At 46.8% G+C, this 230686-nt stretch carries 204 protein-coding genes, 1 pseudogene and 3 riboswitches (1 of these 208 cut by a window edge); of the genes and pseudogenes, 143 read left to right on the top strand and 62 right to left on the bottom strand.

From position 1 onward, the window contains the following. The first annotated feature begins 154 nt into the window (after positions 1–154). Positions 155–592 (top strand): hypothetical protein, encoded by a 438-nt coding sequence (locus HFE01_RS11450; protein WP_016822626.1) that lies wholly within the window; start codon positions 155–157, stop codon positions 590–592. Between the two features lie 73 nt (positions 593–665). On the opposite strand, the gene HFE01_RS11445 is transcribed toward HFE01_RS11450, so the two are convergent. Then, a complete protein-coding gene (locus HFE01_RS11445; protein WP_017426113.1) occupies positions 666–1781 on the bottom strand; it encodes a WG repeat-containing protein in 1116 nt (371 codons plus the stop codon). A gap of 502 nt (positions 1782–2283) precedes the next feature. Here HFE01_RS11445 and HFE01_RS11440 point away from each other — a divergent pair. From HFE01_RS11440 to HFE01_RS11420, 5 genes are all read left to right on the top strand, one after another. After that, positions 2284–2601 carry a PTS sugar transporter subunit IIB gene (locus HFE01_RS11440; RefSeq protein WP_013312603.1) on the top strand — a complete coding sequence of 106 codons (318 nt, stop codon included), beginning with the start codon at positions 2284–2286 and terminating at the stop codon, positions 2599–2601. Further along, on the top strand, positions 2594–2926 hold the full coding sequence (locus tag HFE01_RS11435) for a PTS sugar transporter subunit IIA (RefSeq protein ID WP_016822628.1): 333 nt from the start codon (positions 2594–2596) through the stop codon (positions 2924–2926). The genes HFE01_RS11440 and HFE01_RS11435 overlap by 8 nt, the downstream gene beginning before the upstream one ends. Positions 2927–3010: 84 nt before the next feature. After that, positions 3011–4339 carry a PTS cellobiose transporter subunit IIC gene (celB, locus tag HFE01_RS11430; protein ID WP_016822629.1) on the top strand — a complete coding sequence of 443 codons (1329 nt, stop codon included), beginning with the start codon at positions 3011–3013 and terminating at the stop codon, positions 4337–4339. 74 nt (positions 4340–4413) lie between these two features. After that, a complete protein-coding gene (locus tag HFE01_RS11425) occupies positions 4414–5823 on the top strand; it encodes a glycoside hydrolase family 1 protein (protein ID WP_026065363.1) in 1410 nt (469 codons plus the stop codon). A 212-nt stretch (positions 5824–6035) separates the two neighbouring features. Beyond that, on the top strand, positions 6036–6746 hold the full coding sequence (locus tag HFE01_RS11420; protein ID WP_016822631.1) for a GntR family transcriptional regulator: 711 nt from the start codon (positions 6036–6038) through the stop codon (positions 6744–6746). Positions 6747–6844: 98 nt separating this feature from the next. Here HFE01_RS11420 and HFE01_RS11415 read toward each other — a convergent pair whose 3' ends face one another. Beyond that, the gene (locus HFE01_RS11415; RefSeq protein ID WP_017426115.1) at positions 6845–8386 is read right to left on the bottom strand and encodes a family 43 glycosylhydrolase; all 1542 of its coding nucleotides are present in this window, start codon (positions 8384–8386) and stop codon (positions 6845–6847) included. Between the two features lie 405 nt (positions 8387–8791). Here HFE01_RS11415 and hmpA point away from each other — a divergent pair, with 405 nt between their 5' ends. Further along, entirely contained in the window at positions 8792–10021 is a 1230-nt protein-coding gene (gene hmpA / locus HFE01_RS11410) for an NO-inducible flavohemoprotein (RefSeq protein ID WP_016822633.1), read from the top strand. Positions 10022–10128: 107 nt separating this feature from the next. On the opposite strand, the gene serS is transcribed toward hmpA, so the two are convergent. Then, positions 10129–11418 (bottom strand): serine--tRNA ligase, encoded by a 1290-nt coding sequence (gene serS / locus HFE01_RS11405; protein ID WP_025366162.1) that lies wholly within the window; start codon positions 11416–11418, stop codon positions 10129–10131. Positions 11419–12016: 598 nt separating this feature from the next. On the opposite strand from serS, the gene HFE01_RS11400 reads away from it, so the two are divergent. The 4 genes from HFE01_RS11400 (at position 12017) to HFE01_RS11385 (ending at position 19460) form a co-directional block, all read left to right on the top strand. Further along, on the top strand, positions 12017–14569 hold the full coding sequence (locus HFE01_RS11400) for a DUF2339 domain-containing protein (RefSeq protein ID WP_167437909.1): 2553 nt from the start codon (positions 12017–12019) through the stop codon (positions 14567–14569). A gap of 162 nt (positions 14570–14731) precedes the next feature. After that, a complete protein-coding gene (locus HFE01_RS11395; protein ID WP_017426117.1) occupies positions 14732–16081 on the top strand; it encodes a sodium-dependent transporter in 1350 nt (449 codons plus the stop codon). 274 nt (positions 16082–16355) lie between these two features. After that, complete coding sequence (locus HFE01_RS11390) at positions 16356–18302, top strand: acyltransferase family protein (RefSeq protein ID WP_481856242.1); 1947 nt, start codon at positions 16356–16358, stop codon at positions 18300–18302. A 201-nt stretch (positions 18303–18503) separates the two neighbouring features. Continuing rightward, positions 18504–19460 (top strand): polysaccharide deacetylase family protein, encoded by a 957-nt coding sequence (locus tag HFE01_RS11385; RefSeq protein WP_102997428.1) that lies wholly within the window; start codon positions 18504–18506, stop codon positions 19458–19460. 74 nt (positions 19461–19534) lie between these two features. On the opposite strand, the gene HFE01_RS11380 is transcribed toward HFE01_RS11385, so the two are convergent. From HFE01_RS11380 to HFE01_RS11370, 3 genes are all read right to left on the bottom strand, one after another. Then, the gene (locus tag HFE01_RS11380; RefSeq protein WP_107733716.1) at positions 19535–20662 is read right to left on the bottom strand and encodes a glycoside hydrolase family 88/105 protein; all 1128 of its coding nucleotides are present in this window, start codon (positions 20660–20662) and stop codon (positions 19535–19537) included. Between the two features lie 47 nt (positions 20663–20709). After that, positions 20710–22242: an MFS transporter gene (locus tag HFE01_RS11375; RefSeq protein ID WP_025366158.1), complete on the bottom strand. Its 1533-nt coding sequence runs from the start codon at positions 22240–22242 to the stop codon at positions 20710–20712. 111 nt (positions 22243–22353) lie between these two features. Further along, positions 22354–23703, bottom strand: a complete 1350-nt coding sequence (locus tag HFE01_RS11370) for a right-handed parallel beta-helix repeat-containing protein (RefSeq protein WP_019688971.1) — start codon at positions 23701–23703, stop codon at positions 22354–22356. Between the two features lie 333 nt (positions 23704–24036). Here HFE01_RS11370 and lepB point away from each other — a divergent pair, with 333 nt between their 5' ends. Then, a complete protein-coding gene (gene lepB / locus HFE01_RS11365) occupies positions 24037–24657 on the top strand; it encodes a signal peptidase I (RefSeq protein WP_107733717.1) in 621 nt (206 codons plus the stop codon). Positions 24658–24714: 57 nt separating this feature from the next. On the opposite strand, the gene HFE01_RS11360 is transcribed toward lepB, so the two are convergent. The 3 genes from HFE01_RS11360 to HFE01_RS11350 all read right to left on the bottom strand — a co-directional run bounded on the left by HFE01_RS11360 (position 24715) and on the right by HFE01_RS11350 (position 27885). Beyond that, a complete protein-coding gene (locus HFE01_RS11360) occupies positions 24715–25905 on the bottom strand; it encodes a GTP-binding protein (RefSeq protein WP_164964468.1) in 1191 nt (396 codons plus the stop codon). 253 nt (positions 25906–26158) lie between these two features. Beyond that, positions 26159–26989, bottom strand: coding sequence for a carbohydrate ABC transporter permease (locus HFE01_RS11355; RefSeq protein WP_013373701.1), 831 nt, complete (start codon positions 26987–26989; stop codon positions 26159–26161). Continuing rightward, entirely contained in the window at positions 26989–27885 is an 897-nt protein-coding gene (locus HFE01_RS11350) for a carbohydrate ABC transporter permease (protein WP_167437907.1), read from the bottom strand. Before HFE01_RS11350 ends, HFE01_RS11355 begins: the two co-directional genes overlap by 1 nt. 122 nt (positions 27886–28007) lie before the next feature. Here HFE01_RS11350 and HFE01_RS11345 point away from each other — a divergent pair, with 122 nt between their 5' ends. The 5 genes from HFE01_RS11345 to HFE01_RS27290 all read left to right on the top strand — a co-directional run bounded on the left by HFE01_RS11345 (position 28008) and on the right by HFE01_RS27290 (position 34639). Then, positions 28008–29867 (top strand): cache domain-containing sensor histidine kinase, encoded by a 1860-nt coding sequence (locus HFE01_RS11345; protein WP_107733719.1) that lies wholly within the window; start codon positions 28008–28010, stop codon positions 29865–29867. Next, positions 29860–31506, top strand: coding sequence for a response regulator transcription factor (locus HFE01_RS11340; RefSeq protein ID WP_107733720.1), 1647 nt, complete (start codon positions 29860–29862; stop codon positions 31504–31506). Before HFE01_RS11345 ends, HFE01_RS11340 begins: the two co-directional genes overlap by 8 nt. 106 nt (positions 31507–31612) lie before the next feature. Next, positions 31613–32917: an ABC transporter substrate-binding protein gene (locus tag HFE01_RS11335; RefSeq protein WP_016822648.1), complete on the top strand. Its 1305-nt coding sequence runs from the start codon at positions 31613–31615 to the stop codon at positions 32915–32917. A 321-nt stretch (positions 32918–33238) separates the two neighbouring features. Beyond that, on the top strand, positions 33239–34267 hold the full coding sequence (locus tag HFE01_RS11330) for an NADH:flavin oxidoreductase/NADH oxidase (RefSeq protein ID WP_107733892.1): 1029 nt from the start codon (positions 33239–33241) through the stop codon (positions 34265–34267). Positions 34268–34525: 258 nt separating this feature from the next. Next, the gene (locus tag HFE01_RS27290; RefSeq protein WP_016822651.1) at positions 34526–34639 is read left to right on the top strand and encodes a putative holin-like toxin; all 114 of its coding nucleotides are present in this window, start codon (positions 34526–34528) and stop codon (positions 34637–34639) included. Between the two features lie 180 nt (positions 34640–34819). Here HFE01_RS27290 and HFE01_RS11325 read toward each other — a convergent pair whose 3' ends face one another. The 3 genes from HFE01_RS11325 to HFE01_RS11315 form a co-directional block, all read right to left on the bottom strand. Continuing rightward, positions 34820–38410 carry a family 14 glycosylhydrolase gene (locus tag HFE01_RS11325; protein WP_107733721.1) on the bottom strand — a complete coding sequence of 1197 codons (3591 nt, stop codon included), beginning with the start codon at positions 38408–38410 and terminating at the stop codon, positions 34820–34822. Between the two features lie 280 nt (positions 38411–38690). After that, positions 38691–40949: an alpha-glucuronidase family glycosyl hydrolase gene (locus HFE01_RS11320; RefSeq protein WP_107733722.1), complete on the bottom strand. Its 2259-nt coding sequence runs from the start codon at positions 40947–40949 to the stop codon at positions 38691–38693. A 41-nt stretch (positions 40950–40990) separates the two neighbouring features. Then, complete coding sequence (locus tag HFE01_RS11315; protein ID WP_117288842.1) at positions 40991–43189, bottom strand: glycoside hydrolase family 52 protein; 2199 nt, start codon at positions 43187–43189, stop codon at positions 40991–40993. A gap of 166 nt (positions 43190–43355) precedes the next feature. Between HFE01_RS11315 and HFE01_RS11310 the strand changes: the two genes are divergently transcribed. The 5 genes and pseudogenes from HFE01_RS11310 to HFE01_RS11290 all read left to right on the top strand — a co-directional run bounded on the left by HFE01_RS11310 (position 43356) and on the right by HFE01_RS11290 (position 46462). After that, the gene (locus HFE01_RS11310) at positions 43356–44300 is read left to right on the top strand and encodes an AraC family transcriptional regulator (RefSeq protein WP_107733723.1); all 945 of its coding nucleotides are present in this window, start codon (positions 43356–43358) and stop codon (positions 44298–44300) included. Positions 44301–44359: 59 nt separating this feature from the next. Further along, positions 44360–45075: pseudogene (locus HFE01_RS11305) on the top strand (SDR family oxidoreductase). 119 nt (positions 45076–45194) lie between these two features. Then, entirely contained in the window at positions 45195–45275 is an 81-nt protein-coding gene (locus tag HFE01_RS27770; RefSeq protein WP_080942692.1) for an AsnC family protein, read from the top strand. A gap of 132 nt (positions 45276–45407) precedes the next feature. Continuing rightward, complete coding sequence (locus tag HFE01_RS11295; RefSeq protein WP_107733724.1) at positions 45408–45884, top strand: copper amine oxidase N-terminal domain-containing protein; 477 nt, start codon at positions 45408–45410, stop codon at positions 45882–45884. 74 nt (positions 45885–45958) lie between these two features. Then, positions 45959–46462 carry a hypothetical protein gene (locus tag HFE01_RS11290; RefSeq protein ID WP_107733725.1) on the top strand — a complete coding sequence of 168 codons (504 nt, stop codon included), beginning with the start codon at positions 45959–45961 and terminating at the stop codon, positions 46460–46462. Between the two features lie 315 nt (positions 46463–46777). On the opposite strand, the gene HFE01_RS11280 is transcribed toward HFE01_RS11290, so the two are convergent. From HFE01_RS11280 to HFE01_RS11265, 4 genes are all read right to left on the bottom strand, one after another. Continuing rightward, positions 46778–47680, bottom strand: coding sequence for a helix-turn-helix domain-containing protein (locus HFE01_RS11280; protein ID WP_044786971.1), 903 nt, complete (start codon positions 47678–47680; stop codon positions 46778–46780). Positions 47681–48038: 358 nt separating this feature from the next. After that, positions 48039–48386 (bottom strand): KGG domain-containing protein, encoded by a 348-nt coding sequence (locus HFE01_RS11275; RefSeq protein WP_013373683.1) that lies wholly within the window; start codon positions 48384–48386, stop codon positions 48039–48041. Positions 48387–48521: 135 nt separating this feature from the next. Next, positions 48522–49283 (bottom strand): ABC transporter permease, encoded by a 762-nt coding sequence (locus HFE01_RS11270; RefSeq protein ID WP_019688952.1) that lies wholly within the window; start codon positions 49281–49283, stop codon positions 48522–48524. Beyond that, positions 49280–50020 (bottom strand): ABC transporter ATP-binding protein, encoded by a 741-nt coding sequence (locus HFE01_RS11265; protein ID WP_017426131.1) that lies wholly within the window; start codon positions 50018–50020, stop codon positions 49280–49282. Before HFE01_RS11265 ends, HFE01_RS11270 begins: the two co-directional genes overlap by 4 nt. Positions 50021–50264: 244 nt before the next feature. On the opposite strand from HFE01_RS11265, the gene HFE01_RS11260 reads away from it, so the two are divergent. The 4 genes from HFE01_RS11260 to HFE01_RS11245 all read left to right on the top strand — a co-directional run bounded on the left by HFE01_RS11260 (position 50265) and on the right by HFE01_RS11245 (position 54540). Further along, positions 50265–50867: a TetR/AcrR family transcriptional regulator gene (locus tag HFE01_RS11260; protein WP_017426132.1), complete on the top strand. Its 603-nt coding sequence runs from the start codon at positions 50265–50267 to the stop codon at positions 50865–50867. 100 nt (positions 50868–50967) lie between these two features. Beyond that, complete coding sequence (locus HFE01_RS11255) at positions 50968–51606, top strand: SDR family oxidoreductase (RefSeq protein WP_107733727.1); 639 nt, start codon at positions 50968–50970, stop codon at positions 51604–51606. A 224-nt stretch (positions 51607–51830) separates the two neighbouring features. Beyond that, entirely contained in the window at positions 51831–52541 is a 711-nt protein-coding gene (locus tag HFE01_RS11250) for an MBL fold metallo-hydrolase (RefSeq protein ID WP_107733728.1), read from the top strand. A gap of 271 nt (positions 52542–52812) precedes the next feature. Further along, positions 52813–54540, top strand: a complete 1728-nt coding sequence (locus HFE01_RS11245) for a glycosyltransferase 87 family protein (protein ID WP_107733729.1) — start codon at positions 52813–52815, stop codon at positions 54538–54540. Between the two features lie 98 nt (positions 54541–54638). Here the strand turns inward: HFE01_RS11245 and HFE01_RS11240 are convergent, their stop codons facing one another. The 4 genes from HFE01_RS11240 to HFE01_RS11225 form a co-directional block, all read right to left on the bottom strand. After that, positions 54639–55343 carry a Crp/Fnr family transcriptional regulator gene (locus HFE01_RS11240; RefSeq protein WP_107733893.1) on the bottom strand — a complete coding sequence of 235 codons (705 nt, stop codon included), beginning with the start codon at positions 55341–55343 and terminating at the stop codon, positions 54639–54641. Positions 55344–55404: 61 nt separating this feature from the next. Continuing rightward, the gene (gene rd / locus HFE01_RS11235; RefSeq protein ID WP_016822672.1) at positions 55405–55575 is read right to left on the bottom strand and encodes a rubredoxin; all 171 of its coding nucleotides are present in this window, start codon (positions 55573–55575) and stop codon (positions 55405–55407) included. Between the two features lie 2 nt (positions 55576–55577). Beyond that, positions 55578–56771 (bottom strand): NAD(P)/FAD-dependent oxidoreductase, encoded by a 1194-nt coding sequence (locus HFE01_RS11230; RefSeq protein ID WP_107733730.1) that lies wholly within the window; start codon positions 56769–56771, stop codon positions 55578–55580. Between the two features lie 33 nt (positions 56772–56804). Continuing rightward, entirely contained in the window at positions 56805–58040 is a 1236-nt protein-coding gene (locus tag HFE01_RS11225; protein ID WP_045244724.1) for an FprA family A-type flavoprotein, read from the bottom strand. Positions 58041–58255: 215 nt separating this feature from the next. Here HFE01_RS11225 and HFE01_RS11220 point away from each other — a divergent pair, with 215 nt between their 5' ends. The 7 genes from HFE01_RS11220 (at position 58256) to HFE01_RS11190 (ending at position 68784) form a co-directional block, all read left to right on the top strand. After that, entirely contained in the window at positions 58256–58597 is a 342-nt protein-coding gene (locus HFE01_RS11220; protein WP_019688945.1) for a cupin domain-containing protein, read from the top strand. A 391-nt stretch (positions 58598–58988) separates the two neighbouring features. Next, entirely contained in the window at positions 58989–60620 is a 1632-nt protein-coding gene (locus HFE01_RS11215; protein ID WP_107733731.1) for a response regulator transcription factor, read from the top strand. Continuing rightward, a complete protein-coding gene (locus HFE01_RS11210; protein WP_107733732.1) occupies positions 60617–62383 on the top strand; it encodes a sensor histidine kinase in 1767 nt (588 codons plus the stop codon). The genes HFE01_RS11215 and HFE01_RS11210 overlap by 4 nt, the downstream gene beginning before the upstream one ends. A gap of 124 nt (positions 62384–62507) precedes the next feature. After that, entirely contained in the window at positions 62508–64175 is a 1668-nt protein-coding gene (locus HFE01_RS11205) for an ABC transporter substrate-binding protein (protein ID WP_025366133.1), read from the top strand. A gap of 14 nt (positions 64176–64189) precedes the next feature. Then, positions 64190–65170: an ABC transporter permease gene (locus tag HFE01_RS11200; protein WP_016822679.1), complete on the top strand. Its 981-nt coding sequence runs from the start codon at positions 64190–64192 to the stop codon at positions 65168–65170. A 462-nt stretch (positions 65171–65632) separates the two neighbouring features. After that, a complete protein-coding gene (locus HFE01_RS11195) occupies positions 65633–66556 on the top strand; it encodes a carbohydrate ABC transporter permease (protein WP_044786959.1) in 924 nt (307 codons plus the stop codon). 104 nt (positions 66557–66660) lie between these two features. Beyond that, on the top strand, positions 66661–68784 hold the full coding sequence (locus HFE01_RS11190; protein WP_107733733.1) for an endo-1,4-beta-xylanase: 2124 nt from the start codon (positions 66661–66663) through the stop codon (positions 68782–68784). A gap of 231 nt (positions 68785–69015) precedes the next feature. Here HFE01_RS11190 and hxlB read toward each other — a convergent pair whose 3' ends face one another. Further along, entirely contained in the window at positions 69016–69573 is a 558-nt protein-coding gene (gene hxlB, locus HFE01_RS11185; RefSeq protein WP_025366131.1) for a 6-phospho-3-hexuloisomerase, read from the bottom strand. 5 nt (positions 69574–69578) lie between these two features. Continuing rightward, positions 69579–70214 carry a 3-hexulose-6-phosphate synthase gene (hxlA, locus tag HFE01_RS11180; RefSeq protein WP_013312540.1) on the bottom strand — a complete coding sequence of 212 codons (636 nt, stop codon included), beginning with the start codon at positions 70212–70214 and terminating at the stop codon, positions 69579–69581. 444 nt (positions 70215–70658) lie between these two features. On the opposite strand from hxlA, the gene HFE01_RS11175 reads away from it, so the two are divergent. Then, a complete protein-coding gene (locus tag HFE01_RS11175; protein WP_107733734.1) occupies positions 70659–71534 on the top strand; it encodes a DNA-binding protein in 876 nt (291 codons plus the stop codon). A 198-nt stretch (positions 71535–71732) separates the two neighbouring features. Here HFE01_RS11175 and HFE01_RS27595 read toward each other — a convergent pair whose 3' ends face one another. Next, positions 71733–72569, bottom strand: a complete 837-nt coding sequence (locus tag HFE01_RS27595; protein WP_016822685.1) for a methyl-accepting chemotaxis protein — start codon at positions 72567–72569, stop codon at positions 71733–71735. Between the two features lie 199 nt (positions 72570–72768). Further along, positions 72769–74004 (bottom strand): peptidase T, encoded by a 1236-nt coding sequence (pepT, locus tag HFE01_RS11165; protein WP_031462447.1) that lies wholly within the window; start codon positions 74002–74004, stop codon positions 72769–72771. 266 nt (positions 74005–74270) lie between these two features. On the opposite strand from pepT, the gene HFE01_RS11160 reads away from it, so the two are divergent. From HFE01_RS11160 to gpmA, 3 genes are all read left to right on the top strand, one after another. Next, a complete protein-coding gene (locus HFE01_RS11160) occupies positions 74271–74558 on the top strand; it encodes a hypothetical protein (RefSeq protein ID WP_013312533.1) in 288 nt (95 codons plus the stop codon). Between the two features lie 148 nt (positions 74559–74706). Further along, on the top strand, positions 74707–75447 hold the full coding sequence (locus tag HFE01_RS11155) for a Bax inhibitor-1/YccA family protein (protein WP_019688938.1): 741 nt from the start codon (positions 74707–74709) through the stop codon (positions 75445–75447). A gap of 161 nt (positions 75448–75608) precedes the next feature. Then, positions 75609–76358, top strand: a complete 750-nt coding sequence (gene gpmA, locus HFE01_RS11150; RefSeq protein ID WP_016822688.1) for a 2,3-diphosphoglycerate-dependent phosphoglycerate mutase — start codon at positions 75609–75611, stop codon at positions 76356–76358. Between the two features lie 63 nt (positions 76359–76421). On the opposite strand, the gene HFE01_RS11145 is transcribed toward gpmA, so the two are convergent. After that, entirely contained in the window at positions 76422–77915 is a 1494-nt protein-coding gene (locus HFE01_RS11145; protein ID WP_017426143.1) for an alpha-amylase, read from the bottom strand. 261 nt (positions 77916–78176) lie between these two features. Between HFE01_RS11145 and HFE01_RS11140 the strand changes: the two genes are divergently transcribed. Beyond that, a complete protein-coding gene (locus HFE01_RS11140; RefSeq protein WP_044786953.1) occupies positions 78177–79010 on the top strand; it encodes an HNH endonuclease in 834 nt (277 codons plus the stop codon). A 31-nt stretch (positions 79011–79041) separates the two neighbouring features. On the opposite strand, the gene HFE01_RS11135 is transcribed toward HFE01_RS11140, so the two are convergent. Beyond that, the gene (locus HFE01_RS11135; protein WP_017426145.1) at positions 79042–79437 is read right to left on the bottom strand and encodes a rhodanese-like domain-containing protein; all 396 of its coding nucleotides are present in this window, start codon (positions 79435–79437) and stop codon (positions 79042–79044) included. Positions 79438–79938: 501 nt separating this feature from the next. On the opposite strand from HFE01_RS11135, the gene HFE01_RS11130 reads away from it, so the two are divergent. Beyond that, positions 79939–80370: a DUF1641 domain-containing protein gene (locus tag HFE01_RS11130; RefSeq protein ID WP_017426146.1), complete on the top strand. Its 432-nt coding sequence runs from the start codon at positions 79939–79941 to the stop codon at positions 80368–80370. A gap of 27 nt (positions 80371–80397) precedes the next feature. Beyond that, complete coding sequence (locus tag HFE01_RS11125; RefSeq protein ID WP_013373647.1) at positions 80398–81579, top strand: NAD(P)/FAD-dependent oxidoreductase; 1182 nt, start codon at positions 80398–80400, stop codon at positions 81577–81579. 98 nt (positions 81580–81677) lie between these two features. On the opposite strand, the gene HFE01_RS11120 is transcribed toward HFE01_RS11125, so the two are convergent. Further along, positions 81678–84224, bottom strand: coding sequence for a LamG-like jellyroll fold domain-containing protein (locus tag HFE01_RS11120; RefSeq protein ID WP_107733735.1), 2547 nt, complete (start codon positions 84222–84224; stop codon positions 81678–81680). 248 nt (positions 84225–84472) lie between these two features. Here HFE01_RS11120 and HFE01_RS11115 point away from each other — a divergent pair, with 248 nt between their 5' ends. After that, positions 84473–85270 carry a copper amine oxidase N-terminal domain-containing protein gene (locus HFE01_RS11115; RefSeq protein ID WP_107733736.1) on the top strand — a complete coding sequence of 266 codons (798 nt, stop codon included), beginning with the start codon at positions 84473–84475 and terminating at the stop codon, positions 85268–85270. A gap of 80 nt (positions 85271–85350) precedes the next feature. Here HFE01_RS11115 and HFE01_RS11110 read toward each other — a convergent pair whose 3' ends face one another. Both HFE01_RS11110 and HFE01_RS11105 read right to left on the bottom strand, forming a co-directional pair. Continuing rightward, entirely contained in the window at positions 85351–86394 is a 1044-nt protein-coding gene (locus HFE01_RS11110) for a stalk domain-containing protein (protein ID WP_107733737.1), read from the bottom strand. 256 nt (positions 86395–86650) lie between these two features. Next, the gene (locus HFE01_RS11105) at positions 86651–86827 is read right to left on the bottom strand and encodes a CsbD family protein (RefSeq protein WP_013373642.1); all 177 of its coding nucleotides are present in this window, start codon (positions 86825–86827) and stop codon (positions 86651–86653) included. 156 nt (positions 86828–86983) lie between these two features. Between HFE01_RS11105 and HFE01_RS11100 the strand changes: the two genes are divergently transcribed. Together HFE01_RS11100 and HFE01_RS11095 are read left to right on the top strand one after the other, a co-directional pair. Then, positions 86984–87499, top strand: coding sequence for a DUF2179 domain-containing protein (locus HFE01_RS11100; protein WP_013373641.1), 516 nt, complete (start codon positions 86984–86986; stop codon positions 87497–87499). A 119-nt stretch (positions 87500–87618) separates the two neighbouring features. After that, positions 87619–87831 carry a cold-shock protein gene (locus HFE01_RS11095; RefSeq protein WP_016822696.1) on the top strand — a complete coding sequence of 71 codons (213 nt, stop codon included), beginning with the start codon at positions 87619–87621 and terminating at the stop codon, positions 87829–87831. 98 nt (positions 87832–87929) lie between these two features. Here the strand turns inward: HFE01_RS11095 and HFE01_RS11090 are convergent, their stop codons facing one another. The 3 genes from HFE01_RS11090 to HFE01_RS11080 form a co-directional block, all read right to left on the bottom strand. Beyond that, a complete protein-coding gene (locus HFE01_RS11090; RefSeq protein ID WP_025366123.1) occupies positions 87930–88940 on the bottom strand; it encodes a substrate-binding domain-containing protein in 1011 nt (336 codons plus the stop codon). A gap of 248 nt (positions 88941–89188) precedes the next feature. Then, entirely contained in the window at positions 89189–90388 is a 1200-nt protein-coding gene (locus HFE01_RS11085; RefSeq protein WP_167437906.1) for a glycoside hydrolase family 130 protein, read from the bottom strand. Further along, positions 90385–91560: an AGE family epimerase/isomerase gene (locus HFE01_RS11080; protein WP_167437905.1), complete on the bottom strand. Its 1176-nt coding sequence runs from the start codon at positions 91558–91560 to the stop codon at positions 90385–90387. Before HFE01_RS11080 ends, HFE01_RS11085 begins: the two co-directional genes overlap by 4 nt. Positions 91561–91793: 233 nt before the next feature. Here HFE01_RS11080 and HFE01_RS11075 point away from each other — a divergent pair, with 233 nt between their 5' ends. From HFE01_RS11075 to HFE01_RS11010, 14 genes are all read left to right on the top strand, one after another. Then, the gene (locus HFE01_RS11075; RefSeq protein ID WP_102997455.1) at positions 91794–93113 is read left to right on the top strand and encodes an ABC transporter substrate-binding protein; all 1320 of its coding nucleotides are present in this window, start codon (positions 91794–91796) and stop codon (positions 93111–93113) included. Positions 93114–93180: 67 nt separating this feature from the next. Beyond that, the gene (locus HFE01_RS11070; protein ID WP_102997456.1) at positions 93181–94065 is read left to right on the top strand and encodes a carbohydrate ABC transporter permease; all 885 of its coding nucleotides are present in this window, start codon (positions 93181–93183) and stop codon (positions 94063–94065) included. A gap of 2 nt (positions 94066–94067) precedes the next feature. Next, positions 94068–94901: a carbohydrate ABC transporter permease gene (locus HFE01_RS11065; protein WP_016822702.1), complete on the top strand. Its 834-nt coding sequence runs from the start codon at positions 94068–94070 to the stop codon at positions 94899–94901. Between the two features lie 42 nt (positions 94902–94943). Next, complete coding sequence (locus HFE01_RS11060; protein WP_167437904.1) at positions 94944–95993, top strand: glycoside hydrolase family 130 protein; 1050 nt, start codon at positions 94944–94946, stop codon at positions 95991–95993. A gap of 12 nt (positions 95994–96005) precedes the next feature. Next, entirely contained in the window at positions 96006–96965 is a 960-nt protein-coding gene (locus tag HFE01_RS11055) for an acetylxylan esterase (RefSeq protein ID WP_017426155.1), read from the top strand. Between the two features lie 55 nt (positions 96966–97020). Further along, positions 97021–97120: riboswitch (purine riboswitch) on the top strand. Positions 97121–97188: 68 nt separating this feature from the next. Then, entirely contained in the window at positions 97189–98367 is a 1179-nt protein-coding gene (locus tag HFE01_RS11050; RefSeq protein ID WP_167437903.1) for an MFS transporter, read from the top strand. Positions 98368–98446: 79 nt separating this feature from the next. Further along, positions 98447–98590, top strand: a complete 144-nt coding sequence (locus HFE01_RS11045; protein ID WP_167437902.1) for an RAxF-45 family protein — start codon at positions 98447–98449, stop codon at positions 98588–98590. 103 nt (positions 98591–98693) lie between these two features. Next, positions 98694–100778, top strand: a complete 2085-nt coding sequence (gene abc-f, locus HFE01_RS11040; RefSeq protein WP_167437901.1) for a ribosomal protection-like ABC-F family protein — start codon at positions 98694–98696, stop codon at positions 100776–100778. A gap of 331 nt (positions 100779–101109) precedes the next feature. Further along, complete coding sequence (locus HFE01_RS11035) at positions 101110–101838, top strand: ABC transporter ATP-binding protein (RefSeq protein ID WP_167437900.1); 729 nt, start codon at positions 101110–101112, stop codon at positions 101836–101838. Next, on the top strand, positions 101835–102635 hold the full coding sequence (locus HFE01_RS11030; RefSeq protein ID WP_026065365.1) for an ABC transporter permease: 801 nt from the start codon (positions 101835–101837) through the stop codon (positions 102633–102635). Before HFE01_RS11035 ends, HFE01_RS11030 begins: the two co-directional genes overlap by 4 nt. A gap of 12 nt (positions 102636–102647) precedes the next feature. After that, a complete protein-coding gene (locus HFE01_RS11025) occupies positions 102648–103415 on the top strand; it encodes an ABC transporter permease (protein WP_019688923.1) in 768 nt (255 codons plus the stop codon). Between the two features lie 204 nt (positions 103416–103619). After that, positions 103620–104852 (top strand): ABC transporter substrate-binding protein, encoded by a 1233-nt coding sequence (locus HFE01_RS11020; RefSeq protein WP_167437943.1) that lies wholly within the window; start codon positions 103620–103622, stop codon positions 104850–104852. A gap of 16 nt (positions 104853–104868) precedes the next feature. Continuing rightward, positions 104869–105735, top strand: a complete 867-nt coding sequence (locus tag HFE01_RS11015; protein WP_016822711.1) for a carbohydrate ABC transporter permease — start codon at positions 104869–104871, stop codon at positions 105733–105735. After that, positions 105735–106559 carry a carbohydrate ABC transporter permease gene (locus HFE01_RS11010; RefSeq protein WP_016822712.1) on the top strand — a complete coding sequence of 275 codons (825 nt, stop codon included), beginning with the start codon at positions 105735–105737 and terminating at the stop codon, positions 106557–106559. The genes HFE01_RS11015 and HFE01_RS11010 overlap by 1 nt, the downstream gene beginning before the upstream one ends. A 109-nt stretch (positions 106560–106668) precedes the next feature. On the opposite strand, the gene HFE01_RS11005 is transcribed toward HFE01_RS11010, so the two are convergent. The 3 genes from HFE01_RS11005 to HFE01_RS10995 form a co-directional block, all read right to left on the bottom strand. After that, the gene (locus HFE01_RS11005) at positions 106669–108354 is read right to left on the bottom strand and encodes a DUF4179 domain-containing protein (RefSeq protein ID WP_167437899.1); all 1686 of its coding nucleotides are present in this window, start codon (positions 108352–108354) and stop codon (positions 106669–106671) included. Further along, positions 108314–108874 (bottom strand): RNA polymerase sigma factor, encoded by a 561-nt coding sequence (locus HFE01_RS11000; protein ID WP_126666358.1) that lies wholly within the window; start codon positions 108872–108874, stop codon positions 108314–108316. Before HFE01_RS11000 ends, HFE01_RS11005 begins: the two co-directional genes overlap by 41 nt. A gap of 256 nt (positions 108875–109130) precedes the next feature. Next, a complete protein-coding gene (locus HFE01_RS10995; RefSeq protein ID WP_126666359.1) occupies positions 109131–110138 on the bottom strand; it encodes an acrylyl-CoA reductase family protein in 1008 nt (335 codons plus the stop codon). A 355-nt stretch (positions 110139–110493) separates the two neighbouring features. Here HFE01_RS10995 and HFE01_RS10990 point away from each other — a divergent pair, with 355 nt between their 5' ends. Continuing rightward, positions 110494–111903 (top strand): MATE family efflux transporter, encoded by a 1410-nt coding sequence (locus HFE01_RS10990; protein WP_064961582.1) that lies wholly within the window; start codon positions 110494–110496, stop codon positions 111901–111903. A gap of 289 nt (positions 111904–112192) precedes the next feature. Then, a complete protein-coding gene (locus HFE01_RS10985; protein ID WP_126666360.1) occupies positions 112193–113206 on the top strand; it encodes a LacI family DNA-binding transcriptional regulator in 1014 nt (337 codons plus the stop codon). Positions 113207–113386: 180 nt separating this feature from the next. Here HFE01_RS10985 and HFE01_RS10980 read toward each other — a convergent pair whose 3' ends face one another. Then, positions 113387–114343, bottom strand: a complete 957-nt coding sequence (locus HFE01_RS10980) for a sugar kinase (RefSeq protein ID WP_126666361.1) — start codon at positions 114341–114343, stop codon at positions 113387–113389. Between the two features lie 340 nt (positions 114344–114683). Between HFE01_RS10980 and kduI the strand changes: the two genes are divergently transcribed. The 8 genes from kduI to HFE01_RS10940 all read left to right on the top strand — a co-directional run bounded on the left by kduI (position 114684) and on the right by HFE01_RS10940 (position 123266). Next, positions 114684–115514, top strand: a complete 831-nt coding sequence (gene kduI, locus HFE01_RS10975; protein WP_013373615.1) for a 5-dehydro-4-deoxy-D-glucuronate isomerase — start codon at positions 114684–114686, stop codon at positions 115512–115514. A gap of 74 nt (positions 115515–115588) precedes the next feature. After that, complete coding sequence (locus HFE01_RS10970; RefSeq protein WP_013373614.1) at positions 115589–116233, top strand: bifunctional 2-keto-4-hydroxyglutarate aldolase/2-keto-3-deoxy-6-phosphogluconate aldolase; 645 nt, start codon at positions 115589–115591, stop codon at positions 116231–116233. Positions 116234–116282: 49 nt separating this feature from the next. Next, positions 116283–117059: a 2-dehydro-3-deoxy-D-gluconate 5-dehydrogenase KduD gene (gene kduD, locus HFE01_RS10965; protein ID WP_017428647.1), complete on the top strand. Its 777-nt coding sequence runs from the start codon at positions 116283–116285 to the stop codon at positions 117057–117059. 249 nt (positions 117060–117308) lie between these two features. Continuing rightward, the gene (locus tag HFE01_RS10960) at positions 117309–118547 is read left to right on the top strand and encodes a CynX/NimT family MFS transporter (RefSeq protein ID WP_025366103.1); all 1239 of its coding nucleotides are present in this window, start codon (positions 117309–117311) and stop codon (positions 118545–118547) included. Beyond that, positions 118528–119679: a winged helix-turn-helix domain-containing protein gene (locus tag HFE01_RS10955; protein WP_090888918.1), complete on the top strand. Its 1152-nt coding sequence runs from the start codon at positions 118528–118530 to the stop codon at positions 119677–119679. The genes HFE01_RS10960 and HFE01_RS10955 overlap by 20 nt, the downstream gene beginning before the upstream one ends. A gap of 91 nt (positions 119680–119770) precedes the next feature. Beyond that, positions 119771–121132 carry an MFS transporter gene (locus tag HFE01_RS10950; RefSeq protein ID WP_025366101.1) on the top strand — a complete coding sequence of 454 codons (1362 nt, stop codon included), beginning with the start codon at positions 119771–119773 and terminating at the stop codon, positions 121130–121132. 70 nt (positions 121133–121202) lie between these two features. Next, positions 121203–121790, top strand: coding sequence for a GNAT family N-acetyltransferase (locus HFE01_RS10945; protein WP_017428643.1), 588 nt, complete (start codon positions 121203–121205; stop codon positions 121788–121790). Between the two features lie 315 nt (positions 121791–122105). Then, positions 122106–123266, top strand: coding sequence for a cation:proton antiporter (locus HFE01_RS10940; RefSeq protein WP_090888915.1), 1161 nt, complete (start codon positions 122106–122108; stop codon positions 123264–123266). Positions 123267–123377: 111 nt separating this feature from the next. Here the strand turns inward: HFE01_RS10940 and HFE01_RS10935 are convergent, their stop codons facing one another. After that, positions 123378–124013 carry an NAD(P)-dependent oxidoreductase gene (locus HFE01_RS10935; RefSeq protein ID WP_016822726.1) on the bottom strand — a complete coding sequence of 212 codons (636 nt, stop codon included), beginning with the start codon at positions 124011–124013 and terminating at the stop codon, positions 123378–123380. 259 nt (positions 124014–124272) lie between these two features. Between HFE01_RS10935 and HFE01_RS10930 the strand changes: the two genes are divergently transcribed. Beyond that, positions 124273–125226 carry an alpha/beta hydrolase gene (locus HFE01_RS10930; RefSeq protein WP_031462426.1) on the top strand — a complete coding sequence of 318 codons (954 nt, stop codon included), beginning with the start codon at positions 124273–124275 and terminating at the stop codon, positions 125224–125226. A gap of 96 nt (positions 125227–125322) precedes the next feature. Here HFE01_RS10930 and HFE01_RS10925 read toward each other — a convergent pair whose 3' ends face one another. Further along, entirely contained in the window at positions 125323–125820 is a 498-nt protein-coding gene (locus tag HFE01_RS10925; RefSeq protein ID WP_016822728.1) for a DUF1036 domain-containing protein, read from the bottom strand. A 247-nt stretch (positions 125821–126067) separates the two neighbouring features. Here HFE01_RS10925 and HFE01_RS10920 point away from each other — a divergent pair, with 247 nt between their 5' ends. The 3 genes from HFE01_RS10920 (at position 126068) to HFE01_RS10910 (ending at position 130100) form a co-directional block, all read left to right on the top strand. Beyond that, entirely contained in the window at positions 126068–126625 is a 558-nt protein-coding gene (locus HFE01_RS10920; protein ID WP_031462425.1) for a glycerol-3-phosphate responsive antiterminator, read from the top strand. Positions 126626–126678: 53 nt separating this feature from the next. Further along, positions 126679–128169, top strand: a complete 1491-nt coding sequence (gene glpK, locus HFE01_RS10915; RefSeq protein ID WP_026065518.1) for a glycerol kinase GlpK — start codon at positions 126679–126681, stop codon at positions 128167–128169. A gap of 227 nt (positions 128170–128396) precedes the next feature. Further along, positions 128397–130100: a glycerol-3-phosphate dehydrogenase/oxidase gene (locus tag HFE01_RS10910; protein ID WP_049828225.1), complete on the top strand. Its 1704-nt coding sequence runs from the start codon at positions 128397–128399 to the stop codon at positions 130098–130100. Positions 130101–130251: 151 nt separating this feature from the next. Here the strand turns inward: HFE01_RS10910 and HFE01_RS10905 are convergent, their stop codons facing one another. Then, positions 130252–130929 (bottom strand): CidB/LrgB family autolysis modulator, encoded by a 678-nt coding sequence (locus HFE01_RS10905; RefSeq protein WP_016822732.1) that lies wholly within the window; start codon positions 130927–130929, stop codon positions 130252–130254. Next, positions 130926–131297, bottom strand: coding sequence for a CidA/LrgA family protein (locus tag HFE01_RS10900; RefSeq protein WP_016822733.1), 372 nt, complete (start codon positions 131295–131297; stop codon positions 130926–130928). Before HFE01_RS10900 ends, HFE01_RS10905 begins: the two co-directional genes overlap by 4 nt. Positions 131298–131428: 131 nt before the next feature. On the opposite strand from HFE01_RS10900, the gene cidR reads away from it, so the two are divergent. Further along, on the top strand, positions 131429–132334 hold the full coding sequence (cidR, locus tag HFE01_RS10895) for a cidABC operon transcriptional activator CidR (protein WP_025366094.1): 906 nt from the start codon (positions 131429–131431) through the stop codon (positions 132332–132334). Between the two features lie 63 nt (positions 132335–132397). On the opposite strand, the gene HFE01_RS10890 is transcribed toward cidR, so the two are convergent. Both HFE01_RS10890 and HFE01_RS10885 read right to left on the bottom strand, forming a co-directional pair. Continuing rightward, positions 132398–132571, bottom strand: coding sequence for an aspartyl-phosphate phosphatase Spo0E family protein (locus tag HFE01_RS10890; RefSeq protein ID WP_013373596.1), 174 nt, complete (start codon positions 132569–132571; stop codon positions 132398–132400). Positions 132572–132705: 134 nt separating this feature from the next. Then, positions 132706–133782, bottom strand: a complete 1077-nt coding sequence (locus HFE01_RS10885) for a diguanylate cyclase (protein WP_017428638.1) — start codon at positions 133780–133782, stop codon at positions 132706–132708. Positions 133783–133950: 168 nt separating this feature from the next. On the opposite strand from HFE01_RS10885, the gene HFE01_RS10880 reads away from it, so the two are divergent. From HFE01_RS10880 to HFE01_RS10870, 3 genes are read left to right on the top strand one after another with little or no spacing between them, the layout of a single operon-like run. Continuing rightward, entirely contained in the window at positions 133951–136323 is a 2373-nt protein-coding gene (locus HFE01_RS10880) for an ATP-dependent DNA helicase (protein ID WP_102997475.1), read from the top strand. After that, positions 136313–136822 carry a MarR family winged helix-turn-helix transcriptional regulator gene (locus HFE01_RS10875; protein ID WP_016822737.1) on the top strand — a complete coding sequence of 170 codons (510 nt, stop codon included), beginning with the start codon at positions 136313–136315 and terminating at the stop codon, positions 136820–136822. The genes HFE01_RS10880 and HFE01_RS10875 overlap by 11 nt, the downstream gene beginning before the upstream one ends. A 38-nt stretch (positions 136823–136860) precedes the next feature. Then, positions 136861–137469, top strand: coding sequence for a pentapeptide repeat-containing protein (locus tag HFE01_RS10870; protein ID WP_017428636.1), 609 nt, complete (start codon positions 136861–136863; stop codon positions 137467–137469). A gap of 76 nt (positions 137470–137545) precedes the next feature. On the opposite strand, the gene HFE01_RS10865 is transcribed toward HFE01_RS10870, so the two are convergent. Continuing rightward, positions 137546–138139, bottom strand: a complete 594-nt coding sequence (locus HFE01_RS10865) for a hypothetical protein (RefSeq protein WP_017428635.1) — start codon at positions 138137–138139, stop codon at positions 137546–137548. 214 nt (positions 138140–138353) lie between these two features. Between HFE01_RS10865 and HFE01_RS10860 the strand changes: the two genes are divergently transcribed. Then, entirely contained in the window at positions 138354–139310 is a 957-nt protein-coding gene (locus HFE01_RS10860; protein ID WP_013373589.1) for a nucleoside hydrolase, read from the top strand. Positions 139311–139441: 131 nt separating this feature from the next. On the opposite strand, the gene HFE01_RS10855 is transcribed toward HFE01_RS10860, so the two are convergent. Continuing rightward, complete coding sequence (locus tag HFE01_RS10855) at positions 139442–140626, bottom strand: GAF domain-containing sensor histidine kinase (RefSeq protein WP_039276440.1); 1185 nt, start codon at positions 140624–140626, stop codon at positions 139442–139444. Positions 140627–140994: 368 nt separating this feature from the next. Between HFE01_RS10855 and HFE01_RS10850 the strand changes: the two genes are divergently transcribed. The 10 genes from HFE01_RS10850 to HFE01_RS10805 are packed head-to-tail and all read left to right on the top strand — an operon-like array spanning position 140995 to position 152972. Continuing rightward, positions 140995–141600, top strand: coding sequence for a hypothetical protein (locus HFE01_RS10850; RefSeq protein WP_045244697.1), 606 nt, complete (start codon positions 140995–140997; stop codon positions 141598–141600). Next, positions 141584–142096, top strand: a complete 513-nt coding sequence (locus HFE01_RS10845) for a hypothetical protein (RefSeq protein WP_016822743.1) — start codon at positions 141584–141586, stop codon at positions 142094–142096. The genes HFE01_RS10850 and HFE01_RS10845 overlap by 17 nt, the downstream gene beginning before the upstream one ends. 14 nt (positions 142097–142110) lie before the next feature. Further along, positions 142111–142488 carry a DUF4280 domain-containing protein gene (locus HFE01_RS10840; protein WP_102997477.1) on the top strand — a complete coding sequence of 126 codons (378 nt, stop codon included), beginning with the start codon at positions 142111–142113 and terminating at the stop codon, positions 142486–142488. A 48-nt stretch (positions 142489–142536) separates the two neighbouring features. Continuing rightward, entirely contained in the window at positions 142537–145383 is a 2847-nt protein-coding gene (locus HFE01_RS10835) for a contractile injection system protein, VgrG/Pvc8 family (RefSeq protein WP_167437898.1), read from the top strand. After that, positions 145380–146828 carry a discoidin domain-containing protein gene (locus HFE01_RS10830; RefSeq protein WP_019688899.1) on the top strand — a complete coding sequence of 483 codons (1449 nt, stop codon included), beginning with the start codon at positions 145380–145382 and terminating at the stop codon, positions 146826–146828. The genes HFE01_RS10835 and HFE01_RS10830 overlap by 4 nt, the downstream gene beginning before the upstream one ends. 25 nt (positions 146829–146853) lie before the next feature. Further along, positions 146854–148227: an N-acetylglucosaminidase gene (locus tag HFE01_RS10825; RefSeq protein WP_167437897.1), complete on the top strand. Its 1374-nt coding sequence runs from the start codon at positions 146854–146856 to the stop codon at positions 148225–148227. 41 nt (positions 148228–148268) lie between these two features. Then, the gene (locus HFE01_RS10820) at positions 148269–149336 is read left to right on the top strand and encodes a hypothetical protein (RefSeq protein ID WP_167437896.1); all 1068 of its coding nucleotides are present in this window, start codon (positions 148269–148271) and stop codon (positions 149334–149336) included. Between the two features lie 17 nt (positions 149337–149353). After that, positions 149354–151381 carry a DUF4163 domain-containing protein gene (locus tag HFE01_RS10815; protein ID WP_167437895.1) on the top strand — a complete coding sequence of 676 codons (2028 nt, stop codon included), beginning with the start codon at positions 149354–149356 and terminating at the stop codon, positions 151379–151381. A 21-nt stretch (positions 151382–151402) separates the two neighbouring features. Then, complete coding sequence (locus tag HFE01_RS10810) at positions 151403–152797, top strand: hypothetical protein (RefSeq protein WP_167437894.1); 1395 nt, start codon at positions 151403–151405, stop codon at positions 152795–152797. A gap of 28 nt (positions 152798–152825) precedes the next feature. Next, positions 152826–152972, top strand: coding sequence for a hypothetical protein (locus HFE01_RS10805; RefSeq protein ID WP_016822753.1), 147 nt, complete (start codon positions 152826–152828; stop codon positions 152970–152972). 251 nt (positions 152973–153223) lie between these two features. Here the strand turns inward: HFE01_RS10805 and HFE01_RS10800 are convergent, their stop codons facing one another. Next, complete coding sequence (locus HFE01_RS10800) at positions 153224–153571, bottom strand: hypothetical protein (protein ID WP_016822754.1); 348 nt, start codon at positions 153569–153571, stop codon at positions 153224–153226. A gap of 80 nt (positions 153572–153651) precedes the next feature. Here HFE01_RS10800 and HFE01_RS10795 point away from each other — a divergent pair, with 80 nt between their 5' ends. The 11 genes from HFE01_RS10795 to HFE01_RS10745 all read left to right on the top strand — a co-directional run bounded on the left by HFE01_RS10795 (position 153652) and on the right by HFE01_RS10745 (position 165076). Next, positions 153652–155112, top strand: a complete 1461-nt coding sequence (locus HFE01_RS10795; RefSeq protein ID WP_038978173.1) for a lipase family protein — start codon at positions 153652–153654, stop codon at positions 155110–155112. Positions 155113–155151: 39 nt separating this feature from the next. Further along, the gene (locus tag HFE01_RS10790) at positions 155152–155448 is read left to right on the top strand and encodes a WXG100 family type VII secretion target (protein ID WP_017428620.1); all 297 of its coding nucleotides are present in this window, start codon (positions 155152–155154) and stop codon (positions 155446–155448) included. 492 nt (positions 155449–155940) lie between these two features. Continuing rightward, positions 155941–156285, top strand: a complete 345-nt coding sequence (locus tag HFE01_RS10785) for a hypothetical protein (RefSeq protein ID WP_013373571.1) — start codon at positions 155941–155943, stop codon at positions 156283–156285. 174 nt (positions 156286–156459) lie between these two features. Continuing rightward, positions 156460–157533, top strand: a complete 1074-nt coding sequence (locus HFE01_RS10780) for an ABC transporter substrate-binding protein (RefSeq protein WP_167437893.1) — start codon at positions 156460–156462, stop codon at positions 157531–157533. Then, a complete protein-coding gene (locus tag HFE01_RS10775; RefSeq protein ID WP_167437892.1) occupies positions 157533–158462 on the top strand; it encodes a nucleoside hydrolase in 930 nt (309 codons plus the stop codon). Before HFE01_RS10780 ends, HFE01_RS10775 begins: the two co-directional genes overlap by 1 nt. Positions 158463–158489: 27 nt before the next feature. Next, positions 158490–159311, top strand: coding sequence for an ABC transporter permease (locus HFE01_RS10770; protein WP_167437891.1), 822 nt, complete (start codon positions 158490–158492; stop codon positions 159309–159311). 6 nt (positions 159312–159317) lie between these two features. Continuing rightward, on the top strand, positions 159318–160106 hold the full coding sequence (locus HFE01_RS10765; protein ID WP_013312456.1) for an ABC transporter permease: 789 nt from the start codon (positions 159318–159320) through the stop codon (positions 160104–160106). A gap of 16 nt (positions 160107–160122) precedes the next feature. After that, the gene (locus HFE01_RS10760; RefSeq protein ID WP_017428616.1) at positions 160123–161181 is read left to right on the top strand and encodes an ABC transporter ATP-binding protein; all 1059 of its coding nucleotides are present in this window, start codon (positions 160123–160125) and stop codon (positions 161179–161181) included. Between the two features lie 28 nt (positions 161182–161209). Next, complete coding sequence (locus tag HFE01_RS10755) at positions 161210–162931, top strand: adenine deaminase C-terminal domain-containing protein (protein ID WP_045244688.1); 1722 nt, start codon at positions 161210–161212, stop codon at positions 162929–162931. A gap of 354 nt (positions 162932–163285) precedes the next feature. Next, entirely contained in the window at positions 163286–163762 is a 477-nt protein-coding gene (locus tag HFE01_RS10750; protein ID WP_016822762.1) for a Dps family protein, read from the top strand. Positions 163763–163912: 150 nt separating this feature from the next. Next, positions 163913–165076 (top strand): nitric oxide synthase oxygenase, encoded by a 1164-nt coding sequence (locus HFE01_RS10745; protein WP_016822763.1) that lies wholly within the window; start codon positions 163913–163915, stop codon positions 165074–165076. Between the two features lie 24 nt (positions 165077–165100). Here the strand turns inward: HFE01_RS10745 and HFE01_RS10740 are convergent, their stop codons facing one another. Continuing rightward, positions 165101–165262 (bottom strand): hypothetical protein, encoded by a 162-nt coding sequence (locus HFE01_RS10740; RefSeq protein ID WP_017428612.1) that lies wholly within the window; start codon positions 165260–165262, stop codon positions 165101–165103. Positions 165263–165383: 121 nt separating this feature from the next. On the opposite strand from HFE01_RS10740, the gene HFE01_RS10735 reads away from it, so the two are divergent. After that, positions 165384–165842, top strand: coding sequence for a hypothetical protein (locus tag HFE01_RS10735; RefSeq protein WP_016822764.1), 459 nt, complete (start codon positions 165384–165386; stop codon positions 165840–165842). Positions 165843–165910: 68 nt separating this feature from the next. Here the strand turns inward: HFE01_RS10735 and HFE01_RS10730 are convergent, their stop codons facing one another. From HFE01_RS10730 to HFE01_RS10710, 5 genes are all read right to left on the bottom strand, one after another. Then, entirely contained in the window at positions 165911–166348 is a 438-nt protein-coding gene (locus tag HFE01_RS10730) for an AbrB/MazE/SpoVT family DNA-binding domain-containing protein (RefSeq protein WP_013373561.1), read from the bottom strand. Between the two features lie 185 nt (positions 166349–166533). Next, the gene (locus tag HFE01_RS10725) at positions 166534–167253 is read right to left on the bottom strand and encodes a 3-ketoacyl-ACP reductase (RefSeq protein WP_016822765.1); all 720 of its coding nucleotides are present in this window, start codon (positions 167251–167253) and stop codon (positions 166534–166536) included. A 117-nt stretch (positions 167254–167370) separates the two neighbouring features. After that, a complete protein-coding gene (locus HFE01_RS10720; RefSeq protein WP_017428576.1) occupies positions 167371–168222 on the bottom strand; it encodes a DUF4097 family beta strand repeat-containing protein in 852 nt (283 codons plus the stop codon). A 4-nt stretch (positions 168223–168226) separates the two neighbouring features. Beyond that, the gene (locus HFE01_RS10715; protein ID WP_017428577.1) at positions 168227–168778 is read right to left on the bottom strand and encodes a DUF1700 domain-containing protein; all 552 of its coding nucleotides are present in this window, start codon (positions 168776–168778) and stop codon (positions 168227–168229) included. After that, entirely contained in the window at positions 168771–169100 is a 330-nt protein-coding gene (locus HFE01_RS10710; protein ID WP_016822768.1) for a PadR family transcriptional regulator, read from the bottom strand. Before HFE01_RS10710 ends, HFE01_RS10715 begins: the two co-directional genes overlap by 8 nt. Before the next feature lie 380 nt (positions 169101–169480). Here HFE01_RS10710 and HFE01_RS10705 point away from each other — a divergent pair, with 380 nt between their 5' ends. Then, the gene (locus tag HFE01_RS10705) at positions 169481–170014 is read left to right on the top strand and encodes a DUF6985 domain-containing protein (protein ID WP_031462403.1); all 534 of its coding nucleotides are present in this window, start codon (positions 169481–169483) and stop codon (positions 170012–170014) included. Between the two features lie 87 nt (positions 170015–170101). On the opposite strand, the gene metE is transcribed toward HFE01_RS10705, so the two are convergent. The 4 genes from metE to HFE01_RS10685 form a co-directional block, all read right to left on the bottom strand. Next, positions 170102–172420, bottom strand: coding sequence for a 5-methyltetrahydropteroyltriglutamate--homocysteine S-methyltransferase (gene metE, locus HFE01_RS10700; protein ID WP_167437890.1), 2319 nt, complete (start codon positions 172418–172420; stop codon positions 170102–170104). A 159-nt stretch (positions 172421–172579) separates the two neighbouring features. Then, a riboswitch (cobalamin riboswitch) is annotated at positions 172580–172775 on the bottom strand. Positions 172776–172964: 189 nt separating this feature from the next. Continuing rightward, complete coding sequence (gene nrdG, locus HFE01_RS10695) at positions 172965–173462, bottom strand: anaerobic ribonucleoside-triphosphate reductase activating protein (RefSeq protein ID WP_167437889.1); 498 nt, start codon at positions 173460–173462, stop codon at positions 172965–172967. Then, the gene (locus tag HFE01_RS10690; RefSeq protein WP_031462401.1) at positions 173459–175408 is read right to left on the bottom strand and encodes an anaerobic ribonucleoside triphosphate reductase; all 1950 of its coding nucleotides are present in this window, start codon (positions 175406–175408) and stop codon (positions 173459–173461) included. The genes nrdG and HFE01_RS10690 overlap by 4 nt, the downstream gene beginning before the upstream one ends. A gap of 292 nt (positions 175409–175700) precedes the next feature. Further along, entirely contained in the window at positions 175701–176171 is a 471-nt protein-coding gene (locus HFE01_RS10685) for an AbrB/MazE/SpoVT family DNA-binding domain-containing protein (protein ID WP_017428580.1), read from the bottom strand. A gap of 232 nt (positions 176172–176403) precedes the next feature. Between HFE01_RS10685 and HFE01_RS10680 the strand changes: the two genes are divergently transcribed. Beyond that, positions 176404–179325 carry a glycoside hydrolase family 3 C-terminal domain-containing protein gene (locus HFE01_RS10680; protein WP_102997484.1) on the top strand — a complete coding sequence of 974 codons (2922 nt, stop codon included), beginning with the start codon at positions 176404–176406 and terminating at the stop codon, positions 179323–179325. Between the two features lie 66 nt (positions 179326–179391). Beyond that, a complete protein-coding gene (locus HFE01_RS10675; protein WP_016822775.1) occupies positions 179392–179889 on the top strand; it encodes an Rrf2 family transcriptional regulator in 498 nt (165 codons plus the stop codon). Positions 179890–179977: 88 nt separating this feature from the next. Here the strand turns inward: HFE01_RS10675 and HFE01_RS10670 are convergent, their stop codons facing one another. Beyond that, positions 179978–181069, bottom strand: a complete 1092-nt coding sequence (locus HFE01_RS10670; RefSeq protein ID WP_017428583.1) for a diguanylate cyclase — start codon at positions 181067–181069, stop codon at positions 179978–179980. 222 nt (positions 181070–181291) lie between these two features. Between HFE01_RS10670 and HFE01_RS10665 the strand changes: the two genes are divergently transcribed. The 4 genes from HFE01_RS10665 to HFE01_RS10650 are packed head-to-tail and all read left to right on the top strand — an operon-like array spanning position 181292 to position 186382. Then, a complete protein-coding gene (locus tag HFE01_RS10665) occupies positions 181292–182926 on the top strand; it encodes a spore germination protein (RefSeq protein ID WP_016822777.1) in 1635 nt (544 codons plus the stop codon). Between the two features lie 43 nt (positions 182927–182969). Then, positions 182970–184145 (top strand): Ger(x)C family spore germination protein, encoded by a 1176-nt coding sequence (locus tag HFE01_RS10660; RefSeq protein ID WP_017428584.1) that lies wholly within the window; start codon positions 182970–182972, stop codon positions 184143–184145. 24 nt (positions 184146–184169) lie between these two features. Then, complete coding sequence (locus HFE01_RS10655) at positions 184170–185279, top strand: GerAB/ArcD/ProY family transporter (RefSeq protein WP_017428585.1); 1110 nt, start codon at positions 184170–184172, stop codon at positions 185277–185279. Continuing rightward, the gene (locus HFE01_RS10650; RefSeq protein ID WP_167437888.1) at positions 185276–186382 is read left to right on the top strand and encodes a GerAB/ArcD/ProY family transporter; all 1107 of its coding nucleotides are present in this window, start codon (positions 185276–185278) and stop codon (positions 186380–186382) included. The genes HFE01_RS10655 and HFE01_RS10650 overlap by 4 nt, the downstream gene beginning before the upstream one ends. On the opposite strand, the gene HFE01_RS27765 is transcribed toward HFE01_RS10650, so the two are convergent. Beyond that, the gene (locus HFE01_RS27765) at positions 186311–186628 is read right to left on the bottom strand and encodes a YczF family membrane protein (protein WP_481856241.1); all 318 of its coding nucleotides are present in this window, start codon (positions 186626–186628) and stop codon (positions 186311–186313) included. The genes HFE01_RS10650 and HFE01_RS27765 overlap by 72 nt on opposite strands. 178 nt (positions 186629–186806) lie before the next feature. Between HFE01_RS27765 and HFE01_RS10645 the strand changes: the two genes are divergently transcribed. The 6 genes from HFE01_RS10645 to HFE01_RS10620 all read left to right on the top strand — a co-directional run bounded on the left by HFE01_RS10645 (position 186807) and on the right by HFE01_RS10620 (position 192111). Beyond that, on the top strand, positions 186807–187202 hold the full coding sequence (locus HFE01_RS10645) for a Fur family transcriptional regulator (protein WP_013373543.1): 396 nt from the start codon (positions 186807–186809) through the stop codon (positions 187200–187202). Beyond that, positions 187178–188017 (top strand): response regulator transcription factor, encoded by an 840-nt coding sequence (locus HFE01_RS10640; RefSeq protein WP_039276409.1) that lies wholly within the window; start codon positions 187178–187180, stop codon positions 188015–188017. The genes HFE01_RS10645 and HFE01_RS10640 overlap by 25 nt, the downstream gene beginning before the upstream one ends. Positions 188018–188159: 142 nt before the next feature. After that, positions 188160–188573, top strand: coding sequence for a BlaI/MecI/CopY family transcriptional regulator (locus tag HFE01_RS10635; protein WP_016822782.1), 414 nt, complete (start codon positions 188160–188162; stop codon positions 188571–188573). Between the two features lie 3 nt (positions 188574–188576). Beyond that, complete coding sequence (locus tag HFE01_RS10630; RefSeq protein ID WP_016822783.1) at positions 188577–189437, top strand: M56 family metallopeptidase; 861 nt, start codon at positions 188577–188579, stop codon at positions 189435–189437. A 119-nt stretch (positions 189438–189556) separates the two neighbouring features. Continuing rightward, positions 189557–189964 carry a DoxX family protein gene (locus tag HFE01_RS10625; RefSeq protein ID WP_013373539.1) on the top strand — a complete coding sequence of 136 codons (408 nt, stop codon included), beginning with the start codon at positions 189557–189559 and terminating at the stop codon, positions 189962–189964. 158 nt (positions 189965–190122) lie between these two features. Continuing rightward, the gene (locus HFE01_RS10620; RefSeq protein WP_016822784.1) at positions 190123–192111 is read left to right on the top strand and encodes a methyl-accepting chemotaxis protein; all 1989 of its coding nucleotides are present in this window, start codon (positions 190123–190125) and stop codon (positions 192109–192111) included. An 87-nt stretch (positions 192112–192198) separates the two neighbouring features. Here the strand turns inward: HFE01_RS10620 and HFE01_RS10615 are convergent, their stop codons facing one another. After that, a complete protein-coding gene (locus HFE01_RS10615; protein ID WP_243208169.1) occupies positions 192199–193185 on the bottom strand; it encodes a DMT family transporter in 987 nt (328 codons plus the stop codon). Between the two features lie 180 nt (positions 193186–193365). Between HFE01_RS10615 and HFE01_RS10610 the strand changes: the two genes are divergently transcribed. From HFE01_RS10610 to HFE01_RS10520, 19 genes are all read left to right on the top strand, one after another. Then, on the top strand, positions 193366–194223 hold the full coding sequence (locus HFE01_RS10610; RefSeq protein WP_016822786.1) for a LysR family transcriptional regulator: 858 nt from the start codon (positions 193366–193368) through the stop codon (positions 194221–194223). A gap of 70 nt (positions 194224–194293) precedes the next feature. Beyond that, the gene (locus HFE01_RS10605) at positions 194294–195007 is read left to right on the top strand and encodes a pirin family protein (protein WP_017428590.1); all 714 of its coding nucleotides are present in this window, start codon (positions 194294–194296) and stop codon (positions 195005–195007) included. Positions 195008–195022: 15 nt separating this feature from the next. After that, positions 195023–195361, top strand: a complete 339-nt coding sequence (locus HFE01_RS10600) for a hypothetical protein (protein ID WP_017428591.1) — start codon at positions 195023–195025, stop codon at positions 195359–195361. Between the two features lie 179 nt (positions 195362–195540). Continuing rightward, positions 195541–197166, top strand: a complete 1626-nt coding sequence (locus tag HFE01_RS10595; protein WP_016822789.1) for a spore germination protein — start codon at positions 195541–195543, stop codon at positions 197164–197166. Next, positions 197166–198383, top strand: coding sequence for a Ger(x)C family spore germination protein (locus HFE01_RS10590; RefSeq protein WP_017428592.1), 1218 nt, complete (start codon positions 197166–197168; stop codon positions 198381–198383). Before HFE01_RS10595 ends, HFE01_RS10590 begins: the two co-directional genes overlap by 1 nt. Further along, a complete protein-coding gene (locus HFE01_RS10585; protein WP_016822791.1) occupies positions 198376–198600 on the top strand; it encodes a hypothetical protein in 225 nt (74 codons plus the stop codon). Before HFE01_RS10590 ends, HFE01_RS10585 begins: the two co-directional genes overlap by 8 nt. A 43-nt stretch (positions 198601–198643) precedes the next feature. After that, entirely contained in the window at positions 198644–199798 is a 1155-nt protein-coding gene (locus HFE01_RS10580; RefSeq protein WP_017428593.1) for a GerAB/ArcD/ProY family transporter, read from the top strand. Positions 199799–199899: 101 nt separating this feature from the next. Further along, a complete protein-coding gene (locus HFE01_RS10575; RefSeq protein WP_167437886.1) occupies positions 199900–200757 on the top strand; it encodes a uroporphyrinogen-III synthase in 858 nt (285 codons plus the stop codon). Positions 200758–200956: 199 nt separating this feature from the next. Then, a complete protein-coding gene (locus HFE01_RS10570) occupies positions 200957–201511 on the top strand; it encodes an LOG family protein (RefSeq protein WP_016822794.1) in 555 nt (184 codons plus the stop codon). A 57-nt stretch (positions 201512–201568) separates the two neighbouring features. Continuing rightward, positions 201569–201754, top strand: a riboswitch (cobalamin riboswitch). Between the two features lie 309 nt (positions 201755–202063). Further along, a complete protein-coding gene (gene cobJ, locus HFE01_RS10565; protein ID WP_019688873.1) occupies positions 202064–203860 on the top strand; it encodes a precorrin-3B C(17)-methyltransferase in 1797 nt (598 codons plus the stop codon). Positions 203861–203954: 94 nt separating this feature from the next. Continuing rightward, positions 203955–205034: a sirohydrochlorin chelatase gene (locus HFE01_RS10560; protein WP_167437885.1), complete on the top strand. Its 1080-nt coding sequence runs from the start codon at positions 203955–203957 to the stop codon at positions 205032–205034. Further along, on the top strand, positions 205031–205810 hold the full coding sequence (gene cobK / locus HFE01_RS10555; protein WP_016822798.1) for a precorrin-6A reductase: 780 nt from the start codon (positions 205031–205033) through the stop codon (positions 205808–205810). Before HFE01_RS10560 ends, cobK begins: the two co-directional genes overlap by 4 nt. Positions 205811–205975: 165 nt before the next feature. Continuing rightward, positions 205976–206620: a precorrin-8X methylmutase gene (locus HFE01_RS10550; protein ID WP_016822799.1), complete on the top strand. Its 645-nt coding sequence runs from the start codon at positions 205976–205978 to the stop codon at positions 206618–206620. 74 nt (positions 206621–206694) lie between these two features. Then, positions 206695–207840: a cobalt-precorrin-5B (C(1))-methyltransferase gene (locus HFE01_RS10545; RefSeq protein ID WP_016822800.1), complete on the top strand. Its 1146-nt coding sequence runs from the start codon at positions 206695–206697 to the stop codon at positions 207838–207840. Then, the gene (cbiE, locus tag HFE01_RS10540) at positions 207833–209089 is read left to right on the top strand and encodes a precorrin-6y C5,15-methyltransferase (decarboxylating) subunit CbiE (protein ID WP_016822801.1); all 1257 of its coding nucleotides are present in this window, start codon (positions 207833–207835) and stop codon (positions 209087–209089) included. The genes HFE01_RS10545 and cbiE overlap by 8 nt, the downstream gene beginning before the upstream one ends. 29 nt (positions 209090–209118) lie before the next feature. After that, positions 209119–209835, top strand: a complete 717-nt coding sequence (gene cobI / locus HFE01_RS10535; protein WP_167437884.1) for a precorrin-2 C(20)-methyltransferase — start codon at positions 209119–209121, stop codon at positions 209833–209835. After that, the gene (gene cobM, locus HFE01_RS10530; RefSeq protein WP_013373518.1) at positions 209832–210626 is read left to right on the top strand and encodes a precorrin-4 C(11)-methyltransferase; all 795 of its coding nucleotides are present in this window, start codon (positions 209832–209834) and stop codon (positions 210624–210626) included. Before cobI ends, cobM begins: the two co-directional genes overlap by 4 nt. Beyond that, the gene (locus HFE01_RS10525; RefSeq protein ID WP_167437883.1) at positions 210619–211707 is read left to right on the top strand and encodes a cobalt-precorrin 5A hydrolase; all 1089 of its coding nucleotides are present in this window, start codon (positions 210619–210621) and stop codon (positions 211705–211707) included. Before cobM ends, HFE01_RS10525 begins: the two co-directional genes overlap by 8 nt. Continuing rightward, complete coding sequence (locus HFE01_RS10520; RefSeq protein WP_167437882.1) at positions 211700–213154, top strand: cobyrinic acid a,c-diamide synthase CobB; 1455 nt, start codon at positions 211700–211702, stop codon at positions 213152–213154. Before HFE01_RS10525 ends, HFE01_RS10520 begins: the two co-directional genes overlap by 8 nt. Before the next feature lie 107 nt (positions 213155–213261). Here HFE01_RS10520 and HFE01_RS10515 read toward each other — a convergent pair whose 3' ends face one another. Next, positions 213262–213711: an AbrB/MazE/SpoVT family DNA-binding domain-containing protein gene (locus tag HFE01_RS10515; RefSeq protein WP_016822806.1), complete on the bottom strand. Its 450-nt coding sequence runs from the start codon at positions 213709–213711 to the stop codon at positions 213262–213264. A gap of 430 nt (positions 213712–214141) precedes the next feature. Here HFE01_RS10515 and HFE01_RS10510 point away from each other — a divergent pair, with 430 nt between their 5' ends. The 10 genes from HFE01_RS10510 to HFE01_RS10465 all read left to right on the top strand — a co-directional run bounded on the left by HFE01_RS10510 (position 214142) and on the right by HFE01_RS10465 (position 222907). Next, positions 214142–214780, top strand: coding sequence for a ThuA domain-containing protein (locus tag HFE01_RS10510; RefSeq protein WP_167437881.1), 639 nt, complete (start codon positions 214142–214144; stop codon positions 214778–214780). A 103-nt stretch (positions 214781–214883) separates the two neighbouring features. Further along, entirely contained in the window at positions 214884–215243 is a 360-nt protein-coding gene (locus HFE01_RS10505; RefSeq protein ID WP_167437880.1) for a phasin family protein, read from the top strand. 1 nt (position 215244) lies between these two features. After that, positions 215245–216915, top strand: a complete 1671-nt coding sequence (locus tag HFE01_RS10500) for an ABC1 kinase family protein (RefSeq protein ID WP_167437942.1) — start codon at positions 215245–215247, stop codon at positions 216913–216915. Between the two features lie 23 nt (positions 216916–216938). After that, complete coding sequence (locus HFE01_RS10495; RefSeq protein ID WP_090888836.1) at positions 216939–217511, top strand: hypothetical protein; 573 nt, start codon at positions 216939–216941, stop codon at positions 217509–217511. A 272-nt stretch (positions 217512–217783) separates the two neighbouring features. After that, the gene (locus HFE01_RS10490; RefSeq protein WP_019688861.1) at positions 217784–219232 is read left to right on the top strand and encodes a SulP family inorganic anion transporter; all 1449 of its coding nucleotides are present in this window, start codon (positions 217784–217786) and stop codon (positions 219230–219232) included. A gap of 219 nt (positions 219233–219451) precedes the next feature. Beyond that, positions 219452–220117: an amino acid ABC transporter permease gene (locus tag HFE01_RS10485; RefSeq protein WP_016822815.1), complete on the top strand. Its 666-nt coding sequence runs from the start codon at positions 219452–219454 to the stop codon at positions 220115–220117. Further along, the gene (locus tag HFE01_RS10480; protein WP_016822816.1) at positions 220098–220775 is read left to right on the top strand and encodes an amino acid ABC transporter permease; all 678 of its coding nucleotides are present in this window, start codon (positions 220098–220100) and stop codon (positions 220773–220775) included. Before HFE01_RS10485 ends, HFE01_RS10480 begins: the two co-directional genes overlap by 20 nt. A gap of 17 nt (positions 220776–220792) precedes the next feature. Next, a complete protein-coding gene (locus tag HFE01_RS10475; RefSeq protein WP_017428605.1) occupies positions 220793–221548 on the top strand; it encodes an amino acid ABC transporter ATP-binding protein in 756 nt (251 codons plus the stop codon). 137 nt (positions 221549–221685) lie between these two features. Beyond that, entirely contained in the window at positions 221686–222561 is an 876-nt protein-coding gene (locus tag HFE01_RS10470; protein ID WP_025366052.1) for a cysteine ABC transporter substrate-binding protein, read from the top strand. Between the two features lie 238 nt (positions 222562–222799). Further along, entirely contained in the window at positions 222800–222907 is a 108-nt protein-coding gene (locus HFE01_RS10465) for a putative metal homeostasis protein (RefSeq protein ID WP_167437879.1), read from the top strand. Positions 222908–223021: 114 nt separating this feature from the next. Here the strand turns inward: HFE01_RS10465 and HFE01_RS10460 are convergent, their stop codons facing one another. Further along, complete coding sequence (locus HFE01_RS10460) at positions 223022–224254, bottom strand: PHB depolymerase family esterase (RefSeq protein ID WP_167437878.1); 1233 nt, start codon at positions 224252–224254, stop codon at positions 223022–223024. A 309-nt stretch (positions 224255–224563) separates the two neighbouring features. On the opposite strand from HFE01_RS10460, the gene HFE01_RS10455 reads away from it, so the two are divergent. Then, complete coding sequence (locus tag HFE01_RS10455) at positions 224564–226102, top strand: phytoene desaturase family protein (protein WP_167437877.1); 1539 nt, start codon at positions 224564–224566, stop codon at positions 226100–226102. Beyond that, positions 226074–226688, top strand: a complete 615-nt coding sequence (locus HFE01_RS10450; RefSeq protein WP_167437876.1) for a TetR/AcrR family transcriptional regulator — start codon at positions 226074–226076, stop codon at positions 226686–226688. The genes HFE01_RS10455 and HFE01_RS10450 overlap by 29 nt, the downstream gene beginning before the upstream one ends. A 65-nt stretch (positions 226689–226753) precedes the next feature. Here the strand turns inward: HFE01_RS10450 and HFE01_RS10445 are convergent, their stop codons facing one another. Next, complete coding sequence (locus tag HFE01_RS10445; RefSeq protein ID WP_167437875.1) at positions 226754–228172, bottom strand: SMI1/KNR4 family protein; 1419 nt, start codon at positions 228170–228172, stop codon at positions 226754–226756. Positions 228173–228189: 17 nt separating this feature from the next. Further along, the gene (locus HFE01_RS10440; RefSeq protein WP_243208168.1) at positions 228190–228921 is read right to left on the bottom strand and encodes an SMI1/KNR4 family protein; all 732 of its coding nucleotides are present in this window, start codon (positions 228919–228921) and stop codon (positions 228190–228192) included. 203 nt (positions 228922–229124) lie between these two features. On the opposite strand from HFE01_RS10440, the gene HFE01_RS10435 reads away from it, so the two are divergent. Beyond that, positions 229125–230686 carry the 5' portion of a DUF6138 family protein gene (locus HFE01_RS10435; protein WP_167437873.1) on the top strand. It continues 73 nt past the right edge of the window, so only the first 1562 of its 1635 coding nucleotides appear in the window; its start codon is at positions 229125–229127; its stop codon lies off the right edge, out of view.

The raw sequence follows: 230686 nt of genomic DNA, 5'->3' as shown, positions 1-230686 counted from the left end.
TCATTTTCTGTGGTATTCCGTTGTTAAAGTAAGCCGGAAATCACCCTAATAGTTGAGAGGGAATTGAAGCTAATATCAATCGAATGTGGAGCCATTCAGATGTTCAAGCGACTCCGTCATTTCCTCTACAACTTATATTCAGGGGGAATTTTCAATGGCTAGAAGTGCAAGCACATACGCATCTGTAATCGACGGTTTTAAGGTAGAAACGAACAAAAAGTATTCGCCAGTAGGTGGAACAAAATGTAATATTTTTGCACAAGACGTGATGGCTGCGATGTCGGCTTCCTTGCCAAGTGGCTTAGCCAATCAAATGGCTGATGCTTTACTGGGTAACAACACGCCGGGCTGGTACTCCGTAACTTTTCAGGATGCTCAGAAAAGAGCAAACCTCGGGTACCCAACCATCGGGATCAAAAAAGCGGACGGACATGGTCATGTCGTTGTCGTCAGACCAAAGGGTTCATCGATCACGATCTTGAAGGAAGTACAGATCGCTCAGGCGGGAACCAAAAATTACAACAGTAATACTATTAATTACTCTTGGGTGGCAGCTGATCTGCCTGGCGTAAAATTCTATACACACGACTAAGTGGTTTTGAGATATTAGCAGTCAAAATAACCCTGGAAGCAGATCCATTCGATCTGCCTCCAGGGTTATTTTTTTATTTTGAAGCAGAATGTTTAGAAACAATGAAGGCTTTGCCTGGCTTGACAAAAGCAACAGCATAACCATTAGAGAAGGAAGAAGATTCCGATCTGTATTCAAGCTTGGTCAGCAGTTGCCCTTGGCGATTGATGTAACCGAATTTTCCGTTCGAGACAGATGAGTTTGCTTGTTTACCAACTAAAGCAATGCCTTCCTTGAATGGAGATGTAACGTCATACTTTTGTTGATATTTAATAACCAATGTTCCGGTTTTATCAATAAACCCAACCTCATTTTTCGCATTTTTCACACTGGCCAAGCCCTCGCTAAAATCCTGTGCATCCGTAAACTTAAAGGGAATCACGACTTTTCCCTGTTTATTGATGAATCCCCATTTACCCTTGGCATTTTGTACTGGAGCCAATCCTTCCGAGAAGTCTCCGCCGGATTTGTATTGAGGTGGAATGACTTCTTTTCCTGCCGTATTGATATAACCGTATAGTCCCTTGCTATTTTGAACAATAGCCAAGCCATCCGAGAAACTACGACTGTATTTGTATTGATAAGGAATCGCTAGCTTACCGGAAGCATTCACAAAACCAATCTTCCCAGTGTTAGGGGCATAGGCAAGGGCCAGACCTTCTGTAAATACATATTCTGAATCCACATGTTCTTTAAAATGAGAAAGGGTTTTTCCCGTTCGATCTATAATTGCATTTTCTTTGGTGTCTGCTATGGTGACCTTGGCCTTGCCTTCGGAAAAGACATTGGCTTCGGTGTATTGGCAAGGAATGACCAGTGTCCCTTTCGTATTAATGTACCCAAAGAGATTGGTTTTTGTATTTTTGACTACAGCCCGCTGCTCTTGAAAATCACCAACAGGTTTAAGCTCGGCGGGAAGAGAGAAAGCCTTTTGTCCCTTGGTATTGTAATACACAAGGTTTCCGGCAGATGTTTCAGCAGCCAATAAGCCATCATGAAAAGCACCATCGCTTGAAGGACGAGCAATGTTGTAATCTACAGCAGTTTTAGAGACTTCAATGGTTGTTGTGCTGGGTGCGGCCCAGCCTGTTCCAATAACAGAGATGCCAGTAATCAAAATTAATGCAGCTAATCCTAATTTTTTCAACATGCATAAGCTCCTTTGTGAGTTGATTTTTAACTTCGGGCTTCAAAGAATCCTGCCCTCATACGTAAGGCCTTCCATAATATAGACGATAAAAATGTAGGAATGTTTCTTAATATTCAAAATTTTTCTAATTTTCAGTGCGTGAAAGCTCTATTTTTATGTAGGATGCTTGTTCATCTCGTTTCTACTCATCTCTTCTCACCTCAGCTATTCTTTGGCTACGGAGGGACTATCAAGCCTATTCCGTAGCTCATGTTAACATTTTACAGAATCGAATAACATATCATTGGCAGAATCTCTTATAGTGAAAATCGATTATTATTGAGAGATTAAAGATGAGGGATCAGTTCACTTTCAAAAAAAAAGAAGAAAATGTGTCATATTAAAAAAAGTCTATACATATATGTTAAATGTATAGACAAATTCAAAAAGCGGATTTATAATTACGCTGTAAACGTTTTCTAGTAGTTATCATCCAATCAGACCTTGAAGGGAAGGAACAATCATGAAGAAAATTTTACTGGCGTGCAGCTCAGGTATGTCTACAAGTTTGCTGGTTACTAAGATGCAGGATTATGCTAAGTCCATTGGAGACGAGGCTGAAATTTGGGCAGTAGGTCAAGATCAAGCCGCAGAGGACATGGCTAAGGCTGACGCTGTATTGATCGGCCCGCAAATGAGTTTTCTTAAAGGACAGCTGGAAAAGGAAGCAGCCCAATATGGTATTCATGTAGAAGTGATTGACATGATGGCCTACGGAATGGTTGACGGTAAGAAAGCCTACGAACAGGCTGTGAAACTGGTGGAACGTAAAAATGGATAAAGTTAATATAGCTGATCTGACGGAAGAACAAATTAGTTTCCAACTTATTTTGCATAGTGGAAGCGCTCGCAGCAAAGTGATTCAGGCGCTGACTGAATACAGAAATGAAAATGTAGAAGGTGCGGACGATTTGCTCAAACAAGCCAAGCAGGATTTACGTGCCGCGCATGATATCCATTTTCAAATGGTTAAGAAGGAAGCGGGAGGAACCCAAACTCCCTTCTCGCTCCTTCTAATGCATGCCGAGGATCATTTGATGTCCACGGCTACCATGAAGGATTTGGTTCAAGAGCTGCTGGAGCTGTTCAAATCCAGAAGTTTATAGCTGGACCTGTAAATTTGTGAATTTTGGGACATGAAATGCTTGCAACCCTATTGATGCAAGTCACTTCGCGGGGAGGAATAGGCTTTGTTTGAAAAATTAAGCCGGATACTGATACCTATTGCCGGTAAACTGAACAACAACCGCTATCTTACTGTACTGCGTGATGCATTCATGCTGTCATTTCCATTAACAGTTTTTGGCTCCATTATTGTAGTTATTATTAATCTGCCGTTTCTAAAAGGGTGGATGGGCGACGGCAATTATGCGACTTTTAGCAGTCTGCTGAACATTGCGCCTAATGCCACACTGAATATTATGACCTTATTTGTCATCGTCGGGATTGGTTATTATCTATCTCGAAGTTATAAGGTCGAGCCCATATTCGGCGGTATGATCGCGTTGGCCAGTTTCTTAATGCTCACCCCTTTTGTACTGACACAAGAAAGCGGTGCCACGATTGCTGGTGTCATTCCGGTGGACCGGATTGGTGCCAAAGGCATGTTCCTTGGTATGATCGTCGCCTTTATCGCGGCTGAGATATACCGGAGGGTGACACAGCGAAATTTTGTCATTAAAATGCCTCCAGGTGTTCCGCCAGCCGTTGCCAAATCGTTTGCCGCTTTGCTTCCGGCATGTATCACATTGGGCATATTTTTGATCATTAATGTTGTAGTTACACTGACCCTTCACAATAACCTGCATGATCTGATTTATCATGCCGTACAGGCACCGCTGGTGCATTTGGGCAGTGGTATTATACCTACATTAATTGCTATTTTCTTTGTTCAGCTTTTATGGTTCTTTGGGCTTCATGGTCAGATTATTATCAACTCAGTTATGGACCCAATCTGGAATACACTGGCACTTGAAAACTATGAAGCGTACTCCAAAGGAGCGGAACTGCCGCATATTATCACCAAGCAGTTTGTGGATATTTATACAGTAGGTATCGGTGGTACAGGTATGACATTGGCTGTCGTGCTTTCGATTCTGATCTTCCTGAAGAGTAAGCAATTGAAGCAGGTCAGTAAGCTGGCCCTTGGACCAGGTCTGTTTAATGTCAACGAACCCGTCATATTCGGTCTGCCGATTGTGATGAATCCGCTTATTTTTGTTCCGTGGGTCATTTCTCCAATGATCGTTACGCTGATTACTTACTTTGCCATGACTACGGGGATTGTACCGCCGCCCAACGGGATACAGGTTCCTTGGACGATGCCGTTGTTCTTTAGTGGAATGATGGCTACGGGTTCTCTAATGGGAGGCATACTGCAGTTGTTTAATATGGCTGTCGTCTTTGTCATCTGGTTCCCGTTCCTGAAAATTATTGATCGGATGAACGTTCGTAAGGAGCAGGAAGAGGAGCTTAAACAAGCAGCCGTTGCAGGTAAGGATCAAACTGTTGGAATGTAACATGAATGAGCTGCTAGTGTAGTGGACTTGTTCTTTGCAAAAGAGAGAGGAGTAGAGCTGTGAATCATACCGAAATGAAAGATATAGAGCAGCAAGCCATTCAATACCGTTTTCCGACTGACTTCTGGTGGGGTTCCTCAGCTTCGGCTACCCAGACAGAAGGAACTGTGGAGGGAGACGGCAAAGGACCGAACATTTGGGATTATTGGTTTGAGCAGGAGCCGAACCGTTTCTATGACGGGGTCGGTCCTGCTGATACATCCCGTTTCTATACCCGTTATAAAGAAGATATTGCACTCATGAAAGAGCTTGGCCACAACTCTTTCCGGTTCTCTATCTCCTGGTCACGCCTGTTTCCGGCAGGGAAAGGTGAAATAAACCAGCAGGCGGTTCAATTTTATAATTCCGTCATTGAAGAGTTGCACCAGGTGGGCATTGAGCCGTTTGTGAATCTGTATCATTTTGATTTGCCGATGGCTTTACAGGAAAAAGGAGGCTGGGTAAACCGCGAGACGGTCGAAGCTTACGTGGATTACGCGAACACTTGCTTTGAGTTGTTCGGGGATCGTGTAGCCAAATGGTTTACGCATAACGAGCCAATTGTCCCGGTGGAAGGCGGCTATCTATACGATTTCCACTATCCCAATGAAGTGGATTTCGGTAAAGCTGTACAGGTGGGATATCATACCCTGTTATCGAGCGCCAGTGCCATTAAGGCTTACAGAGAAGGCGGCTATAAGGGCAAAATCGGTATTATTTTGAACCTGACGCCGAGCTATCCGCGTAGTCAGCATCCGGCAGACGTGCAGGCTGCTGAAATATGCGACGCGTTCTTTAACCGTTCCTTTTTAGACCCATCTGTGACGGGAGAATTTAACCCTTTGCTTGTGGAGCTGTTACGCCAAGAGGGATTTGTACCGAGCATGGAAGATGGAGATCGGGAAATTATACGCCAGGGTACTGTAGACCTGCTGGGGATTAACTATTATCAGCCGCGCAGAGTCAAGGCTCGCGAAAGTCTCCCAAATCCAGACGCACCTTTTGTGCCGGAACGATTCTTCGATTATTATGCCATGCCTGGTCGTAAGATGAATGAGATGCGAGGCTGGGAGATTTATGAGAAGGGCATTTACGACATTCTGACCAATGTCAGAGAAAATTACGGCAACATTGAATGCTTCATTTCAGAAAACGGAATGGGCGTACAAGGTGAAGAAAAATTCAGAGATGAGCAGGGTATGATCTGCGATGATTATCGTATTGATTTTATCCGTGAGCATCTCAAATGGGTCCAACGAGCTATCTCAGAAGGGTCCAATGTGAAAGGCTATCACTTATGGACGTTTATGGACAACTGGTCCTGGACGAACGCATATAAGAATCGTTACGGCTTTGTATCCGTGGATCTTCAGAACGAGGGTAAAAGATCCGTTAAGCAGAGTGGGTACTGGTTCAAACAAGTGATCGAAAATAACGGATTCTAAGGTAAGGTGGGGGGTGGTCCTTTGGACCGCCTTTTTTTCTTCATTGCTGAAAGGAAGCTGTGCTGTATACCGCTGGTGAGAAAGTATAATGTTCGGTATACTTACTATACCGTCATACCTTAACGTCCCGCCTGCAGAACAGAAAAACCAGCGCTACCGATATTTTGGTAAAATGCTGACATAAAACAATTTTTAGTACAGGTGGTAGACAGATGAACAAATACGAGCGGATTGCACAAGAGGTCAAAGAGCGTATTATGAATAAGACCTACTGCAGTGATGATCCCATCCCTGATGAGATCTCATTGGCAAAAGAGTTTCGTGTAAGTCGAATGACGATTAAGAGGGCATTGGACACATTGGTGATGGACGGACTGCTGAATCGTAAAAGAGGACACGGAACCTTTATCGTCAAATCGGTCTACAATGGCCCGGTTAATGTCGTTGTGAATGAAATGCTGGGGCTGACCAACGTACTGCGCGGGAAAGAAATCAAAAGTAAAATCATAGCCTTTGACGTTCAATTTCCATCCGAGGAAGTAGCGACTCATCTGTTTATTGACGTCAATTCTCCTGTATATCATGTGATCCGTCTGCGTGTTGTGGAGGGCGAACCCTATGTTATCGAGCGCACGTACATGCCAACGAAGCTGATTAGCGGTATTACCGAGGAAGTGTTGTATGGCTCGGTGTACAAACATATTAAGGAGGAACTGGGCCTTAATATTGTCGGTTCACATCGTACTATCCGGGCATCCAAGTCGACGGAACTGGATCGGGAGCATCTGGATTGTGCAGCAGATGACCCAATCTTGGAAATTGAGCAAGTGGGTTATCTGGATACGGGGATACCATTTGAATACTCATTCTCGCGCCATCGGTATGATAAATTTGTGTTTACCACAGTGAATCGGATGCGTTGAGCCAGTGAGTAAGAAACGGATGGTAAAGCACAAGCATGGCAGAAGAAGGCCTAACTGATGTGGGCACTCTCCTGCCATGTTCTTTTTAATGAAGCAAATTAATTGCCAAGCAATCTCACTTCATGCACCGTCGGAGTATACCAGTTGTTCGGATTATTGAATAGCACTGCATTTACAAGATTGATTCGCACGTAACGGGCTTGAAAATTAACTTTGTCACTGGTAAAGCCGTATGCAGTATTGCTCGTACGGTCAATGGTGGAATAATGAACGCTATCCGTACTATATTCGATCTTATACTTGTAATATGCCTCAGATCCTTTGTACATAAACCATGAAATATCCACTTCGTTAATCGTCTTGGTACTGCCCAAATCCACCTGCCACCAAGCAGGCCAGGATGCAGATGTAGCCTTCCATGAGGTTTGGGGATTGCCATCGTTCGCCAGTGAGGCCGGGGAAGCAGATGCGGCTGAACTGGCAGTAGCTGTTTTGCCTTGCGCGTGATTCACAAGGGATGGCAGGATGACTGTGCCTGTAGCAGCATCCATATCCCAGCTACTGTACCAGTTTAGAGTAGCCGTTTTATTGGAGTCATTCAGGGTCAATGGCAACCAGATGAATTTGTGATCGCTCAGATTGAGCGGGTTCCAGCGGTCGCCCATATAGATGTAGCTGGTTCCTGCGCTGCCTGTAATTGTGGCGATGGAATGGATTTGCGAGCCGTAAGCCGCCGGATCACCGAAAGGCGACAAAGCAGACCAGCTTCCAGTCATGGAGCTGGCGGTTGCATAAGCACCCTGATTCGGATACCAGCCGGATGCCTGCGAGGTAAACAGGTAGTAGGTATTGTTCTTTTTCACAACAGCGGGGGCTTCGCGATAGCCATTTTCAAAAATCCAGCCAACGAACGACTGCACGCCTGTATAATCGGCCGTCAGCTTGAAGATTGCCATCGTATCATTGGCGCCACCATTTTTACGGGAAGCTGTAATGAGGTAGCCGCTACCGTCGGTATCCGTGAACACCGTCATATCACGGGACTCATAATTCAGCGGGCGGAAGCTGCCTTGGTAGGTGAAATTCCCGTCTGGTGTATCGCTGGTAGCAACAGCTACGCGACCGAGTGAGTAGTCCGTGCCATTTTCATAGTGTGCCCATAGTACATATTTTCCGGTGGATTTGTTGTAAATGACTTTAGGCCGCTCGATTTTGCTCGAATTCAGCTCAGGGGCGGAATCTTTGGTGAGGATACTACTGCGGAAGGACCAATTCTTCAAATCAGTCGAGGTATATACGTTCACTTTTTCAAATTTCCAGTTCTCAGCGTGCTCGCCGTACCAATAATAAGTGGAACCTACTTTTAGGATATTGCCGCTGTTCGCCTGAATCGGGTTTCCTGCGGTGTCCTTCCAATCCGTTCCATTCGTAATGGCTGTGCTTGCTGTTGCACTCAAGGACAGTTCTGCATTAGCGGCGTCCAAACCATTCATCGATGGGTTCATCTCGCTCCCATAGGTTGCTTGCGTAACGCCTGTTGTATTGGCATGTACTGCATCGGGTTGAAGACCTGCACCGACCACTGCGATTATAATACAAATCCATGGGGCTAACCATTTGCTGTTGTTGATCCACTTCACGATATCATCTGCCTCCCTAATATAGATAGGATGGCCCCGAACAGCTTGTCCGGTACCTCATCTACGATTCTATCTTAATTGGAAGCGTTTACAAGTGGAATAAATTGAAGTCTTTCGAATCATAAATTGGAATCGGTACTGAATGAAAATGGGAATGTTGGTCGGCTGAGTTAAAAGAAGCGTCTCTTTGCCTACTTGTGGATGTGCTATTATCTACACCGGGAATGTATATAATTGTGCGTTTTGTCATTGACACGTTCACATTATTTCAAATTTAAAGTGACTGGAATCACATAAACGGTTACTTTATGTGGGTATACTTGCTTTAATTGAAGGTTAACAAAAGGGAGCTATGTTGTAACGCCTTTTGTTCATCATTATTTTGGAGAAAAGAGGGATACAACAATGCTAAGTGAGCAAACCATTGCAACGATCAAATCGACTGTACCTGTTTTGGAGGTACACGGAACTACAATCACCAAGCGTTTTTATCAGATGATGTTCGAGGCCCATCCCGAGCTTCTCAATATATTTAATCACGCGAATCAGAAGCAAGGACGTCAACAGGGGGCGCTGGCCAATGCTGTATATGCGGCCGCACAGCACATTGACCGTCTGGAGGAAATTCTTCCGGTGGTACGCCAGATTGCACATAAGCATCGTAGTTTGGGGATTAAGCCAGAGCATTATCCTATCGTCGGGAAATATCTACTCGCTGCGATCAAGGACGTGCTAGGGGATGCAGCAACAGATGAGATCATCAACGCATGGGCTGAAGCCTATGGTGTGATTGCGAATGTATTTATAGATGTGGAAGCTGAAATGTACAAGGAGGCTGAACAGCAGCAGGGAGGTTGGTCAGACTTTAAGAACTTTGTTGTACAGAAAAAGGTTAAGGAAAGCGAGCGAATTACGTCCTTTTACCTGGTGCCGCAGGATGGACAGGTGCTGCCTGCATTCGAGCCTGGGCAATATATCAGCTTGAAGATGGAGATTCCGGGTGAACATAATACTCATATCCGTCAATATAGCCTTTCTAGTGCACCAGGAAAACCTTACTACCGGATATCCGTAAAACGAGAGGATGCTGTAGGGTCTCGTCCAGCGGGCAAGGTATCTGTGTATCTGCATGAGCACGTGCAGGAGGGCGATGTACTATTGGTATCTGCACCGGCGGGTGACTTTACCCTGGATCGGACAGATCGCAGACCTGTTGTATTGATCAGTGGTGGAGTCGGGCTCACCCCGATGGTTAGCATGCTGGCTTCCCTGGTGGAAACTGCTCCGAATCGGCCCGTCACTTTTGTCCACGCAGCAGTCAGCGGAGATAACCATGCTCTGCGTAATGAGGTGGAAGAACTAGTCGCCACACATGCACAGGCGGCCGTTCGGTGGTGCTACAGCAGACCAACCGAGCAGGATCGTCTAGCCCAGGCTTTTCACAAGGAAGGACGTTTGGATCTGGCCTGGCTGCAATCCGTAATACCGGAACGTAATGCGCAATATTACTTTTGCGGCCCTGTGGGATTCATGCAATCGGTATACGGCCTGTTGAAAGAGTGGAATATCCCTGCATCGGATATCCACTATGAATTTTTTGGTCCTGCTAGTGCATGGGAAGCAGAAGCGCAGTGAGACATTAAAAAAGGCGAAGGATGGTTATCCTTCGTCTTTTTTGTGTTTATGACTATGAGGAAATCCTACTCATTGGCTCTACGCTTCTTCAAAGTGTGCCCATATTTTCATGACATGGGCGGACGCAAAAATTCTATATGCTGCGGCATATACTGTCGTAAAGCTTCTGGAATGCGGATCGAACCGTCCTCTTGTTGGTGATGCTCTAGCAACGGGATCAAGATCCGAGGCGAAGCGACCGCTGTATTGTTAAGTGTGTAACAATATTGTAGCTTGCCGTCCGCATTACGGTACCGGATGTTGGAACGACGCGCCTGAAAATCAAGCAACTGGGACGACGAGTGTGTTTCGCCGTAAGCCTGTCTGCTAGGCATCCATGTCTCAATGTCTAACTGCTTGTAGGTTTTTTGAGACATGTCGCCTGTACAGACAGCCATCTTGCGGTAGGGTAGCTCCAGCAGTTGAAGCAGATCTTCCGCATTGCGCGTAATCTCCTGAAACATTTGCTCTGAAGCGTCCAGACTCGCTTCGCAGATGATGACCTGCTCCACCTTGGCAAACTGGTGCACACGATACAGTCCGTGCACGTCCCTTCCGGCCGAGCCAACCTCGTTGCGGAAGCATACGGATACCGCCGCCAGCCGAATCGGGTCTGTAACGTCCACAATCTCACCGCTGTAATACGAGACCAGCGGAACTTCCGAGGTGCCTACAAGCCATTGATCTTCTCCTGCGATACGGTACGTCTGATCCAGTCCAAGCGGGAAAAAGCCAGTGCTGCGCATTGCCTCAGAGCGTACCATTAATGGTACGTCCAGCAGCTGAAATCCTCGTTCGCTCAGCAGATCAACAGCAAGCTGCTGTACAGCCCGGTGCAACGCGACCCCAGCTCCCGTCAGATAATAGTTACGGGTACCGGCTGTTTTGACACCGCGAGGCACATCGATCAGGTTGTGAAGCTGGCCGAGCATCATATGATCCTTGGGTTCAAATCCAAAGTCAGGTATCGTTCCGACCCGTTCCAGTTCTATATTATCTTGATCCGACTGGCCTCGCGGCGTATCCGGGGATACGATATTAGGCATTAGAAGCAAGAGCTGTTGAAACTGTTGCTCTAGTTCCTGTTGCGGGGCTTCCAGAAGATCTAGCCGTCCGTTAATTTCTTTGACCTGCCGCTTAGCCTCATCCGCCTGTTCATTTTTCCCGGCCTGAATTAGCGCCCCAATATCCTGACTACACTGATTACGCATCTGGCGAAGCTGCTCCACTTCCTGAAGCAGCTGCTTTCTCCGATCATCCAGGGTTAACAGCTCTGCGACCGATACTTGTATTCTTTTGTCGTCTGCCGCTCTCTGAACCTGCTCTTGATGCTCTCTAATCCACTTGATATCTAACATGACACCGCACTCCTTTTCGGATAAAAATACAAAAAGCGCCCTCATCCACATGGGACGAGGAGCGCTTTGATCTCGCGGTGCCACCCAAATTGACCGGACAGCATGACAGAAGTCATGACTCTCCAATCCACTTTGCTCCGCTTTAACGGGCGGGTCCGGTTTACTTAGGAACATATCGCCATATCGTACACTAACGTATAATCCTTGGCGTAAACGCCTCCGAGTTGGATGCTCTTCACAGGCACAATGTCGTTTGCTTTTTTGTAAGTATACGAATTTTTGGCAGGTTAATCAAGGGCATGAGTCAGTACACTGGATTACTTCCTTTTTTCAACATGATCTTTCCAATAAAAATAAATACACAATGCGATTAAGATAAGTGGAAACAAGTGAAAAGCCGATTTCATGTTTGCGAAGGGGAAAGGTAGGCTTTATTTCTTATGTATTTCCATTCTACTTCATCTGTGATAATGAAACTGGAAGAATATTTAAGTAATAGCCTTAATTCAGCGTTCAAAATGGGCTATAGTCTCTATAATGCTATTTTAATTTCATGTAAAATGTAATGATTACCAAAACGACAGCGATGGAGGGGAACATGGAGGATTTTAAAGATCGTTTACATACGATCCGCCAAGAACAGAACAAGCTGCTCAAGGAGTATCAAACATTAATCGCAGATTACGAGGCTTCAGATATCATTTTGGAAAACGAGGTTCTGCGAAAAAAGTTCGAGGATTATCAGGCTCGCTGCATTCACTTGGAAGAGCGGGTACGACATATTGAGCAGGAAAATGGAAAGCTGCGTACTGCGCTGACGGAGCAGATGTTGAGCGAAAAGGCGAATATGATTCGCATTTCGCGGGAAAAGCTGGAGACCTATTTTGCTTCCAGAACCGCAGAAGGGGAAAACCGGCTGACATCCATTGAATATGGGGCTAAAAACCGGGTGGACCAGCTTATTCAGCAAACCACTCATGAGCTTAAAGAGGATCAGGATGAGATCGTCGCTAGACTGAGACTGTTCTCGGAGGAGATTCGTGACCGGATCATGGAGCAACGCAGGCGGTTTCAGGAAGCAGAGCGCAAATTGCTTCATCAGACGGAAAACGAGCTTCATCAGCTCGGGGAAGAAGAGATCAGCGAAGAAACGATGCAGAAGCGCATGAAGCAGAATCAGTTTGAAATGATGCTGGGATTGAACTGGATTAACAAGCTGGGGATTTTGCTCATTATCTTGGGTGTGGGAGCCGCTTTTAAATACTCATACTCAAACTGGTTTACAGGGAATATGAAGGGCGTTGCGTTCTTTTTGCTAGGAGCGCTGATGCTGGGCGCCGGCGAGTGGTTGTATCGCAAGCAGAAGCAGACCTTTGCGCTCGGTATTTTGGGCGGCGGTATTTCTGTACTGTACGGGTCCATATTTTATAGCTACTTTTTGCTAGAAATCATAGGAATGTATACAGGCATAGGCTTGTCCGTTCTAGTTACGGTGACCGCTGTGCTGTTGTCCTTAAGATATGAGTCTCGAACGATATGTTCCTTCGGTTTAGTAGGGGGATATCTTCCGTTGTTCTCCTATATGGCAGCAAACGGGCTGGAAGGAAACGCCGTGTATATCGCGATGGGCTATCTATTCCTGCTGAACCTGCTGATCCTGCTTGTATCCTTCCGCAAACGGTGGGTCATCGTGCAATATATCAGCTTTCTGCTCAATACCCCATTAATGGTTGTACTCGCGTGGTTATCAGAAAGCAATATAGCCAGCATGCTATATGCAATCATTACATTTGCGATGTATCTCGGGATGACACTGTGGGTGCCGTTCCGACTCAAAACAAAACTATCATGGCTGGATTTCTCCTTGTTGGCTCTGAATACAGTTGTGAGCTGTTCCGTTCTGTATTCTCTGTTCGGCGATGCAGGTCTGGATGATTACAAAGGATTACTGGCACTCGTCTTTTGCTTGGTGTATGGGGGCTTGGGCCAATGGGTACGGCGATATATTCCAGAGGAGAAACAAACCAAAATACTGTTTTATGCGACATCATTGACCTTTGCCATTCTCATGATTCCGTTCCAGTTTGGAGTCAGATGGTTGTCCATGGGCTGGTTAATCGAGGCTGTGCTTCTTACATTGTATGGACATCGCTATCGCTTGAAAGAATTGGAGCGTGCAGGATGGGGCATTCTAGGATTGTGTCTGGGCGCATTCTTTTTCATTGATTTCCCTATATATCTGTTGTCAGGCTTTGAGACAGATTATTTTGGGCTCAAATATACGCTCATTACACTGGGAATGTTGATCGTTACTGTCTTCTATGCGATTGAATATAGTCGTCCGAATGCTTTCAAAAACAATCGTTTGTACGAAATGCATATCATGCAAGGATTTAAGTATGTAGCTTTGGTGAACGTGTACCTCTATCTTTTGTACGAAGCTGGGCATTGGTATAACATCGTCGTATCCGATGAGTTTGCACATTACACCTTGTACAAGGTATTGTTGTTCACCTGCGTATCCCTGGTGTTAGCTTATTTCCTGCCTAAAGTGAAACTGCTGTACGATCGGGTGATTAAATACTATAGCTTGGCATTGTACGTCATAGGCTACGCGCTGGCATTGGTGGTTACCGTAGCGATTCCAACCTTGCATGAGGATTATGCGCAGAATACGGCTGCTGATTACGTTGCGCTAATTGTACTGGTAGCCTTTAATGTACTGGTATTCTTCAGCAGCAGGGACTTCCTAAACGCACTGATGACGCGACATTATAGAAGTAATGAGCTATATCCGGTCATTATGGGTGTATATTTGTTGGGCATCATTACCGCCTTTCTCGGAGTTCAGTTCCACCTGGGAGACGCAGGTCTTGTGTTCAGTCTGGTGTATCTCCTGCTGGCCATTTTGTATATTGTATACGGCTTCCTCAAGCGAGTGGTCTACATTCGCCGATTTGGATTGGGCTTAACCTTGCTATCTACAGGTAAGCTGCTATTGTACGATCTACATCTGTTAACGTCGGGAAGTACGATTGTAGCCTATTTCTCATTTGGGGTTGTCCTGCTGGCCATTTCATACATTTACCAAAAAGTATCCAATCGTATGGGAGAGACCATTATAAAGAAGGATACTGAAGAAAAAATGTAGTTTTTTGTTGTATTGTGTAGATACCGAACATTATGAAAATAAATCCGGTAATAGTGAAAAATTATGCATGACCTTACATCCTACTTACGCTATAATGAGAAAAAATTATTTATGTACGCATGCTCAAGTTTATGCGTAAGTAGAGAGAATGAGGGGGATACCATGAATTTGGGCAAGGGGCAGAATAACCTGTCTGATAAGCATGAACGCTTCTCGTCGGCTGGATTCATTTTGGCAGCGATCGGGAGTGCGGCAGGACTAGGTAACATCTGGAAATTTCCGTATATTACCGGACAATATGGCGGAGCTGCATTTTTCTTGTTATTTATTGTCTGCTTGTTGCTTGTTGGTTTGCCTGTACTTTTAGCAGAGCTTGCGCTTGGTCGTGCAGGTCGAGGAAGTGCTGCCTCTGCAATGGTGAAAGTAGGCGGACATCCAATTTGGGGCAAGATGAGCATTATGTTTGTTATCGTGCCGTTTGTTATTTTGTCGTTCTATGCCATTGTAGGAGGATGGACACTGCATTATGCCGTAGAGGCATTTAGCGGAAGTCTGTTTTCGAATAATGATTTTGCTGGTCAGTTTGCTTCATTTTCCTCCGGCTATGCACCGTTGGTATGGTTGTTAATTGTTTTTGCATTTACAGCAGTCGTGGTTACCCTTGGGGTATCGAACGGAATTGAAAAGTTCAATAAAATTTTGATTCCTGCTAAGGTCATCCTGTTGCTCGTGCTGATGATTAACGCTCTCATGCTGCCAGGTTCTGGTGCGGGTGTATCCTTCTTTTTGAATCCTGACTTTTCTAAGTTAAGTATAGAATCTGCATTGGTTGCTTTGGGACATGCCTTCTTCTCCCTCTCACTGGGGATGGGGATCATGGTCACATATGGTGCTTATGTAGATCGTCGACAATCGCTGGGGGGAGCTATGCTGGCAGTGGGTGGCGGGGATTTAATCTATGCGTTTATCGCAGGTATGATCATTTTCCCTACAACCTTCTCTTTTGGTATTAACCCTGCCCAAGGACCGTCTTTGGTCTTTATTGCTTTACCGGCTGCATTCTCTGCCATGCCTTTCGGAGCTTTCTTCGGCGGTTTGTTCTTCGTATTGCTGGCGGTTGCAGCATTAGGCTCTATGGTATCCCTGCTGGAGGTACCCGTAGCTTATGTTATGGAGCGGTTCCGTTGGGGCCGGGTACGCTCGGTTGTCATCGTATCGATCCTGTGTCTGTTGCTGGGTGTCCCTTCTGCATTGTCGATGGGGTTGGTTCCAGAGTTAAAGGTGGGCGACAAATCTTTCTTTGACTTTGTTGACTTCACAGCGTCCAACATCTTCTTGCCATTGGGCGGCTTACTGATAGTTATCTTCACAGGGTACTACTGGAAAACTGCTGGCGAGCATGCCAATCTCAAGCCTTTCTGGTTCCGTGTATGGTTGTTCGGCCTTCGGTATGTTGCACCGATCCTGATGTTGTTGGTCTTCCTTCATACTTCAGGGATCATCAAATTTTAATAGACACGAATTAAAAAAAAGGTATTTTCTTCCTAAGGGAAGAGATACCTTTTTTTGTATATCTATCAGTGGTTACCTAACTGTGGAAAGGAATGATATAATAAAAACATTGTCATTAATTTTAACTTCAATGAAATCATTACGATTATGAAGTTTTATATAATGAATGAAAAGGCTACAGGGCATCGCACAGACGATGTGCAGGAGAGGGAAAGGGCAGAAGAGCATTGAAACAGACAGAGAGTTCGAATTTGCAAGAAGGACGGCGGCTGAAATGAAGTCTAATCGGTTGTCGCCACAACGTCGTTATATGCCAGGTTTGGATGGATTAAGAGCACTGGCGGTCATCGCAGTCATTGTGTATCATTTGAATCCGGATTGGTTACCGGGTGGTTTGTTGGGTGTAGGCGTTTTTTTTACTTTGTCGGGGTATTTGATTACAGATATTCTAGTCAGTCAGTGGGATACATATCATAGTTTTAAAATGAAAGATTTCTGGGTGCGTCGTGCCAGAAGGTTGCTGCCTGCCATGCTGACGGTGGTGGCTGTCATTGTCCTGTGCTCGTTGCTCTTCGATCCGTCACGGCTTACGGCCTTGCGCGGAGATGTACCTGCCGCATTGGTGTATATGAGCAATTGGTGGTTTATTTTCCATCAGGTTTCGTATTTTGAAAGTTTCGGTCCTCCTTCTCCGCTTGGGCATCTGTGGTCGCTGGCGGTGGAGGAACAGTTTTATATCCTGTGGCCTTTACTACTGGCGCTTGGGCTGAAGTACATGCCCAAGCGTATTGTACTGGCCGGATGGGTGATTTGTCTGGCGTTAATATCCGCGCTCCTGATGGCCGTGATTTACGTACCGGGAAGCGATCCGAGCCGGGTATATTATGGCACGGACACACGCGGCTTCGCTCTACTGATTGGTGCGGCGCTGGCCTTGGTATGGCCAAGCGGCAAGCTGAAAGAGCATGCTTCTGCGAAGGCGCGCTTGCTTCTAGATGGCGTCGGTGCAATCAGCTTGCTGCTGCTATGCCACTGGGCGTGGGCCTCGAATGAATATGACCCAGCTCTGTACCGCGGCGGCTTGCTGGGGATTGCGGTGGTCACTGCTATTGTGGTTGCAGCATTGGCACACCCGGTGAGCCATCTCGGTCGCCTGCTTGGACGCAAGCCGCTGCGCTGGATCGGCGCCCGTTCCTACGGACTGTATCTATGGCATTTTCCAGTTATCACGCTAACGACACCTCAGGTGGATACCGATGGTGTGCATGTGATGCGTATCGTTATACAATTGCTGGCTACCATACTGCTGGCGTCTCTCTCGTTTAAATATATCGAGGAACCGATTCGGCATGATGGATTCCGGCACTGGATTGCAGGAATTCGTTCAGCGGTTCGTCGGCAGATGCGGTGGAGATGGATCTCTACAACCGCAACAGCAACGCTTTGTATAGGTATTGGTGTGGGTACCGTTCACCTGTACGTGGTATCTCCTGACGCAACGTTGCAGGCAGCATCTAGTGATGAGCAGCCAATTGCCAAGGCAAAGGCGATGCCACCGCTTCATGGAACGGTGTCCGTAGCTTCCAAGGAGCCTACAGCCACCAAGCCGCAAGGAGTCAAGGACAGCAAGGCTTCGTCCCAAGCCCAGGCGCCTAAAAATACGGCAGTCAAGGCTGGTACTACGGATGGCGTTACGACACAGACGGAACCTTCGACCACATCCCAACAAGCTAAGCCTATGACAGGCGATGGCTCTAGTGTGACTGCCATTGGAGACTCTGTCATGCTCGATGTACAGTCGTACATTCAGGAATCCTTCCCAGGGGCTGTTGTGGATGGACGGATCGGCCGCCAAATGGCGGAAGCGCCTGCCGTACTGGAGCAACTGAGACAGAACGGACAGCTGGGCAAGACGGTTATTATTGAGCTGGGTACGAACGGCGCTTTCACCAAGGACCAGCTATCCAATCTGCTCGCCAGTCTGAAGGATACAAAGCATATTATACTTGTGAATACCCGTGTACCTCGGCCTTGGGAGAGCATTGTGAACAAGCATCTTGCTGATGCTGCATCCCAAGACCCACGAATTACAATGATTGACTGGTATGCAGCAAGCTCCGGTAAAAACTCATATTTTGAGCATGATGGAGTACATTTAAAACCTAAAGGCGCTAAAGCCTATGCGTCTTTACTGGCTCAGGCCCTAACGAAGCAATCTTAATGAACAGAACCGCAATGATATTCATAAATTATGCAAATGCAAGATAAGAAACCACCGGGAGTAGGTTGTCCGTCCCCTGGTTGAAGTGCAACCTTAAACTTTCATCGGTCAAACCTCCCGGTTTTCCAATGTTCGTTGTAAGGTGCGCTTTCACCCTGCTCCGGTGGTTTTTCTTATTTTAGGGTGGAGGTACATAATCTAATGGAAAAGGGTTATTCACATAGTAGAACAAGAGAGCACCGCTTGAAGAGGAACAAAAGAAGGCTGATGCTGATTGCTATTGTATTATTTGTGGCAGGCTGCATTACTTTTATTGCGATAAAGGTCTCAGATAGCAAACCACATGCGCCGACTCAGGAGCTTGCTAAAAAAACAGATTCTGTATCCAAGGACTCATCCAAAGTTAAAGCCAGCGCAGGGACAAACGATAAAGCAGCCTCTCCAAAAAATGATCCCGGTGTAGAAGATGGTGCCTTTGTTGAAAAATATTTAAATCAGCAAATGTTAGGAAAGATGCCTGATGGAGCCGATGGTAAAAAGGTGGCCTACTTATCCTTTGATGACGGTCCATCTGTGACGGTCACACCCCAAATATTAGACATTCTGAAAAAGCAAAAGGTCAAGGCAACCTTTTTTATTGTAGGAAAAGAAGCCAATGAGAATGAGCATACCCGGAACCTTATCAAAAGAATTGTCAAAGAGGGTCACGCGATAGGAAACCATACGTACTCACATAACTATAAGTATTTATATCCGAACAGACGAGTAAATACGGATCATGTTATGCAGGAGATCGAGAAGAACAATCAGGTTCTAAAAAGCATTCTGGGACCAGAATTCTCCACCAGAATGATCCGATTCCCCGGGGGGCACATGACATGGAACAGAAGAGATCCACAAGGAATGGCTGCTCTGGATAAGGTTTTACTTCAAAAGGATTACCATCAGGTGGACTGGAATGTATTAACGAAGGATGCAGAGGGAAGATCCAAGAAAGCACCCGCACTAATTAATCAGTTTATGAGGTCAGTTAAAGGCCGAGAAAAAGCGATCATACTCATGCATGACACTTATGGTAAAGAAGAAACAGCCAAAGCATTGCCGCAAATTATAGAATATCTGAAGAAACAGGGATATGAATTTAAAGTTATGAAGTAAGATATATATGAGAAAAGGACGGGGCTCATCGCCACCGTCCTTTGTGCTATTTAAAAGTACATAGTCCGCATCATTTAGATGCGCTCTGCTTCACCCATCGCCTGAATGAAAGCTCCAATACCTTTGGGATCGTTAGTTATAATCGGCTCGCTGATATAGTAAGCGAAGGTACCATCCCGGCGATCTTTACCACCTAGACCGCTTACTTGTACTGTTTTGTTCAGATTCACAAGTCCTTCTTCAGTAATCGTAATAAATTCATCAATAATACCTTTACGGGTGATTTCTGCTTCTTGGCGATAATGCTCTGGCAGATAACCTTTGCGAACACCTTTGGCCATAGCGTATAGAATCATGCAGGAGGCAGATGCTTCCAGATAGTTGCCTTTCACATGGCCCAGGTTGAGCACCTGATAAAAGACGCCGCTTTCTTTATCACGCACTTTCAGCAAGGCTTCCAGTGTTTCTCTCAACATATCAATCAAGACGGGACGATCTGCATGATCTTCTGGAATGTAGTCCAGCACGTCGACGAGTGCCATGACAAACCAGCCCATTGAGCGGCCCCAGAAATTTTTGGAACAGCCGGTTTCCGGGTTGCACCAATGCTGTTCCCGCTTCTCATCCCAAGCGTGATAGAGCAGACCTGTTTCAGGATCACGCGTATGCTTGTAGCATAGCTTGAATTGCAGGGTCACATCGTCAAACTCTGACGGATCTCCGAATTCGCGAATAAACTCAGCATAGAATGGGGCACCCATGTACAAGCCGTCAAGCCAAATTTGATACGGATAAATTTGCTTATGCCAGAATGCGCCCTCGCTTGTGCGTGGATGTTTTTCCAGCTGACTGCGTAATTGGAAGGCTGCCTTTTTATAGCGTTCATCGCCTGTGGCACGATACAGAGTGAAGAGCAGCTTGCCGTTATTCACATGGTCAATATTATACTCATCTACTTTATAGCGCTGAATCACACCATTTTCATCAACAAAGTGATCCATATGTTTTTTTATATATTCCATATACTTGGGATCGCCTGTCAATTCGCCAACCCATTCCAAACCTCTGTAAATCACGCCATGGTCATATTCCCATTTTTCATAAAATTCCGGACTCCGTTTAATCACGGAATCGCTCATACGTACAGCCCAGGAATCTGTTTTTGTAGGATTTGTTGTTGGTTGCGATGTTGAATTTGCCATGATACAGTCACCTCTTCAGTAAAGTTTAATCTGTAATGTTATTGTTGTTACATAGACGGAGTGTGTGTCTTAGGATCAACGGGTTTGTTCTTAAAGCCCACATTATTGTTGCCCCAGCACCGATCGTAGCTGAAGCCTGTTAGTTGTTCGAACACTTTTCGAGCCTCTGGCTTGGCTGATTTCATGGAGCCACCGTTTTTGAGGCGGTCAATCTCGGCGATTAGCTTCTTGTGGCTGTCAATATCCAGCTTCATTACGACAGAAGCAATCATCCCGATGATCGCGAGAACAATAGTACCCACCACGAGTACATAGAAGATAGCGTGCTGAGCAGAGACTGGCTGACTTTCAGCTCCGGATACAAAGCCAAAGTGCTGTAACACCCAGCCGAGAATGAAAACGACAACAGCCCGCACCATTTTTCCGGCAAAAGTCATCATACCCGCATAAATACCTTCCCGGCGACGACCAGTCAACGCTTCATCCACATCGGCAAGGAACGTGTATTGATTCCAAGGAATGTAGTAGACGCCACCCGTACCAAGCCCCATGAACAGTGTGATGACATATAGCCACATCATCGTATTAGAGGCTCCTGTGATATAGAGCAGACCATAACCTGCTACGCTAAAGCAAACGACGACGAGTGCGGCGATGAAAGGCATACGAAACCCTTTACGCACACAGAATTGGATGAAGAAATAGGTAGAAATCAATTGAATGACAGAGTTAAAGCTGTTCAGATTGGATACCATTTCAGAGCTTTGGAACAAGGAGAAAACAATAAAGTACGTAAAAGCTGAAGTAAACAGCCACTCAGCTGAAAAGCCGCCCAGGTACATCCCGAGATGATGACGGAACGTCTTGACCCGAAAAGTAGAGGAAATATCGATAAACAACTTTTTCATGGAATCTATAAAGGAAAGCGGAGCTTCACCTTCCAGTTCCTTTTGTAGTTCCTCACTTGGACGCTCCCAGGAGTTTTTGTACAAGAATGCCATGGCAATCAGCAGAATTGCTGCAAAAACGAGACCGGTATACAAGAAAGGCAGCGGAGAGTCTTTGCCGTACGCAGCAATAAAGCGACCAGGGATAAAAGCGGCGGCGAAATTCGCAATTTTACCGAACATGGCCTTCCATCCGGTCAATCTGGAGCGTGCGCCAAAGTCCCGGGTCATCTCGGACGCTAGTGCTTCATACGGCACCATGACAGAGGTGTACACCAGTTCAAACAGCACGTACGTACTCAGGTAATACCAGAAGCCCAACCCATCTATCCAAAGCATCGGATACACGAGCATCAGCGGAATACCCATCATGATGAAAAAACGGCGTCTGCCGAATTTACGACCTAAGCGGGTTCGGTGAAAGTTGTCGCTGATAAAGCCCATGATCGGATTGCTGACCGCATCTATGATGCTGGCAACAGAGAAAATGGCTGCGGCCTGAACAGGAGACAGTCCGCAAAAGGTTGTATAAAAGTACATTAACCATGCACCGCTAATAGCAAGTGCACCACTTCCCAGCATGTTACCGCTTCCATAGGCAAGTGTATGTTTCAGTGTGATTTTTCGTTCCATGATCTGTTCACCTCATATTTTGTCTGGTTATGAGGACAATCACCGGTCGCTATATTATGCAGAATGGTCTAGGTTGGTAGATGGGCCAGGCGTCCTGATTAGGTGGGGCTTTTACCGTGCCCCTATATTTCCGCTCGGAGTACCCGAGCCAATCAGATCGCTTCCTTTGGCCAGCTTAAGGAAATCACCCAGCTGGATGGAACCGTCTGTACTTCGAGTGATGGAAGGCACGAGACTAACAAAGTCGTCTGCACTGGCTGCGAGACCTTTAGCATTCGTCGTTTTTTTGTTTTTCCACCAGACGTTTGAGTTATCTTGATCCGTACCACTTGTTTTATCACTTGCTGTTCCCTCGAAAGAAAGATTGTTAATGAACACGTGTTCACCCTTATCAAAGGCGAAATTGCTTTGTCCATTGTCCCATGAAGTATTGTTGGTCAAAGTAATGGTGCCAGGGTTGCTATTGTAGGTGAAACCGTGTTTTTTGTTTTGGAAAGCAATACTGTTTTTTACAATATGGTTGACCTTGATTTTGTCTCCACCCAGCTTAAAGCCGTTGCCGTCACTGTTCGCAGTAGACGTTCCATCAGAGGTTTGCCCGTTGTGATGGGCCACACTGTTCAAAATGGTTACGGCACCGATAGGGCCTGTTTCCGTTTTACTGTACAGATCCCAGCCATCGTCTACGTTGTATGCTGCCAAGCAGTTATCGAACACATTGCCTGATCCTACAGTCAGTTTAGCCGCGAAGCCATCGGCATCCTCGCCATTATCGGGATCGGCGTTATCGTGAGAGTAGGAATTCAAAATCAAATTGTTTGCAGGCCACTCACTGGTGGAAGCGTTAGGGGAGTAGCGTCCGAGTTGGAGCCCGGTATCCCGATTGTGGTGGGTCTCGACGTTTTCAATTCGGTTATTGCTGCCGCCAATATAGATACCGTTATCTCCGGCACCTTTGACTTCAAGACCTTTCACCAGCCAGAAGTCCCCGTTAAGCTGAAGTCCCCGATTAGCTGAACCAAAGGCCTGAGCAGAGAAATCAAGTACGGGTTTTTCACTACCGTAAGCGACTAATCCTTTGAGTGAGCCGTTATTGCCGTTATTTCCACGCTGAATTGTAATCGTTGAGGAGTAGGCGTATTTACCACCGCGCAGGTAGATGGTTTTGCCAGGAGCAATTTGTGTCAGTGCTGCTTCGAGGGTGGTAGGACTAGATATGGTACCCGGATTGGACACGTTACCATTTGGAGCCACATACAAATCGCCTGCCGCTAACGTGGTGGAAACAGTTGTTGAATCGGTTGCACTAACTGCCTCCTCTGTGAGTGTGGTAGAGGGGAGGTTGTTGGATGGAATATCCGCGTAAGCGGTTCCAATAAGACAAGAAGAAGCAAAAACAAAAGAAACACCGAGTCTTAGAGCGTTAAAGCCGTTTTTTGAACGATCATTCCGTTTAAACATGTAAATTCCTCCTTATCTGAGCTCATATTTTAAAAGAAGATAGCACATATAAAAGTCGCTCATGCTGTCTTTCCATTAAAAAAACAGGACACCTCCTGGGGGGACAGATTGATCTATCATAAGTCCAAAACGCTCTAAGAAGTATATGCACAGTGTAATATATGTTAACGTTTGCATCAACAGTTTTTTATTGTTTTTTTAATATTGTGAAAAAAAGTTCACACTTTTGTTTCAACTAAAAATACAGTTTTGCTAGACTGGGAAAATTTGATTATACTTAAACATTATACATATAATAGAAATGAAAACTGTGAGAAAAGGTGGGTTTAGCGCATGGAGAGCGGGAAGCATTTGACAAGTTCAACTTCCGAACCATTGCAGGAAAAGCGACCGCGAATGAACAAGGAGATGATCGATTGGCTTAAGGCAATTATTGTTGCCATTGTGCTCGTGTTCATTATACGTTGGCTGTTATTTGCGCCATTTATAGTTGAGGGAGCATCCATGGAACCGAATTTCAAAACAGATGAACGAGTGGTCGTGAATAAGGTGATTTACGATTTTCGTGACCCCAAGGCAAGTGAGGTGGTTGTATTTCATGTAAAAAAGGAACAAAAGGACTTTATTAAGCGTGTGATTGGAGTGGCTGGAGATACGATTCAGTATCAAGGTGATCATCTTTATGTGAACGGTAAGAAAGTAGAGGAGCCATACATTCAAGAGGCTATCCAAGATGCTCACGCCAAGGGAGAATTATATAACAATGTGGACTTTCCAAACGGAACCATATCCGATTCCAAGGTTCCTGATGGGTATATTTTTGTAATGGGTGACCACCGCAATAATAGTAGGGATAGTCGTGCAATTGGTTTTGTTTCCATCAAGGATATTGTCGGACGTGCGGATGTGATCTTTTGGCCGATCGATAACGCGCAATGGGTTAAGCATAAATAAGGCCAGAGCGCCTAAGATGGGAGGTAGTTGCTCACTTTAGGCGCTTTTTCAAACTCATTATATGTTTTTCGTAAACGGGTCAGGTAACTTGCGCCAGTCCTGTTCCATTTCTTCAGGGGTTAGCAGTGTCTCATCTAAGCTACGCTCGATTTCTTCCCGGTTCATATCGATACCAATAAATACGAGTTTGGTAACCCGGTCGCCATATTTCTCATCCCAATCGGGTGTTTTTTCAAAGTTTTCACCGAGATAGTATTGTCGTTCTTCTTCAGTCAAAGCAGACACCCATAGTCCTGCGCGTGCGAATTGTTTGGAGCTACCCGCCTGACTGAATGTAAAGGCAGTACGGTTTTGCGTGGCGAGCCACACTAATCCCTTGGAACGTACAACCTCAGTAGGCCATTGAGCCAGCCATTTCAATAAACGTTCGGGATGAAATGGGATTTTGCGCTTGTACACAAACGAAGCAATGCCATATTCCTCTGTCTCCGGTACGTGTTCATCCTTGTTCATTTCCTGTATCCAGCCCGCAGCCTGACTAGCTGTTTCAAAATCAAAGCGATGCGTGTTTAAAATCTCCTTTGGGTCCACTCTACCGTATTCGGAACGGATGATTTTGGCGTTCGGTTGAATGCCGCGTAGTGCCTTTTCCAGTCGTTCGAGTTCCTCTAAGGATACCAGATCGCATTTATTAATGATTAGCACGTCACAAAATTCCACCTGCTCTATGAGCAGATCAACGATGCCACGTGCATCCTCCACAGCCACTTCCTGCCCACGATCCTTAAGGGAGTCTCTAGAGTAGAAGTCTTTCCAAAATTCTGGCGCGTTCACGACAGTGACCATTGTGTCCAATCGGGTCAGCTTGGTCAAATCAATTCCATTTTGCTCATCTACATAACTAAAGGTTTGGGCCACTGGAATGGGCTCACCTATACCTGTGGATTCAATAAGAATATAGTCAAACTTTTTTTCGAGCGCCAGTCGCTCTACCTCTTTTAATAAATCTTCGCGCAAGGTACAACAGATACAACCGTTGGACATTTCCACCAGCTTCTCATCCACACGGGATAATCCTCCACCGTCGCGAACGAGATCAGCATCCACATTAACCTCACTCATATCATTGACGATGACAGCTACCCGTAAGCCTTCCCGGTTATTCAGTACATGGTTCAGCAGTGTAGTTTTGCCGGAACCGAGGTACCCACTTAGTACCGTGACCGGTATTTTCTCATCTCTTTCCATAGCGTTTGCCAACGTAATCACTCATCCCTTCGAAAGTTTCATAAAATGTTGACTGTGCAGTAGTAACTGTAATGCGAGATAGGAAAGCAGCAGCACTTTCTGTTTGATAACTTAATCGTAATAATTACGAATAATGAAATTAGTAAATCATTTATGTGGAGAAATGTCAAGGAAGGTGGAGCCAATCAGTCAAAAGGACTTGCGTAAACTTTACGCAAGTCCTCTGGGGGTCATCTGTCATGATGTAATTGCCTCAGCCTTTGACGGCCCCGGCCACTACACCTTTAACAATGTATTTTTGCAGAAAGATAAATACGATAATGGAGGGCAGTACAGCCATTACCATTGCGGTCATAGCATACTGCCAGTCTGATGTATATTGCCCAACGAAGGTATAGGCAGCCAGCGTTAGCGTTTTGGTGCTGGGTGAGCCGTTAACCATGAGCAGCGGAAGCAGAAAATCGTTCCATATCCACATCACGTCGATAATAACAATAGTAGCGGTGACCGATTTCAGCAAGGGAAAGATCACAGAAAAGAAAAGCCGAAAGCCTGAGGCTCCGTCGATCTTGGCGCTTTCGTCAATCTCGACTGGAATGCCTTTCACGAAGCCGTGATAGATAAACACTGCCAGTGGGGCTCCAAAACCCCAGTACAGCAGGCCAAGCCCCCAAGTGCTGTCTGCCAAATTCAAGTCTTTTGCCAGGCGCAAGACGGTCAGCATAATTGACTGAAATGGGATCAGCATCGGCATAATGCACAGCATGTAAATGGCGGAGCTCCACTTGCTTTTTGTCCGTGCCAGCTTATAGGCAGCGATGGAGGATATTAGCACAATGCCTGCCAGCCCGAGCACAGTAATAATCGTGTTATTCAGAAATAAGCGTGGATAGTCAATGAACTTCCATACGTATACGTAGTTATCCAGCGAAAGCTGCTTGGGCAGCGCAATGACGTCGGTCATGACCTCAGCGAAGCTTTTGAACGAATTGTTAATGGCGAGAAACAGCGGGTACAAAAATAACAGCGACAATACAATCATGCCCGCTTCCAGCAAAATACGTCCCGTACGGCTGCGTTGCATCAGGCTTCAACCTCCCTGCGTTTGAAAATAGACAATTGAATAATCGTAATGACCAGCACTGCAACGAATAAAATCAAGGCTTTGGCTGTTCCGTAGCCATACAGATTGTTCTGGAACGTGTCTCGGTAAATATCATACGCAATGCTGTATGTCGTACCTCCTGGCCCACCGCCAGTCAGCGATAAAATAACGTCGAACACCTTGATCGAGTTGGTCAGTGCCATGAAGACCGAGATTGTAATCGAGGGTGCGAGCATCGGTAAAATAATACTGAAAAATCTCCGAATCGGTCCTGCCCCATCCACGATGGCAGCCTCTTTTAGATCCTCAGGTACAGATTGCAGGCCTGCGATATAAATGACCATGTAAAAGCCAATGGATTGCCAGATGGATACTGCCAGAATGGAAATAAACGCGAGCCCTTCCTCGCCTAGCCAACTGAGCTGGAAGATGCCCCAGCCTGTACTGTGCCCCAGTGACTCAAAGCCTTGCATAAAGATGAATTTCCATATAAAGCCGACAATGACGAGGCTGAGGATATAAGGAATGAAGAAAGCCGCGCGCAACCAAGCCGAGCTTTTGAGCTTCATGTCGAGGACGAGCGCCAGCAAAATGGCCAGCACGTTTACCAATACAATGTACAGAATGGCATATTTGATCGTAAACCAGGCTGCATGTGCAAAGTTAGCGTCTCCGAGCAGGATTTGCTTGAAGTTATCTAGACCTACGAATTTCGGATGTTTGGATATGCCGTTCCACTTGGTCAGGGAATAGCGTATCGTCATCAAAAACGGAATATAAAATGCAATTGTAGTGCACAAAATTACGGGCAGTGTGAACAAACCAAATTCCAGCTTACTGCCCTTGTCGCCCCATGTTCCCCTTTTTTTCAGCATAACGCACCTCTTTTTCTCAGCATTTTCCGGTCTTTCGCTCCAAGCTGTTTAAGATATAATGAAAGTATAGGATAGCCCCTAGGGCCGGACCAATGGATTTAAGAAAACAGTTGAGGGTAAAAATGTGTACGCTTTCAAAAGGGGCGGTTATCATGATGTCAGGGCATGTAGGAACAATCCTTCGATCCATGTGGAGGCGGATTACGCAAAAATTAGTGAACAAGCTCATTCTGCTTTTTACCTCGGTGATTATTCTGGTGGTGGGCTCACTCACGATTATTTCCTATCAGATGATTGAAAAGGAGTCGGTCAATCATAGCATCGCCAGCACGACGAATAATCTGCTGCTGGTCAATCAGAATTTGGAGGATTACTTGGAGGGAATGCAGCAGTTGGCCCTTCCGCAGCTTCGCTATAACGATATCATGAACGCGATTGCCAATGAGAACCGGGACTACGCTGCACGAATGGTCATTGAAAATTACTTGCGCAACATGTTCTATTCCCGCAATGATCTGGAAGCGATTTATCTGTATGTGGCGGACCGGCATCAATACTACGTGGTGACTAGGGAAACGTACAATATTACAGTACGCAAAGGAATAAACACGGATATTCCCAAGCTTCCCTGGTATAAAGAGGCGATGGACAGTACCGCTAACGAATCTTTTCAATCCTTTGTGGAGTCCCGCTCTGATATGGGCTATGTGGCGCCACAAGCCAGCTTTATGGCTTACCATCGAGTGCTGAGATCGATTGCATCCCGTCACCCGCAGGCAGTGTTGTCCTTTTATTACAACACGAGTGCCGTAGATGAAATCATGCGAAATATTCCACTGGGTAAAGGGGATCAACTGATGCTAATCAGCCCCAAGCGGGTTCCCTTTTATGTGAACAGCCTTCCGCTGTACGAACGAATGCGTGATTCTGGCGTATTGGCCCAGATCGGAGAGGGAGGAAGCGGACAAGTAACGTGGTCAGACAGCAACAGCAACCAGGAGTATTTAGTCGTGTATGATGCAGGTGAAAAGGATGGGTGGCAGCTCATCAAGCCGATTCCATATCGCCAAATTTATGAGGCAGCTACGACCACACGGAATTGGAGTTATGTCATCGGGGCTTTATTTTTAGGTGTGTCTATTATTTTGGTGACCCTGACCTCGAACGCAATTACCCGACCTTTACATAAGCTATCTACCCAGATGAAACGGTTCAGCACCGGAGATTTTGAGGCAAGGGCTCCTGTGAAGGGGCATGACGAGATTGCATATTTGTCGCTGCACTTTAACGAAATGGTCCAAAGAACCGAAGAACTTATTAATGAGCGCTATCGCATGAAGCTGGTCGAAAAGAATGCCATACTCAAGGCGCTGGAGGCTGAGATTAATCCCCATTTTCTGTACAATGCCCTACAAGCCATATCTACACAGGCATTAAAGCGGAAGATGTTCGATATGGCGGATATGGTGGATGCATTGGCCCAAACTTTGCGGTATTCCATCAACGGCAAGGATATCGTAGCTGCCCGCGAGGAGCTCAAGCATATTGAACGATATATAGGTCTGCAAAAGGCAAGATTCGGGGCGAGACTTCAGGTCGAAGTGGTATGGGAGGACACGCTGATGGAGCTGCCAATTCCGAGATTATCCGTGCAAACGTTGGTAGAAAACTCTATCAAGCATGCATTAGAAAAAGTATCAAGTGACATTCTGATCGTCATTTCAGCCGAATCGGGTGCTACAGACGCTACAATTTCAGTCAGGGACAACGGACCCGGAATTTCAGAGGACAAGCTGAAAATAGTGTTGGATTCGTTCCACGAAAAATGGGAAGAGCGGGAGAGCGAGCATATTGGCTTGAAGAATTTGAACACACGGTTGAAGCTTTTGTATGGAGATCAGGCAGGATTATTCATACTTACGGATGAAACGGGCACGGAAATGAGAATGCAAATTCCCCGGGGAGGAGTCGACCATGTATAACGTATTGATTATTGACGATGAAGAACCGTTACGAGAGGCCATTCGTATTGTTGGAGACTGGGATCGTCTGGGCATCGAACATATTTATGAGGCGACGAATGGAAGGTTGGGGATGGAACTGCTCGGTCAGCATCCTATCGATGTGGTGATGGTGGATATGAAAATGCCGGAGATGAACGGCATTGAATTTCTTCGTGTGATCGAAAAGGCATATCCCCATCTGCTGACCATTGTCATTAGTGGCTACAACGACTTTGAATTTACGCGACAAGCGATTCAATCACGGGTAGTAGATTATCTGCTCAAGCCTATCAACCGCCAGGATCTGAATCAGGCCCTGCGCAAGGCGGTGGACATTCTGGAAAGCCGCAAGCAAAGCCAAGACGAATTCATCAACCAGAGCATCACGCTGAATATGTCACTACCGAAGCTGAAAGAGAAGCTGTATGTATCCATTTTGGATGGCAGCTTTAAAAGGCAGGCCAATACGTCGTTGCTCCCACTAATTGGAGCCGATCGGGCGGAGAACCGCTTTGGGGTGATCGTGCTACGGTTACTGAACAGGGATGAGATTCGCAGGACTCGTTTTCATGGCGATGTCGATCTGATGGACTTTGCCGTAACTAATGTATTAGCGCAGACATCAGATGAACGGTTGCGTTGCTTTAGCTTCCCCCATCCGCGAAGAGAGCGTGAGGTCGTTTCGATCTGTACCCTGGCCCCAGGACAAGAAGAACATATGTCCCTCCAGTTGGCACAAGTGGCACAGAAGGCGGTTGCGAACCTGCATGGGCTGTTCAGTATGGTGGTAGCAGCCGGAGTGGGCAAGCTCTGTTCAGACGTAGTGGAGCTGGCTTCTGCGTATAGGGATGCCAAGAGGTTCATTCACAATACAGATGTGTTGAAGCTGGAAGGGGAATCTATTCTCCATACGGTACCCCGGAAAATGGGGACGTCAGAGGAAATGCCATGGACGGATCGGCTGTTGTCGATCCAAAAGGATGCTCAGACCGGCCAGGCCAACCGAGCAAAGGTACTGCTGGGCGATCTGTTGAAACAATTGGCAGCGAGCTCTGTTTTTCGTTTGCAGGATGCGGATCGATTGCTGCGGGAGTTCCATTTTTTATTGAGAGAAGCAGCGATTGAGCTGGGTACGCCTATGTCCGCGTCTAATCAGGAGGGAACTTTGGGGGAATTGGGTCGTGTGATTGAAGGTGAGCTATCTGCTGATTTTGTGAGCTTTGCCGACTACAGCCAGAGACTATACCAGATACTGGAGCTCTACATTGCCGGGGTCCAACATGCACAGGCGGGTAACCAACCCTTTGATATTACAGAGATCAAAAAATACATCGAGCGATACTATTTTGAAGATATCAAAATCTCGTTTTTTGCCGAAACCTATTTTTTGAGCCGGGAATATCTGATGAAGTTGTTCAAGCAGCAATTTGGTTACGGTATTCACGAATATGTACAGAAGGTCAGGATGGACAAGGCGAAGGAGCTACTGGGTGATTCCAGCCTGAAAATTCAGGAAATTTCCGATATGCTCGGTTATAAGGATAAAAACTATTTCAGCAAGGCTTTTCGCAATTATTATCAGGTGTCACCTTCAGAATATCGCGTGAGCCTGCAATAAACCACTTTTTTACCCTTAACGCTTCACTAATCTGCCTTTTTAAATGAGGCTATATTTTTTAGAATGAGCGCATGAACGTTGATCACAAACAGATGGGGGAGTATCCATGTTAAAGAAGATGATGGCGTTATCCGGCAGTTTGCTTTTGACGGTCGGTTTGTTGAGCGGATGTGGAAGTAGTGGTGGCACAGATGCGGCTAAAGAAAGCACTGGCGGCAAAGATGATTTGAAAACGGTTACAATAAACATGTTTACAGCCTCACCGGAGTATACCGATGCTTTTAACGCGTACATCGAGGAGTATAAAAAGGTCAAGCCTAATGTAAAGATCAATCTGGAGATCATGCAGGCAGACTACAACACCATTCTCAAGTCAAAAATAGCTTCAGGCAGTACACCGGATGTGTTCCAGACCACGGCCGGAGGCGACATCGACACCTATGCTGATTATAGCGCTGATCTGACCAATGAACCGCTGGCAGCAGCCATGACGGATGCCGTCCGGGCCAATATGAGTTCCAGTGACGGCAAAGTGCTGGGATTACCAGTCAAGGGGAACCTGTTTGCTTTGATTTACAATAAAGATTTGCTTACCAAGGCTGGAATAACCTCTCCGCCGAAGACGATTGCCGAGATGCAGGATGCTGTTACCAAGCTAGAGGCGAAGGGCATTACTCCATTTGCTAATGCATATAAAGAGTGGTGGGTATGGAAGCATATCTTCCAACACTATGTAGATGCTGCTGCGCAGGATGCCGGGGTAGAGCCAAAGCAGCTCGTTGATGATTTTATTGCAGGTAAAGCAAAAATCAAGGACTATCCAGTGCTCTACAACAACTTCTTTAGCTTCATTGATCTGACGGTGAAACATGGTACAGATAAGCCGCTGGAACGGGACAGCAATGCGGGAGTAAGTGATTTTGCATCTGGAAAAGCTGCATTTATGACGGGTAAAGGTGCGTGGGATGAGGAAGCGATCAAGAAAATTAACCCTGATCTCAAGATTGGCATCATGGGATATCCGGTGAGTGACAAAGCGGACCAATCGGTCATCATTACCGGTGCGGATCAGGCGCTACGTATCAACAAGGACTCCGAAGTATCCAAAGAAACGATTGAATTCTTCAACTGGCTGTACACTTCGGAATACGGTAAGAACTGGTTCTCCCAGGTAGCGAAGGTGATTCCTCCAATTAAGGATGCACCGCTTCCTGATCTGGAAATGCCTAAGGAAATGGATAGCATTTTGAAAACATCCAAGTCCGGTGATCTGTCTGTCAACTACTCGCTGGATACATTCCACCAAAAATTTGGTGAGCTGATGCAGGCTTATATCAGTGGTAACATGAACAAGGATCAGGCGGTTGCAGAGATTGAGAAGGCATGGGTCCAATTAGGCTCAGCGCAATAAAATTGGTTTCGCAGAGGCGCCCGTAAGGGCGTCTTTTTGTGTTATGGCTAGGAGCCGGGAAAAATGTAGACAAAAAAATATTTAATAATATTTAAATATTTACTTGCAAAAAGTTATTAAGTTGTGGATAATAGATTGTGTGCAATATATCTACAATCTTACGATATACATAATGACTGCAAGGTGCAAATACGAAGGGATACCTCGGTTGGGGGAATCTCTTTGTTTCGTTTGGACTGTGCCGATTATGCTTATAATAGACCGTGTAATTTGGAACGCATTTTTAGTTATGTGGTAGAGATGAAAAAGGAGATGAGCGTTTTGAAGACTTCGTTGTTTACACCGTACACACTCAAAGATTTGGAGTTAAAAAATCGTGTGGTCATGGCCCCAATGTGCCAATACTCGGTGACAGCCAAGGACGGAATTCCGAATGATTGGCATCATGTCCACTACCTAAGCCGGGCAATTGGAGGCACGGGTCTGATTATTATAGAAATGACGGACGTGGAAGCGGATGGGCGGATTACGGATTACGATCTGGGGCTTTGGTCAGATGAACATATTCCGGCGTATAAAAAGCTGGTTGACGGTATTCATGCGCACGGGGCCAAGGTTGGCATTCAGATTGCTCATGCAGGCCGTAAAGCTGAGGATGCAGCAGAGCCGGTGGCTCCTTCGGCCATTGCATACCCGGATGCAAATTATAAACAGCCGCGCGCACTGACCACAGAGGAAGTCCGTGGTATGGTACAAAAATTCGGAGACGCTGCCCGCCGGGCGGTTCAAGCAGGCGTGGATACAATCGAGCTTCACGGTGCACACGGTTACCTGATTCACCAATTCCACTCGCCAGTTACGAACAAACGGGATGACGAGTATGGTAAGGATTTATCCCGTTTCGGCGTAGAAGTCGTTCAGGCTGTGCGTAAGCAAATGCCTGCGGGTATGCCGTTAATCTTCCGCATCAGCGCGGTGGAATACGTAGATGGTGGATACGATGTGGATCATGCTATTGAGCTGAGCCGCGCATATCAGGCTGCAGGCGTAGATATGATCCATGTCAGCTCGGGCGGAGAAGGCCCGGCTGGAGCCAGAAAACCAGGCAACTACCCGGGCTATCAAGTGCCGTTTGCTCGCCAAATCCGCGAGGCGCTGAACATCCCAGTAATCGCCGTCGGCATACTGGATGACCCAGCCTTAGCGCAGTCTGTAATCGGCAATGAGGATGCCGATCTGGTCGCTGTAGGACGCGGATTGCTGCGCGACCCTTATTGGGCGATTCATGCAGCGGTGGCGCTGCGCGGCGAGAAGCCTTCCGTACCTGAACAATATCAACGTGGCTACTGAGGCCTAAGTATTCCCACGTTGTTTATATATAAACAGGCACCTGCAACGAAGTGTACGCTTCGTCGGGTGCCTGTTTTGTATTTATGGACAGATGTTACAGTGTAAGCAACAAAGGACGATGAGTGTTCACATAAGATTAGTTTGATAAAGCTGTAAAACGTTGTCGCAAAAGGATGGATTTACGTGCTATAATTCCAGTAACAACAGAATGGCTTAGGTGGGCGGTCGGCTAAGTCTCCCGGAAGGGAGGTGATGCCTGTGGAGGTTAAGGATGCTCTGACATTAATGATGATGTTCGGCACGCTATTAATAGCGTTGATCGGGTTAATCGTTACGATTGTTATTGCGCTGAACCAAAACAAAAAGAAATAGACCGCCCTGCTCAAGGGGAAAACGGTCTATTTCTTTAGATCGCTTTTGAACAGCCGACCGCTCTTCAAAGCGGCTGTTGCCAAGAGTAGGGATGTTACCAGCATCCTTGCTCTTTTTTAGCATATCCTTCTATAACTTATTTTAGCACATCTGAATAATCAATGTAACTGAATGTGACTGTTACTTGGTGAAAACTTTAACTTCCTTTGGAGCGAGAGTTACGGTGATCGAGCCGTTGTTAATCTGAACGGAGTCGTTGCTCAGTTGGTTAGTCAGGCGGGTTCCGTTGGACAGATTATCGAAGTTGCCAATCGTGCGGGTTTGACTATTCCAGGAGTTGTTGATAAATACAATGGCCTCGTCGCCATTTTTAGAGCGCTGGAAACTGTAAAAGGAGTCGTCCACCCATTTTTCCCTTTGGCTACCGTTTTGCAGAGCAGGGTGGTTGTTGCGCACATAGTTCAACTTAGCGATGTACTGATACAGGTCATGGTTGGCGTTGAAATTCATATTCTCCCGATTGGCGGGATCATCTCCGCCACTATAGCCTTGCTCAGTGCCTTGGTAGATAATTGGAATCCCGCGAGATGTCAGAGTAAAGCCCAAAGCGGCCTTGAGCTGTGGCCATTTGTCATAGTTAGCACCCGGCTTGCCAGATGCGTCATTCAGGAAACGTTTTACATCATGATTGTCGATAAATACACCGTTGGTCTGAGCATCGCGATAGTAACGATCATCGGAGTAGCGATCCTTGATTTTTCTCATGGATTGATCGTGTCCGAACACGTCCTTGATTGTATAATACATCGGAAAATCTAGTGCAGCATCAAGATACCGGGTGTAATCGCCCACATAAGCAGGGTCGCCATGGAAAATTTCACCCATGGTGAAGGTATTGGCAGCTTGGTCAAAATCCTTTAGAAAACCCTTCGGTACATGCTTGGCGGTATCCACCCGCAGCCCGTCGATGCCTGTCTCATTAAGCAGCCATTTGATCCAGTTTTTAAGCTCGTTTGCGGTAGCAGGGTTTTCATGATTTAGGTCATCCAGTCCAGCTACATCACCATTTTCGATTTTCCATTGATTGTTGGAGTTATAGTCCCCGCCTGTAATGTCACCATTGTGATGATACCAGTCTGCTTTGTCAAAAGGAGCCTTGGCGAACCCGTTCCCCGGTTGGAAATCACCTGTGTGATTCACAACTACGTCCAGCATCACAGCAATATTTTTGTCATGTGCCTTGCGAACCAGCTCTTGGAGCTTGTCCATTGTTCCGAGATGCTCATCTACTGCATAAAAATCATACGTATGATAGCCGTGGTAAGCGTATTCACTCTTTTGCATCGTTACTGGGGTAATCCAGATCGCGGTAAACCCCATATTTTTAATGTAGTCGAGTTTGTTAATAATACCTTGAAAATCGCCACCATGCCACTTGCGTTGATCACTGTTGTTGGAATTGAAGCCACCGTAGTTATCGTTGGATGGATCACCGTTGCTGAAACGATCTGTCATGATAAAATAAATGCTCTGTTTGCTCCAATCTGTGCTGAGGGAGGTGGGCTTGGAGAGGGTACCCAGATCCATAGGGGTGAAGACGCCCGAAGGCGTCTCCGTTTGAGCTGTTACTTCAACTCCGTTAGAGTTGGGTGCGTAGGTAGAAGTGCTTACGTTTAAGGATACACCTGAAAGTTTTTCTGTTTGGATAGGTCCTGTAACTTCGTTGAGGTCGGTGGCGTAGGTGGAAGTCACTACACTGAGGACACTCCCTGAAGGTGCCCCTGTTCGGATAGTTCCTGCGGCTCCGTTAGAGCCGGGTGTGTAGGTAGAAGTGCCAGTGCTGAAAAGGTAGTTTTTAGTGTTGTTGCTGTCCCAGTTGTTATTGCCGTCATTAAAAGCAGCTTCCAATTGGGAGGCAGAACCGATATCGACGGTAATTTTAGCATAGCCGCTAATCTCGGCGTCCTGCATTTTCACGCCAGGCACAGCAGTCCAGTTACCGCCAGCCGGACGGTAGTGAATGTAAGGTGAGTTGAAGCCTTTTTTGTAGTATACCGTTACTTTGTTAGCTGTACCGCCGCCATCCCCGGGATTTGTGCCCGCTGGAGCGCCTGATGTAATCGTTCCTGCATTGCCGCTGTTACCAGGCGTGTAGGTAGAAGTGCCTGTACTGAACGAGTAGTTTTTGGTGTTGTTGCTGTCCCAGTTGTTATTGCCGTCGTTAAAGGCGGCTTCCAATTGGGAGGCAGAACCGATATCGACGGTAATTTTAGCATAGCCGCTAATTTCGGCAGCCTGCATTTTCACACCAGGAGCAGCAGTCCAGCTTCCGCCAGCCGGGCGGTAGTGAATGTAAGGCGAGTTGAAGCCTTTTTTGTAGTATATCGTTACTTTGTTGCCTGTACCGCCATTATTGTCAGGCTTGGCTTTGCTGATGATATATTGTTTGAATCCACTCAACTCACCGGTTGGTGAGCCGTCATTGTTGACGAGATTGCTGATGCGCAATAACGTAAACCCATGATAACCGAACTTCGTGATTTTCTCCTCGATTTTTTGGAAGCCGCTGCCGCCTGTCGGCAGTGCATTTTCACCATTCAGGCGAACACCCTTGGCATTCGCGATAGAGGAGACGGTATCAACCAAGGTGGACGGCAACGAATAATTCGGTGCTGTGCCACTGTCACTCATCTCCAGGCAAGTAAATGTCAAGTCTAGATCGGCATCCTTGAATTTCTGAATGAGACGGTTGTAATCATAATATCCACCTGCTTGTTCTGTGCTGTGCGGCATGGCAGGATTGTTCATCTGCCAGTGCAGACCGGAAATTTTGGCCCCAATCCGGACACCAAACACAGAATCAAAGTTCTTGTGGGCAGCTGCTCCGATGACACCTAGATGCTTCTCAAGCACACTTTGGTACCACGACAGAAAATCCTTCCCATACGCGGAATTATACCCGCCGTTCGTGTAAAATCCGTCCCCGTCGGTCGGTGGATTGATTTGGCTAAGGCTGGTAAGCTTGGTGCCCCAAGCAGTATTAATCTTGTCCAATGATCCGTACTTGTCATTCATAGCTGTACGGAATGCATTTTTGGCTGTTTCAGTATAGGCTTGGAACTTGCCTCGTCCCGGGTAACTCCAGCCCGCTGCCGGGTAGTAGGACGGATAGCGCAATTCCCCGGAAGGACCGCCGCTTAAATAAATTTTGGGAATGATACTTTTATACCCGGCAAAGTTTTGAGCGAATGAGGCATACAACTCGTCATATTGTTTGCCAGTCCCGCTCCACAATGGGGAAAGGGCTTCGTTATTGGCATAGCCGCTTTCGTCCTTGAACTGCATTTCATCTGCACTACCCTTGCTTGACAGCCAGCTTGGCAGTGGGATGTTGCAATCATCTCCCACATTTCCTCCACACTTATGCGTAGAGATAATAGGAACCCACTTCAGTCCCGCTTCTTTCACGGCATCTGCATAGGTTTTGTAGTAGCTCCAATCGAACTGGTTATCTCCTGCACTTTCTACATAGCCCCACCAGACGTCGGTAGTGATGGCATACACGCCATTGTTTTTCAACGTTTGCAGTTGCTTTTTGAAGGAACCCCAGTCGTTGATTTTCGCCAGTGGTCCCATAACGGAAGCCTGAAAATCATCTGCAACCGCGGCGCTCGCCGTATTAGAGGGTGAGCCAATGAAGGCGGTCAGAGACAGCACAAGGCTTAGTAGAAGCATACACCCTTTTTTCCATAGACTTCGATACAAGGTCAAACCGATCATCCTCCCCAAAGCATAGTCTAATTCGACAACATTTTGTAAACGTCTACAAAAATAGTATAGAGCAAGCGGTTGCATAAAAAGAAGAATTTATTGCACACTCAAGGTGGACAAATATGACATTTTGCGTTAGCATCCGTGCGTTTAAATTAAACCAGGCAAAAAAGACACAGGTCTCAGTAAGACGTGTGTCTTTTATAGATAGTAAATTCCCGTAATAAAATAAGGAAAGAAAATCTCAGTGTGTATGCAACTATTGCATGAGACAACCTTCTTAATAGATAGGACGATTTTTTTCGTCGGGAATACCACTTTTACGATAAAAATACGTATTGATTCGATCCCGCCATTCCTTGGCGTGCTCAGCCTGATGCTCTAGTCGCGCCAGCACCTGTTCATACACCCTTTCATTTATTTGCTCACGCAGACTAACCCATGTATCTCGGAGATGGGCCGCACGTTCTGCACCTTCAAAATGAGTATCATAAATATGCTGTATGACCGTTTGGCCAGAGTGGAGCATGTGCGTATAAGGGACGTGGTGAAAGAATAAGAGCAGTTCATCCGGACAGGTGTCTGTAGATTCGTAGATCTCGGCAGCGGGAGGAAAATATTGTCCTGCATAGCCCGTTCCGGTTGCGGTTGTCCGATCTACTCCGATACCCTGGCAATCGGCAAAATGGTAGGTGCCCCACATCGAATATTCGTACCCGTCTACATCGGGCCCATAGTGGTGATTGGGACTGACCATCCAACCGACCCCAAGGGGCGCGGTGTAGGACTCGTAGATATTCCATGAATCGAGCAGCATCTGCTTAATGGTAGGAATTAACTCTGTATCATCGTCATCCTTACCTTTATTGTTAAATGTCAGCCGAACCCATTCATCTGCGATTTCATCTGCGGATAGATCCGGGTCCCATGCCAACCGACCGTAGCCGTAAAGATTGGACTGGGCGAGCAAATGCCCGGTCCAATTGGTGTCTGCACCAATATTGGAAACAGCGGCTATTCCGAAGTTGTTGTGCTTGGGAACATGATGTGTTGGCTCCTCCTGGAAACTACCGCTGTTTGCATGGACCATAGTCTCCCTGCGAGGAGAATCAGAACCGCTGTTGCTATGCAAAACGCCACTCACGATACGCTTGATGGTGGAGCCTTTTCCCTGTGAGTAGGTATCAAAATCGAGCACTTCCTTCCATTGCGGAACCAGATAACATAGATGTTTTTGTTGTCCGGTATACTCCTGCGCAATTTGAAATTCCAGCAGTACCTGAGTGGCTTCCAGCGCGCCGAATAGGGGGGATACAGGCTCCCGCACTTGAAAATCCATCGGGCCATTTTTGATCTGTAAAATGACATTTTCCCGGAACAGCCCATCCAGTGGTTTAAAATGGTCAAAGGCCGCGCGAGCCCGATCCGTCTTGCGGTCACGCCAGTCCTGTTTGCAGTCGTAGACAAAGCAGCGCCAAATCACACGCCCGCCATAGGGCCGTAGCGCATCCGCCAGCATGTTGGCTCCATCGGCGTGATGGCGCCCATAGCTGAAGGGACCGGGCCGATTTTCAGAATCGGCCTTAACCACAAAACCACCCAGATCGGGAACGGCTGCGTAAACCTCCTGTGCTTTGGTCTGCCACCATTCAGCTACACCGGGGTCCAGAGGATCGGCTGTGGTTAATCCACCGAGCTGAATCGGGCTGGCATAGTTAATGCTCAAGTAGATTTGGATACCATAGGCGCGAAATACGGCTGCTACTTTGGCTACATCAGGTAAAAACCGATCTGTGATCAGCTCAGTTTCTACCTGATGGACATTCACATTGTTAATGGATAACGCCTGAATGCCTACAGAAGCAAGTAGGCGGGCATAGTCTCGAAGGCGCTCCATATTTGTAGTAAAGGTATTATGGTTGTAGAAAATAGATGCCCCGGCATATCCACGTTCAACACTACCATCCATGTTATCCCAGTGGTTGATCATGCGAATGGAGTTACCCGGATTAGACAGCAGGTCTAGAGTGGGAGCGTGCAATGATTCCCCGGCAGTGGGCTTCAGATTGCCGTCTAGTCCTCCTTGCAGGTAGCGCAGCAAATGAAAGACTCCATACAATACTCCTTTGGAGGTCTGACCCGCGACTGTAACACACTGTCCTTTGATATCATCGTGATCTTGCCCAGTTAAACCTGCAAGCTCCGGCACCTCTACTCCGCGAATTCGGTAGCCTTCTGCGCTCACTTCTGCCTGTTCTTCTGCACTAAACCGTTCTGCGACATATGGCTGCTTCGGGAACGTACCCAGCGCAACGAATGGTACATGGACAGGAGCGGTACTTATCTTCGGCTGCTGTCCGAACATGGCAGCCAATCCTTGCCGAAGCTCACTCGCAGCCGTCTGAAGCACTTCATCATCTGTTTCATGAACCACGATGACTCTGCACCAAGCAGGCATTTTTTCTACAAATTGGTCGCGGTGATAGTGCAGCCAAGCGTCATAGCCGCTCCCTTTGGGCATATCCATACGCTTGCTCATATTATTTGGGCCTCCTTTGGACGAGTGAGGGTTCGTTCGTCTCAGGCATGCTGCTTCTCATCTTGACTCATATGCTGAGGGAGGGTCAGCCGATTCCCTTTGCCTTCATACAGCCACAAAATAGCGGTAACCCCGCGTGGGTAATATTTGCTGCCGTGGGCAATACCGGAGAGCATTTGGTCGCTCCAGCACCAATAGGATTCTTCAGGATGGAGGAGCCATGAGACATGGGCTGCGTCAGCCGCCTGCCCCGTTTCCTGCCAAGGCAGCTCCAGCAGCTCACGAGCAATAAACTGTGACAGATAGATTTTGCTCAACCAGGAGTTGTTACTGGTCGAGGATAGCTTCCAGCCTCCGTCTTCAAATAGACAAACTCCTGGTACCAGTACGGTTTGCAAATGGCGTCGAAGTGCCTGGATATATCCACCGAACCGCCCATCACTCTTAAGCGCATCTTCACATCCTGTAAAATAGGGGAAGATCAGCCCCTCAATGGCAGGAATGATTTGCGAGTCGTTGCCTTCCTTAATGACTGCAGGAATATAGCCCTTGTCAGTCATGTGAGTGGTGATTGAAGCTGCGCATTTGTCTGCCTGTAAGCCAGCTTCCTGTGAAAGGGAGTTAAGCCCCTTTGAGGCAAATATCTTTTCCAGCGCAACATATACCGCCCAGCATTTGCTGCCTAAATAAATGTTATTGCGGGATTGACCCAGGGATACATCCAGACTATCGTAAGTCGTAATTTCTGCCCCTCCCTGGGTTCTTGAGCTGTCTAGACCCATTAAGCCGTTTCGTTGCGCAGGGTCTGGATGATCCCGCCGTAGCATGCTTTCAAAGCAGTCGCACAAGACAGGCAGCATACGTGTCGTAAATGACTGATCCTGTGTCTGCTCGATATATACCGTGGCGCAGCAAAGCCAGTTTACCAGTTCCTCGTGGCTCATGTAAGAGAAGCAGTCGTCAATCCCTGCCAGCTCATAACAGGAATACCCTTGCCGGGAGAACACATTGGCCACGCCCATATCATGTGTAAACGTGATCCCACCGGGATAGGCCTGTTCCTCCCCCGGGAAGCGTACTTCATCCCGATAGCTGTACCGTTGGACAAACCACTCCAGCTCGTTGCGCACCGTCCATGGATTCAAAATCAATTCATAATAAAGCTGATCTGCCGTCAGATCGAGTGTATTCATCATTCGGTACTCGCCTTCGTTCACAATCCAGATCGGTTCGCCATCCTCTTGCTGACTGAGCAATTGGGTGCTGCCGTAATAGCTGTGGATTGCCTGAGCGAGCATAAATTCCTGATCCAGACTCAAGCTCGCCGATTCGATCCAGTCGTTCGCCTGAACACAGGCTGCGGTTAGGTTGGTAAAATGCTTCAACGCATAGCTTCCCACGTCTTCGATGTCCTTGAACAGCCGGGTGTAGTAATAAGATGCTTCAATGCCTGTTGTCACAATGCCGCCGCGATAAAAGCATATAGCGAAGGCGTACGTGCGCTTCTCCCCTGCGGGAACGTCCATCAGGAGCGCACCCGTTGCACCTAAGCCAAAGGATAAGTTATCAGCCATGGTCTCCCCAAGTAGCTTCTCCATCGCAAATCCGCTGGCAGGTACCGCTTCGCTGCTGTTGGTCACAATAGCAGTGCTTCGTCCTTGGCCGATGCCTGTGAGTCTTTCCTTCAATCGGGTAGAATCCATAGCGTCCCTGCGTGGATCTTCTCCTATAATGCGTATGCCGCTATACGGGTCACTGCCCTGATAGCCGAAAAAGGCTCTCCGTGCAGCAGCACCCTGTGTATTATCGATCGTTAGCTCAGCAAATACTGCCGGAACCAACGCTGCCCGCAGCTCATCTATGCCCGCAATTCCCGGCTCGGGCACCGGGCGAACGGGAGAGTACAGCCGGAATGTCAAATCGCCTGCCTGCCATGTATCGGTTCCTGCTTTTAGCTCACGGGTGATGTCCTGATCGGCAAAGGCAACGAGCAGAGGCTCCGTTTTTTTATCCTTTTTCTCCACATCATAGCGGGTACTTTCATCCTGTATGGATGCAAAAAAGGGAAGCGCCTCATACGATCCGCCATCCCTGGATTGCAGCCCGATGTATACATTTTCATCAGCAGGCTTGCCCAGTTCCAGGCCGAGTCCGCCGCGATTACCCTTAAACCCAAGTGTAAAGCTGGAGAATGAACCGATAGGTGCATGCTGCGTGTTATAAAATATATTTTTCGACATATATTGAAACCCCTTTCATGATAAAATGTGGCTTTGGCTAACTTTAATTAGAGCCTAGCATGACATGTGCCGAGGAACCATTGTCAAATCGCTCAACTATTTATCCAAATCGCGCTGGAAACGATATACTGAAGTATATCGATGTAAGTAAGCTAGGAGGGAAAACATGTCGTCACCACGTTTACCAAAGCATCCCCATGATCCAAACCTTACGGTCGCCGCAGAGGAATTCTTTTTTCCCGATGTGCGGACTACGGTCAATCTGTTTGCCATTCATACGCGAAGTGTCGGAAGAGACTGGAGCTATCCGCCACATGAACATCCGCAATATGAAATTAACATCGTGCTTGCGGGAGAACAGATCATGGTTGTGGATGGTCGCAGCTTCATCCAGCGACAAGGTGATCTGATACTTTTGCGCCCAGGAATTGTCCACTCCAGCCGTAGTAACGGGGAGGGGTTTACGTATTTTTGCATGCATTTCGACATTGATGATAAATTGTTTCTTTCGCTACTGAGCCGTTTGGAGCAAGTACTTTTTCCAGCGGATGGCACAGTAGCGAAGCAGATGGGACCAGCGCTAGGCAAGCTGCTCGGTCTTTCTGCGCTTGAAGACAAAGGTATAGATGGTGATTCAGTGGCAAAGCGTATGCGGATTCAATCTGCTGTGTTCGAACTGTTCGCAACGTTGTGGGAGGCTGTATCCAGTGAAGCCGCTCATCTGCCAGGGCGTGGATATGTGCAGGCAGAGCTTGCCCATCAGATTGCCAGTCGTCTTCAGGGCAGGGTCAATCAGCCTTATAGACAGGCCGGCTCGTTGAAAAAACAGGATGGGATCGAGGGTATTTCATCCGAACTGGGTATTAGCGTATCTCATTGTAATCGTGTATTCCGTAGCGTTTTTGGCGTATCTCCGCGGGTGTATCTATCCGAGCTTGTCTTGCATGAGGCCAAGCTGCTGCTGGCTGATCCGCAATGGTCGGTGCAGCAAATTGCTGATTTGCTCGGCTATGGGGATATTGCACATTTTAGCAGGCAATTCAAACGCTGGTCCGGTCAGTCGCCGACATCCTATCGCAAGAATATAGCCCTTGAAAGTTCACCCGAATAAAAATATATATGCTTATAAAATAGTTATGATACAATCCTTATAAAGGAGATGATAATAGTATGAATTTACATAATCAACGTGTTGTCGTGATTGGCGGCAGTGCAGGGATAGGGCTGGCAACAGCCATAGAAGCAGCAAAGCAAGGAGCGAGTATCGTAATCGCTGGCCGTTCTGCAGAAAAGCTGGAGCAGGCGAAGAAGGTCATTCCTATGAACAATCAGAAGCGGTGGAGACCTTTCAATTGAACAATCAAAAGGAAGAGGAAGTACAGGCGTTTTTTGAAAAGGTCGGCACATTCGATCATTTGTTTACTCCGGGTGCGAGCTATACACGTGGTCCAATCACCATAGATACGGAAAAGGCGAAGACTCCATTCGAGGGAAAATTCTGGCCGCAGTATTTTGCTGCCAAGCATGCGGTACCGCATATCTCCAAGGATGGCTCAATCGTTCTCATGTCTGAAGCCTTCAGTCAACGGCCGATGGGATTTGGTGCTACATATGGAGCGGCTAACGGCGCGATTGAAAGTTTGGGCAAGGCGTTGGCGGTGGAGTTGGCTCCAGTACGGGTCAATGTGGTGTCTCCCGGCACGATCTGGCGGGACGGCCCCGAGGGAGAGCAGCGGACGCAGGCTTTTGAAGAATATAAGGAAGTAACCTTGCTACGGCGAGTGGGGTATAATGAGGAAATCGCACATACGGTGTTGTACCTGATGACTAACAAGTTCACCACCGGAAGCGTGCTATTCCCGGATGGCGGTTATACGCTGATCTAATTTGTCTGGAAGCCAACGTGTACACGTCCACCAGTCCAATACACGCTTACAATGTGTTGGACTGGTTTCTTTTTACTCTATAAATCAATTAAGATCTTGTGTTTAAGGAGATGTAGTGAATGGATCAAGTGGATTATAAAATTCTACAGATACTGCAAAATCAGGCCCGCATGCCCACAACTAATATTGGGGGAAATTAGGTAATGTGGTATGCTTTTAGTTGAGGTATACATTCTTGTGATATGCAAGCTATTTGCATAGTCATATTCCGTAGAATTTCAAGTTTCAATGAGTTTCATAAATTCGTTTCTACCTGAAAAAGGAGATATCACATGTTGAAAAGAGCAGTTAATACTATACTATTTGCGGTGATTTGCTTTGTAACCGTAGATCAAGCAAATGCTGCACTTCCTAAATATCTGTACAATCTTGTCCTTACAGTAAACAATGTTGAAGTCACATCTGATGCAAATCCTTATATCGAACGAGCAACCAATACAACGTATGTCCCTATTCGATTTGTATCCGAGAGTTTGGGCGAAAGTGTAAGCTGGAATAGAGAGAAGCAGGAGGTTACAATCTTTTCTGAGCATGGCGAAATCGTACGTCTGACTATTGGCAGTAAAGTAGCTCATGTAAATGATATAGAAAAAATAATGCCTAATGCGCCTGTTATGCCAGTATCACCCAATCGTGTGATGGTGCCTCTCCGATGGGTTTCAGAGGTTATGGGCGCGACTGTAGATAGTACCCTAATAAATAAGACTATACATGTAAACATTATCAAGCCGCATCTAAGTAAAAGTTGACTTATTATGAAAGGCGACAACTCTGTATATGTTGCAAATATATGGTTGAATTTTAGCGAGGGAGGTTTTCTTCATTGAAGATTGCGCTACATAAGAAGTTGGCTTGTTTGATTGTTCTTGGAGGGATTTTGACCGTAGTTGCTACTGGTTTTGGAGGGGATAAGGAACCTTATAAACTTCCCGATAAGCCCAAAGAGGCTGCTGTCTCTACATTTTCAGAATATATGAACGCTTCTATGAGTCGTGACTACGATAAGATGCTTTCACTGTCTGATGATTACCGCTTTAAAACAGAGCGGGCACGGCTTAATTTTTTAAAAGCCCAAGGGGCACCGATTGATTATCGTATCATGTCCGTGGATGATTCTGATCCTTCTAGAATTGTTGTTTCTTCGATCACGAAGTATGAAGATATGGAGTTACCTCCTATCAAGTATATTCTTGCTTTTGAAGAAGGAGATTACAAGCTACAAATGAGGAATGTTGTGGTCAATATGATCCCTTCTTCACCTGACTATAAAACAGTCGAGTACGAGCCTGAGAAGGTAGATGATGATTTAGAAAATAATTTCAATTGATTTCAATTTTCTAATCAAACGATCGATAACATATCCTATGAGATACCAGAAACCTATTGTAGTGAAGTAAACAACGGCTATGGGGATATGCGCTTTTCGCACAAATCGAAAAGATTCATACACCCAAACCAACGGGCTAATCATAGCCAATAGTATATTATAGTCGTCGTACCCCGTAAGATTTACAGCAATAACTATACAAGAGACTAGGGCCAGCCAAAAGCGAAAGGACTTCATTGCCTATACCTCCATTCCTTTAAAAAGAAGCCGCGAGACGATCAGCCTGAGATCGTGGCGGCTTCTAGGGATTTTTTACTACACTTCTTTTACAGGACGTAACACTGCGTAGCCGTATCCCTCAGGGAAATGCCGTTGGTAATCCTGCTTCGTTTCCTCATCCCATGCATACCCCATACTGTGTGGGTCAAAGTTCCAAGCTTTTTCCTCCACCATTCTCATAACATCTCCATTGTTTTTTAAATAATTGAAGGGTGGGTGAAAAAAAACCAGATAATCTGAATCGGGGATGTTTCGGCACTCCATACCTGCTGGGATCTCTCCGGTGTAGTCAGCAGCAACCGGTATTCCATACAGATAGCCTTTCTGACCATTCTGATAGAACCAGCCTGCAGTTTGACCCAATTGTCCGGGAAGCTTGAGGTGAGACATACTTTCCAGGGTTCCGCAAATTTCATCACAATTATGGCCGTTTCTCCAGAAATCGCCGTAGTTTCGAGAAGAGATATCCCAGATTCCAATAAATTTGTGTGCTGGTATATGCTCAATTTTGACTTCGGCTTCTTGTAAATGCTCCTTAACCATCTTATCCCGCTCCTTCAAATGGTAATGATAAGGAGAGAATACCTCGGCGCGAATGGCTAATGGAATAGGACGGGGCTCCTTCCGGTATACAGCCGGAGTTACCTCGAACGCTTTTACAAATGCTCGTGTAAAAGCTTCCTGTGAAGAAAACCCGTACTTTACGGCAACATCGAGGATGCGGACATTGCTGTCCCGGAGTTCAAGGGCTGCACGACTAATCCTGCGCATCCATACATAATCCCTTAACGTCATTCCTGTTAGAGAATGAAACTGTTTTGTACAGTAGTAAGGGGAATAGCCTAACTGGTCGGACATTCTCAACAATGATGGTGCTGAAGTAAGATTATTATCAATCCAATCAATCATAAGCTGGACCATTTCGTTCCATTCGTACACGAGGATTCCCTCCTTTCGACTCCATCTTAACAGCCGGAATGCTGGAGTATTTGACTTGAGTTGCATGCACACTTTTATAACAATAAGTAAGGCGATATGAGAAAAGAATCTGACTATTCCATTCTTTCATTTGTAATAATATATGTAGGATGGTTATTTAACCTGAATATGTATATTGTATGACGTATGATGGGATGTTGAAAGTGGTCTTTTGATAATAGTAACTATTCACACAAAAAGCCTACCTACCGGAACACCGGCAGGTAGGCTTTTATAACATAAACATTCACTTACTTCGCATTCTATGCAGTCTGTGCCTTTGCGTTGCAACTGCACCGACAACGTATCCTAATCAATCTTAGTTATTTTTGCGTTGACGGGCGCGAGCTTCGCCGCCTTTGCGGCCTGCTTCTTCCCTGCTCATTTTCCCGTCGCTATCACTTTGGTCCGAATTGCCACGGGCTTCACCGCCCTTGCGACCGATTTCCTGATAGAACTCCTTGCCATGGTTTTTGGAAGTGGCTTCGCCGCCTTTTTCACCAATCTCCTGATAGAAGTCCTTGCCATGACTTTTGGATGTGGCCTCGCCACCCTTTTCGCCGATCTCTTGGTAAAATTCTTTGTCGTGATTTTTAGCAGTAGCTTCTCCACCTAAACGTCCTGCCTCTTCGCGACTCATTTTGCCATTTTGGTTGTTGTTAGCCATGTTCAATCACTCCTCATCGAATTTTAGTAAAGCGTCTACGTGTATCTATTAACCTTCGTGTCAGGAATTAAACATGTCTATTTTATTTTGATATATGGAAAATGGTTGGTAAATAACTAGGTGCATCCGTCTCTATCAGACCTCCCAGGACTCTGTGCGCAGTTGTTGCTCGCGGGTAAATAATGTCGGATAAATGAATAGGCTGAGCAGCACGCTGGTCAAAATGGCAGAGGTCATGGTAGTGAATACGATGAGCAATTGCAAACGCACGGCGACAATCGGATTGGCACCTGCAATGATTTGTCCGGTCATCATACCGGGAAGCTGAACAAGCCCGAGTGTTTTCTGCCCCTCAATGGTTGGAATCATACTGGAACGTATGCAATTCTTCAGTATAGGGAAGATGGCTTGTCTCGGGGTTCCCCCCAGTGCGAGAATGAGCATGATTTCAGGCTTGCGCAGCAGGACTTCCGACTTGAGCCGTGATACCAGCAGGCTGGACAAAATCATGGAGCTGCCAATGATCATGCCGCTAATCGGAATCATGTACCGGGCTGTTGCCGGAATGATATGCAGGCCAATCAGGAATGCCTGTGTAACGATTTCCACACACAGCAACGTCAGGAATGACTTCCACATGAGACGAGGGATAAACCGTCCTTTGCGTGCAACATTTTGAGAAGCTACAGTGATCATGAGCAGAATGAATAATACGATAAATCCGTAGCTTTGCATCCCGAAAATCAAATGCAATACATATCCAATCGCCAGTAGCTGAACGGATGCTCTGATCGTGGCAATAATAATGTCTCGGTCCAAACCGAGTTTGAAGGACTTGGACATGACGATGGCGATAAATACAAAACCAAGAGAGAGAATCAAGGCAACAATCGTCATACCCATTCTCCTGCTACAAATTTGCGGGTTTCACTATGCTGTGGATTATTGAAAAATGTCTCCGTATCCGCTTGCTCTACCAGTCTTCCGTTAATCATCAGCCATGTTTCGTGGCCTACTCTGCGGGCTTGTTCCATATGGTGCGTAATCCAGATCATTGTTGTTCCCTCTTCTTTGTTCATTTGAAGCAGCAGTTCCTCAACCTCTTTGACTGAGGCGGGGTCCAGTGCAGAAGTAATCTCATCCAGTAGTAAAATATCCGGGCGGTTCGCAAGCGTCCGTGCCAAGGCCAAGCGCTGTCTTTGTCCACCGGACAACTCCTGCGCCTTCTGTTCCAGCAGGTCACGGGTAAGCCCTACGCGCTCTAACAGGCCAACCGGATCTTCCAGTACCGTACCATGCAACCGCTCTACAGTCTGGAGATTGTAGAGGACCGTCCCCTGAAGCATGGGAGCATCTTGAAAAACCAATGCTACCTTTCGTCTCAGTTCAGGGATCTCCCACTCGGTTATAGGCTTGCCGAGGACGCTGATTTCTCCTTCATCCGATGTTAGCAAGAGATTGCACAATGAAAGCAGTGTGCTTTTACCAGAGCCTGACGGACCGACCAGTGTCGTGATTTTTCCGCGAGGGACCTTTGCTGTAATCCCGTTCAGGACAGCACGTTGCTGCCCCGATCCGGTGAAATATTTGGTGATATGATTAAATTCAATAGCTGGAAGTGGCTTGGATTCCATAGATATAGTTAGCTCCTTTGCAGGGAATCGGAAAAGATATCAGATCCGCTCTATAATCTCTTTGTATTATATCAGTAATATCCTACTGGCTCTTCTTCTAAAAAAGATCCGGGGGATGGAACTGTTGCAAACGGGACCCTCTTTGTATAAACTAACAGGATTAGTTAAGACAAAATAAGAACTTAGTCTGTATATCCATATGAAAATCACCTTACATAGGAATTCAACGAAAGGGGACAGGATGATGTCACCTAGACATGGAGTAAAGCTACAAGATATCCTGAAGGCTGCTGAGGATATTGCCAATGAACGTGGGATGGGAGATGTCACGCTCACTACGCTGGCGCAAAAGCTGCATATTCGTCCTCCATCTTTGTACAACCATGTGGACGGGTTGAACGGATTGCGTCATGTGCTAGCATTACATAGCCTCGAAAAGTTAGAGGAGGCATTGGTGAGCGCAGCCGTAGGCAGAGCAGGCGAAGATGCGCTGACTGCTATGGGGAGAGCGTATATGCAGTATGCGCGCGAGCGACCTGGTTTGTATGAAGCGATGCTGTATGCAACTGACCGAAATGATACCGAGCTAAGACATGCAGCGGATCGCGTAGCGGAACTTGTCATTACCGTGCTATCCAGTGGCTACGGTTTCAACGAAGCAGATTGCATTCATGCAGCGAGGGGATTCCGTAGTCTTCTGCATGGTTTTGCCTCGCTTGAACAAAAGGGTGGTTTTGGTTTACCTGTGGATGTGGATCGGAGTATCGAAGTGATGATGGACACCTTTTGGGCAGGTCTTCGCGTGTTACAGCATAAGCGAGATGTGGAGCATTCAGAAAAAAACTGAGTTCAATCTGATATAGCCCATATGATTGCGTCCTAGACTCAAAGGGTAAAATATATCAGTATAAAGTAGATGACAGACCGTGAATACAGGAGGGATAAGAGTGAACGTATTGGTGATTGGTGCCAATGGAAAAGTAGGCAGACATCTCGTTCGCCTACTGGGGCAACATGAATTGCATCGCGTAAAGGCGTTAATTCGCAAACCGGATCAGGCCGAAGCGCTTGAACGTTTGGGAGCAGAAACGGTAGTGGCTGACCTTGAAGGGACAGTTGATGAAATTGCTGCAGGTATAAAAGGCAGCGATGCTGTCGTGTTCACGGCAGGCTCCGGCGGCAAAACAGGAGCGGATAAAACACTGCTCATCGACCTTGATGGAGCAGTCAAGGCGATGGAGGCCGCTGAGCAAGCGGGTATCCGGCGCTTTATTATGGTCAGCGCTCTACATGCGGAGAACCGGGAGCAGTGGCCCGAATCGATTAAGCCGTACTATGTGGCAAAGCATTATGCAGATCGCTTGCTGGAAGCGAGCAATCTGGATTACACGATTCTTCGTCCCGGCGGGCTAACAGATGATGAGGGTACTGGCAAGGTTGCTACTGGTGAAGATCTTACCAGCCATACCATCTCACGTGAAGATGTAGCGGCAACGGTGGTAGCAGCACTGGAGGAAAAACAGACGTATCATCGTGCGATTGATTTGGTGTCCGGCAGTACGCCTATTGCTGAGGCCATCCGGTAGAGCTAATGAATTGAAAGACATGTGCATAATATGAATAAAGGCAGACCCAGAGGTAGGATTCCGGGTCTGCTTTTTGCTTTGTATAATCCTTTCCTTTAACGCTACGTATGACCAAAAAACCAACGTTCCGATGGGCATATTACGAAAAATTTGCCTAAAACTAATTACGTTAATTATAATACTAATATAATTAGTTTACGATCAAGAAAAGGAGATGAGATAAAATGCGTATCGTTCAGGTGCAGCATGTGTATCAATTGACGTTTATGCCCCGGCTGTTCCCGGTGAACTGTTATTTGGTGGAGGAGAAAGAGGGGCTTACCCTGATCGATGCCGGATTGCCATATAGTGCTCAGGGTATTGAACAAGCTGCGGCGCGCATTGGGCAGACGATTGTACGAATTGTACTTACCCATGCGCATGGGGATCATGTAGGTGCGTTGGATAAGCTGAAGGCAAAGTATTCTGAGGCACAAGTATTCATTTCAAGACGGGATGCTCGGCTGCTGAAGGGTGATGTATCGTTGGAGGCAGGCGAACCGGACACTCCTATTCGGGGCAGCGTGCCGAAGAATATCCTTACCCAGCCTGACGTTTTACTGGAGGATGGGGATCATGTGGGTTCGCTGCTGGCAATCAGCGCACCGGGACATACGCCGGGCTCGATGGGATTTTTGGATACCCGTACACGTGCGTTGATTGCAGGTGATGCCTTTCAGACTCGGGGTGGTGTTGCGGTGGCGGGAAGGCTCAAGCCGCTGTTTCCTTTTCCGGCACTAGCTACCTGGAACAAGGAAATTTCGCTGGCAAGCGCCAAAAAGCTGGCGTCTTGCAATCCGTCTCTATTAGCAGCCGGTCATGGCAACATGCTGAAGCATCCACAATCTCAGCTGGAAAGAGCGATTATGGAGATGGAACAGCAATGTTCAGTGTGATGATTACGTATTCAGCCAACATTCAGCCAGAACTCACAAAGTCCTAAGCTAAGGCAGATACAATATGAGGAAAATGGAAACAGAGAGAGGTGCATCGGATTTGAACGTTTGGAAAGCGAACGGTCTGAAATATATACTTCTATTTAGTCTCATATTGTGTGCTGCCGTTAGTATCGTGTCGTTATGGAGTTACTCAGGTAGTTCTGCGTCTCAGTCTGCGGCAGTGAGGCAAGGCCCATCCGGCGGGTTCGGAGGAGGACCAGGCGGAGGTATGGGAGGACCGGGGCAACGTTCCTCTGACGGTCAGATTACGGGGAACCGTGGAACAGGAAATGTAGGACAGGACCAGCAGAATTCGTCCTCAGCATCTACGGATGCGACGAACAGCTCTGACGGCAAGAATCAGGGGACGACAGGTCAGACGACCAACTCCACTACTGAGAATCCACCGATATCAGGTGACAAAGGCACAACGGCCGGGAATGATACGTCTGCATCGGGCGGCAGTGGTATTGCTAGAGACGGACAGCACAACAGAGGTCCGGGTGGCATGTCTGGTAACGGATCTGGAATGGGCATGGGCGGTCCAGGCGGTGGTATGGGTGGTGGAAGGAATGGAAATTCTTCATCTGCTTATGCTACTCCGATGGCGATTTTCGCCGCTTTGTTCTTCGGTGCGTTCGTGTTTATTGCGTACCGTTTTCGGGCTCAAGAATGGAAGCTCGGGGAACGTAACCGGGGACTGATGCTATGGACTGTGCTGGGTGCAGGGTTCTTTTTAAGAATGGCGATCGCCCCATGGATCTCGGGTCACATGGACTTAATGCTATTCCGAAACTGGGCTACGACAGCAGCGAATAGCTTGTCAGGCTTTTACACGAATGGTTCCAGTGACTATCCACCGTTCTATATTTATATTTTATATGTGATCGGTAAAATCGGCTCTACGGATGCCTTCAGTCCTTATATGACCGTACTGCTGCGGCTTCCGAATATATTAGCGGATATCGTGACAGCGTACATGCTGTACCGGTTGGCAAGCAAACGGGTCGGCTATGGAGTGAGCCTCGGATTGGCCATATTCTACGTGTTTAACCCGGCTGTATTTATCAATTCGACCTTCTGGGGACAGGTAGATTCATTCTTTACCATGCTGATTGTAGGCATGATTGTGCTGCTGGTGGAAAACCGGATCGGCTGGTCCGCTGTACTGTTTACGATAGCGGTATTGATGAAGCCACAGGGCATTATTTATGGGCCGGTCCTGTTCTTCGAACTACTGAGACAGCGCAAAATACAGCCTTGGCTGTTGTCCATTGGTGGTGCCGTTGTGACAACCATTCTGGTCATATTGCCATTTTCATGGGGGCAGGAGCCATTATGGCTGCTTGATTTATACAAGGGGACAGTTGGCGAATATCCATATGCTTCGGTGAACGCGTATAACTTCTTCGCACTCATTGGTGGCAATTATACGCAGGACACTACAACGCTGTTCCTGTTCAGTTACCATACATGGGGTATGATCTGCATTGTGCTGGTGACTTTGTTTACATGGTGGATGTATATCCGCAGTCGGAAACCACAGTTCGCAACAGCAGCTGCACTGGTACTCATTGCAGGTGTATTTACCTTCGCTTCCAGCATGCATGAACGGTACCTGTTCCCTGCGGCCGCGTTAGCTGTACTGGCGTACCTGTATTTGCGAGATCGCAGATTTTTGTGGCTTGCGGGTGGATTCAGTCTTACGATTTTCCTGAACACCTTTGATATTTTCTATAGCTCCAATTCTCAGGATCATTACGGTATTATTTTGTGTGTGACATCATTGCTAAACGTGTTGTTGTTTGTGTATTTGGTCAAGGTAGTGTGGGATTGCTCCAGGCTGGCTACAGTTCAGGCTGCGCCTGCCAAGGACATGGTTCTCCCGGAGCTTCCATCGGAGCAATTAACATGGGGAGCGTCATCCCAAGGTGTGAACACAACGATGGAGAAATAGCTGATAGCAAAATGTAAAGAACAAAAGAAACCGCTCTTTGGCAAATGGGAAGTGGCCAAGTCGCCACAAGCCATAAGCTCAAAGAAGCGGTTTTTTATTTAATCCATATATTCGTTCAGTTTCTGTACATCGCAGATGGTAATCTCTCGTGTACCTTTGATACGAATAATCCCTAGTTGTTCAAATTTTCCGAACTTGCGGCTGATGGTTTCACGTGTCACACCCACATAATTAGCCATCTCTTCGCGTGAAAGGGGGAGATTTATTTTAATATAGGAGCCGTCTGGCTTGCCGTATTTATGTCCGAGTTCGAGAATCATGTAGGCAATACGGATTTCCGGGTCTTTGGTAGCCAGACTTTGAGCCAGGTTTTCAGTATGTGCCAAGCGTTTGGTAATGGTTTTGAGCAACCTCAAAGAGATATCGGGATTGTTGCGGATCAACTCCTCCATATCATCCTTGGTGAGCATACAAATATCAGTGTCCTTTAAGGCGTAAGCACTAAAATTACTCAGCTCGTCGTTATTAAATATGTTCAACTCACCAAAAAAATCGCCAGTAGTCAGAATGTGTAGAATTTGCTCTTTCCCCTGAGGTGTCATCTTCAGCAGCTTGACATGTCCGCTTTTAATAATGTACAGCGTATCCGATGCCTGTTCCTCGACAATCAAGGCCTCGCCTTTTTGATATTTTCGGTGCCGGATCATGGAGCTAACCTTGCACAAATCTTCGCAGGACAAAGAGGAAAAGATAGGCACTTTGCGGGCACAGGGCTCCTGTTCGCACTGGCAGGGGCAGGACATTTCATTCACATTCATTCACTCCATTCATCAACCGGAAACTAAAAAGTATAGTATGTTCTTGTTATTTTGTATCATCTATAGGGGCAAAATGGCTTTGATCCTCACCGCAGACCGGACAAACCCAGTCCTCTGGAAGGTCTTCGAACGCTGTACCTGGCATCACGTCTTCATCAGGGTCACCTATAGCAGGATCATAAACGTATCCACAGGGCTGACATACATATTTTTTCATTGTTAATTCTCCTTGTCATCTAAAATTTTTGTAAGCTCTGGTGCGTCCGGACTTAGTCCTTGGGTAATGGCTGCTTTATATGGAAGTGAAGCAAGAGCATCTCCGAAGCCAATCACGCCACAGATAGAGCCATTTTGTATGAACATACGTGTATAAGAACCCTGATTTCCACAGGTCAGGCTGGTGTCGCATTCCTGTTCATCTACCAGACCAATGGAAAACAAGGGGCATTCATAGCTGTTGGACAGGGTGACAGGAATGAGACGCTGGTAAGCTGCGGAGGCACCCGCCATATTAGTGCCTGCTATTTTCCCTTGCTCCATAGCACTTTCCCATAATCCATCTACTCTATTGTGGAACTCGGCTACATCACCTGCCGCATATATATTGGGGAAGCTGGTCTCCATCTGCGCATTCACCTGAATGCCTTGATTGATATCAAGACCGATTTGGCGAGCAAGCCCCGTATTAGGTACAATGCCGATAGAATACACGACATGTTCACAGGGAATAACAGTGCCGTCCAGCAGTTCTACGCCCTCTACATGCTCCGTGCCTGTAATACGCTTTACGCCTTGTCCAAGGCATACCTGGGTGCCCTGTTCGATTACTCGGCGGGTCAAAATAGCGGATGCCTTTTCATCTAGCTGACGGGGCATCAGCCGTTGCGAAGCTTCCAGAATGGTGACGGCATATCCGGCTTGCCGGAAGGACCAGGCGGTTTCTACACCCTGAATACCGCCCCCGACGATACATATCCGGTCTCCCTCTCGCAATTCCGCTTTAAGTCTGTCTGCATCTTGTCGAAACCGAATGTTGTGAACGTTCCTTAGTGAAGCCCCGTCCAGCACCAGCTTACGGTTATGGGCACCTGTACACAGCAACAGCTTGTCATAAGCAACGGTTTGTCCATTTATTGTTTCGATGGTGCAGTCCTCTGCATGTATCGCGGTGATCTTTATGCCGGAATAAACGTTAATCCGCTGATTGGCAAACCATTTTTCTTTTTTGATCAGGATTTTGTCGCTATGCAAGTCAGTAAATAGCGCCTTGGAAAGCTTGACTCTGTTATACGGAAGGGAGGATTCTTCCCCGTAAATCGAAATTTCGGCTAGCTCATCATGATCTCTAATTGCTTTTGCCGCGTTGATAGCGGCCACGCCGCCTCCGATTATAACGTAATGTTGGTTATCCATTCGGCATCTCTCCTATTCCTCTAGCTTTCTGCGCTAAATAACACTAAGCAGCAGATCTGAGACAAATTCAGCAGCATTTTTTATTTTTTTCACTTTTTCATCTTCTGTAGGAGAGAAGCGAATGCGTACCGGAAATTCCACATGCGTCATACCCGTTGACTTGATTACATCTGAAGTGCTTTGGACTTTCATATTAGTACCGTTCAAGTAATCCTGTACGACCTCAATGGCTTCACCGCTCCAGCCGTAGGAACCAAAGGCGGCAGCAAGCTTACCTTCCAGATTCATCTTTTGCATTTGTTGCAGCAACTCTTCCAATTTGCCTGTCATGTCAGCATATTTGGTAGAGCTACCGACGAAAACAGCATCCGCTGAGGCAATACTTTTTAATATCTCGGTTTCATCCGCCTTATCAACATCCCATAGCTCCACCTTGATTTGGTTCTCCAAAAAGCAATCTCTCAGAATATTTGCCATTTTTTTGGTATTATTTTTTAAGGTGGCATAAACAATCGCTACTTTTTTATCATCCTTGGTTTCGGTGCTCATCGATGCGTACAAATCAATAAATTTGGCAATATCATGTCGGATCGCGAAGCCGTGGGAAGGAGCAATCATCTCAATATCCAAGTCAGATACAGCTTCGATTAATGTACGCACATATCTGCGATGTGGATGAATAATAGCCTGGTAGTATCCGATAAAATCCTCGGTAATATCAAAACCGGCCTCATCGGCAAATAGATGCTCTACAGCTACGTGTGTGCTGAAAATATCGCAAGGGAACAAGATTTTATCTTCCACGCAATACGTAATCATGGTTTCCTCCGTATGGAGGTAAGGTGTTTCCTTAAATAGCAGTGTCTTGCCTCCAATATCGAGTTGATCCCCGTCTTTGATTACGAGGAAGTTCCGATGCTGGAGCTTGTACATCTGCTGAATTTCTGGAACGGCAATCTCAGTGCAGACAATGGTGGCGTTTGCTGCCTTGGAAGCAAGGGCCGCCAACCCGCCGGAGTGGTCCGGTTCCGTGTGATTGACGATTATATATTGAATATCCAACGGGTCGATCAATTCCGCTACAGCTTCGGCAAATTCTCTACCGAACGCCATATCTACGGTATCTATAATGGTTGGTTTTCCGGTTTTTAGTAAGTATGCATTATAGGTTGTACCCTTAGATAGGGTAAGCCGATGAAAGGGTACCTCACGATTATCGATTTTTCCTACCCAATATATATTCTTTGCCAGCTTAAATCCTGGTTTCATAGGAATAACCTCCTGTTGTTTTGGTTTGTCTAACATAATTTAATTCTAGCTAGATGTGATGGTGAAAAAGATGATTGAAATCAAATTTTTGAATATTTCAAAGTATTTATGACTTAAATTTATGTTTGTGATCGCAATCACAAGACGAGCGTAATAATCAAATACAATAAGACTATATAGGCCCAATCCAATTACAAACAGGAGAGTGAATCCACATGAAAAAATCAAACCTTATTCAATTTCAAGAATATAAAGAAGCTGCATTTACAAAACGAATTGTGCATAAGGAAGCCGACAATGTTATTTTTATTCTCAACTTCACCCCTCATGCTGAGCTGCCAACACATAATCATCCAGGAGCGAATGTATATTTGCTCGTTCTTGAAGGAAGCGGTACTGTAACTGTAAATGGTGAAGAAACGGAAGTTGTCCAAGGGGATATGATCCATATTACCGGAGATGAGCACTTTTCCTATCGTGGTGGTGCGGGAGCGAACTCCAGCCTGCATGTGGTGTTGACCAAAACGCCAAGTGAAAGCTACGCACAAAATGTATAAAGTATAGAAATAACAAGAAGAGAAAACGCAATCCAAATATAAGAAAGCCGCTTGGTTTAAATGACCAAGCGGCTTTCTTATTGGAGAGCCACACCCCGAAATAGACTATACATTCCCCTCTGAGCTGGATGACTGTATCTGTGACAACGCTGGATGTCTGTTCATCAACAAGCCACTGTAGGTCACGGTTGTGTTCGGCGAGGAAGCAGCTGGGGGCAATAGTTTTCACGCTTTGGAGCGACCTTATGATGAAATCCCGTCTGTACAAACTGCTCTCGAAGTGCCACAATACGTTGCAAAGGCCATATTTCTCCAGCTGGGATATCGTGCAAGGCCCGCGAAGTAGTCAACCCCAATAAAATAACGTTTCATTGAAAGGAGGAGGCAGGTTATGAAGCTGCATCGAGCCATTGTGGTGGATGATGAAATATTCACCCGCAAAGGGCTAATTCAACTTGTGGATTGGGAAACCTGTGGCTTTGAAATCGTGGGAGAAGCTGATAATGGTGAGGATGCGCTGGAGCTAATCAGTCGTCTTCACCCGGATCTGATCATTACCGATATTCGTATGCCTGTGCTGGATGGATTAGAGCTGATTCGATCCGTACTCGAACGGGGTACCCAACATCCTGCTTTTATTATCATGAGTGGTTACAGTGATTTTACTTATGCACAGCAGGCACTCCGCTATGGAGTGCATGATTTTATACTCAAGCCGGTTGATGATGAGGACTTTTCGGCTACACTGCGCAAGCTGAGTGAAAGATTGCACCGTGAGCAACAGAACGCGCAGCGATATCAACACCACCTTACAGGCGGGCTGTTAGAGACGATGATGATGAACCCAGTGGATGATGCAGTGGTGACACATTGGGAGCAGCAGCTGCGACTTGGAGAAGCCACGTGTATGTACTATGTACTTGTTGAGCTGAATGATCAGCATCCTTGGCGCTCTGGTGACGATGGTGTCATGCTATCGCTTTTCCAGTTCAGGGAGCTTATAGAGCAAGTGCTTCATCGTTTAATGGACGGCAAGTACCCTCTCTATGTCCATGAGCATCGTAACCGGGTTGGTCTTATCGTACCGGACTTCTTTTTAGAGGGTTTTGGAGCCAAAGTAGAATTGTTTATGAAAGCGCTACAACAGGAGATAGAGGGGATGGAGTCACTAAAAAACCAGTTGGGAATTCGGGTATTCGTTTATGCGGGAAGTCCTGTGAATCGGTTGCGGGATATCCAGCAGTCCTATGCCAGTGCAAAGGAAGCAGTGCTTCATAAATACATTCATGACCCTAGCGGTATTGTTGTCTATTTGCAGGATGAAATGCCATCCCTCCACTATAGGACCATTCGTCAGGACGTACTGGATAGCTTGACAGAGCAGATCGAGGAACTCCAATTGGAAGAGCTACGCGCGACCGTAGGTTATTTATTTAGCAGCTTTCGGGAAGAGTATTATGCTCCTGAGGCTATGAAAATGAGTCTGCATCAATGCGTTCTTAGTATCGTGCGGGTCATTCAAAACATGCAGGGAAATGAGCGCTCACTCCAGTCACTGGAACCGATGATAAACTGGCAGGATATGAATCTGTCGTTGGGTGAACTCCAACGATTGTTTACAGCCTTTGCCGAAGAAAGTGGAAAATATATTGGGACGCTGCGCAAGGAATGTCAGCAGGGAGGAATCCAGCACATCCGTGCTTATATTGAGCAGCATGCTGCCGAGAATATAAGCCTGAAAAGTATTGCGGCTCACTTTTACATGAATCCGGTATACCTCGGTCAATTGTTCAGAAAAACATACGGGGTGTACTTTAACGAATTTCTGCTGAAATTGCGCATTCAGGAGGCGAAACGCCTGCTGCGGCAGACGGACCTGCGTATTTATGAAATTGCGGAGCGAGTGGGCTTCGGCAGTTCAGACTATTTTGTGACTCAGTTTGAAAAGCTGGCGCACGTCACGCCAAGTGAATACCGCAATAGCCTAAGTGCTGGGTACGAGCCAGAGAGGTCCGGCGAATGAAGAGGCTGAGAACTATCCTGGATCATATACGGCTGCGAGATAAAATGCTGCTGCTTTATTTCCTCTGTGTTTTTACACCTATCGTGCTGACCAATCTGATCTTTTACCATGTTACCTCGCAAAATGTGAAAGAACAGCGTATTCAGGATATTACGCGCGCACTGGAACAAATTAAAATTGAATTTTACCGGGAATTTGAAGATGCGATGGAAATCTCGTCTATCTTTTATACCGATTATCGACTCAATGAGGTGTTGGAAGAAACATATCCCCACCCTGCTGACTATATTGCTGTTTATGACTCTTATTTACGTCGTATCTTAAACAATACTTACAGTCCTGTGTACCAATCCGTAGGTGGAATTACGATTTATACTGATAATCCAACACTAATGGATTCCGGGGGAATCAGCTTTATAGATGAGAGGGTCAAAAGCTTCCCCTGGTATACCCAAATCCCGCCTGGACGCCAGTCCAAGCCTATATTTGTCCGTACTGACGACAGTACCGCTGAGCAGCTACACCCCTTCAGCCTGATTCGACGGATGAACTATTTTTATTCCCAAAATGGTCGTGAAAAAATACTGAAAATAGAGCTGCGAATGTCATCCATTCGGGAGATTTTCAATAACTTGAACTTGCAGGGGAGTCTCTTTCTGCTTAACGAACGGGGAGAAGTCGAATATACAAATGACCCCAAGGTTGATATAAACCATAAGAGCGTGGCCTATAGCACCCTCAAGCTACCCAATGACACCATGGAATTCAAGACTCATTATGTGCTTACGAATAATCTGAACGGCTGGAGCATTGTGGCTGCGGTATCCAGAGATGAGGTGCTGTATGAAATGCAGGAGCCTCGCAATTTTGCGCTCTTGTTAGCCTGTGTGAATATGCTGCTGCCCACCTTGATCATTATCTGGATTACACGTTCGCTGAACGTGCGGCTTCATCGCATTCTGAAACATGTGAAGAAGGTGAAAAATCAGCATTTTGAACTCATTCCGGGTATGGAGTCGAGTGATGAAATCGGACAGCTCACAGGTGAATTTAACCGGATGACGCTAAGAATCAAACGACTGATTAACGATGTCTATATGGCCGATATTCAGCGGAAAAATCTGGAGATTCAGCGTAGGCACGCCCAGTTGAATGCACTTCACAGCCAGATCAATCCCCATTTTCTGTTCAATGCGCTGGAGACGATTCGTATGCGAAGCCTGATGAAGCATGAGGATGAGACAGCCCGCATTATTCATAATATGGCACGGATTTTCCGCAATTCGCTGGTGTGGAACAAGGATCGGGTTACTTTGCGGGACGAGCTGGAGTTGATCCGTTGTTTTCTGGAAATCCAACAATATCGCTTTGGTGAGCGAATACAGTACGATGTACAGGCACGCTCCGAAGACTTGGACAATTTGATTCCCAAAATGGTCGTACTGACGCTGGTTGAAAATGCAAGTATCCACGGCATTGAGCCGCTAAAGCATGGGGGACGCATTGAGATTCTTTTTGAGCATGAGGAAGAACGACTGATGCTAACGGTTCGGGATGATGGGGTGGGCATGTCTGCGGAACAGGTGCAGCGCTTATATGGCTACATGCAAAGGCAGGAAGAAATGGGTGAGCGTATAGGTCTGCAAAATGTCATCTATCGTCTAAAACTTTACTACGGCAACCGCTTTAAGCTGGTCATTCGCAGCGCACCCGGCGAGGGTACAGAAATTCGTATAATGATTCCGGCGGATCGGGACCTATAGTTTCCTAAGTAACACCTATAGATTGACAGGTGAACAAAATGAACGGCATTTTATAAAATGAAAGTGCTTACAATTTGGTATTCACACACAATCGACAAAAGAGGCCGAAAGGGGAAGGTCTGGCATGACAAGCAAAAGGTTCGGAATCATCAGTTTGGTAATGGTTATGATGGCATCTATGATCGCTGCTTGCTCAGGGAGCTCGGGTAAGGAGCCTGCGTCGGGAGATAGCAAGGAGAAGGTCACATTCACGTATTTTAATGCCACGGCGGGAAGAGACATTAATACCAATGAAACGCGGATCGGAAAAATACTGGAAGATCAGACCGGCGTGAACTGGAAGCTGGAGCATTTGGTAGGGGATTCGAATACGAAAATCGGCACGTTTATTGCCAGTAATGACTATCCAGACGTGATTGTACCTGATGGCACGATTGATAAACTGCTGGATGCCGGGGCTTTTATTCCCCTGAATGATTTGATCGATAAATATGGGCCAAATATCAAGCGTGTATATGGACCGTACTACAATCTGATGAAAGCGGAGGATGGGAATATCTATTTCCTGCCGTTCAGTGCGGTGGTCGGTGATTATTTGTCTGCTCCTAATATAGAGCAGGGAGCTTTTTGGATACAGCGTAGAGTGTTGAAGGAGGCGGGATACCCAAAAATAAAAACTTTAGATGAGTACTTGGCTCTGATTCGGAACTATGCGAAAAAGCATGCAGACGAGGGATTAACCGGGTACTTGGCGTTAACCACGCAGGATAGGTTTTATGCGCTTACGAATGCGCCGATGCATTTGGCAGGCTATCCCAATGATGGCGGCACGATTATTGATATGAAAACACACCAGGCGACGGATTATGGAGATGAGGAAATCACAAAGCGGTATCTCCAGGAACTGAATCAGCTTAACGCAGAGGGCCTATTCGATAAATCCTCCTTTGTAGACAATTACGATCAATATTTGGCGAAGCTAACCTCGGGTAAGGTGCTGGGCTTTTTCGATTATCGCTGGCAGGCAGGGCAGTCTCTAAATAACCTGCAGGAGGCTTCCAAGCGTTCGGGTAATGATGATCTGGAATATGTAGGGCTGCCTGTTGTATACGACCGGAATATAAAGGATCAGTATCTTGATCCGTCGTCATTTGTTAATAACCGAGGCATCGGAATTACAGTCAGTGCCAAGGATCCGGTACGTATCATCAAATTTTTCAACAATCTGCTGACCGACGAAAACCAGGTATTATCCAACTGGGGGATCAAAGGGGAAACCTATGATGTAGATAAAAATGGGCGCTTTTATCGGACCAAGGAGCAAATTAAGAAGACGGGTGAGGATGCGTTCCGTGACTCATTTGGTTTCAAATATTTTGAATACAGCTGGCCGCGGTACGGTAACGGTTCTTCCTTACCCGACGGCAACTCGGCTAGCCCCGGACGGCAGCCTGAGGTTGCGCGGATGTCGTATACCGAAGGTGATAAAAAGCTGCTTAAAGCGAACGGTGTAGAGTCCTTCTCGCAGATGTTTTCCGCACCTGACGAGCGTCCATGGTTCCCAGCCTGGAGCATTCAGGTTGATCAAGGCTCGCCTGCGCAGATTTTCCAGCAAAAGAAAGGAGACCTGCAGCGCAAATATTTCCCGCGCTTGGTACTGTCTGCACCGGAACAATTTGATGCCATTTGGAACGAATACACCACCGAGTTTAACAAGCTGGATGTGAAGGCCTTTGAGGAGCTGATCACGAAGGAGGTTGCCAAAAAAATCAAGACGGTCGGGAAAAAATAAAGGAGGAAGCAGCTATGAGCTACACGTCACCGCCACCTGTTACGACCTCCTCGGGCCATTTGCCGCTCTCACGACGAACCGGCTTTAGGGGATTTATACACAAGCTGAATCAGCAGCGTGCACTCGTATGGATGTCCGTCCCTTTTTTAATCTGGCTGCTTATTTTTAAATATTTACCTCTTTGGGGCTGGACGATTGCCTTCCAGGATTTTAAGCCTGCCCGCAAGCTGCTTGATCAGCAATGGGTTGGATTGAAGCATTTCCGTTTTCTATTTCAGGATGAACACTTTCTGCGGGTGATGCGCAATACGCTGGCGATGAGCTTTATTAATCTGGTGCTGGGATTTGTTACCGCTATAACACTAGCAATTTTGCTGAATGAGCTTCGTCAGATTGTATTTAAGCGAGTGGTGCAGACGATCAGCTACTTGCCACATTTTATTTCGTGGGTAGTTGCGGCCAGCATTATTAGTACGGCGCTATCAGCAGACGGCGGCATTGTCAATGAGGTGCTGATGTGGCTTGGACTCATTAAGGAACCTATTCTGTGGTTGGGTGAGGGAAGCTACTTTTGGGGGATTCTCGGAGCGTCGGAGGTATGGAAAAATGTCGGCTGGAATACCATCATTTATTTGGCCGCGATGACCACGATTGACCCCTCGCAGTATGAAGCGGCCGAAATGGACGGAGCAGGGCGGTTTCAGCGGATTTGGCATGTGACCTTGCCGGGATTAAAGCCTGTATTTATCATCCTGCTCATTATGAACATTGGCAACCTGCTGGAATCAGGCTTTGAACCGCAATATTTACTGGGCAACGGCATGAACGTGGATTACTCGGAAAACTTAGATATTTTCGTCTTGAAATATGGTATCCAGATGGGGAACTTTTCGCTTTCCATTGCTGCTGGAATGTTCAAAACGGTGGTTAGCTTCATTCTGTTGTTTAGCGCCAATCATATTGCGAAGCGGTTAGGGGAGGAGCGGTTGTTCTAAAAAAGAGTGAGTTACGGGGGAGAAGGTCGCTGCGCGTGCGGATTGTTCTTCCGATCACTGTTATCCCCGGATTTTCTTATTGGAATAAAAATCATAGGTTAAAATCCGGGAATAAAGGTGAACGCTCCGCTTCTTTAGAACAATTCCGCCCGCTCCGCTGCTATCCTCCGTAAAGTCATTTTTTAAGAACTGAGGGTTGTAGCAGGGGAACTTGCTCATCCATTCTACAGGGAAGGTCAGTGGATTTTTAACAGGCCGCTTCGCGGACCTCATCAAGACCTTACCAACGAACTATAACAGACTTCTTATAGTCCCAAAAATAATCCACATAATTCACTCCAATTGCCACTAGATATAACCACTCAAAATGATAGTTCCAAGTAACAGTACCAACAAACTCTAAGAATAATCAATCGGATTTAAGTGCAGGACTAGGCTATTTTTTAGAAAGGAGAGGAAGTCATGGGCAAAGGGAAGGCCGTACACGGGCGATTTCGGGCGCCCTCGGATCGGATTTTTGATGCGTGCAATGTTGTGTTTATGCTATGCCTAATGGTGTTCACGCTGTATCCATTTTTAAATACGTTGGCGGTTTCATTAAATGAAGCGAATGACTCGATTCGGGGCGGGATTTATTTGTGGCCGCGTGAATTCACGTGGAGTAATTATGAATTTGTATTCAAGGAAGCGACGATTTTCCATGCTACGTTAATTTCTGTATTACGTACGGTCGCAGGTACAGTGACCTCGGTGTTTTGCTGCGCAATGGTGGCGTATACGATCAGCCGACCGGAATATGTGCTGCGCAAATTTGTTTCGATTGCTTTTATTTTGACGATGTATTTTAGCGGTGGATTGATCCCCAATTTTCTCTTGATTCGTGAGCTTGGGATGCTGGGAACCTTTTGGGTGTACATCGTGCCGGGCTTGATCGGGGTGTTTAATGTCATAGTCATTCGCTCCTTTATTGAGGGATTGCCAGAGGGGATTTTGGAGTCGGCGCGTATTGATGGGGCTGGGGAGTTTGCTACTTTTATGCGCATTGTTTTGCCGCTGTGTGTGCCAGTGCTGGCAACAGTATCCCTGTTCACGGCGGTCTCGCAATGGAATTCCTGGTTCGATGTATTTTTGTACAATTCGTCGTATGAGCAATGGAGCACTCTCCAATATGAGCTAATGAAAATTCTGCAAAATTCCAATACGTCCGTTAACGCTCAGGACTATGCCAGCCAATTTGCAGGGTCGGAAAATTTGGCGAAGGCGGTTACGCCTACCTCTATTCGTGCCACGATGACGATTGTTGCTTCAGTGCCTATTATTTTAGTCTATCCGTTTTTACAAAAATATTTTGTGAAGGGTATGACCTTGGGAGGCGTCAAAGGATAGTGAATATTTTACATTCATTCTAAGAGCCGTTTCCAATCCGCAGATAACTATAATCCAAGAGTGCCAAATATGAATTCAAAAATTTGAGTGCAGGAGGGATTGCTGTGCGGTCATGTTGGTATACGCCTTTTTGTCTAGTGCTGGCTGGAGTGCTGTTGTTATCACCTATCGGATGGTGGGGAACGTCTGTAGCGAAGGCAGCTTCGTCTATGGAACATTCTCCGTCGGTTTCGGACAAGGTGCTATCGGCAGGGAAGATCATTAAAACGTATGGATTTGAGCAAGGAAACAGTGACGGCTGGAAGCCCCGGGGAGCTTATACCCAAATTGCATCCGTCACGGAAGCGGCCTATGGCGGTACGCACAGTCTGAAGGCAACCGCTCGTACGGCGGCTTGGAACGGAGCAGAGCTGGATGTGAAGCCGCTGCTGCTGCCGGATGTGGAGTATGAAATTAGCGGGTATGTGAAACTGGACGGCAATGCGGCAATTCCAAGCGTGATTAAGCTTACGATGGAGCAGCAGCCGACAGGGGGGACTACAGCATGGAAGACTGTAGCACAGACGGAAACAGCAGATACTTCGTGGATTAAACTTCATGGGAGATATACGTTTACCGGGGAGATGAATGCATTGAAACTGTATGTGGAGAACTCGAATCCCGCTCAGGCCTACTATGTGGATGAGGTGGAAATTAGGCAGGTATCAGTAACACCAACGAATCCTACAAGTGGGATTGTATCTGGGTTCGAAGATGGCACAGCCCAAGGTTGGGTATCCCGCTTGGGAGCCGAGACCGTGCAGGTCTCGAATGCCGATGCACGGACCGGCTCATACAGTCTGCTGACAACAGGCAGACAAAAGGCATATGCCGGTCCCAAGCTGGACGTGACGGCCACGATGCAAAAGGGCAGCCGTTATACGGTCAGCGCCTGGGTGAAGCTGGTGCCAGGTGAGCAGCCTGCCAAGGTGAGGCTCAGCGTACAGCGTGATTACCAAGGTCAAAGTGCATATGAAACGGTTGTAGGCGATACGGCGATTACGACAGGAGGATGGATGCATTTGTCTGGCACGTATACGCTCGCACATGACACAGATGCCGTTTCTATGTACCTGGAATCGCCAGAAGGGACGTCTTCCTTTTATATGGATGATTTCGAATTGTCCCTGGTGCCGCCGCTGGCGATTGAGAAGGACATACCTTCTTTGCATGGATTATATCAGGGACAGTTCAGCATCGGCACAGCGATTGAGGCTTTCCAGACCGAAGGGGCTTACGGAGAACTGGTACAGAAGCATTTTAACAGTGTCGTTGCAGGGAATGCGATGAAGCCTGTCTCCTTGCAACCATCCGAGGGGCAGTTCCATTGGGAGGAAGCAGACCAAATTGTGCAATTTGCAAAACAGCACGGATTGGAAATTCGTTTCCATACCTTAGTGTGGCATAACCAAACCGGGGACTGGATGTTTAAGGACAAAAATGGACAGCCGATGACACCGACTGCTGAGAATAAAAAGCTTTTGTTGGACCGCCTGGAGACGCATATTCGTGCTGTTGCCGCTCGTTATAAAAATGTTATTACCGATTGGGATGTGGTGAATGAGGTCATTGATCCTGATCAGCCAGACGGCATGCGCCGTAGCAAGTGGTATCAGATTACAGGAACCGATTATATTGAAAAAGCGTTCCGTGTCACGAGGGAAGTGGCGGGGCCAAACGCGCGGTTGTTCATTAACGATTACAATACCCATGAACCGAAGAAACGGGATTTTCTGTACAATCTGGTGCGTGATTTGCTTGCCAAAGGTGTACCGATTGATGGCGTAGGTCACCAATCGCATATCCGCCTGGAGTTCCCTACTACTGCCGAAATCGAGCAATCCATCGAAAAGTTTGCTTCACTCGGGCTGGATAATCAGATCACAGAGCTGGATATGGGCCTCTACTCTAATGATACGGATCGCTACGAAACGATCCCGGACGTCCTGCTGATCCGGCAGGCTCATCGTTATCAGGCGCTGTTCGATATGTTTACAAGACAGCAGGAGCATCTCAGCAATGTGACCATTTGGGGAACAGATGATGGCAATACGTGGCTCAGTACATTCCCGATTGCCCGGCTGGATAAGCCGCTGCTGTTCGATGAACGGTTAAAGGCCAAATATGCATATTGGGCGCTGGTTGATCCATCCAAAGTGCCGTCGCTGCCAGTAGGGAGTAACGAATAAATGGTTTGAGACAGAGGAGTAGAGCTGTTCAAAAGGAGAGCTGGAGCTATGGCTACCTTTCATTTTGCCTTATCCTATGCAGTACGTCTGGGCAACTGGGTACCACTCGCCAAGATTCCGGCCTTTGCAGGTAAGAGAGTTATCTCATGTAACACAAACAAAGCAGGCTGTTCTTACATGCTCGGACATGTGGGGACAGCCTGCTTTGTTATCGTAAAGGAAAAAGCAGTTTTATTCCAAATTGGCGTGTTGACCATACATGGATTCGGAAGTCAGCTTGCGCAGCTTCATCGTTCTGAGTACCAACGCATCGCCATACAGCAGCAGGGTTTGTTCAAACAGTGAGCCCATGGGTTGAATGGTTTGGTAATTCTTGTTGGATGGGTCCTTGGGTGCGCCGGGCAGCTTAACGATGATATCGGCCAGTTTGCCGATGGTGGACTCGGGGGAGGTGGTAAGAAGCGCCAGTGAGGCCCCGAGTTTTTTCGCTTTGTCTGCCATGGAGGCTAGGCTTTTGGTTTCACCAGAGCCTGAACCGATAATCAGCAGATCACCCTCGCCCAAACCAGGGGTTACGGTTTCCCCAACGACGTAAGCTTGAATTCCCATATGCATCAGCCGCATGGCCAGCGAGCGAATCATAAACCCTGAGCGCCCCGCTCCTGCTACGAATACCTTATTCGCAGCAGCGATGGAGTGGATCAGCTGTTCCGATTCGGTATCGCTGATTAGCTGTGGAACGAATTGCAGCTCCTTGATTACCTCGGATAAATATTGAGAGGTCTCCATTGGGATTAACCTTGTTTAATGAGCTGCTGCATTTGCGAGGCTACAGCCTTTTTGTCGTCTTCGCCAGTGATACCGCCGCCTACGATAACCAGATCCGGTTGAGCTTTTACCACTTCAGCCAATGTACTCAGCTTGATGCCGCCAGCTACGGCTGTTTTGGAGTTTTTTACGACTTTTTTGACGGTTTGCAATGCTTCGAACGGACTTTGTCCTTCCGCTTGCAGATCGTAGCCTGTATGCACACAGATGTAGTCAACGCCTAAAGCATCAATTTCTTTCGCACGTTGCTCCAGGTTTTTAACACCGATCATGTCCACCAGGATTTTTTTGCCGCCTTGTTTCTTAGCTTCTTCTACAGCACCTTTGATCGTTGCATCTTCAGCTACAGCCAAAATCGTCACAATATCGGCACCTGCCTCGGAAGCTTTCAGCACTTCATAGCCCCCTGCGTCCATAACTTTCAGGTCAGCCAGCACTTTTAGATTGGGAAATGCTTCTTTCATTGCTTTTACAGCGTGAAGTCCTTCATTGATGACAATCGGCGTACCGATTTCTACGATATCAATATACGATTCCACTTCTTTTACCAATGCAATACCTTGTGGGATATCTACCAAGTCTAAAGCCAATTGAAGTTCCATGTTATTAACTTCACTCCTTAAGTGAATTTGTATTTTGGTGAATAGGTACATGCTTTGTTGAGTCGTACTCTATACTTTGCTTTCGTGCACAGGTTTGATTGTAAGGCTCCGGTATTCGGTTGAAAAGTACGCACTAATTCGTAACGTAGTTACCCTGACGATACTATAGATCATAAAAACCACCCATAAGAGAGCCAATCTTTTTGTCTTCTTTAGCATTATTTCAATAATGAAAATCCTCTATTCGTGACTCGTAAATATACATATCCATGTCAGATTGCAAAAATATGAATGTACCGATGATTGAATTGACTTCAAGTTAGGTTTTGACTATATTTGTAATATACTGGTATGTAAAAAGGGAGGCTAACAGCATAACTACCCTGAAGAATAGCCGCTAGGCTAGGGGTGACCGTAATTTTCAGGATAGGGAGGCGGGGTTTAGTGGAAGAGGTCCTGAATCAAAGGGGAGCTATTTATTTGTTGTCGGACAGCCACGCGCTCGATAAAGCTTGCGAGTTATTTAGAATCAGCTACACGCATAATGATTGGGATGAAGCGAACAAGGTTGCCGATTATCTGCATTCGTTGGCTGAAAGCCTGTATCATACCCAACTGAGAAATGCTGCGGACGGCAAGTACGAGACATTGGACACCAAACACCCGCTGGTGTTTTATTATGCTTACAGCTATCTGGCGAAATCGATTTATTATCAGAATATGGGCCAGTATGAGGAAGCCAGAGATTATATTATAAAGTATAGCGAAATGGGCTGGTTTATGGGGCTGGATCAAAGCGGTCACGAAGAAGTAGAGAGATTCCGTTTTCTCGCCAAGGCCAATTTATATATGATTGATTTACTTTTGGGGAAGAAGGAACTTTTACCGGAATATGTTCAGTTTCTTCACAACAATGACGAGGAGCTACTACCAGGATTGGTTGGTATTACTGAAGCAGCTAACTTGAACGATTGGGAGATTGATGAACTGCTGAACGAGTTTGCCGATGATATTGAGATATTTGAAGGTTATGAAGATAGAGCCAACCGCGTATATTATTTAAAACTGGTCAACCAATTAGCTATTTACTATTTGAAAAAGAAGCAGTATATCGTTGCCTTGAATTATATCCTTGTTTCTCTGCAATTCTCTATTGGGGTAGAAGCCGATGCCGATTTTAGAACACTGGTTGCACTATTCGAAACTTACCGATATTTGGCAACACCGTCCCAGCAAGAGCAATACCAAACCATTTTATTAAGGGGGCTTCATAATGAAAAAGGCATTAAGCTCGATAACTATGGTCTTAGCGTTTCTTAGTGTTGCTCTTCCGATAGGAAATACATTGGGAGATTTAGACTCCGTGCATCCTTCGAATCATGGTGTTTTTTCTTTTACTGCTTGATTTCAGACTTCGATCGTCATACCCAGTAGGGATTGTGTAAATAAGGGGAGCGCACTTTTTCGCCATTTGCGGATCAGTGCGCTCCCCTTTCTCATGCAAAGTAACGATGTTATTTATTTTACAATATAGGAAGTCAGGTTATCGGCCAGATGTTGCATCGTTTCGCTCGCCTTTTGCATACGCTCCATGACTTCGGTGAAAGAGCCTACCAGAGTCGCCTGCTCTTGAGAAGAAGAAACAATTTGCTCTATTTCCTGCTCCATCTGACGAATGGAGTTCTGTACATCCTTAAGGGCTCCCTCGATATCGACCGTCGCTTTTTTGGACTCTACGGACAGCTTGCGTACTTCTTGAGCAACGATACCGAAGCCTGCTCCTGCTTCTCCGACACGTGCGGCTTCGATCGCAGCATTCAATCCAAGCAGGTTGGTTTGATCGGAAATTTCTTTGATAAATACAGCAACCTGATTAATTTTACCCGAGTTTTGTACGGCAATTTGGGTGTTCTTCAAAATGTGTTCACTGGTAGCCTGTAACTCCTCCGAATGCGCTGTTACATGTTGCACCATCTCAATGAGTTGCTCGGTAATGGAGAGGTTTTCGGATACGATTTGATCCAGTTGATTTTTGTTGGTCAAATTATAGGAGGCGGCAAACGCTGCGATGACGTCCCCTTTATCGTCAAACACAGGAATACTGATCATATCAAGAGGATATCCCAGGACTTCAGCCGGAATGTGGGTCAAGCTGGCCTCATGTCCATTTTTAAGCATGGCAAAATTTTTGTAGTCCTCCAGCAGCTCCGAGCCTGTTTCAAAGCCGAGGTCCATACCCTCTGATTGGGTGTAAGCAAGAACGTGAGTGCGGTCGAAGAGAGCAAGGGTTACTTTCTCACGCATAACCTGTTGTATGTAGGGAATGGCTACAATTAATGCATCTATTGTATTCAAGTGGATTGCCTACCTTTCTTTACTAAATATATTTTTTATAGTCTTATATAATTGTCGGTCTGAAGACGGATAAAAGTTATAAAGGTATCGAAAATTTAAAGGGGATATGAGAGCTTCAATAAAAAAGGCATATCGTTTCCATTACGAAACGATATGCCTTCATATTTAATCTAAACGTGTCAGTGTGTGTGAAAGTGGTTCACTTGCCGCGTTGCTCGAACAATTGTGCGATTTCCACAATAACCTTGGTGGCAAGCACCATGTTGTCCACTGACACATACTCATACTTACCGTGATAGTTCTCCCCACCTGTGAAAATATTCGGTGTAGGCAGTCCCATGTAAGACAGCTGTGAACCGTCTGTGCCTCCACGAATCGGCTTGATAATGGGCTCAATATTCAGCTTTGTCATTGCTTCATGTGCGATATCGACGATATGTTTGACAGGCTCGATTTTCTCTTTCATGTTGTAATACTGATCTCTCAGCTCCAGCGTGATGCGGTTATCTCCATAGGCAGCCTGGAGCTCTTTTACGATATTTGTCAAATAAGCTTTCCGGTTTTCGAAGCTCTCGCGATCAAAATCGCGGATAATATAGTACAGTTTGGCTTGTTCTGCTGTGCCTGTAGACTCCAACAGATGATAGAAGCCATCATACCCGTCTGTATATTCCGGGGCTTCATTCGCAGGTAATCTACTGTGCAGTTCCATAGCGATTTTGGCAGCGTGGATCATTTTGTTTTTAGCCGTACCAGGATGTACATTCACACCATGAATGGTAATATGAGCAGCTGCGGCATTGAAGCTCTCATACTCCAGTTCTCCGAGCGGTCCGCCGTCTACTGTATAAGCATATTCAGCACCAAAAGCGGCTACATCAAAGCGTTCAGGTCCTCTTCCAATCTCTTCGTCCGGTGTAAAAGCAACGCGAATTTTGCCATGTTGAATTTCCGGATGATCAATCAGATAGTGGATTGCTGTCATGATTTCTGCGATGCCAGCTTTGTTGTCTGCACCGAGCAGGGTGGTACCATCTGTTGTGATTAGGGTATGGCCTTTATATTGAGTCAATTCGGGAAACTCACGTGGAGAAAGTACTACACCCAGCGAGGCATTCAGCGTGATATCGCCTCCATCGTAATTCTCCGTCAACTGTGGCTTCACTCCTGCGCCAGTTAGCTCAGTAGCCGTATCAAGGTGTGCCAGAAAACCAATGACGGGCACTTCTTTATCCGTATTGGAGGGAAGGGTTGCCATTACATAACCATGACCATCAATGGTTACGTCTGTCATACCGATGGCTTTCAGTTCGTCCACCAGGAGGTTGCCCAATGTGAGCTGTCCGGGTGTGGTGGGGCAAGTGTGGCTGCTTTCGTCGGATTGGGTATCCACCTGAACATATGTAGTCAGGCGGTCAATCAGTTCCTGTTTCATGTGGTTATCCTCCTTGGGTCTTTTTCATTATGGTACGTATTTTATCATGATTAGGCTTATAATATGAAAAAAATGGTTTAACCTTTCAAAATGACAGGTTGTCCGCAGATTAGGCAAAGGATCTGAGAGGGCAACTCCTTTTAATATATAGAGAGTACGTTAATCTATAAGTCTTTTAAATTGTGTCTTATTACTGAGGCACTTAACGTTACGTTGATAGATTGGGAGCATAGAATACATTATCAAACGCAAGGGAGGTGAAGACTATGGCGATTCTTTTACCTTCGCAATTCTACAATCTTGCTGCTGGTGTGGGTAAGTCCTTCTTTGAAAATCTGAGAGGCGGTAATAATGCTACGATTACTGTGAATAATACAGGTGCCAATCCGGTTGATCTTGTGGTTACCCGTGTCAATGCTCCTGTGATCACTTATGTAATCCCAGCGGGCAACAGCCTTACGTTAGAAGTTGCTTTGCTGCTGGTAGCTGCTCTTCAGGCGACTCCAGTTGGAGCAGTAACAGGTACTATCCAAATTGCTACCGCTGATTTTTAATCTGTAACGACTTGACCCTCTAACTCTAGCTTTGCCGAAAGGCAAGGTTAGAGTTTTTTTATTGTTTGAAATTTTCTGAAACTTTTTTCAGGTTGTGCCGATATATACATATGACATCGCAAATAACACATCGAAAAGGAGTACCCTGTTGAGCTTTAGCAATCCGGTTTTACGTGATGACATCTTTTTACGTGAAGATGAAAGAGAAGCTAGCGAACAACGTATGACCATCGGAGGAACGGTGAACAAAACGTTACTTCTGCTGGTCCTACTTATCGTTTCTAGCAGTATTACCTGGTATATGACCTACCAAGGAACCGTAGAGGTGCTATCGTTGCTGACGGCAGGCTTTATTGGGATGGCAGGCGTAGCACTTGCGATATCCTTTTTTCCAAAAACGGCTCCATTGCTTTCTCCTGTATATGCGATTCTGAGTGGCTTTGCTTTGGGTGGCGTTTCCGCTTTTATGGAGTATGAGTACCCTGGAATTGTAGTTAATGCCATTTTGCTGACTGTGGGTATCTTATTCTTGATGCTCTTTATGTATACACAACGAATCATCAAGGTGACACGTGGCTTTATCTCATTTGTTGTCCTCTGTACGATGGCTATTTTTCTGGTGACGTTGGTTGATTTTATTTTGAATTTTTTCGGTATGAATGTTCCGTATATCCATGAAACGGGCTGGGTGGGTATTGGCATTAGTTTATTTATCGTCATCATTGCCGCTTTGAATCTGCTCGTAGATTTTAATTTCATTGAGGAACAAGCTGATCAAGGCGCACCCAAATATATGGAATGGTATGGTGCTTTTGCATTGCTGGTAACGTTAGTGTGGCTATATGTACGAATATTGGATCTGTTAGCTAAGCTTAGCAATAGGGACTAAGGTCTGCGACTATTGCATATGGTTCAAGTAGGATGAGAAGAGAAGGGCGGCTGAATGTCGTCCTTTTTTGTATGAAAAAGGCGGTTTAAAAAATGCATTTTACGTTAAATACATAGAAGTTGGGTAAAACATAGAGGATAGATAGGTGAGGAGTGAGGTATATGTATCAAGTGGTGCTGGTGAGGCATGGAGAAAGCGTGTATAACCGACAAAACTTGTTCACAGGCTGGACGGATGTCGATCTGACTGAACAGGGAACTCATGAGGCCATCGAGGCAGGACGTATCCTCAAGGAGGCTGGGTATACGTTTGATTTGGCATTTGCTTCTGTGCTAAAACGTTCTATCCGCACGTTGTATCATATCTTGGATGAGCTGGATCATCTGTGGATACCCGTGCAGAAGTCATGGAAGCTGAATGAACGCCACTATGGTGCTCTTCAGGGGCTCAGCAAGCTGGATTCCGCCGTGCAATACGGCGAGGAACAGGTTCATATTTGGCGGCGTAGTTTGACGGTGCGACCACCCATGTTGGATGAGCAGGATGAACGGAGTCCACATCGGGAAGAGCGTTATCGCCATATTAAGCCGGAGGAGCTGCCGCTCGGGGAAAGCCTAGAAGACACTGTGCATCGGGTTGGTGAGTTTTGGAAGCAACGGATCGTGCCGTTGATTCTCAAAAAGGACCGGGTTATCATTTCCGCACACGGTAATACTTTACGAGCCTTGATCAAGTACATGGAGAATTTGGACGAAACTGCACTGCTGGATTTGAACATCCCGACAGGTATCCCACTGGTTTATGAGCTGGATGAGCATATCGATCCTATACGGCGCTTCTATCTTGGGGATCCGAGTCATGTAGAGGCAAAAAAACAGGCTGTGGCCAACCAAAGCAAGGTGACGGAGTGATTTTCCATATACAAAGAGGACAGGGCGCTTCCTTGCATCCTGTCCTCTTTGAGTTGATATACATCAAGCGTTCGCGGTATCCTCTGTTTCCAGGCTGTCTTCCTCGGTAGGAAGTGCCCATACAGATACACTGCCAGCACGAACGGGAAATACGCCGTAGCCATCCTGTTCGATTTTCACGGCATGATCGTGATGCCCAGTCAAATCGGTCCATTTTTCTCCTGCATGTTGTTTACCCACGAACATGCGCTTTTCCCCGTCATTTGCGTTGGTGATCACCACAGCACATCCAGAGCCGTGCAGCTCAGGAATGCCCTGACGAACCCATCCAATCGTATGGGGATCATCAAAATAATCTTTTTGCTCACCATAAGCTTTGTGGTACCGAGCATATAGGAGCGGGTCTAGCTCAGCTTGCTTGCCTTTCACAGGCGTTTGTCCCTGGATACCGTAGTAATCCCCGTAGAATACGCAGGGATAACCATCTTTGCGCAGTAGGATGAGTGCATAGGCACTGGGCTTAAACCAGTCCTCCACCCAGGATTCGAGCGCTTCATGCGGCTGGGAATCATGATTATCGACAAAAGTAACCGAGTTCAGGGGATGGGTATGAACCAGCGTATCCTCGAAAATGGTGCTTAAATCGAAATCCTTACCACCCAAGGAAGCGCTATGTAGTTTGTAGTGGAGGGATACGTCAAACAGGTCGATTTTATAATCGATGGTATCCAGAAACTTTTGACACGATTCCAGATCCGGTTTCCAAAACTCGCCTACCATATAAAAATCCTGCCCACGCTTTTTAATCATTTCTGTAGCAAACTCTCGTACAAATTCATGATTAATATGCTTGATTGCATCCAGACGGAATCCGTTGCATTGTAGAGTATCCACCAGCCACTTGCCCCAGCGGATCATTTCCTTACGCACATCCTGATGATTATAGTCAATATTGGCGAACATTAAATAATCATAATTGCCGAATTCATCATCTACATTATCGCTCCAGTTTTTATTTTTACCTAAAATACGATAGATTCCTGTCCGGTCCTGACTTGCATCGTAATCCGTTCCGTTAAAATGTTCGAAGTTCCATTGAAATGTGGAATACTTCCCTTGCCGGCCGGGGAATGTAAATTTAGTCCAGCCTTCGATATCAAAGGGCTCGGAAATGACCTCATTACGATTATCCGGGTTGACCTCGACAACCTTGAATACTTCGGTTTCATCTGCACCTGCCTTATGGTTCATGACCAGATCGACATAGACGGCTACGCCGTGGCGAACGCAGGATGCGACAGCTTCCAGTAGATCTTCCCTGGTTCCGTATTTGGTGCGTACTGCACCCTTTTGGTCAAATTCGCCCAGATCGTAAAGGTCATAGACGCCGTAACCCGTATCCTCAGGAGATTGGCCTTTGGTGACAGGTGGAATCCATATCGCGTCAATTCCTTTGGCTTTTAGTTCCGGTGCCAGGCGGGCAAGCTTTTTCCAGTGAGAACCGTCAGCTGCGACATTCCACTCGAAAAATTGCATCATCGTATGGTTCCTTTTCATGTGCGTCCCTCCTTCATATATAACAAGTTACCCACCAAGTGAGGGGGGCTAAACGTCTGATGGTCAATATGATGTTGATGAAGAACATGGATCGCTATATAACGTATGCTAAATCATTAAAATTTGTTATACCTTGAGTGATGACAACGACTCAATGGCTAGAAAAGGAAACGTGAAAACGGTAAAATGAATCTAACTTAGCTATAGTTCGGATTTCGGGCAAACCATAAGCTCGAACAAGAAAGGGAAGGAGGGATGAACGTGACAGATCCGCAGCAGAATAAGGATGAAGCGAGAGAACCGCTGATGAAAAAATGTACGTATTGTCAGGAGATCAAACCATTAACAGACTTTCAGCGCAGAACCGGTCGCCGGGCGGGGCCTTTTTCCCGGCGTGGTCCTTGTCGTTCCTGTCGGGGGTTAGCCCCGCAAGAACGGGCGGTTACGCCCGCTCCTTCCCATGAGGAAACGAAGCCCTTGGCTGCTCCTGTGGAACGGCATAGCTCCGAAGCAGATACGACTGCGTACGGTCTGGAAGCGTCCGCGCAGCCTTCTAATGATTCTCAACGCCCCCGTAGGAAGCCCGTCACGGACAAAGCGCGTGAGCGCCATCGGCAACGGGTTCGTCATTTGCTTAGCAGGCTGAAGCCTGCGGATACCCGTGCGTTGCGGCTTAATCGCAATGGCATGATTCGACTAAGAGGCAAAACCGACCAAGGGAGACGCTGGCATCAGGAGATTGAGCTTGATTTGGCGATGACTCTGGTCAGAGAACGCATGGCGGTGATTGTAAATCCGTACACGGTCCGCAGACTTTATAGCAACAAGGAATTCCGCCAATATGTGCTTAAACGTGACCGTTATACGTGCTTTTTTTGCGGTGGCTATGGCGACACGATTGATCATTTACTTCCTCGGGCTAAAGGTGGACACACCACGCCAGTAAATTGCGTATGCGCCTGCAACGAGTGCAATCAAGTTAAAGCAGCCCGTGATGTAGAGGAATTTATCGAGTCTGGCGTGCCACTGCCGATTCCGGATGATTTTGAACCTTCTGGTGCTTCCGATGCTTCTGAGGACACCTTACGCACCTAGGACGATTTGCTGGGGAAGCGGCTACATTTCCTTAATACAGTTCTACTTCAAAGCCAGATTCCTTCCAGGCTGTTGTTCCGCCTTCAATAAAGGCCACATTGGTAAAGCCCATCTGTTGCAGTATATAAGCTGCCAATGCAGCTTGTCCGCCTGCCCCACAGGTGGTGATAATCGGGCGGTTGCGGTCACGTAAGCGTTCATCACGCAAATCTTGTGGAACGTCCAGGTCAGCGCGGATGGGTAGCATACCGAGTGAAATATTGGCGCTACCGCGAATTAGGCCGCAAGCACCTGCATCATGAGAATCCTGTACGTCGATAACGAATGTATCTGGATTGGATTCAATTCGCTGACGGGCCTCCTGTGAAGTAATGCCCTGAACGTGCTGCCTCGCTTCTTGAACCATATCTGCAAATGTTTTAGCCATCGTTCAACCCTCCGTAGGAATATGTTTTGTATTGGTTTTCATATTAATAAACAGAAACTCACCCTCTCTATTACCCATCTCTAGTATAAAATGCCCCTTTTTTTAAGGTAAACTTAGACAAAAATCGTGCTTATTCTAATTTTTATCTAAAATAACAATAAAAAATTTGCAGAAATTTGTGCAAATTTAAAATTTCTTCGACGATTGGGTTGTGAAAGGTGTAATATAGAGGTATAGGGTTCCGTTTCGGCCTGTTGTAGTCACGAGGGAGCGCTTCGTGAGATATTCCGCAGCAGTAACAACAACAGAATAACGTCCAAGCAATATACAATTGGCATCTGCGATCATCAGTCTTGCCCTTTAGGGTATAGGCCGGTTTAAGCTGTGCTTCTTGCATGTTTAAGGGCGAATTCATTTGAACGTTTTATTGCTAGAGTTTATGATGCAGGTTACGAGAAAGGAATGGACTTCTATTTTCACAGTAAAGGAGGACGTTCACGCATGTCTGAAAACCAACAAGAGGTGGCCGTAACACAAGAAGCTACCAAAGAGTCTCGGGATGTATTGGACCAATTGATGAAACCGGAGGTTCAGCAATCGCTGACCGTACTGGTAGAGAATCTGCCAAAGTTGACTGAGATGGTTACTTTGATGACCGATGCTTATGATGTAGCCCGCAGTCTGGCAACTGACCCTGTCTTTATCGGAGATATGAAAAACTCCATGGGAGAGTTTGTGAAGCCTGTTACAGATTCGGCTAAAGGATTGGCTTCTGCTGCAATTGAAGCAAATGACCGTGTACAAACTACGGACGGCAGTGTAGGTCTGTTTGGCCTGCTCAAAATGCTTAAAGATCCTAATGTACAAAAAACGCTGCGTTTCAGCCAGGCTTTCCTGGATATTCTGAATGAGCGCCAACGCGAAAGCAAATAATTACCTGATCGAGAACGGAGGATGGACATGTCGAAGCAAATTTTGATCTTGGGCGGCGGATACGGCGGATTGCTGGCCGCTCTTACAGCACGCCAGCATATGGACGCTAGCCAAGCAACCATTACAGTGGTAAACCGCTTTGCGTCGCACCAAATTATTACGGAACTGCACCGTTTGGCGGCAGGTACGATTGCCGAAAAAGCTGTGGCGCTTCCTTTGGAAAAACTGTTGCGTAACAAAGATATTATCCTGAAAGTGGATACTGTTTCCGAAATCAAACCGGACGATAAGAAAGTAACTCTGGCCAGTGGTGCTACGTTGAGCTATGACGCTCTCGTTATTTCCCTGGGCAGTGAAACGGCATACTTCGGTATTCCGGGGCTGCAAGAGCATAGCTTCACACTGAAATCAGTGGCAGAAGCTAATCGCATCCGTGCACATGTGGAAGCTCGTCTGGATGCTTACAAGCAATCCGGTAACAAAGCGGACGCTACCATTGTTATCGGTGGCGGCGGTCTGACTGGCGTTGAGCTGGTGGGCGAATATGCTGACAAACTGCCTGCAGTTTGCCGTGAAAAAGGCATCAACTACGAAGATATCAACTTGTATTGCGTAGAAGCTGGACCATCTATTTTGGCAGGCTTCCCTCAACCATTGGTTGATCGTGCAGTAACAAGTCTTGAAAAACGTGGCGTTCAAATCGTAGCGGGTGTTCCGATTACAGAAATGAAAGCTGACGAAGTTCTCTTGAAAGACGGACGTTCGATCAAAACGAACACACTGATCTGGACAGGCGGCGTACAAGGTAATGCACTGGTTGGCGCATCTGGTATTGAAGTAAACCGCGGTCGCGCAACTGTGAATGGCGCACTGCAATCGACTTCCCACGAAGACATCTTCCTCGCTGGCGACAGCGCAGTAGTGTTCCCAGGTGAAGGCGAGCGTCCGTACCCTCCAACTGCACAGTTGGCTTGGCAAATGGGTGAATTAGTTGGTTACAACATCTTCGCTTATTTCAACGGAGCGAAAATGGAACGCTTTACGCCAGTGTTCTCCGGTACACTGGGCAGCTTGGGCAGAACAGACGCGATCGGTACTGTAGGTGCGAATGGCACCCAACTGAAAGGCGCTGTAGCCACCTTGATGAAGGAAGGCAGTAACATCCGTTACTTGTCCCACATCAAAGGACTTTTTGCATTGGCCTATTAATATTGATATGGTTTATTAAAAGAGAGCGCTGTTCAGCGCTCTCTTTTTTTCATTCTTCGACACTAGCAATGCTTACACATTTCACAAATAGTCTTAATTCACTTCATCATGGTTAACTCTTCCACCTGTGCAGGAGGGAGCGCGCCTTCAAATATACTCAGCTCATCTATAGATCCTTTGAACGCAGGGTCCCACCAATTGACCCCTAGGCTGAATGTTCCAGATTTAGAGGTAAAGACATCCGGGAACTTTGAGCCGGTAAATTGAATTTTGCCATTCACATACACCTCTAATACCCCACGATCTACAGTGAAGGCCAGATGTGTCCATTCATTGGCTTTGATCTTCAGGCCCGTACTGCCAGTATACCAAGTTGAGCTGCCGGACCAGACCATAGTGTTATCCTTCTCGGGTCCTCTGGGCAGAAGGCTAACCCAGTGGTTGCTATCCATAGCTCCAAAAAAAGTTGGTGTATGCACAGTCAACTCGCTGGGCTTCACCCACAGTGACACAGAATAGGCTGAGCTAGATATGAGTCCTTCAGGCAGAGCAATACCTGACTGTCCATCAAGGACTACAGCTTGGCCCCTTACGCCTTCAGCGTAGGATACACTTCCTCCCTGACGATCGATCCGGTCACCAATAACCTTACCATTGGCAAAAGCATCATTCTGATCCTTTAGGTTATTTTCAAATGGGTATGAAGCGGTCAATGTTGCCTTCTCATAAGGAGCTACCGTAATGTTAAAAGTTTTGTCCCGACTGCTGTCTCCTTTGGTGATGGAAGCCGTCAAAGTAGCGGATACAGCCTTTTCACCGATCCCGGGGCGCTTGACTTCACCAGTATCAGAAATGACGCTTGGGTTTGAAGTTTTCCAGGTAATCGCGGATTGCCGACTGCCTTCCTTCGGAAGCGTCAGATTAGCCGTCACCCGGCTCGTATCGCCAAGATCTAATTCACGATACACACTGTCAACGACTGTCGTATCCGGCATATCAGGGAACTTACTGCCCCAGGCCATTTCGCCTTTATTCGATAGAACTGTAAACGCCAAAATATATTGATTCGTTACCTGGTCCCATTGTCTCAGGAGTACTCCATCAAACACAGTGCCATCCAGTGTTAGTTGGATATTCGCATCCCCCGACTTGTGCCATGTTCCTTGCACATCGCCTTTAATAGTGTGATCTGCTTTCAGCTGAATGAACTGCGTATTTTTGATCGTCGCCGAAGAATCACTACCATGGTTAATATATTGATAATCGCCAATGAATTGTTTCTCATCCAGCTTTGTAAGCGTCTCGCCACCGTAACGGTAAGGAGCTACCACAGGCCAGTCATCCTGATTCATGAACATTTGATGTACACGCAGCTCGTGAGTCTCCCCCTGCTGAGGGAATCGGGTATGAAAGACAACAAACATTTGTCCGGTAGCAGGATCGGTGTACACCGAGTTATGCCCAGGAGATACATAGCCGTAGCCCACACCTGTACCTGGATCGCCTATTTGGCTATCGAACAAGAAGTTACCCATTAATTTGTTGCCATAGGCTGCATTTTTGGTGTTTGCTGGCAGAACAGCATTCTGCCCTTTGGCATCCTTATAAGGTCCTGTCGGACTCTTGGAACGGAATAATCTCATGTTATATCCACCGTCAGCTGCAAGTCCGCCATAGGTTACATACAGATAGTAGTAACCCGTTTTTGAGTTGTATTCAATATACGGACCTTCCCCGGACTCACCGTATCCACCTGCAATCTTGGTGCCAAAATAACGATCAATCAACCGGCCATCCTCCGTCGTTCCATCTTGGCCTGGATAGATCGGTTTGCCAGTTGCTTTATCCAGCTCCAGCAAAAAAATGCCTCCGGACCATGACCCATACGTCATCCATAAGCGCCCGTCTGTATCATAAAAGACTGCTGCATCTATTGCATTCGGGAACACCCGATTCGCATAAGAACCGTCGGCATTAAACCATCCTGCTCTGGGACCCTTCAGCTTGCCTTCATTAATGAGTTGTGGAATCGGCGTATTTGTCCACTTTTTATCTACTTTGCTATTTTTATCGAATGCAGTCTCCTTTGTAAAACCAGTGTTCACAATGGTATCCACATATTGATAGGGTCCCTCAATGTTGGGGGCAACGGCAATGCCGATCGCGGAGCGTATATAGGTGGAGGAGGCACTATAATAAATCATGTAGGCCCCTTTTGTGCCATCCTTATTGACATAATGCTCATTCCAAAACACATCGGGCGCCCATACCGAGAATCCTCCTTTGCTGTCCGCATCATTCTCACCCGCCCAAGCGAAAGATCCGGCCAGATTCTTCGATAAATCCCCGTAAAGGGTATTCCCAGGCGTAGTGTAACCGTTTGCAAAAGAAGTCCAGTTTGTGAGATCTTTTGATTTCGCTGCGGCGATATGCGACCCAAACACATAATAAGTGTCACCGTCTTTGACAATCGAAGGATCGTGAACCGATACATTAGAGAAGGTCGGCACATCCTGCTTCTTGTTTTGGTTCGGCTCCGCTGCTGCGACGTCCAGCGTACCTAATGGTACGGCTGCAATTGCCAATAATAAAGTCATTGTTAATGCAATGCTCGACCTGGCTCTACGTTTAAGCAATCTTCTCATCGTATACATTTACCCCTTTCTAAAGTGGAATACAGTGATATATTCTGCTTTCATTGCTAAAATACCTTTATATTTATAAATATAATTAATGTATTTATGAATTACATAGCTGTAGGGAAGATGACATAATCTATAATTAGGTATATATTATAAATTATGGTTGACGGTATGCATTTGTGGAGGTACGTTATATATGAATAAAACAGTTATGTTTGTTGTGAGCTGTTTATGAAAAAGGAGGGTATTATATGAAAATCAGGTTGCTCGTATGCCTTGTGATTTTATTTAGCATTGCTACTGTACACTCGAATTCGACATCAGCCCAAGCTCAGACCCCTATACACCTGAAGGTAAATGATCATTACATTTTATACACCTATCCTGCCTCACCTTTTGTGGATGCGAAGGGCAGACTGCTTATACCGCTCCAAGCGGCTGAAGATATACTGGGCGGCAAAGTAACTTATAATGCAGCGAACAAAACGGCTTCTGTTGATTTGCTAGGCCGTAATGTAACGACTACGATCGGTTCACCCGAAATATCGGTTAACGGTGAGCCGTTGACAATGGACACAGTCCCCATCATGAAAAGCAACGCGATGTTTTTACCAGTTTCGATGTTGTTGAAAGATACAGATGCGCAGATGGAGTGGGATTCGAGGCGTGGTTTATTGAAGCTAAGACATGATAGCTTTACGGAAAGTCCAGTTCTTATGAAATTTATGGGACAAGATTTAGCCAAAGTCATTGATGCGAATGCGTTTGATCTTACTTCCTTTGACTGGGATCAAAAGCAGGGTATATTAAATATTTATGCCACGTATAAGAGCGACTTATCGCCTGCTTTCAAACAAATTGACTTTAATCCTATGATTGTGTATAGCAAAGGGACTTATAGTGTAGATCCTTATTCTAAACCCGGTTCATTTCACAAAGTCAAAATAACCAGGGCAGGTCATTTGGTATATACAAAAAATATCGGTACAACTAATGCGGATAGTGATTACATAAAATACATTACTTCCGTAGGCAGGCTGATTCAATAATTGAATTCATGGTGGTTGTGCATTATAAAAAAGCGACAAAGGCTATATAGCCTTTGTCGCTTTTTTTGAAAGATTAATTTTTAGAAGGTAGTGATTTGGCTGCTGTTGCCTTTATTACGTACATATCCAACGACTTTGGATACAGACTGTCTATCTTTAAGATAATCACTAACGCCATCTGTCAGGTTGTTTTTTTGATTGTTCGAAAGTTTATTCCAGTCATCCGAATTTACATAAACCTCGACGATAGCTTCACTGCTGTCGCCTCGTACGGTGAAATCAAAGCCGACTCCATTATAGGTGCCATATCTATCGGACAAGTTACGTTGGATCGTACTTGAATCCAGAGAAGAAGCTACTTTTTTAATCGTTACATCGCCTTTGCTGTTCGTTGTAAAGGTCGCCAGTTTATCTCTATTACTGGAGTTTTTCACTGTGCCTTCAATATCGGCATCTTTATACTCTTTCAAAATATCATCTACGATGTCTTCCAGGTAGCTTTCCTTTCTGCTATCGGATAGATCATCCCATCTGGATTTTGTCATTTCGATGGTTACTGTAATATCGCTTTTGTTACCATCCAGCGTGATATCCGAGTTCGTGCTATATGAATCACTGTAATCCTTGTTCAGTTGCTTCTGAAGATCTTTTAAGGTGCTTGAGCTATTTTTGCTCGCATCATCTTTCAGCGTCTGATTGTCTTTTTGCAGTTGAGCAATGGTAGCATCTTTCGTTGTGTTCGCTGCTTTTGCTGTGTTCAGTTCTTGAGTCAGCGTCGTAATCTGGTTGTTCAGTGCTGTAACCGTAGACTGATCAATAGGAACGCCGTTATCAGCAATGACTACGCGTTTGTTTGTGCCATCCCATGTTACTTTTTTATCCAAAGCTGTACCTGCCAGCTTCAGCGGGATATACGTCACGCCATCCAGCAGAAATGGTTCTGTTTTAGCATCCGAGGCAACCTCGGTTCCGTTATAGATAATTTTAATATTGTTATATACTGCTTGGATCGGCTTAGTTACTTGTGCAGCATATGTAGATTGGCTGAACAGAGCCCCGGAGATGGCCAAGGCCGACACGGCAGTGATGATGACAGGTTTCTTCATGGACTTCAATGATTTCATTCGTTGGTCTACCCCTTTATTTAAGAATTATAGCTTGATACATAGACTAGAGTAACATTAATACATACAAAATCCAACAGGTTGGAAGGGTTGTTATTGGTTGTGCTTATATTAGTTAGACGCAAAAGCGACTGTAAAAGTTGCCCTGTTTGCGTAAATAATTTTCCAAAAGTAACCGAACAAAATAAAACAAGTCCGCTGTACAAGACAGCAAGACTTGTTTGGAGTACAGTGCGTTAGGGTATCAAAAGTTGGACTATTTGTGGTCCTTCAGTTTGCCTGCTGTTTCCTGAAGGTGACCTTTGGCTTTATCCAATTTACCCTCAGCTTGAAGGGACTTATTATCCGTGGCGTTCCCGATTTGGTCCTTGATTTCACCTTTAGCTTTATTTACATTACCTTTGATTTTATCGCTAATTCCGTTATCCTTCATGGTATAGCCCTCCTCATATAATCAAACTTTCATTCAGCATGCTGTAGTTAGTCATTACCCGAGCGAGGGTAATACGAAACGTGAGGCTGTAGATCACAGACAGGGGCATAATGTTGGGGACGGGGTCAACTAGATCGTGAAATAAGGGGTGAGCGTATGCTCAAAATTTTATTGTTTATTCTCGTTATTCAACTTATTTATGTATCGGCGTACACACTGCGCATGATTTTGACGCTGAAAGGACAGAAGTACATTGCTGCACTCATCAGCACCGTGGAAGTTACAGTTTATGTGTTGGGCTTGAATGTCGTGCTTAAGTATCTGGATCAAGTGGCAAGTCTTGCGGTATACGCTATAGGCTACGCAGTGGGGATTCTTATTGGAGCGTGGATTGAGGAAAAAATAGCGCTCGGTTATGTCACCGTGAAGGTGATCAGCAATGAGATCAATGGAGGAATTGCCAATGCGCTGCGAGACAAAGGGTATGGCGTTACAGCCTGGCTGGGCAGTGGACGTGATGGAGAACGCCTCGTAATGGAAATTTTGGCTAAGCGGAAAAACCAGAATAAGCTGTATCAGTCTATCCTGGAGCTGGATCCCAAGGCTTTCGTCATTACGGTGGAGCCAAAGCAATTTCATGGTGGTTTCTGGACCAAGGCTATCCGCAAATAAGAATTTTGGTAAAATACGCATATTTTCCGTAGGTTGGAGCATATTAATACCCGCACAGGACGGAATTAACAGTATGCCGACAGGGGATGTTCCCCTATAACAACCAAGGGGGGATATAGATGTACAGACGCCAGGCCCCGGAAATCATTCCAGAGGAAAATACGGCTATTTGGTCGTGTACCAACGAGGGTTGCAACGGATGGATGAGAACGGATTTTACCTTTTTGAGCGAGCCGGCTTGTCCACTTTGCCAAGCCACGATGGGACAGGAAATGCGAATGCTACCGATTCTCAATCGGACGGGCAATTCCTTTGTCGCCCAGCGCTCTTAATTGAGGGGTAAGCCCATGATTACGCTGCAAAGTTTATAAACGTCAAAGGCCGCTCCAGCGACATGCTGAGCGGCTTTTGGTTGTAGGATATTCACGGATCACCTCTCAAGGGACTGCACGGAATCACGATATACAATATGACCCTGTACAAGGACTCGACCAAAACGACTGCCTGGATGGCTTATTTTTTTCATTATTGAATCCACCGCCGTACGTGCCATTTGCTCAATGTCTACTCCGACCGTGGTCAGTTGCGGAACAATAAGCGTGGCGTATACATCGTTATCAAAGCCGACCACAGAGCAGTCCTCGGGTACGCGGTATCCCAGACCAATCAGCTGGTGCACCAGATTGTGAGCGACCTGATCGCAGTTGCATACAAAGGCGGTCGGTAGTGGCTGAGGCAGATCCATTTCAACATAGGACCCTTCGTCGTCCCGGTCGCTGAGTACCCACTCGTTACGGAGGGGCAACCTGTGCTCCAGCAAGGATTTATAGTAGCCGAGGAAACGATCCTGAATACTGCTGGTGGAATAGATATTTCCCACATAAGCAATATCCCGGTGTCCCTGGGCGATCAAATAATTGGTTAGCTCGTAGGCTCCGTAAAAATTATCCGTCACCACAGAGTCGATATCGGCATGCTCATCATAAAAGTCGAGAAACATTTTAGGTTGGTCCATGGTTTGTACCAGCTCAATATATGGCTTGCTCACTTGGCCCAGAAGAATGAAGCCGTCCACCTTACGGTCGTAATAGATACGTGGCAGATTAAGCTGCTCTTCGTCCTCGCGATGGAGGATGTGAAGGATACCGTAGTAGCCGTATGGCTCCAGTGCCCGTGAAATTTGCTGGTAAATATGCAAATAAAACGATTGGCCAGGACCAGTAAAACGTTCAGGGATGACAACACCAATGTTATAGGTGAGCCCCTCTTTCATGGACTTGGCAACGGTATTAAAACGATAACCCATTTCGCCCGCGAGTGTTTTAATACGTTCTTTGAGTTCCTCGCTAACCCCATCCTTGTCATTGAGCGCCTTCGACACGGTCACGCTGCTTATTCCCAGCTTATCTGCAATATCCCGCATCGTTACGTTGCTCTTCATTCCTGTTCCGCCTTCCAATTGTAAAAAGATAAGCATTTTGCCTACATCCAGATAACGGTTGCAAAATGCTGGGGTGAATATGAATAGCTTATCCGCTTGTAGAAATTCAATTAGCTTAGCGGTGCAGCTGCTCTGTAAAGATACAAGGATTGGCAGCATAGCTGCCCATAGAACAACGATTAGCCTGCGGGTAACAATTGTTCTATGGATAGTATACATGGTTCCGCAAGCATGATAAAGCTTACGGCTTAGATCCGCTGGGAAGGACGGTTGCTTGCTTGCAATAGCGCTTCATTGCGATGGATCAGCTCACGGCGGATAGCGGCGCTGCCGAGAGAACGCAATGGGTCGGACGGTGTATTGAAGGTGTAGTCTTCTAGACGGGCAATGGTGGTCGTCGCTACGTGGATACGGGTATCACTGGACGCGTAGTATATGAAGACTTCATCTCGTTCATTAACGACTGCCCCATTGCAGAAAATAACATTCGAAACATCACCCACGCGTTCCTCATCATAAGGAGCCAGAAAATGCCCGCCAGGCTTGGCAATGACGCGCGTAGGGTCTTCCAGACTGGTGGCAAAGGTATACAGCACATATCGCAGCCCGGCGGCTGTATTGCGTACCCCGTGAGCGATATGAATCCAGCCGCGACTCGTTTTGATCGGAGCAGGACCTTGCCCGTTCTTGACTTCGTATACCGTATGATAGTAGCGCTCGTCAATGACAGTCTCATGTTCAATCACGGGCTGTGTAATATCTTTGCAGAGACCGAACGCGATGCCTCCGCCTGAACCGGTGGAAATAAACCCATCTTGGGGACGAGTATAGAAGGCATATTGACCGTCCACAAATTCGGGGTGCAGGACAACGTTGCGTTGCTGCGGAGACTGGGTAGTGATGTTGGGAAGCCGGGTCCATGTGCGGAGATCACGAGTGCGGACCAGTCCAGCCTGAGCGACAGCGCTGGAGGTATCGTGGGCTGGCGCGTCAGGGTCCTTTTTCTCCGAGCAATAAATACCGTAAATCCAGCCGTCCTCATGCTTCACCAGCCGCATATCGTACATATTGGTTTCTTCCGGGTCGATATCATCCCATACTAAGGGAGCGTCAACGAATCGAAACTGATCAATGCCGTTATCGCTCTCTGCTAAGGCAAAAAATGACTTTCGGTCCAGTCCCTCGGTGCGCGAAACAAGAATGTATTTTCCTTCATGATAGATCGCTCCAGGATTCAATGCTGCATTGACACCCAGTCGTTCCATGAAAAAGGGATTGGTTTGTGCATCCAGATCAAACCGCCAGTGAATGGGAACATGATGGCGTGTGAGCACCGGATAGAGGTAGCGTTCATAGATACCATTGTAAAAGGAGGTTTTAACCTCATTGGGGCGCGTAATCAGTTCTTCTTGCTGCAACAGCAGCTCATTGTATTTGCTATGAATCATTGTTTTTCCATCCTTTCCAGCATTTCAATGCAAAATCGGCTGTTATGATATGGGCACTTCCAAGGACCTGCAATCTCTCTCGCATCAGGCTTACCATCGGCTTGAACTGACCAGAACCATTCGCCTCCGGCGCGCGGATCGATGATATATTGCCGGGTATAGGTCCATAGATTTCGCACAATGTGCAAAAATCGTTCATCCTGTGTCCGCTGAAACGCATTGTAAAAACCAACCATTGCTTCGGCCTGTACCCACCAGATACGTGAAGTGTCTACCCGCTCTCCCTCCCGCTCGTTGATGAGCGATCCGTCTGGCTGAATAGCCCGCTCAGCTACCGCGCCGGCAATATCCAACACCATGTTCACATACTCGGATGGATGATAACCCAGTACATTCATTGCGTCCTCCATCAACCAGCTGGCTTCGATGTCGTGACCATATGAGGTCAGATCGATCAGTGAGCGCCATTCGCGATCGAAGAACACTCCCAAGCGCCGGGCGGAAGCATCGTAAACACGATGGTATAAAATGTCCAGCACGTTCTTCAGTGCATCCCGAACCTCTTCGTTTGGGTAGGCACGTAGCAATTGGGTATACGCTTCCAAAACATGAATATGCGTATTCATGGTAATATGCGCGGTAACTCCATTTTCGCTGAGTAGCTCATTAGGCTGCTCGTTCCACGAACGATCATATTGTTCACCGTATGCCTGTAGAGCAGGATCATATCCTTTTTGCTCTACGAGGTGAAACAGCTCCATTGCCAGAGGTAATGCATTCGGGTCATCCGTAGCTCGTGCATATTCTGCCAACGCATAGATGGCAAATGCCTGCGCGTATACATGTTTACACGTATCCACAGGTTGCCCGGTGTAGTCCACCATCCAGTACATTCCTCCATGTAACGGGTCGAGCAGATGATTTTGCAGAAACGTAAAGGCATGTCGTGCCGCGTCTGCATAGACGCGTTCCCCTGTTACACGGGCTGCTGCTGAGAAAGACCAGAGTAGCCGCGCAGTGGCAATGCCACCTTTGTCCGCTTGTTTATGGATGTGCAGATCCGCGTCTACCTCGCCATAAAATCCGCCATGCGTTTCATCTTTCAAGCCTAGCCAGAATGGGAGTATATGTTCCTTCCATTCCTGTCTAATTTCGTGTACTAGTGTTTCCAAGAGACAAAGCCTCCTTCGGAAAATGAATTATTAGCTTATCGTTAACCTTACAAAAGGTATCTTATCTATGTATTTATAAACTGTCAACTATACTTAATTTGTGTTTCTGCATAACATTCGGGTGTTGTTATTACAAAAAAAATATTGTAATTGACACGGTAAGCGCTAACATAATAAAATGATTTTGTTAGTTTAACGATAACCTTATTCAAAACAACAGGAGGGGTCGTCTCATGAAGTTGTCCAAGGTTTTAATGTCATTACTATCCGTGCTTTTGTTAGCGGGACTGTTTACTGGCTGTACCTCAAAGAAGGATGCGCCAGCTACCAGCTCTGATCCGAAGGGACCGGAAGGGGAAATTACGGTGATCACACAGCGGACAGATATTGTGGATACCGTATTTCAGGATTACGCCAAGGAATTTAACAAAATTTATCCGAACGTGAAGGTCAATTTTCAGGCATTGGCCGATTATGATGGTCAAATTAAAATTCGGATGGGAACCCGGGATTACGGAGATGTGTTGCTGATTCCTGGCAGCATTCCGATTGAGGAGCTTCCTAATTTTTTTGAGCCACTAGGTACTTATGACGAGATGAAAAACAAGTATACCGGCATTGAAGAACGTACAGTGGATGGTAACAGCTACGGTATTCCGATTGCGATGGTTTACTCTGGCGTGATTTATAATAAAAAAGTGTTCAAGGAAGCAGGAATCACAGAAATCCCGAAAACACCAGATCAATTCCTGAAAGCGTTACAGCAAATTAAGGACAAAACCAAGGCGGTACCGCTGTTTACGAACTATGCCTCTGGCTGGGCACTGACTCAGTGGGAGTCCAGTCTGGCAACAGTGGCAGGTACGAAGGAATACGTGAATGTTACACAACCGACTACAGATGATAATTTCACGAAGGGTCAGCCTCACTATGAGCTGTACAAGGTTCTGTACGATGCGGCTAAAAATGGTCTGATTGAAAAAGATCCAACGACTACGGATTGGGAGACCTCCAAGGCGGATCTTGCACAAGGTAAAATCGGTACGATGGTGCTTGGCTCTTGGGCGATTGATCAGATCAAAAGCGTAGCTTCTAATAAGGATGATATCGGTTTTATGCCTTTCCCGACGAATGCCTCCAAGGTACTTGTACCGTTGGCAGGTGACTTTAACCTCGGTATTAACGTAAACAGTGAAAATAAAGAGGCGGCCCGTGCCTGGGTGGATTGGTTTACCGAAAAGTCCAACTATGCTGTAGAGCAGGCAGGTAGCATAAGTCCGCTGAAGGGTGCCGCAATGCCTGCCATTTTGAAGCAGTATGAGAATGAGGGAGTTGTTTTTGAAGCGCTCACTCCGTCACCGAAGGGGCAGGAAGGAATTGTCGATAAAATCGACAAAATGGGAGAAATCGGCTTGTGGCAACCTGATTTCAAGAAACGAATTATTGAGGCAGCGGTGGGTAACCGCCCGGAATCGTATGACACCATTATGAAGGATCTGAACGATGCATGGGTGAAGGCGCGTGCTGAAGTGGCAGCCAAGGAAGCAAAATAGCCATCTGAACTGACCATAAGAAGAGATTGACGTGGCAGTTGATGGACGGATAGCCAGGAGGTGCAGCATGTTTAAATTTTCGAATCTCAGCTACTCCAAACAAAGATTAGCGATTATTGTTGCCTTTTCATTTATTCCGCTGGCGCTGCTGGTCACTTTTGCATACTTGCCGGTGATCAATATGTTTAAATACAGCTTTTCGGACTGGAACGGCTATAGTAAGCGTCTGGAATATGTGGGCTTTGAAAACTATATCAAAATCTTTACCGACCCCGAGTATTTCTCGGTGTTTAAGGTCAGTCTGTATTACTTTGTAGCCACGTTTGTACAGATGAGTTTGGCCCTTTATTTTGCAACCATTCTCAGCTTTCAAACCTGGTTTAAAAATTTCTTTAAAGGCATTTTGTTCTTTCCTTCCCTGATGAACGGGGTGGCGATTGGTTTTATTTTTCTATTCTTTTTTAAACCGGACGGTACCCTCGATACTCTGCTTCAGGCAGTGGGGCTGGGTTCGTATGTCAAGCTGTGGCTGGGCAACCCGGAGATTATTAATATTTCGCTGGCTGGTACGTCGATCTGGAGATACATGGGCTTTAACTTTATTGTGTTTCTAGGTGCGATTTCTTCCATATCCAGTGATCTGTACGAAGCAGCCGATATCGACGGAGCCAACCGCTGGCATCAGTTCCGCTCTATCATTTTGCCGACCATTAAGCGAATTTTGCAGCTAAATCTGATCTTGGCGATTAGTGGCGCGATCAGTGCCTTCGATATTCCTTACATTATGACTGGTGGCTCCAACGGCAGTAAGACGTTCGTCATTCAAACGATTGATGTCGCATTCAAATACAGCAAGGTTGGTTTAGCCTCAGCGATGGCGGTTGTTTTGCTGCTGATTGTAATTGCTGTTACGCTGCTTCAGCGGTTGCTGATTCGGGGGGAGGAGGACTAATCATGTATAAGCTAAAAAGATTACTGGCAAACACCATCAAGTATGGTGCGCTATTGCTAGGTGCGTTCATTGCTCTACTGCCAATTGTTGTGATTTTGTTTGCATCTTTGAAGACAAAGGCTGAATATGCGGCAACCAGTCCTCTGACTCCCCCGGTGAACTGGCTGAACTGGGCGAACTACGCCAAGGCCTTTGTGGATGGAAATATGCTAACCGGATTTTTGAACACAGCCTTTATTTTGCTGATTTCCATCATCGGGGCTACGTTGACCGGTTCCATGATCGCGTATATTTTGAATCGCTTTAAATTTAAAGGTAAAAGTCTCATGCTGGGTGCGTTCTTACTCGCCACGCTCATTCCGGGGGTGACGACACAGGTATCGACATTCCAGATTATTAACAAGCTGGAACTGTTTAACACACCTTGGGCAGCCATTTTACTGTATTTAGGAACCGATATTATCGCGGTGTATATTTTCCTTCAGTTTCTGGATTCCATCGCGGTGGCGCTGGATGAGTCTGCCATGCTGGATGGGGCCTCCTATCTGACCATCTACTGGCGCATTATTTTGCCGCTGCTGAAGCCTGCCATTGTGACGGTAATCATCATCAAGGGTGTTAATATTTACAACGATTTTTACACTCCGTTCCTGTATATGCCCAAAACAAGCCTTCAGGTGATATCGACGGCACTGTTTAAGTTTAAAGGGCCATACGGTTCGCAATGGGAAGTCATTAGCGCAGGCATCATCATTGCGATTATTCCGACGCTGGTTGCATTTTTATCATTACAAAAATATATCTATAACGGATTTGCACAGGGTTCAGTGAAATAGAAAAAAATAAAATGAAGTGTCTAGGTGAGAGGAGAGTTAAGTATGAGTAAATTGAATGTAGATTTGGATGTAGGTAACGTACGAATTGTAGGAGACAGCTTGTCGAAAATGCCTTGGCAGGATAAGCCGGAAGGCAGTGAGGCTCCAGTATGGAGGCATACTGAGAATCCGGTCATTGGACGAAATCCGGTGCCTGGCATTGCCCGTATTTTCAACAGTGCCGTAGCTCCGTATGAAGGACGGTTTGTAGGGATATTCCGTGCTGAAACGATTAATGGACGCCCGCATTTGCATCTCGGCTGGAGTGACGACGGGTTGGCTTGGGACATTGAGACAGAGCGTCTGCATATGGTCGATGAGGAAGGAAATGAATATCAGCCTAATTATGCTTACGATCCGCGTCTGGTTCGAGTGGAAGACACGTATTATATCATCTGGTGTACAGATTTCTATGGTGCAGCGCTGGGAATTGCACAAACGAAGGATTTCAAAAGCTTTGTGCGCTTGGAAAATCCGTTCTTGCCGTTTAATCGCAATGGAGTGCTGTTCCCTCGTAAGCTAAATGGAAACTTTATGTTGCTATCCCGTCCGAGCGACAGTGGTCATACGCCGTTTGGTGATATTTTCCTGAGCGAAAGTCCTGATTTGGTATATTGGGGCAAGCACCGTCATGTAATGAGCAAGGGTGGTCAGGGCTGGTGGCAATCGGTGAAGATTGGTGGCGGACCAGCACCGATTGAGACGACAGAGGGCTGGTTGATGTTCTATCACGGGGTGACAGGTACATGCAATGGACTGGTATACAGCATGGGCGTTGCCGTTCTTGATCTGGATGATCCGTCCAAAGTTAAATATCGTTCCTCCAACTTCGTGTTGACCCCAGAGGAATGGTATGAAGAGCGTGGCTTTGTGCCAAATGTGGTGTTCCCGTGTGCTACACTGCATGATGCAGACACCGGAAGAATTGCGATTTATTATGGAGCCGCTGATACGTATGTAGGTATCGCATACACGACAGTATCTGACATTATGAAGTATGTCATCGCGACGGATGAAGTAGTCGCAGATGATCGTGAGTCAGGCCGGATGTAGGAGGAATTTTACATGCCGGAGGATATGTCTTTACAGCAGCTACAGTCATACATGGGAAGTAATCCAAAGCCGCAGGATTTTGATATGTACTGGGAACGGGCGCTACAGGAGCTGGAACGACAGCCACTGGAATATACACTTGAGCCTGCCGAATTTGTCTCTCCGCTGGTGGAGTGTTACCATCTGTATTTTACTGGAGTGGGCGGAGCGAGGGTTCATGGGAAGCTGGCTCGTCCCAAGCATCTTACGGAACAAGGTCCAGCCTTGGCTATGTTTCATGGGTATTCCTGCGACAGTGGCGACTGGTTCGACAAGGTGAGCTATGCGGCACACGGATTCACTGTGCTGGCCATGGACTGCCGAGGGCAAGGCGGGCTGTCTGAGGACAATTTGCAGGTTCAGGGAACGACGGTTCGAGGTCATATTATCCGCGGAATTGACGACCCGGACCCGGATCGGTTGTACTACCGCAACGTATTTTTGGATACGGTGCAGACGGTGCGCATTCTAATGTCTATGGAGCAGGTTGACCCTGAACGGATCGGTGCATTTGGCTGCTCCCAAGGCGGGGCACTAACGGTTGCTTGCGCTGCATTGGAGCCGCGTGTCCGTGTGGCGGTACCGGTATATCCGTTCCTGTCGGACTATAAAAGAGCTTGGGCGCTGGATGCAACGACATCGGCCTATGAGGAACTGGTTTATTATTTTCGCTGGTTTGATCCCAATCATGTACGTGAGAGCGAAGTGTTTCACCGCTTAGGCTACATCGACATTCAACATTTAGCAGACCGTATTCGAGGACGGGTGCTATTCGTGACAGGGCTATCGGATGTGATTTGCCCACCTTCCACACAGTTTGCGGTGTACAATAAAATCGTATCGGACAAGGAATTGCTTGTGTATCACGAATACGGTCATGAGTATTTACCCTATCTGTCAGATCGTGCCATGAGCGAATTTTTGCGGCTGTAGGGGTTGAACTTAACCAGAGGCTCCTTTATAGTAATAGCTATAACCTTCGTGAAGCGTAATAAATGAATGCCCCATTTGTATAACCTCAATAATATGGTTTGAGGGTCTCTACCAGGAACCGATAAATCCTGATTACAAAAAGTGTACGTCTTGTACATTTCTTGTGGTCAGGATTTTTTTGCGTGATGCGAGGGATTTACATGACAGCAAAGGAGCTAATGTAATGAACTTCAAAGTAGTTATTTTAACCATTGCGACCTTTACGGTAGGTCTGGTGGAGTTGATTATCGGTGGCGTGCTGCCCCAGATTGCACAGGATTTGAACGTCTCTGTAAGCACGGCAGGACAGCTCATCATGATCTATGCGCTCGTGTACGCTATTGCCGGGCCGACTTTGTTGGCGTTGACCGCCAAAATCGAACGAAAGCGACTGTATTTGTGGTCGATGTTTATCTTTATTCTGGGAAGTCTGCTGGCTTTCTGGAGTCCGAACTATGCTGTGTTGTTTATATCTCGTATCATTACTGCTGCCAGTGGATCATTGATCGTGACATTGTCACTAACCATTGCGGTTAAAGTGGTGTCCAAAGCTTATCAGGCCCGCGTTCTCGGTGTAATCTCCATGGGGGTCAGTTCCTCCATTGTGCTAGGCATCCCAGCCGGGGTGCTGATTGGAAATGCATTTGGCTGGCGGGTGCTATTTCTGATCATTGCCTTGTTGACCGTAGTTTCTATGATCATTATGCACTTGTTTATGGAGCGGATTCCAACAGAGCATGTTTTGCCTATGCGTGAGCAGTTGAAGTCCTTGAAAAATGTTAAAGTAATCAGCGCCCATCTGGTAACAACGCTGACACTGGCGGGACACTACACGTTGTATGCTTATTTCACACCGTTTTTGGAAAACCTGATGGGCTTGAACGCCTCGTGGGTGAGTGTAGCCTATTTTGTCTTTGGGCTGGCGGCAGTGAGTGGAGGTTTTATTGGCGGCTCTTTGGCAGACCGATTCGGCACAGCGAAAAGCATTCTCATCGTCGTGGGTGTGTTTATTGCCGTGATGTTCCTGCTGCCGTTCTCGATTCACTCGGTGTATATGTTTGCGCCGCTTCTGATCATCTGGGGGATTCTGAGTTGGGCCTTGTCGCCCCCGATGCAAAGTTATCTTATTGAAAATGCACCCGAATCGGGTAGTATTCAGCAAAGCTTTAATTTCTCCGCACTCCAGGTCGGGATCGCTCTCGGTTCTGCCTTGGGAGGGGTAGTGATTGAGAATAGCGAGTCTGTTGCCACAAACGCTTGGGTAGGCGGGGCATTTGTGATTGTTGCCTTTATCTGCGGCGTATTTTCCATTACAAGAGCGGGGACATCGCAGACAGTCAGAGGACACCACTCTGTTTCTTAGGTGGGAGGTCATTGTCCTCTTTTATAAAACGAGAAAACATGTTATACTACTTCCAATTATGAAGAAGGGGGTGAGGTAGGTGAATCACGAGATTCTGAACAACCGTATTAGCCAGCTGCCGATTGCTATGGCTGGCATTGTTCATGCTTTTCCATACAACGGGAGAAGTCTGTCCAATTTTAATCATACGGTTGTAAACATCGCGAGAAGACGCCTACCTTAACTCCAACGGATTGCTATATCTTCCGAAGAGTCGCGGGGTTGCTCCTGCGGCTCTTTTTGTGTTACCTGGGTAAGGGTCTTCCTAAATAAAGGAGAGCCTGAACATGTATATTGTAAACGGTCAACAATTGAAAAAATACCACGCTGCTAATCTGATTTTAGATGGAGCAACGTTTGATATCCATAAGGGAGAAAAGGTGGGGCTTATCGGTCGCAACGGAAGCGGCAAAACCACCCTATTACGCCTGATTGCACGTTTGTCCCACCCGGATGAAGGGCAGCTCGTCATCGCCAAAGATACGAGAATCGGCTACTTGCCGCAAATCCCGGCAGAGTTTGAAAGCTTCACCGTATACGAAACGCTGGCTTACGCCTATCGTGAACTGAAGGATTGCCGCAATCAGATGGCCACACTGGAACGGGAAATGTCAGATCCGGTTGTGGCAGCGAATCCCAAGCTGTTAGAGAAGCTGTTGCAAACGTATGCTTCGCTACAGGAGCGGTTTGAGCGTAACGGCGGCTATGAAATGGATGCCAGTATGGATCAGATAGCGGATGGGCTAGGTATTCCCAAAGCTATGTATACGCGCAACTTCGGGTCACTTTCAGGCGGAGAAAAAACCAAAATAGCGCTGGCATCACAGCTCATTGGACGACCAGATCTGCTGTTGCTGGATGAGCCGACCAACCATTTGGATTTGAAAGGGCTGGAATGGCTGGAGCAATTTTTGCAGGGCTACGCAGGTGCGTGTGTGGTTGTATCCCATGATCGCTATTTTCTGGATCGAGTTGCCGGCAAGATGATCGAACTGGAGGATGGCGAGGCCTTTACGTACTATACGAATTACAGCGGCTACGTTAAGGAGAAGGAAGAACGTCTGCTGCTGCAATTTGAGGATTATAAGGAGCAGCAAAAGCGGATCAAAAAGATGAAAGAGGCCATTCGCCGTTTGGAAGAGTGGGGACGCAATGGCGATAATGAAAAGTTTTTCAAAAAGGCAGCCTCAATCCGCAAGGCGCTGGAACGAATGGAGCTGGTGAAGCGACCTGTACTGGACCCTCAAGGTGCGGAGTTTCACCTAAAGTTGGAGGATCGTTCCGGTCGCAGGGTGCTTCAATTCGAGGACATCACCAAAGCCTATGGAGAACGTCAAATATTAAACGGGGCAACAGGCAGCCTGGAATTTGGTGAAAAGGTAGCCTTGCTAGGCGATAACGGTGCAGGCAAAACGACGCTGCTCAAGCTGTTGCTTGGTCAGGAAAGCGTAGATGAAGGCACGGTCCAATGGGGCGCACGCGTCGAGTACGGATATTTGGCGCAGCAAGAGAGAGAACGGGATAGCCGGGCGACGGTGCTTGCCTACTTCAAGGAGGAAGCAGGGCTGGAAGAAGGCGAAGCACGCGGGCAGCTGGCGAAGTATTTATTTTATGGTGCGGATGTGTTTAAACCTGTGAGCATGCTGTCCGGTGGGGAGTGGTCTCGCTTGCGGCTGGCGTTGCTGGTTATGAAAAAGCCGAATTTGCTGGTGCTGGATGAGCCGACCAACCATCTGGACATCGATTCCCGCGAGGCCTTGGAGGAAGCGCTGGGCACCTACACGGGAACGGTGCTAGCCATTTCCCATGACCGCTACTTTGTGAATAAGCTGGCTGGACGCGTGTGGGAGCTGGAAAACGGAAAGCTGTCCTTTTATCTGGGCGGCTTTGATGAATACCGCGCGAAGAAGCGGGAGCTGGAAAACGCCCACTCGCAGCGTGGAGCGGATGCAGGAGTACGCTCGGCATCTGCAGGTAGAGCCGCATCTGGTGGCGGCTCGGGCGCGGGCCTAGCTACGCCCGCCAGTGCAGCGAGCAATGATGCGGGAACGGCTGCGCGGACAGGGGCGACTACCGGAGCCGATGCGAGCCGTGCTCGCTCCGGGGCGGCAGGTCGCTTGGGGGCGTCCGATGCCCGGAGTGGGGCACGCGGAGCGAAGGCCGCGAAGCCATCCCGCTCACCCGCTGTGTCCCGCGAGCGGTTGGAGCGGGCGATTGCCGCCAAGGAAGCAGCATTGGCGGCGACAGATGCCGAGCTGGAACTGCTCGGCACAAGCAGCGACACAGCGCGCATGGCGGAGCTGTGGGACGTGCGTGAGCGACTGCAAGCGGAGCTGGACACGTTGCTCGGCGAGTGGGTTGAACTGGAGTAGGCGACAGGCTGGTTGTTGAAGTAGGCAACGTATATTTGCATAAAGAATAGCCCTGAGGTAGCGCGTCTGCCGAAGGGCTATTTTTGTATGGTAAAGACATTATCGCCAAAATTAATAACCATCTATTATATTAAATGACATTTATAAATTATTTATATTTTATTTTACATATAAAGCGAACCTTTTACATTTCGCAACATGTGGTATTTTTTAAACTGTATGGTTAATGTGGATCATTGTTAACTGAAGTTTGTGTCGTCAATAGAAATCTTATATATCCAATGCCCGCGTTGAAACTATTTTACGATTCGTTATGAATGGGGGAAATAGTATGTCGGACTCCTTGCTGGAGGTCAGCCAGGTGACGAAAAAAATGGGAAAAAGGTATTTGTTAGATCGTGTTTCCTTTAAGCTTCAAAAAGGAAAGATATATGGATTTATTGGGCCTAATGGGGCCGGTAAAACTACAATGATGCGAATCATGACCGGATTAATGCAGCCAACCAGCGGTTCTGTAAAGATAGCTTCATATGATGTGCACACTGATCGGGAAAAGGCGTTATGCAAGGTAGGGGCCATTGTTGAATCTCCAGTCTTTTTTGATTACATGACAGGTAGGCAGGTTTTGCGCAACTTGTCACGGCTACATTCTGAAATTGCGCCCTCAGATCGGGAGATACATATCGAAGAGTTGCTTACAAAGGTGAGGCTGGAAAAGCGGGGGGATGACAAGGTGAAAACCTACTCGCTGGGAATGAAGCAAAGACTAGGTATTGCGCAGTCCATGCTGGGCGCTCCTGAGCTTCTGCTGCTGGATGAACCGTCCAACGGTCTTGATCCCATGGGGATGAGAGAGCTGAGAGATATTGTGCTTCAGCTGCGTGATTATGCGAATTATGCCTTTTTTATCTCCAGTCATCTACTGGATGAATTGCAACAGATGTGCGATGAGCTCATTGTAATTAAAGAGGGTAGGCTAGTTTGGCAGGGGCCCGCTGATCAGCTGATAAAGGAAGGCCAACGTCTGGAGGATGCCTTTATGGGATTAATGGGACTATGAAGTTATTAGTATACAGCGAGTTCGAGAGATTATGGAGACGAAAGTGGTTCTGGCTCATGGTATTATGTACACCAATGCTAGCCTGTTCGACAGGAGTATATTTCTTGCGCACGATGAAGATTCCTGTAGAGGTATTATCCCTAAACTTTGTCGTTACGGGTCTGCGTGAGAATTTGTTTTTAGCATGTAATATAGCTGTGGCTGTTTTAGCGGCTGCTGTATACACAGAGGAATTTCGAAGCGGGCAACTGCGCTTGTTGTTTATGCGCCGATTTACCCGCGGTCAGATTTTCTGGGGTAAGTTGTTGGTTTTGAATACTTCTATCTTGCTTCTTCTCATGGCATTTGCAGTATCCTCGCAGGTGATCGTTGAAGTATGGACTCTTTCATATGATATAAGTGATGCGGGACTGTCTGGATCTCAGGGACTACAGATGCTTGAATACTATGGTTGGGCACTTGCCTCATTATTGGCAATAAGCTCCTTTTACTGCTTTGTCGCGATGTACAGTAAGAGTGTAACGTATGCAATCGGTTTTTGTATGGTATACAATCTGGGTTCACTGTTGTTTGATTCATTGTATTTAAAATTGGCCGCTTTGGTTTCTCATATCCCCTACTTATACAATGTGATTGCATTTATGATTGTTCCATATATGCAGCATACAGGACTAGATAGGTCCTTAATGGGGAATTTGTCTGTGAATGGAGCGATTATCACCGTTGTTAGTCTATATCTTATCTTTTTTACTTGGGGGGCTTACCGCCGGTTTGTGACCGATGATTATCTGTATTAGGGGGATTTCCTCGTGCTAGGAATATGGCGAAGTGAAATGGAACGAATTTGGAATCGCAAATCCAGTCTTTTATTATATATAGCCTATATATTAATCGTGATCGCAATTATATGGAGCCATAAAGTAACGGGTACGAAGGTCTTACGTTTTGGTGAAGGAACTGTGGTCGTAAATAATCTCAATCTGCCGTGGCTGATGATGAGTGAGGTTGCTTTATTTCTCATTACAGCAATCCTGCCCATTCTGTATGTGGACCAATTAAGCGGGGATCTCTATTCTGGAGCCTATAGGCTATATGTGTTACGACCGTATCGACGTTTTCAGTTTTGGCTTGCCAAGTTGCTAGCACTATCAGCCATAACGGTCATTTTTATGGGGACAAGCTTGCTTATAGGTGTAATCGCTGGATGGTTGTTTTTTCCGCACAGCTCTACTTTTTTTAAATATGGGTCATCCGTTGCCTCTTTCCGGTCGGACGCTATACCCTACATACTTGGGTTTTATTTGGTATTAACGCTGGTTTGTCTGGTAAAGCTCATGTTGAGTAGCGTTGTGTGTTTGTTTGTGTCACGGCCGTTATTTGCTTATATAGTGATTCTTATCTTATCCGTATTTCTCTTCGAGTTGTTTAGGCCACTCATTATGTTAATGGACCCATTTCGAGAAATATTGCTTGCTCTAAGGATTGACAACTCATTTGAATTTTGGATGTGTGCAGGAGGAATGATTATAGCCTGCATGATTATTAGTTTTACACGATGGCAAAAGAAGATTGTTTAGAAATAAGACTTTGTAACCCGAACATTATAAAAGCGAAAGGGATCCACGCGACCGTTTGAAGGTTAGCTGGATCTTTTTTTAATACGAACGGTGTTGGACTTCGGGAAGGCGTTTGCCTCTACGGTATCGTTTCTTTTTCGCCAGGGACGGGTATTAATTGTCTAGCCCCGCATAGATTGACATAGGGGAAAAGGAGGTATGAGCATGTGGAATGAGGTCAAAAGGCTGTCTGCACTAGCGGCGATCCTGCTGCTAACGATCGTTGTAAGCGCATGCAATAAGGGCGACGCTTCAGGCAAGGTGCAGATTGAGTTTTTCCAAAATAAGCCGGAGGCTAAGGGTTCATTCGATAAGCTGATCGCTCAATTCAATCAGGAGCATCCTGGTATTGAAGTGACACAGGTCAATCCGCCAGAGGCAGAAACGGTGTTATTGACCCGGGTGGTCAAAAACGATGTACCTGACATTGTGGGGCTTGGGGCTACAGATACCTACTCCATTTTGGCGCAAAGCGGTATTTTTACGGATCTGGCAAATACAGAATTACCACGTACGGTGGACCCGATTTACCTCAAAATGCTTAAGGATGTGACCGGGGTCGATCCTGTGTATGGAATTCCTTATGCTGCGAATGCGAATGGTGTGATGTATAACAAGACGCTTTTTAAGGAAATGGGATTACAGGTGCCCAAAACATGGGATGAACTGATTGCAACGGCGCAAAAAATCAAGGCCGCTGGCAAGATCCCATTCTATTTTACATATAAAGATGATTGGCAAACGAACCTTCCTTTTAACGCACTGGGTCCGAACCTGGTGGGTATTGATTTTTTCCTGCAACGGCGTGAGAATCAGGTTACCTTTCAGGACAAGTACCGCGAGGTTGCGGAAAAGCAGCTGGAGCTGCTGAAATACGGACATAGTGATAACTTCGGCAAAAACTATGCTGACGGGAACCGTGCTTTCGCTAACGGGCAGGGACTGATGTACATTCAGGGCTCGTGGGCTATATCTGAAATTCGCAAAGCCAACCCGAAAGTGGAACTCGGATTTTTCCCGTTCCCTACAGGGAATGACGCAAAGGCGGTCAAGCTAGTGTCTGGAATAGATACGCTATTAGCTGTTTCGGAAAGCACCCCGCATAAAAAGGAAGCTGAAGAGTTCATTGCCTTCCTATTGAAGCCAGAGAACAGCAAGCAATACATTACGGAACAAACGTTGTTTTCAGCGGTGAAGGGAGTCACACAGGATGACCCGAGTGTGGCAGAGTTGTTGCCGTATTTTAAATCAGGCCGTGTCATTGATTTTGCCGATCATTATATTCCCAAAGCAGTCCAATTGAATTCTATTGTGCAGGCTTTCCTGCAAAATGGAGATATCGACGCCTATCTAGCCAAGCTCGACCGTGAGTGGAATAAGGTAGCTAACCGCCGATAGGGGAGGAGGATGAGACATGAATAAGCGACTGACGACTTTTTACTGGATGACGGTGCCGGCGGTGCTATTGTTTTTTGTATTTTTGACCTTACCTGCCTTGCAGGGTTTTTATTATTCGCTTACCAATTGGAACGGATTCGGGCATCAGTACCACTTTGTCGGGTTTAAGAACTATATTAATTTGTTTCAAGACGACAATGTGGGCAATGCTTACTGGTTTACTTTCAAATTTGCGATTGTGGTTACCATTGCGATTAATATTCTCAGCTTGTTGATTGCCATGGGGCTGAACGCTAAAATACGTTTCCGTAATTTCTTTCGAGGAATTTATTTTTTGCCTAATATTTTGAGCGTATTAATTGTAGGTTACATATTTAATTACCTGTTCTCGAACGTGTTTACGATTTGGGGACAAAATCTGGGCATCAGTTCACTATCGACCAACATCTTGGGTAGCGAGCAGTTGGCTTGGGTGGGGGTGGTCATTGTAGCCGTATGGCAGGGCATTGCCTTTAATACGATCCTCTATCTGGCAGGGCTGCAAACAATTCCGACCAGTCTGTATGAGGCATCCAACCTGGACGGTGCAGGTAAATGGCGTGAATTCTGGAGCATTACCTTTCCGTTGATTGCTCCATTTTTTACGATCAATATGGTATTGGCGATGAAAAATTCCCTAATGGTATTCGATCAGATCGTGGCCTTGACGAACGGCGGACCGGGACGGGCCACGCAGTCGATTTCTCATCTGATATACACCGGAGGCTTTAGAGGAGGAGAATTTGCCTATCAGTCAGCTAACTCTGTGATTTACTTTATTGTGATCGCGATCATTTCCATCTTACAGCTGCGATTCCTCCAAAGAAGGGAGATGGATAACTGATGAAAACAAGCAGACGTACCAACTGGCCTGTGCTGATTCTGGTAGCGTTGGGGACAATATTTATCCTGTTTCCCCTCTATATGACGGTGACGATTGCACTCAAAAATCCCGAGCAGATGGCGCATTCCGCCTTTGCCTTTCCGACGGAGCTGCATTGGGAAAATTTTAGTCGTGCAGTGGAAATGACCCATTTTTTCAGTGCTTTTCAGAATAGTGTGATGGTGACAACATCGACGGTCATACTCACTTTGCTCACCAACTCGATGGTTGCTTATGCCATTGCTCGCAATATGCAGCGGCGTTTTTTCAAAGGATTATATTTTTACTTTGTCAGCGCCATGTTTATTCCGTTCCCGATCATCATGCTGCCGATTGTAAAGCTGGCCTCGGGGCTACATATGACCAATCTGTTGGGCCTCATTGTGCTGCATACGGTGTATGGCTTGGCGTTTAATGTCTTCGTGTATGTCGGTTATATTCGGTCGATTCCAGTGGCATTGGAAGAGGCAGCCACGGTAGATGGTGCGACGACATGGGGGACATTTTGGCGTATTATATTTCCGCTGATGGCGCCGATTAGTGCTACAGTGGGGATTCTCACTTGTTTGTCCACATATAATGACTTTTTGCTGCCGCTCATTATTATCAGCGATGCGGAGCAATATACATTGCCGCTCGTCCAGTATGTGTTCCAGGGACAGTTCAATACTGACTTTAATCTGGCCTTTGCCTCGTACTTGATGGCCTTGCTGCCGATGATTATTGTCTATCTAATTGCACAAAAATGGATTATTAATGGTGTTACGCAAGGTTCTGTAAAATAAGATGAGAATACAACAGCTTCAAGCGGGCTGTGCCTTACTAGGCAAGTAAAAAGGGGGTCCCTATACTGCGAATCACACAGGTATAGAGAACCCTCTTTTTATAGCATGGTTATTTAGATGCTTGGCTGTTGCTAGTCAGTGGCTGCAAGGGTACGCTCGTCTCTGCTTCAGGTTCGTCCGTTGTATAGTAGAACATATAAATAGAAGCTTCCTTTCCCTTGAAGTTCTTGTAGACATCCACTGCCTTATTATTGCCGTCTCCGGCGAAGTTGGCTGTGATCGGCTTGCCAATCATCCGTTCTTTCCCCAGACCCATATGCGTCTGGTTGATCCCTCCAAAGTGAGTATCCTCACTTTCCGTTTCTACGAATAAATCTGCTCCTTGTTTGTAGTAGGTCCACTTCACAGGATAGCCGCCGATTTGCGTCGTTATCGTCTGCTTTTGCTCAGAAATATCAGTCAAATGCTGCGGCGTTTTGTCATCCGAATGAGTCGTAACCTTGTATTTGCCTGTAAAAGTAATGGGAGTATCTCGGGTAATCGCAAGATGGGCCGGCCGTTCAAAACGGATCGTATTCAGATCGTGGTCCTGATCTGGTGAAGACCAACGATTACCCTCTAACGTTGTGCCGTTCACAGAAAGAAAATATTTTTGATAAGGCAACATGGCGAATTTCTTTTCGCTTCTGATCGTGACACGGATTTGTGTCGGTGTCACAATCATTTGTTCCAGCATGAAATTCGGATTACCGTTCTCCAAGGGGGTATTCAGCACACTTTTAATCGTCCCGCTCTCCATTTTCTTCTTGCTTAGCTGCAGGTCAAAGTTTAGGGGTTCATGTATACTTTTCTCCGTTTGTGCATATTGCAGTTTAAAAGTAGTCTGCCCTTCTGGTATATCCCCTTTAGTAAAATACTGCTGGGCTGTGTATTCTCCGTTCTCACCGGGTGTACCAAATGTCCCTCCAGATTGGGGGTTCACAGGCTTCCCATCTTTGTAGGCAATAATTTGCGGATTGTCCCATTCTTTTGGTATGGAGGAATCGAAGGTAATTGCTGATGACAGCATCAGCTTGTCCTTACCTTGTTCGAATACCTGTACCTTCATATCTTGTAGACCGTTACGATCTAGCCTGAAAGTCTGTTTCTGAGGCGATGTGATATCGAGCGGCAAATCCAATTCCTGAACGCTGGTAAGCTCAATATGATCCACGGTCAGCCGCACGTTCTCTGTTTCTTGCTGCGGTGTCCAATCACTTTCAAAGTAACCGTTATAGCGTTGATTTTTCTCGTCCCATTGCTGGAAGCTGTACTCCCCTTCGCTGCTTTTCCCCGCAGCATTTTTAAGTGATACGCCTTTGACATTCCAAAACTCGTTGTCTGTACGTTTTCCGACTTCCAGGCTGTACAGAATCACAGTCCGATTCTCATCGACAATAGCGGTATGCAACGTCAGCTTTATCCCGTCTCTGGTGACAGACTGTTCTAAAGGCTGTCCAAGGTTTTGAGCTAAAGCCGTCTCAATTCCACTTCTTCCGTGCAGCAGATTGTCCCAGTTATAATGGATGGCGGCATAGACGGGAACGGCAACGAGAAGTGCGCTCAGGGAAGCAGCGATGGCTATTTTGCGCCAATTACTATGTCGGTGTGGAGTGAATGAATCGGAAGCATCGGTTAGCGTAGGGGCAGTATATCCTGCCTGTTCCATCCGGTTCCACATTTCATTGAAGTCAGGATAGGCTATTTCCGAATCTTCATTTAACTTGCGCTTCAATGCCTTTTCTACGTTGTTCATAGTTCTCTCCTTCCATCTCGGGAAACTGTGTGCCAGCCTCCCGCAGTATTTGCTCCATTAACTTTAGCCCTTTGTGTGTTCTGGATTTGACGGTTCCCAGCGGAATTTCCAGCAGCTTGGATATTTCCACCAGCGTGAAATCGTGCATATAGCGAAGTGTCAGCACAGCGCGGATTTTGGCCGGAAGGCGATTCATATAAACGGCCCATTCCTCAGCCGACTCGCGTTCCTCCACCTGCCTGTCTACTGACTTGCTTTCGGTTCCGGTAAAAAGATGGAGATTGGCCGATACTTTCAGATGCAGGCTTTTTCGGCGTTTAAGATGGTTCAGACAATGATTGACCGTAACTTTCATAATCCAGGCTTTTAGTTGCTTGATGTGCTCACGATTGCTGCGAAACAGAGTAATAAACACTTCCTGCGTTAAATCCTCTGCATCTGAGGCGTTATGGACCATGTAGTAGCAGGTTCGATATACATCCCGTTGATACAGATCAAACAACTCTCGATTACTTTGCAATGATGGCTCTCCTTTCTCGTGCAGTTTATCTATACAACAACTGGAGTTCACAAAAGGTTCATTTGGTTGTGAAAAATAGATCGTCCGCTTCGATGTGCCCACTTTTTCTCCAATGTACCACACAAAAAAAGAAGCCTGTAAATCTCAAAACTGCAGATTTACAGGCTTCTTATATGTTTCATTGCTACGACCCTACGGGATGAACACACCTTCGCGCAAAAACCCGTCAACGGATAGCTTGTGGACAACCTTCCGCTTAATCAGCCAGCCGTACAATCGTTCTACCCTGTGAGCGGGCTGCTAGGATGTCTTCGAGCGCGCTTGGCAGGTCAGCCAAGCCAATTTCGCGCTCAACGAGCTGTTCTAGCTGTTCCGGCTTCCAATCACTGCCGAGGTGCTTCCAGATCGCTACGCGGGTGTCATAGGGGCAGAAGACAGAGTCTATGCCCAGCAGATTTACGCCGCGCAAAATAAATGGCAGCACCGTCGTAGGCAGCTTGGTGCCTGCCGTCAGGCCGCTCACGGCAACAGAGCCGTTGTAGGCGATCTGGCTGAGCAGCGAAGCGAGCGGCTTTCCGCCTACAGGGTCTACAGCCGCTTGCCAAAGCTGCTTGGCTAGCGGTCGGATGCTCTCGGCACCGTCGTAAACCTCCTCACGCGAAATAACATCGGCTGCTCCGAGCGCCTTGAGGTAATCATGGGATTCGACTTTGCCACTGCTGGCTACGACATGGTAGCCCCTCTTGTGCAGCAAGGCAATGGCTGCACCGCCTACCCCACCCGTCGCTCCGGTGACGAGCACCTTACCCTTCTCCGGCGCAACGTCGTTTTGCTCCAGCCGATATAACGACAGGGCTGCGGTGAATCCGGCTGTCCCAAAAATCATCGCCTCTCTCAGCGTGAGTCCGTCGGGAAGCGGAACCACCCAGTCCGCAGGCACGCGCGCATATTGGCTGAATCCTCCGAATTGAGACACACCCAGCCCGTACCCGGTAACGAGTACCGCTTGTCCTTCGCTAAAACGGCTATCCTCCGAAGAGACGACGGTTCCCGAGCAATCTATGCCGGGTACGAACGGATAGGATTTGACAATATTGCCATCCTTGCGGGCGGCAAGCCCGTCTTTATAATTGATGCTGGAATAAGCGACACGAATCAATACTTCTCCAGCAGGTAAATTGTCAGTTTTCAAAGAACGTACTTCTGCTTGAACCTCTCCGTCATGCGTCTGATCGACGACAAGGGCTTGAAATGATTGAGTCATCTGTAAAAGCCTCCTTTATTACCGTTTAAGTCTATGAATGACCTATATAATCCATTTCTAACTTACAAATTATGCTTAGGAAGCATACAACAATCTGCACATCCTGTCAGCGGCAATGCTCACAAGCTCTTAATCTATTATACCCTTTAGCTCATAACGACGTCGAAAAGTCCAGATTATGGATGTATCCTTGCAACATCCTGTTTCAATAAAGTTCGATAATCAATTATAAGAAGGTGATAAATGAATTCTTACGTATTTTTCAAATCATTTTACGTAAACGGGATGTATTTTCAGAATGACTGTGCTAACATACCCTTTGATCATTAAATATTCTATGAAGAAAGGTGAATGAATGACAACCAGAGCACTAAAAAATGGTTCGGTATTGTCCGAAGCCAAGGAACTGAATTTGTTCCGTTTGACATGGCCTATTTTCCTTGAATTGTTCCTGTTTATGCTAATGGGAAGCGTCGATACATTCATGCTCAGTTCTGTATCTGATAATGCAGTGTCGGGTGTGGGCGCGTCCAATCAAATTATTTCAATCGCTATCCTTGTACTGGAGGTTATCGGCAACGGCGCTGCTATCGTCGTAGCTCAATATATCGGTTCTAAGAAACTAGTCGAAGCGGCCCAGGTGACGGGTACGGCCATTACTCTGAATTTAATGGTAGGTCTTTTGCTAAGCGTCATTTTTCTTGTGTTTGGTACTCATATGTTGCAATGGCTGAATGTCCAGGGTGATATTCTGACTTACGCGGAATCCTATATGAGTATCGTCGGGGGGGCCATTTTCCTTCAGGCATTGATTAACTCGCTGGCGGCGACCATTCGTACGCACGGTTTTACCAAAGAAACGATGTATGTATCGGTTTTTATGAACGTGATCCACGTGGTCGGCAACTATGTTTTGATTTTGGGGCATTGGGGAATGCCTGCACTCGGTGTAGAAGGTGCTGCTATTTCTACAGTAGGTAGCCGCTTTATTTGTCTCTTGATCTTCTTCTGGCTGATGTACCGGGTAACTGAGGTCCGTGTCGAGTGGAAATATTACGTCCATTTATCCAGAAAATTTATCACAAAAATATTGCGTATTGGTGTACCATCCGCGCTGGAGTCCATCATGTATCAGTCGTGTCAGCTCATATTTACACTGTATGTGACTTATCTGGGCGCTGAAGCGATGGCGACACGTCAATATGCCAATAATATTTCGAGCTATATTTATTTGTTCAGTATGGCAGTTGGTATGGGAACGGCTATTGTAGTGGGGAGGCTCGTGGGAGCCAGGGAGAAGGATACGGCTTATAAACGTGTATTGAGCAGTGTGAAATGGGCGCTGCTCGTGACTGTGATCATTGATGCAGTGGTTATCTTTTTCCGTGTACCCTTACTCGGTTTGTTTACGGAAAACCCTGAAATTATTCGTTTGGGTGCGCAGGTTATTTTACTTAGCATTCTGCTAGAAACTGGACGGACGACGAATATCGTCATCATTAACTCATTGCGTGCTGCTGGAGATGCCAAGTTCCCGGTCTTTATGGGGTTGATCTCCATGGTCTGCATGAGCTTGCCGCTGGGCTATCTGCTGGTGTTCAAGCTGGATATGGGACTCGCTGGTGTGTGGCTGGCGATTGCTGCTGATGAATGGACTCGTGCTGTCATCATGTATGCCCGCTGGAGAAGCCGGTTATGGGAAAAGCATTCGCTGGTCGAGCATGATACACCGGATCAACCTGCAACGCCTGTTCCGGCACACTAATCCAAGTAGTTATTCGGGTTAACTGGAACCTAGCTTTTTGATAGAGTTGTATACGTGGAGGTAGTTCAAGAGAACATCTTGAACTACCTCTTTTTCCTGCATAGAGTGGAAATAGCAGTGAGCCAAAAGTTGTATATGAAAATGGAGTTGGCGAAGTGGCACCACAGGTAAGTTTTAAGCTCAAAATATATCATAATGGCATTCATAAATAGAAGTATGGTAAATTTACTAAAAGAAAGATATACTTTTGTTGCACTAACGCAGTACATGAAAGACAAGGAGTGTACCGATGAAGAAGCCAACGATTGAAGATGTTGCCCAGAAGGCGGGAGTGTCTAAAAGCACGGTCTCGCAATTTCTGAACAAACGATATAAATATATGAGCGACCAAACCAAGGACCGGATCGCCGAGGTTATTCAAGAGCTGAACTATCAGCCTAACGGGCTGGCCCGCAGCTTGAAGCAAAACCGGACGTTTATGGTGGGAGTTATTGTGGCCAACATTGATTATACGCTGTCGATTCAGTCTATCCGTGCGATTGAGGAGGAATTGCAGCGCTTTGGCATTCAGGTGATCATTTGCAACGCCGATGAAAACCCTGACAAGGAAAGTCAGTATATTGAGATGCTCAAGGCCCGCCAAGTGGACGGCTTAATCATCTTCCCGACAGGAAAGCATGCGGACATTTACAACCAGCTCATTCGGGAAAAATATCCATTGGTGTTTTTGGACCGCCTGGTGGACGGTGTCAATACACGCAGCCTGCTGCTGGATAACGAAATGGCGATTAAGCTGGCGATTCAGGAACTTGTGGCTCACAAGCATGAACGAATTGCGTTGATTACCTTGCCCCTTGGCTTGAATCGGATTACTCCACGAGTGGAGCGGCTCAGCGGATATAAGAAGGCGCTGGAGGAGCATGGCTTGCCATTTCGTGAAGAGTATATGCACAGTGTGCCGAGAGAAGAAATCCAGCAGACACTGAAGGAACTGTTCCAACTGACGGAGCCGCCGACTGCACTGTTGGCCGGGAATGATATTGTGTTGGCTGAGGTGTTGAAGTATGTGAATGCCCGCCGTATACGTATTCCGGCAGAATTGTCCATTATCGGAATTGACGATGCGGAGTTTGCCCATATTTACAATCCGCCCATTACGACCATTACACAACCGATTGCGGATATGGGGAAGCAGGCGGCAAAAACGCTGCTGTCCAGCATTGAGGAAGGCGGCGAGTCGGTTCCGATTATTTACCGATTTGTGCCGGATATCCATCGAGGAGAATCCGTCAAAACGCTGTAAACGAGTATATGTCATATATATAAAAATAGCCCGTATTCCTTTGTACGACCTGAGTATGCGTATGCTGCTCAGGTCGTACAAATGCGAATACGGGCTATTGGAAGTTAAGGCTGACTTAGGATTCGGCCTTGTTGAGCTTGCGCTCATAGCGGTGAAGGTTATGCGGGGAATGAACCCAAACTAATTGGTGCTGGCGCTGAGCAAAAAAGATTCCAATTCGGCTCGCGTCGGATAGCCGTCCATGTCTCCGGCTGACATGACAGCCAGCGCACCAAGTGCATTACCGCGCTTGACTGCTTCAGCCAGGGGTAATCCTTCCAGCAGTGCGCTGATAACACCTGCGGCAAAGCCGTCACCTGCGCCGACGGTATCCACGACATGATCTACGCGGAAACGCTTGACATATCCCTCTGCATCTGCGGATTTGTAATAGGAGCCTTCGGTTCCCAACTTGATGATCACCAGCGAGGTGCCGCGATCGAGGTAGAACGAAGCGATATCTTCAGGCGAAGTATAGCCTGTTAGTATTTTACCTTCATGAATGCCTGGCAGCAGCCAGTCGCAACCCTCGGACGCTTCGTTAATCGCCTCCACCATCGTTTGTGTGTCAGGCCATAACTTGGGTCTGAGGTTGGGATCGAAGGATACGGTTTTGCCTGCCTTTTTCATAAACTGCTTCGCATGTCGGGCGAAGTCGCGGCATTCAGGGGAAAGTGCGACAGAAATACCTGTAAAGTGCAGGTGGCGAGCCCCGGCAAAGTAAGCTTCGTTAAAATCAGCAATGCTCAGTGTGGAAGCGGCGGAATGCCTGCGAAAATATTCGACCTCAGGATCGCCGCTGGTAACTTTGGATTTAATCAGCATCCCGGTAGAGTGGTCTTTGGTAAACATGACATTTTGGGTGTCAATCTTCTCCTGACGCAGTGCATCGGCAATGAACTTGCCGAACGTATCCTCGCCGAGTTTGGTCACGAGTCCGGCTCGTAGTCCCAAACGCGACAAACCGGCCGAAACATTCGTCTCCGCTCCGGCCAGCGCTTTGGTGAATGAACGCACCTCATCCAGAGAGCCTGCTTCATTGGCGTAAAACATGGCCATGGGTTCTCCGAAGGTAACAGCATCCAATGTTGCGGTCATTTGAATTCCTCCTTATGTTTAGTAAACTAAATCTGTAAGCGTATGCACCACTTGAATAAAATGAAATTATCACATAAATCGGTTTTTCACAATGAGTAAGTTGATATATTTGCTAAAAACTTTTTGGGTAATATAGATAAAAAAATATGTTCTTGTTTATCAAAAGGTAAAAAGTATGTAAAAATTCGCGAATATTAAGGCTTTTTCTAGGAATGATGAAGTTTTGGGTTGACACCCTCTTAGATAATTATTACAATTCTAGCTAAGAAGTAGAGTTAGAAACCGCTTTTATAACAATTCCGTTGATAAAAAAGTTTATCTAAACAGGAGGAATGTTTTTATGGAAATGCGTTATTCAACTCATCCCGAACATGCCAAGCATTTTACGACTGAAGAGTTGCGTCAGCACTATCTGATTCAGGAGCTTTTTGTACCTGAGGAAGTAAAGCTGGTCTATACGCATGAAGATCGTGTCATTATCGGGGGCATTCACCCCGTGAATAAATCTGTTGCACTGGAAGGTAACGATCAAATCAAAGCGGAAACTTTCCTGGAGCGCCGTGAACTGGGTGTTTTTAATGTCGGCGGCAGTGGTACGGTCAAGGTGGATGGTGAAACTTACGAGCTGGCCACAAAAGACTGTCTTTACGTAGGTAAAGGTGCCAAGGAGTTGATCTTTGAAAGCGATTCCAGCGAAAAGCCTGCGAAATTTTATATCGTTTCAGCCTTGGCTCATACCACGTATCCAACGACGAAGCAGTCTTTTGCCGATGTGCCGTCTGAAAGTCTGGGTTCGCAAGAAACAGCCAATAACCGTACGTTACGTCGCTTTATCCATGACGAAGGCATTCAAAGCTGCCAGCTGGTTATGGGGATGACCACGTTGGAGAACGGCAGTGTGTGGAACTCCATGCCAACACATGTTCATGACCGTCGCATGGAAGTGTATTTCTATTTTGAACTGGACGAAAACGCCAGAATGTTCCACCTGATGGGTGAGCCGAACGAAACACGCCATCTGGTCATGAAAAATGATGAAGCCGTTATTTCTCCGCCTTGGTCTATCCATTGCGGTGCAGCTACAGGCAGCTATACCTTCATTTGGGGCATGGCCGGTGAAAATAAAACATACAAGGACATGGATCAGGTAGCCATGAGCGAGTTGCGTTAATCATTGCATTGGAACGTAGACCTGCAAGCGGCTGAGGAACCATGGTCATCCCATTCGTGGAAAGGATCAGGAACATGACGAAAAAGAAAGTTTTGGAACATATTACTTCGGTTGGTGTTGTCGCAGTCATTCGGGGAAACACAGCAGAGGAAGCGTATCAAATGTCCAAAGCCTGTATTGAAGGCGGCTTGGATAATATTGAGCTTACGTTTACCACGCCAGATGCGGATCAGGTCATTCGAAGATTGAGAGACGAATTTAAGGATCGGGCCGTTATTGGTGCAGGAACTGTACTGGAGTCACTGACGGCAAGAATTGCTATTCTGGCCGGAGCAGAATTTGTCGTAAGTCCTTCTTTTGAAGAAGAAACAGCGAAGCTATGCAATTTGTATGCGATTCCTTATATGCCTGGCTGCATGACGCTGAATGAGATCAAGGAAGCCATGAAATTGGGTAGTGATGTTGTGAAGTTGTTCCCGGGCAATACGATGGGGGCGGACTTTGTTAAGGCCGTGAGAGGGCCAATGCCTCACGTGCAGATTATGCCAACCGGTGGCGTTGATCTGGATAATATGGAAACCTGGCTGCGTAACGGCTGTGTGGCCGTGGGAATTGGAGGCAATTTGACGGCTCCAGCCAAGGAAGGTCGCTACGACTTGATCACAGAAAATGCAGCGCGTTATGTGGCTAAATACAAAGAAGTACGTGCAGCGTTGTAGGCTTCAGAAAATATAGGTTTTTATACTAATTTGTGATGGAGGCGTAGGCATGGGTCTGGACGATTTTTCATTGGATTTTTTTAGTCTAAAAGGTAAAACGGCGATTGTAACAGGGGGCAACAGTGGATTAGGTCAAGGATATTCCGTAGCTTTGGCCAAAGCAGGCGCAAACCTGTTCATTGTAGCTAACAATGATGATTATGAAGAAACAAGACGTCTGCTGGAGCCAACGGGTGTGAAGATTGCTTTTCACCAGGCTGACCTGACTGAAAAAGCATCCATTAAAAAACTTGTAGAAGAGTGTGTCAAGGAATTTGGCAAAATTGATATCCTTGTCAATAACGCGGGTACGATCCGCCGCGCTCCTTTGCTGGAGTATAAAGATGAAGATTGGGACGCTGTTATGGAAATCAACCTGAATGCTGTATACCATTTGAGCCAGGAAGTGGCGAAGATAATGGTAGAGCAAAAAAGCGGGAAGATTATCAATGTTGCTTCTATGCTTGCTTTCCAGGGCGGCAAGTTCGTTCCGCCATATACAGCAAGCAAGCACGCAGTAGCTGGTATAACCAAGGCATTTGCGAACGAACTGGCGGTCCATAACGTTCAGATTAATGCGATTGCCCCTGGTTATATTGCTACGGCGAACACGGCTCCAATTCGTGCGGATGAGAATCGCAATCAAGAGATTTTGTCACGTATTCCTGCGGGTCGTTGGGGTGATCCGTCTGACCTGATGGGGGTTGTTGTTTTCCTCGCCAGTCAGGGTTCGGACTACATGAATGGTCATATCTTGGCGGTGGATGGCGGCTGGCTGGTACGTTAATCAGCGCCAATCACATCGAAGCTATGAACTGAAAGCTGCCTCAAAAGGAACTTGTCCTTTCAGGCAGCTTTTATTTGTTTGATGAACCTGTAAGCTGAATATGAAGATTTGGGGCGTTGTGTCGATCCGTCCTATGCATATGGCACGAATGCCTTTATAATTTAATGAGATAAAAATTGCCTAGGCTCCAGCCGTTACACTTGGTTGGAGCCTTTGAGCATAATACAGAATGGATTGGAGAATGGAGAGATGAGTTCACAGCAACACCAACGAGCTTTGGTATACAAATCGTTGTGGCATGCAGGTCCTTGGGTGCTTGCCGCAGGGATCATCCTGGTAGGTGCCAATCTGCGCGCCTCGATTACTTCGGTAGGACCTCTTATCGGTTTGATTAAGGATTCTTTGCATATTTCGAATACACTAAGTGGTCTGTTAACGACGTTCCCACTGCTTGCTTTTGCACTGTTGTCGCCTTTTGTAGCCAAACTGTCGCGGCGCTTCGGGTCTTCCCTTATTATTTTTGCGGCCTTGCTGCTGTTGACCGCAGGTATTGTAGTGCGCTCGACGCTGGGGGTGACTGCATTATTTGTCGGGACTGCGATGCTGGGACTGGCTATTGCTGTGTGCAATGTTTTGCTGCCCAGTTTGATCAAAGAGGAATTTCCCCGCAACAGCGGACTAATGACCGGCGTATATTCCGTATCCATGAATGTCGTCGCTGCAACAGCATCCGGTCTGAGTATACCGCTGGCTCTGAACGGAGGAATGGGCTGGCGCGGTGCTTTGGGGATTTGGGCGATTGTCGGTGTCCTAGGTATTTTACTCTGGGTGCCGCAGCTTCTTAAGGCGCGCCGAACGGCTAGTCAAGCGGTAGTATCTGCCCGAACGGTGAATGTGTATAAATCGTCTTTGGCTTGGAAGGTAACGCTGTTTATGGGGCTGCAATCTGCCCTGTTCTATGTTCCTGCTGCCTGGTTTCCCGAAATGATGAGCGGACAGGGAATGGATTCAGAGACTGCGGGATGGATGCTGTCTGTGATGCAATTTTCGCAAATGCCATTTACTTTTATTGTGCCTATTTGGGCGGCGCGAGTGAAGGATCAGCGGATATTGGTTCTGATTATGGCTGCGCTCTATTTTATAGGTCTGGGTGGATTTCTGCTCGGGGCTACACAGTGGAGTGTGATTTGGGTCATTTGTATGGGTATAGCGGGTGGTTTTGCTTTTCCGCTAGTTATGATGTTCTTTAATTTGCGGACGCGAACACCGCAGCAGGCAGCAGAGCTGTCAGGTATGGCGCAATCCTTTGGTTATTTGCTAGCAGCGACTGGGCCGACGCTGTTCGGTTATTTGCATGATGCGACACAAGGCTGGACAATTCCGCTGCTTTTACTCTTGTGCCTGAGTGTTCTGCTTATGTTTACAGGGCTGGGTGCAGCTAAGAAACGATATGTCGGAGGCGAGGTGGATGATCAGGCTGCAATTTGATGCAGATGGCTACAGTGTGGTCTATAATGCAGATCGTGTTATGTTGTTGGCTAAAGAGTTTGCATTGTTGCGCTTTTTATACGATAACCGGAATCAGGTGTTCACCCGGGAACAACTGCTGGATCGTGTGTGGCCACTGGAATATCCAGTGGAGCGTACAGTGGATGATCATATCTATAGATTGCGCAAAAAACTTAAGTCATGGAATGGACTCCGTATTCATACGGTCAGAGGATATGGCTACAGCTTGACCTTGACTGCCATACAACCACGAAATCATCCTTCTTTGCACGATCAGGAAGTACAGGACGCCGTTCATGGACTTTTTCGAAAGTATCACCTGCTGGGGCAAGGCGATTCCATCGTAGCGCTGGCTGAACAGCAGGAGCAGATGGGTTTTCAAATGTCTGCCTATTATCAAATGTATACCCGTTTTGTACAGGCGGATGTAGCTTGGTTTTTGAAGCAAGAGGATTTTGCACCCGCAGACCGTTTGTATTGGATGTTGCTGCTTTATACGTGCACCGCAGGGGTAACGGATCAAGGGCTTGCCCTATGTGAGCGTGCGCTTGCCAGCGGATTGCTGTCCAGTGATCAGGAGCGGGAATTACGTATCCTCAATATTCTGGAGGCTTATGTGGAGAATGGACAACCTGAACGCGCACATGAAGGTCTACCACTGACCTTCATGGTTATGGAGCGGGATGATCTTGATAAATTTGTGATGCCAGTTGCGCTCATGGAGATGTACATGCATCTGGTCGCCAATCATATGGAAAAGGCTGCCGAACTGTCTGATCGTCTGGAAGGCATGCTGTCAGAGGCTCCGTATTTGCGCGAACTGGGCCGTTATCGCTTGCTGCGCGGACTTATGCTGTTGCGTACTGGAGATGTGGACCAGGCCGAGCGGCTCATGGATGAGGGGCTGGTCACCCTTGATATGGCGAAACAGGAGCTATTAAAAATCAAAGCAATAAGTCAAATTCGCAGTTTCTTAAAGTTGTGCGGCCCGTATCCCATGCTGGAAGAGAAGTATGCGGCTCAATACGATCAACTTGATCGGGACAATAGCTTAACACTGCGTCGTTCGGCGCTGAGGTGTTGGCTGGAGCAGATCCTTTTTGTGGCCTGATTTTTTTAGCTGTCTGATTTTCCTCTGATATAGGCCCGCTAGAATGTTCTTATTGCTAAAGAAGCAGATAATGAGAGCAGGGTGAGTAGAAATGAAGGAAAAGAAAGAATTGCAGTCCACGCCTAGCATTTGGCGTAATGGCCATTTTCGGCGGATGTTTGCGGCACATACGGCTGCTTCCTTTGGTGATTGGTTTGATGCTATCGCCATTCAGGTGCTTGTTGCTTACCGCTGGGAAGCTGACCCGATGCTGATTGCGCTGATTCCGGTAGTTATGGCGCTACCAGGTCTGCTGCTCGGTTCCATTGCAGGCACGTTAGCCGACCGGGTACATAAGGCCCGACTGATGATCGGCTGCGATGTAGCTGTCGCCTTATTGACGCTGACGATTCTCGCCGTCCCTGGTCCGGTGTGGCTGTTGCCTTTGCTCGGCTTGCGCGCGGCGGCTGGCGTATTCCAAATGCCGTCACAGCAAGGTTTGACTCGTACAGTAGTCGCCAGTGGCGACCTATTCCGTGCAACCTCACTGAATGGCCTGGTCAATCAGGCCTCCAAAGTGGCGGGACCATTGCTGGGCGCCATGACCTTGACTGTGCTGTCCCCGCAAGCATGCATTATCCTAAATGCACTGCTGCGCCTCTGCTCCGGCCTCTTGCTATGGCCGCTGCGCGGAATCGGTCCTGCGCTGGCCAGCACAGACCAGCAAGCGATTGCTGACGAGCAGCTAGAAAAATCGACATCGGTTACAGCGCATGGGGCTGATGATGCCAAGGTGCAGGGAGAGCCTGCTCACGTATCCCGTTTTTTCAGCCAGTGGCGGGAAGGTTGGGCGTTCCTCTGGCGCAGTCGAATGCTTTTGCATACGCTCATATTCGGGCTGTTCGGCTTGATCGCCATTCTTATGATCGACTACCAGTTCCCAACGTTGCTGCGAGTGCTCGCTCCGGGCAACGAATCGCTGCTTGGCTGGCTGGTTTCCGCCATAGGTGCTGGCGCTGTTGGTTGTATGCTTGTGCTTAATCGCTTGAATCGTATAAGCGCAGGCTGGGGACTCGGTGGAGGCTATGTGCTGATTGGCGGAGCGATTGCCGCTTTAGGCTGGGCGCAGCCCGGGACAGGACTACCCGTACTGCTTACGATCGGGGCCATGCTAGGTGTGGGGAATGGTCTGTACATTATCACCCAGAATTACATATTACAAGCCAAAACCCCTGCTGATATGGTGGGGCGTGTCTTCGGTATTCAAAGTACCGTGATTGGAGCGATCATGGTCATTTCGCCGCTTACCGGGGGAGTATTGATCCGAATAGCAGGGGCAGGAACGGCTTTTGTCTGGATCGGGATGTCTGTTGGAATCCTGGGTTTGGCAGGACTTCTGCTTCAATCTGTAATTTGGCGCGAGTCTCTTGCTGATCCTACCCCTTCGACTGAACAAAATGTCGATCTAGCGTAATCGTTTGCTTCCATTTAAGACAATTTATATTTTTGTAGCAATTAATATTTTTAGCATAGGAGAGATCACGTTGACTCAAAATTATTCGCCCGCAACGCCAGTGGCACGACTGCTTGAAGGATCACGAGTGTACTTGCGTCCCATTAACGTGGAGGACACCGAGCTGTATTATAATACGTTGTTTCATCAGGAAGTGCGGAGGCTGACGGGCACACAGCGAAGCTTTACCAAAGAGCAAATTGCTCGTTATATAGAAGCTAAAGGACAGGATTCCTCAAGCCTGCTGCTGCTCATTGCACTTCAGGAAGATGATCGTGTCATCGGGGATATTGCGCTACAGGATATGGATAGCCTGAATCGCAGCGCCAATATCCGTATTGCGATCAATGAGCATGGGGATCAAGGCAAAGGCTACGGCACCGAAGCGCTTGTGCTCATGCTAGGCTATGGATTCGGTATTTGTAACCTGCATCGGATTGAGCTGAATGTATTTGATTTTAATGAACAGGCCATCCGTTGCTATGAAAAAGTAGGCTTTCAACGTGAAGGTGTGCAGCGGGATGCTTTATTTTACAATTATGAATACCATGATTCGATTCTGATGAGTATGCTGCAGCATGAATACTGTGCACGGTACGTGGAAAAAGCCGAGAGTTGACTCAATGACGTTTACATGGGTTTGCAGAAGAGGTATAATTAAAAGATAAAGTTGCTTGTTTGCGCAAGGATGACCGACAACATCAAATGAATATATGAATTATCGGAGGAGCCTGTCACCAAGGCTCCTTTATGTCTTTTTAGGGGAACCTGTGCTGTATGTAGGGTTTCCCTTTTTATTTTGCGAGTTGTGGTCTGTTTAAGGTCAGACACATATTTTGGACGATTGTTCTGCATTTTATGATTATCCGTTTTCTTCAATTGTAGATGATGCGCAAATGAGTTCAAGGATTAAATAAAAGGAGGTTATTAACCTATGCAATTTATATTGTATCTTCTTTTGATTCTATTGTTTACAAAAGTAGCCGGTCATTTATCGGTTAAGCTCGGTCAACCTGCGGTATTGGGGAAGCTGATCGCTGGTATCGTGCTGGGCCCGGCAGTTTTGGGATGGGTACAAAATGATTCGCTGATTCATAATATGTCTGAAATCGGCGTGTTGCTGTTGATGTTCATTGCCGGGCTGGAGACGGATCTGGATCAGCTTCGGCGCAACTGGAAGCCTGCGGTAGCAGTGGCTGTCGGGGGTATTATTTTGCCGTTACTCTGTGGTTTTGGAGTTGGGGAAGCCTTTGGATTTTCCGTGCATGAAGGATGGTTTTTGGGGATTGTCTTGAGCGCTACTTCCGTAAGCATTACGGTGCAGGTGCTCAAGGATATGAACAAGCTGAATACCCGAGAAGGCTCGACCATTTTGGGTGCGGCAGTGCTGGACGATGTGCTCGTCGTGGTGCTGCTTGCGGTCATGATGAGTATATTCGGTATGGGCGGAGAAACTTCGCTGGGACTTCTTGTTGGCAAAAAGCTAGTTTTCTTCGTAGTAGCTATTTTGGGTGGCTGGTTCGTTGTTCCATGGATTATGAAAATACTTGCCCCCCTCAAAGTGACCGAAGCTGTGATTACTGCTGCGTTGGTCATTTGCTTCGGTTTTGCGTATTTTGCAGATTTGATGGGTATGGCGGGCATTATCGGAGCTTTTGCTGCCGGGATTGCCATTTCGCAAACAAGCTTTAAGGCTGTCGTAGAAGAAAAGGTGGAGCCCATCGCTTATTCCATCTTTGTGCCAGTATTTTTTGTCAGCATTGGCTTAAATGTATCTTTTGAGGGAGTGGGGCAGCAGCTTGGGTTTGTTGTTGTTTTGACCCTGATAGCACTGGTGACGAAGTTGGTCGGAGGAGGCATCGGCGCGCGGCTGACAGGTTTTAATACCCGTTCCTCGCTTGCGATTGGTTCTGGCATGATATCTCGCGGAGAAGTTGCGCTTATTATCGCAGCCACCGGGCTGCAAACAGGCCTGCTGGCACAACAGTATTTTACATCAGTCATCATTGCCGTTATTTTGACGACTTTGGCTGCACCTCCAATTCTTAAGCTAAGTTTTAGTGACAGGAAGACTGTAAGCCGAGTTAAACAGTAGAAGATTGGACGAACCAGACATACAGTAAGACCCTTCTGATTCATTTTCCAAGCAGGATGGAAAGTGGTCGAAGGGTCTTTTTATGTTGGAATGTTCGGTTCGGTCGTAGAATTAGGACTCGGATACGACGGTGAAACGTTGATTCAAATGTTGTGGTTTTTCAATTTCGTCTACTACTGCAACTGCATAATCTTCATAGCTGACATAGCTTGCACCTTTGGAATTAACCAGTAGTGTGTCTTTGCCCACTTGGTAAGAGCCTGTACGTTGGCCGAGAGCAAATTCCGCGGAAGGACTAATAAACGTCCAGTTCAGGTCGCTGGTACCGCGTAGAATGTCCAGGTTCTTCCCTTGGTTATGAGCTGTTGGATATACAAAATCAGGGAAGTCGGGAGTATCCTTGACCAAGAGTGTCTGGGATTCATCCGTAAACAAGCTGCCTGCACCACCTACGACAATCAGGCGAGTACCGGATACATTGCGGAGAGCCTCAATTAGCACGTTACCTGCATCTACATGCAGATGCTCTTGTCCGAACGGAGCGGCAAAAGCATTAACAACGGCGTCAAAACCTTTCAGATCATCTGTTTTCAGGTCAAAAACGTCTTTTTGTACTACAGCTGCACGATTATCCGTTACTTTAGCTGGGTCACGGACGATGGCGGTTACTTCATGCCCTCTGTCTAATGCTTCTTTTACGATATTACTTCCTGCTTTACCGCCTGCACCAATAACTGCAATTTTCATAATAGAATAGCCTCCTAAAAAATAATTTGGATGATTTATTGGCTTAATTCATGCGTTGTATGATGTTCATACTTGAATTTTAATATGTAACCATTATAGTTACAACATAAAATAAAAGTCAAGCTCTTCTTTGGGCAAAATAGAGTCCTCCGATTGGAAAGAGAGGAACTCGTTTAAATATAAGGTGATACTGAATGAATAAATGTAAACCATATTGAATACATGTAGACCGCAAATAAGAAAGGAAGAGTGAAACGATATGAGTAAAAAAGTACAGTTGGAGCCCGCAGCGCAAAAATTCGCAGACGATAATGCCAAGCCTCCGTTTCTGTATGATTTGGGTCCTGAAAAAGGACGTGAAACGGTCAATGAGGTTCAATCCGGTCCAGCAGATAAACCTGCCGCAGATCTGGAGGATCTGTCGATTCCAGGTGGCCCTGGCGGTGAGGTGAAGGTCAGAATTGTTCGTCCACAACAGGTGACAGGTGATCTCCCGGTCATTGTATATATCCACGGAGCAGGCTGGGTATTCGGTAATGCTCATACGCATGACCGTCTGATTCGTGAATTGGCAGTAGGCTCACAGGCAGCTGTTGTATTCCCTGAATACAGCTTGTCACCTGAAGCTAAATATCCGACGGCGATTGAGGAAATTTACGCGGTCGTTCAATGGGTGGCACAGCATGGGCGCGAGCATGGGCTGAAGTCCGATACGCTGACGATCGCCGGAGATAGTGTCGGTGGTAACATGACTGCAGCTGTAACTCTGCTGGCCAAAGAACGCAGTGGCCCTGCCATTCGGCAACAGTTGCTGTTCTATCCGGTGACGGACGCTTCTTTTGATACGGAATCGTACCATGAGTTCGCCACAGGGTATTTCCTGAGCCGTGAAGGGATGCAATGGTTCTGGGATCAATATACGACAGATCCTAACGAACGAGCGCAGATCACGGCGTCCCCGTTACGTGCCACCACGGACCAGCTCAAAGGGCTACCGCGTGCGCTGGTTATTACAGGCGAGGCCGATGTGTTGCGTGATGAAGGGGAGGCTTATGCGAACAAGCTGCGTGAAGCTGGGGTAGATGTAACCGCTGTACGCTTTCAGGGCATCATACACGATTTTGTGATGCTGAACCCATTGTCGGAAACCGCGGCCAAGCGCGGTGCGATCACGCTTGCTACCTCGTGGCTGCGCCAAGGGTTTGGGGGCTAATTGTATAGACGAGTGAAGGAATACACAGTTAGTATGTAAGGAAGCGCCTCCCAGCTCATGGCGGGAGGTGCTTCTTTTGGTTCTGTTTATATAATTCTATTTGCGTTTACCATATAGCGGTTTTCTATTCTTGCCTAACTTCCCTAATTTTCCAGGTGATTTTATAAAGCTGAACTTCCCTAATTTAAAATTGGTTTTTCTTTTTTTCGCCACTAGAGTACGTCTTGACTTAGATGCACTTTGGGTACTATCTACAAGGTTTAGAGTGTAGTTTTCAAAATTGCCAACATTGATCTCCTCGAACCCCACACTTCTACAGCCCTGGCCCTGGCAACTTGCTATCCAGCATCTTGTGAAAGCCTCTCTAGGAACATCTGTGTAGAAATCACCACCCCACGAATTACCAAAACTGTCATGTCCGTAGACATAAAACGTTTGGTTTGCGGCTGATCCAGCTACAAGAAATGCGCGTCTACCGGGTTCTATACGGTACCACCCTCTCTTAGCATAGGTGATAGGACTACAACCAGAATCATAGTATCCAACGGCAACTGAAATAGGGTTAGACGTACTGTTACGAACATAAAAACCCATTCTATTCACTCCATTCTATGAAAGATTAATATCAATCTATGCGAATTCTCTGAAAAAGTAATAGACATACGGACAACCAAAAAGTACAAAAAAAGAACATGAGATGATCCATGGATGTGGTTTATAAATAAAGGAATATATGGAGTGTAAAGGGATATTCTTATGGAACCGCTTCACGTTCGTCGACCAGAGTGATAATATAAAATTTGAACGAATTTGACCGCCATTCGGCCTAAGGAGGATATCCATGCCATTTCAGGGACAACGCATTTTACCTGCAGCTAAGCACATGAAGCAGTTGGAGGATATTTTGGACAGCTCTTATGAGTATGCTGTTTTTCTGGATACGCATGTAGCGCAGTTGCGCAACTTGTACCAGATGGCAAGGAGCCGCAACAAGCAGATGCTTCTGCATGCCGACCTGGTGCAAGGTTTGAAGAATGACGAGTATGCCGCTGAGTATTTGTGTCAGGAGATTAAGCCATTTGGGATTATCTCGACCCGTTCCGGGGTGATTGCAACCGCCAAAAAAAAGGGAATCCTTGCTGTACAGCGAGTGTTCCTGCTGGATACGATTGCGCTGGAAAAAAGCTACGCACTGGTGGAAAAAACGCGCCCCGATTATATTGAGGTGCTGCCTGGTGTTGTGCCACCGATGATTGCGGAGGTCAGTGAACGTACAGGGATTCCCATTTTGGCTGGCGGACTTATACGTACCCCTGAGGATGTGGAGGCGGCGTTGGCAGCGGGAGCTACAGCAGTTACCACCTCCAATAAACAACTGTTTGAGCACTATAAGCGATAGCTTCTATTTGAATCAAGTAGGCAACATACATAAAGCAAGGAGACTGAAAAATGATGGAACAGTACATTCTTGCCTTGGATCAGGGCACAACTAGTTCGCGGGCCATCTTGTTTGATCGGCAGGGGAAAGTGGTGTACAAGGCACAACGGGAGTTTCCGCAGTATTTTCCCCAGCCGGGATGGGTAGAGCACAACGCGAATGAAATATGGAGCTCTATTTTGGCTGTCATCGCCTCTTGTCTGTCGGAATCAGGTGTGAAAGCCGGTCAAATTGCTGGAATTGGCATTACCAATCAACGGGAAACTGTGGTGGTGTGGGATAAACATACAGGCCTGCCGGTATATCATGCGCTGGTATGGCAGTCACGGCAAACGGCCGGGATTTGCGAGGACTTGAAAGGCCGTGGACTTGATCAAACTTTTCATAGCAAAACAGGGCTGCTCATTGATCCCTACTTTTCGGGTACCAAAGTCAAATGGATACTCGACAACGTTGAAGGAGCGAGAGCCCAGGCGGAACGCGGAGAGCTGTTGTTCGGTACAATCGATACCTGGCTGATCTGGAGACTGTCTGGCGGTAAAGCGCATGTAACGGACTATTCCAACGCTGCTCGTACGCTAATGTACAACATTTATGAGCTGAAATGGGATGAGGAGCTGCTGGATATTCTCGGCGTTCCTGCGTCTATGCTGCCGGAGGTGAGGTCATCCTCCGAAATATATGCGAATACGGTGGATTATCATTTTTTTGGACAGGAAATTCCCATTGCCGGAGCGGCGGGCGATCAGCAAGCAGCTTTGTTCGGTCAGGGCTGCTTTGACAAAGGCATGATTAAAAATACATACGGTACGGGCTGCTTTATGCTGATGAATACCGGAGATGAACCCTGTGAATCGAAGCATGGACTGATTACGACCATTGCATGGGGGTTGAACGGTCAGGTGAAGTATGCGTTGGAGGGCAGCATTTTTGTAGCCGGGTCTGCTATTCAGTGGCTGCGTGACGGGCTGCGTATGTTCCGCGAGGCCAAAGACAGTGAAGCGTATGCGGCGCGGGTGACCTCAACGGAGGGTGTATATTTTGTCCCAGCCTTTGTGGGTCTTGGCAGCCCGTATTGGGACAGTGATGTGCGCGGCGCGACCTTTGGCTTAACACGGGGAACATCCAAGGAGCATTTTATACGAGCGGTACTGGAATCGCTGGCCTACCAGACCAAAGATGTTCTAACCGCCATGGCGAGCGAATCGGGTGTACCTGTGCGCTCATTGCGTGTAGATGGGGGCGCAGTGATGAACGAGTTCCTGATGCAGTTCCAGAGCGATATTCTCGATCTGCCCGTGGAACGACCTGCTGTGAACGAGACAACGGCACTGGGGGCGGCGTATTTGGCAGGGCTGGCAGTCGGCTTCTGGGACAGTTTGGATGAAGTCCGGGGATATGCTCAGAGTGACCGAACCTTCACTCCGACCATGAGTGAAGAAGTGCGGGCTGAACGATATGGCGGCTGGAAAAAGGCAGTCCATGCCGCGATGGCGTTCAAGTAAAGGTGGTTTTACGACAGTAGGCAGTCAGCTGACAACAGGCAGATTCCCCTTTTCATCGTGTACTGTGTATGCTACGATATAGATAAGTTAATACTCGTCAGGAGACTTGGAGAGACCATGAACCGCTCGGCATCCGCCGCAGCGATGTTCGTGGTCTTTTTTTGTATCTTTTGGTGATTCGGTGTCAGATGGCAAAGCAGACATGTACGAAATTGGAGGGATAGATGATGGGAGAACAGGGATTTGCTGCACAGGAGAGAACGGCTGTTTTGGAACGTATGGGGCGTGAGCATTTTGATATTTTAATAATTGGTGGCGGCATTACAGGGGCGGGAATTGCGCTGGACGCTGCGGATCGTGGTTTGAAGACGGCTCTGGTGGAAATGCAGGATTTTGCAGCAGGGACATCCAGTCGTTCTACCAAGCTGGTGCATGGCGGTCTTCGTTATTTGAAGCAATTTGAGGTTAAGATGGTAGCCGAGGTCGGGAAGGAACGAGCTATCGTATTTGAAAATGGCCCTCATGTGACCATTCCGGAGCGTATGTTGCTTCCTTTTCACCAGGGTGGCACATTTAATGCATTCACCACCTCGATTGGTCTGCTGGTGTATGACTTCCTCGCTGGCGTGAAGCGTAGTGAGCGTCGCCGCATGCTGGACATCCAGGCTACGCTGGAGCGCGAGCCTTTGCTGAAGAGAGAAGGACTGAAGGGAAGCGGTAGTTATGTGGAGTACCGCACAGATGATGCTCGCCTAACGATTGAGGTGATGAAGGAAGCCGTTACACGAGGGGCGCTGGCCGTGAACTATGCCAAGGCTGATAAGCTGCTGTATGACAGCGGACGAATAAGCGGCGCCAGTGTAACCGATCGGATCACGGGAAAGCCCTACGAGATCAGGGCTTCGCTGGTCATTAACGCTGCCGGGCCATGGGTAGATACATTGCGGGAAATGGATCGCTCCAAAGAGGGCAAGGTGCTTCGCCTGACGAAGGGTATCCACCTGGTATTCGATGCTGGGCGCTTCCCGCTTCAACAGGCAGTGTACTTCGATACACCGGATGGACGCATGGTATTCGCGATCCCGCGTGATGGCAAAACCTATGCAGGTACGACCGATACGGTATATGAGGGGGATACGTCGCATCCCCGGATGACCGCCGAAGACCGGGCGTATGTGCTTCAAGCGATCAACGGGATGTTCCCGGATGTGAAGCTGACAGTTGCAGATGTGGAATCCAGTTGGGCAGGGGTACGCCCGCTCATTTATGAAGATGGTAAAAGCCCTTCAGAAATTTCACGTAAGGACGAAATTTGGGAATCCCGTTCAGGTCTGATCACGATTGCAGGCGGCAAGCTGACAGGCTACCGGAAAATGTCCGAACTCGTCGTGGATCGCGCGGTGCGGGGGCTGGGCCGCTTGCATGGGCAAAGCTTTCGGGCATGCCGCACGAGGCATATCCCGATTTCGGGCGGCAATGTAGGCGGTTCGGCGGGTTGGGACGCTTTCGTGAGCAAGCAAGCCGCAGCGGGTGCCGCGCTCGGTCTGTCGCCAGAAACCGCCAGAGCATGGGCTGCTCGCTATGGCTCAAATGTGGAGCGACTGTTCGCCATAGCGACACGGAGCATGAAGAACGCCACCGAGACGGAAGCGGCGTTGCCTATAGAAGTGCGTGTTCCGCTATTGTACGCGATGGAACAGGAAATGACGGTGACACCGTCTGACTTTTTCATACGTCGCACTGGAGCACTGTTCTTTCAGATTGACGAGGTGAAGCGCTGGAAGCAGGCTGTCATTGCATGGATGTCCGAGTACGCAGGCTGGAGCGCCGAGCAAGAACGCCAATATACGACTGAGCTGGATGCTTATCTGTATGAAGCTGTGACACCTGTAGAGGTAGAGGCGGAACCCAGCGCTGTTAAAGCCATCTGATACAACGTGAGGGATGCGTATCCTTTACCGCTCCGCTTCTCTACAATCGTTTCGTTTCTCACCACTGCTTTAAGCGAAAAAGGGTCTTACAAAACAAAAGCAGCGATTCTCTATTCATAAGAGAATCGCTGCTTCATTGTATACAGATGGCTTACAGCATCAGGTGGAACAGGAATGGGGCAGCCGCCAAGGTAAAGAGAGCGGCGAGCACCATCGAGATGCTGGAAATCGTACCTGTCAACGAACTGAACTCGAACGCTTTGGAAGTACCCGTACCATGAGCACCGGTACCAAGCAATACCCCGCGTGAAACCTCATTTTCAATCCGAAACAGTTTGACAATCATCGGGCCGATAATAAGACCGCTCAATCCGGTCAGAATAACGAATACAGCCGTGACCGTCGGATTACCGCCAATCGTTTGCGATACATTCATCGCAATAGGTGTCGTAATGGAGCGAGGAATCAGGCTGCTTAGCAGCGAGGAGTCCAGGTGCATCCACTTGGCGAGCGCCATAGAGGACAGCACGGCTACGACAGATCCAGATAACACGCTAAGCACGATTTGAGCCGCGTGTTTTTTTAACACAGGGAAATATCGGTACAAAGGGACAGCAAATGCAATCGTAGCTGGCTGTAGCAGCATGGATAGAAAATGAGCGCCTGAATTATAAGAACGGTAGTTCACACCCGTCAGCGTCAAAATCAAAATGATAACCACAGGTGTAATGAGCAATGGGGACAAATACACCTTGGGCAATGTGCGGTACATGCGTTTGGCCATCCAGTAAATAGCAAGTGTTAATATAATACATAGAAGACCGGTCATGATGATTTATGCTCCTTTCGTTTGCCAAGCAGACTGGCGATCATACCTGTGCAGGCCATCACTAGGAAGGTGCCGAGCAGCACGACCAGCATAATGCTCATGCCGTCGTGTTCCAGCATCGGCCAATAATTCATAACGCCAACAGCGGAGGGAATAAAGAATAATAGCAGCTCGGCCAGCAACCAGTTAGCGCCAACCTCGATCCAGCTTAGTCGAACCACGCCCGTTTGCAGCAGAATAAAGAGAATCAGCATACCGATGATACTACCGGGTACAGGCAGGTGGAGCCAGGAGACCACCGCGTTCAGGATGAGCGAAAAGGCCATCAGGACGGCGATCTGAAGGACACCGCGTATGAAGCTTTTCATATATAAAGTCTCCTATCTTCGAGATCCGTTATTTTCAAACTGTAATGAAATTTTACATCACAAGCTTTCATGAGTAAAATGCATATAAAGAATGAAGTCTATTCCGTTTGTCTATGGAAGAAGGTGTAGCTTTGGATATCCGACATTTGCAATATTTTCTGGAAGTCGCGCGGTTGCGCAGCTTTACGAAGGCAGCCCAGAGCATGTTTATTACCCAGCCGACGATCAGTAAGACGATTAAAAGCCTGGAAGAAGAATTGGGAGTTACTCTGTTCGATCGGATTGGCAAAAAAATCGAACTGACGGATGCGGGCAAGGTCATTGAGCTTCAGGCCCAAGCGATTGTGAAGTCCTTTCAGAGCCTGTCCTCGGAACTGAGTGATTTGATGAACCTGAAAAAAGGACATATCCGCATTGGTCTGCCTCCTATGGTCGGATCGAGCTTTTTTCCGCGTGTCATTGGTGAATTTCACAAGGCCTTTCCCGATGTGACGATTCAATTGTTCGAGGATGGAGCGAAGAAAGTGGAGCAGGACGTAGAAGCTGGCGCGCTGGATATCGGGGTGATTGTGCTGCCACCGGTTGGAGATATGTTCGAGACATTCCTATTTGTGGAGGAAAAGTTGAATCTGCTCGTTCATCCTACACATGCATTGGCTGAGTGCAAGGAGGTGCCGCTATCTGCGTTAGCAGAGGAGGCGTTTGTGCTGTTCCGTGAGGATTTTACGCTGCATGACCGTATCATTGCCGAATGTGTTCGTGCCGGCTTTCAGCCGCGTGTAGTCTACGAAAGCTCTCAATGGGATTTGATTAGCGAAATGGTTGCTGCCAACCTGGGAGTAGCGTTATTGCCGGAGGCGATATGCCGGGATTTGGATTCCGAACGTTTGCGTGTTCTTCCGCTGGTGGACCCTGTCATTCCTTGGCATTTGGGGATGATTTGGCGGAACGATCGGTATCTGTCCTTTGCTGCCAGAGAGTGGATATCCTTCACACAGCGATTGTTGCGGACAGAATATGGCGGAAGTCGTCGGTGAGAAGGACGGAAGTGGCTTACATCATAAAAAAGCTGCCCTGAGGGGCAGCGAAGTAGCTTGCTTTTATGAGTGTGTTTGGTTGATTGCGCGCTTGGTGTGAAGGTACTTGTCCATAATACGGTCAAGCCTGGAGGATTTGTCCAATACACGTTCATCTCTTAATCCGTGTAAGTCAGCCATGCGATTCAGTTCACGGCGTTCTTTTTCCATGAGTTTTTCCAATTGTTCGAGGTTCACAAAGCCCACCCCCCATGTCGATTGTAAGGCATGTCTCCACTAGCGGCAGAAGTTTTTTTGATAACGATGTTATTTCCATTTTACCACTTTTTATTAACATTAATCCAGCTTTCCTGACATTTAGCGACTAATAATTATGGTTTTGCCAACTTTACCTGATTGCGTCCTGACCGTTTAGCTTCATATAATGCTTCGTCTGCTTTTTCGAGTAAGTGCCTTGATGCAATGACAGGAGAACTGCCTGCTCCGATGGATACGGTTAAAGAGATTATGGTTCCGTCATTCAAGAGAAAACATTCATTTTCCACAGCTTTCCGAATCTTCTCGGCAAAGCTTGTCGCCTTTTCGGTATCACAATCTCCGAGTAAAATTGCAAATTCCTCTCCGCCCTTACGGGAGGGATATGCTCTTGTTGTAGATTCCCGGTTTAACAGAATTCCCAGTTGGCTTAAGACGGTGTCTCCGTTCAAATGGCCATACGTATCATTAATTTTTTTAAAGTGGTCAATATCTAGCATCACGAGTCCAAAGGGTTTTTTTGTAGTCTTGGAAGCATGAAGTACCTCTTCGAACAGCGCATCAAAAGCACGCGGACTGTATAACCCGGTTAAATGATCCCGGTTTGCAGCTTCTTCCAGCAGATGAATAGCCCGTTCTGTTTTTTTGATATGGGACATCATAAAATAAGTGAACAAGCCGCCAAGCATCTTAACGGTTGTGATTATTATAATAGTTTCCGAATTCGGAGGATTAGCCACAAAGAAAGTAGATAACAGCGACACAACAACAGCTCCAAGCACGGCTGACATCCATTTGCTGAGTGTTAGCCTTTTTTCTCGAATAAAGATAAGTGAAACGACTAATGTCATGAAGCAATTGACAGTAGCAGTCAAAGAAATATCCGTCCAACCTCCAGTGATGTAAATACGGTACAGGCTTATGATCAGAGTGGTCAGTAGTCCAGATACCGATCCTCCCATATAAACAGATATGATAATCGCCAATTGGCGCAGATCAACCACAATGTACCCACGGATCCATAAACCGGTCATCATTAACAGAATGCCAAACAGACCCAGCATTAAACCGTTCATTACCCGATGAATGAGTGCGTGGTTTTTCAGGTAACGTTCATATTTCCGGGAAAATAAATTTCCAAAGAATAAGAAGCTCGTTAATAACGCAAAATTGTTAATTAATTCTTTTAACATATCCCTGTCCTTTATGCTGTAATGTGAGTTGTAGTATCGTTGGGAATAAAGAAAAAGGCCTCGTTTCTATATTTCGGTAAAAATTAGATATGAATGAATACCAATCGACCACAAACGATGCTTATGTCCCTTACGTTTCGTTGATCTACGTGGTACAGTGTAAGGACTATGACCGGAACGGGTGATCGTATGAAGGAACCAATTCACATTTCGGTGCGTCCACTTGTGGAATATGTGCATCGAAGTGGCAGCATTCAGAGCGGCTTTCGTTCGAATAGCAGTATGCAGGAAGGAACTCGCGTGCATCAGGTTATCCAGAAAGGTTACAAGGAGCATGACCGCAAAGAGGTGCATTTACGTACAGAAATTTTGTATGAGGGTGAATTGTTTATCATTGAAGGCCGCTGTGACGGACTGATTGAGCTGGATGGCGTATGGACGGTTGATGAAATTAAATCAATCTCTCAGCCCCTCGAAGATATTCAGGGGGACGGCCAGCCGGTGCACTGGGCACAAGCATTTCTGTATGCCTATATGATTGCTCGTGAGGAACAGCATCATTCCATGCAAGTTCAACTTACTTATGTACAAGCACACAGTGAAAATATTCGCCGCTTCAGACGGATGCTAGCTTTTGCAGAGCTGGAGGCTTTCGCTCAGGAAATGATTGCTGGTTATGCACCGTATGCATTCCTGCTGAGAGCACATGCGGAGAAGAGGGATACCAGTATTGTTATGTTGGAGTTTCCTTTTGACACATATCGCTCAGGTCAACGAACTCTAGCGGGTTCGGTGTATAAGACGATTGCCGAAGGGGTTAACCTGTTTGCCAAAGCACCCACAGGTATCGGTAAAACGGTATCCACTTTGTATCCTGCGATTAAGGCGATCGGCGAAGGACTGGCTAGGCGAGTATATTATGTAACGGCGCGTACCACCACTCGGGCAGCAGCTGAAGAGGCATATGCCCGAATGCAGGCCCGAGGGCTGCACATGCATGTGGTAACGTTGACGGCGAAGGATAAAATTTGCTTCAAGCATGAAAATGATTGCGATGCAGGAGCATGCAGCATGTGCGAGGGCTATTACGACCGGATTAACGGTGCGGTGTCCGATATTTTGGCGAATGAGACGTTAATGACGCGGGCGGTGATTGAGCATTATGCGCGCAAGCATAAGGTATGTCCCTTTGAATTTTCGCTAGATGTGGCGTATGCCTCGGATGGTATAATCAGTGATTATAATTATGTTTTTGATCCACGGATTTCTCTGAAAAGATTGCTGGAGGAGCACAAGCGAAAAGGTGTTGTGCTGGTGGATGAGGCGCATAATCTGGTGGAACGCGGTCGGGACATGTTTTCGGCGGAAATCCTGAAATCTTCTTTTCTGGAACTGAAGAGAGAATTTAAGTTGCTTAGCCCTGAGATTGCTGCGGCTGCGAGTGCAGTGAACGCACATATGATTACGCTGCGCAAGCTGCATGCAGATACAGGAAAAGCAGTGGAAACATCAGCACCGCAAGGGGTGCTAGAGCTGTTAGTGCCTTTTGTGGAGGCAGCTGAACGTGAACTGGTGGCGGGGAGCAGTACAAGCCGCGCAAGCAGTGAGGGGACGGCCTACGCATTGCTTCTGGATACGTATTTTACCGCTCAAAATATGCTGCGAATCGCTGCTCTATACGATGAACGTTACGTTACTTATATTGAAGCGGGGCGCAGTGAGGTGAGGATCAAGCTGTTCTGCCTCGATCCTTCGCATTTGCTGGGACAGGCTGTAAAGAACTACCGCTCAACTATATATTTTTCGGCGACATTGACACCGCTTGCTTATTACCGGGACATGCTCGGAGCAAGCGAGGAAGACTATACGTTACAGGTCCCTTCCCCTTTCCATCAGGAGCAATGGGATGTACGCCTGCTGCCGCTCTCCATCCGTTATCGGGATCGTGAGCGTTCCAAAGGGGCGATTGCCGATATGCTGGCTGGATTGGTTGCGGAGCGGAAAGGGAACGTCCTTGTGTTTTTCCCGTCTTATCCGTATCTGCGTGAGGTATACGAGGAGTTCATGCTTCGGGACGTGTCTGCAGATACGTTGGTACAAAGTCCAGGTATGACCGAACCGGAGCGTGATCGGTTCCTGGACACCTTCCAGCCTGAGCAAGAGCGTACCCTGCTTGGGTTTGCCGTACTGGGGGGTGTGTTTGCTGAAGGCGTCGATTTACCGGGTGATCGCTTAAACGGGGTAGTGGTCGTCGGCGTCGGCTTGCCGCAAATTGGAGCGGAGCGGGACGTGCTGCGGGATTATTTTTCGGAACAGGGACGAAATGGTTTCAACTATGCGTATGTATATCCGGGGATGAACAAGGTTCTTCAGGCAGGTGGCAGACTTATTCGCACAGAGCATGACGAAGGGCTGCTGGTCCTGGTAGATGATCGTTTTGCCAAGGAGCCATATGCTTCTTTGCTGCCAGACGAATGGAAAAGCTACCGTTTGACGGAACAAGCGGGATTAAGGAAGGAATGGATGGACTATGAATTTTAATTTTCATAATGATTCCATACGCGGGGTGCTGCGTAGCTTTGGACATGAGGATGCCGAAGTAGATAATATAGAGACTTTTGTGACATTTGCGCGCTTGGCTAACGGTATTTTCAGGGAAATGGATACAGATTTGACCAAGTTGGGGGCTTCTCAGGGCCGGATTATTGTTCTTAGTCTGTTGCATTGCCATGCGCCGCATCGCATGACACCATCGGAGTTAGCGGAAAAAGCGGATGTCACGCGTGGAACCATGACGGGGTTGATCGACGGATTAGAGCGAGATGGCATGATTGAACGTGTGGCTCATGAGAGTGACGGACGGATGGTGACTGTCGGCTTAAAAGAGGCAGGACGAGAGCTATTAAGTAAGATAGTCCCTTATTATACGAAGCTGATTCGGTCATGCATGTCTGAGTTTACGCCACAGGATCATAAGATGATGAAGGGTTTGCTTGGAAAAATGAAAAACGGTTTTGAGCGGTCGTTGCCGAAAAGCTGAATCCCTGATGTCGGGGATAAGGAATAGGAGAGGGAAATATGTTCTTTTATACAGATGAGGTCTATGAAGGCCGTGATTTTGGCTCAATGGATGCCAGAGAAGGCGAGTGGAGAAATTGCGAGTTTACCCGTTGTCGCTTTCGGGGTGTAGAGATGAATGAGTCTCTTGTAGAAGGTTGTACGTTTGTGGACTGTGATTTTACCGGAGCCATCCTGAATGCATCTCACTACAAGGAGTCCGCTTTTACCAATTGTCTATTCACCAGCACGAATCTGTTTGTAGTCCGGTTTGATAACTGTAAGCTGGTAGGTTCAGACTTTGCAGGGGCAAATATGGATGGGATCACGATTACGGGCGGAGACTGGTCCTATACGAACTTACGTCATGCAGATTTAAGAAAACAGGATTTGCGAAAAATACGCTTCAAGGAAGCTGATTTATCCGAATGCCATCTGGAAAAGGCAGATTTGCGGGAGGCGGATCTTACTCGGGTAAGGCTGCACAAAGCCCACCTTCAAGGAACAGACCTGCGCGGTGCGAAGATGGATGGCGTGAATTTTAAAGATTTGGACATCACCGGAGCTAAGCTAGATATCGAGCAGGCCGTAGCAGTGGCCCGCTCCTATGGAGCCAAGGTAGATGGTTAAAAGCACGGAGATACAGGGGCTGTCTCGACCTGTGTTACCCCGTGCTGGAGAATTGGAGAATACTAAGTCTGAAAAATTATTCTTTATGGGATGCCGGCAGTAGCGGAATCGCTGCTGCCGGATTTTGATTTGGCAACTGATCAACTCCCACGGGATCTAGAGGCTGCTGTGGTACTGTCCAGTTGCGTGCCGTATCTGCGGCAGTTTGCTGCTCCAGCAGGCGTTTGGCCACTTCGTAGCACTCATCAATATGCCGGTTGCCAATGGTCCGCATTGCAGTAAAGCCAATCGCTGCGGCTAGTCCTTGCCCCAGTAGAGGGACAAACTTGCTAACCTGCTTGGTGGCGATGCGAATGCCCATTTTCTGCAAAATCTTCACGATGGCTTCTCGGGTGATGAGTCGTCCGATTAGCTTGCTGCCAATTGAAGTGATAAAGCCATACACCATCGACTTTGTTTCTGCATCCAGACCCTCCAACTGCTGCTCAGATAATCCGAATTTTTCATTAATGGCAGGCAGTAGCTGCATCAAAATGCCGACATCAGCAAGAACGTCAGCCCCTGGAATGGGGACCAATACAGCTCCCCCTGAAGCTGCGGCCCTTTTCGTCACCATGGATTTACACTCTTTGCGGATCTGCTCCAACTCTTCTATTGTTCGGACTGTCATATGCATCTCTCCTTCCTACGCTTCCGATTAGGACCCATGCCTCTACCCTGTTATTACACACAATTCTATCTTTTTTAAGCATGGAGCAGATAAAAAAATCCCTGATGCACGTACTATCACACATTTACTCCTGTGTAGCGATCAGGCATAATGAAGGATGGTTGCCGATAAAAGAACAAGCCTGTTTTACGGGGATAAAGGAAGGAAGAGACAGATGAGTCAGACAAACGTTTATTTTAATCATGATGGTGGAGTGGATGATCTAGTATCCCTGTTTATGCTGCTTCAGATGGAACAGGTTCATTTGACCGGAGTATCGGTTATTCCAGCAGATGGTTACCTGGAGCCGGCGACGGATGCCAGCCGTAAAATTATTGATCGTTTTGGACAAAATAAAGGGCCTGTTGAAGTCGCCAAGTCTAATTCACGCGGTAAAAATCCGTTTCCTGCCGCTTGGCGTTTACATTCCTTCTATGTAGATGCATTACCTGTGCTGAATGAATCGGGGCGAATGGAAGCACCGCTTTCATCCCTGCCAGCTCATCAGCATCTAATTGAAAAGGTACGCGGAGCTGAAGGTAAAACGCTGTTGCTATTCACTGGACCGCTAACCGATCTGGCACGGGCGCTGGATGAAGCACCGGATATTGAAGCCAAGATTGAAAAGCTGGTATGGATGGGCGGCACCTTTGAAAAAGGGAATGTGGAGGAGCCGGAGCATGACGGTACCGCAGAGTGGAATGTGTTCTGGGACCCGGAAGCGGCCTATCGAGTATGGCAAAGCGGCATCACAATTGATCTGGTAGCGCTGGAAAGCACAAGCAAAGTGCCTTTAACTCCAGCCGTACGCAATCGTTGGGCTGCCGAGCGCCGATATGAAGGCGTTGATTTCCTGGGCAATTGTTACGCAGGATGTCCTCCGCTCGTGTATAGCGAGACCAACTCAACATATTACCTGTGGGATGTACTGACCACTGCATCTGTAGGACGCCCGGATATTGTCAAGAAAAAGACGGTGCATTGCAGTGTTATCGCAGAAGGCCCAAGTCAGGGCAGAACGGTGGAACAGGCGGATGGGCGCCCTGTGAACCTGGTATATGATACAGACCCGGAAGCCTTCTTTACGTATATGGCGGATTTGGCCAAGCAGGCTGCTCCCAAACGTTACTAAGTCCAACTGTCCACAAACGTGTGGCATAAATTGATCATACTACCTGGCGCGTATGCATAGCTAAAACCCGTGACGCTATCTGTCACGGGTTTTATTAATTGGCCCAACATGATCGCAAGCCTACCGTTTGTTCAGGCTGACTCCTGGTATATTTTCAGGGTAAACTGGAGCGTGATCTCCGTCCCTCTGCCAGGTTCGCTAATCCCTGTCATTTTACCATTCATTCGTTTCAACAGCTGTTTGGTAATCTGCCAACCCAAGCCGGGATTGTCATATGAGGGAGAGTACCCATGGTCATGCTCAAGCCACAATTTCAGCTTATTCGGAGATATACCAATTCCGGTATCCTTCACCCGTACTTCCAATTCAACCTCAGGCGCATCGGTCACAGATTGAGTGGTCGCAGATAAGATGACTGATCCTGTGCTTGTAAACTTCACTGCATTATCCACCAAATTAATCAGCATACGCCGAATTTTAGCCTCATCCCCGATAAAAATAGGCGAACTGGCAAGATTCCAATCCAGCTTCAATTCTAAATTCCGTTGCACAGCTACTTCTGTGTACAAGCTCAACACATTTTCCATCATCGTTCTCAGGTCAAACGGGTCCTCAAGATCATCAATCTGTCTGGATTCAATATTGCTATAATCCAAAATATTATTCAGTAGCATCAAAAGTGAGCGACTGCTCGACTCCATGATACTCATATATTGCTGTTGTTCTTCTGTTAACTCCGTGGTCAGCATGAGATCCGTGGCTCCCCAAATTTCAGTGAGCGAAAACCGAATTTTATTACTCAGGGAAGAAATCAAATCCAGCTTGTTCATAGAAGAGACTTCAGCATCGAACTTGTCTTTTTCCAGTTCTACCACATAACCCAGAAATACAGCCATAGCCTGAAGAGCCTTTATTTCCGTTTCTGTCAAATGGGCAGATGGCGCATCCAAAACACAAATGGTTCCGTAAGCCTGACCATCTTTCATGCGAATAGGAATTCCTGTAAATGAGTGGTTCCCAATGGTTTTAGTCACATCTAAACCACATGTGTGCGGGTGAGTAGACGTTTCCGAAATGGTGAGATAATCGGCGGAATGGTTCAGCACCAGACTGCAATAGCTAAGCTCAAAAGGAAGCTCCTCACCATTGCGAACCAGTACCTCTTCCCGGTTAAATGAATCTAAAATCACATTGGTAACCCCATCATTAGCGGCAATAAAAATGGTGTTTACATGTAAAATATCACTCAGCACATCAATGACGTGTGCGGTAGCTTCTTGAATACTATTATAAAAACCTGTAGGTGAAGTAGTCATGTGTCTCCAATCCTGATGCAAAGTGGTGGTTATCAAAACTCTAGTAGTTTGTGTACCCCATTCCTGGTTCTCTGAAAGTGTTGTTGGAGCGTATCGTTAATTATACATGATTATTTCATTATAAACCGAGCTTTCTACTTCGATTTACCTATTCATTTGCACAAACCTTCATCTCCTAGGTCTAGTCTACAGTTTTTCTAAGAGGTATGGGGTATGCGAGTACACATTTATGAAATCATAAAATGATTTTTTTGGGTTTTTATACATTCGTTTGCAATCTCATCATATGAAAAAAGTGTAATTAAATAGGAGAATAGAACCAGTAAAATCATGTAAATATTCTATATAATAGGTTCAGAGGTGGAATTATGAATAGACTGGAAGCCCTAGATCACTTCCGTAAGACCTATGGGGAAGCTGTGTTGAATCAGAAATTACATCAGGTGGCGTCTTTGTATGAGCACAGAAAAGAAGAGCTCATCTTCTCTTTTATCCAGTCCTTTCAATTGATCTGCCTGCAAGCGAATTCTGCAGAAATGGCCAAAATAAGAATCGGATATATTACCTATTCTATGCGGCGCACATATCTGATGGATCGCAATTATAACTATGTCATCGAGGTGTATGGTAAGGATTGGTACTTTGACCCTCAACCTTGGCATGGAACCTATGATGCAGGCTGGGCGTTCAGCTTGTTGGCAGAACTGGAGGACGAACTGAATCAGCTTCGAAAACCTTATATGAATAAGGTTATTCAGCCTGATGTCGAGCGATATGTCCTTCAGGCTGCGTGGGAATTTCATCAATACATTTTGAAATTAGCTAAAGACGCTATACAGCAGGCTGTACAACTCCCTGAATTCCAAGCATTGAAATGCGAGAACGATTTGGAAATAAGAATAGGAGAGTATAAAGGAATCAGTGAGGTGGTGTATCCAACAGCTTATGGAGTACTACATGATTCAACAGGATAATCGTATTACAGAGTATATGTTTCCAGTAGAGACAAATCGTAGACAAATGTTGGAATGGGCAGAACGCTCATTGTGTACTGATGAAGAGTCTATTTTGCAATGTTATGTATCAGGCGATGCGGACTATATTGATTTTATAGAGCAACCAGTAGCCATTGTTTCTGAGCAACTAAAGGAAATCTTTGATATATACCAAGCCGGATTACGCTGGAAGCTGATTGTTTTTGCTGATATGCAGCGTATGCAGCAAACGAGGTATTGGCTGGCTCATCCGCCTAGCCTGATGTGTTTATCACCACTTAGCGAATGTCATAGGGACGGTACACTGAAGAAAATCATTTTAGATGAATATGCAGTCGAGAATCATAAGATATTCAGGGTTCAGCATGCCAATCAGCATATCATTGTGGACCTAGATGTAGCTGAATGTATTTTGAAGTTTAATCTGGCTGGCTTGAAATTACAAAAGGTCGATACGGAGAGGCCGTCTATATAAAGGAGAGTCCGATCATGAGTGAGAGCTATGTAGTGGACGGGGCACAGATACAGTGTACCTATGGAAGTCATTCGGGCAGGTTTAGTGTTTCAGCTAACAGGGGGATTAGTATTGGTGATAAATTGCAGGGGAATATTCAGGATTTTCACCCGCAGACGCATATCCCATCTTTCGGCATGTGCCGTAGTATGTACAATCCTACAGTTTCTTCTGCTAACAAGGGCAATTCTGGGAGAATCATTCCGCAACCCTGCATACCGAGCGTGTCTATGCCTTGGTTGAATGGAAAGAAGGATGTATACGTAGATCAATCTCCGGCTCTGATGAGCTGCTCCACGAACCTATGCATGTGGTGCGGAAAAATTTCATTCACGTCAGATGGGCAGGAATAGCTACTCATTGTAGAAACATCACATGTTAAGACAAATGGGGGGAGTAAGATGGGACTGGCAGGAACTGTGCTGACTTATGGAAATATTAGAGTGAATGCGCCGTATGAAATTGTCCGTCTACTGGATGTTCAATTGACACTGAAGGTAAATGAGCACGGCAAAGTGTACATCACTGCTCTCATACCGGATGAAGATCATGCGAAATATGATGGTTTAGCGCATGATGAGGATGTGCTAGAGGTATACGAGATGGATGAAGATCGAGGCACAGTAAGCATCTTTAAAGGAATCGTCACCCATATTAGAATTGGATTCAAAAATGGTGTATATCACATGTACATAGAGGCGGCCTCTTTTACATATATGCTGGATCGACAACGGAAAAATCGTTCGTTTCAAAACAGCAGCTTGACGTATTATCAATTGTTTCGGGAGCTTATAGATAGCTATCCACACGGCGATTTTATTGACCTGACAGACAGCAACCAAAAGCTCGGCGGCTTTACTATTCAGTATGGGGAGAGTGATTGGGAGTTTCTGAAAAGGATGGCCTCTCATCTGCACACTGGACTGATTGCCGAGATTACATCCGTATTTCCGCGGCTATGGTTAGGTACCTCAAAAGAACAGGTGAAAGGTGAACTGAGCAGCATTAACTTTTCCCTCCAAAAAACAAAGTCAGGCCCTCAGTATACGTATGCTGAAGTGGAGGACACGAAACGTTTTGAACTTGGAGATGTGGTCTTGTTTCGACGAAAGCATTGGGTTATTGATCAGATTCATGCAGAGATGAAGCAGGGCATTATGACATATGACTACGTTCTCGTTCCAGAAGCGGGCATTCCGAGGGAGGTTATACATAATCAGTTTATCAAAGGTGCTTCTATTGAAGGGAAAGTTATTGAATTAAATAGCGAAAACGAATCCGTTAAACTTCACTTGTCCGTAGATTCCACGCAGTCCAAGGCTGAAGGGCGCTGGTTTACTTACCCTACTATGTATACCGGTGATGGGATCGGCTGGCATTGCATGCCCGAGCTTGGGGATCATGTCCATTTGTATTTTCCATCCAACAAAGAAAAGGAAGCTCGTGTAGTTCAATCCCTGCGTAAGAGAGACTACACAGGGGATGAAATCAGCCAGCCATCCAGAAAGCTGCTTCATACCAAATCACAAAAAGTGGCGAGATTCGATGATAAGGAATTGGCCCTCTCCACCCAGAAAGACAAGATACTTGTACGCTTAAATCCTGCATCTGGTATTCACGTGTACAGTCATCACGATCTTACCTTTCACGCCGATACAGACCTGGTGCTGCATGGCAAAAAGGTACAGATGACCGCTACTCGCGAAATATCTCTGACGTGCAAAACCAGCTATATCCGAACCGATGGAACACTTCATATCAAGGCTAGTAAGTTCATGAAAAATCAGATGCCTGATGCCGAATTGAAAGCTTATCAATCCCTGATTAAAGAATTGAAGGGGAAGGGATATCCACAATGGGTACAGGATTTGCTGCTTCAGTACAAAGCCGACTACTACAAGGCCGTGGCAGCAGGGGACAAAAAGGGGGCCAAGGAAGCAGCGGCCAAGGCCAAGCAATTGCGTCAGCAGGTGGCAGAAATAGATCGTATGCCTGCCTGGGCCAGAGCGCAAATGCATGGATACACGTCCCAATGGTGGGAAGCGCATGGCGCAAACGACAAGGCCAAGCAAAAGCAGATGCATCTTCTCGCCAACCAACTGCGTGACAATGTGCTAATCAACGAGCTGATTCGTGGTCATTCAGCCAAATCCTATCTGGATGCGAATCGGCTGGAGGAACTGTCCGGGCAATACGCAGATGCGGCCCATAAGCTGACCGTTGCCGATCAAAAGGCTATGGCTAAGGAAGCGGCCGCTCTGCGGAGTAAGTACGGGGTGAACAGTCAGCTTGCCAGAGAGAATTTGAACAAGCTTGCCAAGAAGTATCAAGACAGCTTCTCGTACAAGCTACCAACTACAGGCGATTGGGATAAAGAGCTTAACGCCGCACTGCATGATTTTGCGAAAAAATACGGCCTGGAGAATAAGGGCTATGGTCGGGATGTACTGGCCGTATACCTGCATCAAGTAGCCAATGGTATTCTTCCATGGCCTAAGGTTAATAAGGCTGCAACGCCAGCAGCTCCAATAACGAAAACGGAACCGGGCAAGAAGACGCCGACTACTCCTGATAAACCGTCGAAAGAGGAAACGAAGCCATTAGATCCTAAGGATTATAAAGATGGATTGGTAGCGGTGAAAAAGATTGAAAGCTATATAAGTAGTAAAGGCATAAAAGGTAATCAAGCCCGGGCTCTGTACAGAGTAAACGATTATACCAATAACAGTATCATTCAAAAGAAGCTGTCCTCGAATCGTAAAGCACCGCTTGTGTTTTTCTTTGAAGGGGATGGTTCTTATAGTTATAAACAAGAAGACCACCCGGAAGGTCGATATGGAGCAATGGCAATTGTGGTGATAGACGGCGAGATTAAGTATACAAGCAAAAATGCCAGCACACTTCCTGATTATGAGAGCAAGTATAAAACGGTTAAAGATGGAGTATATGAGTTTGTAGGCGGGTTGCATTTGAGTACCTATCCTGCTTTGCGTATTCGGAATGGTGCACCAGTTCCAGCAACCAAAGGAAGTCAAAAAAAGGAGTGCACAGCAGAAGGTGTAAATATACACCAGGGCTATAATGCTGATAAAAAGCCTAAACCAACTTCGACAGCTTGTATAACGGTTCATAAAGACGAGTATGTCAGATTTCTGAGTTCAGTAGGCGTGGTGAAGAACTCATTAAATGAAAAAGCTAATCCTGTAGAAGGATTAGCTATTCTTGATCGGAAGGATAGAACAAAGTGAAGATAATCAGAAGCATATTAGTCATTCTTTTTTTAATTATGTTGTCAGCATGTAATGCTTCTCCAAAAGACCCCACTTCCTTTTCTTCGAAAACAGTAGGTGTGACTTCAGAAGCGATAGCATCATCTAATAAAGATAATAAAACGGAGCTTGTTAAAGAGAAAAATAAGAAAGAATGGGCTGTAACGATAGAAGAAGGCAGAGAAGATCCTGAAACCTATTTAGTTCAGCTGGAAGGGACAAAAGTCGAACGGTTCTTAAATGCCAAGAAACTGATTAGTCTCCTACAGCCGAAGGAGGATAAAGAGAAATATCGAGATTCCTATGTAGATGTAGGGAGAGTTCAAGAAGATGGGGGTCAAGTCGCATTCGTATTAGATTTATTTAATGAAGCGAAATTAATAATACAGATTTATGATTTGGATTCGGGTAACAAAGTCAATGAATTTAAACTACCTTATAACCGTCCGGTAATTTCTCCTGATTTAACCAAGTATTTATATGAGGATAAAGATAGAACGTATATATATGATACGGTAACAAAACAATCAACAGCTATTCATTTAGATGGAAGTTCTATAGATATAGATGACATTCATCTAGGACAATTTTCACCAGATAGTACCCAGTTTTGTTTTACCGACAGCCAGCAGAATCTTGTCATATTTGATGTATCGAATTATAGATTCATTAAGAAAATCCATATAGATTCTGGTATGGCGATAGTCAACCAATGGACTCAGAAGAATCAATTAATCTACTCTATTGATTCCATGTCTGTAAATAAAACGTACTTGTTAAATTTAAATAATGAAGAGCGGCGCCTTTTAGGCAAGGGGATGGAACAGCCCTTAATGTCTCGAGATGGTTCGGAGGTATGGTTTGAAAAGTTAGATTCGCCATCCAACTATAAACTGAATATAAATACAGGTTTAGAAAGTAAAGTCGCATCTATCACTATAATTAATGAAAATATGGCGACACCTGTGCAGTGGTTTTACACCGCTAATGACTTTTCTAAGTATGAAAGTGAGATAAAAGTGCATCAAATTAAAGCTTCATCGACTCTGCCAAGTAAAGGCACGCAAACTTATGACGCCAAAAATTTGGTAGATAGAGATTCATCTACTGCATGGTGTGAAGGCGTGAACGGCAACGGGGAAGGAGAAACAATAGTATTAGACCTAGGCTCTTTACAAAAGGTAAATGGCATCCAAATTATTAATGGATATGCTAAATCTGAAAAAAGTTATCGGGAGAATAATAGAGTTCAACAACTAAAACTGGAATTCTCGGATGGTTCCTCTCTAGAAATGAATGATTTTAACACACGTAAAAAATTTAAGGAGCCTATTCATACCTCATTTATCAAACTTACGATTTTATCAGTTGAACGTGGAACAAAATATCAGGATACATGCATTTCTGATATACGGCTTTTCTAGCATTCTTACAAAAGGGAGATAGCCTATGAAATGGAAAGAGCCAACGTTTGGTGCAACCCCTATGTTGAAAGCTTTAACAACCGCTAATGCACGCAGAAAAGCACAGGCTTTTGATCTGGTGGCAGAACAGAAGAAACAGAAACTGAATTACCCCGAATGGGCCCAGTCCTGGCTGCGTAAATACAAAGAGGACTGGTACATCGCTCAAGCCAACGGTGATGAGGTAGGCATGCGTAAAGCGCAAAAGCTAGCAGAGGGGCTGCGAAGCAAATTACGTGAAATGGCCACATTCCCCAAGTGGGCTCAAGAGGAAATGAAAAAAGAAACAATCCGCTGGATGACTGCAGAGGCAAGCGGGAATATCAGGGAAAAGTTAGCTGCTGAGAAGGCGGGACGAGCCATTCGAGAGAAGTTGGGGCTGATTGATACTAGTATTAAAGAGCCACCAAAAGAACCAGTTACCAATAAATCAAAGGATGGTTCTAAAACTGAACAAGCACCTCCTGATAAATCAGGAAATGATAGCTTTGAAGCTGAGCTTGCTAAATTTCCGGAATCATACAGGCCAGCTCTATTAAAATTACACAAGCAGCATCCTTCTTGGCGCTTTATAGCAGAAGAAACGAATGTAGATTTTAATAGTTTTCTCAAGGCAGAAATGAAAAATGGACTGGTATGTACGGAAGTAGACAAATATGGATATTCACCATCTTGGAGAGACCCTAAGTTCAAATATGATAGAGGATATAACGCTGCTTCTCCTAAGGCAGTTTCATATTTTTTAGACCCGCGTAATTTTTTGACTGAGTCTCGTGTATTTCAATTTTTGTCGGGAAAGTATGATAAGAACACCCAAAATAAAGAAGCTGTTAATAAAGTGCTAAGCAAGAGCTTGGCTAATAAAGGGGATGTATTCTTAAAGGCAGGTGGCAATGAAGCGAGTGCAGTATTTTTAGCAGCAAAAGCTATGGTTGAATCAGGAGGCGGAACTTCAACTTTAGGTAAGGGACAGGTTCCGGGATATATCGGATGGTACAATATGTATGGCATTGGCGCAAACGATGGGAGTGCGCTCAAAAATGGTGCAAAAAAAGCTAAGTCAGAGAATTGGAATTCTGTCGATAGTGCAATAATTGGCGGAGGTAAATGGATTTATAGGAATTATATTCAAACAGGGCAAGATACGCTTTATAGCTTAAAGTGGAATGTAAATTCCTTTAGGAGTAACGGAACTGTTAGTAAGCAGTATGCCACGAATATTATGGATGCTTATGTAAAATCGGATCGCTTTTCCAAGGGTCTTAAAACCGTAGATGCACCTCTTACTTTTAGAATACCCGTATATAAGAATATGCCTGCAACGGCTTGTCCTGAACCTACACAGGCTTCATCAAGGTAATCAAGCTAGTATAAAATAGGCATTTTGAAAGAAGGGAAAGTGTGATTAGTGATAAGTTATTTGCACTCATTTTAGTTGTTTTAATTCTTAGTGGTTGTGGGGTGAATAAAGAGGCCGAGGTAAAAAGTATCGCTCCTAAACCATCTACATCAACTGTTGTTAGTCCTGAGATAACGGAAGGTACTAGTAAAGTTACTGTGGAGGATACTGGGAAAACTAATGTGCAAGATTCTAACACCTTAGATCAGTTTATAAAAAAAATTCAACCCCCAAATGAGCAGCTTCAAAAAGTATTAAAAGAAGATTTGGACCGTGATGGAAAGCCGGAATATGTGCTTGCTTTTGGATTAGAAAAAGGGGGGATTGACAACATATTTGTAGTCCGGGAGGATGATGGCTATCACATCATTGGTAAATTAGAGGACCCAGTTATGGTTGCACATCTTAATACAGACATGAAAATTATGAAGCTGGATCAAACAGAACAAAAATTTATAGTTGTATATTCCACTAGCGAAGTGGATGAGGCCGAAGGATTCTCTATATTTACTGTAGACCATAACCGAATTAGCAACCTGAATTACAATTATCCAGAAGCAACAGGGCAAGGGAGCAGGAAGCTAGAGGACATTAATAAAGATGGTGTTTTTGAGGATGTGAGTTACTACCGTTTTCAGGATACTCAGAAACATACAATAATAACTTATCAAAAATTCGACAGTACCGGACCCGAAAAAACAAAAGTACTATATGAAAATAAGAATAAAAAATTTGTATATCCCACGGATCCCAAAGACATTATTCAAAATTATTTGGAGGATCATTATCTTAGGAATCGCTTCTTTATACACTTGCCTGAAATGGCGGAATTTATTGCTTTGTCAGCAAGTCCAAAAAATAATTTTGAAAGTATCATAGATTTTTCCGCTATGGACTATACAGGATTAGACTTGAATGTAAAAGAGATTGCTTATGAGGCTAATCAGCGGGTGTTTTTGGTAAAGAGTAGCTCAGAAGAAGAGGAATCAAACCAAGGACTTGTATTTACGTTAGAAAAGCAGTCAGGCATGTGGAAGATTATGAATATAGAGATGAACGATAAATTGTAGAAAGCGTGATCTCCAGCATGAGTTACTTGAAGTATGTGCGAATTTGTTACGTGCTGTTATTACTCATTTCCTGTGTAGTGCTGAATGGATGCATGAAGGGACAGGATTCTCCAGCAACAGAAACAAATCATACACTTTCTCTCCAAAATGACGTTAAAACGATTTCTTATTCAAAAATGTTGGATGTGTTAGTTCAAAAACTTCGTATAGTCAACGATGAGAATAAGGATTCTGATATCAGACAAAACAAGCTTGAGGAGTTCACACAGGAACTTAATTTGTTGTTAAACGAGCCAGAAAGTGTAGAGATGAAGGATGGAGAATTAGTAGAAAAATTCGATAACAATCTCACTATCTTAACAAAATCGTTTCAGTTAAAAAGTGGGCAGCTAAACGTTAGGGTTATGAATTATAGAGCACCTAAAACGCTGACAGGTACGATCGGAGATAAATACACATTTATTCAGTGGTGGAGTTCGAAGCAACTTGTACACGCCCAGATCATTGAGGATGGCGGGCCAGAATTGACTACAGACTTTGTGGTTCGAGATTCAGACCAAGGAATACAGTTGTGTTTAGGGGGACATGTTTCCATATATCATCCAGACCCCGTATTTATTGATTTGTGGGAGTTGTCTGGACAAAAGTGGACGCAGAAAAGTATAGATGTAGGTAAGATAAAGCTCCCGGATGCGTGGGAACTGAACAAGGATACGAATGAGCCTATTATTATCGAGAATCGACAACATGATAGCATGAGTATCGAGGTTTTAGACCACGGCGATGGTTTCTTAATAAACAGTGATGATTCTGAACAAAACCTTATCATTGAGTTCTCCAAAAGTGGAGAAGTCCGTATTGATTCCGAATATAGCATCGCCTCGAATACTCATGGTGAACCGCAAAGCTATGAGCTCACTCGAGAGAAGTATTCAAAAAATGGGATCGTGATTAAATACCCTCAAATTACAAAACTCAAGGATATTGCAAAGCAAAAATCTTTAAACCAAATTCTTAAGACTGATGCTTTAGAAGGGTTACAAAACTATGCGGATTCCAATTCTGGAGTTCATGTCGAAATTGATTATGAGATCAAACGACAAAGTGAACGATTCTTGAGCGTTCAATATAAGGGTATTCGTTATGTGAAGGACGCAGCCTATCCTACTCATATGTTTTATACGACGAACCTGGATATGAAGCAGGCTTCAAGGATAGGATTGAGGGATTTGGTAAAAGTCGAGAAACCTTTTGTTGAGCTTATAAAAAGCGGGAAGATTACAGCTGTTCAGCCGGAGCAACAAGGATTAATCGGTGATTTCACAAAAGATGATTTGGTGCAATTGTTAGCAAACGCAGATGTAACCAAAGGTTCGCTTGCGGAAGTAGAAATGGAATCGTTTAGTTATCTCACAAATGATTCGTTGGGGATGAGTGTACCTATGGCTCATGTAGTAGGGGACCATGCGGAGTATGAAATTCATTTTGCACAAATTCCAGAGAATATCAGGCAGAATAAAGAACTATGGAGTGAGCTAAGTTCTGTTGAGGATCAGTCTGTTTCCACAGTTGGCGGTGAAAAATTGGATACCGACCAATATGAAATTGAAGAGTCGCAGTCTTTTCAAACTACTCTCGAAGGCTTTGGAAAAGTACGTTTTGTATCCACATATGGGTATCCAGAAGGTTTTCGTAAATTCTTTTTCTTCCTACTGGATGACCAAGGACATATTCTATATCCATTCCCCAATTTCTACGGGAACCGTGAGTGGGTTGCACGTTACGGAGGAGTAGAAGCAGTGGCCTTCAAGGATGTGAATAAGGATGGATTGAAGGATGTTATCATCATTGCCGATGTTGACAACGGGATTCATGGGCCTGGTAGAGTTGATGAATTCCCTATAGCGGATATTTATTTTCAGAAAACAAATAAAACCTTTACCACGCTCCCTGCATTAGATGAGACTCTTAACGATCAGGGACATAATCAAACCATTCAAGATGTCGTTCAATATGTAAGCAAACAACGGATAAACGTAAATTAACCGACAAAAGGGAGCGGTAACATGGGATATCCAATCATCAAGTATAACGGGACGGTTTTATCTCTTAAAAACCCGAAAGTTAAAGTTGTACAGAAAATGAATGAGCATGTGAAAGTCTTTTTGACAGGTGTGTTAACGGGTGCCCAAATGGAAGAATATACAGATCATATGGAAGCAGGGGCGAAGTTAGTTGTATCTTATGTGAATGATGATCATAAACAGATTGTATTATTTCGAGGATTAGTCGCGCAGTTTAGAATCAAGTTGGTGTCCAATGTAGCCCATTTGGTCGTCGAAGCTCTATCCTATACAAGCCAGCTGGATGAAGTGCTTCATAGACAAACTTTTCAAAATGTAAAGATGAAGCTGCAAGTATTGCTCGAACATGTGCTCAAATCCTATCCCAAAGCCAATTGTACGAGCCGCTTAAAAGATCAGCTTTTACAGGAATTTACGATGCAATTCGACGAAACAGACTGGTCGTTTTTGAAGCGTATAGCGTCTCGACTCGGTTGGGGACTGATACCTGATCCGATTGGAGAAAAACCTCAGTTTTATTTTGGATTACCGGATGGTGCGAATCAAGGCGAGCTGAAACAGTATAACTACTCCATGACCAGAAAAACCAAACCAGGTTCCGGCAAGGACGACAACCTTTTGTATTATAAAGTGCAAACGACAGGAGCCAAAGATGTCCTACTGCAAATTGGGGCTGAGGTTAAATTTAAAGGGAAAACTTTATACGTCCTGCAGTCTGTGGCGTTTATACGTCATAGTGCTTTGTGGCATGAGTATGTGCTGACTACAGCGGATGGAATGAAGCAGGATTTGATTGTAAATGAGAGCATTCGTGGCATCTCGTTGAAGTCCAAGGTCATTGGAATCGAGCAGGATCATGTGAAGGTTTTCTTTTACGAAATGGACAAGGTCAAGCCGAACGTAAAGGAAACCTACGCGTTTCCAACGGCTACATTTTATACATCGGAAGGAAATACAGGATGGTACTGTATGCCGGAGTTGTTTGACTTTGTAGACATTTACTTTCCGACCGCTAAAGAAAAGGACGCCATCGTAACTCATTCAATCCGCAAGAGATCCAAAGGGGGCGACTTTATTAAGGACCCGTCCACGAAGATCTTTATGACCAAGTACCGCAAAGCCATTATATTTGAGAAAAATGAAATTTTAATCACGGGGAACGACGATGAAGTAGTGATTCGACTGCTAGATGACCACGGCATCGAATTGCGGAGTAAAAAGGACATCCGTGTTAAGGCTGATGGAAACCTAGTACTCAATGCGGGTAACACCATACAAGTCACAGCCAAAGATGCCATTGGTTTAAAATGTAAAACGAGTTTGGTCGAAATGGACGGAAACATCAAAATGACTGGAGAAAAGATAAAGACGCAGTAAATAAAACCACCAAGGGAGGGGGAAAAGCATGGCTAAAGTAACTACAGGAGCAATCGTGAATGAGAAAACGCCGACCCAGGAAGATATGGTTCAAGAATGGAAACGTAAAATAAGCAAAGGCGAATATCCTTTTATTTATATAAATCAGCCTCTCGCTCAAAGTGAAAAACGGTAAATGTGTCAGGCAACGAGTAAACAAGGCTCCTTAGGAGCCTTATTTCTATGTTCATCTGTGCAACTTTCACCTAACATACAGTTACAAAGACCTATTCCGCCCAAGCTATGTACTATGACCAGAAATACTGAATTCAATGACTTTATACTTATTTTTCCTCTCGACTATATCACTCGTAAATAGGATGCACTATAATTATACTACTTCTTAATTTGGGAAAAATTAGACGTTAACATTTATAATAGCCCTTCTCAGGAAGAAGGGGTCTTGTATTTGGGAACTTCGCTGTCGATAAACCAATCTGGCCCAGAGACGTCGATTACTTCTTTGGTTTTATAACTGTAATAAATAGTAATTTTGCTGTCTTCGTGACCTTTAATGTACCCATACAGATATATTCTTGAGTGGATAGCCGGATCGTCCACAACATAATCTTTTAGTATGAAATCAGCATTATAGTGTTCTTTAATAAATTCCACGCCGATCGGAGTGGCGACGTCTACTAATTCTTTTTTCTCTTTGTCGGACAAGCTGGAACAACCTCCTAAATACATAATAATTAAAATAAGTGCCAGAATCAGTTGGATTTTTCTGTTCAAGTTACAATTCTCCTTTTCTGGTAATCACCTTTTTTCATAACTCTATAATATATTTACACAATAGACAAGGTGGGAATAACTTGACCTACATTAACGACAAAACATATTGGACCATTGCAGATAGAGTGTATGACCGGGATTTGACTGCTAAAGATGCTAAGAGCAGAATTCTTCCTGACTGGAAGATTGTTGAACCTGAAGGTGCTATGCTGCATGACACAAACGGTTCTGGATTCGATGCGACGGTATTCCATAACGAAAAAACCAATCAGGTGATCATCGGTTATAGGGGGACAGAACCTCCAGATCGGCCCAAGTGGAGCGTGGCGATGGACTGGGGGACGGACATCAGCGATGTCGTCGGAGGACGCGCAAAAACGTTGGAAGAAGTCCATCATTATTATGAAAATAATAAGGAAGAGGTGGCTAAACTCCCACCACAAGTGCAAACTGCATTTCTTCAATATGAGGAAAAGTATCAGAATAATCAATTTACACAAGCTCAAAATCTATATGATGTTGTAAAAAAAGAGTATCCTTCTGCTGAGATAACGACCACAGGCCATTCTTTAGGAGGAGCGGAGGCAGAATATGTGGCGGTGCGGAATGGACTGACATCCGTCAGTTATAATCCACCAAGCATTGTACATCTATTACCGGATGATCTTCAAAAGAAGGTAGAAAATGGCGATTTTCGAAAGACGAATGTCGCTTATGTCAACCCGAAAGATACTATTGGTTCGGGAGTTAATGATGCACAGCCACATGTGGGTGCAACCTACTTTATAGACAATGATTATAAGACAGCTAATGCAGCCAAAATCACTGTTCCTGTTTCATTACCAGTCGAAAGAGAAAATAAATGGGCCAACTTTTTTTTGGGACCCAAATGGACTCCCATTGTTTATGTCCCAATTACGTTGCCCATGATGCAGCAAGATGCAATTACCAAGTTCTATAATTCGGTATTGGGTGAAGCAACGCATAGCATGGATCATTTCACATTTGATGAAAATGGCAATATTAGCAATCCGCTGTACACCATGGATGGACAATTGGTAGAAGGAAATCCGCGGGTCCAAGCGTACGAGCAAATGCTGGCTGCGCAGGCAGAGCTCAAGCAAGTTATGGGCGATTTGGTCGAACGCTACGGTGGACAACTGGGTGCCTTCGGTCAGTTTGCTGCTAATGCCCTAGGTGTGAATTTGATGGGAGCAGGCCAACAAAATGGCCGCGCTAATGGTGGAGCTTATTTTGTAGGCAACAAAAATGGGGGTACAATTCAATTAACACCTGAAGAGCTAAAGCATGCGGCTAATCAGATGCGCTCTAGCTTGCATGGATTTTCTAGTGATACCCGTGCGTCCATTCAGTTATTTCAGGCTCATATCGGAACAAGTGAAAGTCAGTCTTTGACCCCGCTTGCGCATAGTGCTACGGCGACACTGGATCGAATTAATCGCTGGTATCAGGAATCGATTACAGAGATAGCAGAGTACATCGATCGCAAGGGTCAGGAATTTACGATGGTGGATCAATAAGAAAGAGCAGCTGGAAGAACACAACGGGAGGCGAAAGAGATGAGCAGAATATCTTTGAGCCTGGGGGATCTGCGGAGGGCTGTACAGCAGTGCGAGCAGCTAAAGCAAAGACTTCAGCATCAGGAGCAACAGATGAAAACTATATATAGTCGTCTGCAAGACTGGCGGGGTGAATCAGCTGCTGAATTAACACGCAAAATGGAGGCGTTCCTCCAAGGAACCACATTACGGATACACGAGTTGGATGAGCATAAAGAGCAGTTGAAACGTTATATTCGCAAAATGGAAGAAGCTGATCGGCGGGAAGAAAAGCGCAAACGAGCAGCACAATGGTGATTAGGCGTATATCATAGCTAACTTTATGTTGTTGTGCCAGCTACATAACTTAAAAGAACCGTACTATCGCTAGGGGACTTCTGCGGGGTACGGTTTAATGGTGTGTACATAAAAAATACATATATAGTAGAAGAAAAAATATCTCCCGAAATGCGAAAATAGCATCTTTGGAGTCTGTAGCTTGAAGTTGCTGTTATTTTGGAGCATTGTTGTACGGGCTACAGTTAATGTAAGTTTCATCTGATCAATGGAAATAGCTACTTATTTCCTTTCGTTGTTATCAGCCCTTTGGTAGGATGGATCTAAACCGAGATTTTTGAAGTCGGTAAGTGTAAAAAATGTTCTAAAGCTACAAAGTTCGACATATTGTTCGCTTTTTCGCGATGTATACTATTGAATCAGGGATTTTAGTTTGCTATTTATCGCATATTTATGTATAATCTATCGTGTTGAAAGATTGATTGTACGTAATATGCTGATGAGGGTGGGTTCATGACGCTGCTCGACAGTAACGAAAGCAAGAAGCGGATGTGCCAGATTTACAATGAAGTTTCAAAGGAACTGTTCGGCTTCGGGACCACGCTGTTGCGGGCCACCGTTGAGAACAACATTGTTACCTTTGTAGCGAAGCACCGGCGTTCTCCACGCTCGGCGGCATTGGAAGTGGAAGCCCCCGGCTTGAAGCTGGAAGTGGATTTCCGAATGTCCATGCTGTACAAGAAGAGACTTCGCGAGAAGCTGATTGAGGATATGGAGCTCGATATAGAAGCTTTACTGCGCGATTATGATTCAGCAACGCAGTGGGCCATTACGAACATCATACTGAAAGAATCCTAATAAAATTGGATATTCGGCTTTTCGCTTCGGATCTATCTGAGGGGAGAACCTGTTATAACGCGCAGCGGGATCAACTTATTCTTTGTTTACGAAGAAAAGTATTCTTGTTTTACAAGAGTACTTTTCTTTTTTGTGTCATAAGGTGTGCAGAATAAAAAACAGGGGGAGTTTCATATGAAAAAGTGGTTTAAAGGATTTATGGCTGTGACCTTGGCATCTGTGGTACTGGCAGGTTGCGGCAGCAATGCTACTGGTGGTCAGGCAGATGGAAAAGATGGCTCAGCTGATGGGAAAAAGAAACTAGTTATTTCCACATGGGGCTTCTCCGAGGACTTTTTTAATAAAGAAGTGTACGCGCCTTTTGAAAAGGAACATAACGTTGATATTGTTGTAGAAATCGGAAATAATGCGGAGAGATTGAACAAAATCAGTCAAGGCAGCACGGATGTCGATCTGATTTATCTGTCTGATTATTATGCCCAACAGGGGATTCAACAAGGGCTATTCGAGAAGTTGGATCGCAGTAAAGTGCCGAACTTGAACCAAATTTATGATATTGCCAAAGCACCGCTGGGTGAGGAATATGGACCTGCTTATACAGTTGGACGCCTCGGTATTGCCTATAATCCGGAGCTGGTGAAAAAAAATGTGACCTCCTGGGCTGATCTGTGGGGCACTGAATTCAAAGGAAACGTGACTCTGCCGAATATTACGGCAACGGCTGGGCCGATGATGGTGGATGCGGCCTCCAAGGTAGCGGGTAGCAAGGAATTTAATGAAGACCAAGCCTTTGGGAAACTGAAAGAGCTGAGTCCGAATATTGTTAAGTTTTATAGTAAAACGTCTGAGTTCGTAAACATGTTTAGCCAGCAGGAAATTGCGGGCGGTCCGATTATGGAAATGTACTTCAAAGATTTGCAGGCAGCTGTGCCAGGGGCGAAATTTGTGGCTCCTAACGAGGGTGCCTACGCAGTAATGAACACAGTTAATGTAGTAAAAGGGTCTGACCAGAAGGAGCTGGCTGAGGAGTTCATCAACTGGCAGCTGAGCAAGGAAGTTCAAGAAAAATCGGCCAAAGCAAAGGTTGATTCTCCGGTGAATACACAGGTGGTACTGTCTGGTGCGGATACAGAGGGAATTACGTACGGTGCAGATGTAGTGAATAAGCTGACCAAGCTGGATATGAAATTCGTTAACGATCATATCAAGGCATGGACAGATCGCTGGAACCGGGAAGTTGCACAATAATGAAAAAGATCATATTAGATGTAGATACAGGCATTGATGATGCGTTGGGTATTTTACTTGCGGCCAAAAGTGGTCAGCTGGATATCCAAGCGATTACTACAGTATGCGGTAATGTTTCACTTAAACAAGCAACACTGAATACATGCAAAATCCTCAACCTGCTGGATAGACCGGATATTCCGGTCTATCGGGGGGCAGAGGCTCCATTAATACGCAAAGGCCTGCATGAGCACCGTGTTCATGGAGAAGACGGCATCGGAGGCGCATTGAGCGGAATAGTCCCAGCCATCTCTGCATCCGAAGGTTTCGCACCAGATATTATCATTGAGACTGTGATGGCTCACTCGGGGGAAGTAACGCTGGTTTGCACCGGACCGCTCACCAATCTGGCGTTGGCGCTGCTGAAGTGTCCCGATCTGACGGATCACGTCCATGAGGTCATTTTTATGGGCGGCGTTATTCACGGATGCGGCAATATCACACCTGTAGCGGAGTATAACATGTACGCTGATCCTGAAGCCGCACGGATCGTATTTCACGCAGGATTTGGTCGATTGATACAAGTGGGGCTGGATGTAACACGGAAGGCGCTGCTGACTGCCGATCATATTGATCGTCTGACCCGTCCAGAGATTCGTAATTATGTAGCTGAAAGCACGGCCGTGTATACCAAGCGTTATGAAGAACGCAACGGCGTAAAAGCGTGTGCGCTTCATGACCCGCTTGCCGTAGGTGTGGCATTGAATTCGAGGATAGTTGATACCTCGCTGTTATATGTCGACGTGGAAACCTCCAGTCGCATATGTGACGGACAAACGGTAGGCGATGTGCAGAACCGCCTCAATCATAGTCCCAATATGACTGTGTGCGAACAGGTGGACAGCGAAGCTTTTCTGGAACTGTTTATCCAGGTGCTGAACAAGGAATAACATTTTGATAACCGCAAGGAGCTACCCATGAAGAAAACATACTTGTATTGGCTGCTGCTGCCAGGTTTGCTCTTTCTGGCGGTGTTCATGGTCATTCCGATTGTGTTGACGATCGGTTCGACCTTCGTACAGAACAGCTCATTCACCCTAGAAGGCTATCTCCATTTCTTCAAGGACCCTTATTTTCTGAAAATATTGCTGACTACGCTGGAGGTCAGTGTCGTAACGACTCTCGTATGCGTATTGCTCGGTTTTCCGACGGCTTACTATATTTCACGAAAGGCCCCGCGTCGTAAAGGGATTTTGCTGGCGCTGGCTATCTTCCCCTTGTTGACTAGTCCGGTGGTGCGATCATTCAGCTGGATGGTCATTTTGGGTCGCAAGGGGTTATTAAACAACGTGCTAATGAGTTTAGGACTCGTGGATGAGCCGCTGAATATTTTATACACCCCGGCAGCGATGATTATTGGTCTGGTCCATTTGTTTTTGCCGCTGATGATTATTTCACTAATTGGTGTGCTTGAAAATATCGACGGTGATCTTGTCCATGCTGCTCAGAGTCTTGGAGCTTCCAGATTCAGCGCATTTCGTAAAATTGTATTCCCGCTGTCTGTTCCGGGTCTGATCATTGGAAGCATTCTTGTTTTCGTAGGCAGCCTGACGGCTTATACGACCCCAGCACTGCTGGGAGGAAAACAGCGGGTTATCGCTACATTTTTGTATCAAAATGCGATGACGCTTAACGACTGGTTTTTAGCTTCTGTTATCGCAACAATTATGATTGCTATTACATTTATCGTGGTCGGTCTCTTAAATAAGGCGGCCCATAAACTCAATCCGAAGGGGTAGGTGGATATGCGGGAGAAACATTACGGACTAGGCTTCTTTAGCCTGCTGGTCTTCATCTTTCTGCTCGGTCCGCTGTTGATCATATCGGTCACTTCTTTCGAGCCGGGCACGGTATTAAAATTTCCTCCGCAGGGCTTTTCCTTGCGCTGGTATGAAAATATTTTTGAAGTGGATTTGTTTATGTCCACGTTCAAAACGTCGATTGTCGTCTCTCTGCTGGGCAATATCTTGGCGTTGTTAATCGGTATGCCAGCCGCTTATGCACTTAGTCGGTTTTCCTTTCGCGGGAAGGATGCGCTGAATGCCTTGTTCCTTTCCCCGTTACTTATACCAGGTATTGTGCTTGGTTTTACATTGCTGCGTTATTTGATCATTGTGTACCATTTGCCGGTATACGCTGGACTTTTGATCGGACATACAGTGATTATGTTGCCGTTCATTATAAGGGTCATTGCCTCCAGCTTGTCTAACTTTGATTTTGCGATTGAGGAAGCAGCGCTTAGTTTGGGAGCTGGACGGCTGGAAACCTTTTTCAAGGTGGTTCTACCCAACATCCGCTCAGGTATTATTGCGGCTATCCTGATTGCCTTTCTGGAATCATTCAACAATGTCGACATTTCCGTCTTCATGACAGGACCGGGCTTCAGCACCCTGCCTATTCAAATGCTGACTTACGTCGAGAATTACTTTGACCCGACGATTGCAGCGATCTCGGTTATGCTGATGATTTTAACGGGTATCCTGATGTTCTTGATTGAACGACTGATGGGATTGTCTTACTTCACTAAAAGGTAATGGAGGCTTCAACCTTATGGCACTGCTTACTCTGGATCGCGTTTCGGTCGCTTATGACAACCAACTGATCTTGCAGGATTTCGATTTGCAGCTCGAACGGGGGCAATTGCTCTCGTTGCTCGGACCGAGTGGTTGTGGCAAAACGACTACACTTCGTCTTATTGCAGGATTTCTCGAAGCTAAACAAGGAACATTTTTGTTTGGTGATAAGGATTATACCCGGGTTCCAGTGAATAAACGGAACTTCGGTTTTGTATTTCAAAGTTATGCGCTTTTCCCGCATTTGTCAGTTTTTGATAATGTAGCCTTTGGTTTACGCTTGCGTAAAGTAAAAGAAGATGATGTAAAACGACGCGTTATGACTATGCTGGATACGGTGAGCCTGGGGGGATTCGAAAAACGTTTCCCCGGCGAATTATCAGGCGGGCAGCGTCAACGTGTCGCGATTGCACGAGCGCTTGTAATTGAACCCGATCTGCTGTTGTTTGATGAACCTCTGAGTAACTTAGATGCTAACCTGCGTGTGAATATGCGCGTAGAAATCCGCCGTATTCAACAGGAACTGGGCATCACTACCGTATATGTATCGCACGATCAGGAGGAATGTTTTTCGATTTCTGACCAGGTTGCGATTATGAATAAGGGGAACATCGAGCAATTAGATGCTCCATCGACCATTTTTAAATATCCGACGACCGAATTTGTCGCCCGCTTTATTGGGTTTAATAATTTTCTAAGCTTTGACGAGCGCACTGAAGAAGGGGAACGTATTCGACTGAATACAGGCGACCTTTCGTTTAGTGTAGTACGTAATCAGGGTACAGTCCAACCGGGTGCTCGCCAAGGCGCTATTCGCCCGGATGATTTGGTCATTCGAACAGAAGGCAACGAGACAGGAGAAAATGAGCTTCCCGGTGTCATTAAGGTAAGTACGTACCTAGGACGCAGCTATCAGTATGTGGTAGAGACAGCGAAAGGAAACTTTACGGCTAATCAGGAAATGGATACGCCTTACTTGAGTGGTCAACGGGTTACCCTGCATTTTCCGGCAGACAAAATGGTGCTGGTCCAATAATCAGCGGGTTCGATGAAGGAGATACATCATGCGTGCAGACAAAATGATTTTACAAGTTAAGGTGTATAACAGTTACTACAAGACGTTCGAGGAAGGCAATGTGGCTATACTTGACGGCAAGTTTATGTATATCGGTCAGCGCGGTCTGGAGTCTTTTGAGGCTGCTGAAATTGTGGAGGGGCACGGGAAATATATGATTCCCGGCCTAATCGACATCCATCTGCATATCGAAAGCACAATGGTGACACCAGCAACCTTTTCCTATGGACTCATTCGCAATGGGGTCACGACGATTGTACCAGAACCGCACGAAATGGCGAATGTTTTCGGACTGGAAGGCATTCAGGAAATGATGGAGGCCAGCAAAGATTGCGTGGCTGATATGTTTTACGGAATTCCTAGCTCTGTTCCAGCGACGCCTTTGGAAACCTCAGGGGGTGAAATTGACATCCCCGAAATTGATGCTTTGTTGCAAACGGGTGAGATGATCTGTCTGGGTGAAATTATGAATTATGTGGATGTCATTCGTGATCCGGAGAGCAAGACGAACCGCATCTTACGCCACGTTCGTGAAAACTACCCAGAGCTGATCATTGAAGGCCATACGCCGCAGTTGCTTGATCTGGATCTGCATCAGTTGATCTATGCAGGAATAGGCTCAGACCATACCCACCAAAGCATTGAGGGTATGAAGGCCAGAATGGCCGCCGGGATGTTTATTGAGATCCAGGAAAAATCCATGACCCCTGAGGTGATGGACTATCTCATTCAGGAAGACGTGGCACAACATTTTTGCTTCGTAACGGATGATGTGATGCCGGACTCTTTCGTAGAGCGAGGGCATCTGAACCACATCGTAAGTAAAGCGATCGGGATGGGAATGAAGCCTGAGGATGCGATTTATGCAGCGACGTATACTCCTGCTGCCCGGATGCGTATGCATGACCGCGGGACCATTGCGCCAGGGAAAATAGCCGACTTCGTGCTGCTATCGGATCTGGAGCAATTTGATGTAGAGCAAGTCTATAAGGACGGACTCAAGGTATTCGATAAATTCGAGGAATACCATCAGGCACCGGTAAAAAGTTGCTTTCCCGCCCACTTTTATCAAAGTGTGAAGCTCAATCCGCTTACGGAGCAGGACTTTACTGTAAAGTTGGATGTAGCTGATGGCGCACATCCATGCCGTATTATGATGGTCAAGGATGGATCTACTTTTACAAGCGAGCGGATTGCACCTGCACAAGTAGAGCAGGGTGAACTGGTATGGGAACATGGTGAACATGGACTCATTGCTACGTTTGAGCGGTATGGCAAGAACGGCAACCGTGCTTACGGTTTGATCGGGGGAGATACGATTAAACGCGGGGCAGTGGCAACCACCTATTCGCACGATAACCATAACTTGTTGGTCGTGGGGCATAACAAGCAAGATATGATATTGGCCGCGAATACGGTTTTATCCAGCCAAGGGGGCTTTTGCGTAGTTGAAAATGGCAAGGTGCTGTCCCATTTACCGTTAACGGTGGGCGGAATTTTAACAGAAGGACCACTAGAAATGGTTGCTGCCCATGTGAAGGAACTGCGTTCAGCCTTACTGTCGCTGGGCTATCGCCATTACAATCCAATCATGTCGCTCAGTACTCATTCTTTGCCAGTTAGCCCGGCTTTGAAAATTACCGATCATGGCTTGATTGATGTAAATGCAGGCAAAGTTGTATCCTTAATCGTGGAACCTTCTGAAATATAAGAATAAAAGTAGAGCTGATCCATTGCGGGTCGGCTCTTTTCATTATTCAACAGACAAAATTAACATCTTGTAGAGGCTTATTGTTGTAACCTATTTATGATGCGTTGGGAGTACTTGATGAATATTAATCAATTGGCAACTTCACATAATCTTCATGATTAAACTCTAATAAAGTGCTTGAAAAACAGTAACATAGTGTTATAATTAAAACAGGATTTAGATTAAGTCTAAATTAATCGCTAAATATTTTTTAGCTTTACGCATGGGATTTAGAAGAAAATCAGACACTACTGCTAGCGAGTATCAAGCATCACTCAACTATACTATGAATCATAACGAGAGGGGATTTTACACATGAGTACATTAAATCATACGAACGCACCTACACAAGAGGCAATTCAAGAACTGCACAAGGCATTGAACCGACACGTGGCTACTTGGTCTGTATTGTACACAAAACTGCATTATTTCCACTGGTATGTAAAAGGACCTAAATTCTTCACACTGCATGCTAAATTCGAGGAGCTTTACAATGAAGCAACAGCTAATCTGGATACGATTGCCGAACGTTTGTTGGCTATTGGCGGCCGTCCTGCTGCGACCTTGAAGGAGCATTTGCAACTGTCAGCTATTCAGGAGTCCGCAGGCGAGCAGACAGCTGAAGATATGGTGAAGTCCGTTGTAGCCGATTTTAAAACGATTACTATTGAACTGGCTAATGGTATGGAAGCGGCAGAAGCGGCACAGGACAAAGCGACAGAGGATCTTCTGAATGGCTTGAGAGAAGAAATGGATAAACATATCTGGATGCTTAGCGCATATCTGGGATAAGTTTCTGGGAGTGTTTTCCACGGATATGGAGATCAGGTGAACAAGATATACATCCCGTTGGTTCCGGCCTGCTACTGGAGTATAATGACAAAGAAGCATGGAAGACCACAGGCTCATAAGGAAGTGAGCTGCCGGGATGGGGTGTAGGTTATGGAAGTGAAACAACAGCTTTTGCATGAAGCGGAGCAGTTTATATATACATGTTATGAGGAGCTGGGTCGAAGCCGCGATGATGCGGAAGCCCGGCTTCTTCATATTCGTCACGACATAGAGACTACTGGAACATACGATCATACTTATGAAGAGCTGGAACACGGGGCACTTATGGCTTGGCGGAATAGCAATCGTTGTATCGGTCGATTGTTTTGGGACAAGCTATTGGTCAGGGATGCACGTGGAGCGTCAGATGCGACGCAAGTAGTTCACGAGCTATTGGAGCATATCCGTATAGGAACGAACGGCGGTAAAATTAAGCCAACGCTTACTGTATTTCGCGCCTCCCAGCCGGGACAGCCGAATATTCGTATCTGGAACCATCAACTCATTCGTTACGCTGGATATGAAACGGATCAAGGGGTCATCGGGGATCCAATCTCGGTGGATTTCACCAATGCTTGTAGGGATATGGGGTGGCAAGGAGCGATGACTGCTTTTGATGTATTGCCGCTGGTTGTGGAAGCGGGGGGTCAGCCTCCCAAGTTCTTTGATATTCCTGAACATTTGGTGATGGAGGTGCCTATTGAGCATCCAGAACTCTCTTGTATAGCCACTCTGGGATTGCGCTGGTATGCTGTGCCTATGATTTCGGATATGACACTGGAGATTGGTGGTATCATCTATACAGCAGCTCCGTTTAACGGCTGGTATATGGGGACAGAAATCGGTGCCCGTAATTTTGCGGATACCTTTCGTTATAATATGTTGCCACAGGTGGCAAAACTGATGGGGCTGGATACGACGAGTGAAACAACGCTATGGCGTGATCGGGCGCTGGTGGAGTTGAACATTGCTGTGCTGCATTCTTTTAAAAAAGCAGGGGTCAGCATTGTCGACCATCATACCGCAGCGGCCCAATTTAAGTTGTTTGAGGAACGGGAAGCCAAGGCTGGCCGCGCACTGACAGGTAATTGGACGTGGTTGATCCCACCATTATCCCCAGCAACCACACATATTTTTCATAGTTCTTACGATAATCGGCTTGTGAAGCCGAATTTTGGAGTTCAGGAAAAGCCGTATATGACGAGACAGGCTAAACCAACAACAGATGTAGCGCTGCCGGAAAAGCCGCAAGGTTGTCCTTTTCATTCTGGTTAACCTAACGGGAGACTAATTGCTGGATCAGGAATCCGGTTTATCCCCGACAACGATCAATAGGGTCGCGATCGGCCCTATAAGTAGTGAGAGCGCAAACCAGTTAAGTCTGCTCCGATTTTTGGACTGTGCCAAGCCGGCATTAATAAGGGCAAGTGTTCCCCAGCCTAAATAATAATCTTCTGGCATGGTATTCTCCTTTGTAAAAAGGTATAATATCGTACTGTGTATTGTATGAGAACATTCATAATTTCATAAGTTATATCGTAAATATAACTTTATATTTCTTGGTTTGAGGAGCGAAGCTAAGTTGGAGAGAAATCAGGCAGAGCGCATTGTCGCTGAGCTTTTGGAACGGGCTGCTATAGGCGTAACAGTGAAGCTGGAGAAACGTTTTCCTGGTGGACGGCTGATTGGGGGCAAATATGCTATGCATGCTCACGCCATTACCATGTATACGGATGTTATTGAAACACAATGTTTACAGATGTTCGGCAGCGCGGATCGAGTTGAGGAGTATTTTACGGTTGTGCTTGCGCATGAGATCGGGCACGCCGCCGATACTGAATTAGAGGGTCTCTCCGATGCGATGGAGCAAGAGGACATGATCGGGACCCGGCAACGGCTTGCGCTGCAAATTGAGGAAAACGCATGGAACTATGCGCTTAGACTGGTGCCTGAAATAGAAGCAACGTTTATTTCTGCTGTAATAGACGAGTCCCTGCTTGCCTATCGAGTCCCGATTATGGAGCAGTCTGACATTGCGTAATAATGAATGATCCCAGAGCCGTCAGGCTCTTTTTTTATTATTTTAACAAACGAGGTGGACGGAAAGATTCAAAGGAGTAGCTTTTTAAGCTGTGACACGCGTCCTTGAGATAATTCCAGCATTTCGGCTAATTCCTTTTGAGATACATTAGGATACTCCTCCATGAGCTGCTTTAGTTTATTCAGAAGCTCATTCTGATTTCTGTAGCTCCTTCTTTTCTTCGGCTGGACAGGACGTGCTTCACTCAAATGACTGGAGGGATTATCGCTCTTCAGGTTCTCAATACAACTCTTGCATATCAGATGATCTCTGAAATAGCTTAAATGATCAACGGCACCACAAAAATAACAAGAAACCCCCGTATACTTGCGAATCATCAGTCCCTCTGGTGTAATAAAAAAATCGAGAGCATCTCCAATATTAATATTCATAGAGGTGCGCAGTTCTTTGGGTAGCACAATGCGTCCCAAATGGTCTAGTGGTCGTGTCATTCCTGTATTCTTCATCATTTTTCCCCTTTCTTGGAATGCGCTTATGGTTGCTGGAATTGTATGTTATGTATGCTGGAAGTACAAAGCGCTTATATTACAGTTTGTTTTGGTATAGCTATCCTAAAAAAAGCTCCGGCATGACGAACAATTACGTCTGCCGGAGCTTGGTGCAGCCAATGAATCTAAGATGTCATGTCGAATTACTGTGGGTTGGTTGTCCAAATGCCAGCTACTTTTAATTGAACCCGTGGCGGCAGCTTCAATGCAGCTAATGTCAGATCGGCCAAATCCTGCGGCTGAAGCATGCGGTCCTCGTCACCAATATTCAATCCCGCATTTACCGCCAATTCTGTATTGACCGTGCTTGGAGTCAGCGCGGTTACCCGAATATTGGATTTGCGAACTTCCTGCATCAGTGCTTCCGTGAAGCCCATCAAAGCAAATTTGGATGCGCAATATGCCGAGCCTGTTGCAAAACCTCGTTCCCCTGCTGTGGAGGAAATGTTAATAATATTTCCGCTCTGTTGCGCCAGCATGCTTGGAAGAGCGGCGTGTGTAACATAATAGGTTCCCATCAGGTTTACGCGAATAATACGTTCCCACTCTTCGGGGTCCATATCTGCGACTGTGCCGAAGGTGGCGATGCCTGCATTGTTGATCAAAATATCGACGGCACCCAGCTCATGCTCCAGTGAAGCTACAGCAGCAGCGGCCTGTGTACGATCCGATATATCTGCAACAGCACTCACCACTTTCACACCGTATGTACTCCCCAGTGAATCCTGCAGCTTTTGTAGGTCGGTCAATGTGCGTGAGATTAACCCCAGATTAACGCCTTCCTTGGCCAAGGTCTCGGCAATTGCCTTACCAATTCCTTTGCTGGCTCCTGTAATAATGGCTGTTTTGTTTTTAAGTTCCATCCAGTCTCCTCCTTATCACTATATAACGTGGTTGTGCATCTGAGCACATGGTTACATTATACTAGGTTAAACCCCTTGAACCAAACTTCGCCTGATGAGACATTATGTAGTAGCCTCCTATTTGGAAATATCAATATCCCCTGAAGTGGTTTCGACCTTGATCACGCTCGCGGCGCCGGGAACAGATTCGGGAGTGTTTATGCTTCCAGAGTCAGAGTGGACATTATAGACACCTTTAAAATCGAGAGCCTGCTTAATATTTACATCACCGGAATCAGAATTCACTTCCAAGTTGGATACGGTGCGTTGCGTAATATTAGATTCCCCTGAGGTTAGGGATAGAAGGCCGTTACCGCTATAATCGCGGATGGTGACATCTCCTGAAGTAAGCTTTAGCTCCATATCTGCTGTAAGCTGATTGGCTATAAAGTTACCGGATGTTAGATTTGCGATCAGGTGGGTACTTCGGAGGTTTGTAATCTCGGCAGTGCCTGAGGTAGCAGTAATAGAAGTATTCTCCACGGAGGCATCTTGAAGTTTTACATTTCCTGAATGTGTATCTACCTGCAGATCAGCTAGTGTTTCCCCAGCAGGCATCTCTACAGTAATCGTTTGATCCAAATCAGGGGTAAACGAAAGGAATGACAAGGAAGGGGCCGGCTTCGATTGAATGGTAAGCTTACCGTTCTCAATTCGGGCATTATGAATCTGGTCGGCTACTTTTGTCTGAACTTCTCCGCTGATGCGTATCGTACCTTGGTCGCCAGAGCCAGGAGTGAACAAAATAGAAACATCATCAGAACTGTCCACTTTCAGGTTTTGAAGCTGACCACGTGTGAATGTCCATTTTTTATTTATAGCTGTTGTTTCTTTCATTACTTGTTGATTCCATGGAGCACCGTAGACCACCATTCCGGCTACACCGATGACAATGCACAATCCAGCTGCAATAAACCACATTTTATTCATGTTGTTAGTAAGCTCCCCTCAGGGTAGTCTGATTCCATTTCCAGTATCGCACTGTGCCCTTTACCATAAGGAGTAGGAGATAACGTACCCCAGGCAGCAGCAATAGCCCCATACCTGTTAACGTGATGGAGAAGAAGAATTTGGTCGGGTAAAAGGTGCTGTTGAGCGCATAATCAGTGACGGCGAGTAGAGGGGCTGCAACGAAACTGACCGCCACTGCGGTTAATGAAGCCCATACCGCCCATAGGGTAGCTAGAATCGGGATGGAGATCAACAAGTTGAGAAACAGCAGCCCTAAGAAAGTAAAAAGATTGCGTGCGAAGCTTCCTTGGCGAAGTGGAGGGGAAGCGTTCCAGCCTACATTGGGAACATCCAATGCTTCTCGGGCAATATCCTCTGGGTTCCCCAACTCATGGGCAATTTCAGTTTCGCTTTTTCCATTGGCCAAGCCGTAGTCAAAATGCTGGCTCAAATCACTAAGCAACTCATGGCGTACCTCTGCAGGGAGAGGAGATAGGCGCTGCTCCACCTCTGTAAGAAACTGTTTTCTATTCATCAGGATCTCCTTCCTTCAGTAGGCTTGCGACATGATGGACAAAATCATTCCATTCCCGTGTAAGTAATCTTGTATAATGGCTGCCGGTATCGGTCAGCCGGTAATATTTACGGGGCGGGCCCTCGGTCGATTCCTGTAAATACGTCGTGCAGTATCCCTCGGATACCAGACGGCGAAGCAGTGGATATAGGGCTCCCTCTGCTACTTCGATATGACGGGAGACGGCTTGAGCCAATTCGTAGCCATAGCGGTCTCTACGTCCAATTAGAACTAGAACGCATAGTTCCAGTACCCCTTTTTTGAATTGGATGTTCACATTCACGAGCGATGCTCCCTTCCTGATGTAATCATAATTCATAGGTGTCGTTCGGAATAAGGGGAAGAAACGTGTGTTTGTGCATAATTTGTCACGGGTACTGATTATAAATCAGTAGTCAGGTATAATTTAACATCATGTACTGATTAATGCAAGGTACTAAATTTTTAATAATAAAATCTTCGGGTCAAAATGGGCTGGTTTTCTTTCTTGAAGGCTTACATGAATAGCGAATCTTGTAGAATAAAGTAGTTTCATTTGGAAATTCCTCGATTTCTGGCTGGAAACACCCATAGAATGTTACTTTAATTTCATTCATTAAAATGATAGATTGTAAAGTGTTCAATAGAGTTAAAGATTACCTATGATGAAGAGGTGGATAAAGGATGGACTGGAAACACTGGTATAGGGAATTGGAACAGGATGATGAGACTTGGGATGTGTCGGAGGAGGTTGTACTACGTGGTGTGGTACATCTTGATTTTTGCGGGCAGCCATCGGAGGTAGAAGCTGAATTTATCGTGGGAGCCGACTCTGAAGAACAGGCACAGACTATAGAAGAACCTACAGAGCTGCAAAAAAAGACATGGGAGACGTATATGGCATGTTCGTCAGCAATCCATCCTCAAGTATTGGAGTCCATATACCATCATTATGTAGACATCGTGGAAAAGTATCGGAAGGCATACAGCTCATGGGGAGAGGACCCTAATGAATATGCGCCTTATGTGGAGCGACCAGAGCAATTGCTGGATCGAATGCAGCTTATATCTATACTGATTTCCGACTCATCGGAAAAGGATGAACTATATTTGAATTTTAATTGTTCCTGGGATCGAGAGCATGGCTTAGGTATACATCTGAAGCAGCTAAAAATCGAGCACATTCAAGGTTTATATACATTATATGACTTGGAATAAAGAACTCCCTTCCGGTCTCTAATAGAAAGACCGAAAAGGGAATAGGATATGATGGATATAATAACGTGATTGGATACGATAAAAATATTAGTTGGATACAGACAGCACGGCTCGGGCTGCTTGAGCCGCCTGTACCATTTGCCGCAACGCGGCGACAGATTCCTCCTTGGTGCGGGTTTTCAGCCCACAGTCTGGATTAACCCAGAACAAATCTGCTGGCAGTACGCGCAAGGCACGCTGAATCATGCTTAGCATTTCTGATTCATCAGGAATGCGCGGGCTGTGGATATCGTACACGCCCAGACCGATGCCTTTGTCGTACACCTGATCCTCAAAGCTAACAATCAATTCACCATGACTACGAGAGGTTTCAATAGAAATCACGTCGGCATCCATGTCTGAAATGGACTGGATCATATCTTGGAATTCGGAATAGCACATGTGTGTATGGATTTGAGTCGCAGGTTCAACAGTGGCCGTGGTCACAAGGAAGGCTTGAACCGCCCAATCCAGATAGGCCTGCTGTTGTTCTTTTTTCAACGGGAGCCCTTCGCGAATTGCGGGTTCATCCACCTGAATCATGCTAATACCCGCTTGTTCGAGTGCCTCTACCTCTGCCCGTAATGCCAGAGCTAATTGCAAAGCAACTTGCCTGCGTGGAATATCATTACGTTCAAAGGACCAGTTCAAAATGGTCACAGGGCCTGTAAGCATTCCTTTAACTGGCTTGGAGGTTAACGATTGGGCAAATGCCGTCTCTTCTACAGTCATTGGTTGATCGAACGACACATCTCCGTAAATAATCGGCGGTTTAACACAGCGGGAGCCGTAAGATTGCACCCATCCGTTTTGTGTAAAAGCAAAGCCTTTTAGTTTTTCGCCAAAAAACTCAACCATGTCAGTCCGTTCAAATTCCCCATGTACAAGCACATCTATGCCAATGTCCTCTTGGATATCAATCCATTCCTTGATCTGCTGCTGGATGAATGTCCGATATTGCTCGGCAGACCATTCTCCTTTGCGATAGTGCAGACGGGCCTTGCGAACCTCAGCAGTTTGCGGGAAGCTGCCGATGGTCGTCGTAGGCAGTGGGGGTAACTTCAGCCTATTTTGCTGAATTATACGGCGCTCGGCGAAAGGAACGCTGCGTGATAGTGGCTCCTTTGCCAACAGGTCGGCCAAATCGGCAGCTGTCTGTACCCTTGCCGCTGAGCTGTTGAAGCGGGCTACCGCTTCCGCACTTTGCTCAAGCTTGGCAAGTGCGGATGGATCATGCTTACCAAGTGCAGCCGTCAAGACTGCGATTTCATCCAGCTTTTCATCGGCAAAGGCTAGGGCATGCACCAGCTCTCGGTCCAGCTTGTGCTCTGCTTCCAGACTGACCGGCACATGCAGCAGACTGCACGATGGCTGCACGATAAGCTGTTCTGCATTGATTTGTTCTGCTAACTGGCCCAACAGCGCAGCCACGGCATTCAGGTCGCTGCGCCATATATTGCGCCCATCAATGACACCAGCACCCAGCGTTTTCCCTTTGGGGAAGCCATGTCGCGATATATGCTGGACATTTTCGCCATCATCATAGACAAAATCAAGACCCAGTCCCTGGACCGGAAGTTCAGTCAGACGCTCATAATGATCTAGGCTACCAAAGTAGGTTTGCAGCATGATGTTTAAGGAGGGAGCAGCTTGGGTCAAAGCTTCATAGACCTCCTGAATAATCTCCAGATCCTCTGCCGGGAATGAGGTGGTCAGGACAGGTTCATCGATTTGGACCCATTGAACGCCTTCTGCTGCTAGCTCTGACAAGACTCGGGCGTATAAAGGCTGGAAGGTTCGTATAATAGAAGCGAGATCCTTACGATCATAGCCTTTGGATAAAACAACAAATGAATAGGGGCCGATGAGAACCGGTTTACCGTCAATGCCTAGCTCTTGCTTTGCTTCACGATAAGCGAGTAAGGGCTTATTTTCAGTGAGCACTGGAGCCGCATTTTCCAATTCGGGAACGATGTAGTGGTAATTGGTATTCATCCATTTGGTCATTTCGCTGGCGGTAGCTCCCTTCTGCCCACGTGCTATCCCGAAATACACAGACAGAGGAACCGGACCTGTAGGACGATAGTTGAACCGTTCGGGTACGAGACCGAACATCACAGATGTATCCAGCACATGATCGTAATAGGAAAAGTCTCCGACAGGAATGCGATCAATCCCTTTGTCACGTTGCTTGCTCAGATGCTCCAGCCGCAATCTTTTCATCTCACTATGCAGTTCACTTTCGTTAATACTACCCTGCCAGAAGCGCTCCAGTGCTTTCTTCCATTCCCGGTTCCCGCCGATTCGCGGATATCCCAGATTACTGCTAGTCAAACCGGACAATGTAGATCGTTCGTTAATGGACATGTAGGTTTTCCTCCTAAGTGGTAGCCAGTTTATTTTTACGTACCAAAAAAGGCATTCTGTCCCCAAGGCTAAAAATAAGTAGGGGAAAGAATGCCTCCGCGATTAAAATTCAAAAATACGGCGACTGCTCTTAACACCTCCCTATCTTCCGTAGGTACTGCGATGTTGTTAAAATAGGCAGGTCTCCTGACTTACGGATCATGACGTTCAGCATCCCTTCCCGGTCTGTGGACCAGTGGGTGTATGAGCAGCTGAACATTCCCCGTTTACAGTGGCGGGACCGTCCCGGATTTGCACCGGCTTCCCTTTTAAGTCTGATCTGAATAGAACAGACACCTATTTCCAAACTATGCGATTAAGGTATGACGAATAATTATGCACTCGTATACTTGTTCACCATCATAAGTGAAACTCACAGGATGTGCAATAGAAACAGTAATAGAAACTGGAGTGGAATCTGTTAGTTATATGCAAAAAAGACAAGCCCGACCTATCGTGGGGGACTTGTCTTTGGTATAGCATCTTGCTAAGTAGAACATCGCCTTTAAGCTAATGAAACGGTGTAACCTGCTTGAGTACTGGCTTTCACATCTACCAGGCGCTGATTACGGCTGCCCCGAAAGGGGAGGGTCAGATCTTTTTGCTGTTCAACAAAACGGCCATCTACAATCACGTCACACAATTGCGCCAGCTCCTGTCGCTCCTGATCCATGAGCAGATCTTCGTAGATAAAGCCTGTGTAGGCCCAGACGGTTCGGTCGGGACAAGCCGCGCGGAAGTTACGTACAAATTGCGAGCATTCTGCTGCTGAGAAAAAAGGATCTCCCCCGCAGAGAGTCAATCCGTCCAACAGCGGATTATCCATGATATCACGGATGACCTCCTGTTGACGCTCGGGCGTGAATGGCTCCCCTGCGCGAAAGTTCCACGAAGCTGGATTAAAGCAGCCGGGACAGGCATGGCGACAACCGCTAATGAATACGACGGTGCGCAGGCCGTATCCTTCATTCAGAGATTCCGGAATATAGCCGCACAAATTCACTTATGCTTCACCCGGTCGCGAACTTCGGCTTGCTTGGCAGCATTAAAACGAACGGTATAATCACCTGTCAGATATCCGGTTACCCGACGTAAACGCTGAAAGTGCGTGTGTTCCTCATCCGTGCCGCATTGAGGACAGCTTGTCCCGATAATTCCTTCATAGCCGCATTCCGTACAACGATCCACCGGATGGTTGATGGAGAAGTAGCCAATGTTCTGATGCAGCGCGTATTGAACAATTTTAAGAAACGCCTCCGGGTTATTCCGCGCATTACCGTCCAGCTCAATGTATGAAATTGCACCCGCATTACATAGATTATGGAACGGAGCCTCCAAGCTGATTTTACGAGCAGCCGGGAGCTTGTAATACACCGGAATATGAAAGGAATTCGTGTAATATTCCCGGTCATTGACCTCAGGAATAACTCCGAAGTCACGTTGGTCCAGCAATGTGAACTTGCCAGACAATCCTTCGGCAGGTGTCGCGAACAATGTAATATTTAGATTGTGGTGTTCACTCATTCGATCACAATACACGCGCATGGAGGTGATGATTCGCTGTGCTTCACGGTATACAAAATCATCCTCTCCGTGGTGTTTTCCGTATAATGCTTTCATACACTCAGCCAGCCCGATAAATCCGATCGAAAGCGTACCGTGCTTTAGGACGCTTCCCACCTTCTCATCAGGTGCCAGTTCTTTTCCGCCTTCCCATACCCCTTCGCGCATCATAAAGTCCGAGGCTTTGGCTGGCTGGCTGGTCTGGATATGATAGCGATGGATTAGACCGTCCACTGCAATTCGCATAACCTCTTCCAGTCTCGCGTCAAAGCGGTCACGGTCAGGTGTCAGACGCTTGCCTGTGCAAATACCATATTCAATCCCGAGCCGTACCAGATTAATAGTATTAAATGAGAGATTACCCTTGCCGCTCTGGCGGTTTCTGCCGAAACGGTCAGAAATGGTACGGGTACGGCAGCCCATCGTGGCAATGATGGTATCCGGGTCATCTGCGCGGTAATAAGGCAGATTGAAGGTAGCATCCACATTCACAAAGTTGGGATACATCCGCTTGCTGGAGCATTCTACCGCTTTTAAGAACAAATCGTAGTTGACATCGCCTTCTGCCTGGTTGACTCCTTTTTTACATTGGAAAATATGTTGTGGGAAAATAGGAGTTTCCCCGCTGCCCAGTCCACGAATCGTGGCTTCCAGCAACGATTGCGAAACAAGCCGACCTTCAGCAGACGTACACATCCCGTAATTCAGTGAAGTGAATGGAATTTGCCCCCCTGCCCGACTGCTCATCGTGTTCAGGTTATGAATGAGCGATTCCGCCGCCTGCCGGGTTTCTGTCTCTGTCTCTTCGCGTGCGAATGAGTATGAACGAGGGCAGACCTCTTGCAAGTGAGTATTGGCTAAATGCAGCTCGTCGTCAGACCAACGGGAGTCTAGCTCTTCCTCGAACAGCCGGAGTCCTTTGCGCAGATGCTTGCGGAAGGAACGAGCAACGTATGGAGCAAGATCCCAATCTATTTTATTGGCAGAGACACCACCAAATTGGCTATTTTGTTGAGACTGGAATATGATGGCGACCAGTGCCATAGCAGACATAATTGTTTGTGGTGTGCGTACAGAGCCATTGCCTGTATTGAAACCGTCTTGTAGCAAACGACCAAATGGAATAAAGATACAATTTGTAGTTCCGAGCGCATATTGGTCCAAATCGTGAACATATACATACCCATGGTCAATCGCGTCTGTTAATTCAGGCGGAAGTACACGCAGGCGCGCATACCATTTGGCATATTCCGAGCCAAGCTTGCTCATTTTGCCGCTGAACGATTCTCCATTTAAATTTGCATTCTCCCGCAGCATGTCCAGATCTTGTGCCCCAATGACTCGCTCACCGATGTCGTATAATTGATGTTCCTCCAGCACCTTCATCGTAAAACCCTCCATATAGTAAAAAATATATATTTTTCACAAAAACAACATATTGATGATATCTAGTGATAACCAATTGTTTCGATCTATATATTGTATATACGTAGACATTGAGAGTATGTGACTATTGTCACATTGATAGAGGCGGGAAGCAGGAAAAGGCCAGGTATAGAATAAGGGACACATCCACAGATATGCACCTTACTCTATACCTGGCCATTGTAGTTACAGTGAAATAAGTAGGTTTTCGAGTACATCGTATATGATATTGGGAAAAAAATTTTTAGAAGGTTTAGAGCAGCTTTTTCAGTTGGGACACACGGCCTTGGGAAATATCGAGCATTTCTGCATACACTTTTTGTGGCAGGTTCGGATGTTCCTGAATCAGCTTGCGGAGCTTTTTTACCATTTCACCTTGTTGCACTCTGGAATGCTTGGGCTGCCAGGTAGTGTTGGCTTGGTTCGATTTGGTATGTTCTTGAGCCTGGATGGCATCGTTGCTTGTGGCATGTACATGTTCATCGTTCTTTAATAACTGGATGCAATCAGCGCAAATAAAGCTGTCCCGAAAATAAGTTAAATGATCCACTGCGCCGCAAAATTTGCAGGAGACACCCGTGTATTTCCTTAATACAAATCCTTCTTCATCTACGAAGAATTCAAGCGAATCACCGATATTGATATCCATAGTGGTGCGCATTTCCTTAGGGAGTACAATTCGCCCCAGCTGATCCAGAGGCCGTGTCATTCCGGTATTTTTCATCAGCGCTTCCTCCTTCAATGATATATCCTGATTATACCAAAAAATATCATTTTTAGCTTTATATAAGAAAAAGAAATTGCAACTTTTTTTCTCGTATGCCGCGGTTTGTATTTCATCCAATTTAGGATGTTTTCGGTATTGTTGCTGGTGTAATCCTTTTTCGTTATGATATATTAAAGCGCTTTCGTGCATAACTTTTTATCATCTTAATGAAGCTAAGGAGATGACGGATTTGAGTCATGAAACAACGGGTATCGAATATTTATTTCAAGATCCGAAGATTCAACTAGATGAGCGTGTACGGGATCTCGTGTCGCGACTAACCTTAGAGGAAAAGATCGAATCTATGCTGCAATACCAGCCGGCCATTGACCGTTTGGGAGTTGCAGCTTACAAGCACGGTACGGAAGCAGCACACGGGATAGCCTGGTTGGGAGAGGCCACTTCATTTCCTCAGCCTGTGGGTTTGGCCTGTACTTGGGATACGGAGTTAATGCGTCAGATCGGCTCTGTTATTGCAGATGAGGCGCGTGTCTACTATCGTCGTGATCCAAAATTGAACGGTCTTACCCTGTGGGCGCCTACAGTGGATATGGAGCGTGACCCAAGATGGGGAAGGAATGAGGAGGCCTACGGCGAAGACCCGTATTTGACGGGAGAATTGTCGAAGGAGTTAGTCAAAGGGATACAGGGTGATCATCCGGTATATTTGAAAGCGGTTGCGACGTTAAAACATTTTCTAGGTAACAATAATGAAGTGGACCGGGGTATTGGCTCCTCCAGCATAGACCCACGAAACCTGCGAGAATATTATCTAAGAGCATTTGAGAAGCCTTTTACGGAGGGCGGAGCCCAGTCGATGATGACTTCTTACAACTTGATTAACGGGACGCCTGCTACGTTATACCATGGTGTTAACGATATTGTCAGAGGCGAATGGGGAATGGACGGCTTTGTCGTAAGTGATGCGGGTGATGTGATGGGGATTGTAAACGACCATCAATATTACGTTTCCCATACGCCGGGCGTGGCTGAATCTATTCGCGCTGGAATTGACAGCATTACCGATGATGCAGAGCTCTCCAAGCAGGCGATTCGAGAAGCTTTGGAGCAGGGCTCGCTACAAGAAGAGGACTTGGATCGGGCATTGTTCCATACGTTCCGTGTTCGTTTTCGTTTGGGGGAATTTGATCCGGCGGCAGACAATCCATATGCCTCCATCGGGGAAGAGGCTTTAATGACAGAGCAAGCCCGTGCATTGTCGTTGCGTGCGGCGAGGGAGCAGATCGTACTGCTCAAAAATGAGCAAAAGCTTCTGCCATTGAACCCTGCCCAGTGCGGCAAAGTAGCGGTCATTGGTTCGCATGGCAATGAGGTGTTCCGCGACTGGTATTCCGGTACGCTGCCTTACCGGGTTACACCGCTGGAGGCGATTCGTGCCAAGCTGGAAAGCGGGGGCGCGGAGGAACGTGTCGTGTACTCCGATGCCAAAGATCGTGTGACCTTGACGGCATCGACTGATGGCGCGAAGCTCATAGTTAATTCTTCTGGCGATATGCGCCTGTCCCAGGGTGGAGAGCCAACGGTATTGACCATGACAGATTGGGGCTATGGCAGCGTGACACTGCATGATGAACATCTGGGTACCTATGTGACGAGCGATGAGGAGACGCTTCGTGTGACAGCTGCTGAAGCGTATGGCTGGTATGTTAAAGAGGTCTTTGGACTGACTCCTGTAGAACAAGGAGAGCATCTGTGGACCACGTGGAATGGTAAGCCAGTGATCGCAGGAACGGAAGGCTCCTTAAAGGTGATGGAATCCGCAACTCCTGCATCTAACGTCACAGACTCCGACCGTACGACTTTCCGTATTGAGACGGTATCGGATGGCTTGGCGGAGGCGATAGCCGCTGCGCAAGCGGCAGATACAGCGATTGTATTCGTTGGAAATCACCCGCTCATTAACGGAAAAGAAGAGAATGATCGCCCAGGCCTGGAACTGGCTGCTTCCCAGCAACGACTTATCGAGGAAGTATATCGCGTCAATCCGAATACGATTGTGGTTCTGACGGGCAGCTATCCATTTGCGATTCCTTGGCTTCAAGAGCATATTCCAGCGATCGTATATACGTCTCATGCGGGACAAGAGCATGGTACAGCCATAGCGGATGTATTGTTTGGAGATTACGCACCCGCAGGGCGTCTGAACATGACCTGGGTTCAGAACGAGGATCAATTGGGTGATATCAGGGATTATGATATTATTCGTGGCGGTCGTACCTATCAATATTTTGAAGGTGAACCGTTATATCCATTTGGACACGGGCTAACGTATTCGCCATTTGAATATAGTGATCTGCATACAGACGCCCATAAGGATAACGTTAAATCTATGGCTACACTTGACGCCGCAGATGCTATCCAGGTGTGGGTAGATGTGACGAATCGAGGGGGAGCTGCTGGTGAAGAGGTTGTACAACTATATGTACGCTCTGAAGCCTCGCGCGTAAAGCGCCCGTTGAAGACACTGTGTGGATTTCAACGCATTCGCTTGGAGCCAGGTGAGACGCGAACGGTCTCTTTTACGGTTCGGGTAAAGGATTGGGCGATTTGGGATGTCACACGGGATTGTTATTGCGTTGAATCGGGTGAATATACACTGCTGGCAGGTGCCTCCTCAGCAGATATTCGATTGGAGCATCCTGTGTACGTTCGAGGTGAAGTTATTCCACCACGGCAAGCTGGACCAAGGATACGAGCTGAAAACTTTGATGATTGCTTCGACATCCTGCTGGATGAAAGCAAGGAGCAAAGGGAGGCCTGTGTACGTCCCCGTTCACCGCAACGTTCTGGTTGGATTGCTTTTCATGGCGTAGACATGAATACGGTGAGTGTAGCCGAGTTTCAGTGCCGCGTGTCAGGCAACAGCAGTGATGCAGCCATTGAACTGCATTTGGATGGGCCAGACAGCCAAGCTGTGGCACGCATCAATGTGGGTAATACAGGAGGGGCACAAGCATGGGTGACACTCTCGGAAAAGGTACAGTCAGCCTCCGGCATCCGGGATGTTTATCTGTCACTTAGTGGAGAAGTACGACTAGGTCATTTTACTTTGGGCGCTAGGGATCCAGAGGGTTCCGGCTTTCAGGCTTGAACTTACATCTGACATCACGTACAATGCATTCAACGAAGTTTCTACAGCTTAGGGGTGTCATCTCATTTGAATAGTGAAAAAAGACTACGCACCGCAACGCCCAAATGGCTTGGAATTGCGGTAAAGGCGCTTGTCTATTTGGAAAAACACGGGGAGCTTTGTGCCAGCGGCTCTATTGCCCGCTCCATTGATTGCGAAGTCACTTTGGTGCGCAGAGTGCTGACACGGCTTGTGCAGGCTGATTTGATTGCAGCACGTGAAGGGCGCGAGGGAGGTTATGTGCTTACCCGTTCAGCGGATCATATTACACTTGCTGATATATACCACGCCATTGAAATATGTGATCCCATTTTCCCGGGGATGATGCATGAACCGGAGACGAACCCTTTTTGCGGGGAGTTGGCGATCGCCGTATCTGAGATTTTAGCTGAGAGTGAACGTCGTATGCTGGAAGTATGGGAATCTCATACGCTTGCTTCGCTCGCCAAGCGTACATCCCTTGTGGTGGGGAATTGCAATCATACTGAAGATAAGGATGCCAAGTCACCTTCCCCTAGGGATTAACATCTTTTCTTTTTAAAAGGATAATAGCCGATACGATCCTCAAGAGAGGGTTGTATCGGCTATTTCTGTGTAAGGGTCATGCCTCAAGTTATATTTCATAGGAGCAAACCCGATTACGTCCTGCTTTTTTAGCTTCATATAATGCTTTGTCCGCCTGTTCCAGCAGGGCTGCTCCGGATATATCTTCTCCTGTACCAGGGAAGGTGGTCACGCCGATGGACACGGTGACTTTAAGAATAAGTCCGTCCGCTAAAACAAACTCGTACTGATTTACTCCGCTAAGAATCTGATTAGCTATGCGTAATGCTTGCCGAAAAGCACAATTCGGCAAGAGTACGGTGAATTCTTCTCCCCCGCTGCGAGTGACTACATCATTAGTACGGCACTTTTCCATTAAAATCTGCCCAAGCTGACGCAGCACTGTATCGCCTGCGGCATGTCCGTAGGTATCGTTGACTTTCTTGAAGTGATCAATATCCAACACCAGTACAGATAAGTGCTCATGACGTTGACGAGCTTGAGGGAGCTGTTCTTCCAATGAGAACTCAAGCTGTCTTCTATTGCTTAAATTAGTGAGATGGTCTGTGTAGGAGGTATGCTCCAGTCGAAGTAACAGCTCATTGGATGTGTTGATAGATTCAGCAATGAGGTACAGAAGACATCCGCCGACCATGGAAATGAAGAATTGGAGCGGATACACGTGCAGAACATCATCGAGATTTTTCAAATTTATCATAAGGGGACAGAATATAATGCCCAAAGCAAAAACATTCATCATAATCAGCTTGGGTAAACGCGACCAGGACAAATGTGACAGTACAGCACACCCCAGACCAGCGAGCAGTATAAAAATGGCGCCTACGATGGCTTGAGTGTTGATACCAAACAGCAATAGTCTGCCTAAACATATAAAAAGCGTTGCCATAAGCGCAGCTGGGGCGCCGATATAAGTTGCGGTAGCTACGATAGCCAGATGTCGAAGATCAGCGATGGTATTAAATCCTACTGGAATGGAGTAGTACATGATAACAATGCCATAGCACCCAAAAAGAGCGCCACCAATCCAATGTACCTTATGCGTTAAGGTGTGTAGACGGATTTTATACCTTTGTGAAACAAGACCGGTTATGTACAAAAAGGTGACAAGGATACAGGTATTTACAAAAAACGTACTAAACAAGATGTTAACCCTCCCGAGAGGCATATTCCTTCATTTTATCAAAAAGAACTGACATTAGGCTTAAAAAATTAAAAATTTATTCAAATTTATTACGCTGGGTTTGCTTAAAACGTTTCGATCGAGTGCTTGGTGCATAACTGGGAACAGATTGAGCATACTCCAAAGATACATTAATTAGGAAATAGGTAGTGTACTGTTGCCATTTGGAGAGGAGGTTTGCTCATGATTCGCTATCCCTATCGCAAACATAATAGAAAATCGGGTGTGGATAAGAAGAATGGAAATTCTCCGCGCTATTTAAAAATCGAGGCTTGTTTGGAAACCAACTTGCAGCAAGTTAAGGAGTTGACGTCAGATAGCCCAGACTTTCTGATTCGCCGCTTTAAAGTGGGCCTTAGGGCGGATGTCCCCGCCGCTATTGTGTTTCTAGATAGTATGGCCAAAACGGATACGGTGAATGAACTCATCATGAAATCCATGCTTAGCCGCCCATCTGCTGAGGTAGCTGTGGAGGTGGAGAGCGCAGAGGCGCTGTACACAAAAATACAGAGTCACGCGCTTGCACTTGGAGAAGTGAAGGACTGTGATGATTGGAATTCCATGATGAAGCAATTGTTAATGGGGGACACAATCATCTTATTGGAAGGCTGCGAAAAAGCCATTGCGTGCGGTACACGTGGGGGAGAGACACGCGCTGTCAGCGAGCCAACAACCCAGACAGTCGTCAGAGGACCAAAAGATGGATTTGTGGAATCTCTGTTCACGAATATTTCTCTGGTTCGGCGACGGATTAAAAGCTCTGATCTTACACTGGAAATGTTTCAAGTGGGAAGCACGTCTCTCACGAATGTGGCCATGCTATACATGAAGAATATTGCGAATCCACGTGTCGTAGAGGAGGTTCGTAAACGGATAGAAAGCATCAACATTGACGCTATATTTGAGTCCGGCATGGTTGAGGAGATGATACAAGAAAATCATTTCACACCCTTCCCAACGATCTTTAACACGGAAAGACCTGATACCATCAGCAGCAATATTATGGAGGGCCGAGTGGCGCTCATTATAGACGGAAATCCGTTTGTATTGGTGATGCCCACAGTGTTTGCTCAATTTTTCCAGAACTCTTCGGATTATGAAGAGCGTTACGATATGGCGACTGTTGTTCGGCTCATTAGATATATCAGCTTCATTATTCTTATTCTAGGGCCTTCTCTCTACATTGCTTTAACAACATATCATTATGAAATGATACCGACTCCATTGCTGATTAGCATATTAGCTCAGCGGGAATCCGTTCCTTTTCCGGCATTTCTAGAGGCGTTAATTCTGGAGATCACCTTTGAGATTTTGCGTGAGGCAGGTATCCGAATGCCGCGTGCGGGTGGCCAAACGGTATCCGTTATAGGAGCGCTTGTGCTGGGTCAAGCGGCTGTGGAAGCCGGAATTGTCACCCCGCTGCTCACGATTGTAGTAGCCCTGACGGGGATAGCCAGTTTCGCAATCCCAGCCTACAACATGGCAGTAGCCGGGAGATTGTGCCGATTTATTTTCATGATCCTGTCTGCGTTCATGGGCCTATACGGCATTACATTGGGGCTGATTGCGCTAATTGCTCATATGAACAGTCTGAGTTCCTTCGGGGTGCCCTACATGGCGCCTTTTAGTCCTTTTGTGCTGGAGAGTCAAAAGGATGCCGTATTGCGACTCCCATTCTGGATGATGAAGAAACGTCCTAAAAGCATTACGTCTAAGAACCAGAAACGAATGAAGGATGGAAGCGGAAATTCCCCTTCGGATAAAACCACGCCGATGCAGGAGGGGGGCAATCAGGGTGTATCAGGGGAAGAGGAATGAACAAAGTGCTGTAACCTTTAAGGGGAGAATAGGAGGACTGTGTTTGGTCTTGCTTCTGTTCGCTCCATTGTTATCCAGTTGCTGGGATTCTGTGGAGTTGAACCAGCGAGCCGTAGTAGCGGGAATAGGAATTGATATGGCGGGGGAGTCAGAATATGAGGTCTCCCTGCAGGTGATCGTGGCAGATGAAATCGCTGGAGCCAAAGCGAGAGGAGATACCCCTGTCGTTTTGTATCGGGAAAAGGGCAAAAGTCTGTTTCAAGCGATTCGCAAAGCTTCACAGAGGATCCCACGGACTATTTCTCTGGCGCATGCTAGATTGGTCGTCATCGGAGAAAAGCTGGCACGGCATGGAATTGGCGATACGCTGGATTTTCTGGAAAGGTATACGGAAACCCGTCTGACGATGAAAATGCTGATAGCGCGCGGTGAAACTGGAAAGGATGTACTGGCAACCATGACTGCGATCGGCCGCATTCCCGCTAATGATATTTCAGGAAAGCTGGAATTATCTCAAAATTTGTACGCTGGGGATTACGCGGTGAGTGTCGATGATGTCATTCGCAGCATGTCCAGTAAAGGGAGCGGTCCTGTGCTTACGGGCGTAGAGGTGAGCGGCAATTTGGAGCAGGCCTCACGGAAGGACAATGTGGACAATGTCTTACCGGAAGCAGTTGTTCACATTAATGGGATGGGAGTATTCCAAAAAGATCGCCTTGTCCGCTGGTTGGACGATGGCCAAGCAGTTGGACTGTCTTTGATTAATAACAAAGTGAAAAGTGCGGAAACAACAATGAGTTGTGATAAGAAAGGGGAAACCGTTAGTATTGAAACCTTGTTCTCTAAAACCCATATAGACAGTCAGATGGAGCGAGGGGAGCCTGTTTTTGTAATTCATTTGAAGCAGACCGGAGCAATACAGGAAGCTGAATGTTCCATTAACCTGAAAAGTTCAGAGGTTATCAAACGATTGCAGGAGCAATGGGCAGAGGAAACGAAACGCGTCATTTTATCAACCGTCAAAGAGGTTCAGCGTACTGGCAGCGATGTGTTCGGCTTAGGTCTTGCACTTGAGAGGAGATACCCAAAACAATGGAAAAGGCTCTCTTCCGATTGGAGCCGTTATTTTGCAGAAAGCACCGTTCGTGTTCAGGTGACTTCGGTATTGAAGCATACACAGTCGCGAACCAACCCGTACTCAAGGGGAGAAGCCGACTAGTGAAATCAGGAAGGGGGGAAGGCGATGAAGAAGACACAGATAAGTTCAAAAGAAATGATCTCTCTCATGGTGCTGTTTGAATTGGGCACATCCATGATGTCTATTCCCGGAAGGGATGCGGGTAAGGATGCATGGATCGCCATCCTCATTTCCACGATTGTTGGGGCATTGCTTTTTGTATGCTATGGCAGCCTGCACCGACGTTTTCCTGATTTGCTTATGACACAATACTGCAGAGCTCTTTTGGGCAAGAAAGCAGGGAGCGCGCTTGCTTTTTTATATATCGTGTTTTTTCTCTACGGCGGAGCACGGGATCTTAGGGACACGGGGATCCTGATTGCTGACCGTACACTTCAGCATACGCCGTTGACAGTCATCTGTGGCTTAATGGTTGTACTTGTCATGTATGTGGTGTATTTGGGAATTGAGGTTGCAGGCCGGACGGCCATTATCATGTTGATTTTGCTACTGCTGCTGGGTCTCGCTACTAATATGTTGATTTTGTTGGCAGGCATTGTGGATGTGGGCAATATATTGCCCATAGCCGAGCATGGCTGGCAGCGGATATGGCAAGTAGTTTATTCGCAGGCCGTAATGCTACCGTACGGCGAGATGGTTACGTTTGCGATGATTCTTCCCACCTTAAAAAAAGGCTATCGTGCCAATGGGGTAGGGGTCTCTGCTATATTGTTTGGAGGGCTACTCCTGTCTGTTGTTACGCTATCAAATGTGCTTGTACTAGGAGAGGACGTGTTCAAACGGGCGACTTATCCCCTGCTTACTATGATCAGCAAGGTCGAAATATCTGATTTTATCGACAGAGTCGATGTGATCGGCGTGATGAGCGTTATAATTTTTGATTTTTTCAAAATCTTCATCTTTTATTATGCCGCAGTTAAAGCGGCAGAGGATGTATTGAGAATATCCTACCATAAACTGATTCTGCCATTTGGGCTGATCATGTTAGTCTCTTGTGTATTAATGGCACTGGGTTATCAAGATCACCTTGAAACAGGCGAGTTTGTACTGAAATGGCTGTTTCCGATATTTGCCGTGTTTTTTCCACTCTTACTTCTAATTGTATCGTGGCTGAAAAAGACCCGGAATAAAAAAATAGAGGAGAATGCCCCATGAGTCATCGTCTTGCCAATAAAACATACATCAGTACCGGACAAATGCTCATTCTGATGTTCCATTTTATTCTAGGAAATGCAGTCATTATTAATATGGATAGTGAATATGAACGGAATACTTGGATTGCTCAGACTATTGCTATGCTGGTCGGAATGGTATTGTTCCGGATGTACACCTACACGGCAGAGAGATTCCCCGGCCAAATGTTGACTACCTATGCTCGTCAATTGGTAGGGAATAAGGGTGGAACGGCAATAGGGGTACTGTACATTCTGTTTTTTTTGTATTTGACCAGTAGAAATTTACGTGATGAGACTGAACTGGTTCGTGTGTCTGTACTGGAAAAAACACCGAGCCTAGTCGTGGCTTTTCTGATGATTCTCTGTGCAATCTATGTCCTCTGGCTTGGCTTTGAAGTACTGGCCCGTACGGGACAGGTGTTTTTTGTAGTAATCCTCATCGTTATGCTTTTGGGAAATACATTATTGCTCTTATCGGGCAGTGTTCATCTTGAAGAACTGATGCCCGTCATGAGTAAGGGTTTTAAACCTGTACTCATGTCAGCCCTAAGGGATCGTTTGGCTTTTCCTTTTGGTGAGCTGATTTGTTTTATGATGTTTGTCCCTTCTGTAAAAAGGCCTTTACAGATCACCAAAGCTGGATATATAAGTATTTTAGCTGGAGGCACTATTTTAGTTGAAGTCGCAATATTAAATGTAACTGTGCTGGGGACCGATATAACAGAGCGTTCTATTTTTCCATTATTAAGTACATTCCAGAACGTGCAGCTTTCGGAATATGTGCAGCGTCCAGATGTTATTGTACTGATGTCCATTATTATCGGAGACTTTTTTAAAGTGGCCTTGTTTTCTTATGCAGCAGTGTTGGGGATATCGGATATATTTGGTTTACCGTACCGAAAAGTGCTCTTACCTTGCGGTATTATTGTTTTACTATGGTCACAGATAGGGGCAACAAACCTGAGTGAGCACTTTGAATTTGGACGACTGTCCCTCATCTATGTTCATCCATTATTTGTTTACGTTATTCCTTGTTTGTTCTTTCTGCTGGCTCTCTTGCGGAGAAGAAGAGGAAGAAGTTGAAACTTTGAGGAAACGTGACCATTGTGAGAACAGGAAGCGAAATGCATTTCCTATTGGCTTTTTGCCTACATTTATAAGGAGCACCATGAGCATTCCCACCAGCACAATATATTCTGATGGTCGCATCGTGCGAAAAGCCAATGAAACAGGCTCCCAAGGATGATGAATACCGAAAAGCCATTTTATTGACACACTTGTCCCAAGCATTAGCAGCATAAAAAGTATGAATATCCAAAGTGTTCTCATCAAACATCCCTCCATGAGCTGAATGTATATCATGTATACATTGTGTTGCAAAGCGGCACAATTTATCCGATCTCATTGACTTGAAATAAATTAAGATTTATACTTATTCTAAATTAATTTTTGTTGTGATTATAAGTTTGTAATAAATATAATCTGCGTTGGTTAAGGGAGATGCGGTATGAGAACTTTAAATTTAACTTCGCAGCGCCAAGCGGTATATGATGTGGTCCGTGAGGCTCACGATCATCCTACTGCTGCCGATGTTATGAATCGGCTGATGGAGCGCGGATATAATCTGGCCTATGGAACGGTCTATAATTCATTACGTTATTTAACGGATAAGGAATTAATTCGTGAGCTGAAACTAGGGGAAGCTGCTAGTCGTTATGATGGTCGGATGGACGATCATCAGCATATTATTTGTCAGGTATGCGGCCGAGTAGATGAAGTGATGAGTGAAGTCCCACACGATTGGATTGATACGGTTGCGCATGAAACGGGATATACGATTGCCCATGCCCATGTCGTATTCGGGGGAGTGTGTAAGGAATGTCAAAGCAAGCGAATCAAGTAACGAATCGTATTAAAGTGGCTGACATGCCTAGACGGGTGAAGGGCAGTTGGACATCAATGTTGTCTGCCCCGTCTACACCTGCGGTGCAGACCGTTCCTTCTAATGAACCTTTGTATTGTCCGACCACACGTCGCATCATTCTGATCAGTTCCGTACCGGGTGTAGTCCATGGTGTGGTGCGTACGTTGTCAGATGCGTGTTTTGACGTGATGGTCTTCCATCGCTGGGAGCCTGAAGTACAGCGTCATTTGGGGAGCGACCTCTTGATTTACGATTTGACCGCCACCGATCCACGGCGTGAATTGCTGAATATCCGCAATGATCTTGAGCATGAATATATGAAAGACACACCAGTCATGTATGTGGTCCAGGATCGGATGTCTGTACGTGCACATGAGCTGCTTCCTTCGGAAGAGGTACTGATATGGCCGCTGGCATCCAACCAAATGGTGCATGATATCGAACGGATGATTGTACGTCATCCGGTGATTTCCCGCCAGGCAGCGCAAACCAGTCAGCGTACGGTGTTTAAGGATATCTGGATTGACCGTGATAAAATGTTGGTATATAAGGAAGAGAATCCATTGAATCTAACCAAAACAGAATACGATTTGCTATTGAAGCTGATAGATTCTCAAGGAAAAGTGATCTCGCGCGAGCAAATGATGCATGATATCTGGGAAACCGATTTTGTCGGCGGCAGCAATGTTGTAGATGTGCATGTCAAAAGTTTGCGCAAGAAGCTGGACGATCGACCTGCGGAGCCTGAATATATAGCAACCGTAAGAGGTGTAGGATACAGATTGGCAGATTAAACGGAAAGTTATGAATATCGATAAATTCCGCCGGATGGATACCATTCGGCGGTTTGTATACGGTGCCTAAAGCTGACACTAGGTGTGACAGTTGACTTTATCAGGATACATACACTACAATCGGTAGTGTGAGGTGCTTCTTATGAAACGACTGAATTTTAAAGCTGGCGAAACCGGACTTAACCGATTTTTCGGGCCTCTGGAAGCCAAAATCATGGATATTTTATGGTCCACTTCGGATCGGAGTATCAAAGAAGTGCAGACCGCATTGGAGGGGGATCGGGACTTTAACTTCAATACGGTAATGACCGTGATGAATCGTTTAGTGGAAAAGGGGATTTTGAGCAAAGGTATACGCGGGAGAACGTCCTTATACCGTCCTGTTTTAAGCAGAGAAGAGTTTATGGATGAGCAATCGAAAGAGCTGAGTCACGAACTGGTGGATGAATTTGGTCCGCTTGCTGTCAATCATATGATTGATGCTCTGGAAGTAGCTGATCCGATTTTGATTGAACGTTTGGAACAAAAAATTAAACAATGGAAAAAGGATATGTAGACGATGTGGAAAACACGTTCTAAATTACTGTTTACAGCAGGCGCCTTGATTTCGGGTTTTGCCCTTATGCAGATGGGGATGTACGCCGGGCAGCATGTTTTCGGCTGGAAATTGAATTTTAACGTGTTTCAAATTTGCAGAAGTTTGTTGCAGCACTACGGAATCGGCTACATGGTGGATGCGCTCAGTGGACTGGTTTTTGTAACCTTCGGTATCGCCGGAGGAGAAGCAGTCAGACAGTGCATGGCTACCAGGGCGGCTTTCCGCAGACTGCATCGAATGCGCGACCTGCCGTTGACCGAAGCACTGGGTGAGCGATATCGCGAACTCGGGACCGATCGAATTTGGGTCATTGATTATGCCAAGCCTGCTGCCTTCACCATGGGTTTATGGAAGCCGCGAATTGTATTGTCCTCTGCACTGTTGTCCGTACTGGACAAGCATGAGGAAGAAGCGGTTATATACCATGAAGCCTATCATATGAAGCATTATGATCCATTGAAGACCTGGTTCCTGCAAATGTGCGCTACACAGCTGTTTTACTTGCCGGTGCTACGTCACATTACCAACCATTACAAGACGGCCCGTGAAATCTTGGCGGACAACGAAGCGATTCATCGAGCCGGTTCACCGGTTGGAATTGGGAGCGCATTGCTCAAGCTTCTGAGTATGACACCCGCTAATGCCCGTCTGGTAAACTCCGCCGCTTGTTCCTCTTTTGCAGAAACGTCCATTAATTATCGTATCTCACGTATTCTAGACCCTCAACAAAAGCCGACCATTCAGATGCCTTGGCGTTCGATTATGTTTTCAGGCTATGTACTCGTCATGCTAACGCTTATGTTTACACTGGCGTTAATCTAGTTTGGCAATATGTATCATAGAAGGTGGCGCCTTGTGCGCTACCAGTTCTTGATATGTATAACACTACATTTTGTAGTGTTAATTATCTAATCCGTATACAACTTAAAGGAGATGAGTTTATGAATCAAACGCTTGCGAATATTGGATTGTTATTGGTACGAATTTTTACAGGAGTTATTTTTATCGTTCACGGTGCACAAAAGTTTCAGGGACTAGACGGAACCTCCGGCTTCTTCCAGAGCCTCGGACTCCCTGGCTGGATGGCCCCTGTGGTCGCTACGGTTGAGTTGGTTGGAGGGATTGCACTGGTTCTGGGTATCGGAACACGACTGGCTGGAGCAGCATTGACCATCGTAATGATCGGAGTATTGCTCACTGCAAAAAAAGGACAACCTTTTGGCTCGATTGAATTTGATCTCCTGATTTTATTTACCAGTCTTCAGCAAGCCCTGGTTGGTGGACGCTTTCTGGCGGTTGATCAGTTGTTTGGCCGTAAAAAGGCTGAAAATAGTAACGTACAGGTCTAAATATTCATATAACCGCGTCCTTAGTCTCATAGGGCGCGGTTTTTGTTTTGCTCCTTTGTGAAATTTTCTTGTAAATCATTTGCTGCTTTCAACCGATATAACTAACATTGAATGTAATACAAATATATCGCTTTTTAAGCAAAGGGGAAGAAAGATACATGGGAACAAGGCGAAAGAGAAAGACAATTTGGACACTCAGGAACAAGTTAATTTTAGGTTTTTTGCTTGTTTTGCTGATTCCGAGTTTAAGTATTTCCATTGCAACCTATAAATCATCATATAATGCTATGGAGAAACAGCTTTACAGCAGTGCAAATCAGGGGGTAACGACAGCTAACTCCGTGATTGAATATGCAATCGCCAGTAAAATTGAAGATGTGCGATATTTGGCGGAACGCCTCGACGGTTCGATGATTGATGGTCGAAATAGCCCCTTGATTGAGCCCAAGTTGATCCAATACAAGGGCTTGCACGAAGATGCTACAGATATTTTTGTCGGTACACCAGAGGGCTTGATGATCCGGGGGGTGCCTAAGGAGGATGAAGGAACATTTGACCCTCGCACACGACCATGGTACATCGAAGCGATGAAGCAGCCCGGTAAGGTTGCAATTACGCCTGTTATCATCAATTCATCGGGTATTCCTGTTGTTGTAGTATCTCAGACGCTTTCCGACCAGTCTGGAGTTATCGGGATCTCTCTGAATCTGGAAAGTGTACGTAAACTGGCCTCCATCAAAGTGGGCCAAGAGGGGTATATCATCATTTTGGATCATTCGAAGAAATTCGTGGTCCATCCTACGGCTAAAGCGGGTTCATCTCCTCAGGAGAATTCGCTTGATAAGTTGTATACTGCGCCGAGCGGGAATTTTAAATATATGCATGAAGGTCGCGAGAAATATTTGACTTATGTAACGAATGAGGATACCGGCTGGAAAATTGCAGGTACCTTCTATCAATCCGAGATTAACGATGCCACCGCTGCCATGCGTTATGTAACTATTTTCGTGCTGGCTGCCTCGTTGGTAATTGCGCTTATCGCGATTTTTCTAATTACCCGTTCTGTTCTGGTACCGATTCGTAAGCTGCAAAAATCAGCAGAACGAATCAGCGAAGGAGATTTGACGGGTGATTTGGAAACTGGAAAAACAGATGAGGTAGGTGAACTGTCTGCTCACTTTCAAACCATGGTGGATAGTTTGCGCACGATGATTCGAAGCGTACGCGAAACGACAGATCGGGTAAGTTCTTCAGCGGAGGAGCTGGCTGCTGGTGCAGATCAGACGACCCAAGCTATTGAGCATGTTACTATTGCTATTCAGGAAGTGGCTGTAGGCAGCGAACGTCAGTTACAAAGCGTCAAGCATGGCTCTGTGAGTATGGAGGGACTGGCTCAGCAAGCAGCGGATGTATCCGAGCGTATGGTGGGTGTATCTGAACATGTGAAGATGAACGCCGAGTCAGCACAGGAAGGTAGCAAGGCTGCTACGCAGGCTGTACAGAAAATGCATGATATCGACGAGACTGTTCATGATCTTGGACAAGCTATGGACTCCCTGAGTGAGCGTTCCGGTGAAATCGTGAATATTATCAGTGTTATATCTGGTATTGCCAAACAGACTAATTTGTTGGCATTGAATGCATCCATTGAGGCCGCACGCGCTGGGGAACATGGCAAAGGATTTGCCGTGGTTGCTACAGAGGTACGCAAGCTGGCTGAGGAATCTGCCAAATCGGCTACCTTGATTTCGGAGCGCATTGAAGCGATGCAGGTGGATATGAACCATGCTTTGGGCGCGATGCAACAAGCGCGGGCACGGGTGACGGAAGGTATTGATTCGGTAACCACATCCGAGCATTCCTTTGCGGAAATCAGTCAGGCTGTCGAACGCGCGATGGGGCATATCCATGATATTACTGGAGTGACTCAGGAAATGGCACGGGGGACTGTAGGCGTCGCAGATATTATGAGCGATATTTCCCACATCTCGGACGAGGCAGCGAGCAACACCGAGTCGATCTCAGCGGCGGCTGAGCAACAGCTGGCTTCCATCGAGGAAATTGCTTCATCCACAGCAGACCTGAGCCAAATGGCAGAGGAGCTGCGCGAATTGGTTGGACGTTTCCAGGTTGAAAAAAAATCCTGAAATGATAAAAAGCGCCCGGATACCGGAGGTTATATTCCGTATCCAGGCGCTTTTTTTGATGTTTTATCATAATTTTGGTTCGCAGGGTTAGAAGTCACCGTTGAACGACTTGCGGCGATTCAGACGGAAACGGGCACCCCGTGAGCTGTTGGACGGACGCAGAGAGCTTCTCTGAAACATATTGTTCAGAATAAGTGCGAAAATGACCAGTACAGTCCCGTACAGTTCATAACGGCTAATGGCATAGCCTTGGAAATACATAAGTACCAGCGTGGTAATCGGTACAAAATTAATAAATAGAATACCGTTTAGCGGAGACAGCTTGCGGATTCCGGCATTCCAACTCAGCAAGGCCGCTAGCCCTGGAAGCAGGATCATAAAGCTCATTTCGTATTTGACTGACCATACGTGCTGCCAATCCGGCACTGCAATCCAGTTGAAAGCAGAGGCAAAGGTCACGACTACAAAAGAAACCAGAGTTCCAAGCAGGCAGGTCAAGGTTGAATATCGAAGAGTAGACCACCCTGCAAAATGACTGCCTCCCATGGAATATACGACCCAACCGACGACACCCACGAAAATAAGCAGCAGCGCCAATAGATGTTGTCCGGCAAGCGTGAAAAAGGTCCATTTGCCGTTCGTGATAACCAGTAATGCCCCAGCCAGCGCAATCAACATGCTGATTAATGTATATTTTGGAGGCATTTTACGGGTCATGATCCACACCATCGCAATGGAGATCATCGGCATTAGCACTTCCATAATAGCAGCTACAAGGGTACCTGCTGCCCCCATCGCGTGCTGTCCCTGGAAAACGGCCATATTATAAATGGTAAATCCCATAGTTCCGAAGAACAATAACACCTTGCCCTTGCCATCAAAGCGAAATGCAGTCCGTCCCTCTTTGAGCCACAATAGCACTATTAATATGAGTGTAACCGATAAATAGCGCAAAAATGAAAAGTACAGTGGATTAATATGCTGTAATGCAATGTGCGAAACCGGAAACATCGCCCCCCAGGACATACTGGCGATCAGGCATAGTAAAGATCCGGTCATGATCTGTTTGTTCATGGTGTACAGAAGCTCCTCCTTGCCGGTCTCAGCGGACATATCTTATGGACACATCATAAAGGATAGGAAGCTGTTGGTAAAATGATTGAAAATAAACATTATGATCATTTAAAATGATGATAAGTGACAAGGCGCGTCAATTTTGGTGGTCCTTGCCCTTCACAATAAGGGGGAACAGTAGTGGATCTGAACGATTTAAACATTTTCCAGACGGTGGCTGCACATGGCAGTGTCAGCAAGGCTGCAGCCGAGCTTAGCTACGTCCAGTCCAATGTAACGGCCAGAATCAAGCTGCTGGAAAAGGAACTGCAGACGCCTTTATTTTATAGACATAAGCGGGGGATGATCCTCAATGCTGAGGGCAAGCGTCTGCTGCAATATACGAAAAGCATTTTATCGCAATTTGAGGAAATGAAGCATGCGTTTCAGAACACCTCTACACCTTCAGGGGTGCTGGAGATTGGTATCGTGGAGACTGTCATTGCCCTTCCAGCCATTTTACATGCTTACTACAGTAAGTACCCGGATGTCGAATTGTCCCTCAAGGCCGGGGTTACGGAATCACTGGTGCAGGAGGTTGCAGAAATGCGACTGGATGGAGCCTTTGTAACCGGACCAGTCAAGCATCCGCTCATTGAACAGTTTGATGTATTTCAGGAAAAGCTGGTCCTCGTATCTCAAGGAAATGACTTTTCGGTTGACGATTTTACAACTCGTCCGCTCCTGGTATATAAAAAAGGCTGCGGATATCGGGGAAGACTGGAAACCTGGCTCAAAATGGAGGGGATTATCCCCAAGCGGATCATGGAGTTTGGGACATTTGAGACGATTATCGGCAGTGTAGCGGCAGGCATTGGAATGACCGTTTTCCCCGAATCCTCGATCAGCGGGCTGGTGGCTCAAGGTCTTGTGTGCGGTCATGCCATCCCTGAGCCTTACAATGAAGTGACAACGGTGTTTATCCGCCGTAAGGAGGCCTTCGTTACCAGTACCTTGCAGTCTTTTATAGATGAGATTACCACTCAGACAGAAGCGTAGCTTTATGGCTTGGGCTCGGGTACAATGAGAGGGATTTGATCTCATTGTTCATCCTTGAAGGAGGGCTATTATGTTTACAATATATCCGGCTGCTTCCCGATTCAGCTTCGATAAGGGATGGCTGCGGGGGAGCCACAGCTTTTCATTCGCGGAGTATCAGGATGAGAACAATACAGCGTTTGGTCCTATGCGTGTCTGTAATGACGATGTCATCGCACCAGGCCGGGGCTTTGGGGCGCATCCGCACAGCGATATGGAGATTGTCTCCATTGTGCTGTATGGGGAGCTGCGTCATGAAGACAACCGTGGACATGTGGCGGTGACCCGTTTTGGAGGCATTCAGCGAATGTCAGCGGGGCACGGCATCATTCATACGGAGCACAACGCTTCGCAAACCGAGGATGTCAGTCTGCTGCAATTGTGGTTCAGTCCGCACACAAGAGGATTGCAACCTTCCTATGAGACTACAACGTTCAATACGGAACGTCTGCAAGGTCAGCTCCTGCCTGTCGTTGCTGGAAAGCGTGTACCCGGCACGGAGGGTGAAATAGCTTCAATTAATCAGGATTTAACGATTTATTTAAGCAAGCTTCAGCCCGGGGAACAAGTAGAATTTACACAGGCCGAGGGTCGGCGCGTGTTCCTGTTCGTCATCGAGGGTTCACTGCGTGTCAACGGTGGACATCTTCTCCAAGGCCGAGACTCTGCTCGCATAGAGGAGGAGCCGAAGCTATCACTGAAGGCAGAGGATTCTGTTTTTTATATGTTGATTGATTTGCCCTAAAAGGAGGTGCGCACAATGGCGCAGCAGGAAACATGGCTGATCAAGCATGCCGTCACAGGGCGAAGCTTTGCTGACAGCCGCAAGCAGCGTTTCGATTGTCGTTTGGAATCGGCGGACGGCGTGTTTCGCTTCACGCTTCAAGAGTTGCCGAGTGAGGCAGCGGAGGCGATTGTGCGTTTCAGCAAGGAGCTGAACGTATTTCGTTTTGTAACACCCGCAGATGGCGGATTCGTGGTAAAGCATTGGTATTACGTCACCCCGGAAAGTGTACAATATCATGCTCAGATCGGCGAGCTTACGTTCGAAGCCGGTTCTGAGATTGAATACCATCCCGAGGAGTATTGGGGAGATTAAATCTTCTTGATCATAAATGTTCGGATGTATAATTGATTTTTGAAGGCTCTGCATCATTGCAGGGTCTTTTTGTTATGTGTTCAAGATGGTGAGTTCATTGGATACATAATCCTTTGCAGGCTGGTACATCCTATATGTCATATTAACTGATCGGTTTATTCGTAAAGGGGGGACTAACGATGAAGAAAGGGCGCTTTCCCAAGCTGCCAAAGCTACCGTGGAGCCGGAGAGCGGTTCCAGCCGCTGAACGCAAAACACGAAATGCTCGTGTGCCCAAAGGGCTGCCTGAGTCTTCATGGCTGGAAGAGCCACTGCGCAGCAGTCTGGAAGACAATAGGGTCGCAATGCGTGATATTTTCAAGGAATGCTCTGATATCGTCTACCGAGAGCTCATGATTTCCCCTGAACGAAAAGGGTTGCTGGCATATTTCGAAGGCACGGTAAAATCAGAGGATTTGCAGGATCATATTTTGCGGCCTGTCATCTTGGGTATGATGCTCAAGGACCCTGAAGTGAACGGCAAATTGGAGCCGCTGGATGAGACTCGTATCTCCATGTCCCAGACCAAAACGATGGACGAATGGAAGCAGGTATCGGCAGCGATACTGGACGGCAATGCCGCTCTGTTCGTAGATGGAACGGCTCGTGCTTATATTTTCAGCGCCAAGGGAGGCGTTCGCCGTGGCGTGGAGGAGCCGCAGACCGAGGCTGTTATTCGTGGGCCACGTGAGGGTTTCACAGAGACACTTCGCGTGAATACGGCACTGCTACGATTCAAGCTGAAGACCTCCAAGCTCAAGATGCACAGCATGACCCTCGGAACAGAAACTCAAACGAGCGTCGTCCTTACCTATGTTGAAGGGATCATAGATCCGAAGCTGGTGGAGGATGTTAAAAAGCGCCTCAGCGATATTAAAATTGATGGTGTTCTGGAGACTGGATATATTGAGGAACTGATTGAGGATCACCCATATTCACCGTTTCCGCAAATGGAATACACCGAACGTCCCGATACCGTCACCGCGCAATTACTGGAAGGACGGTTTGCCATTTTTGTGGACGGCACGCCTTTTGCCCTGATTGGACCAGTCACGATGTGGCAAATGATGCAAGCGAGCGAAGATTATTACGAGCGCTTCTTCATCAGTAATATGGTGCGCTGGATTCGTTTTCTTTTTCTCATCATGGCTCTCTTTCTGCCAGCATTATATGTAGCGGTGACGACCTATCATCATGATATGCTGCCGACGACACTCATATTGAGTATTGCGGCGGCTCGGGAATCCATCCCTTTTCCAGCCCTGGTGGAAGCATTGATGATGGAAATTTCCTTTGAGGCGCTGCGAGAAGCTGGGATTCGTCTCCCCAAAACGGTTGGTCAGGCCGTCAGTATCCTTGGGGCGCTCGTTATTGGTCAGGCCGCAGTACAGGCAGGAATCGTATCGGCGCCAATAGTTATTGTTGTGTCGCTCACAGGTATTGCCTCGTTTACCATACCGCGTTTTAATTTTGCCATTACGGTTCGTCTGCTGCGATTTCCAATCATGCTGATGGCTGGTTTATTTGGCTTGTTTGGCATCATTATTGCGACAACGCTGATTGCTACGCACCTAACCAAGCTAACATCGTTTGGTGTCCCTTATATGAGTGGATATAGCCCGTACAACCATATGGATCAAAAGGATATTATCGTCCGTGCACCTTGGTGGAAAATGACCAAACGTCCTTCATGGATTGGTAAGGACAACAACAAACGAGCGAAGAAAGAGATGAACGGATCGCCTAAAACCGAGGAGGGATGGTGATGAAGCCCACATCAAATACACAGCAAATACGTAAAGCAGCTGTACTTTGTTGTCTACTGCTTTGTTCTATTCTTTTGGGAGGATGTTGGGATCGCCGTGAAGTGAATGATGTGGCCTTTGTGATGGGTACCGGACTGGATAAGGAAGGCGATCAATACCGGGTAACGATGCAAATTGCTCTGCCCGGACAGCTCGGATCTTCGGGCAGCACAGGAGGAGGGGGGGGTACCAGTGGTACGAAGTCCTACTACCTGGAGTCCAAAACAGGTCCAAGCTTCCGGGGAGCAAGTACTGAGGAACAGCGAGAGGTTTCGCGAACACTGAATTATTCTCATCGACGGGTGCTGCTGCTCGGGGAGACGCTAGCCCGAGAAGGAATTAGCAAAATGATGGATGTCATTGCACGTATTCCGCAGAACCGCCTGTCTTCCCTTGTTGTTATTACAAAGGGGTCAGCGATGGAAATGCTTCAGGCAGATGCTCCGATTGAGCAATATCCAGCGGAAATGGTGCGTGAGCTCAACTTTTCCTATATGAAAAAACCTCGTTCCGTTAAGCTGCTGATGAATTCCGTCCTGCTGGAAGGCATTGACCCGATAGTTCCAGTAATGTCTCTGGTGAAGAATGGGCCTGATAGTCTTAAAGACAAGAAGACAAATATTCAGGTTGATGGACTGGCTGTCTTTCGCCAAGACAGATTAACAGGGATTATTGATAACCACCTCAGTCGGTTTCTGCTGTTGGGTATGGAGCAAGCCAAAGAAACAGAAATTTTTATCCCCCCTCCCAAAGGTAGAGGCTATATATCTGTGCATCTCATCGAAAATAAAGTTCATATCGAGCCTTTTATTCGGGGGGACGAAATTCGAATGACGGTTCATATGAACTGCAATGGGAATGTGAAGGAAAATGAGACGAGCTTCGATATTTCCAGGGAGGAGAATTTGAAGTGGTTGGAGCAGCAAACGGTCGAGGAAATTAAGAGGGAGCTGGGAGAGGCTGTTCATGTGATTCAGCAAAAGTATCATTCAGACGTGCTTGGCCTGGGCCGGGCTATTATTACGAATCACCCGGATGAGTGGAAACGGATTAAACCTCAGTGGGAGCAATTGTATCCCAAGGTGGAGGTCACCATAGATCCGGTCGTGCATATTGAGAATATCGGGGCGGTCACCAAGCCATTCGGGGTCAAAAAGGAGCAAATCCAGAATGAATAAAGTTTTTCTATTACCTTTATTGCTGGCTATGATCTTCATGTATCTGATTGACCGTAAACGTATTAGCAATGCACCTGCCGTCAATCGCTGGGTCTCCCGCGTATTGTATGTCATTAGCATTGGCATCTGGATTTATGGCACATCGACGAAGAGCACTGTTTATGTGGCTACTTGGCTGACCCGCTTTATTGACATGTGGCTCCCCCCTACGTTGTAAATCGTGTAATGGATGCCTGCGGGCAAAAGGAGGATGTACCTGCATGAAACAGTTCACAACCAGACAAATTGTGCTGTTTAGTGTATTGATGGAGGTCGGTATTACCCTTATACATGCTCCGGCGCAGGCAGCAGATCACGCGAATCAGCATGCCTACTGGACCTGTATAATTGCAGCCATTGTGCTCTGCTTGCCGATCTGGGCGATGTTGAAACTCAAACGCCGTTTCCCTGATCAGGATCTGATGGAGGCGATGGTAAGCTCTCACCCTGTGCTGGGACGTATGCTGCTTGCAGTCTATTTCATTTTATTCCTGATCATTTTTGCGCGGGATTTGAGGATTATTACCGATCTGGTGGAGGTGGTTCTTTTGCCGCTGACTCCGATTGTGGTCGTATCTCTTATTGTGCTATTGACTATGGCATTTATGGTTAAAGGGGGGATAAGTACCCTTGTCAATATGACCGAGATTTTTGTGCCATTGTTGATTGTGACACTGTTGACTATGCCGCTTTTTTTTGGAGGTAATATGGATTTTTCGATGCTGAGACCCTATTTACATCCGGAGGTAGATGGAGTGATCAAGGGGAGCTGGCGCATGCTCGGATATATGGCCGATATCATGATCGTTCCCTTTGTGATTTCTGGGAAGAGCTATAATGGACGTAGTGCGTGGTTGGGGCATTTACTCGGAACCGCTATTATAATCATGCTGGTGTTGCTGTCGGAGTTGGTGATTGGAGTTCCTATCTTGTCACGACTGTTTTATCCATCGTATGAACTGGTGCGTCAGTTGCAACTAACGGACTTCCTGGATCGGTTCGACTTGTTCGTGGCAGCACTGACCGTACCAGCCTTTCTTACGAAGATTGGAATTGATCTGTACGTTACCAGTTTGGCGGTAAAGCGCATGTTTGCCCATGTCTGGGGGAGTCTGATGGTTTGGCCCTTAGGTTTGTTAGGTTATGTCTGTTCGTTTATGCTGTTCTCCAACATCGTACAAATTTATGATTTCAGCCGGGAATGGACTGCGGTGATGGTCATCTTTTTTGTATTCATGCCCTTCTTGCTGTGGATGTTGCTCCGACCCAAATTTAAAGGGAGAGGTGATGATAATTCATCATCTGGCAGGGAGAGGGATAGAAGTGATCAGAAAGAAGGCCAGCAGGAAAGCGAAACAGGACACGCCCACTTATAAGATTACTGTATTTATCGAAAAAGTAATTCTTATTTGTCTTTTGCCTTTCTGATTGTATACTTGGTAGAAAGAAATACGACATCTACAAGGGAGGCAACAGCATGGCACAACGCATGGCAGGTAAGAGAGTCGCTCTTGCCGGTCCCCGTAAAGCAGAAGAAATGGCGTTGCTAGTTATGAAGATGGGGGGCGAGCCAGTAGAACGCCCGGCCCAGGGGACTGTTTTTCTGGATGATATCGAGCTGCGCAACGCTGTTGTATCGTGGGTGAAGAACCCTCCGGACTGGTACATCTTCACGACAGGTATGGGACTGGATGCTCTGTTCGATATGGCAGAGGATATGGGCGTGGCCGAGCAGATTATAGAGTTGCTGCAATCCTCCAACATTGCAGCACGGGGCTACAAGACGGTCAATGGACTCAAAAAGCGTGGCTTTACGCCAGCAGTACGGGACGAGGACGGAAGTTTGATCGGATTGACACGGGCTTTTGCCCCATATGATCTGAAGGGGAAGGAAGTACTGTTGCAACTGCATGGAGACCCGGCCCCCCGGTTGGTAGAGTGGCTGGATGAGCAAGGCGTAGTGACCCGCCAAGTACTTCCTTATAAGCATATCCCACCTGAAGAAGCAAAATTGCAGGCGCTACTAGATGATGTTATAAACCGTACGATTGATGCCGTTACGTTCACGAGTGGTCCACAAATTCGATTTTTGGCCCAATATGCCAGAAAGCAAAATCGAATGGAGGATTTACTGGAAGCTTTTCGTGAAGATGTCATTGCTGTATCGGTAGGCAAGGTGACTGCACAATCCATTTTGGAAGAAGGGATTGAACGAGTCGTATTTCCAACTGAAGAGCGCATGGGTGCGATGATGGTAGAACTGGGCAAATATTTCGAACATAGCGATTCGGTGCATGGCTGTGGTCTGAAGAGCGTGAACGGTCATTTGAAATGAGCTAGAACTGATAAATGCAGTAAGCTAAAAATGAACTTATATTTACTAATACAGAGTAAAATAGAGATAAGGGCCTACGAGGTCTTTATCTTTTTTTGTTGGACATGCATCGCAAAGTTTTTTGTTATAGCGAAAATATTTATCTAATATAATGAATAAGTTTCGATGCATGATATTGAGGACAGGAGCTGAGACATTTATGAATTCTATTTGTGTATTTGCAGGGTCCAGACCTGGACATTCATCGGTATATGTTGAGGCGGCAGGCAAGCTGGGTGAAGCTATGGCTCGCCAGCATATCCGTTTAATTTATGGTGGCTCCAGCAGAGGGCTGATGGGTAAGGTGGCGGATGGACTGTTGGCGGGTGACGGTCAGGTCACCGGCATTATGCCCACCCTGTTATTCGATGCAGAGATCATTCATCGGGGAGTTACCGAGTTTATTGAGGTAGCAAGCATGCATGAACGTAAAGCGGCGATGAGCGAGATGGCCGATGCGTTTATAGCCCTTCCGGGAGGCTTGGGAACCTTTGAGGAGCTGTTCGAGGTATTGTGCTGGGCGCAAATCGGTATACATCGCAAGCCCATTGGGCTGCTGAATGTGAATGGATATTTTGACCCGTTGGTAGAAATGGTACGTCATAGCGTGCAGGAAGGGTTTACCGGAGCTGATCATCCAGCGCTACTGAGTATATCTGCGGACCCGGATGAACTGCTGCATATGTTGAAAAATAAAGCAGAGAACTTGAAATAAAGCTTTTTTCGTGCTTGCACAACTGATTGAGGCAAGGTTATGATAAGACCCATAATCAAATAGCGGACAGACAAGGTGCCTTTGCGGTTGAGCAAAGGGTAACAGGGAATCGGGTGCAAGTCCCGAGCGGTCCCGCCACTGTAAGGAAGAGGGTTCTTTTAAATGGTCACTCGTACAAAACGGGGAAGACGAGAGAATCCGTTGATGCCAAGCCAGGAGACCTACCTTGATCTGTATGCACCGTTAACCTTCGCGGAGAGGATGGGTGTACGAAATCAGGAAATCAGGCACACGTTGCTTTTTCCATGTTGGTTACAGGTTTGCGTGGATATGAACGTTCAGCAGCGTTTGAAGCGTAAACAAAACAGATGGAAAACAACGGCAGATAGGAGGAAGACAAGAACTGTCTTCTTACGCTGTTTCGTCTGGTAAGAGAGATACGTACATAGGAACCCCATCCGGGCAGGATGGGGGTTTTTTGAGTTAAAGGATGCCACAAATTATTGAAATAGATAGTATAGCTGCCCTGAAAAGGATGATAGGAGGAGCACGATGAGCCCATTAGGAAAATTGCTGGTGATTGGATTTGGACCAGGAGATATGGAACATATCACAAAACGGGCGTTGGATGCGCTGGCCGAAAGTGAGGTCATTATCGGCTACAATACCTACGTTGATTTGATCCGTCCGTTGTTGAACGGACAGGAGATTGTACGCACAGGGATGACAGAAGAAGTGAGCCGTGCGCAGGAGGCGGTTCGCCAAGCAGAGATGGGTAAGAAGGTAGCCGTCATTTCCAGTGGAGATGCTGGGGTCTATGGCATGGCAGGGCTGGTGTACGAAGTGCTGATGCAAAAAGGCTGGCGTCGCGAGGACGGGGTTGAGGTAGAAGTTGTGCCGGGGATCTCGGCTATTCAATCCTGTGCTTCGTTGTTGGGAGCGCCGGTTATGCATGATGCTTGCACAATCAGTCTGAGTGATCATCTGACCCCGTGGGAAACGATCGTGAAGCGTGTAGAAGCTGCGGCTTCGGCTGATTTTGTGATTGCCTTATACAACCCGCGCAGTGGTCGACGTACCCGCCAGATTGTGGAGACGCAGTCCATTTTGCTCCGTTACCGTGATCCGCAAACTCCAGTTGGACTGGTGAAGAGTGCTTATCGTGAACGTCAGCAGGTTATTGTAACGACGCTGGAAGATATGCTGAACCATGATATCGGGATGCTGACGACCGTAATCATCGGCAATTCCTCGACGACAGTGTATGACGGGTTAATCGTGACTCCGCGCGGCTATCAGCGTAAATACACGCTGGACGCGACCGAGCAAGTGCTCAAACCGCATCAGCGGCTTCGCACGGAAGCGGAGCCGTGGTCGCTGGGCGCGCAAGAGGATCGCGCACTGGATACACCGCAGGGAGGTGGAGCTCTGACTGCGTCTCCCGAGCCTTCCGCGAGCAGCGCTGCGGTTGCCACGCAAGCACGCCCGCAGGCGATGGCTACCGTGCAGGCTGCGCCCGCGAAGCCAACCGGAGCGGCTCCAGCATCGCTGGCAGCAGAGGCACTAAGCCGCCTAGCTGTCGGCGGCAAGCTGCCGGGCGAAGCCAATGCTCGCTGGAGCGGGCAAGCGCCTACCGCCCAGAGCGCCGTCGGAACGGCAACGGTGGCTACGACTGGGAAGGCGTCAGGCGGCTTTGGCAAGCCTGCACTGTTTGAGGTGGGGGTTTCCCCTGGCGTGGGAAACAAGAAGTTCACTGCTCGGCAGATGGCACTGCTTGCCGAGGTAGCGGGTGATGATGGCGAGCTGGAATACACGCCAGATCATCAGATCGTGCTGCGCGTGCCGTGCGCAGACCCCGAGGAACTGGTCGGACGGCTTCGGGATGAACGATTCATTGTCATGCCGATCGGCGATGTGTTTAAGGTGAAGGCCTGCGACTTCTGCAATATGGAGAAAGATGATGCGGTGCCTGTGGCTGAGCATCTACAGGTTGTACTTGGCGGATTACAGGCACCCAAGGAAACGAGTATTGCTTTGAATGGATGCGGCATGGCTTGCTATGGAGCGGTGCTGGAGGATATCGGCATCGTCTATCGCAAGGGAGGATACGATCTGTTTCTCGGCGGCAAAAAATTTGGCCGTAATGCTCATGCCGCTCAGCCCGTAGCGGAAGGGATTCCGGGTGATCAGATTACGGATATCGTGGAGAACATTATTGCTGAATATAAGGAAAAAGGGCATCCGAACGAGCGTTTTCATAAATTCTTTAAACGTGTAGGCATCGTTGCGGGTTTCCGACATGAAGATGCACCAGCAACAGTAGAAGTGAACGCGGTTTGTGGTGATTAAGTGGGTTGGTAGGCTTGATGAACAGGATACAAGCATATATATAAAATAGGGCGTCATGTAGGCTATCCCTATCAATGAGGAGGAAAACACAGCAGTGGATGCAATATTGTTGGTTGGACATGGAAGTCGGGACCCAGAGGGTAATCAGGAACTACTGGAATTTGCGCAAGCGGTGGCAGATCGGGCGCCAGGTACGTGTGTAGAAACCTGTTTTCTGGAGTTGGCACGCCCAAGTATTGCCGAAGGAGTACAGGCGTGTGTGGACAAAGGGGCGACGCGTGTCGTTTTTATTCCGATTATTTTGTTCGCAGCAGTGCATGCCAAAATTGATATTCCGAAGGCAATCGACCGGGCAAAGGCAAAATACCCGCAGGTGGAATTTGTATACGGACGTCCGATTGGCGTTCACGAAAAAATCGTTAGCATACTGCTTAACCGCTTGAAAGAGGCCCGCCCTGTTGCAGTTCCAGCAGGGATGAATAGCGCTGTAGAGGCATCTGCCCAGGTATCTGACGAAGAAACAGCGGTACTTGTATTAGGACGCGGAAGTAGCGATCCTGATGCGAACAGTGACTTTTTCAAAATCACTCGTATGCTGTGGGAGAAGCTTTCTTATACGTGGGTAGAAAGCAGCTTTATCGGTGTGACGCAGCCTTCTTTTCCCGATGGCCTAGAGCGTTGTGTACGATTGGGGGCCAAAAAGATTATCGTGCTTCCGTATTTTCTATTCACGGGTGTGCTGATTAAGCGCATTGGAGAAATGACTCAGGAATTCGCCGAGGCTCACCCTGCATTACAAGTGGAAATGGGCGGATATTTTGGCTTCCATCCTCAATTAGTTGAGCTGGTGCTGGAGCGAGCTAACGAAGGCTTGTTCGGCAAGGTTACGGCTAATTGCGATAACTGCCAGTTCCGTCTGGAAGCGCAGGAGCATCACCATCATCACCACGACCATGATCACGACCATGACCATGACCACGATCACCATCACGACCATGATCATGACCATCATCACCATCATGCACATGAGCATGATCACCATCACGAGCACCATACACACAGCCACGCTCACGATCATGCGCATGTCCATGCTCACAGCCATAATGACCATGATCACGATCATTCACATGCGCCGTCTGTAGTGAACGTAACCGGGCAGGTGAATGGCTCATGATTTTTATGCTATGCGGAACGAGCGATGCAAGGGAATTGGCGCTGCAAATCCGTGACACCGGCTTTAACGTATTAACTTCGGTCGTAACCGAAAGCGCGGCGGCCAGCTTGTCCGAAGCAGGGCTGGACGTACGTACAGGCCGAATGACAGCCAATGAAATGGGTGCAATGATTCGGGAGAAGGGGATACAGGCCGTTGTTGATGCCAGTCATCCTTTTGCAGAAGAAGCACATGCGAATGCGATGACAGCTGCTCGCGAGTCTGGAGTTCCTTATATTCGCTACGAGCGGACGGGACTGGTGTATGACAATCATCCATTGCTCCATATTGTGTCTTCTTATGAAGAGGCCGCATTAATTGCTAAGCAACTCAAAGGCTCTGTCATGCTTACGACGGGCAGTAAGACGCTCGGCACATTCACCAAGCATCTACTCGGAGACCCGGAGATTCGTCTGGTTGCACGTATGTTGCCGCGCCTCGACAATATGGAGAAATGCGGCGAACTGGGGATGGAGCAAAAAAATATTATTGCCATGCAGGGGCCCTTTTCCCGTGAGATGAACGAAGCATTGTACAAGCACTTTGGTACAACCGTGATGGTCACCAAGGAAAGCGGACGCACGGGAGCAGTGGATGAGAAGGTTCAATCTGCTCTGGATCTGGGTATTCACGTCATTTTGATTTCCAGACCGGAAGTAGAGTTTGGTACGGTATTTGATCATTTCGACGGAGTAATTGATACATTGCGCACAGCAACAGGGAAGATTTCCATTTGAGTTGGTTCAAGTCCCTACGGGTTCAGTTAATCCATAACGACTGCTGGCATGTATCTAAAATATAGTCATCTTAAAATGCGTGTTTTAATAGAAATATCTGTTGTTTTAATACACGAGCAGTTATTTTTCCTAAACTAATTTTCCATAAGGGAGTGGGTCGATACCATGGACTTTAAAACAGACTTTAAACCGCTAACGGTACAGCCGCAGGAGATTGAGGGTAAAAGCTTCGCAATGATCACAGAAGAATTGGGAGAGCATCCATTTACAGCTGAACAATATCCTGTCGTACAGCGTGTCATTCATGCATCTGCTGATTTTGAGTTGGGCCGCAGCATGGTATTTCATCCAAAAGCCATTGAAGCCGGAATTGCAGCTATTCGCGCAGGACAGCCGGTGGTGGCAGATGTGCAGATGATTCAGGCGGGGTTGAGCAAGGATCGCATCCGTCAATTTGGCGGGGATGTTCATGTGTACATATCTGACCCGGACGTGATGGAAGAAGCCAAAAGGCTGAACACGACACGTGCCATTATTTCGATGCGCAAAGCGATTCAGGCGGGCGAAGGTGGAATCTATGCGATTGGTAATGCGCCGACAGCGTTGCTGGAGTTGATTCGTCTGGTGAAAGAAGGAGCGGCTAAGCCTGGACTAGTGATTGGTATGCCCGTAGGTTTTGTATCGGCGGCAGAATCCAAGGACGAGCTACGCAAGCTGGATATTCCGTTCATTACGAATATTGGACGCAAGGGCGGCAGCACGATTGTCGTAGCAGCATTGAATGCAATCTCCTTAATGGCTGCCCGCTAGATGCGGTTGTCCGTTTGCTGTATCATGAAATGAATTAGAGCATGATCAGCAGAAGAGGTTAAGGAGGAATTGGCATGGAAAAGGAAGCGGCGTCCGCCGACAGGCCCAAACGGATGAAAAGTGGTGAAGCTCCCGCGCCGGACAAGCCGATGCGGTCAGGCTTTACGACGGGGGCCTGTGCGGCTGCAGTAGCCAAGGGAGCGGTACAACTGCTCATTACGGGCATAGCGCCGAAGGAAGCGGTGATATCGCTGCCCGCGGGCTTCGATCATGCATTTGAACTGATCGAGCCTGTGTTGGATGCGGACGAAGCTTCCTGCACGACGATCAAGGACGGTGGCGATGACCCGGATGCCACGCATCAGGCAAGAATTAGCGCCTCTGTTAGCTGGCGCGAGGAGCCGGGCGTTGAGCTGGACGGCGGCATCGGCGTCGGGCGGGTAACGAAGCCCGGTCTGCCTGTGCCTGTCGGGCAAGCCGCGATCAATCCGGTGCCGCGCCGGATGATTACGGAGGCCGTATCTGGTGTGCTTGAGGAGCACGGATCGGCCAAGGGTGTCCGTGTCGTTATCAGTGTGCCGGACGGCGAGGAAATCGCCAAGAAAACGCTGAACGGGCGACTTGGCATTCTTGGCGGTATTTCCATACTGGGCACACGCGGTGTAGTCGTTCCGTTCTCCACGTCTGCTTATAAAGCCAGCGTGGTGCAGGCTATATCGGTTGCACAAGCGATGAACTGCGAGGAAATTGTCCTGACCACAGGCGGCAGCAGTGAAAAATATGCAATGCAAATGTACGATCAGCTGACGGAAGAAGCCTTTATTCAGATGGGCGACTTTGTCGGCTTTGCAGTCAAGCATGGCAAACGATTGGGAATGAAGAAGATTATTCTCGTCGGTATGCCCGGCAAGCTGTCGAAGGTTGCTCAGGGTGTCATGATGGTTCACTCCAAGAGCGCTCCGGTGGATTTTGGATTTTTGGCCCAGGTTGCGCGTGAGGCAGGTGTGGATGAGTCGCTTGCAACGGCAGTAGCTGAGGCGAATACAGCTACGCAGGTGGCGGATATGATGACCGAAGCGAATGCGCTGAGCTTTTTTGAAAAGTTATGTACCTATGGGTGTCAGCATTGTCTGGAGCATGCAGGTGGTGGAATCACCGTGGAAATGGTACTGATAACGCTGAAAGGGAACGTGCTGGGGAGGGCGAGAGTCGGTGAGTAGAGTAATTCGTGTCATTGGTATCGGTGAAAATGGAGCGGCAGGTCTGTCGCAGGAGACGCTGGAACAAATTGAGCGTGCCGACCTGTTGGTGGGTGGTGAGCGCCAGCTAGCCTTTTTTGAGGCAGCCGCAGGAGAAAAACGAACATTAAAGAGCGGCTTATCCGCCGTGGTGGAAGAATTGGGACGGTTGCGTGAGCACAAGGATATTGTCGTGCTTGCGTCAGGCGATCCGCTTTTTTTTGGAATTGCAGGCTATTTGTCTGCCAAGCTGGGGGCTGAACACTTGGATATTTTACCCCATCTCAGTTCGGTTCAACTGGCGTTTGCACGTCTCGGTGAAAGCTGGCAGGATGCGGTGCTGGAAAGTGTACATGGTCGTCCGATGACCGGACTGGCGCAGCGGATCGATGGACAGAACAAGATCGCGCTGCTGACGGATGACCGCAATCATCCCGCCACGCTTGCCGCTTATCTGCTGCATTTTGGCATGACGGAATATGATGCCTTTGTCGGCGAGCATTTGGGAGGACCAGATGAGACGTATCGGCATTATACGCTGGAAGAGATGGCGCAGGGAACCTTCCAACCCCTGAACGTGGTTGTTTTGCGCCGCCGTAAGGGGGAAGACGTGCCAGCGATTCGCCGGGGATTTGGCTTCGAGGATGCGGAATTTCACCAGCGCAAGCCGGAAAAAGGGCTGATCACGAAGCGTGAAGTGCGCGTATTTAGCTTGTCCGAGCTGCGATTGACCGAGCGAAGCATCGTATGGGACATCGGCGCAGGCTCCGGTTCTGTAGCTGTGGAATGTGCGCGGCTGGCCAAGTACGGGCAAGTGTTTGCCATTGAGAAGAATGAAGGCGATCTGGCCAATGTGGAAGCGAACAAGGTCAAATTCCGCACTGATTTTCCAGTGATCCATGCCAAAGCGCCTGCCGGATTGGACGAGCTGCCAGACCCGGATGCCGTGTTTATCGGCGGGAGTGGAGGAGAACTGGCAGAACTGATTCGTCTGTGCGCTTCCCGTCTGCGTAAGGATGGGCGAATTGTAGTGAATGCTGCAACCATTGAGACGCTGCATGACGGTATGAAGGCGATGCAAGCCGTAGGACTCGAAACCTCGGTGACGTTACTGCAAACAGCGCGTAGCAAGCCGATTTTGAATATGACTCGTTTTGACGGACTCAATCCGATATATGTCATCACAGGACAGCCGCCGGTAGACGTGGCTGACGGAGCAGCAGAGGAGTAAGCTGGTAAATCAAGAGGGGGAGAGACAGCATGAATACGGCGGCAGTAGGAACACTTTATGGCGTAGGCGTGGGGCCGGGTGATCCCGAGCTGATCACGGTCAAGGCGTACCGGATGATTCAGGAATGTGCAGTTGTGGCATATCCGAAAAAGCGCCGGGGAGGCAAATCGTATGCTCACGAGATTGTGGAATTATACGTTAACCCGGAGGAAAAGGAGATGTTGGGACTCATTTTTCCAATGACCAAAGACCCGGTTGTACTGGAGCGGGAGTGGAACAAAACGGTAGTTGCTTGCTGGGAAGCTCTGAGTCAAGGAAAGGATGTAGCCTTTGTCACAGAAGGAGACCCTAATCTGTACAGTACCTTTATTCACTTGGCGCGTCTGATGAAGGATCTCCATCCCGAGGTGCCGATTGTATCTATTCCAGGCATCTCTTCTGTATTGGGAGCAGCGGCAGCGCTGGAATTGCCTTTGGCTGACGGAGATCAGCAGGTTGGTATTATTCCGGCTACGGAGGATCGCGAAGCGATGAAGCGGGCGATTGAGAATCACGATACGGTCGTGTTTATCAAGGTTGCCAAGGTACTGGATTTGATTTTGGATGCACTGGACGAGCTCAATCTTGGCGATCGTGCCTCTGTCATTACCAAAGTCACGTCTCCTTATGAAATGGTATGGCACAACGCCCGTGAGCTGCGCGGACAGGAGCTTGAATATTTGAGTTTAATGGTGGTGAGCAAATGACGTTGGAGCCAAAGGTATATATCGTAGGAGCAGGCCCTGGTGACCCGGAGTTGATTACGGTCAAAGGCTCCCGGATTCTACGTACGGCAGATGTGGTGTTGTACACGGATTCACTAGTGAACGATGAGCTGATTGCTACGGCTAAGCCCGAGGCACAGGTACTGCAAAGCTCAGGCATGGATTTGGAGCGGCAGGTCGAGATTATGAGCGAGGCTGTGCAGGCTGGGCGCAGTGTAGCCCGTGTACATACAGGTGATCCGGCAGTATACGGTGCGATTTTGGAGCAAATGGTGCTGCTGAAGCAGCGCGGAGTAGCCTACGAAATCGTACCGGGCGTCAGCTCGGTCTTTGCTTCTGCGGCCGTGCTGGGTGCAGAGCTAACCGTGCCTGACTTGACGCAGACGGTCATTCTGACGCGTGCCGAAGGCCGTACACCTGTACCGGATCGTGAAAAGCTGCGTGATCTGGCATCCCATCACTGTACAGTGGCGCTGTTCCTCAGTGCAACGCTGGCGAAGAAGGTAGTCGTTGAATTTTTGGCGGCTGGCTGGAGCGAAGACACGCCTGTAGCCGTTGTGCAGCGCGCAACTTGGCCAGACCAAAAAATCGTGCGCACGACGCTTGCCCAATTGCCAGCCGATCTGCGTGCAGCAGGCATTACGATGCATGCCATGATTTTGGCAGGGTGGGCGCTCGACCCGGGGTTAGTGGACAAGGACGCACATCGTTCCAAGCTGTATGACAAGTCGTTCACCCACGGCTACCGAAAGGGAGTGAAGCCTGGTGAGTAATCCATTTGCCGCTGTGGCGATCACGAAGCATGGAGTCGAGATGGTCCGCAATTTGGGAGCCAGCTTTCCGGGTACGGATGTGTATTACATGTCCAAGTTTGAGCGTGGAGACGAGCAGGAGCGTGGCATTCAATTGTTCGAAGGTTCGGTCAAACTGATTTTGCCGGATTTATTTAAACAATATAACGGTATTATTTTATTTATTTCCCTCGGTGCGGTGGTTCGTATGATTGCACCGATTTTGGTGGATAAAAAGGTAGACCCAGCCGTGGTCGTCATTGATGATTGCGGAGAACATGTCATTAGCGTACTGTCTGGGCATTTGGGCGGCGCAAATGAATTGACCCGTCATGTAGCCGCTGTACTGGGGGCACGTGCGGTAATCACGACTGCATCGGACGTGCAGGGCACGATTCCAGTGGATATGTTGGGGCGGGAATTGGGTTGGGTGGTCGATAGCTTCGATAAGGCCACGCCTGTGAGCGCCGCTGTTGTGAACGAGGAGCCCGTTGTACTCATACAAGAGACAGGCGAACGGAACTGGTGGCGCTATGACAAGCCAGTACCTGCACATATCAAGGTATATGCCTCAATGGCGGAAGCGGCACAAGAACCGTTCAACGCCGCGTTGGTCGTAAGTGACCGTTTGTTGGAGCCTGAGGAAGAGGAGAGGTTTCTTTCTAATGGCGTGCTGTATCGTCCTAAAAGCTTGGTGCTTGGCATTGGCTGCAATCGGGGAACTGCATTGGAGGAGCTGGAGGCTGGGGTGCTGAACACCTTGCAAGAGCTGCGTTTGTCTGTCAAAAGCGTACGGAATATTGCTACGATTGACCTGAAAAAGGATGAAGAGGGCTTGCTCGCCCTCTGCGCCAAATACGGCTGGGAGCTGGTGACGTACACTCCGTCAGAGCTGAACACGGTGCAGCTTCCCAATCCATCGGAAACTGTCTTCAAATACACTGGCGCCTATGGGGTCAGCGAACCATCAGCCCTGTTGTCTTCCGGTGCGGACCATTGGCTGCTGGAGAAGAAAAAAAGCGGAAATATGACGTTGTCTGTAGCGCGGGTTTCCTATGACTGACGATATGAATCAGGCTATACAGCCAGACTCGTCTGCCACGGCACGCAGAAGTCGTATCGTTGTCGCCGGTACGGGCAGCGGCGCGGGCAAAACGACTGTGACTCTCGGGCTGATGAAGGCGTTCGCCGACAGCGGCCTGCGAGTGCAGGGGTTTAAGTGCGGTCCGGATTATATTGATCCGACCTATCATACGGCCGCGACCGGAACGCCTTCCCGTAATCTCGATTCCTGGATGACCTCGCCGGATACGGTGCGTGAAACTTTTATCCGCGCATCCGAAGGCGCAGATATCTCCGTGATTGAAGGCGTCATGGGGCTATATGACGGCAAGGACCCGCTCAGCAATATTGGCTCGACCGCCGAAATCGCCATGCTGACGGATAGCCCGGTATTGCTGGTCGTCGATGTACGCAGCATGGCACGCAGTGCGGCCGCTATTGTGCTCGGCTTTCAGCGCTTGGAGCCCAAACTGCGCATTGCGGGCGTAATCGTAAATCGCTGCGGTAGCCAGGGGCATTACGGCATTGTCAAAAAGGCGATCGAGCAGGAGTGCGACATTCCTGTGCTCGGCTGGTTAAAGCGCGATGACGGATTGGATATTCCCGAGCGTCATCTGGGCCTGGTGCCTGCTGTAGAACGCGGCGAGCTGGAGCCGCTCTTCCAACGGGCGGCAGAGCTGATTCGCGCGGGTACGGATCTGGATGCACTGCGGGCATTGGCGGATTCGGCTCCGCCGCTCAGTCTGCCCGAGCACCCATTATTTCCTCCAGATCAGCCTCCCACAGCAGGACATGAAGTCGAGACTGGGGAACGTCCCATCATTGCTGTCGCCAGAGATGCGGCGTTCAATTTCTACTACCCCGAAAATATGGATTTGCTGCGCCAAGCGGGAGCAGAGATTGTCTATTTTAGTCCGCTGGCGGGAGAGCGCGTCCCTGAGCACGCCAACGGCCTATATCTGGGCGGCGGTTTTCCTGAGGAGTTTGCGGCAGATATCGCTGCCAATACGGGCTTTCTGCAAGATATCCGCACCGCAGTGAGCCGGGATATGCCTGTATTCGCCGAGTGCGGTGGTTATATGATACTGGCCCGGACACTTACGGATCGGGCGGGTCACGCCCATCACATGGCCGGGGTGATCCCTTCGGACGTTCGCATGCAGGAGAAGCGGGCTGCATTGGGATACCGGGAAGCAACCGCATTGCAAGATTGCTTGCTGCTGGAGGCTGGAGAGACGATTCGGGGACATGAATTTCATTATTCGGTCATGAGCTATGATGAATCTGCCGCCCCCTATCCCTTTGCCTATCAAACCAAGGGGATGCGCGGACTCCAGAGTGAAGGTTATGCCAAAGGGAACCTCTTGGCAGCCTACACACACATTCATCTCGCTTCTCTACCCAAGGCAGCAGCACGCTGGGTTGAAAAATGCCGAGCTTACGACTAAAACACAAAAAAGCCGGGTCCCTATAAGGGTCCGGCTGTTCTAAATATAAAGAGAATTAAATCTTACATAACATGGAAGCGTATACATTGTTTTTTTGGGCGATTCGCCTACATGAGCTTTTTCAGTTGGGAAATCCTTCCCTGACTCACGCCAAGCATGGAAGCGAGTTGTTTTTGTGAAGATGCTGGATGTTCTTCCATAAGCTCTCTCATTTTCTCCAAAATAACATCCGTGCGCTGATAAATCTTTTTCATATGCATATTTTGCTTCAGTGGAGGTGACTGGGTTTCAGTCGCTGTGACCGGAAGTAAATCTTCCGTTTTCATCGAGGTGGCACATGCATCGCAGATAAACTGATCTTTAAAATAGGTGTTGGTATCAACCGAACCGCAAAATATACAATTAGTTGATTTGTACTTACGGAGCATGAGTGTTTGGTCTTCAATAAAAAACTCTAATGGATCGCCGATGTCGATCTCCATCGTCATGCGCAACTCTTTAGGAAGCACAATTCGTCCCAAGCTGTCCAAGGGCCGGGTCATTCCAGTCCTTTTCATTCATGCAACCTCCCCAGTGTTTTAAGATTTATAGAATGTATAAGCTTTGAGGCAATTCTTATCAATTCTATAACCGCAAGCATAGATTTCTTACGAAAAGCGGCCCTTCATTGCTATTCATGCATGGACGCACTTTTTTTCTTACGAGTATACCATAAACGGACGGAATCGCCAGCGTTCATGTTTATAAATTTATAATTAGTTTATTCCGAGCGAACATATATGCTATAATCTTCTGCTAAAGGATTTAATAGGCCGTCTGTAGAATTATTTATATATGCCGTAGCTTGGACAACGATGGCGGTGTTATGGGAAATAGATGAGGGCCAAAGGATTTTTTCAGAGCGTTTTGACCCCACAAACAAGAGACCGTTGGTACGGGACCCGCCTTTAAAGTCCTTATATACAAGTCAGGCAAGGAGGATTTATGATGGAAAAAAGAAAAGCATTGCTGCTAGGAGATTATTCATATCCGGAGTTTCACCCGCTACAAGGGGTGGACGAAGAGATTAGTCATATTTTACAAGATTGGATGACGGTTCAATGCAGTGAGAATCGTAAAATGCTGCTCAAGGAAAATCTAGCTTCATTTGATCTATGCATCTCGTATTGTGATAGCCGTAAGGAGGTTCTGTCTCCTCAACAAACAGCAGGACTGCTGTCCTACGTCAGCGGCGGAGGTGGACTGCTTGTGCTGCATAACGGAATCACATTGCAAGGACGTTATGAAATTGCACAGCTCATGGGAGCACGTTTCCTGCGGCATCCGTCAGCGGAGCAGCTTTCCTTCAAGGTAACAGAGCCGGATCATCCGATTATGGAAGGGATCGAGCCGTTCGAGATTCAGGAGGAGCCGTATCGTTTTGATTTTGATCCATTCACTAAAAAAACACTGTTGATGGAATACGAGTATGAAGGTCAGTGGTGGCCAGCTGCATGGTCATTGTCCTATGGCTTGGGCAGAGTCGTCTACCTGATGCCTGGACATAATCAGCCAAGTTTCCAGCACGAGGGATACCGTAAGCTACTGCTTCAGGCTGCTAAGTGGGCCGGACGCTTTCCAGGTTAAGTATAATCATTCATTCCAACCATTGTGGGGGGAGCTGCGAACTTTATGCGGCTCCCCTTTTCAGGTTATACTATAGGTAATCACAGGTAGGGGAGGATATATTATGAGCGATTTGTTCAAAAAAGCCATCTCATTGGGGTGGGGCCTCACCGTTGTCAGCAAAGAAAAGGTGGAGAAAGCCGTCGAGGATCTTGTAAACCGTGGAGAACTTGCGCCCTCGGAATCCAAAGCGCTGGTCGATCGTCTGATCGAACGGGGGGCAGAGGAGCAGGGACAATTCAAAACCGTGATCCGCGAGCAGGTTAGCCGCATTTTGCAGGAGCTGGAAGTACCTACCGAAAATGATGTCACAAGTTTGGAGCAGCGTGTGGCATTGTTGGAAAAAAAGGTAGCGGAGCTGGAAAAAGAAAAGGCGGCGCTTACGGGTTCGAGTGACGCTGAAGAAGCGAACCGGTTGGATTAAAATGGCCGTTCGCATGAAGCACGCCGGTCGTTACCGGGAAATTGCCATGGCGCTGGCGCGTCATGGCTTTGGCTATATGGTGGAAGAAATGGGACTGTTCCAGCTGCTATCCCTGCCCCGCAAGTGGCTAACGAGAGAAACCCCCGAGTCCAAAACCTTAGGTGAACGGATTCGGCTTGTGCTGGAGGACCTGGGGCCTGCATTCATCAAGCTTGGACAGTTGGCAAGTACACGTGCTGACCTGCTGCCAGAGCCTATTATTCGCGAACTGGTTAAGCTCCAGGATCAGGTACCGCCTTTTTCGCCTGACACGGCGCGTGGCATTCTGGAACAGGAGCTGGATACGTCATTAGAGGACATACTGGTTCGTTTTGACGATGATCCGCTGGCGGCTGCTTCGATCGGGCAAGTGCATCTGGGCAAGCTGCACAGCGGCGAAATGGTCGCGATTAAAATCCAGCGTCCAGGCGTTAATCGCATCATTCGGCGGGATTTGGACATTTTACGGGAACTGACCGCAATGGCAGCCAAGCGCTGGGAATGGGTGGAGCGTTATCAGCTTCGCCAGATGGTAGAAGAGCTGGGGAGATCGCTCATTCAGGAGCTGGATTACAACCATGAAGCTCGTAATACGGAAAAGATTGCGCTCCAGTTTGAGCAGGACCCACATATCTATATTCCGAAAATATACTGGGACCATACTTCCTCACGTATATTGACCATGGAGTTTCTGGACGGAACTCACTTAGGGAGTCGTGAAGAGTTATTGCGCCGTGGTTATAGCTTGAAAGAACTGGCGCAGCGGCTGGTCAACAGCATGCTGCATCAAATTTTTATAGAGGGCTTTTTTCATGCCGATCCCCATCCGGGGAATTTGCTCGTCCTGAATAATGGAAGCCTCGCTTATCTGGACTTTGGCATGGCGGGAAGGCTAAGCGAAGAAATGAAGAATCATCTCGCTTCTCTCATGATCGCCCTGATGCGCAAAAATACCGATGCTATGGTTCGCGCCATCGAACGACTAGGGCTGGTCGAACCGGATACTGACCTGAATGCACTGCGAGCCGATCTGGACAAAATACGCGAAGATTACGCGGACGTTCCTTTCTCACAGGTCAGCATTGGCGATGCCTTGAACGACCTGTTTGGCGCAGCACAGCGCCATCGGATTGGTTTGCCATCAGACGTCCTGCTGCTGGGCAAGGCGCTGCTGACACTGGAAGGGGTCGTAGAGCATTTGGACCCTGATCTCAGCATTATTGCTTTGGCCGAGCCTTTTGGCAACAAGCTGCTGAAGGAACGCTTCAGCGGTCGCCGTATTCGGGGCAAGCTGTTGGGTGGTGCGACCGAGCTGGTGGAGACGCTGATGGAACTGCCGAGACAGACGAGGCATTTGACCTCAATTATCAGCAAGGGCAAGCTAAAACTGGAAGTTACCGTACCAGAGCTGGAACAGCTTTTGCGCAAGCTGGATCAGATCAGCAATCGCCTGTCATTCAGTATTGTGCTGTTAGCATTCAGCATTATTATGGTCGGGCTGATTATCGGTTCATCACTAAATCATCAGGCGACCATGCTGTGGAACGTACCTGCGATTGAAATTGGTTTTGTTGTAGCGCTCTTGATGGTTGCCTTTTTACTATATTCTATTTTTAAATCAGGAAGATTCTAGATATCAACAACAAAGGAGGCGTCATGGACACTCATAAGATGAACACTGTCTCAATGAATACTCTTCAAATTACAGATGTACCGTGGCACCGCCTGACTACTCCTTATGGTAGGGGCACGGAATTGCCGCAATTGATATCCAATAGGGAGTATGCAGCCATCGCTGATCTGATAGAGCATCAAGGTACATTGTGGCAGGTTACCCCATGGGCGCTACTATTCTTATTGCGGAATATGCATGCGAGAAGCCCGGAGGATATCACGCTGAGTGAGTTGGATTTGTACCATACGGTTGTTCAAGCATTGGACATGGAAAATCTACAAGCGGACTCACAGAAGTCTGTAGAATCCTTGACTATGCTGCTAGAAGAAAAATATTTATGGCCAGTAGACAGCGCTCCAGAAGATGATGAAGTGGAGTGGGAAGAGGAAGAAGCACGTGGCTATGATCCGGTAGCTTTTTGGAGCTATTATGTCTATAGCTGTCGGTTACTAAAGCAAGCGCTGCCTGATTTTGAGAGTTTGCTCCAGCGCTATGCGGACTCAGAGATTGCTGAATCCCTATCAGAGCTTGTGCAGCAATTACGAAAATTTTAAATATAAGAAAACGAATTAGATAAAGAAAACGGGCGCTATTTCAAGTAAATAGACGTTTTCATTCTGTAAACAGCCTTTTAACTCATTCGTCTCTGCGAATCCCTTGCGTTATAATGATGGACTGGATGTAACGGAAGGGGTTCGTTTGAGAGAGACGAGCTGAATGATAGGAGAGCTATAGCGATTGACCGCTGGACGGATGCCCAAAGCAAGATCGGGTTGCGGGTCAAAATGCTGTTCTCTGTGAATATAGGAGGCTGGAACGAAACAGTATGAATCTTAGACAACAATGGTTCGGTAATATCCGGGCTGATATACTTGCGGGCATGACCGTGGCGCTGGCATTGATTCCAGAGGCGATTGCCTTCTCCATCATTGCAGGTGTCAACCCTATGGTCGGACTGTATGCCTCCATCTCGATGGCGATTGTCATTTCTTTTGCAGGTGGACGTCCGGCGATGATCTCGGCAGCAACCGGGGCTGTAGCTGTAGTGGTTGTTGGTTTGGTCAAAGATTATGGCGTGGAGTATTTGTTTGCAGCTACCATTTTGGCTGGGATCATTCAGGTACTGCTGGGTGTTTTGAGAATAGGTCGCTTTATAAGCTTTATTTCGCAGCCGGTCATGACCGGGTTTGTGAATGCGCTGGCGATCCTCGTCTTTATGGCACAGCTAACCCACTTTCATGGAGCCAATTGGATCATGTACGCGATGGTAGCGGGGACATTGCTCATTGTGTATATTTTACCGAGATTTGTGAAAAGCATTCCCGCTCCATTGACAGCAATCATCATCATGACGATCATTACGTATGTTTTTGGATTGAATGTCAAAACGGTAGGGGATATCGGTACGCTGACCAGCTCGCTGCCTTCATTCCATTTGCCGCAAATTGAGTGGTCGTGGCACACGTTGCGGATATTGCTGCCATATTCCTTTACGATGGCGCTGGTTGGACTGCTGGAATCACTGCTGACAGCCAGTATTTTGGATGAAATGACCGAAACGAAAAGCAATAAAAACCGGGAAGCCCGTGGGCAAGGGATTGCCAACTTTGTAAATGGCTTTTTTGGGGGTATGGGTGGTTGTGCCATGATCGGACAATCCGTCATTAATGTAAGCTCAGGCGGAAGAGGACGACTGTCCACTTTCACGGCGGGGGTGTTCTTGGCTTTTCTGCTGCTTGTGCTTGGCGGTGTTGTAAAGGAAGTACCTATGGGCGCATTGGTGGGAGTCATGTTCATGGTGTGTATCGGAACCGTGGATTGGAAGTCGCTCCGAAACATCGCCAAGGTTCCCAAAGCAGATACGTTTATTATGGTGGTCACGGTCATCATCGTGGTGGCTACGCACGATTTGTCCAAGGGCGTGATCGTAGGCGTACTGTTGAGTGCCCTGCATTTTGGCTGGAAAATGGCTAAAATCCGTATCAGTGCGACTGAGGATCAGGAAGCAAAGGTGTACCATGTCAGAGGGCCGATGTTTTTCGCCTCAACGACTCATTTTGTCGATCATTTTGAACCTTCGGATGATCCGGAGCGCGTTGTAGTGGACTTTAGCCATTCACATGTGTGGGATCACTCGGCGGTTACTGCCATTGGCAAGGTGCTGCAAAAATACAGAAACGCAGGTAAATCTATTACCTTACAAGGGTTAAATGAGGAAAGTCGTTTAATTGTGGAAAAGCTCGGTGGTCCTGTAGTTACAGAGCCGATCGTGTGATGAATCGTATAGCATAAAGCAAAGCCTAAAATGGAATTCATCCATTTTGGGCTTTTTTTATTTATTTCTGAAATGAAATAACAGTTTTCTTTCTTAATCATAGATAAATATGACAAATTTTCAGCAAAGTATTGACGTAATAAATGGGCAGGAATACAATCATTGTTATTAAGCATAGCAAATACATAGGAATAATTGAAAATTGAAAGGTATGTACATATGAACTTAGACTGGGAGTTTATTGTAGAAAGCTTGCCGCTATATGGAGAAGCCATGTGGCTGACGTTGAAGATTGCCTTTTTTGCTATTCTGTTTTCATTAGTCGTCGGTTTGCTGTGTAGCATAGTGCTGTATTACAGGGTGAGAGGAATTAGTGGAATTATTGTAGCCTATATCGAGCTTTCCCGAAATACGCCGCTGCTTGTACAGTTATATTTTCTGTACTACGGGTTTACGAAGATAGGTCTGCATATGAGCGAAATGACATGTGCCATTGTGGGCATGACCTTTTTGGGCGGGGGCTATATGGCTGAGGCGTTCCGTGGTGGAATCGAAGCTGTGAGTAAAACCCAAACGGAATCCGGGCTGAGTCTCGGACTGTCCAAGATACAACTGGCAAGATATGTTATTTTGCCGCAGGCATTTGCCATCAGTATTCCGTCTTTGGGAGCCAATGCAATTTTTCTTCTCAAGGAGACTTCCATTGTGGGTGCCATTGCTTTACTAGATCTGATGAATGTGGCAAAGGACCTGATCGGTATGTACTACAAAACGACAGAATCGTTGATTCTGCTGGTATTGGCATATCTCGTTCTGCTTTTACCTTTGTCGATGCTGCTGACGTGGGTGGAAAGGAAGGTGCGATATGCTGAGTTCGGGGATTAATGTGCTTTTTGAGGGTTCGAATTTTGAGCGTCTGTTAGGGGGATTGCTCGTTACGCTGGAAATTGCATTACTTTCCATTATTATCGGTACGCTGCTAGGCATTTTGATGGGTCTGCTACGCACTTTACAATCAAGACCAATTCGATTTGTGCTGAGATTTTATTTGGAGACATTTCGCATTATTCCGATTTTAGTGTGGTTGTATGTCGTGTATTTTGGATTTACGCCTTTGCTGAATGTGAATATCAGCGGGGAACTAACGGCCGTTATCGTATTCAGTCTGTGGGGAGCAGCCGAGATTGGTGACATCGTACGTGGTGCGCTGGAATCACTGCCTAAGCATCAGGTGGAATCCGGGCAGGCATTAGGGCTAACCTATTGGCAATTATACCGTCATGTGCTCATTCCCCAAGCGGTGCGCCGAATGCTTCCGGGTTCTATTAATCTGGCGACACGGATGATCAAAACCACGTCACTCGTGGTACTGATCGGTGTAGTGGAAGTGGTCAAGGTTGGACAGCAGATTATTGAGCTAGGTGTAATCAAAGCGCCTTCGGCATCCTTTTGGGTGTATGGCTTTATTTTTATATTGTATTTTCTCGTATGTTATCCGTTATCCAGACTTTCCAAAAGATTTGAACGCAGATGGCAAAATTAGCAGGATGGGGTGGTGTCATGGAAGAGGCTGTGGAGGTTTTATTGGAAATTCGAGGGCTGGACAAAAGCTTCGGCGACCGAAAAGTGCTGCAGCAGATTAGTCTGGACGTAAGGAAAGGGGAAGTCGTGGTCATTCTCGGTCCTTCGGGATGTGGAAAAAGCACGCTTCTTCGGTGCCTCAATGGTCTGGAGCCAGTCCAGGGCGGAGATATCCGTTATAGAGGACAGGATCTGACGGATAGAAAAGTGAATTGGCGTGAGGTGCGGCAGCATATCGGAATGGTGTTCCAAAACTATGAGCTGTTTCCGCATATGACCGTCTTGGAAAATATATTGCTCGGCCCGCTTAAAGTTCAGCGGCGAAACAAGCAGGAGGCGCTTAAACAAGCGGAGCAGCTATTGGAGCGAGTCGGTTTGCTGGACCGCAAGGATGCATATCCGCGACAATTATCAGGCGGGCAAAAGCAACGGATTGCGATTGTGCGCGCCCTGTGTATGAATCCTGAAATTATGCTTTTTGATGAGGTCACCGCATCCTTGGACCCGGAAATGGTCAGAGAGGTGCTGGATGTCATGCGAGAGCTGGCCCAACAGGGGATGACGATGATTATCGTGACGCATGAGATGGGGTTTGCCAAGTCGGTAGGAGATCGTATCGTTTTTATGGATCAAGGACAGATATGTGAAATGACTACACCACAGCAATTTTTTACCCAACCGGAAACAGAGCGTGCCCAGCACTTTCTGGATATATTTCAGTACGAAACGATATGAGCATTTTGCATCAATCCCATGAGCGACTTCCAATCACAATATAGAGATCGAAATGTTTCTATTGGTCTCTATATTGCACCCAGAAGCGAAAGAAACCGAATGATGCAAAATGCTGACAAATAAGGGGATGAATACAGATGAGAAAAGGAATGAAGTTCACAACGTTATTACTGGCTTTGAGCTTGCTGCTCGTCGGCTTGGCGGGATGTGCAGGAGGCGGGAATACCAATGGTAGTTCAAGCTCGGCTAAATTTGCTTCAATTGAGGACATTAAAAAGAATGGCAAGATTCGAATCGGTGTATTCGCGGATAAGCCGCCTTTTGGCTACGTAGATTCAGAAGGGAAAAATCAAGGCTTTGATGTGTATATTGCGAAACGGTTTGCCAAAGACCTCTTGGGCGACGAGTCGAAGGTGGAGTTCGTTCTGGTGGATGCCGCCAGCCGGGTTGCCTATTTGGAATCCAACAAGGTAGATATCATCATGGCTAACTTTACTGTGACCGATGAACGTAAAGAAAAAGTCGATTTTGCTAACCCGTACATGAAATTATCCTTTGGCATTGTGTCACCCGACAGTGCTCCCATCACCACGATTGACCAATTGAAGGGCTCGGATCAAAAGCTGATTGTTGCCAAGGGAACGACAGCAGAGACCTATTTTACGAAAAATTATCCTGACATCAAGTTGCTCAAATTCGATCAATACACCGAAATCTTCTCGGCTCTCAAAGACAAACGCGGTGCCGCCATTGCGAACGATAATACAGAGCTGATCGCTTGGGCCAAGGCCAATCCCGGCTTTACCGTAAGTATTCCAGCCTTCGGTGGTCAAGATACGATTGCCCCTGCAGTAGCGAAGGGAAATAAGGAACTGTTGGATTGGATCAACAACGAACTGGCTACGTTGGGTAAAGAAAATTTTGTCCATCAAGCCTATAAGGACACACTGACCTCCGTTTACGGAGAAGGCTTTACGGATCAATTGGTTGTGGAGGGCGGCAAGGTTAATTAATCATCGTATAAGTTGCTATTAAGCATAAAGAAGCGTTGGGCTTGCTGTCCCGACGCTTCTTGCATATGGGCAAAGGGAGATTTGCAAGTTCTTAATCTAGATAATACTTCCCCAAAATCTCTTGCATGCTCGTAAATTTCATTATATAATTTTAAATGATTATGATTCTCATTATCATTTAAGTCTTTAGGCGCAGACTCCCAATATGAGCCTAAGTGAATAGGATGGTGCTTTACACATGGCTAAAACGGATGTGGCTACTGCCAGAAGACAGCTCAGCAGTCCGAACAAGGTAACGCGCAAACGGGCTTTGAGAACAATCAAAGCTGCGAAGCGCGCGAAGTAACAAGCTTCAAGTTAACTGCAAATGGCAATACCAGTGTCAAATTTTTTAGTCTCCTCATTTTGATATTGCACCTGCCTTCCTGATGGTGGTACACAGGAAGGCAGGTGTCTTTTTTTATTTCTTTTGTGCAAACAGCCATTCAATCATATCCTGATTTTGTAAAGCCGGAACCCAGGAGAAGTGTCCTGTAGGTTTGATAATCCCTGCTTCGTATTCAGTGAAGTGAATGAGGTTTCCGTTCTGTGCTTTGATAGCAGCAACCATTTCTTCTGAGTTCTTAGGACTTACTGTCGTATCGTCCACCGCATGGAAGGCCCAAATAGGAACGTTCTTCAATACTTCAACGTGTGCAGGGTCAACAGGGGCATACATGTTAACAGCCTTTTCATAGTTGGTCAGTCCGGCAATCGGTACGCCAGCAGCGAACAGATCAAGATTTTTTTCTAACAATCTCCATGTACCCATGGCTCCTTGAGAAATACCTACGATATAGATGCGGTTGGTGTCGATCGGATATTTTAAGGCCGTTTCACGTACCAAATCGGCAACAGCACTGTTGCGCGGTTCATCTGCCCAAATAAATTTATGCTCTAGGTCAATCGGGCTTTGAGGAGCGATGACGAAGGATGGGTGCTTGGCTTGCTGCTCAGGAGAAGCCCAAGTAACGGCCCCGGCATTCGCTAACAGGTTAACCCCGTTTCCGTCACCACGTTCGCCGTTGCCATGTAGAAACACAACCAGCGGATAGGTTTTGCCAGGTTCTACTTTAGGCTCAAACGTAAAGTAGTTCAGTTTGAAGCCGGCTTTATTTTCAAAAGTGTTTTTTTGAAAATCATCTACGATGGGTGTCACTTTATCGGTTGCTTTAACAGGCTGTGCAGTCGCTGGAACGACTGTTTTCTTCGAAGTTGCAATATCTTTCTTTTGGCTAATGTAATAGTTCAGCGGATTAATACGATTGACTGCGCTTGTCGAATCGTAAGTAAGGGTGCTTGCATTTTTATCCTGTGTATCCAGCTCGATCACGACATATTTGCCATAAGTGCTGCGGTTGGTGATGGCACCAGTATCATTGGTGTATACACCAGTCACAGTTCTGTCTGCGTATACATCATTAAGCACAGATTGAACCTGAAAACTGGAAGTGGACAGGGATGATCCGTCAATATTGGTGCTGTACTTCAGTACAACGGCAGTAACAACCTCACCCAGAGGCTGTACCTCAGTAAGCACGGTTGCCTGTGGTGCTGGAACATCGGCTGCTGCGGCAGAGCTGGAGGATGGATAAAAGATCGTAAGCAGGAGCACGAAAGATAGTAGAACAAGGGCGAAACGTCTTCTTTGCATAAGATAATCTCCTTTGGCGTTTTTATAAAGCGCTTACTATATGCTCAGGATGCTTGACTGTATGCTGTGGAACTCATACAAATCAAAAAAAGGCAAACTCCGGGTACACAAGTGTACTCGGGTTTTGCCTTTTCAGTAACAATCCCAATTGAAGGATAGCATCCTCATTGGAATCTGACAAGTGAAAGCGCTACAATTTTGGATGTTTTTATAAAAAATTTTCCTTCTCAACCGGGATACGATGGTATATAATCTCCTTAACTTAACACCGTTAACTTATATAACGACGTTAACAAGGGAGATGAAATCATGAACCAATATGATGTTATTGTCATTGGTGCTGGGCTGGGTGGTTTGTCTTGTGCAGCCAGACTTTCTGCGTTGGGTTACCGGACAGCTGTGTTTGAAAGTCATACTTTGGCTGGCGGCTTTGCTACTGAATTCACACGAAAGGGATATACCTTTGATGTCTCCTTGCACGGCGTCGGCGGACTCGAAGAAGGCAGCTTCGGTCGGATGTTAAAGGACTGCCATGTGGATCAGCAAATCGTTCCTCTCCGTAAAAAGCACCCTTACTCCATTCGCTGGGAAGGGCAGATCATTGATATCCCATCTGATGTGCAGGAGTATGTGCAACTCCTCAAAGGCATGTTTCCTGCTGAGGTAGCAGCCATTGACAAGCTATTCGCAGGCATTCGCCGTTTTGAAACAGGCTTTACCGCTTTTTCTTCCCTTACTTCCTGGCGTAAGCTGGCGGGTCTGTTCAAAGCAGGCACCTTCTTCCGCTGGACGAAAATGACCACCTGGGAGGCTGTAAGTCAGTTTGGCTTGTCTGACCGATTCACGGAGTTCTTCACTGCACTCTGGCCCTATTATGGGCTGCCCCCGAAGCGGTTGGCGGCTTTGTACTTTTTTATTCCCTGGATCGGCTATCATCTGGAGGGGACGTACTACATTCAGGGAGGTGCACAGGCCTTGTCCAATGCGCTGGTCGAAGCTATTCAATCAGTTGGAGGAGAAGTTCACCTGCGCAGTCAGGTGTCTGAAATTATACTTGAACGCGGTAAGGCAGCTGGTGTACGTCTGAAAAAAGGGGATGTATATAAAGCCAACTGGGTTGTGTCTGGGATCAGTCCTCATCATACCTATGGCCGTCTGCTGGAGAGTCACAATGCCGCCCGTCGCGAGACGGATGCTGTAACCAGACTGGAAACTGGTACGTCTCTCACTCAGCTGTACCTAGGGCTATCATGCGAGCCTTATGAGCTTGGGATCAGCGAAGAAGACTTAATCCTGTGTAACGAGCCGGATTCGGAGACGGATTATGAAGTCATGATGAGCGGCCAGTATATGAAAGGCAACTGGATGCTCACAAATTATAACGCCATGGATCCTACACTCAATGAAGCGGGAAAGGGTGTCATCGCTGTTACATTTTTGGACAGATTGGAGAACTGGCCTAGTGCACGTCCCGAATATAAAGCCAAAAAGAAAGCAGTAACACAGCAGATACTGGAATGTCTTGAACAGCTATATCCTGGTTTTAGCAGCAAAGTCGTGGTGGCAGAGTTGGGCACACCACGCACCATGCAGCGGTATACTGCTAATCCCGGCGGAGCCGTTTATGGCTATGCACAAACGGTCCGGCAGTCCGGCATAAACAGACTGAAGCGCAAATCAGCAGTGAACCGCCTGTCATTGGTAGGAGCCTGGACACAGCCTGGGGGCGGGTTTCAAGGAGCTATGAACTCGGGTATAATGGAAGCTGATCGTATCGCCGCCAAACTGGGGAAGGCAGAAAGGGCAAGTATATCTACTCATGAAACATATCAAACGCCGAGAACGTGAAAGCAGTGAGATCCGCCGGAAAATCATTGAGGCCGCCCGCTCCCTCTTTTTGAACCAAGGGTATGCTGAAGTCTCCATGCGTAAAATTGCGGATCAGATCGAATATTCACCAACGACTATTTATCATTATTTCTCCAATAAGGAAGCGGTTGTTCGTGAACTGCTGTTAGAAGGGAATGCTTTGTTCCTGAAGGCTCTTCAGCAGCGCGTGGATGAAGCACAGGCAGCCGGACTGAACGCTCTGGACACACTGAAAACAGTGTCCGATGCTTATGTCCGTTTTGGCATGGCTAATCCCGAATACTACAACATCCTGTTTATCAGCAACCTTGAATCTGTAAGCTCGGTTACCCTTATAGACAGTGGGAGTTTTAAAGGGTTTGAGTTGCTTGAGGGCGGACTCAAAGCCGCTATGGAGGAAGGCTGCATCATTCAAGGAGATGAGCGCCTGATGGCTAGATCCGTATGGAGTATGCTGCACGGATTGACTTCTTTGCTCCTGAATTTTGAACTTCCTATGGCAAAAGCAAATAATGAATTGATTTCATTTACTATAGATACTTTTTTTCGAGGATTAAGCCGCTGATGCAGCGGCTCATTTTTTTGTGCCCCCACCCCGTACAGGCAAGTCTGCATACGCCGGCTCCTGTGTTAACGAAGTTTCAAATCTGAAAGCTGCTCCAGCACGGCTTCAATGCGACGTTTATCTTTTTTGAGCATCACGAGTTGTAAAGAAGCATGAAGCAGGTTTGAGATGCTAGCCCAAACGTCTGCTTCTAGGCCGGGCAGAAGATCGCGCTGAATCATGATATCCAGCGCCTCGGTTGCAATTTTCTGATGAAGCTCGTTACTGGATAGCCATTCAATCACCTGCTCAGCTGTAGGACGAGAATGGGCGAAAAGTACTGCCCAGCCATCGACCGGATGATTGACCTTATCCCGCATCCAGTCAATGACCTGCGGTGAATGAAAATGCTGTAACTGCCCGCTAACGGTGTATCCTTCTAATTTGCCATCCTTTGCCGTATGCTGTATTAGATCATTGTAAACACTTGTCAATCCTTCTTGTTCGGGCAGGCAGCGGGCAGATAGATAAGCACGTGTCGAGACAAATGCTCTCTCAGCATGTATGTTATTTGAAGCGGATGAATTCCATGCTTGCGTGATATCCGTGTCCGGCTCCCATAAGGAGCGAACCCAGTCAGCAGCCCCAATACCTGCGGTCTCCCCAATAAAAAATGCCCATGTAGCGAATTGGGCCGGGTTACGCTGAATGCGCTGCTCCCAGGCAAGAAAAATATCCTTTGGATCATAGGCCTGAAAAGCCTGCAGTACAGCAGGATGATCTACGCCATGCATGGTGGTGTAATGGATCAGTGTTTCCAGCGACCGGGCGGCATCCTCCAGCTTCATCGTACAGAACGTGTTCAACCAGCGCTGCCACAACTGCAGCGGCGGGCTGTCTAGTTGAATACCATGCTCGTCTAACACGTTAGACCAATCCCACAGCCATAACCCGTGCAAGGCAAGCATGTTTTCTATATAGGTAGGTAGACTTTCTGCAAGCAGTGTGAACTGGTCCAACTCATGCTCATAACAGAACACTGCTGGCTCTGTTGCGGATGTCGCTCTATCAAGCAGGATCGGATCACCGGCACCGTTATAGTTTAAAATTAGATATCGTTGTTCGTCCGCTGCTGAATCGGTGTTTTCTCCATAGGATGTAAAATAGCTTATATACTCATGATTCCAGCCAAATTCTCCTGTAATATCGTCAAGGATATTCGGTTTTTGTTTAAGGCCATTACTGCTTTCATATGAACAAGCCGGTTCATCGGCTACAATACAGTGTTGAGGGAGGCACCATAGCAAATGTAAGCTGCCACACCGCTTTATCAATTCAGACAGGGAGGCAGGCAAAGGGACCTGCAGCCGTTCCTCCAACTCAGTCAGTTCCTCTTCGGAAATCCCCTTCGTCCATTGGTATACCACGTCAGGCATCCCACCTTGTCTCAGGCGCTCAGCGATTCCTCCGAGCTTTTCTAAGATATGTGCAAAATGTACTGTCATTTGTATTCGTCCTCCTCTTACTCTACAACCTGGCAATGTTCTTTTTGCAAGAATGATAGAACTTCATCATGAAGTGCTATCGCTTTAGGTTCATAAATGATCGCCACTTCGCGTCCATATGCATAGTTGAAGCGCACATATCCGCCAAGAAGCTGGAAAAAAGCCATGCAGGTATGCTCGTTTTCGATCCATAGGTTTGTGTCAAAATGCTGTTTAAACCGCTGAGCCAATACTTGTATAGATGCCGGAGCTATTTCCGGAATTTGATCATTCGGATTGGCTGGATCGTAAGCTTTTGCCGTATCCGGGGGATTAAATAGTAGGAATGTCGCGGTTCTTTCCAGACTGACAGGTTCGAAATAACGGGGGAATGGCTCTGTTTTTCCGAATTCATCCCGTAGTATATGCTCCAGCGTATCTGTAAATGGGGTTTGAACATCTAATGGCTTCATAGTAATGACTTCCGAATGTCGCGGTAGCCAAAGCAAGCCTTCGACCTGAGGATGCACCGCTAGAAAATCACCATCTATGGAGCAGCCGATGACCACGCACTCGCCCAACTGTTCCGCGGTGATCGGACAGTTATCATCATGCGTCCACAGTTCGTAATCTGCATAGGATTGCAAAAGTTGAGGATCAGGCGGTTCAATCACCAGCAGGCCGCAATAGGTGCCTGGCCCGTATTGGGTGAGAAATGAAGCATAGGGAGTTGGTAAAGTTATGCCATGGGTATGTTCGAAATTTGTCATTTCATCGGCAGCCACTGGCGTGTGTTGTGTGGAAACCCAATACATGAAGAATACACCTGCTTTCCGGCACTCTATCTATAGGGATGGAGCCCAAATGTAAATGAGAGATATGCTATAATCAGGAAATAAAATAGTTAAATATTAGTCTATCTCAATTATGTAAGAACTACAATTTGTGAGGGTACGAAAGGGGAACACATCGTATGACATCGGGGGTACAGGCCTACATAGATCCAATTTTTGAAGAGATTGACCAGAGATACGCTTCTGAGCAAAAGCGCATCGCGGAATTCAAGAACAAAAGCGTCCTTCACGAAGGGATTCATGAATACTTAAAAGTTACCTGTAAGAGAGATGGGGTATGGGTGGATACCTACGAACCGTTTGATTGGGATCATCGTAGACCAGACACAAAAATTCCTGGTTTTACGGAGGAAGTGACGCTCCAGCAGGTGCAGGATGAATGGATGCCAGTGTTCAAAGAACGGATAGCGGCTCTGTATAATTCGGAAGAATTTGGTCCTATGTTTTTTCGTTATCGGCTGGAATTTCATCTGGAGGTGGTCTTGGAGAATAAGGCCAGTCATTTTACATTCTCGCTGCTGAACGAAGATAAGCGGCAGCACCTGTTAGCCTCTATTGAACAGTTTGTGGAGCAGAAGCTCAATCCTGCCAGTAGAGCTATGCCAAAGGAAGAGGACGATTTTTTCTTAGTAAGGCACTTGCTTGATCCTCATTTGTACCCTGTAGACGCCCAGCGGGTGAATGAACTGCTGAATCGAATGGATGCAAAAGTGCAGGTCAGCCGCAAGCGAGAAGAAGCATGGAGGCATCAGCTGAGCAGAGGCTTAATGCATTGGGCTGAAGATGAATTTTTGGCTAAGTATACAGATCAGGAAAAAAGGTACGGGCTTGATTATACGGTGAGACCCGATATTCTTCCTTCAGATATTCCCGCCCCGGTTATGGAGATGTTCCTGCTGACCGCGATGCGAGTGGGTCTGACCGATGCCGATGCACGGCAGAAGTATTTGGAGATTGCTGCACAATTGGGCTCAGAGCAGGCTGTTCAGTGGCTTAAGAGCGGATCAGGCAGCATTCCAGCGTCATATACAAGCGAGCGTGTCACCTGCCAAGCGAATGATATTTTGCAAACACTAGAGGTTCAGATTCGTTCTGAGGAAGAAGAGAGCTACAGAGAAGCACTCGTATATCTATGTGATATATTACGGAAAGGCTTTACTAAGGAATATGGGATGAAGTTTAAAAGCAAAGTGAAAAACTATCTACCCGTACCCAAGTTGGCCAAATCTGCATTACATCGTTTCTTTGCCAATGCACTTGAATACCCTTCGCTGCTTCCGTTGCTGGCGGAATATGCCGAGACTGTGATGGAAGAATTCAAGTGGTACAACGATGTAGAGCCGGGGGAGAAGTCGGCGATGCCAGGAACCTATGCGGTGATGGGATTAGGACTTAAAGGAACGGAGTATTTTTCGCTGGTGAATCGTTATATGAAGCTGGTAGACAGTGAACATCAGTCGGTACAGGACGGTTACGCCGCTGTATTTGCTGAGGCGCATGGACTGGCACCGGATACGATCCCCGTTTGGGCGAGGATTCTTTTGGCAGGTAATGATTCCGCCAAACCACTAAAATCGGCTGGCATTGAAAGTGTAGAGCAGGCACAGGCGTTAGTAGATGTGCTTCTACAACTGGAAGACTACGAACAAGAGATGCTCGTTTATCGTATATGGGGTGGCGC

The organism is Paenibacillus sp. EKM10P, assembly GCF_011800655.1.
GTDB lineage: Bacteria > Bacillota > Bacilli > Paenibacillales > Paenibacillaceae > Paenibacillus > Paenibacillus polymyxa.
The sequence above is the reverse complement of the archived record's forward strand: the minus strand, read 5'-3'. Positions and strand labels throughout refer to the sequence as shown.

What these genes read in the sequence shown, in the direction of transcription:
- HFE01_RS11450 (WP_016822626.1), top strand. Translation starts at nt 155, where the DNA reads ATGGCTAGAAGTGCAAGCACATACGCATCTGTAATCGACGGTTTTAAG.
- HFE01_RS11445 (WP_017426113.1), bottom strand. Translation starts at nt 1,781, where the DNA reads ATGTTGAAAAAATTAGGATTAGCTGCATTAATTTTGATTACTGGCATC.
- HFE01_RS11440 (WP_013312603.1), top strand. Translation starts at nt 2,284, where the DNA reads ATGAAGAAAATTTTACTGGCGTGCAGCTCAGGTATGTCTACAAGTTTG.
- HFE01_RS11435 (WP_016822628.1), top strand. Translation starts at nt 2,594, where the DNA reads ATGGATAAAGTTAATATAGCTGATCTGACGGAAGAACAAATTAGTTTC.
- HFE01_RS11425 (WP_026065363.1), top strand. Translation starts at nt 4,414, where the DNA reads ATGAAAGATATAGAGCAGCAAGCCATTCAATACCGTTTTCCGACTGAC.
- HFE01_RS11420 (WP_016822631.1), top strand. Translation starts at nt 6,036, where the DNA reads ATGAACAAATACGAGCGGATTGCACAAGAGGTCAAAGAGCGTATTATG.
- hmpA (WP_016822633.1), top strand. Translation starts at nt 8,792, where the DNA reads ATGCTAAGTGAGCAAACCATTGCAACGATCAAATCGACTGTACCTGTT.
- serS (WP_025366162.1), bottom strand. Translation starts at nt 11,418, where the DNA reads ATGTTAGATATCAAGTGGATTAGAGAGCATCAAGAGCAGGTTCAGAGA.
- HFE01_RS11400 (WP_167437909.1), top strand. Translation starts at nt 12,017, where the DNA reads ATGGAGGATTTTAAAGATCGTTTACATACGATCCGCCAAGAACAGAAC.
- HFE01_RS11395 (WP_017426117.1), top strand. Translation starts at nt 14,732, where the DNA reads ATGAATTTGGGCAAGGGGCAGAATAACCTGTCTGATAAGCATGAACGC.
- HFE01_RS11390 (WP_481856242.1), top strand. Translation starts at nt 16,356, where the DNA reads ATGAAGTCTAATCGGTTGTCGCCACAACGTCGTTATATGCCAGGTTTG.
- HFE01_RS11385 (WP_102997428.1), top strand. Translation starts at nt 18,504, where the DNA reads ATGGAAAAGGGTTATTCACATAGTAGAACAAGAGAGCACCGCTTGAAG.
- HFE01_RS11380 (WP_107733716.1), bottom strand. Translation starts at nt 20,662, where the DNA reads ATGGCAAATTCAACATCGCAACCAACAACAAATCCTACAAAAACAGAT.
- HFE01_RS11375 (WP_025366158.1), bottom strand. Translation starts at nt 22,242, where the DNA reads ATGGAACGAAAAATCACACTGAAACATACACTTGCCTATGGAAGCGGT.
- HFE01_RS11370 (WP_019688971.1), bottom strand. Translation starts at nt 23,703, where the DNA reads ATGTTTAAACGGAATGATCGTTCAAAAAACGGCTTTAACGCTCTAAGA.
- lepB (WP_107733717.1), top strand. Translation starts at nt 24,037, where the DNA reads ATGGAGAGCGGGAAGCATTTGACAAGTTCAACTTCCGAACCATTGCAG.
- HFE01_RS11360 (WP_164964468.1), bottom strand. Translation starts at nt 25,905, where the DNA reads ATGGAAAGAGATGAGAAAATACCGGTCACGGTACTAAGTGGGTACCTC.
- HFE01_RS11355 (WP_013373701.1), bottom strand. Translation starts at nt 26,989, where the DNA reads ATGCAACGCAGCCGTACGGGACGTATTTTGCTGGAAGCGGGCATGATT.
- HFE01_RS11350 (WP_167437907.1), bottom strand. Translation starts at nt 27,885, where the DNA reads ATGCTGAAAAAAAGGGGAACATGGGGCGACAAGGGCAGTAAGCTGGAA.
- HFE01_RS11345 (WP_107733719.1), top strand. Translation starts at nt 28,008, where the DNA reads ATGTGTACGCTTTCAAAAGGGGCGGTTATCATGATGTCAGGGCATGTA.
- HFE01_RS11340 (WP_107733720.1), top strand. Translation starts at nt 29,860, where the DNA reads ATGTATAACGTATTGATTATTGACGATGAAGAACCGTTACGAGAGGCC.
- HFE01_RS11335 (WP_016822648.1), top strand. Translation starts at nt 31,613, where the DNA reads ATGTTAAAGAAGATGATGGCGTTATCCGGCAGTTTGCTTTTGACGGTC.
- HFE01_RS11320 (WP_107733722.1), bottom strand. Translation starts at nt 40,949, where the DNA reads ATGAGCAAGCGTATGGATATGCCCAAAGGGAGCGGCTATGACGCTTGG.
- HFE01_RS11315 (WP_117288842.1), bottom strand. Translation starts at nt 43,189, where the DNA reads ATGTCGAAAAATATATTTTATAACACGCAGCATGCACCTATCGGTTCA.
- HFE01_RS11310 (WP_107733723.1), top strand. Translation starts at nt 43,356, where the DNA reads ATGTCGTCACCACGTTTACCAAAGCATCCCCATGATCCAAACCTTACG.
- HFE01_RS27770 (WP_080942692.1), top strand. Translation starts at nt 45,195, where the DNA reads ATGGATCAAGTGGATTATAAAATTCTACAGATACTGCAAAATCAGGCC.
- HFE01_RS11295 (WP_107733724.1), top strand. Translation starts at nt 45,408, where the DNA reads ATGTTGAAAAGAGCAGTTAATACTATACTATTTGCGGTGATTTGCTTT.
- HFE01_RS11275 (WP_013373683.1), bottom strand. Translation starts at nt 48,386, where the DNA reads ATGGCTAACAACAACCAAAATGGCAAAATGAGTCGCGAAGAGGCAGGA.
- HFE01_RS11270 (WP_019688952.1), bottom strand. Translation starts at nt 49,283, where the DNA reads ATGACGATTGTTGCCTTGATTCTCTCTCTTGGTTTTGTATTTATCGCC.
- HFE01_RS11265 (WP_017426131.1), bottom strand. Translation starts at nt 50,020, where the DNA reads ATGGAATCCAAGCCACTTCCAGCTATTGAATTTAATCATATCACCAAA.
- HFE01_RS11260 (WP_017426132.1), top strand. Translation starts at nt 50,265, where the DNA reads ATGTCACCTAGACATGGAGTAAAGCTACAAGATATCCTGAAGGCTGCT.
- HFE01_RS11250 (WP_107733728.1), top strand. Translation starts at nt 51,831, where the DNA reads ATGCGTATCGTTCAGGTGCAGCATGTGTATCAATTGACGTTTATGCCC.
- HFE01_RS11245 (WP_107733729.1), top strand. Translation starts at nt 52,813, where the DNA reads ATGGGAGGACCGGGGCAACGTTCCTCTGACGGTCAGATTACGGGGAAC.
- HFE01_RS11240 (WP_107733893.1), bottom strand. Translation starts at nt 55,343, where the DNA reads ATGTCCTGCCCCTGCCAGTGCGAACAGGAGCCCTGTGCCCGCAAAGTG.
- rd (WP_016822672.1), bottom strand. Translation starts at nt 55,575, where the DNA reads ATGAAAAAATATGTATGTCAGCCCTGTGGATACGTTTATGATCCTGCT.
- HFE01_RS11230 (WP_107733730.1), bottom strand. Translation starts at nt 56,771, where the DNA reads ATGGATAACCAACATTACGTTATAATCGGAGGCGGCGTGGCCGCTATC.
- HFE01_RS11225 (WP_045244724.1), bottom strand. Translation starts at nt 58,040, where the DNA reads ATGAAACCAGGATTTAAGCTGGCAAAGAATATATATTGGGTAGGAAAA.
- HFE01_RS11220 (WP_019688945.1), top strand. Translation starts at nt 58,256, where the DNA reads ATGAAAAAATCAAACCTTATTCAATTTCAAGAATATAAAGAAGCTGCA.
- HFE01_RS11215 (WP_107733731.1), top strand. Translation starts at nt 58,989, where the DNA reads ATGAAGCTGCATCGAGCCATTGTGGTGGATGATGAAATATTCACCCGC.
- HFE01_RS11210 (WP_107733732.1), top strand. Translation starts at nt 60,617, where the DNA reads ATGAAGAGGCTGAGAACTATCCTGGATCATATACGGCTGCGAGATAAA.
- HFE01_RS11205 (WP_025366133.1), top strand. Translation starts at nt 62,508, where the DNA reads ATGACAAGCAAAAGGTTCGGAATCATCAGTTTGGTAATGGTTATGATG.
- HFE01_RS11200 (WP_016822679.1), top strand. Translation starts at nt 64,190, where the DNA reads ATGAGCTACACGTCACCGCCACCTGTTACGACCTCCTCGGGCCATTTG.
- HFE01_RS11195 (WP_044786959.1), top strand. Translation starts at nt 65,633, where the DNA reads ATGGGCAAAGGGAAGGCCGTACACGGGCGATTTCGGGCGCCCTCGGAT.
- hxlB (WP_025366131.1), bottom strand. Translation starts at nt 69,573, where the DNA reads ATGGAGACCTCTCAATATTTATCCGAGGTAATCAAGGAGCTGCAATTC.
- hxlA (WP_013312540.1), bottom strand. Translation starts at nt 70,214, where the DNA reads ATGGAACTTCAATTGGCTTTAGACTTGGTAGATATCCCACAAGGTATT.
- pepT (WP_031462447.1), bottom strand. Translation starts at nt 74,004, where the DNA reads ATGAAACAGGAACTGATTGACCGCCTGACTACATATGTTCAGGTGGAT.
- HFE01_RS11160 (WP_013312533.1), top strand. Translation starts at nt 74,271, where the DNA reads ATGGCGATTCTTTTACCTTCGCAATTCTACAATCTTGCTGCTGGTGTG.
- gpmA (WP_016822688.1), top strand. Translation starts at nt 75,609, where the DNA reads ATGTATCAAGTGGTGCTGGTGAGGCATGGAGAAAGCGTGTATAACCGA.
- HFE01_RS11145 (WP_017426143.1), bottom strand. Translation starts at nt 77,915, where the DNA reads ATGAAAAGGAACCATACGATGATGCAATTTTTCGAGTGGAATGTCGCA.
- HFE01_RS11135 (WP_017426145.1), bottom strand. Translation starts at nt 79,437, where the DNA reads ATGGCTAAAACATTTGCAGATATGGTTCAAGAAGCGAGGCAGCACGTT.
- HFE01_RS11130 (WP_017426146.1), top strand. Translation starts at nt 79,939, where the DNA reads ATGTCTGAAAACCAACAAGAGGTGGCCGTAACACAAGAAGCTACCAAA.
- HFE01_RS11125 (WP_013373647.1), top strand. Translation starts at nt 80,398, where the DNA reads ATGTCGAAGCAAATTTTGATCTTGGGCGGCGGATACGGCGGATTGCTG.
- HFE01_RS11120 (WP_107733735.1), bottom strand. Translation starts at nt 84,224, where the DNA reads ATGAGAAGATTGCTTAAACGTAGAGCCAGGTCGAGCATTGCATTAACA.
- HFE01_RS11115 (WP_107733736.1), top strand. Translation starts at nt 84,473, where the DNA reads ATGAAAATCAGGTTGCTCGTATGCCTTGTGATTTTATTTAGCATTGCT.
- HFE01_RS11110 (WP_107733737.1), bottom strand. Translation starts at nt 86,394, where the DNA reads ATGAAATCATTGAAGTCCATGAAGAAACCTGTCATCATCACTGCCGTG.
- HFE01_RS11105 (WP_013373642.1), bottom strand. Translation starts at nt 86,827, where the DNA reads ATGAAGGATAACGGAATTAGCGATAAAATCAAAGGTAATGTAAATAAA.
- HFE01_RS11100 (WP_013373641.1), top strand. Translation starts at nt 86,984, where the DNA reads ATGCTCAAAATTTTATTGTTTATTCTCGTTATTCAACTTATTTATGTA.
- HFE01_RS11095 (WP_016822696.1), top strand. Translation starts at nt 87,619, where the DNA reads ATGTACAGACGCCAGGCCCCGGAAATCATTCCAGAGGAAAATACGGCT.
- HFE01_RS11090 (WP_025366123.1), bottom strand. Translation starts at nt 88,940, where the DNA reads ATGAAGAGCAACGTAACGATGCGGGATATTGCAGATAAGCTGGGAATA.
- HFE01_RS11085 (WP_167437906.1), bottom strand. Translation starts at nt 90,388, where the DNA reads ATGATTCATAGCAAATACAATGAGCTGCTGTTGCAGCAAGAAGAACTG.
- HFE01_RS11075 (WP_102997455.1), top strand. Translation starts at nt 91,794, where the DNA reads ATGAAGTTGTCCAAGGTTTTAATGTCATTACTATCCGTGCTTTTGTTA.
- HFE01_RS11070 (WP_102997456.1), top strand. Translation starts at nt 93,181, where the DNA reads ATGTTTAAATTTTCGAATCTCAGCTACTCCAAACAAAGATTAGCGATT.
- HFE01_RS11065 (WP_016822702.1), top strand. Translation starts at nt 94,068, where the DNA reads ATGTATAAGCTAAAAAGATTACTGGCAAACACCATCAAGTATGGTGCG.
- HFE01_RS11060 (WP_167437904.1), top strand. Translation starts at nt 94,944, where the DNA reads ATGAGTAAATTGAATGTAGATTTGGATGTAGGTAACGTACGAATTGTA.
- HFE01_RS11055 (WP_017426155.1), top strand. Translation starts at nt 96,006, where the DNA reads ATGCCGGAGGATATGTCTTTACAGCAGCTACAGTCATACATGGGAAGT.
- HFE01_RS11050 (WP_167437903.1), top strand. Translation starts at nt 97,189, where the DNA reads ATGAACTTCAAAGTAGTTATTTTAACCATTGCGACCTTTACGGTAGGT.
- abc-f (WP_167437901.1), top strand. Translation starts at nt 98,694, where the DNA reads ATGTATATTGTAAACGGTCAACAATTGAAAAAATACCACGCTGCTAAT.
- HFE01_RS11035 (WP_167437900.1), top strand. Translation starts at nt 101,110, where the DNA reads ATGTCGGACTCCTTGCTGGAGGTCAGCCAGGTGACGAAAAAAATGGGA.
- HFE01_RS11030 (WP_026065365.1), top strand. Translation starts at nt 101,835, where the DNA reads ATGAAGTTATTAGTATACAGCGAGTTCGAGAGATTATGGAGACGAAAG.
- HFE01_RS11020 (WP_167437943.1), top strand. Translation starts at nt 103,620, where the DNA reads ATGTGGAATGAGGTCAAAAGGCTGTCTGCACTAGCGGCGATCCTGCTG.
- HFE01_RS11015 (WP_016822711.1), top strand. Translation starts at nt 104,869, where the DNA reads ATGAATAAGCGACTGACGACTTTTTACTGGATGACGGTGCCGGCGGTG.
- HFE01_RS11010 (WP_016822712.1), top strand. Translation starts at nt 105,735, where the DNA reads ATGAAAACAAGCAGACGTACCAACTGGCCTGTGCTGATTCTGGTAGCG.
- HFE01_RS11005 (WP_167437899.1), bottom strand. Translation starts at nt 108,354, where the DNA reads ATGAACAACGTAGAAAAGGCATTGAAGCGCAAGTTAAATGAAGATTCG.
- HFE01_RS10995 (WP_126666359.1), bottom strand. Translation starts at nt 110,138, where the DNA reads ATGACTCAATCATTTCAAGCCCTTGTCGTCGATCAGACGCATGACGGA.
- HFE01_RS10990 (WP_064961582.1), top strand. Translation starts at nt 110,494, where the DNA reads ATGACAACCAGAGCACTAAAAAATGGTTCGGTATTGTCCGAAGCCAAG.
- HFE01_RS10985 (WP_126666360.1), top strand. Translation starts at nt 112,193, where the DNA reads ATGAAGAAGCCAACGATTGAAGATGTTGCCCAGAAGGCGGGAGTGTCT.
- HFE01_RS10980 (WP_126666361.1), bottom strand. Translation starts at nt 114,343, where the DNA reads ATGACCGCAACATTGGATGCTGTTACCTTCGGAGAACCCATGGCCATG.
- kduI (WP_013373615.1), top strand. Translation starts at nt 114,684, where the DNA reads ATGGAAATGCGTTATTCAACTCATCCCGAACATGCCAAGCATTTTACG.
- HFE01_RS10970 (WP_013373614.1), top strand. Translation starts at nt 115,589, where the DNA reads ATGACGAAAAAGAAAGTTTTGGAACATATTACTTCGGTTGGTGTTGTC.
- kduD (WP_017428647.1), top strand. Translation starts at nt 116,283, where the DNA reads ATGGGTCTGGACGATTTTTCATTGGATTTTTTTAGTCTAAAAGGTAAA.
- HFE01_RS10960 (WP_025366103.1), top strand. Translation starts at nt 117,309, where the DNA reads ATGAGTTCACAGCAACACCAACGAGCTTTGGTATACAAATCGTTGTGG.
- HFE01_RS10955 (WP_090888918.1), top strand. Translation starts at nt 118,528, where the DNA reads ATGATCAGGCTGCAATTTGATGCAGATGGCTACAGTGTGGTCTATAAT.
- HFE01_RS10950 (WP_025366101.1), top strand. Translation starts at nt 119,771, where the DNA reads ATGAAGGAAAAGAAAGAATTGCAGTCCACGCCTAGCATTTGGCGTAAT.
- HFE01_RS10940 (WP_090888915.1), top strand. Translation starts at nt 122,106, where the DNA reads ATGCAATTTATATTGTATCTTCTTTTGATTCTATTGTTTACAAAAGTA.
- HFE01_RS10935 (WP_016822726.1), bottom strand. Translation starts at nt 124,013, where the DNA reads ATGAAAATTGCAGTTATTGGTGCAGGCGGTAAAGCAGGAAGTAATATC.
- HFE01_RS10930 (WP_031462426.1), top strand. Translation starts at nt 124,273, where the DNA reads ATGAGTAAAAAAGTACAGTTGGAGCCCGCAGCGCAAAAATTCGCAGAC.
- HFE01_RS10925 (WP_016822728.1), bottom strand. Translation starts at nt 125,820, where the DNA reads ATGGGTTTTTATGTTCGTAACAGTACGTCTAACCCTATTTCAGTTGCC.
- HFE01_RS10920 (WP_031462425.1), top strand. Translation starts at nt 126,068, where the DNA reads ATGCCATTTCAGGGACAACGCATTTTACCTGCAGCTAAGCACATGAAG.
- glpK (WP_026065518.1), top strand. Translation starts at nt 126,679, where the DNA reads ATGGAACAGTACATTCTTGCCTTGGATCAGGGCACAACTAGTTCGCGG.
- HFE01_RS10910 (WP_049828225.1), top strand. Translation starts at nt 128,397, where the DNA reads ATGGGAGAACAGGGATTTGCTGCACAGGAGAGAACGGCTGTTTTGGAA.
- HFE01_RS10905 (WP_016822732.1), bottom strand. Translation starts at nt 130,929, where the DNA reads ATGACCGGTCTTCTATGTATTATATTAACACTTGCTATTTACTGGATG.
- HFE01_RS10900 (WP_016822733.1), bottom strand. Translation starts at nt 131,297, where the DNA reads ATGAAAAGCTTCATACGCGGTGTCCTTCAGATCGCCGTCCTGATGGCC.
- HFE01_RS10885 (WP_017428638.1), bottom strand. Translation starts at nt 133,782, where the DNA reads ATGTTAAAAGAATTAATTAACAATTTTGCGTTATTAACGAGCTTCTTA.
- HFE01_RS10880 (WP_102997475.1), top strand. Translation starts at nt 133,951, where the DNA reads ATGACCGGAACGGGTGATCGTATGAAGGAACCAATTCACATTTCGGTG.
- HFE01_RS10875 (WP_016822737.1), top strand. Translation starts at nt 136,313, where the DNA reads ATGAATTTTAATTTTCATAATGATTCCATACGCGGGGTGCTGCGTAGC.
- HFE01_RS10870 (WP_017428636.1), top strand. Translation starts at nt 136,861, where the DNA reads ATGTTCTTTTATACAGATGAGGTCTATGAAGGCCGTGATTTTGGCTCA.
- HFE01_RS10865 (WP_017428635.1), bottom strand. Translation starts at nt 138,139, where the DNA reads ATGACAGTCCGAACAATAGAAGAGTTGGAGCAGATCCGCAAAGAGTGT.
- HFE01_RS10860 (WP_013373589.1), top strand. Translation starts at nt 138,354, where the DNA reads ATGAGTCAGACAAACGTTTATTTTAATCATGATGGTGGAGTGGATGAT.
- HFE01_RS10855 (WP_039276440.1), bottom strand. Translation starts at nt 140,626, where the DNA reads ATGACTACTTCACCTACAGGTTTTTATAATAGTATTCAAGAAGCTACC.
- HFE01_RS10850 (WP_045244697.1), top strand. Translation starts at nt 140,995, where the DNA reads ATGAATAGACTGGAAGCCCTAGATCACTTCCGTAAGACCTATGGGGAA.
- HFE01_RS10845 (WP_016822743.1), top strand. Translation starts at nt 141,584, where the DNA reads ATGATTCAACAGGATAATCGTATTACAGAGTATATGTTTCCAGTAGAG.
- HFE01_RS10840 (WP_102997477.1), top strand. Translation starts at nt 142,111, where the DNA reads ATGAGTGAGAGCTATGTAGTGGACGGGGCACAGATACAGTGTACCTAT.
- HFE01_RS10835 (WP_167437898.1), top strand. Translation starts at nt 142,537, where the DNA reads ATGGGACTGGCAGGAACTGTGCTGACTTATGGAAATATTAGAGTGAAT.
- HFE01_RS10825 (WP_167437897.1), top strand. Translation starts at nt 146,854, where the DNA reads ATGAAATGGAAAGAGCCAACGTTTGGTGCAACCCCTATGTTGAAAGCT.
- HFE01_RS10815 (WP_167437895.1), top strand. Translation starts at nt 149,354, where the DNA reads ATGAGTTACTTGAAGTATGTGCGAATTTGTTACGTGCTGTTATTACTC.
- HFE01_RS10810 (WP_167437894.1), top strand. Translation starts at nt 151,403, where the DNA reads ATGGGATATCCAATCATCAAGTATAACGGGACGGTTTTATCTCTTAAA.
- HFE01_RS10805 (WP_016822753.1), top strand. Translation starts at nt 152,826, where the DNA reads ATGGCTAAAGTAACTACAGGAGCAATCGTGAATGAGAAAACGCCGACC.
- HFE01_RS10790 (WP_017428620.1), top strand. Translation starts at nt 155,152, where the DNA reads ATGAGCAGAATATCTTTGAGCCTGGGGGATCTGCGGAGGGCTGTACAG.
- HFE01_RS10785 (WP_013373571.1), top strand. Translation starts at nt 155,941, where the DNA reads ATGACGCTGCTCGACAGTAACGAAAGCAAGAAGCGGATGTGCCAGATT.
- HFE01_RS10780 (WP_167437893.1), top strand. Translation starts at nt 156,460, where the DNA reads ATGAAAAAGTGGTTTAAAGGATTTATGGCTGTGACCTTGGCATCTGTG.
- HFE01_RS10775 (WP_167437892.1), top strand. Translation starts at nt 157,533, where the DNA reads ATGAAAAAGATCATATTAGATGTAGATACAGGCATTGATGATGCGTTG.
- HFE01_RS10770 (WP_167437891.1), top strand. Translation starts at nt 158,490, where the DNA reads ATGAAGAAAACATACTTGTATTGGCTGCTGCTGCCAGGTTTGCTCTTT.
- HFE01_RS10765 (WP_013312456.1), top strand. Translation starts at nt 159,318, where the DNA reads ATGCGGGAGAAACATTACGGACTAGGCTTCTTTAGCCTGCTGGTCTTC.
- HFE01_RS10760 (WP_017428616.1), top strand. Translation starts at nt 160,123, where the DNA reads ATGGCACTGCTTACTCTGGATCGCGTTTCGGTCGCTTATGACAACCAA.
- HFE01_RS10755 (WP_045244688.1), top strand. Translation starts at nt 161,210, where the DNA reads ATGCGTGCAGACAAAATGATTTTACAAGTTAAGGTGTATAACAGTTAC.
- HFE01_RS10750 (WP_016822762.1), top strand. Translation starts at nt 163,286, where the DNA reads ATGAGTACATTAAATCATACGAACGCACCTACACAAGAGGCAATTCAA.
- HFE01_RS10745 (WP_016822763.1), top strand. Translation starts at nt 163,913, where the DNA reads ATGGAAGTGAAACAACAGCTTTTGCATGAAGCGGAGCAGTTTATATAT.
- HFE01_RS10740 (WP_017428612.1), bottom strand. Translation starts at nt 165,262, where the DNA reads ATGCCAGAAGATTATTATTTAGGCTGGGGAACACTTGCCCTTATTAAT.
- HFE01_RS10730 (WP_013373561.1), bottom strand. Translation starts at nt 166,348, where the DNA reads ATGAAGAATACAGGAATGACACGACCACTAGACCATTTGGGACGCATT.
- HFE01_RS10725 (WP_016822765.1), bottom strand. Translation starts at nt 167,253, where the DNA reads ATGGAACTTAAAAACAAAACAGCCATTATTACAGGAGCCAGCAAAGGA.
- HFE01_RS10720 (WP_017428576.1), bottom strand. Translation starts at nt 168,222, where the DNA reads ATGAATAAAATGTGGTTTATTGCAGCTGGATTGTGCATTGTCATCGGT.
- HFE01_RS10715 (WP_017428577.1), bottom strand. Translation starts at nt 168,778, where the DNA reads ATGAATAGAAAACAGTTTCTTACAGAGGTGGAGCAGCGCCTATCTCCT.
- HFE01_RS10705 (WP_031462403.1), top strand. Translation starts at nt 169,481, where the DNA reads ATGGACTGGAAACACTGGTATAGGGAATTGGAACAGGATGATGAGACT.
- metE (WP_167437890.1), bottom strand. Translation starts at nt 172,420, where the DNA reads ATGTCCATTAACGAACGATCTACATTGTCCGGTTTGACTAGCAGTAAT.
- HFE01_RS10690 (WP_031462401.1), bottom strand. Translation starts at nt 175,408, where the DNA reads ATGAAGGTGCTGGAGGAACATCAATTATACGACATCGGTGAGCGAGTC.
- HFE01_RS10685 (WP_017428580.1), bottom strand. Translation starts at nt 176,171, where the DNA reads ATGAAAAATACCGGAATGACACGGCCTCTGGATCAGCTGGGGCGAATT.
- HFE01_RS10665 (WP_016822777.1), top strand. Translation starts at nt 181,292, where the DNA reads ATGATTCGCTATCCCTATCGCAAACATAATAGAAAATCGGGTGTGGAT.
- HFE01_RS10655 (WP_017428585.1), top strand. Translation starts at nt 184,170, where the DNA reads ATGAAGAAGACACAGATAAGTTCAAAAGAAATGATCTCTCTCATGGTG.
- HFE01_RS10650 (WP_167437888.1), top strand. Translation starts at nt 185,276, where the DNA reads ATGAGTCATCGTCTTGCCAATAAAACATACATCAGTACCGGACAAATG.
- HFE01_RS27765 (WP_481856241.1), bottom strand. Translation starts at nt 186,628, where the DNA reads ATGAGAACACTTTGGATATTCATACTTTTTATGCTGCTAATGCTTGGG.
- HFE01_RS10645 (WP_013373543.1), top strand. Translation starts at nt 186,807, where the DNA reads ATGAGAACTTTAAATTTAACTTCGCAGCGCCAAGCGGTATATGATGTG.
- HFE01_RS10640 (WP_039276409.1), top strand. Translation starts at nt 187,178, where the DNA reads ATGTCAAAGCAAGCGAATCAAGTAACGAATCGTATTAAAGTGGCTGAC.
- HFE01_RS10635 (WP_016822782.1), top strand. Translation starts at nt 188,160, where the DNA reads ATGAAACGACTGAATTTTAAAGCTGGCGAAACCGGACTTAACCGATTT.
- HFE01_RS10630 (WP_016822783.1), top strand. Translation starts at nt 188,577, where the DNA reads ATGTGGAAAACACGTTCTAAATTACTGTTTACAGCAGGCGCCTTGATT.
- HFE01_RS10625 (WP_013373539.1), top strand. Translation starts at nt 189,557, where the DNA reads ATGAATCAAACGCTTGCGAATATTGGATTGTTATTGGTACGAATTTTT.
- HFE01_RS10620 (WP_016822784.1), top strand. Translation starts at nt 190,123, where the DNA reads ATGGGAACAAGGCGAAAGAGAAAGACAATTTGGACACTCAGGAACAAG.
- HFE01_RS10615 (WP_243208169.1), bottom strand. Translation starts at nt 193,185, where the DNA reads ATGAACAAACAGATCATGACCGGATCTTTACTATGCCTGATCGCCAGT.
- HFE01_RS10605 (WP_017428590.1), top strand. Translation starts at nt 194,294, where the DNA reads ATGTTTACAATATATCCGGCTGCTTCCCGATTCAGCTTCGATAAGGGA.
- HFE01_RS10600 (WP_017428591.1), top strand. Translation starts at nt 195,023, where the DNA reads ATGGCGCAGCAGGAAACATGGCTGATCAAGCATGCCGTCACAGGGCGA.
- HFE01_RS10595 (WP_016822789.1), top strand. Translation starts at nt 195,541, where the DNA reads ATGAAGAAAGGGCGCTTTCCCAAGCTGCCAAAGCTACCGTGGAGCCGG.
- HFE01_RS10590 (WP_017428592.1), top strand. Translation starts at nt 197,166, where the DNA reads ATGAAGCCCACATCAAATACACAGCAAATACGTAAAGCAGCTGTACTT.
- HFE01_RS10585 (WP_016822791.1), top strand. Translation starts at nt 198,376, where the DNA reads ATGAATAAAGTTTTTCTATTACCTTTATTGCTGGCTATGATCTTCATG.
- HFE01_RS10580 (WP_017428593.1), top strand. Translation starts at nt 198,644, where the DNA reads ATGAAACAGTTCACAACCAGACAAATTGTGCTGTTTAGTGTATTGATG.
- HFE01_RS10575 (WP_167437886.1), top strand. Translation starts at nt 199,900, where the DNA reads ATGGCACAACGCATGGCAGGTAAGAGAGTCGCTCTTGCCGGTCCCCGT.
- HFE01_RS10570 (WP_016822794.1), top strand. Translation starts at nt 200,957, where the DNA reads ATGAATTCTATTTGTGTATTTGCAGGGTCCAGACCTGGACATTCATCG.
- cobJ (WP_019688873.1), top strand. Translation starts at nt 202,064, where the DNA reads ATGAGCCCATTAGGAAAATTGCTGGTGATTGGATTTGGACCAGGAGAT.
- cobK (WP_016822798.1), top strand. Translation starts at nt 205,031, where the DNA reads ATGATTTTTATGCTATGCGGAACGAGCGATGCAAGGGAATTGGCGCTG.
- HFE01_RS10550 (WP_016822799.1), top strand. Translation starts at nt 205,976, where the DNA reads ATGGACTTTAAAACAGACTTTAAACCGCTAACGGTACAGCCGCAGGAG.
- HFE01_RS10545 (WP_016822800.1), top strand. Translation starts at nt 206,695, where the DNA reads ATGGAAAAGGAAGCGGCGTCCGCCGACAGGCCCAAACGGATGAAAAGT.
- cobI (WP_167437884.1), top strand. Translation starts at nt 209,119, where the DNA reads ATGAATACGGCGGCAGTAGGAACACTTTATGGCGTAGGCGTGGGGCCG.
- cobM (WP_013373518.1), top strand. Translation starts at nt 209,832, where the DNA reads ATGACGTTGGAGCCAAAGGTATATATCGTAGGAGCAGGCCCTGGTGAC.
- HFE01_RS10520 (WP_167437882.1), top strand. Translation starts at nt 211,700, where the DNA reads ATGACTGACGATATGAATCAGGCTATACAGCCAGACTCGTCTGCCACG.
- HFE01_RS10515 (WP_016822806.1), bottom strand. Translation starts at nt 213,711, where the DNA reads ATGAAAAGGACTGGAATGACCCGGCCCTTGGACAGCTTGGGACGAATT.
- HFE01_RS10510 (WP_167437881.1), top strand. Translation starts at nt 214,142, where the DNA reads ATGGAAAAAAGAAAAGCATTGCTGCTAGGAGATTATTCATATCCGGAG.
- HFE01_RS10505 (WP_167437880.1), top strand. Translation starts at nt 214,884, where the DNA reads ATGAGCGATTTGTTCAAAAAAGCCATCTCATTGGGGTGGGGCCTCACC.
- HFE01_RS10500 (WP_167437942.1), top strand. Translation starts at nt 215,245, where the DNA reads ATGGCCGTTCGCATGAAGCACGCCGGTCGTTACCGGGAAATTGCCATG.
- HFE01_RS10495 (WP_090888836.1), top strand. Translation starts at nt 216,939, where the DNA reads ATGGACACTCATAAGATGAACACTGTCTCAATGAATACTCTTCAAATT.
- HFE01_RS10490 (WP_019688861.1), top strand. Translation starts at nt 217,784, where the DNA reads ATGAATCTTAGACAACAATGGTTCGGTAATATCCGGGCTGATATACTT.
- HFE01_RS10485 (WP_016822815.1), top strand. Translation starts at nt 219,452, where the DNA reads ATGAACTTAGACTGGGAGTTTATTGTAGAAAGCTTGCCGCTATATGGA.
- HFE01_RS10480 (WP_016822816.1), top strand. Translation starts at nt 220,098, where the DNA reads ATGCTGAGTTCGGGGATTAATGTGCTTTTTGAGGGTTCGAATTTTGAG.
- HFE01_RS10475 (WP_017428605.1), top strand. Translation starts at nt 220,793, where the DNA reads ATGGAAGAGGCTGTGGAGGTTTTATTGGAAATTCGAGGGCTGGACAAA.
- HFE01_RS10470 (WP_025366052.1), top strand. Translation starts at nt 221,686, where the DNA reads ATGAGAAAAGGAATGAAGTTCACAACGTTATTACTGGCTTTGAGCTTG.
- HFE01_RS10465 (WP_167437879.1), top strand. Translation starts at nt 222,800, where the DNA reads ATGGCTAAAACGGATGTGGCTACTGCCAGAAGACAGCTCAGCAGTCCG.
- HFE01_RS10460 (WP_167437878.1), bottom strand. Translation starts at nt 224,254, where the DNA reads ATGCAAAGAAGACGTTTCGCCCTTGTTCTACTATCTTTCGTGCTCCTG.
- HFE01_RS10455 (WP_167437877.1), top strand. Translation starts at nt 224,564, where the DNA reads ATGAACCAATATGATGTTATTGTCATTGGTGCTGGGCTGGGTGGTTTG.
- HFE01_RS10450 (WP_167437876.1), top strand. Translation starts at nt 226,074, where the DNA reads ATGAAACATATCAAACGCCGAGAACGTGAAAGCAGTGAGATCCGCCGG.
- HFE01_RS10445 (WP_167437875.1), bottom strand. Translation starts at nt 228,172, where the DNA reads ATGACAGTACATTTTGCACATATCTTAGAAAAGCTCGGAGGAATCGCT.
- HFE01_RS10440 (WP_243208168.1), bottom strand. Translation starts at nt 228,921, where the DNA reads ATGACAAATTTCGAACATACCCATGGCATAACTTTACCAACTCCCTAT.